General features: G+C 58.8%; 213 protein-coding genes, 1 tRNA gene and 5 pseudogenes (2 of these 219 running past the window's edge). 122 read left to right on the forward strand and 97 right to left on the reverse strand.

The window, feature by feature from the left end; genetic code table 11:
• Both gatA and gatC read right to left on the reverse strand, forming a co-directional pair.
• Window positions 1-1,424, reverse strand: partial view of an Asp-tRNA(Asn)/Glu-tRNA(Gln) amidotransferase subunit GatA gene (gene gatA / locus ACYZT3_RS05405; protein ID WP_282375065.1) — the 5' portion only. It extends 28 nt beyond the left edge of the window; only the first 1,424 of its 1,452 coding nucleotides appear in the window; the start codon lies at window positions 1,422-1,424; its stop codon lies off the left edge, out of view.
• Window positions 1,425-1,440: 16 nt separating this feature from the next.
• A complete protein-coding gene (gatC, locus tag ACYZT3_RS05410; protein ID WP_282375067.1) occupies window positions 1,441-1,728 on the reverse strand; it encodes an Asp-tRNA(Asn)/Glu-tRNA(Gln) amidotransferase subunit GatC in 288 nt (95 codons plus the stop codon).
• Between the two features lie 210 nt (window positions 1,729-1,938).
• Between gatC and mreB the strand changes: the two genes are divergently transcribed.
• From mreB to tldD, 8 genes are all read left to right on the forward strand, one after another.
• Window positions 1,939-2,976, forward strand: coding sequence for a rod shape-determining protein MreB (gene mreB, locus ACYZT3_RS05415; RefSeq protein ID WP_002555108.1), 1,038 nt, complete (start codon window positions 1,939-1,941; stop codon window positions 2,974-2,976).
• A gap of 108 nt (window positions 2,977-3,084) precedes the next feature.
• Window positions 3,085-4,167: a rod shape-determining protein MreC gene (gene mreC, locus ACYZT3_RS05420; RefSeq protein WP_282375326.1), complete on the forward strand. Its 1,083-nt coding sequence runs from the start codon at window positions 3,085-3,087 to the stop codon at window positions 4,165-4,167.
• The gene (mreD, locus tag ACYZT3_RS05425; RefSeq protein ID WP_462031659.1) at window positions 4,167-4,658 is read left to right on the forward strand and encodes a rod shape-determining protein MreD; all 492 of its coding nucleotides are present in this window, start codon (window positions 4,167-4,169) and stop codon (window positions 4,656-4,658) included. Before mreC ends, mreD begins: the two co-directional genes overlap by 1 nt.
• A 50-nt stretch (window positions 4,659-4,708) precedes the next feature.
• Window positions 4,709-5,305 (forward strand): Maf family protein, encoded by a 597-nt coding sequence (locus tag ACYZT3_RS05430; RefSeq protein WP_282375070.1) that lies wholly within the window; start codon window positions 4,709-4,711, stop codon window positions 5,303-5,305.
• 57 nt (window positions 5,306-5,362) lie between these two features.
• The gene (gene rng, locus ACYZT3_RS05435; protein WP_282375071.1) at window positions 5,363-6,820 is read left to right on the forward strand and encodes a ribonuclease G; all 1,458 of its coding nucleotides are present in this window, start codon (window positions 5,363-5,365) and stop codon (window positions 6,818-6,820) included.
• Between the two features lie 75 nt (window positions 6,821-6,895).
• Entirely contained in the window at window positions 6,896-10,699 is a 3,804-nt protein-coding gene (locus ACYZT3_RS05440) for a YhdP family protein (protein WP_462031660.1), read from the forward strand.
• A 231-nt stretch (window positions 10,700-10,930) separates the two neighbouring features.
• A complete protein-coding gene (locus ACYZT3_RS05445; RefSeq protein ID WP_282375073.1) occupies window positions 10,931-11,791 on the forward strand; it encodes a carbon-nitrogen hydrolase family protein in 861 nt (286 codons plus the stop codon).
• 5 nt (window positions 11,792-11,796) lie between these two features.
• Entirely contained in the window at window positions 11,797-13,239 is a 1,443-nt protein-coding gene (gene tldD / locus ACYZT3_RS05450) for a metalloprotease TldD (protein WP_282375074.1), read from the forward strand.
• Between the two features lie 48 nt (window positions 13,240-13,287).
• Here tldD and yjgA read toward each other — a convergent pair whose 3' ends face one another.
• A complete protein-coding gene (yjgA, locus tag ACYZT3_RS05455) occupies window positions 13,288-13,812 on the reverse strand; it encodes a ribosome biogenesis factor YjgA (protein WP_282375075.1) in 525 nt (174 codons plus the stop codon).
• A gap of 108 nt (window positions 13,813-13,920) precedes the next feature.
• On the opposite strand from yjgA, the gene pmbA reads away from it, so the two are divergent.
• From pmbA to ACYZT3_RS05485, 6 genes are all read left to right on the forward strand, one after another.
• Entirely contained in the window at window positions 13,921-15,267 is a 1,347-nt protein-coding gene (pmbA, locus tag ACYZT3_RS05460) for a metalloprotease PmbA (RefSeq protein WP_462031661.1), read from the forward strand.
• 135 nt (window positions 15,268-15,402) lie between these two features.
• Window positions 15,403-15,798: a FagA protein gene (locus ACYZT3_RS05465; protein ID WP_282375080.1), complete on the forward strand. Its 396-nt coding sequence runs from the start codon at window positions 15,403-15,405 to the stop codon at window positions 15,796-15,798.
• On the forward strand, window positions 15,791-17,167 hold the full coding sequence (locus ACYZT3_RS05470; RefSeq protein ID WP_282375081.1) for a class II fumarate hydratase: 1,377 nt from the start codon (window positions 15,791-15,793) through the stop codon (window positions 17,165-17,167). Before ACYZT3_RS05465 ends, ACYZT3_RS05470 begins: the two co-directional genes overlap by 8 nt.
• A 27-nt stretch (window positions 17,168-17,194) precedes the next feature.
• Window positions 17,195-17,623 (forward strand): hypothetical protein, encoded by a 429-nt coding sequence (locus tag ACYZT3_RS05475; protein WP_462031662.1) that lies wholly within the window; start codon window positions 17,195-17,197, stop codon window positions 17,621-17,623.
• A 2-nt stretch (window positions 17,624-17,625) separates the two neighbouring features.
• A complete protein-coding gene (locus tag ACYZT3_RS05480; protein ID WP_462031663.1) occupies window positions 17,626-18,237 on the forward strand; it encodes a superoxide dismutase in 612 nt (203 codons plus the stop codon).
• A 30-nt stretch (window positions 18,238-18,267) separates the two neighbouring features.
• Window positions 18,268-19,161: a ZIP family metal transporter gene (locus ACYZT3_RS05485; RefSeq protein WP_462031664.1), complete on the forward strand. Its 894-nt coding sequence runs from the start codon at window positions 18,268-18,270 to the stop codon at window positions 19,159-19,161.
• Window positions 19,162-19,169: 8 nt separating this feature from the next.
• Here the strand turns inward: ACYZT3_RS05485 and ACYZT3_RS05490 are convergent, their stop codons facing one another.
• The 10 genes from ACYZT3_RS05490 to ACYZT3_RS05535 form a co-directional block, all read right to left on the reverse strand.
• Window positions 19,170-19,445, reverse strand: coding sequence for an HPr family phosphocarrier protein (locus ACYZT3_RS05490; RefSeq protein WP_282375086.1), 276 nt, complete (start codon window positions 19,443-19,445; stop codon window positions 19,170-19,172).
• A gap of 15 nt (window positions 19,446-19,460) precedes the next feature.
• Window positions 19,461-20,318: an RNase adapter RapZ gene (gene rapZ / locus ACYZT3_RS05495; protein WP_282375087.1), complete on the reverse strand. Its 858-nt coding sequence runs from the start codon at window positions 20,316-20,318 to the stop codon at window positions 19,461-19,463.
• Window positions 20,319-20,320: 2 nt separating this feature from the next.
• Entirely contained in the window at window positions 20,321-20,785 is a 465-nt protein-coding gene (gene ptsN, locus ACYZT3_RS05500) for a PTS IIA-like nitrogen regulatory protein PtsN (protein ID WP_282375088.1), read from the reverse strand.
• Between the two features lie 12 nt (window positions 20,786-20,797).
• Window positions 20,798-21,106, reverse strand: coding sequence for a ribosome hibernation-promoting factor, HPF/YfiA family (gene hpf, locus ACYZT3_RS05505; RefSeq protein WP_007941242.1), 309 nt, complete (start codon window positions 21,104-21,106; stop codon window positions 20,798-20,800).
• Between the two features lie 73 nt (window positions 21,107-21,179).
• Entirely contained in the window at window positions 21,180-22,673 is a 1,494-nt protein-coding gene (locus tag ACYZT3_RS05510; RefSeq protein WP_282375089.1) for an RNA polymerase factor sigma-54, read from the reverse strand.
• A gap of 183 nt (window positions 22,674-22,856) precedes the next feature.
• Window positions 22,857-23,582 (reverse strand): LPS export ABC transporter ATP-binding protein, encoded by a 726-nt coding sequence (gene lptB, locus ACYZT3_RS05515; protein ID WP_282375090.1) that lies wholly within the window; start codon window positions 23,580-23,582, stop codon window positions 22,857-22,859.
• Window positions 23,582-24,130 (reverse strand): lipopolysaccharide transport periplasmic protein LptA, encoded by a 549-nt coding sequence (gene lptA, locus ACYZT3_RS05520; protein ID WP_449643231.1) that lies wholly within the window; start codon window positions 24,128-24,130, stop codon window positions 23,582-23,584. Before lptA ends, lptB begins: the two co-directional genes overlap by 1 nt.
• Complete coding sequence (lptC, locus tag ACYZT3_RS05525; protein WP_282375093.1) at window positions 24,117-24,689, reverse strand: LPS export ABC transporter periplasmic protein LptC; 573 nt, start codon at window positions 24,687-24,689, stop codon at window positions 24,117-24,119. Before lptC ends, lptA begins: the two co-directional genes overlap by 14 nt.
• A gap of 7 nt (window positions 24,690-24,696) precedes the next feature.
• A complete protein-coding gene (locus ACYZT3_RS05530; protein WP_282375095.1) occupies window positions 24,697-25,221 on the reverse strand; it encodes a KdsC family phosphatase in 525 nt (174 codons plus the stop codon).
• Entirely contained in the window at window positions 25,221-26,195 is a 975-nt protein-coding gene (locus tag ACYZT3_RS05535) for a KpsF/GutQ family sugar-phosphate isomerase (protein ID WP_282375097.1), read from the reverse strand. Before ACYZT3_RS05535 ends, ACYZT3_RS05530 begins: the two co-directional genes overlap by 1 nt.
• A gap of 276 nt (window positions 26,196-26,471) precedes the next feature.
• Between ACYZT3_RS05535 and ACYZT3_RS05540 the strand changes: the two genes are divergently transcribed.
• From ACYZT3_RS05540 to hisC, 10 genes are all read left to right on the forward strand, one after another.
• Complete coding sequence (locus ACYZT3_RS05540) at window positions 26,472-27,281, forward strand: ATP-binding cassette domain-containing protein (RefSeq protein WP_059403257.1); 810 nt, start codon at window positions 26,472-26,474, stop codon at window positions 27,279-27,281.
• Window positions 27,281-28,078, forward strand: a complete 798-nt coding sequence (gene mlaE, locus ACYZT3_RS05545) for a lipid asymmetry maintenance ABC transporter permease subunit MlaE (protein ID WP_008150745.1) — start codon at window positions 27,281-27,283, stop codon at window positions 28,076-28,078. The genes ACYZT3_RS05540 and mlaE overlap by 1 nt, the downstream gene beginning before the upstream one ends.
• Window positions 28,078-28,545: an outer membrane lipid asymmetry maintenance protein MlaD gene (mlaD, locus tag ACYZT3_RS05550; protein ID WP_282375100.1), complete on the forward strand. Its 468-nt coding sequence runs from the start codon at window positions 28,078-28,080 to the stop codon at window positions 28,543-28,545. Before mlaE ends, mlaD begins: the two co-directional genes overlap by 1 nt.
• Before the next feature lie 11 nt (window positions 28,546-28,556).
• The gene (locus ACYZT3_RS05555; protein WP_282375102.1) at window positions 28,557-29,213 is read left to right on the forward strand and encodes an MlaC/ttg2D family ABC transporter substrate-binding protein; all 657 of its coding nucleotides are present in this window, start codon (window positions 28,557-28,559) and stop codon (window positions 29,211-29,213) included.
• Entirely contained in the window at window positions 29,210-29,515 is a 306-nt protein-coding gene (locus ACYZT3_RS05560) for an STAS domain-containing protein (protein ID WP_462031665.1), read from the forward strand. Before ACYZT3_RS05555 ends, ACYZT3_RS05560 begins: the two co-directional genes overlap by 4 nt.
• 113 nt (window positions 29,516-29,628) lie before the next feature.
• A complete protein-coding gene (locus ACYZT3_RS05565; RefSeq protein ID WP_038978976.1) occupies window positions 29,629-29,880 on the forward strand; it encodes a BolA family protein in 252 nt (83 codons plus the stop codon).
• A 22-nt stretch (window positions 29,881-29,902) separates the two neighbouring features.
• Window positions 29,903-31,168 carry a UDP-N-acetylglucosamine 1-carboxyvinyltransferase gene (gene murA / locus ACYZT3_RS05570; protein WP_046045865.1) on the forward strand — a complete coding sequence of 422 codons (1,266 nt, stop codon included), beginning with the start codon at window positions 29,903-29,905 and terminating at the stop codon, window positions 31,166-31,168.
• 128 nt (window positions 31,169-31,296) lie between these two features.
• Window positions 31,297-31,932, forward strand: coding sequence for an ATP phosphoribosyltransferase (hisG, locus tag ACYZT3_RS05575; RefSeq protein ID WP_282375110.1), 636 nt, complete (start codon window positions 31,297-31,299; stop codon window positions 31,930-31,932).
• A gap of 126 nt (window positions 31,933-32,058) precedes the next feature.
• Window positions 32,059-33,396, forward strand: coding sequence for a histidinol dehydrogenase (gene hisD / locus ACYZT3_RS05580; RefSeq protein WP_462031666.1), 1,338 nt, complete (start codon window positions 32,059-32,061; stop codon window positions 33,394-33,396).
• A 2-nt stretch (window positions 33,397-33,398) separates the two neighbouring features.
• Window positions 33,399-34,451 carry a histidinol-phosphate transaminase gene (gene hisC / locus ACYZT3_RS05585; RefSeq protein WP_462031667.1) on the forward strand — a complete coding sequence of 351 codons (1,053 nt, stop codon included), beginning with the start codon at window positions 33,399-33,401 and terminating at the stop codon, window positions 34,449-34,451.
• A 117-nt stretch (window positions 34,452-34,568) separates the two neighbouring features.
• Here hisC and ACYZT3_RS05590 read toward each other — a convergent pair whose 3' ends face one another.
• The 3 genes from ACYZT3_RS05590 to algW all read right to left on the reverse strand — a co-directional run bounded on the left by ACYZT3_RS05590 (window position 34,569) and on the right by algW (window position 38,653).
• Window positions 34,569-35,288 carry a DUF4198 domain-containing protein gene (locus ACYZT3_RS05590; RefSeq protein WP_282375327.1) on the reverse strand — a complete coding sequence of 240 codons (720 nt, stop codon included), beginning with the start codon at window positions 35,286-35,288 and terminating at the stop codon, window positions 34,569-34,571.
• A 12-nt stretch (window positions 35,289-35,300) separates the two neighbouring features.
• Entirely contained in the window at window positions 35,301-37,406 is a 2,106-nt protein-coding gene (locus ACYZT3_RS05595; RefSeq protein WP_462031668.1) for a TonB-dependent siderophore receptor, read from the reverse strand.
• 86 nt (window positions 37,407-37,492) lie between these two features.
• Window positions 37,493-38,653, reverse strand: coding sequence for a Do family serine endopeptidase AlgW (algW, locus tag ACYZT3_RS05600; protein WP_449643760.1), 1,161 nt, complete (start codon window positions 38,651-38,653; stop codon window positions 37,493-37,495).
• A gap of 101 nt (window positions 38,654-38,754) precedes the next feature.
• On the opposite strand from algW, the gene ACYZT3_RS05605 reads away from it, so the two are divergent.
• From ACYZT3_RS05605 to cysN, 3 genes are all read left to right on the forward strand, one after another.
• Window positions 38,755-39,513, forward strand: coding sequence for a Nif3-like dinuclear metal center hexameric protein (locus ACYZT3_RS05605; RefSeq protein ID WP_282375121.1), 759 nt, complete (start codon window positions 38,755-38,757; stop codon window positions 39,511-39,513).
• A gap of 147 nt (window positions 39,514-39,660) precedes the next feature.
• A complete protein-coding gene (gene cysD / locus ACYZT3_RS05610) occupies window positions 39,661-40,578 on the forward strand; it encodes a sulfate adenylyltransferase subunit CysD (protein WP_131061189.1) in 918 nt (305 codons plus the stop codon).
• Window positions 40,579-40,587: 9 nt separating this feature from the next.
• On the forward strand, window positions 40,588-42,486 hold the full coding sequence (cysN, locus tag ACYZT3_RS05615; protein ID WP_282375125.1) for a sulfate adenylyltransferase subunit CysN: 1,899 nt from the start codon (window positions 40,588-40,590) through the stop codon (window positions 42,484-42,486).
• Window positions 42,487-42,644: 158 nt separating this feature from the next.
• On the opposite strand, the gene ACYZT3_RS05620 is transcribed toward cysN, so the two are convergent.
• The 3 genes from ACYZT3_RS05620 to ACYZT3_RS05630 are packed head-to-tail and all read right to left on the reverse strand — an operon-like array spanning window position 42,645 to window position 46,049.
• On the reverse strand, window positions 42,645-43,550 hold the full coding sequence (locus ACYZT3_RS05620) for an acyltransferase (RefSeq protein WP_462031669.1): 906 nt from the start codon (window positions 43,548-43,550) through the stop codon (window positions 42,645-42,647).
• Window positions 43,551-45,650 carry a phosphate acetyltransferase gene (gene pta, locus ACYZT3_RS05625; protein WP_282375127.1) on the reverse strand — a complete coding sequence of 700 codons (2,100 nt, stop codon included), beginning with the start codon at window positions 45,648-45,650 and terminating at the stop codon, window positions 43,551-43,553.
• 60 nt (window positions 45,651-45,710) lie between these two features.
• Window positions 45,711-46,049: a DUF3565 domain-containing protein gene (locus tag ACYZT3_RS05630; protein WP_462031670.1), complete on the reverse strand. Its 339-nt coding sequence runs from the start codon at window positions 46,047-46,049 to the stop codon at window positions 45,711-45,713.
• Here ACYZT3_RS05630 and ACYZT3_RS05635 point away from each other — a divergent pair.
• The 3 genes from ACYZT3_RS05635 (at window position 46,018) to ACYZT3_RS05645 (ending at window position 48,368) form a co-directional block, all read left to right on the forward strand.
• Entirely contained in the window at window positions 46,018-46,503 is a 486-nt protein-coding gene (locus ACYZT3_RS05635) for an FKBP-type peptidyl-prolyl cis-trans isomerase (protein WP_045061434.1), read from the forward strand. The genes ACYZT3_RS05630 and ACYZT3_RS05635 overlap by 32 nt on opposite strands.
• A 122-nt stretch (window positions 46,504-46,625) precedes the next feature.
• Window positions 46,626-47,108: a glutathione peroxidase gene (locus ACYZT3_RS05640; protein ID WP_462031671.1), complete on the forward strand. Its 483-nt coding sequence runs from the start codon at window positions 46,626-46,628 to the stop codon at window positions 47,106-47,108.
• Window positions 47,109-47,264: 156 nt separating this feature from the next.
• Entirely contained in the window at window positions 47,265-48,368 is a 1,104-nt protein-coding gene (locus ACYZT3_RS05645; RefSeq protein WP_462031672.1) for an NADH:flavin oxidoreductase, read from the forward strand.
• Here the strand turns inward: ACYZT3_RS05645 and ACYZT3_RS05650 are convergent.
• Both ACYZT3_RS05650 and cysZ read right to left on the reverse strand, forming a co-directional pair.
• Window positions 48,337-49,560, reverse strand: a complete 1,224-nt coding sequence (locus ACYZT3_RS05650) for a glycosyltransferase family 4 protein (RefSeq protein ID WP_462031673.1) — start codon at window positions 49,558-49,560, stop codon at window positions 48,337-48,339. The genes ACYZT3_RS05645 and ACYZT3_RS05650 overlap by 32 nt on opposite strands.
• A gap of 40 nt (window positions 49,561-49,600) precedes the next feature.
• Window positions 49,601-50,353, reverse strand: a complete 753-nt coding sequence (gene cysZ / locus ACYZT3_RS05655) for a sulfate transporter CysZ (RefSeq protein ID WP_282375131.1) — start codon at window positions 50,351-50,353, stop codon at window positions 49,601-49,603.
• A 315-nt stretch (window positions 50,354-50,668) separates the two neighbouring features.
• Here cysZ and trxB point away from each other — a divergent pair, with 315 nt between their 5' ends.
• The gene (trxB, locus tag ACYZT3_RS05660) at window positions 50,669-51,631 is read left to right on the forward strand and encodes a thioredoxin-disulfide reductase (RefSeq protein WP_131061180.1); all 963 of its coding nucleotides are present in this window, start codon (window positions 50,669-50,671) and stop codon (window positions 51,629-51,631) included.
• Between the two features lie 561 nt (window positions 51,632-52,192).
• Window positions 52,193-52,765, forward strand: coding sequence for a hypothetical protein (locus tag ACYZT3_RS05665; RefSeq protein WP_282375328.1), 573 nt, complete (start codon window positions 52,193-52,195; stop codon window positions 52,763-52,765).
• Window positions 52,766-52,956: 191 nt separating this feature from the next.
• Here the strand turns inward: ACYZT3_RS05665 and ACYZT3_RS05670 are convergent, their stop codons facing one another.
• From ACYZT3_RS05670 to ACYZT3_RS05720, 11 genes are all read right to left on the reverse strand, one after another.
• On the reverse strand, window positions 52,957-54,243 hold the full coding sequence (locus ACYZT3_RS05670; RefSeq protein ID WP_282375133.1) for an NAD(P)/FAD-dependent oxidoreductase: 1,287 nt from the start codon (window positions 54,241-54,243) through the stop codon (window positions 52,957-52,959).
• A gap of 79 nt (window positions 54,244-54,322) precedes the next feature.
• Window positions 54,323-55,150, reverse strand: coding sequence for a transporter substrate-binding domain-containing protein (locus ACYZT3_RS05675; protein ID WP_462031674.1), 828 nt, complete (start codon window positions 55,148-55,150; stop codon window positions 54,323-54,325).
• A gap of 46 nt (window positions 55,151-55,196) precedes the next feature.
• A complete protein-coding gene (locus ACYZT3_RS05680) occupies window positions 55,197-55,925 on the reverse strand; it encodes an amino acid ABC transporter ATP-binding protein (RefSeq protein WP_462032339.1) in 729 nt (242 codons plus the stop codon).
• 69 nt (window positions 55,926-55,994) lie between these two features.
• Window positions 55,995-56,969: an amino acid ABC transporter permease gene (locus tag ACYZT3_RS05685; RefSeq protein ID WP_282375136.1), complete on the reverse strand. Its 975-nt coding sequence runs from the start codon at window positions 56,967-56,969 to the stop codon at window positions 55,995-55,997.
• A 131-nt stretch (window positions 56,970-57,100) separates the two neighbouring features.
• Window positions 57,101-58,351 (reverse strand): 2-aminoadipate transaminase, encoded by a 1,251-nt coding sequence (locus tag ACYZT3_RS05690; protein WP_462031675.1) that lies wholly within the window; start codon window positions 58,349-58,351, stop codon window positions 57,101-57,103.
• 123 nt (window positions 58,352-58,474) lie between these two features.
• Entirely contained in the window at window positions 58,475-58,813 is a 339-nt protein-coding gene (locus tag ACYZT3_RS05695) for a HopJ type III effector protein (RefSeq protein WP_282375139.1), read from the reverse strand.
• Window positions 58,806-59,102 (reverse strand): DUF1244 domain-containing protein, encoded by a 297-nt coding sequence (locus tag ACYZT3_RS05700; RefSeq protein WP_282375140.1) that lies wholly within the window; start codon window positions 59,100-59,102, stop codon window positions 58,806-58,808. Before ACYZT3_RS05700 ends, ACYZT3_RS05695 begins: the two co-directional genes overlap by 8 nt.
• 69 nt (window positions 59,103-59,171) lie before the next feature.
• Window positions 59,172-59,543 carry a dihydroneopterin triphosphate 2'-epimerase gene (gene folX, locus ACYZT3_RS05705; protein WP_008026970.1) on the reverse strand — a complete coding sequence of 124 codons (372 nt, stop codon included), beginning with the start codon at window positions 59,541-59,543 and terminating at the stop codon, window positions 59,172-59,174.
• Between the two features lie 2 nt (window positions 59,544-59,545).
• Window positions 59,546-60,121: a GTP cyclohydrolase I FolE gene (folE, locus tag ACYZT3_RS05710; protein WP_282375142.1), complete on the reverse strand. Its 576-nt coding sequence runs from the start codon at window positions 60,119-60,121 to the stop codon at window positions 59,546-59,548.
• A 21-nt stretch (window positions 60,122-60,142) separates the two neighbouring features.
• Window positions 60,143-60,853: a dihydromonapterin reductase gene (gene folM / locus ACYZT3_RS05715; RefSeq protein WP_282375144.1), complete on the reverse strand. Its 711-nt coding sequence runs from the start codon at window positions 60,851-60,853 to the stop codon at window positions 60,143-60,145.
• Window positions 60,854-60,925: 72 nt separating this feature from the next.
• Window positions 60,926-61,495, reverse strand: a complete 570-nt coding sequence (locus ACYZT3_RS05720) for an antibiotic biosynthesis monooxygenase (protein ID WP_282375146.1) — start codon at window positions 61,493-61,495, stop codon at window positions 60,926-60,928.
• A 211-nt stretch (window positions 61,496-61,706) separates the two neighbouring features.
• On the opposite strand from ACYZT3_RS05720, the gene ACYZT3_RS05725 reads away from it, so the two are divergent.
• A complete protein-coding gene (locus ACYZT3_RS05725) occupies window positions 61,707-62,666 on the forward strand; it encodes a MerR family transcriptional regulator (RefSeq protein WP_462031676.1) in 960 nt (319 codons plus the stop codon).
• On the opposite strand, the gene ACYZT3_RS05730 is transcribed toward ACYZT3_RS05725, so the two are convergent.
• Both ACYZT3_RS05730 and ACYZT3_RS05735 read right to left on the reverse strand, forming a co-directional pair.
• Window positions 62,667-63,272, reverse strand: coding sequence for a hypothetical protein (locus ACYZT3_RS05730; protein WP_282375149.1), 606 nt, complete (start codon window positions 63,270-63,272; stop codon window positions 62,667-62,669).
• A 54-nt stretch (window positions 63,273-63,326) separates the two neighbouring features.
• On the reverse strand, window positions 63,327-63,803 hold the full coding sequence (locus tag ACYZT3_RS05735; RefSeq protein WP_282375150.1) for a PAS domain-containing protein: 477 nt from the start codon (window positions 63,801-63,803) through the stop codon (window positions 63,327-63,329).
• Window positions 63,804-63,955: 152 nt separating this feature from the next.
• Between ACYZT3_RS05735 and ACYZT3_RS05740 the strand changes: the two genes are divergently transcribed.
• Window positions 63,956-64,411: a flavodoxin gene (locus ACYZT3_RS05740; RefSeq protein ID WP_282375151.1), complete on the forward strand. Its 456-nt coding sequence runs from the start codon at window positions 63,956-63,958 to the stop codon at window positions 64,409-64,411.
• A gap of 5 nt (window positions 64,412-64,416) precedes the next feature.
• On the opposite strand, the pseudogene ACYZT3_RS05745 reads toward ACYZT3_RS05740, so the two are convergent.
• A pseudogene (locus tag ACYZT3_RS05745) lies at window positions 64,417-64,687 on the reverse strand (LysR substrate-binding domain-containing protein); the annotation flags it as partial.
• Between the two features lie 87 nt (window positions 64,688-64,774).
• Here ACYZT3_RS05745 and ACYZT3_RS05750 point away from each other — a divergent pair.
• From ACYZT3_RS05750 to ACYZT3_RS05765, 4 genes and pseudogenes are all read left to right on the forward strand, one after another.
• Window positions 64,775-64,903, forward strand: a pseudogene (locus ACYZT3_RS05750) (LrgB family protein); the annotation flags it as partial.
• Window positions 64,904-65,050: 147 nt separating this feature from the next.
• Window positions 65,051-65,833: a class II aldolase/adducin family protein gene (locus tag ACYZT3_RS05755; protein WP_462031677.1), complete on the forward strand. Its 783-nt coding sequence runs from the start codon at window positions 65,051-65,053 to the stop codon at window positions 65,831-65,833.
• Window positions 65,833-66,735: an alpha/beta fold hydrolase gene (locus tag ACYZT3_RS05760; protein ID WP_462031678.1), complete on the forward strand. Its 903-nt coding sequence runs from the start codon at window positions 65,833-65,835 to the stop codon at window positions 66,733-66,735. The genes ACYZT3_RS05755 and ACYZT3_RS05760 overlap by 1 nt, the downstream gene beginning before the upstream one ends.
• A gap of 111 nt (window positions 66,736-66,846) precedes the next feature.
• Window positions 66,847-67,758 (forward strand): SDR family oxidoreductase, encoded by a 912-nt coding sequence (locus ACYZT3_RS05765; RefSeq protein WP_462031679.1) that lies wholly within the window; start codon window positions 66,847-66,849, stop codon window positions 67,756-67,758.
• A gap of 168 nt (window positions 67,759-67,926) precedes the next feature.
• On the opposite strand, the gene ACYZT3_RS05770 is transcribed toward ACYZT3_RS05765, so the two are convergent.
• From ACYZT3_RS05770 to ACYZT3_RS05790, 5 genes are all read right to left on the reverse strand, one after another.
• Window positions 67,927-68,178 (reverse strand): bacteriocin immunity protein, encoded by a 252-nt coding sequence (locus tag ACYZT3_RS05770; RefSeq protein WP_462031680.1) that lies wholly within the window; start codon window positions 68,176-68,178, stop codon window positions 67,927-67,929.
• A gap of 1 nt (window position 68,179) precedes the next feature.
• Window positions 68,180-68,476 (reverse strand): HNH/ENDO VII family nuclease, encoded by a 297-nt coding sequence (locus tag ACYZT3_RS05775; protein ID WP_462032340.1) that lies wholly within the window; start codon window positions 68,474-68,476, stop codon window positions 68,180-68,182.
• A 187-nt stretch (window positions 68,477-68,663) separates the two neighbouring features.
• Entirely contained in the window at window positions 68,664-68,930 is a 267-nt protein-coding gene (locus ACYZT3_RS05780) for a bacteriocin immunity protein (protein WP_462031681.1), read from the reverse strand.
• Window positions 68,931-68,932: 2 nt separating this feature from the next.
• Entirely contained in the window at window positions 68,933-70,447 is a 1,515-nt protein-coding gene (locus ACYZT3_RS05785; protein WP_462031682.1) for an S-type pyocin domain-containing protein, read from the reverse strand.
• Window positions 70,434-71,045, reverse strand: a complete 612-nt coding sequence (locus tag ACYZT3_RS05790) for a hypothetical protein (RefSeq protein WP_462031683.1) — start codon at window positions 71,043-71,045, stop codon at window positions 70,434-70,436. Before ACYZT3_RS05790 ends, ACYZT3_RS05785 begins: the two co-directional genes overlap by 14 nt.
• Before the next feature lie 753 nt (window positions 71,046-71,798).
• Here ACYZT3_RS05790 and ACYZT3_RS05795 point away from each other — a divergent pair.
• From ACYZT3_RS05795 to ACYZT3_RS05805, 3 genes are all read left to right on the forward strand, one after another.
• Window positions 71,799-73,592: a DUF1302 domain-containing protein gene (locus ACYZT3_RS05795; protein ID WP_462031684.1), complete on the forward strand. Its 1,794-nt coding sequence runs from the start codon at window positions 71,799-71,801 to the stop codon at window positions 73,590-73,592.
• Between the two features lie 23 nt (window positions 73,593-73,615).
• Complete coding sequence (locus ACYZT3_RS05800; RefSeq protein WP_462031685.1) at window positions 73,616-74,989, forward strand: DUF1329 domain-containing protein; 1,374 nt, start codon at window positions 73,616-73,618, stop codon at window positions 74,987-74,989.
• A gap of 140 nt (window positions 74,990-75,129) precedes the next feature.
• Complete coding sequence (locus tag ACYZT3_RS05805) at window positions 75,130-77,685, forward strand: LuxR C-terminal-related transcriptional regulator (protein WP_462031686.1); 2,556 nt, start codon at window positions 75,130-75,132, stop codon at window positions 77,683-77,685.
• 23 nt (window positions 77,686-77,708) lie between these two features.
• Here ACYZT3_RS05805 and ACYZT3_RS05810 read toward each other — a convergent pair whose 3' ends face one another.
• A complete protein-coding gene (locus tag ACYZT3_RS05810; protein ID WP_282375164.1) occupies window positions 77,709-78,494 on the reverse strand; it encodes an IclR family transcriptional regulator in 786 nt (261 codons plus the stop codon).
• Window positions 78,495-78,659: 165 nt separating this feature from the next.
• Between ACYZT3_RS05810 and hmgA the strand changes: the two genes are divergently transcribed.
• Genes hmgA through maiA form a run of 3 tightly spaced genes read left to right on the forward strand, consistent with a single transcriptional unit; the run spans window position 78,660 to window position 81,920 of the window.
• Entirely contained in the window at window positions 78,660-79,964 is a 1,305-nt protein-coding gene (hmgA, locus tag ACYZT3_RS05815) for a homogentisate 1,2-dioxygenase (RefSeq protein WP_462031687.1), read from the forward strand.
• Window positions 79,965-79,967: 3 nt separating this feature from the next.
• Window positions 79,968-81,272, forward strand: a complete 1,305-nt coding sequence (gene fahA, locus ACYZT3_RS05820; protein WP_282375166.1) for a fumarylacetoacetase — start codon at window positions 79,968-79,970, stop codon at window positions 81,270-81,272.
• 12 nt (window positions 81,273-81,284) lie between these two features.
• Window positions 81,285-81,920, forward strand: coding sequence for a maleylacetoacetate isomerase (gene maiA / locus ACYZT3_RS05825; protein ID WP_282375167.1), 636 nt, complete (start codon window positions 81,285-81,287; stop codon window positions 81,918-81,920).
• Window positions 81,921-81,942: 22 nt separating this feature from the next.
• Here the strand turns inward: maiA and ACYZT3_RS05830 are convergent, their stop codons facing one another.
• Window positions 81,943-82,746: a SirB1 family protein gene (locus tag ACYZT3_RS05830; RefSeq protein ID WP_282375168.1), complete on the reverse strand. Its 804-nt coding sequence runs from the start codon at window positions 82,744-82,746 to the stop codon at window positions 81,943-81,945.
• A 183-nt stretch (window positions 82,747-82,929) separates the two neighbouring features.
• On the opposite strand from ACYZT3_RS05830, the gene ACYZT3_RS05835 reads away from it, so the two are divergent.
• The 6 genes from ACYZT3_RS05835 to ACYZT3_RS05860 all read left to right on the forward strand — a co-directional run bounded on the left by ACYZT3_RS05835 (window position 82,930) and on the right by ACYZT3_RS05860 (window position 88,561).
• The gene (locus ACYZT3_RS05835; protein ID WP_462031688.1) at window positions 82,930-83,949 is read left to right on the forward strand and encodes a Glu/Leu/Phe/Val dehydrogenase family protein; all 1,020 of its coding nucleotides are present in this window, start codon (window positions 82,930-82,932) and stop codon (window positions 83,947-83,949) included.
• A 112-nt stretch (window positions 83,950-84,061) separates the two neighbouring features.
• On the forward strand, window positions 84,062-85,156 hold the full coding sequence (gene pdhA / locus ACYZT3_RS05840; RefSeq protein WP_462031689.1) for a pyruvate dehydrogenase (acetyl-transferring) E1 component subunit alpha: 1,095 nt from the start codon (window positions 84,062-84,064) through the stop codon (window positions 85,154-85,156).
• The gene (locus ACYZT3_RS05845) at window positions 85,149-86,138 is read left to right on the forward strand and encodes an alpha-ketoacid dehydrogenase subunit beta (protein ID WP_462031690.1); all 990 of its coding nucleotides are present in this window, start codon (window positions 85,149-85,151) and stop codon (window positions 86,136-86,138) included. Before pdhA ends, ACYZT3_RS05845 begins: the two co-directional genes overlap by 8 nt.
• 28 nt (window positions 86,139-86,166) lie before the next feature.
• Window positions 86,167-87,267: a dihydrolipoamide acetyltransferase family protein gene (locus ACYZT3_RS05850; RefSeq protein ID WP_462031691.1), complete on the forward strand. Its 1,101-nt coding sequence runs from the start codon at window positions 86,167-86,169 to the stop codon at window positions 87,265-87,267.
• 94 nt (window positions 87,268-87,361) lie between these two features.
• The gene (locus tag ACYZT3_RS05855) at window positions 87,362-87,649 is read left to right on the forward strand and encodes a transposase (protein ID WP_282375175.1); all 288 of its coding nucleotides are present in this window, start codon (window positions 87,362-87,364) and stop codon (window positions 87,647-87,649) included.
• A gap of 306 nt (window positions 87,650-87,955) precedes the next feature.
• A complete protein-coding gene (locus ACYZT3_RS05860) occupies window positions 87,956-88,561 on the forward strand; it encodes a hypothetical protein (protein ID WP_282375177.1) in 606 nt (201 codons plus the stop codon).
• 283 nt (window positions 88,562-88,844) lie between these two features.
• On the opposite strand, the pseudogene ACYZT3_RS05865 reads toward ACYZT3_RS05860, so the two are convergent.
• Window positions 88,845-89,099, reverse strand: a pseudogene (locus ACYZT3_RS05865) (YebG family protein); the annotation flags it as partial.
• A gap of 290 nt (window positions 89,100-89,389) precedes the next feature.
• On the opposite strand from ACYZT3_RS05865, the gene ACYZT3_RS05870 reads away from it, so the two are divergent.
• The gene (locus tag ACYZT3_RS05870) at window positions 89,390-89,890 is read left to right on the forward strand and encodes a phosphate-starvation-inducible protein PsiE (protein WP_462031692.1); all 501 of its coding nucleotides are present in this window, start codon (window positions 89,390-89,392) and stop codon (window positions 89,888-89,890) included.
• Here the strand turns inward: ACYZT3_RS05870 and ACYZT3_RS05875 are convergent.
• The 3 genes from ACYZT3_RS05875 to ACYZT3_RS05885 form a co-directional block, all read right to left on the reverse strand.
• Window positions 89,887-90,204 carry a DUF3509 domain-containing protein gene (locus tag ACYZT3_RS05875; RefSeq protein ID WP_282375179.1) on the reverse strand — a complete coding sequence of 106 codons (318 nt, stop codon included), beginning with the start codon at window positions 90,202-90,204 and terminating at the stop codon, window positions 89,887-89,889. The genes ACYZT3_RS05870 and ACYZT3_RS05875 overlap by 4 nt on opposite strands.
• 404 nt (window positions 90,205-90,608) lie before the next feature.
• Entirely contained in the window at window positions 90,609-91,910 is a 1,302-nt protein-coding gene (locus ACYZT3_RS05880) for a serine/threonine transporter (protein WP_462031693.1), read from the reverse strand.
• Between the two features lie 59 nt (window positions 91,911-91,969).
• Window positions 91,970-93,346 (reverse strand): L-serine ammonia-lyase, encoded by a 1,377-nt coding sequence (locus tag ACYZT3_RS05885; protein WP_462031694.1) that lies wholly within the window; start codon window positions 93,344-93,346, stop codon window positions 91,970-91,972.
• Between the two features lie 135 nt (window positions 93,347-93,481).
• On the opposite strand from ACYZT3_RS05885, the gene ACYZT3_RS05890 reads away from it, so the two are divergent.
• The 8 genes from ACYZT3_RS05890 (at window position 93,482) to ACYZT3_RS05925 (ending at window position 101,571) form a co-directional block, all read left to right on the forward strand.
• Window positions 93,482-94,474, forward strand: a complete 993-nt coding sequence (locus tag ACYZT3_RS05890) for a LysR substrate-binding domain-containing protein (protein WP_462031695.1) — start codon at window positions 93,482-93,484, stop codon at window positions 94,472-94,474.
• A gap of 169 nt (window positions 94,475-94,643) precedes the next feature.
• Complete coding sequence (locus tag ACYZT3_RS05895) at window positions 94,644-95,051, forward strand: HPF/RaiA family ribosome-associated protein (protein ID WP_054049780.1); 408 nt, start codon at window positions 94,644-94,646, stop codon at window positions 95,049-95,051.
• A gap of 212 nt (window positions 95,052-95,263) precedes the next feature.
• Entirely contained in the window at window positions 95,264-95,569 is a 306-nt protein-coding gene (locus ACYZT3_RS05900; protein ID WP_462031696.1) for a DUF3649 domain-containing protein, read from the forward strand.
• The gene (locus tag ACYZT3_RS05905; RefSeq protein ID WP_462031697.1) at window positions 95,566-97,146 is read left to right on the forward strand and encodes a PepSY-associated TM helix domain-containing protein; all 1,581 of its coding nucleotides are present in this window, start codon (window positions 95,566-95,568) and stop codon (window positions 97,144-97,146) included. Before ACYZT3_RS05900 ends, ACYZT3_RS05905 begins: the two co-directional genes overlap by 4 nt.
• Window positions 97,147-97,473: a DUF3325 domain-containing protein gene (locus ACYZT3_RS05910; RefSeq protein WP_462031698.1), complete on the forward strand. Its 327-nt coding sequence runs from the start codon at window positions 97,147-97,149 to the stop codon at window positions 97,471-97,473.
• 4 nt (window positions 97,474-97,477) lie between these two features.
• Window positions 97,478-98,041, forward strand: a complete 564-nt coding sequence (locus ACYZT3_RS05915; RefSeq protein WP_008150603.1) for an RNA polymerase sigma factor — start codon at window positions 97,478-97,480, stop codon at window positions 98,039-98,041.
• A complete protein-coding gene (locus tag ACYZT3_RS05920; protein WP_462031699.1) occupies window positions 98,038-99,027 on the forward strand; it encodes a FecR family protein in 990 nt (329 codons plus the stop codon). The genes ACYZT3_RS05915 and ACYZT3_RS05920 overlap by 4 nt, the downstream gene beginning before the upstream one ends.
• 114 nt (window positions 99,028-99,141) lie before the next feature.
• On the forward strand, window positions 99,142-101,571 hold the full coding sequence (locus ACYZT3_RS05925) for a TonB-dependent siderophore receptor (protein ID WP_462031700.1): 2,430 nt from the start codon (window positions 99,142-99,144) through the stop codon (window positions 101,569-101,571).
• Window positions 101,572-101,643: 72 nt separating this feature from the next.
• On the opposite strand, the gene ACYZT3_RS05930 is transcribed toward ACYZT3_RS05925, so the two are convergent.
• Entirely contained in the window at window positions 101,644-102,519 is an 876-nt protein-coding gene (locus ACYZT3_RS05930) for a helix-turn-helix domain-containing protein (protein ID WP_462031701.1), read from the reverse strand.
• Between the two features lie 138 nt (window positions 102,520-102,657).
• Here ACYZT3_RS05930 and ACYZT3_RS05935 point away from each other — a divergent pair, with 138 nt between their 5' ends.
• A complete protein-coding gene (locus ACYZT3_RS05935; RefSeq protein WP_462031702.1) occupies window positions 102,658-103,575 on the forward strand; it encodes a DMT family transporter in 918 nt (305 codons plus the stop codon).
• Here the strand turns inward: ACYZT3_RS05935 and ACYZT3_RS05940 are convergent, their stop codons facing one another.
• From ACYZT3_RS05940 to ACYZT3_RS05950, 3 genes are all read right to left on the reverse strand, one after another.
• Window positions 103,576-104,085, reverse strand: a complete 510-nt coding sequence (locus tag ACYZT3_RS05940; RefSeq protein ID WP_282375329.1) for a DUF2165 domain-containing protein — start codon at window positions 104,083-104,085, stop codon at window positions 103,576-103,578.
• A gap of 193 nt (window positions 104,086-104,278) precedes the next feature.
• A complete protein-coding gene (locus tag ACYZT3_RS05945; RefSeq protein ID WP_282375191.1) occupies window positions 104,279-105,253 on the reverse strand; it encodes a 2-hydroxyacid dehydrogenase in 975 nt (324 codons plus the stop codon).
• A gap of 76 nt (window positions 105,254-105,329) precedes the next feature.
• On the reverse strand, window positions 105,330-106,298 hold the full coding sequence (locus ACYZT3_RS05950) for a LysR family transcriptional regulator (protein WP_282375192.1): 969 nt from the start codon (window positions 106,296-106,298) through the stop codon (window positions 105,330-105,332).
• 191 nt (window positions 106,299-106,489) lie between these two features.
• On the opposite strand from ACYZT3_RS05950, the gene ACYZT3_RS05955 reads away from it, so the two are divergent.
• Genes ACYZT3_RS05955 through ACYZT3_RS05970 form a run of 4 tightly spaced genes read left to right on the forward strand, consistent with a single transcriptional unit; the run spans window position 106,490 to window position 111,321 of the window.
• Window positions 106,490-108,007, forward strand: coding sequence for an efflux transporter outer membrane subunit (locus tag ACYZT3_RS05955; protein ID WP_462031703.1), 1,518 nt, complete (start codon window positions 106,490-106,492; stop codon window positions 108,005-108,007).
• Between the two features lie 10 nt (window positions 108,008-108,017).
• Window positions 108,018-110,222, forward strand: coding sequence for an FUSC family protein (locus ACYZT3_RS05960; RefSeq protein WP_462031704.1), 2,205 nt, complete (start codon window positions 108,018-108,020; stop codon window positions 110,220-110,222).
• Window positions 110,212-110,412, forward strand: coding sequence for a DUF1656 domain-containing protein (locus ACYZT3_RS05965; RefSeq protein ID WP_282375196.1), 201 nt, complete (start codon window positions 110,212-110,214; stop codon window positions 110,410-110,412). Before ACYZT3_RS05960 ends, ACYZT3_RS05965 begins: the two co-directional genes overlap by 11 nt.
• A gap of 39 nt (window positions 110,413-110,451) precedes the next feature.
• Entirely contained in the window at window positions 110,452-111,321 is an 870-nt protein-coding gene (locus ACYZT3_RS05970) for an efflux RND transporter periplasmic adaptor subunit (protein WP_462031705.1), read from the forward strand.
• A 23-nt stretch (window positions 111,322-111,344) separates the two neighbouring features.
• Here the strand turns inward: ACYZT3_RS05970 and ACYZT3_RS05975 are convergent, their stop codons facing one another.
• From ACYZT3_RS05975 to ACYZT3_RS05985, 3 genes are all read right to left on the reverse strand, one after another.
• Window positions 111,345-112,709 (reverse strand): hypothetical protein, encoded by a 1,365-nt coding sequence (locus tag ACYZT3_RS05975; protein WP_462031706.1) that lies wholly within the window; start codon window positions 112,707-112,709, stop codon window positions 111,345-111,347.
• 286 nt (window positions 112,710-112,995) lie between these two features.
• Window positions 112,996-113,820: an SDR family oxidoreductase gene (locus ACYZT3_RS05980; RefSeq protein WP_282375199.1), complete on the reverse strand. Its 825-nt coding sequence runs from the start codon at window positions 113,818-113,820 to the stop codon at window positions 112,996-112,998.
• A 28-nt stretch (window positions 113,821-113,848) separates the two neighbouring features.
• Window positions 113,849-114,313: a multidrug transporter gene (locus ACYZT3_RS05985; protein ID WP_282375200.1), complete on the reverse strand. Its 465-nt coding sequence runs from the start codon at window positions 114,311-114,313 to the stop codon at window positions 113,849-113,851.
• Window positions 114,314-114,480: 167 nt separating this feature from the next.
• On the opposite strand from ACYZT3_RS05985, the gene ACYZT3_RS05990 reads away from it, so the two are divergent.
• The gene (locus ACYZT3_RS05990) at window positions 114,481-117,333 is read left to right on the forward strand and encodes an RHS repeat-associated core domain-containing protein (RefSeq protein ID WP_462031707.1); all 2,853 of its coding nucleotides are present in this window, start codon (window positions 114,481-114,483) and stop codon (window positions 117,331-117,333) included.
• Window positions 117,334-117,568: 235 nt separating this feature from the next.
• Window positions 117,569-120,430 carry an RHS repeat domain-containing protein gene (locus ACYZT3_RS05995; protein WP_462032341.1) on the forward strand — a complete coding sequence of 954 codons (2,862 nt, stop codon included), beginning with the start codon at window positions 117,569-117,571 and terminating at the stop codon, window positions 120,428-120,430.
• 83 nt (window positions 120,431-120,513) lie between these two features.
• Here ACYZT3_RS05995 and ACYZT3_RS06000 read toward each other — a convergent pair whose 3' ends face one another.
• The 13 genes from ACYZT3_RS06000 to yaaA all read right to left on the reverse strand — a co-directional run bounded on the left by ACYZT3_RS06000 (window position 120,514) and on the right by yaaA (window position 138,726).
• Window positions 120,514-121,965 carry a mannose-1-phosphate guanylyltransferase/mannose-6-phosphate isomerase gene (locus ACYZT3_RS06000; protein WP_282375201.1) on the reverse strand — a complete coding sequence of 484 codons (1,452 nt, stop codon included), beginning with the start codon at window positions 121,963-121,965 and terminating at the stop codon, window positions 120,514-120,516.
• A 259-nt stretch (window positions 121,966-122,224) separates the two neighbouring features.
• Window positions 122,225-122,890: an alginate O-acetyltransferase AlgF gene (locus ACYZT3_RS06005; protein ID WP_282375203.1), complete on the reverse strand. Its 666-nt coding sequence runs from the start codon at window positions 122,888-122,890 to the stop codon at window positions 122,225-122,227.
• Window positions 122,891-122,907: 17 nt separating this feature from the next.
• Window positions 122,908-124,083, reverse strand: a complete 1,176-nt coding sequence (locus ACYZT3_RS06010; protein WP_462031708.1) for an alginate O-acetyltransferase — start codon at window positions 124,081-124,083, stop codon at window positions 122,908-122,910.
• A gap of 11 nt (window positions 124,084-124,094) precedes the next feature.
• Window positions 124,095-125,660: an MBOAT family O-acyltransferase gene (locus ACYZT3_RS06015; RefSeq protein WP_282375205.1), complete on the reverse strand. Its 1,566-nt coding sequence runs from the start codon at window positions 125,658-125,660 to the stop codon at window positions 124,095-124,097.
• 227 nt (window positions 125,661-125,887) lie between these two features.
• Entirely contained in the window at window positions 125,888-127,012 is a 1,125-nt protein-coding gene (locus tag ACYZT3_RS06020) for a mannuronate-specific alginate lyase (protein ID WP_282375206.1), read from the reverse strand.
• A gap of 7 nt (window positions 127,013-127,019) precedes the next feature.
• Complete coding sequence (locus ACYZT3_RS06025) at window positions 127,020-128,480, reverse strand: alginate O-acetyltransferase (RefSeq protein WP_282375207.1); 1,461 nt, start codon at window positions 128,478-128,480, stop codon at window positions 127,020-127,022.
• A gap of 10 nt (window positions 128,481-128,490) precedes the next feature.
• On the reverse strand, window positions 128,491-130,080 hold the full coding sequence (gene algG, locus ACYZT3_RS06030; RefSeq protein WP_282375208.1) for a mannuronan 5-epimerase AlgG: 1,590 nt from the start codon (window positions 130,078-130,080) through the stop codon (window positions 128,491-128,493).
• Window positions 130,081-130,106: 26 nt separating this feature from the next.
• Entirely contained in the window at window positions 130,107-131,594 is a 1,488-nt protein-coding gene (locus ACYZT3_RS06035; protein ID WP_282375209.1) for an alginate export family protein, read from the reverse strand.
• The gene (algK, locus tag ACYZT3_RS06040) at window positions 131,591-132,997 is read right to left on the reverse strand and encodes an alginate biosynthesis TPR repeat lipoprotein AlgK (RefSeq protein WP_282375210.1); all 1,407 of its coding nucleotides are present in this window, start codon (window positions 132,995-132,997) and stop codon (window positions 131,591-131,593) included. The genes ACYZT3_RS06035 and algK overlap by 4 nt, the downstream gene beginning before the upstream one ends.
• An 11-nt stretch (window positions 132,998-133,008) precedes the next feature.
• Window positions 133,009-134,178 carry a PilZ domain-containing protein gene (locus ACYZT3_RS06045; RefSeq protein ID WP_462031709.1) on the reverse strand — a complete coding sequence of 390 codons (1,170 nt, stop codon included), beginning with the start codon at window positions 134,176-134,178 and terminating at the stop codon, window positions 133,009-133,011.
• 35 nt (window positions 134,179-134,213) lie between these two features.
• Window positions 134,214-135,695, reverse strand: coding sequence for a mannuronan synthase (gene alg8 / locus ACYZT3_RS06050; RefSeq protein WP_462031710.1), 1,482 nt, complete (start codon window positions 135,693-135,695; stop codon window positions 134,214-134,216).
• 122 nt (window positions 135,696-135,817) lie between these two features.
• Window positions 135,818-137,134, reverse strand: a complete 1,317-nt coding sequence (locus tag ACYZT3_RS06055) for a nucleotide sugar dehydrogenase (RefSeq protein ID WP_462031711.1) — start codon at window positions 137,132-137,134, stop codon at window positions 135,818-135,820.
• 812 nt (window positions 137,135-137,946) lie between these two features.
• On the reverse strand, window positions 137,947-138,726 hold the full coding sequence (gene yaaA / locus ACYZT3_RS06060; RefSeq protein ID WP_282375213.1) for a peroxide stress protein YaaA: 780 nt from the start codon (window positions 138,724-138,726) through the stop codon (window positions 137,947-137,949).
• Between the two features lie 247 nt (window positions 138,727-138,973).
• Between yaaA and ACYZT3_RS06065 the strand changes: the two genes are divergently transcribed.
• Both ACYZT3_RS06065 and ACYZT3_RS06070 read left to right on the forward strand, forming a co-directional pair.
• Window positions 138,974-140,098 (forward strand): polysaccharide deacetylase family protein, encoded by a 1,125-nt coding sequence (locus tag ACYZT3_RS06065; protein ID WP_282375214.1) that lies wholly within the window; start codon window positions 138,974-138,976, stop codon window positions 140,096-140,098.
• Window positions 140,099-140,447: 349 nt separating this feature from the next.
• Complete coding sequence (locus tag ACYZT3_RS06070; RefSeq protein ID WP_282375216.1) at window positions 140,448-141,842, forward strand: PhoH family protein; 1,395 nt, start codon at window positions 140,448-140,450, stop codon at window positions 141,840-141,842.
• 194 nt (window positions 141,843-142,036) lie between these two features.
• Here the strand turns inward: ACYZT3_RS06070 and ACYZT3_RS06075 are convergent, their stop codons facing one another.
• Window positions 142,037-143,260 carry an MFS transporter gene (locus ACYZT3_RS06075; RefSeq protein WP_282375217.1) on the reverse strand — a complete coding sequence of 408 codons (1,224 nt, stop codon included), beginning with the start codon at window positions 143,258-143,260 and terminating at the stop codon, window positions 142,037-142,039.
• A complete protein-coding gene (locus ACYZT3_RS06080; RefSeq protein ID WP_282375218.1) occupies window positions 143,257-143,952 on the reverse strand; it encodes a carbamoyltransferase C-terminal domain-containing protein in 696 nt (231 codons plus the stop codon). The genes ACYZT3_RS06075 and ACYZT3_RS06080 overlap by 4 nt, the downstream gene beginning before the upstream one ends.
• A gap of 467 nt (window positions 143,953-144,419) precedes the next feature.
• On the opposite strand from ACYZT3_RS06080, the pseudogene ACYZT3_RS06085 reads away from it, so the two are divergent.
• The 11 genes and pseudogenes from ACYZT3_RS06085 to cyoE form a co-directional block, all read left to right on the forward strand.
• A pseudogene (locus tag ACYZT3_RS06085) lies at window positions 144,420-144,668 on the forward strand (PhoH family protein); the annotation flags it as partial.
• Between the two features lie 104 nt (window positions 144,669-144,772).
• Entirely contained in the window at window positions 144,773-145,246 is a 474-nt protein-coding gene (moaC, locus tag ACYZT3_RS06090) for a cyclic pyranopterin monophosphate synthase MoaC (RefSeq protein WP_282375219.1), read from the forward strand.
• Window positions 145,243-145,485 carry a molybdopterin converting factor subunit 1 gene (gene moaD / locus ACYZT3_RS06095; RefSeq protein WP_282375220.1) on the forward strand — a complete coding sequence of 81 codons (243 nt, stop codon included), beginning with the start codon at window positions 145,243-145,245 and terminating at the stop codon, window positions 145,483-145,485. The genes moaC and moaD overlap by 4 nt, the downstream gene beginning before the upstream one ends.
• Window positions 145,486-145,488: 3 nt before the next feature.
• Entirely contained in the window at window positions 145,489-145,941 is a 453-nt protein-coding gene (gene moaE, locus ACYZT3_RS06100; protein WP_150798856.1) for a molybdopterin synthase catalytic subunit MoaE, read from the forward strand.
• A 198-nt stretch (window positions 145,942-146,139) separates the two neighbouring features.
• A complete protein-coding gene (locus ACYZT3_RS06105; RefSeq protein ID WP_282375222.1) occupies window positions 146,140-146,916 on the forward strand; it encodes an ABC transporter substrate-binding protein in 777 nt (258 codons plus the stop codon).
• A gap of 187 nt (window positions 146,917-147,103) precedes the next feature.
• Entirely contained in the window at window positions 147,104-147,613 is a 510-nt protein-coding gene (locus ACYZT3_RS06110; RefSeq protein ID WP_282375223.1) for a disulfide bond formation protein B, read from the forward strand.
• 817 nt (window positions 147,614-148,430) lie between these two features.
• A complete protein-coding gene (cyoA, locus tag ACYZT3_RS06115; RefSeq protein WP_462031712.1) occupies window positions 148,431-149,372 on the forward strand; it encodes a ubiquinol oxidase subunit II in 942 nt (313 codons plus the stop codon).
• A 3-nt stretch (window positions 149,373-149,375) separates the two neighbouring features.
• Window positions 149,376-151,406: a cytochrome o ubiquinol oxidase subunit I gene (gene cyoB, locus ACYZT3_RS06120; RefSeq protein ID WP_282375226.1), complete on the forward strand. Its 2,031-nt coding sequence runs from the start codon at window positions 149,376-149,378 to the stop codon at window positions 151,404-151,406.
• A 3-nt stretch (window positions 151,407-151,409) separates the two neighbouring features.
• Entirely contained in the window at window positions 151,410-152,036 is a 627-nt protein-coding gene (locus ACYZT3_RS06125) for a cytochrome o ubiquinol oxidase subunit III (RefSeq protein ID WP_282375227.1), read from the forward strand.
• Window positions 152,037-152,375, forward strand: a complete 339-nt coding sequence (gene cyoD / locus ACYZT3_RS06130; protein WP_461968752.1) for a cytochrome o ubiquinol oxidase subunit IV — start codon at window positions 152,037-152,039, stop codon at window positions 152,373-152,375. It abuts the gene before it with no gap.
• Between the two features lie 11 nt (window positions 152,376-152,386).
• The gene (gene cyoE / locus ACYZT3_RS06135) at window positions 152,387-153,274 is read left to right on the forward strand and encodes a heme o synthase (protein ID WP_282375229.1); all 888 of its coding nucleotides are present in this window, start codon (window positions 152,387-152,389) and stop codon (window positions 153,272-153,274) included.
• A 60-nt stretch (window positions 153,275-153,334) separates the two neighbouring features.
• Here cyoE and ACYZT3_RS06140 read toward each other — a convergent pair whose 3' ends face one another.
• Window positions 153,335-153,700, reverse strand: coding sequence for a cold-shock protein (locus ACYZT3_RS06140; protein ID WP_462031713.1), 366 nt, complete (start codon window positions 153,698-153,700; stop codon window positions 153,335-153,337).
• Window positions 153,701-154,064: 364 nt separating this feature from the next.
• On the opposite strand from ACYZT3_RS06140, the gene ACYZT3_RS06145 reads away from it, so the two are divergent.
• A complete protein-coding gene (locus tag ACYZT3_RS06145) occupies window positions 154,065-154,733 on the forward strand; it encodes a polysaccharide lyase family 7 protein (RefSeq protein ID WP_282375230.1) in 669 nt (222 codons plus the stop codon).
• A gap of 308 nt (window positions 154,734-155,041) precedes the next feature.
• Here the strand turns inward: ACYZT3_RS06145 and ACYZT3_RS06150 are convergent.
• Window positions 155,042-155,563, reverse strand: a pseudogene (locus tag ACYZT3_RS06150) (GntR family transcriptional regulator); the annotation flags it as partial.
• Between the two features lie 299 nt (window positions 155,564-155,862).
• Between ACYZT3_RS06150 and ACYZT3_RS06155 the strand changes: the two are divergent.
• Window positions 155,863-156,357, forward strand: coding sequence for a RidA family protein (locus tag ACYZT3_RS06155; protein ID WP_282375231.1), 495 nt, complete (start codon window positions 155,863-155,865; stop codon window positions 156,355-156,357).
• 74 nt (window positions 156,358-156,431) lie between these two features.
• On the opposite strand, the gene ACYZT3_RS06160 is transcribed toward ACYZT3_RS06155, so the two are convergent.
• The 3 genes from ACYZT3_RS06160 to ACYZT3_RS06170 all read right to left on the reverse strand — a co-directional run bounded on the left by ACYZT3_RS06160 (window position 156,432) and on the right by ACYZT3_RS06170 (window position 159,461).
• Window positions 156,432-157,136 carry a hypothetical protein gene (locus ACYZT3_RS06160; protein ID WP_282375232.1) on the reverse strand — a complete coding sequence of 235 codons (705 nt, stop codon included), beginning with the start codon at window positions 157,134-157,136 and terminating at the stop codon, window positions 156,432-156,434.
• A 91-nt stretch (window positions 157,137-157,227) separates the two neighbouring features.
• The gene (locus ACYZT3_RS06165; RefSeq protein WP_462031714.1) at window positions 157,228-158,748 is read right to left on the reverse strand and encodes a sensor histidine kinase; all 1,521 of its coding nucleotides are present in this window, start codon (window positions 158,746-158,748) and stop codon (window positions 157,228-157,230) included.
• Window positions 158,745-159,461 carry a response regulator transcription factor gene (locus tag ACYZT3_RS06170; RefSeq protein ID WP_282375234.1) on the reverse strand — a complete coding sequence of 239 codons (717 nt, stop codon included), beginning with the start codon at window positions 159,459-159,461 and terminating at the stop codon, window positions 158,745-158,747. Before ACYZT3_RS06170 ends, ACYZT3_RS06165 begins: the two co-directional genes overlap by 4 nt.
• A 151-nt stretch (window positions 159,462-159,612) precedes the next feature.
• Between ACYZT3_RS06170 and msrB the strand changes: the two genes are divergently transcribed.
• Both msrB and msrA read left to right on the forward strand, forming a co-directional pair.
• Window positions 159,613-160,131, forward strand: coding sequence for a peptide-methionine (R)-S-oxide reductase MsrB (gene msrB / locus ACYZT3_RS06175; RefSeq protein ID WP_462031715.1), 519 nt, complete (start codon window positions 159,613-159,615; stop codon window positions 160,129-160,131).
• A gap of 68 nt (window positions 160,132-160,199) precedes the next feature.
• A complete protein-coding gene (msrA, locus tag ACYZT3_RS06180; RefSeq protein WP_462031716.1) occupies window positions 160,200-160,904 on the forward strand; it encodes a peptide-methionine (S)-S-oxide reductase MsrA in 705 nt (234 codons plus the stop codon).
• 12 nt (window positions 160,905-160,916) lie between these two features.
• Here the strand turns inward: msrA and ACYZT3_RS06185 are convergent, their stop codons facing one another.
• From ACYZT3_RS06185 to ACYZT3_RS06240, 12 genes are all read right to left on the reverse strand, one after another.
• Window positions 160,917-161,321 (reverse strand): GNAT family N-acetyltransferase, encoded by a 405-nt coding sequence (locus tag ACYZT3_RS06185; RefSeq protein WP_462031717.1) that lies wholly within the window; start codon window positions 161,319-161,321, stop codon window positions 160,917-160,919.
• A gap of 202 nt (window positions 161,322-161,523) precedes the next feature.
• On the reverse strand, window positions 161,524-161,961 hold the full coding sequence (locus ACYZT3_RS06190) for a bleomycin resistance protein (protein ID WP_462031718.1): 438 nt from the start codon (window positions 161,959-161,961) through the stop codon (window positions 161,524-161,526).
• A 24-nt stretch (window positions 161,962-161,985) separates the two neighbouring features.
• Window positions 161,986-162,486, reverse strand: a complete 501-nt coding sequence (locus ACYZT3_RS06195; RefSeq protein WP_462031719.1) for a P-loop NTPase family protein — start codon at window positions 162,484-162,486, stop codon at window positions 161,986-161,988.
• Between the two features lie 14 nt (window positions 162,487-162,500).
• A complete protein-coding gene (locus tag ACYZT3_RS06200) occupies window positions 162,501-164,423 on the reverse strand; it encodes an alkaline phosphatase D family protein (RefSeq protein WP_462031720.1) in 1,923 nt (640 codons plus the stop codon).
• 169 nt (window positions 164,424-164,592) lie between these two features.
• Entirely contained in the window at window positions 164,593-164,814 is a 222-nt protein-coding gene (locus tag ACYZT3_RS06205) for a formate dehydrogenase subunit delta (RefSeq protein ID WP_282375241.1), read from the reverse strand.
• Window positions 164,811-167,693 (reverse strand): formate dehydrogenase subunit alpha, encoded by a 2,883-nt coding sequence (gene fdhF / locus ACYZT3_RS06210; protein ID WP_462031721.1) that lies wholly within the window; start codon window positions 167,691-167,693, stop codon window positions 164,811-164,813. The genes ACYZT3_RS06205 and fdhF overlap by 4 nt, the downstream gene beginning before the upstream one ends.
• Window positions 167,690-169,228 (reverse strand): formate dehydrogenase beta subunit, encoded by a 1,539-nt coding sequence (locus ACYZT3_RS06215; RefSeq protein WP_462031722.1) that lies wholly within the window; start codon window positions 169,226-169,228, stop codon window positions 167,690-167,692. The genes fdhF and ACYZT3_RS06215 overlap by 4 nt, the downstream gene beginning before the upstream one ends.
• Window positions 169,225-169,701 (reverse strand): formate dehydrogenase subunit gamma, encoded by a 477-nt coding sequence (locus ACYZT3_RS06220; protein WP_462031723.1) that lies wholly within the window; start codon window positions 169,699-169,701, stop codon window positions 169,225-169,227. Before ACYZT3_RS06220 ends, ACYZT3_RS06215 begins: the two co-directional genes overlap by 4 nt.
• A gap of 293 nt (window positions 169,702-169,994) precedes the next feature.
• Window positions 169,995-170,255, reverse strand: a complete 261-nt coding sequence (locus ACYZT3_RS06225) for a DUF7683 domain-containing protein (RefSeq protein ID WP_282375245.1) — start codon at window positions 170,253-170,255, stop codon at window positions 169,995-169,997.
• A 171-nt stretch (window positions 170,256-170,426) separates the two neighbouring features.
• The gene (locus ACYZT3_RS06230) at window positions 170,427-170,927 is read right to left on the reverse strand and encodes a DUF3916 domain-containing protein (RefSeq protein ID WP_282375246.1); all 501 of its coding nucleotides are present in this window, start codon (window positions 170,925-170,927) and stop codon (window positions 170,427-170,429) included.
• Window positions 170,928-171,071: 144 nt separating this feature from the next.
• On the reverse strand, window positions 171,072-171,401 hold the full coding sequence (locus ACYZT3_RS06235; protein WP_282375247.1) for a hypothetical protein: 330 nt from the start codon (window positions 171,399-171,401) through the stop codon (window positions 171,072-171,074).
• Window positions 171,402-171,550: 149 nt separating this feature from the next.
• A tRNA-Leu gene (locus ACYZT3_RS06240) sits at window positions 171,551-171,635 on the reverse strand.
• A gap of 107 nt (window positions 171,636-171,742) precedes the next feature.
• On the opposite strand from ACYZT3_RS06240, the gene queA reads away from it, so the two are divergent.
• From queA to ACYZT3_RS06270, 6 genes are all read left to right on the forward strand, one after another.
• Window positions 171,743-172,792, forward strand: coding sequence for a tRNA preQ1(34) S-adenosylmethionine ribosyltransferase-isomerase QueA (queA, locus tag ACYZT3_RS06245; RefSeq protein ID WP_462031724.1), 1,050 nt, complete (start codon window positions 171,743-171,745; stop codon window positions 172,790-172,792).
• A gap of 14 nt (window positions 172,793-172,806) precedes the next feature.
• Complete coding sequence (tgt, locus tag ACYZT3_RS06250; RefSeq protein WP_282375333.1) at window positions 172,807-173,922, forward strand: tRNA guanosine(34) transglycosylase Tgt; 1,116 nt, start codon at window positions 172,807-172,809, stop codon at window positions 173,920-173,922.
• 43 nt (window positions 173,923-173,965) lie between these two features.
• Window positions 173,966-174,301, forward strand: coding sequence for a preprotein translocase subunit YajC (gene yajC, locus ACYZT3_RS06255; RefSeq protein WP_046046023.1), 336 nt, complete (start codon window positions 173,966-173,968; stop codon window positions 174,299-174,301).
• Between the two features lie 63 nt (window positions 174,302-174,364).
• Window positions 174,365-176,233: a protein translocase subunit SecD gene (gene secD, locus ACYZT3_RS06260; RefSeq protein WP_282375249.1), complete on the forward strand. Its 1,869-nt coding sequence runs from the start codon at window positions 174,365-174,367 to the stop codon at window positions 176,231-176,233.
• Window positions 176,234-176,242: 9 nt separating this feature from the next.
• Entirely contained in the window at window positions 176,243-177,157 is a 915-nt protein-coding gene (gene secF, locus ACYZT3_RS06265; RefSeq protein ID WP_282375250.1) for a protein translocase subunit SecF, read from the forward strand.
• A gap of 119 nt (window positions 177,158-177,276) precedes the next feature.
• Window positions 177,277-177,825 (forward strand): glycine zipper 2TM domain-containing protein, encoded by a 549-nt coding sequence (locus ACYZT3_RS06270; protein ID WP_462031725.1) that lies wholly within the window; start codon window positions 177,277-177,279, stop codon window positions 177,823-177,825.
• A gap of 62 nt (window positions 177,826-177,887) precedes the next feature.
• On the opposite strand, the gene suhB is transcribed toward ACYZT3_RS06270, so the two are convergent.
• Entirely contained in the window at window positions 177,888-178,703 is an 816-nt protein-coding gene (gene suhB, locus ACYZT3_RS06275) for a type III secretion system regulator SuhB (protein WP_282375252.1), read from the reverse strand.
• Between the two features lie 146 nt (window positions 178,704-178,849).
• Here suhB and trmJ point away from each other — a divergent pair, with 146 nt between their 5' ends.
• The 21 genes from trmJ (at window position 178,850) to ACYZT3_RS06380 (ending at window position 197,661) form a co-directional block, all read left to right on the forward strand.
• Window positions 178,850-179,620: a tRNA (cytosine(32)/uridine(32)-2'-O)-methyltransferase TrmJ gene (gene trmJ, locus ACYZT3_RS06280; protein ID WP_282375253.1), complete on the forward strand. Its 771-nt coding sequence runs from the start codon at window positions 178,850-178,852 to the stop codon at window positions 179,618-179,620.
• Window positions 179,621-179,622: 2 nt separating this feature from the next.
• Window positions 179,623-180,399 carry a serine O-acetyltransferase gene (gene cysE / locus ACYZT3_RS06285; protein ID WP_282375254.1) on the forward strand — a complete coding sequence of 259 codons (777 nt, stop codon included), beginning with the start codon at window positions 179,623-179,625 and terminating at the stop codon, window positions 180,397-180,399.
• Between the two features lie 168 nt (window positions 180,400-180,567).
• Entirely contained in the window at window positions 180,568-181,059 is a 492-nt protein-coding gene (gene iscR, locus ACYZT3_RS06290) for a Fe-S cluster assembly transcriptional regulator IscR (RefSeq protein WP_008042436.1), read from the forward strand.
• A gap of 50 nt (window positions 181,060-181,109) precedes the next feature.
• Window positions 181,110-182,324, forward strand: a complete 1,215-nt coding sequence (locus tag ACYZT3_RS06295; protein ID WP_282375255.1) for an IscS subfamily cysteine desulfurase — start codon at window positions 181,110-181,112, stop codon at window positions 182,322-182,324.
• Window positions 182,325-182,408: 84 nt separating this feature from the next.
• Entirely contained in the window at window positions 182,409-182,795 is a 387-nt protein-coding gene (gene iscU / locus ACYZT3_RS06300; protein ID WP_003443374.1) for a Fe-S cluster assembly scaffold IscU, read from the forward strand.
• Window positions 182,796-182,829: 34 nt separating this feature from the next.
• Window positions 182,830-183,153, forward strand: coding sequence for an iron-sulfur cluster assembly protein IscA (gene iscA, locus ACYZT3_RS06305; RefSeq protein ID WP_007903589.1), 324 nt, complete (start codon window positions 182,830-182,832; stop codon window positions 183,151-183,153).
• A gap of 8 nt (window positions 183,154-183,161) precedes the next feature.
• The gene (hscB, locus tag ACYZT3_RS06310; protein WP_462032342.1) at window positions 183,162-183,683 is read left to right on the forward strand and encodes a co-chaperone HscB; all 522 of its coding nucleotides are present in this window, start codon (window positions 183,162-183,164) and stop codon (window positions 183,681-183,683) included.
• A gap of 51 nt (window positions 183,684-183,734) precedes the next feature.
• Window positions 183,735-185,597 carry a Fe-S protein assembly chaperone HscA gene (gene hscA, locus ACYZT3_RS06315; protein WP_282375256.1) on the forward strand — a complete coding sequence of 621 codons (1,863 nt, stop codon included), beginning with the start codon at window positions 183,735-183,737 and terminating at the stop codon, window positions 185,595-185,597.
• A 2-nt stretch (window positions 185,598-185,599) separates the two neighbouring features.
• Window positions 185,600-185,941, forward strand: coding sequence for an ISC system 2Fe-2S type ferredoxin (gene fdx, locus ACYZT3_RS06320; protein ID WP_282375257.1), 342 nt, complete (start codon window positions 185,600-185,602; stop codon window positions 185,939-185,941).
• Between the two features lie 14 nt (window positions 185,942-185,955).
• Window positions 185,956-186,156 carry a Fe-S cluster assembly protein IscX gene (gene iscX, locus ACYZT3_RS06325; RefSeq protein WP_282375258.1) on the forward strand — a complete coding sequence of 67 codons (201 nt, stop codon included), beginning with the start codon at window positions 185,956-185,958 and terminating at the stop codon, window positions 186,154-186,156.
• A 92-nt stretch (window positions 186,157-186,248) separates the two neighbouring features.
• Window positions 186,249-186,674: a nucleoside-diphosphate kinase gene (gene ndk, locus ACYZT3_RS06330; protein WP_007916882.1), complete on the forward strand. Its 426-nt coding sequence runs from the start codon at window positions 186,249-186,251 to the stop codon at window positions 186,672-186,674.
• 28 nt (window positions 186,675-186,702) lie between these two features.
• Entirely contained in the window at window positions 186,703-187,851 is a 1,149-nt protein-coding gene (gene rlmN, locus ACYZT3_RS06335; protein ID WP_282375259.1) for a dual-specificity RNA methyltransferase RlmN, read from the forward strand.
• A 12-nt stretch (window positions 187,852-187,863) separates the two neighbouring features.
• Complete coding sequence (pilW, locus tag ACYZT3_RS06340; protein ID WP_282375260.1) at window positions 187,864-188,622, forward strand: type IV pilus biogenesis/stability protein PilW; 759 nt, start codon at window positions 187,864-187,866, stop codon at window positions 188,620-188,622.
• On the forward strand, window positions 188,622-189,644 hold the full coding sequence (locus ACYZT3_RS06345) for a RodZ domain-containing protein (RefSeq protein WP_462031726.1): 1,023 nt from the start codon (window positions 188,622-188,624) through the stop codon (window positions 189,642-189,644). Before pilW ends, ACYZT3_RS06345 begins: the two co-directional genes overlap by 1 nt.
• Before the next feature lie 3 nt (window positions 189,645-189,647).
• Complete coding sequence (ispG, locus tag ACYZT3_RS06350; RefSeq protein ID WP_010457850.1) at window positions 189,648-190,757, forward strand: flavodoxin-dependent (E)-4-hydroxy-3-methylbut-2-enyl-diphosphate synthase; 1,110 nt, start codon at window positions 189,648-189,650, stop codon at window positions 190,755-190,757.
• A gap of 23 nt (window positions 190,758-190,780) precedes the next feature.
• Window positions 190,781-192,070, forward strand: a complete 1,290-nt coding sequence (gene hisS, locus ACYZT3_RS06355; protein WP_462004154.1) for a histidine--tRNA ligase — start codon at window positions 190,781-190,783, stop codon at window positions 192,068-192,070.
• A 42-nt stretch (window positions 192,071-192,112) separates the two neighbouring features.
• Entirely contained in the window at window positions 192,113-192,754 is a 642-nt protein-coding gene (locus tag ACYZT3_RS06360) for a tetratricopeptide repeat protein (RefSeq protein WP_282375263.1), read from the forward strand.
• Window positions 192,747-193,898 (forward strand): outer membrane protein assembly factor BamB, encoded by a 1,152-nt coding sequence (gene bamB, locus ACYZT3_RS06365; protein ID WP_282375264.1) that lies wholly within the window; start codon window positions 192,747-192,749, stop codon window positions 193,896-193,898. The genes ACYZT3_RS06360 and bamB overlap by 8 nt, the downstream gene beginning before the upstream one ends.
• 140 nt (window positions 193,899-194,038) lie before the next feature.
• Complete coding sequence (gene der / locus ACYZT3_RS06370) at window positions 194,039-195,508, forward strand: ribosome biogenesis GTPase Der (protein WP_283183095.1); 1,470 nt, start codon at window positions 194,039-194,041, stop codon at window positions 195,506-195,508.
• Window positions 195,509-195,733: 225 nt separating this feature from the next.
• A complete protein-coding gene (locus ACYZT3_RS06375; protein ID WP_462031727.1) occupies window positions 195,734-196,882 on the forward strand; it encodes a pyridoxal phosphate-dependent aminotransferase in 1,149 nt (382 codons plus the stop codon).
• On the forward strand, window positions 196,870-197,661 hold the full coding sequence (locus tag ACYZT3_RS06380; protein WP_282375267.1) for an amidohydrolase: 792 nt from the start codon (window positions 196,870-196,872) through the stop codon (window positions 197,659-197,661). Before ACYZT3_RS06375 ends, ACYZT3_RS06380 begins: the two co-directional genes overlap by 13 nt.
• 93 nt (window positions 197,662-197,754) lie before the next feature.
• Here the strand turns inward: ACYZT3_RS06380 and leuA are convergent, their stop codons facing one another.
• Entirely contained in the window at window positions 197,755-199,434 is a 1,680-nt protein-coding gene (gene leuA / locus ACYZT3_RS06385) for a 2-isopropylmalate synthase (protein ID WP_282375268.1), read from the reverse strand.
• A gap of 398 nt (window positions 199,435-199,832) precedes the next feature.
• Here leuA and ACYZT3_RS06390 point away from each other — a divergent pair, with 398 nt between their 5' ends.
• Complete coding sequence (locus tag ACYZT3_RS06390; RefSeq protein ID WP_282375269.1) at window positions 199,833-200,189, forward strand: hypothetical protein; 357 nt, start codon at window positions 199,833-199,835, stop codon at window positions 200,187-200,189.
• 133 nt (window positions 200,190-200,322) lie between these two features.
• Here ACYZT3_RS06390 and ACYZT3_RS06395 read toward each other — a convergent pair whose 3' ends face one another.
• Together ACYZT3_RS06395 and xseA are read right to left on the reverse strand one after the other, a co-directional pair.
• Entirely contained in the window at window positions 200,323-201,144 is an 822-nt protein-coding gene (locus ACYZT3_RS06395; RefSeq protein ID WP_462031728.1) for a peptidoglycan DD-metalloendopeptidase family protein, read from the reverse strand.
• 3 nt (window positions 201,145-201,147) lie between these two features.
• A complete protein-coding gene (xseA, locus tag ACYZT3_RS06400) occupies window positions 201,148-202,527 on the reverse strand; it encodes an exodeoxyribonuclease VII large subunit (protein ID WP_282375271.1) in 1,380 nt (459 codons plus the stop codon).
• Window positions 202,528-202,621: 94 nt separating this feature from the next.
• On the opposite strand from xseA, the gene ACYZT3_RS06405 reads away from it, so the two are divergent.
• The 4 genes from ACYZT3_RS06405 (at window position 202,622) to guaA (ending at window position 207,355) form a co-directional block, all read left to right on the forward strand.
• The gene (locus ACYZT3_RS06405; protein WP_462031729.1) at window positions 202,622-203,389 is read left to right on the forward strand and encodes a sulfite exporter TauE/SafE family protein; all 768 of its coding nucleotides are present in this window, start codon (window positions 202,622-202,624) and stop codon (window positions 203,387-203,389) included.
• A 61-nt stretch (window positions 203,390-203,450) separates the two neighbouring features.
• Complete coding sequence (locus ACYZT3_RS06410; RefSeq protein WP_282375273.1) at window positions 203,451-203,999, forward strand: sugar ABC transporter ATPase; 549 nt, start codon at window positions 203,451-203,453, stop codon at window positions 203,997-203,999.
• Window positions 204,000-204,207: 208 nt separating this feature from the next.
• Window positions 204,208-205,677: an IMP dehydrogenase gene (guaB, locus tag ACYZT3_RS06415; protein WP_282375274.1), complete on the forward strand. Its 1,470-nt coding sequence runs from the start codon at window positions 204,208-204,210 to the stop codon at window positions 205,675-205,677.
• Window positions 205,678-205,777: 100 nt separating this feature from the next.
• Window positions 205,778-207,355 carry a glutamine-hydrolyzing GMP synthase gene (gene guaA / locus ACYZT3_RS06420; protein ID WP_201114635.1) on the forward strand — a complete coding sequence of 526 codons (1,578 nt, stop codon included), beginning with the start codon at window positions 205,778-205,780 and terminating at the stop codon, window positions 207,353-207,355.
• Window positions 207,356-207,430: 75 nt separating this feature from the next.
• Here guaA and ACYZT3_RS06425 read toward each other — a convergent pair whose 3' ends face one another.
• Both ACYZT3_RS06425 and treR read right to left on the reverse strand, forming a co-directional pair.
• The gene (locus ACYZT3_RS06425) at window positions 207,431-211,993 is read right to left on the reverse strand and encodes a membrane-targeted effector domain-containing toxin (protein WP_462031730.1); all 4,563 of its coding nucleotides are present in this window, start codon (window positions 211,991-211,993) and stop codon (window positions 207,431-207,433) included.
• A gap of 99 nt (window positions 211,994-212,092) precedes the next feature.
• A complete protein-coding gene (gene treR / locus ACYZT3_RS06430) occupies window positions 212,093-212,797 on the reverse strand; it encodes a trehalose operon repressor (protein ID WP_462031731.1) in 705 nt (234 codons plus the stop codon).
• Between the two features lie 236 nt (window positions 212,798-213,033).
• Between treR and treP the strand changes: the two genes are divergently transcribed.
• The 7 genes from treP to tadA all read left to right on the forward strand — a co-directional run bounded on the left by treP (window position 213,034) and on the right by tadA (window position 222,378).
• On the forward strand, window positions 213,034-214,476 hold the full coding sequence (treP, locus tag ACYZT3_RS06435; RefSeq protein WP_462031732.1) for a PTS system trehalose-specific EIIBC component: 1,443 nt from the start codon (window positions 213,034-213,036) through the stop codon (window positions 214,474-214,476).
• 34 nt (window positions 214,477-214,510) lie between these two features.
• The gene (treC, locus tag ACYZT3_RS06440) at window positions 214,511-216,157 is read left to right on the forward strand and encodes an alpha,alpha-phosphotrehalase (RefSeq protein WP_282375278.1); all 1,647 of its coding nucleotides are present in this window, start codon (window positions 214,511-214,513) and stop codon (window positions 216,155-216,157) included.
• A gap of 106 nt (window positions 216,158-216,263) precedes the next feature.
• The gene (locus ACYZT3_RS06445) at window positions 216,264-217,487 is read left to right on the forward strand and encodes a maltoporin (protein WP_282375279.1); all 1,224 of its coding nucleotides are present in this window, start codon (window positions 216,264-216,266) and stop codon (window positions 217,485-217,487) included.
• Window positions 217,488-217,549: 62 nt separating this feature from the next.
• Window positions 217,550-220,078, forward strand: a complete 2,529-nt coding sequence (ptsP, locus tag ACYZT3_RS06450) for a phosphoenolpyruvate--protein phosphotransferase (RefSeq protein ID WP_462031733.1) — start codon at window positions 217,550-217,552, stop codon at window positions 220,076-220,078.
• A gap of 2 nt (window positions 220,079-220,080) precedes the next feature.
• Window positions 220,081-220,371, forward strand: coding sequence for a PTS transporter subunit EIIB (locus ACYZT3_RS06455; protein ID WP_449644221.1), 291 nt, complete (start codon window positions 220,081-220,083; stop codon window positions 220,369-220,371).
• 139 nt (window positions 220,372-220,510) lie between these two features.
• Complete coding sequence (locus ACYZT3_RS06460) at window positions 220,511-221,887, forward strand: multicopper oxidase family protein (RefSeq protein WP_462031734.1); 1,377 nt, start codon at window positions 220,511-220,513, stop codon at window positions 221,885-221,887.
• Window positions 221,887-222,378, forward strand: coding sequence for a tRNA adenosine(34) deaminase TadA (tadA, locus tag ACYZT3_RS06465; protein ID WP_462031735.1), 492 nt, complete (start codon window positions 221,887-221,889; stop codon window positions 222,376-222,378). Before ACYZT3_RS06460 ends, tadA begins: the two co-directional genes overlap by 1 nt.
• Window positions 222,379-222,451: 73 nt before the next feature.
• Here tadA and cmoB read toward each other — a convergent pair whose 3' ends face one another.
• The 6 genes from cmoB to lon all read right to left on the reverse strand — a co-directional run.
• The gene (gene cmoB / locus ACYZT3_RS06470; RefSeq protein WP_462031736.1) at window positions 222,452-223,408 is read right to left on the reverse strand and encodes a tRNA 5-methoxyuridine(34)/uridine 5-oxyacetic acid(34) synthase CmoB; all 957 of its coding nucleotides are present in this window, start codon (window positions 223,406-223,408) and stop codon (window positions 222,452-222,454) included.
• A complete protein-coding gene (cmoA, locus tag ACYZT3_RS06475; protein ID WP_462031737.1) occupies window positions 223,405-224,148 on the reverse strand; it encodes a carboxy-S-adenosyl-L-methionine synthase CmoA in 744 nt (247 codons plus the stop codon). The genes cmoB and cmoA overlap by 4 nt, the downstream gene beginning before the upstream one ends.
• A gap of 157 nt (window positions 224,149-224,305) precedes the next feature.
• The gene (locus tag ACYZT3_RS06480; RefSeq protein ID WP_462031738.1) at window positions 224,306-224,800 is read right to left on the reverse strand and encodes a hypothetical protein; all 495 of its coding nucleotides are present in this window, start codon (window positions 224,798-224,800) and stop codon (window positions 224,306-224,308) included.
• Between the two features lie 129 nt (window positions 224,801-224,929).
• Entirely contained in the window at window positions 224,930-225,580 is a 651-nt protein-coding gene (locus tag ACYZT3_RS06485) for a lysoplasmalogenase (RefSeq protein ID WP_462031739.1), read from the reverse strand.
• A gap of 2 nt (window positions 225,581-225,582) precedes the next feature.
• On the reverse strand, window positions 225,583-225,975 hold the full coding sequence (locus tag ACYZT3_RS06490) for a protease inhibitor I42 family protein (RefSeq protein ID WP_282375286.1): 393 nt from the start codon (window positions 225,973-225,975) through the stop codon (window positions 225,583-225,585).
• A gap of 132 nt (window positions 225,976-226,107) precedes the next feature.
• Window positions 226,108-226,659, reverse strand: partial view of an endopeptidase La gene (gene lon, locus ACYZT3_RS06495; RefSeq protein WP_282375287.1) — the 3' portion only. 1,866 nt of this gene lie beyond the right edge of the window; 552 of the gene's 2,418 nt are visible here — the last part of the coding sequence; its start codon lies off the right edge, out of view — the gene reads right to left on this strand; its stop codon occupies window positions 226,108-226,110.

Raw genomic sequence — 226,659 nt, forward strand, 5'->3', positions numbered from 1 at the left:
CAGTCAGTGTTTTGCTGATACTGATGGGCAACGTTCAACAGGCGACCTTCCTGGAAATACGGGGCGAGCAATTGCACGCCCACCGGCAGGCCATCGACGAAACCAGCAGGCATGGACAAGCCCGGCAGGCCGGCGAGGTTGGCGGTGATGGTGTAGACGTCTTCCAGGTAAGCAGCAACCGGGTCGCTGTTCTTGGCGCCGAGCTTCCAGGCCGGGTTCGGTGTGGTTGGGCCGAGGATGATGTCGACCTCATTAAAGGCTGCCATGAAGTCGTTCTTGATCAAGCGACGAATCTTTTGGGCCTTCAGGTAGTAGGCGTCGTAGTAACCGGCCGACAACGCGTAGGCACCGACCATGATCCGGCGCTGTACTTCCGGGCCGAAACCTTCGCCACGGGAACGTTTGTACAGGTCTTCCAGATTCTTCGGATCTTCGCAGCGATGGCCGAAGCGCACGCCGTCGAAACGCGACAGGTTGGAAGAGGCTTCTGCCGGCGCGATCACGTAGTACGCAGGGATTGCGTGCTGCATGTTCGGCAGGCTGATTTCCTTGACCACGGCGCCGAGCTTTTTCAGCTCTTCGACACTGGCCATGACCAGGTCGGCGATGCGCGGGTCCAGGCCGGCGCTGAAGTACTCCTTCGGCACGCCGATGCGCAGGCCTTGCAGCGAACCGTTGAGGCCGGCGCTGTAATCAGGCACGGGCTCGTCGATGCTGGTGGAGTCTTGCGGGTCGAAACCGGCCATGCCTTGCAACAGGATCGCGCAGTCTTCGGCGGTGCGGGCCAGAGGGCCGCCCTGATCGAGGCTGGAGGCGTAGGCGATCATGCCCCAGCGCGAAACGCGACCGTACGTCGGTTTCAGGCCGGTGAGGTTGGTCAGTGCGGCGGGCTGTCGGATCGAGCCACCCGTGTCAGTGCCGGTGGCCGCAGGCAGCAGGCGCGCGGCAACCGCAGCCGCCGAACCGCCGGACGAACCGCCCGGTACGTATTCAAGGTTCCACGGGTTTTTCACCGGGCCGTAGTAGCTCGACTCGTTGGCCGAACCCATGGCGAATTCGTCCATGTTGGTCTTGCCCAGAGTCACGGCCCCGGCAGCGGCCAGCTTGGCAACGACAGTGGCGTCGTACGGCGCTTTAAAATTGTCGAGCATCTTCGAACCGCAGCTGGTGCGGATACCCTGGGTGCAGAACAGGTCTTTGTGCGCGATCGGCGCGCCGAGCAGGGCGCCGCTCTCACCCTTGGCGCGGCGTGCGTCAGCGGCTTTCGCCTGCTGGAGCGCCAGGTCCTCGGTGAGGCTGATAAAACTGTTGAGCTGCGGATCGAGCTGGACGATACGCGCCAGCAGGGTTTTGGTCAGCTCTTCGGAAGAAAACTTTTTATCGGCGAGTCCGCGGGCGATCTCGGCCAGAGTCAATTGATGCATTGCAGGCTCTTTCCCTTTAGTCGATGACTTTCGGAACCAGGTACAGGCCGTTTTCGACCGCTGGTGCGATGGACTGATAGGCCTCGCGATGATTGGTCTCGGTCACAACGTCTGCACGCAGGCGCTGGCTGGCTTCCAGTGGGTGGGCGAGCGGCTCGATACCGTCGGTATTGACCGCCTGCATTTCGTCGACCAGCGCCAGAATACTGTTCAGGGCCGAAGTAATATGTGGAAGATCGGCATCATTAAGGCCCAGACAGGCCAGATGAGCGATTTTTTCCACGTCGGAGCGTTCAAGCGCCATGGGAATCTCCAGTGGAAAACAGAACGGACGGCGTCCGTGTGTTAGATTGTCGGAACACTACCGCATTTCTACGGTCATAAGGCCGCGATTGTGGGGGTTGGTGCACAGAAAAGCGGCCAATTTAACATATTGGCGCCTTGCCCAAAATCCCTGTCGTTGTTAGAGTTTGCCGCACTTTTTTACCCACGCGTTGCCTAGGGTCCCTTTCCCATGTTCAAGAAACTGCGTGGCATGTTTTCCAGCGATCTTTCCATTGACCTGGGCACTGCCAACACCCTTATTTACGTGCGCGAGCGCGGTATCGTCCTGAATGAGCCCTCGGTTGTGGCTATTCGGACACACGGTAACCAGAAAAGTGTCGTTGCTGTCGGCACCGAGGCCAAGCGCATGCTCGGCCGTACGCCGGGCAACATTGCTGCCATTCGTCCGATGAAGGACGGCGTGATCGCCGACTTCAGCGTTTGCGAAAAGATGCTGCAGTACTTTATCAACAAGGTTCACGAAAACAGCTTCCTGCAGCCTAGCCCTCGTGTGTTGATCTGCGTTCCGTGCAAATCCACCCAGGTTGAGCGTCGTGCCATCCGTGAATCGGCCCTCGGTGCCGGTGCCCGTGAAGTGTTCCTGATCGAAGAGCCAATGGCGGCTGCGATCGGTGCCGGCCTGCCGGTTGAAGAAGCTCGCGGCTCGATGGTTGTCGATATCGGTGGTGGTACTACTGAAATCGCACTGATCTCCCTGAACGGTGTGGTTTACGCCGAATCCGTACGGGTTGGCGGCGACCGCTTCGACGAAGCGATCATCACTTACGTGCGTCGCAACTACGGCAGCCTGATCGGCGAATCCACGGCCGAGCGCATCAAGCAGGAAATCGGTACAGCCTACCCGGGCGGCGAAGTTCGCGAAGTCGACGTTCGTGGCCGTAACCTGGCCGAAGGCGTTCCACGCGCATTCACCCTGAACTCCAATGAAGTGCTGGAAGCTCTGCAAGAGTCCCTGGCCACCATCGTTCAGGCTGTGAAAAGTGCGCTGGAGCAATCGCCTCCAGAACTGGCTTCCGATATCGCCGAGCGTGGTCTGGTGCTGACCGGTGGTGGCGCCTTGCTGCGTGACCTCGACAAGTTGCTGGCGCAGGAAACCGGTCTGCCGGTGATCGTTGCCGAAGACCCGCTGACCTGCGTTGCTCGCGGCGGTGGCCGTGCATTGGAAATGATGGATAAACACACCATGGACCTGCTTTCCAGCGAGTGATTTCGCCGGTCGCATCTATGCTGTTGGCGTTTATCTTCTGTCAGTCTGCATCCAGGCCGGTTTGATGCCGTATGAATAAAGAGAACATTTGCCTGGGAGGAGCGGCTTATTAAACCGCTTTTCACCAAAGGGCCTTCACTGGGCGTGCGCTTGTTGGTGCTGGTCGTGCTATCGGTCGCACTGATGGTGGTCGATGCCCGCTTCACACTGCTCAAGCCGGTGCGTAGCCAAATGTCGCTGGTGCTGATGCAGTCCTACTGGATCACCGACCTGCCGCAGCGGCTATGGCAGGGTGTGTCCAGCCAATTTGGCAGCCGAACCGAGCTCGTCGCCGAAAACGAAAAACTCAAAACCGAAAACCTGCTGTTGCAGGGCCGCATGCAAAAGCTTGCCGCCCTCACCGAGCAGAACGTTCGGCTGCGCGAGTTGCTCAACTCCTCCGCACTGGTCAACGAGAAGGTCGAAGTGGCCGAGTTGATCGGCATGGACCCCAATCCCTTCACCCATCGCATCATCATCAATAAAGGTGAGCGTGACGGTGTGGTCCTTGGTCAGCCGGTACTTGATGCCCGTGGCCTGATGGGCCAGGTGGTCGAGTTGATGCCGTACACCTCTCGTGTGCTGCTGCTGACCGACACCACTCACAGCATTCCGGTGCAGGTGAACCGCAACGGCCTGCGGGCGATTGCCAGCGGCACCGGCAACCCGGAACGCCTGGAGCTGCGTCACGTGGCCGATACCGCCGACATTAAAGAAGGCGATCTGCTGGTCAGCTCCGGTCTGGGTCAGCGGTTCCCGGCGGGTTACCCGGTGGCGACGGTCAAGGAAGTGATTCACGATTCCGGTCAGCCGTTCGCCATTGTACGTGCCGTTCCGACCGCCGCCTTGAACCGCAGCCGTTACCTGCTGCTGGTGTTCACCGACGGCCGCACAGCCGAAGAGCGCGCCAATGAAGCCGCCCAGGCGCAAGAGGCTCTGGACCAGCACGGTGGTGGGCCCATCATTCCAGCGACCGTGCCCAAACCTGCCATCGTTCCGGCTGCTGTTGCTGCGCCCGCGACTCCGGTTGCGCCGACGACTGCCCCGGCTGCCGCAACCCCGGCCAAACCTGTGGCAACTCATTCTGCTGCCGTGAAGCCTGCTGCCAAACCGCCTGTCTCCGCGCCGGCTACCACTGGGGGACGAGAATAATGGTCGGTGCTACTGCATCCCGAAACGGCTGGATCGTCTGGCTGACCTTCGCCATCGGCCTGCTGCTCAGCATTTCGCCGCTGCCGCAATTCATGGAAATCCTCCGTCCTCTGTGGCTGGCCCTGTTGCTGGCGTTCTGGGCGTTGGCCATGCCACAGAAAGTCGGGATGGTCACCGCGTGGTGCCTGGGCCTGGCCGAAGACGTGCTCTATGGCACGCTGCTGGGCCAGAACGCGTTGATCCTGACGCTGATCACGTATCTGGTGCTGGCGCTGCAACAGCGTCTGCGCATGTTTCCGATGTGGCAACAGAGCCTGGTGATCCTGGTGATCTTCGGCCTCGCGCAGCTTATACAACTATGGCTCAGCGCCCTGACCGGCAATCGTCAGCCGACGCTGGCGCTGGTCTTGCCGGCATTGGTCAGTGCGTTGCTGTGGCCATGGATCAGCTACGGTTTGCGCGGTTTGCGTCGACGCTACAAAATCAATTAATTCGGTCAGGCATTTGCCCGCACCAGGGCACTGGACAGGGAGATGTCTTGATGAAACAGCTATATCTGGCCTCAGGCTCGCCGCGTCGGCGTGAACTGCTCACGCAGATCGGCGTGCCGTTCTGCGCCATCAGCGCGGACATCGATGAAACCCCTTTAAGTGATGAATCCCCGTCGGCTTACGTCGAGCGCCTGGCGCGCGGCAAAGCCGAGGCCGGGCGCGGGACTGTCGTGTCCGAGGCAGATTTTTGCGTGCTGGGCGCCGATACCGCCGTGGTACTGGACGGGAAAATTCTTGGCAAACCGGTTGATGAAGCGCAAGCGTGCGCCATGCTTATGTTGTTGTCCGGTTGTGAGCATGAAGTCCTGACGGCGATTGCGGTGCGAGAGGGTGAGCGTTGCGAGTCTCGGGTCGTGCGCAGTCTGGTGCGTTTTCGCAACATCAGTCGTGATGAAGCGGTGGCCTACTGGGCCAGCGGCGAGCCGCAGGACAAGGCCGGCGGCTATGGCATTCAAGGGCTCGGCGCAGTGTTTGTCGCCGGCCTCAATGGCAGTTACTCGGCGGTGGTCGGGTTGCCGCTGTGCGAAACCGCTGAGCTGCTCGGCCATTTCGGCATACCCTGTTGGCAAACCCTTAACGCGCGTTGAGCGTCGTACTGACAAGATGCGGCCATTATCGTGAACATGCCTGAACGAGACCCTGCCATGAGTGAAGAGATCCTGATCAACATCACGCCGATGGAATCGCGCGTGGCGGTGGTTGAAAACGGTGTTCTGCAAGAGGTCCACGTCGAGCGCACGCAAAAACGCGGGATCGTCGGCAACATCTATAAAGGCAAGGTCGTGCGGGTCTTGCCGGGCATGCAGGCGGCATTCGTCGACATTGGTCTGGACCGCGCCGCGTTCATTCATGCCTCGGAAATTTCCCTGCGCGAAGGCCCTGCGGTGGAGAGCATCAGCGCGCTGGTTCACGAAGGCCAGAGCCTGGTGGTGCAAGTCACCAAGGACCCGATCGGCTCCAAAGGCGCACGCCTGACGACTCAGCTGTCGATTCCGTCGCGTTATCTGGTGTACATGCCGCGCACTGCGCACGTCGGCATTTCATTGAAGATCGAAGACGAAGCCGAGCGCGATCGACTCAAGCAAGTGGTCACCGATTGCGTGGCCAAAGAAGGCATCAAAGAGGCGGGAGGCTTCATCCTGCGTACCGCCGCCGAAGGTGCCGGCGCCGATGAAATCCTCATGGACATCCGCTACCTGCGCCGTCTCTGGGATCAGATCAACGAGCAGATCAAAACCATCAGCGCACCCAGTGTGATCTACGAAGATCTCGGCCTGGCGCTGCGCACCTTGCGTGACCTGGTGAGCCCGAAGATCGAGAAGATCAGGATCGACTCCCGGGAAACCTTCCAGAAAACCACACAGTTTGTCGCTGAACTGATGCCGGAAATCGCCGATCGTCTTGAGCATTACCCGGGGGAACGGCCGATCTTCGACCTGTACGGCGTCGAAGACGAGATTCAGAAAGCCCTGGAACGCAAAGTCCCGCTGAAGTCCGGCGGTTATCTGGTGGTCGATCCGGCGGAAGCCATGAGCACTATCGACGTCAACACCGGGGCGTTCGTCGGTCATCGCAACCTCGAAGAAACCATCTTCAAGACCAACCTCGAAGCGGCAACCGCCATCGCTCGTCAGCTGCGCCTGCGCAACCTGGGCGGGATCATCATCATCGATTTCATCGACATGGAAGATGAAGAGCACCAGCGTCAGGTGCTGCGCACACTCGAGAAGCAACTGGAGCGCGATCACGCCAAGACCAACATCATCGGCATCACCGAGCTGGGCCTTGTGCAGATGACTCGCAAGCGCACCCGCGAAAGTCTCGAACAAGTGCTGTGCGAGCCGTGCAGCAGCTGTCAGGGTCGCGGCAAGCTCAAGACGCCGGAAACCGTTTGCTACGAGATTTTCCGCGAAATCCTCCGAGAGGCTCGCGCCTATCAGGCGGAAGGCTATCGTGTATTGGCAAACCAGAAAGTGGTCGACCGTCTGCTCGATGAAGAATCGGGCAATGTCGCCGAGCTCGAAGGTTTTATCGGGCGCACCATTCGGTTCCAGGTGGAAACCATGTACTCCCAGGAACAATACGACGTGGTGCTGCTCTGAATCGTTGTATTTCTAACCTACTAGAACGGCTGGCCTCAGCTTTTTGCAGTATTTTTGCCATGGGAGCCAACTGACATGGAGCGTCTGACACGCATTTTGGCCGCATTGACCCGCTGGGGTCTGGGCCTGTGCGCGTTGGTATTGGTGTTGATGGCGTTGTACGTCAGCCTCGGCCGAGAGCTGACGCCGCTGGTGGCCGAGTACCGTGCCGAGGTCGAAGCTAAAGCCAGTGCTGCCTTGGGCATGCCGCTGAGTATCGGCAAACTTGAAGGCAACTGGAGCGGCTTTGCGCCGATGATGCTGGCTCACGACGTCATGGTCGGCGAGGGCGCCAATGCCCTGCGTCTGGATCAGGTTCGCGTGGTGCCGGATCTGTGGGCCAGCCTGCTGGCTCGCGAAGTACGCATCGCTCACCTTGAACTCAGCGGCCTGAAGATCAGCCTCAAAGAAGGCGAGGACGGCCATTGGGCGCTGGAAGGTTTGCCGGTGCAGCAGGATCAGCCGCTGGATCCGGCGCAATTGCTCAACCGAATGCAAATGGTTCAGCGGCTGTCGGTGCTCGATAGCCAGGTCACTTTGCAGCCTCTGCAAGAGCAGCCCCTGACCCTGACTTACGTCGGCCTGAATCTGCGAACCGGCGCGTCGCGTCAGCGACTTGACGTTCGCCTGACCCTGCCCGACGGCCAACCGGTGGCCATGAGTCTGCGCACCCGTCTACGCGCCAGCGAGTGGAAGGACGGCGAAGCGGATGCCTATCTGAGCCTGCCACAAAGCGACTGGTCGAAGTGGTTGCCTGAGCGCCTGACCCAGCAATGGAATTTCTCCGAGATCAAGGCCGGTGGCGAGCTCTGGGTGAGCTGGGGCAAGGGCGCCCTGCAAAGTGGTGCGATACGCTTGAACGCGCCGCAACTCAAGGGTGCCTACGCTGAGCGCAAGCCGATCAAGATCAATAATCTGGCGCTGAACGGCTACTTCCAGCGCGGCGCCGAAGGCGTCCTTATCACCCTGGATTCCCTGGCCATGAACCTCGGCGATACCCGCTGGGAAACGCATCTGCAACTCAAACAAAGCGCGGCTACCGACAAGATTGAAGAGCTTTGGCATCTGCAAGCTGACCGCCTTGACCTCACCCCGATCACCCCGGTACTGAATGCCTTGGGGCCGCTGCCCGAAGGCGTTGCCACGGCCGTCGAGCGACTCAAAGTGACAGGTGGCCTGCGCAACGTGCTGATCGACTTCCGGCCCAATGCCACCGACGACAGCAAGTTCGGCTTTGCCGCCAATCTGGATCGGGTCGGCTTCGATGCCTATCACGGTGCCCCGGCCGCGCGCAATGTCAGTGGCAGCATCAGCGGTGATCTGGGCGGTGGCGAGCTGCGCATGGACAGCAAGGATTTTTCCCTGCATCTGGACCCGATCTTCGCTAAGCCATGGCAATACATTCAGGCCAATGCCCGGCTGACCTGGAAACTCGACAAAGACGCCTTCACCTTGATCGCACCGTACCTGAAGGTACTGGGTGAAGAAGGCAAGATTGCCGGCGACTTTCTGATCCGCCTGCATTTCGATCACACCCAGGAAGACTACATGGACCTGCGGGTCGGTCTGGTGGACGGCGACGGTCGATACACCGCCAAGTACCTGCCGCAAATGCTCAGCCCGGCGCTGGACGAATGGCTGCGTACGGCCATTCTCAAAGGTGCGGTGGACGAAGGGTTCTTCCAGTACCAAGGGTCGTTGAACCACGGTGCCGCCGAGACTGCGCGCAGCATCAGCCTGTTCTTCAAGGTTCACGATGCCGAACTGGCCTTCCAGCCAGGCTGGCCACCTGTCAGCAAGGTCACGGGTGATGTGTTTGTTGAAGACAGCGGCGTGCGGGTCTTGGCCAGCAAGGGTCAGTTGCTCAATACCCAGGTCAGCGACATTTACGTCAATATTCCCCATGTGCCTGCGGGGCAAAACGTCCACCTGTTCCTCGACGGTGGGTTCGCCGGCGGGCTGGGCGATGGACTGAAGATTCTCCAGGAAGCACCGATCGGCACCGCAACCACCTTTGCCGGCTGGGAAGGCGAGGGCGATCTGCAAGGCAAACTGAAACTGGATATTCCGCTGGTCAAAGGCGAGCAGCCGAAGATCCTCGTCAACTTCAAGACCGCCAAAGCCCGTCTGAAACTGGCCGAGCCAACCCTGGAGCTGACTCAGCTCAAGGGCGATTTCCGTTTCGACAGCACCAAGGGGTTGAGCGGACAAGACATCACCGCGCGCGCCTTTGATAAACCAGTGACCGCACAGATTTTTGCCGATGGCAGCCCGGGTAACCTCAAGACTCGCGTTACCGCCTCGGGTCAGGTCGAGGTCAAGAAGCTTACTGACTGGCTGAGCGTTACTCAGCCGTTGCCAGTGGCCGGTGTGATCCCTTATCAGCTGCAACTGAACCTTGATGGGGCCGACAGTCAATTGATGGTCAACTCCAACCTCAAGGGCGTAGCAATCGATTTGCCGGCGCCGTTCGGCTTGGCTGCCGATGTGGGCCGCGACACCACGTTCCGCATGACCCTGCAGGGGCCGGAGCGGCGCTACTGGGTCAGCTACGGTGATCTGGCGAGCTTCACGTTTGCGGCACCGGCCGGCAATTTTGCCGACGGACGTGGCGAATTGTTCCTGGGGGGCGGCAATGCCGTGTTGCCCGGCGCCAAGGGCTTGCGAGTTCGAGGCGTACTGTCGGAACTGGATGTCGGCCCGTGGAAGGATCTGGTGGACAAGTATGCTGGCCAGGACCCGGGCGGCAGCGCCAAACAGTTGCTCAGCAGCGCGGACTTCAAGGTCGGCAAACTCAGCGGTATCGGGACCACGCTCGATCAGGTTTCCGTACAGTTGAACCGCAAACCTGCCGCGTGGGCCTTGCAACTCGACAGTCAGCAGGTCAAGGGCAGCGCCAGCCTCCCCGATGCGAAAGCCGCGCCGATTGCGATCAATCTGCAATACGTGCGATTGCCAGCGCCAGACCCGACGGTCCTGGCCGACGAAAACTCGCCAGATCCGCTGGCCACGGTCGATCCGACGAAGATTCCGGCGCTTGACGTTACCATCAATCAGCTTTTCCAGGGGAAGGACCTCGTCGGGGCCTGGTACCTGAAAGTCCGGCCGACCGCCAAGGGCATTGCGCTTACCACACTGGATCTGGGCCTCAAGGGTATTCTCTTGCAGGGCAGCGGCGGTTGGGAAGGCATGCCCGGTTCCAGCAGCAGTTGGTACAGGGGTCGGATCAGCGGTAAGAATCTCGCCGATGTGCTGAAGGGCTGGGGCTTTGCGCCGAGTGTCACCAGTGAAGAATTTCATATGGATGTCGATGGTCGCTGGCCCGGTTCGCCAGCCTGGCTGGCTACCAAGCGCTTCTCCGGAACCCTCGATGCTTCGCTGAACAGAGGCCAGTTTGTTGAAATAGAGGGCAGCGCCCAGGCATTGCGAGTGTTTGGCTTGCTGAACTTCAATTCCATCGGCCGCCGGCTGCGCCTGGACTTCTCCGACCTGTTCGGCAAAGGCTTGAGTTACGACCGGGTCAAAGGCCTGCTGGTCGCGACCAACGGCGTATACGTGACGCGTGAGCCGATCCTGATGACCGGTCCATCGAGCAATATTGAGCTCGCTGGCACCCTGGACCTGGTGGGCGATAAGGTCGATGCCAAGTTGCTGGTGACCTTGCCTGTGACCAATAACCTGCCGATTGCTGCGCTGATTGTCGGCGCACCGGCTATCGGTGGCGCGCTGTTCCTGATCGACAAGCTGATCGGTGACCGCGTAGCGCGCTTCGCGAGCGTAAAATACACCGTCAAGGGGCCGTGGAAAGAGCCGAAAATCACCTTCGACAAGCCTTTTTGAAAAGCCATGTCTTTGGCCGATGGAGTAGCATGGCCAAAGACTTTTATGTGGCGACGCAAGTCCCTTGTAGCAGCTGGCGAAGCCTGCGTTCGGCTGTGCAGCAGTCGTAAATCCTGGATACACGGTTTACCTGACAGACCACGTTGCCTGATTTTACGACTGCTGCGCAGCCGAACGCAGGCTGCGCCAGCTGCTACAGGTAGTCGTACGAATCTCAATAAGGAAAAGGCCATGTCTGTAGCGGTGATTCAAATGGTCAGCCAGAGCGATGTGCTGGCCAACCTGGCCCAGGCCCGTCGTCTGCTTGAGCAGGCCGCGGCCGGTGGTGCGCAGCTCGCCGTCCTGCCGGAAAACTTCGCCGCCATGGGCCGTCGCGACATTGGCGACATCGGCCGCGCCGAGGCGTCGGGCGAAGGCCCGATCCTGCCATGGTTGAAACAGACCGCCCGCGACCTCACGTTATGGATAGTGGCCGGCACGTTGCCGTTGCCGCCGGCAGACCAGCCGATGGCGAAAGTGCATGCCTGCTCGTTGCTGGTGAATGATCACGGCGAAATCGTTGCACGGTATGACAAGTTGCACCTCTTCGACGTCGATGTGGCGGACAATCGCGGGCGTTATCGCGAGTCCGATGACTATGCTTATGGCAGTGGGGTGGTGGTGGCGGACACGCCCGTCGGTCGAGTCGGGCTGACCGTGTGTTACGACCTGCGCTTCCCGGAGCTGTACAGCGAATTACGCGCTGCCGGTGCGCAGTTGATTACCGCGCCGTCGGCCTTTACCGCGGTGACCGGCGCGGCGCATTGGGATGTATTGATTCGCGCGCGGGCCATCGAAACTCAATGTTATGTGCTCGCGGCCGCTCAGGGTGGAACCCATCCGGGGCCGCGAGAAACCTGGGGTCATGCGGCAATCATCGACCCATGGGGACGTGTGTTGGCGCAGCAGGACCAAGGTGAGGCCGTGCTGCTGGCCGAACGCGATAGCAGCGAACAGGCGTCCATCCGGGCGCGGATGCCGGTGTCCAGTCACCGGCGCTTTTTCTCGCAGGGCGCACAGCGACCTGCCCGGAACGACGAATTTAAGGCGTAAAGCATATGAGCGAGTTGTTGTCCTCAGTCAGTGAACACCTCCTGGCGCCCGGCGGCGTAACGATCGAGAGCCTGCAAGGTGTGCTCGGCGATTTGGCCGGCCCTGGCATCGATGCCGCCGACCTGTATTTCCAGGGGCAGATCTCCGAGTCCTGGGCGCTGGAAGACGGGATCGTCAAGGAAGGCAGCTTCAATCTCGACCAAGGTGTCGGTGTGCGAGCGCAATCGGGTGAGAAAACCGGTTTTGCCTACAGCAATGCCATTACCCTCGAAGCCCTTGGCGCTGCGGCCCGTGCTGCGCGTTCGATCTCCCGCGCCGGGCAGAACGGCGCGGTGCAAGCGTTCACCACTCAGGATGTCGCCCAGTTGTACGGGCCGGACAACCCACTGGAAGTGATGACCCGTGCCGAGAAGGTCGAATTGCTCAAACGCATCGACGTCGCGACTCGCGCCCTCGATCCGCGTATCCAGCAAGTCACCGTGAGCATGGCCGGCGTCTGGGAGCGAATCCTCGTGGCTTCCACCGATGGCGGCCTGGCCGCCGATGTACGGCCGTTGGTGCGCTTTAACGTCAGCGTGATCGTCGAACAGAACGGTCGTCGTGAGCGCGGCGGTCATGGCGGTGGCGGTCGTACCGATTACCGCTATTTCCTCAGCGATGACCGTGCCATGGGCTATGCCCGTGAAGCGTTGCGTCAGGCACTGGTGAATCTGGAGGCCATCCCGGCGCCGGCCGGTACGTTACCGGTGGTGCTCGGTTCCGGCTGGTCCGGCGTGTTGCTGCACGAAGCGGTCGGCCACGGTCTGGAAGGCGACTTCAACCGCAAGGGCAGTTCCGCCTACAGCGGGCGCATGGGCGAGATGGTTGCGTCCAAACTTTGCACCATCGTCGATGACGGCACGCTGGCCGGTCGTCGCGGTTCCCTGAACGTCGATGATGAAGGCACGCCGACCGAGTGCACCACGCTGATCGAAAACGGCGTACTCAAAGGCTACATGCAGGACAAGCTCAACGCCCGCCTGATGGGCGTGGCCCGTACCGGTAACGGTCGCCGCGAATCCTACGCGCACCTGCCGATGCCGCGCATGACCAACACCTACATGCTCGCTGGCGAAAGCGACCCGGCAGAAATCATCGCCTCGGTGAAGCGCGGCATCTACTGCGCCAACCTTGGCGGCGGTCAGGTGGACATCACCAGCGGCAAGTTCGTGTTCTCCACCAGCGAGGCGTACTTGATCGAAGACGGCAAGATTACTGCCCCGGTCAAAGGCGCGACGTTGATCGGCAACGGCCCGGAAGCCATGAGCAAGGTGTCGATGGTCGGTAACGATCTGGCGCTGGACAGCGGCGTGGGGACGTGTGGCAAGGATGGGCAGTCGGTACCGGTGGGTGTCGGCCAGCCAACCCTGAAAATCGATGCGATCACTGTGGGTGGCACAGGGTCTTGAGAAATGGAGCTTCGGGTGAACTGCAATGCAGCTCACCCGATTCGAGATTTAACGCAAACCGCGTTGAGTCTCGTCCAGCTCACGGATGTACTTGAAGATTTTACGGTTCGATGCCGGTGGCTTGTTGGTCGCCAGTTCGTGCTGGGCCTGACGGATCAGGGAGCGCAATTGCTGACGATCAGCCTCCGGGTAGTCGATGACGAACTTCTCCAGAACGCCGTCGTCGCCAGCGATCAAGCGATCGCGCCAGCGTTCCAGGCCATGGAAACGTTCGTTGTACTGCCGAGTGGAGGCATCGAGTTGATCGAGCAAAGTCAGAATGGCGTCAGTGTCCTGATCGCGCATCAGTTTGCCGATGAACATAAGGTGCCGTTTACGCGCGATATTCGCGGTGTGCTTGGAGGCATCGCCCAGAGCCCGGCGCAAAGCGTCGGTCAACGGCAGCTTTGCCAGCAAGTCAGGCTTGAGTGTTGTAAGGCGCTCGCCAAGGTCAACCAGAGCATGAAGCTCGCGTTTAACCTGGGATTTGCTTTTTTCTCCCGTATCGAGGGAGTCGTCGTAAGAATCAACCATGGTGGCCGTCCGCAAAGAAACGCCGCCATGATAACCAGTCGGGGGCCGCTTGTCCGGCCCGGTCGCTCGAAGGCCCCAGCCGAAAGCAGAATTTGAGTGGAGAACAGCATGAGTGCAGTTGAAAGCGTCGGCCCACAAGCGTTGCCGGCACTGCAAGAACAAGTCGAGCAGATCATCGCTGAAGCCAAGCGCCAGGGTGCCAGTGCCTGTGAAGTGGCCGTGTCCCTGGAGCAGGGCCTGTCGACCACGGTGCGTCAGCGTGAAGTCGAAACCGTCGAATTCCACCGCGATCAGGGTTTTGGCATCACCTTGTACGCTGGCCAGCGCAAAGGCTCGGCCAGCACGTCGGCCAGCGGTCCGGAGGCGATTCGCGAAACCGTCGCCGCCGCATTGGCCATCGCCAAGCACACGTCGGAAGACGAAGCTTCGGGCCTGGCGGACGCCGCGCTGATGGCCAAGGATCTGCAGGATTTTGACCTGTTCCATCAATGGGACATCACCCCGGAACAAGCCATCGAGCAGGCCCTGGCCTGTGAAGCGGCGGCGTTTGCCACCGACAGCCGGATCAAGAACGCCGACGGCACCACCCTCAGCACCCACCAGGGCTGCCGTGTTTACGGCAACAGTCACGGTTTCATCGGCGGTTACGCGTCGACCCGGCACAGCTTGAGCTGCGTGATGATTGCCGAGGCCGACGGCCAGATGCAGCGCGATTACTGGTACGACGTGAACCGCCAGGGGAGCTTGCTGGCCGACCCGGTGAGCATCGGCCAGCGTGCCGCGCAACGGGCGGCGAGCCGTCTGGGTGCGCGTCCGGTACCGACCTGCGAAGTGCCGGTGCTGTTTTCCGCGGAACTGGCCGGTGGTTTGTTCGGCAGTTTCCTTTCGGCGATTTCCGGTGGCAGCCTGTATCGCAAATCGTCGTTCCTTGAAGGCACGCTGGGGCAGAAGTTGTTCCCGGAATGGCTGACCCTCGATGAGCGTCCGCACTTGATGCGTGCGATGGGCAGTTCGGCGTTTGATGGCGATGGTTTGGCGACTTATGCCAAGCCATTCGTCGAAAACGGCGTATTGGTGTCGTACATCCTCGGCACCTATTCCGGTCGCAAACTGGGCATGCCGAGCACCGCCAATGCCGGCGGGGTGCACAACCTGTTCGTCACCCATGGCGACGAAGACCAGGCAGCCTTGCTGCGACGCATGGGCCGCGGCCTGCTGGTCACAGAATTGATGGGCCAGGGCCTGAACATGGTCACTGGCGATTACTCCCGTGGCGCGGCGGGTTACTGGGTCGAGAATGGGGAAATACAGTTTGCGGTCCAGGAAGTGACCATCGCTGGCAATATGCGTGACATGTTCAAACAGATCGTTGCGGTGGGTAATGACCTGGAATTGCGCAGCAACATTCGCACAGGTTCGGTGCTGATCGAACGGATGACGGTGGCGGGTAGCTAACGCTTAACCGTTACGCAAAAAGGCGCGCCGCCCATCGTTGGGCGGCGCGCCTTTTTTGTGTATTGATTTTCTCGGGGTTGTTTTGGTTCTCATTATCATCTAATAATAAATCTCATTACCGAATGAGCCCGGATCATGAGTTCTGCCTTGCACGAGCAGCCTTACCTCGAAAGCTGGCGCTGGATGAGTCGCCAGATCCGTTGCGCAATGGACCCTGACGAGCCTCGCCTGATCGAACATTACCTGGCCGAAGGTCGGTATCTCGCCTGCTGCACGGCAACGTCTCCCTGGACCATCGCCGAAACTTCTTTGCGTTTGTTGCTCGACACTGCCGCCGATGTTGCGTTGCCTTGGCACTGGCGCACTTTTTGTCTGGACCAGGCCTGGCGCCCGTTGCGCGACCTGGAACGCCTCTCTCTGTGCAAATGCCGCCTCAAGCGCTGGCAGAGCTACACCTGGCAACTGGCGACCTGCGAGTTGCAGCCCTCGATTCCTCTCATAGAACTGGTGCAAGGATTTCCCGATGAGTAAAACTCGTATCGAACGCGACAGCATGGGCGAACTTCAGGTCCCGGTGGACGCCCTCTATGGCGCACAAACCCAGCGTGCGGTGGATAACTTCCCCATCAGCGGCAAACCGATGCCTGTGCAGTTCATCCGTGCGCTGATCCTGGCCAAGGCCGCCGCTGCCCGAGCCAACGTCGAACTCAAGCAAATCAGCGAATCCCAGGGCAAAGCCATCGTCGATGCGGCACTGGGCCTGCTCCAAAGCGACTTCATGCAGCATTTTCCGGTGGATATCTTCCAGACCGGTTCCGGCACCAGTTCGAACATGAACGCCAACGAAGTGATCGCCACCCTGGCCAGCCGTCTGCTGGGTGAACCGGTGAGCCCCAACGATCACGTCAATTGTGGCCAAAGCAGCAACGACATCATCCCTACCACCATTCACGTCAGTGCTGCGTTGGCGTTGCACGAGCAATTGTTGCCGGCGCTGGTGCGTCTGGTACAGGTGATCGAGCGCAAGGCCGAAGAGGTTCATCACCACGTCAAAACCGGCCGCACCCACTTGATGGACGCCATGCCGGTGCGCATGAGTCAGGTGCTCAACGGTTGGGCGCAGCAGCTCAAGGCCAACATCGTTCATTTGCAAGATCTGCTGCCGAGCCTGCAATCCCTTGCTCAAGGCGGAACGGCAGTGGGCACCGGAATCAATGCTCATCCGCAATTCGCGGCGCGTTTCAGTGAGCAACTGAGCACGCTGACGCAGGTGCAATTCAAACCGGGTAAGGATCTGTTTGCACTGATTGGCTCCCAGGACACGGCGGTCAGTGTTTCGGGTCAGCTCAAGGCCACGGCCGTTTCTCTGATGAAAATCGCCAACGACCTGCGCTGGATGAACTCCGGCCCGCTGGCCGGCCTTGGTGAAATCGAGCTCGAAGCCTTGCAGCCGGGTTCTTCGATCATGCCTGGCAAGGTCAACCCGGTGATCCCGGAAGCAACCGCCATGGTCGCCGCCCAAGTCATCGGCAATGACACGGTCATCACCATCGCCGGTCAGTCGGGTAATTTCGAGCTGAACGTGATGCTGCCGATCATCGCCCAGAACCTGCTGAGCAGCATCGAGTTGCTGGCCAACTCCAGCCATCTGCTGGGTGAAAAGGCCATCGCCAGCTTCAAGGTCAACGAAGCCAGGCTCAAGGAAGCGCTGTCGCGCAACCCGATCCTGGTCACCGCACTCAACCCGATCATTGGTTACCAAAAAGCCGCGGAGATCGCCAAGAAGGCCTATCAACAAGGACAGCCGGTGATTGATGTTGCTCTGGAACACACCGACCTGACACGCAGCCAGCTTGAGGTCTTGCTGGACCCGGAAAAACTCACCGCAGGCGGCGTGTAATCACCGCAACCGCTTTGGAGGCTCACCATGGAGCACTGGAAACGCACGATCGAAAGGGCTAATCGCTGTTTCATGCTGGGCGAACTGGTCGATGCCCGCGAGGCTTACTTGCAGGCATTGGCCTTGGCTCAGGTGTTGTTCGAGCGCTGGGCGGATGCCGACGAGGCGGTGGCGGCCTGCGTGATTTCCCATCACAACCTGGCAGATCTTCACTTGCGTCTGAACCAGCCGGAGGAGAGTGCCGAGTACTTGTGCGCCATCCATCAGCGGTTGTTGCAGACCATGCAGGACCCACGACTGGCGCCGGCCCTGCGCGAAGCAGCGTCGCGCCAGAGCAGCAAAACCTACGTTGAGCTGCTGAATTTCATCAGCGAACACGGCGAGTATCCACGCGCCCATCGTTTGCTGCATATCGATGCCGTAGCGCCTACGCCTCTTCATCATGGAGTTCATTGAAAATGGCTTTTACCCTGCCTGCCTTGCCTTACGCCTACGACGCCCTGGAACCGCACATCGATGCGCAGACCATGGAAATCCACTACACCAAGCACCACCAGACCTACATCAACAACCTCAACGCTGCGGTTGAAGGCACCGAGTTTGCCGAGTGGCCAGTGGAAAAACTGGTGGCCAGCATCCAGCAACTGCCGGAAAAGCTTCGTGCGGCAGTAGTCAATCAGGGCGGTGGTCACGCCAACCATTCGCTGTTCTGGGAAGTGATGGCGCCCAACGGCGGCGGCAAACCTGAAGGTGAATTGGCAAGCGCGATTGAGGAACAGCTCGGCGGTATCGACAGTTTCAAGGAAGCCTTCACCAAAGCCGCGTTGACGCGTTTCGGCAGCGGCTGGGCGTGGCTCAGTGTGACGCCGCAAAAGAGGCTGGTCGTTGAAAGCAGCGGTAATCAGGACAGCCCGTTGATGAACGGTAATACGCCAATCCTCGGACTGGATGTTTGGGAGCATGCGTATTACCTGCGTTATCAGAACCGTCGCCCGGAATACATCAACGCGTTCTACAACGTGATCAATTGGCCTGAAGTCGCTACGCGCTATCAGTCTGCACTGGTTTAAGACTTCTACAAAAACAATCCAAGGCTGGCTATGGGCACTGAAACACTGGCGATCGGAAGTGGACGAATGTTTCGTTACGCATTCGGATCGCTGTTACTGCTGGCGGGTATGACGTTATTGGTTGCCCAAGGGCTGGCATGGCTGGACCTTGAGCCGAAACTGCTGCGCGCCCTGCAAGGCGGAGCGATCTGCGCCTTGGGCACTGCCTTGGGCGCGGTGCCTGTGCTGGTGATTCGGCGGATGCCCCAGGCAGTCAGTGATTCACTGCTTGGCTTCGGGGCCGGGGTGATGCTCGCGGCGACAGCTTTTTCGTTGATCGTTCCCGGGATCTCCGCCGCTGAAAACTTGGGGCTGACGCCTTGGGCGGCCAGCGGACTGATCAGTTTCGGCATCATGCTGGGTGCGTTCGGGCTGTTTCTGGTGGATCGAAAGGTCTCCGGAGCCAGTCCGCAAATGTGGGTCGGCTCCCTGGAACGGCCCGTGATCCCACCGCGTATCTGGTTGTTTGTGTTTGCCATCATCGCCCACAACATCCCCGAAGGCATGGCGGTTGGTGTGTCGGCGGGTGGTGGCATGCCCGACGCTGATAGCTTGGCCATGGGCATCGCCTTGCAGGATGTGCCGGAAGGTCTGGTAATCGCGCTGGTATTGGCCGGGGCAGGGATGTCGCGGGTCAAGGCGTTCCTGATCGGTGCTGCATCAGGTCTGGTCGAACCAGTCTTCGCGCTGTTGTGCGCTTGGCTGGTGAGCCTGGCTGAACTGTTGTTGCCCTTGGGGTTGGCGCTGGCGGCCGGGGCAATGTTGCTGGTGGTCACCCCTGAAGTCATTCCCGAGTCGCGCCGCAATGGTCACGACAAGCTTGCAAGTCTTGGGTTGCTGATCGGGTTTTGCTTGATGATGGTGATGGATACAGCGCTCGCCTAAGCGAGTGCTTAACCACCTTCGCCGAAGTAGTCCTTTATCAAATCCACCAAAGCCTGCAAAGCTTCGTCAGCCTGCTCACCTTCGGTGCTCAGGTGAATTATTGTTCCCTTGCCGGCAGCGAGCATCATCATGGCCATGATGCTTTTTCCGTCTACCATGGACTCGGGAGTACGTCCGACCCGGATCGTGCAATCCTTGAACTCACCGGCGACGCCAACGAATTTCGCAGAAGCACGGGCATGCAAACCCAGTTTGTTGATGATTTCAATTTCCAGAGCAGGCATCGCGGTGTGAATCCTTTAGCTGAGGTCGCGGTGGCGAACCTGGACGTTCTTCAGGGTTTTTTGCAGGGCCTGGCCCAGACGTTCGGTCAGGTAGACGGAGCGGTGATGTCCGCCGGTGCAGCCAATGGCAATGGTGACATAAGCACGGTTGCTGGCGGCGAAGCGTGGCAGCCATTTGAGCAAGTACGTGGAAATGTCCTGGAACATCTCTTCGACATCCGGCTGTGCCGCCAAGTACTCGGCGACCGGTTGATCGAGCCCGGAATGATCGCGCAATTCCGGCTTCCAATAGGGATTGGGCAGGCAACGCACGTCGAACACCAGATCGGCGTCCACCGGCATGCCACGCTTGAAACCAAAAGACTCCACCAGAAACGCAGTACCGGGCTCCGGCTGGTTCAGCAGGCGCAGCTTGATGGTATCGCGCAGCTGATACAGGTTCAGGTTGGTGGTGTTTACTTTGAGATCGGCGAGGTCGGCAATCGGCCCGAGCAGGCTGGTTTCATCGTTGATGGCTTCGGCCAGCGAGCGATTGGCATTGCTCAGAGGGTGACGCCGGCGGGTTTCCGAGAAGCGTTTGAGCAAGGTTTCTTCGTCGGCGTCCAGATAAAGCACATCGCACTGGATATGCCGGCTGCGCACTTCTTCCAGCAGCTCCGGAAAACGCGACAAGTGACTTGGCAAGTTACGCGCATCGATGGATACGGCAACCAGCGGTTGTGCCAGCTCGGTGTGAATCAACGCGCGTTCGGCCAGTTCCGGCAACAGGCCGGCGGGAAGGTTGTCGATGCAGTAGTAGCCGTTGTCCTCGAGAACATCGAGCGCGGTACTTTTACCTGAGCCGGAGCGGCCACTGACGATGATCAAGCGCATGATTACTGACCGTTTTGCTCGTCCAGGACAACCTGATACAAGGCTTCATTGCTCGGGGCGCTGCGCAGTTTTTCGCGCACTTCCTTGCGATCGAGCATGCTGGCGATCTGGCGCAGTAGCTCCAGGTGCGCATCGGTGGCAGCTTGCGGGACCAGCAGAACGAACAGCAGGTCAACCGGGGCACCGTCGATGGCGTCGAAATCGATGGGGGCGTCGAGGTGCATCAAGGCACTGATGGGCGAGTTGCAGCCCTTCAGGCGACAGTGAGGGATGGCGATGCCGTTGCCAAAACCGGTGGAACCGAGTTTTTCACGGGCGACCAGACTCTCGAAGACATCCTGCATCGCCAGATCCGGCACTTCGCGGTGGATAAGGTTGGCAATTTGCTCGAGGGCTTTCTTTTTACTGCCGCCCGGCACGTTCACGAGGGAACGGCCGGGGGTCAGGATGCTTTCAAGTCGGATCATGGGTTGGGAGTGTTAACGACCGGTCGCGCCCTGGAGGAGGCTTTGGGTCTTTTCCTTATGCTTTTTGAGTTGTTTATCCAGCTTGTCGGTCAGTGCGTCGATCGCCGCGTACATGTCGGTATGCTCCGCATTTGCGACCACTTCATTGCCGGGAATATGCAGCGTGGCTTCGATTTTCTGCTTGAGCTTTTCGACCGTCATCGTGACTTGCACGTTGGTGATCTTGTCGAAATGCCTCTCTAATCGTTCGAGTTTTTCGCCGATGTAGGTGCGAAGAGGTTCGGTCACTTCCAGTTGGTGTCCACTGATGTTGACTTGCATACAGCTCTCCTTCGTTGCCAGTGCATAAAGCGGCAGGCAGAAATGCCTGCCACTGGAACGCTGTGGCGTGGCTCTACATCAACCGCTTGCGTTCGCTCGAAGGCGCGATCCCGAGGGATTCGCGGTACTTGGCGACGGTGCGGCGAGCCACCTGAATGCCTTGTGCCTCCAGTAAACCAGCGATCTTGCTGTCACTCAACGGCTTTTTCTGATTTTCCGCGGCAACCAGTTTTTTGATGATCGCGCGGATCGCCGTAGACGAGCATTCACCGCCCTCAGAGGTGCTGACGTGACTGGAGAAAAAGTATTTCAGTTCATATATGCCCCGTGGGGTATGCATGAATTTCTGCGTGGTCACCCGAGAAATCGTCGATTCGTGCATGCCCACCGCTTCGGCGATGTCATGCAGGACCAGCGGTTTCATGGCTTCGTCACCGTATTCAAGAAAGCCGCGCTGATGCTCGACGATCTGAGTGGCTACTTTCATCAGGGTTTCGTTGCGGCTTTGCAGGCTCTTGATGAACCAGCGGGCCTCTTGCAACTGATTGCGCATGAAGGTGTTGTCGGCGCTGGTGTCGGCGCGGCGCACGAAACCGGCGTATTGAGCATTGACCCGCAGTCGTGGCACGGATTCCTGGTTCAGTTCCACCAGCCAGCGCTCGTTGTCCTTGCGTACGATCACGTCGGGAACGACGTATTCGGCTTCGCTGGACTCGATCTGCGAGCCTGGGCGCGGGTTGAGGCTCTGGACCAGTTCAATCACTTGGCGCAGTTCATCTTCCTTGAGCTTCATGCGACGCATCAGCTGGCTGTAATCGCGGCTGCCGAGCAGGTCGATGTAATCGGTGACCAGGCGTTTGGCCTCCACCAGCCAAGGGGTCTTGGCGGACAACTGACGCAATTGCAGCAGCAGGCATTCGCCCAGGTTGCGGGCGCCGATGCCAGCGGGTTCGAATTGCTGGATGCGGTGCAGGACGGCTTCGATTTCGTCCAGTTCGATGTCCAGTTCCGGATCGAAGGCTTCGAGAATCTCCTCGAGGGTTTCGTCCAGGTAGCCCTGATTGTTGATGCAGTCGATCAGGGTCACGGCAATCAGGCGATCAGTGTCGGACATCGGTGCCAGGTTCAGTTGCCACAGCAGGTGGCTTTGCAGGCTTTCGCCGGCCGATGTACGGGTGGTGAAATCCCACTCGTCGTCATCGTTACTCGGCAGGCTGCTGGCGCTGGTCTGGTAGACGTCTTCCCACGCGGTGTCGACAGGCAGCTCGTTGGGAATGCGCTCGTTCCAGTCACCTTCCTCGAGGTTGTCCACCGTCGGGGCGGTTTCCTGGTAGGAGGGTTCCGAAACATCGGCGTTGGGTGGCTGTTCCGCTTTGTCGGCCAAGGGGTCGGCGTTATCGAAGTCGTCGCCTTCTTCCTGGCGTTCGAGCATCGGATTGGACTCCAGGGCCTCCTGGATTTCCTGTTGCAGGTCCAGGGTCGACAATTGGAGCAGGCGGATGGCCTGTTGCAGCTGCGGTGTCATCGTCAGCTGCTGGCCCATTCTCAAGACTAGCGATGGTTTCATGGCAGGGGCTTAACACCTTATTCGCCGGCGCACATGCGCCATCCACTACAGGGCGCCGGAGCGCCAAACATAAGCAAATTATATGCCTGAAACTGCAACGTTTGCCTAGAGCGCTGTAACAATAAAAAAGTATTCATTTTTATCGAGACAAGCGTTCGGTCGACTAGCCAGGCACCTTAGTGCTTACAGGCGGAATTCATGGCCCAGGTACACTTCCTTGACCAGATCGTTGGCCAGGATGGTGGCAGAGTCACCTTCAGCTATCAGCTGGCCATCGTTGACGATGTAGGCGGTTTCGCAGATATCCAGGGTTTCACGAACGTTGTGGTCAGTGATCAGCACACCAATGCCCTTGGCCTTGAGGTGATAGATGATCTGCTTGATGTCGCCCACCGAAATCGGGTCCACGCCGGCGAATGGTTCGTCGAGGAGGATGAATTTCGGGTTGGTGGCCAGTGCCCTGGCGATTTCCACACGGCGGCGTTCACCCCCGGACAGACTCATGCCGAGGTTGTCGCGGATGTGGCTGATGTGGAATTCCTGCAGCAGGCTTTCCAGCTCTTTGCGACGACCGGTCTTGTCGAGCTCCTTGCGGGTCTCGAGGATTGCCATGATGTTGTCAGCTACCGAGAGTTTGCGGAAGATCGATGCTTCTTGCGGAAGATAGCCGATACCGGCCTTTGCACGACCGTGCATAGGCTGGTGGCTGACATCCAGATCGTCAATCAGTACGCGGCCCTGATCGGCTTGTACCAGACCGACAATCATGTAGAAGCAGGTGGTCTTGCCGGCGCCATTGGGGCCTAGCAGGCCGACGATCTGACCGCTGTCGATGGACAGGCTGACGTCGCGCACGACCTGACGGCTCTTGTAGCTCTTGGCCAGATGCTGAGCTTTCAGAGTTGCCATTACGGGGCCTTTTGCTCTTCGGTTTTCTTTTTCGGCTGGATCACCATGTCGATCCGCGGACGCGACTCGGTGACCTTGCTGCCCGTAGCGCGACCGGCGCTGGCGAGCTTTTTGTTGGTGTCATAGACGATTTTCTCGCCTTGGGTCACGTTGCCGTCCTTGTCGATGACCTTGGCGCGGTCGATCAGCACGACACGGTCTTGCGAGGCGTGGTACTGGATAGTGACGCCATAGCCTTGAACCGGCTTTGTATCGCCTGCTGTTTGCAGTTGCTCGAAGTAGGCGAGGTTGCCCACCGAAGTCACTACGTCGATATCGCCGGCTGGGGTGCGGGTCATCGTCACAGTATTGCCGGTGACCTTCATCGAGCCCTGGGTGATGATCACGTCACCTTTATAGGTGGCAATGCCGTTCTTGTCGTCCAGTTGGGCGTCGTCCGCCTGGATGCGGATAGGCTGCTGTTGATCGTCCGGCAGAGCCCAGGCGCTCACGCTTCCCAGTGCTGCGCTCAGGCCGAGCAAAATAGGGAGGGTTTTAACGAGCCTCATACTGTCCTCTTACGTTCGATAGCAGGTGTATCCTGCTTTCTTTCAAATACGCCTTCATTCCCTTGCCAGTCGAGACACCACCAGCGCCGTCGATTCTAACGGGTTGATCGGTCTGCGCATATTGCTGTTGCGGGAACACTGTCATGCGGGTGGTGGTAATCAGCGTCTTGCGGTTTTTCTCGTCGAAACGCGTGATGCGCACCGAGTCGATCAGTTCGACCTGAGTGCCATCCGGATTGACTTCGCCACGTTCGCTCTGGACGTGCCAGGGGAATTGGGTGCCGCGGAATAGGTTCAGATCCGGATTGGTCAACAGCGTCACTTCGGTCGCCTTCAGGTGTTCAACCTTGTCGGACGTCATTTCGTATTGCAGTTTACCGTCCGGCAGGTACTGCACGCTGTGGGCGTTGACCGCGTAATAGTCGATCGCGGTTTCATCGACCTTTGCCACGGGCTGGTCGAGGAAGCGTTCCGGGCTGATGTTCCAGTAGCCGACCGCCGCGAATATCGCTGCGATGCAACCGAATACCAGGATTTTGCGAATCTTTTTACTCAGCATAGTTGGCTCACAGGTACGCGGCGTTGGCCGCATCGAGGCGGCCTTGGGCGCGCAGGATCAATTCGCAGAATTCGCGAGCGGCACCCTCGCCACCACGAGCCTGGGTGATGCCGTGGGCGTGTTCACGGACGAAACTGGCGGCGTTGGCCACCGCCATGCCCAGGCCGACGCGGCGAATCACCGGCAGGTCCGGCAGGTCGTCGCCGAGATAGGCGACTTGCTCATAGCTTAGGTTGAGTTGGGCAAGAAGCTCGTCGAGCACCACCAGTTTGTCTTCGCGCCCCTGGTACAGGTGTGGAATGCCGAGGTTCTTCGCTCGTCGCTCGACCACCGGGGTCTTGCGGCCGCTGATGATAGCGGTCTGCACGCCGGCTGCCATCAACATCTTGATGCCTTGGCCGTCGAGGGTGTTGAAGGTCTTGAATTCGCTGCCGTCTTCAAGGAAGTACAGGCGTCCGTCGGTCAGTACGCCATCGACGTCGAAAATCGCCAGCTTGATGTTCTTGCCGCGTTGCAACAGGTCGGTGCTCATCACATTACTCCTGCTCGCAGCAGATCGGACAGGTTGAAGGCGCCGATCGGACGGTCCTCCTTGTCCACCACCACCAGCGCGTTGATTCGATGGTCTTCCATGATTTTCAGAGCCTCGGCCGCGAGCATCTCGGGACGGGCAGTCTTGCCGTGAACGGTCATGACCTCGTCGATGGTCGCGTGATGGATATCGATGGCACGGTCCAGGGTGCGGCGCAGGTCGCCGTCGGTGAAGATCCCGGCGAGTTTGCCATCGGCTTCGAGGATCGCCGTCATGCCCAGGCCCTTTCGGGTCATTTCCATCAATGCGTCCTTGAGCAGAGTGCCGCGTTGAACGTGTGGCAGCTCTTGCCCAGCGTGCATGACGTTTTCCACTTTCAGCAGCAGGCGTCGGCCAAGCGCGCCACCGGGGTGGGAAAAGGCGAAATCTTCAGCGGTAAAGCCGCGGGCTTCCAGCAGCGCAACGGCCAGGGCGTCGCCCATGACCAGCGCGGCAGTGGTCGACGAGGTCGGTGCCAGGTTAAGCGGGCAGGCTTCGTGCTCGACGCGCACGTTGAGGTTGACCTCGGCAGCCTTCGCCAGTGGTGATTCAGGGTTGCCGGTCATGCTGATCAATTGAATGCCCAGACGCTTGATCAGTGGCAGCAGGGTAACGATTTCATGGGTGGAGCCGGAGTTCGACAGCGCCAGGATGATGTCGTCGCGGGTGATCATGCCCATGTCGCCGTGGCTGGCTTCGGCCGGGTGCACGAAAAAGGCCGTGGTGCCGGTGCTGGCCAGGGTGGCGGCGATCTTGTTGCCGATGTGCCCGGATTTGCCCATGCCGACCACGACCACGCGGCCTTTGCTGGCCAGAATCATCTCGCAAGCGCGTACGAAATCTGCGTCGATACGGGGCAGCAAGCCTTGTACGGCTTCCAGTTCGAGGCGGATGGTGCGTTGAGCAGATTGAATCAGGTCGCTGGATTGGCTCATGTCAGAAATCGTATAGCCTGATGAAAAGGCGGCGATTATAACGGTAATGATCGAAACCCTCACGCAAGTTCGTCGCGCTTTGTCATTCCCTGTTACCGAATACCCCTCAATAGAAGCTTTTGCCCTGTCATGTTGCTGAACATGGCCCGGCTTGGGCCTTGGGCGCTTGGCCTTTGCAGTGATATAGTTCGCCGCCAGTTCGGCCTGCCCGGGAGGTATGTGCTTTCGTCAGAAAGTCAGGCGTCCGAGTGAGAGGCTGCATCGCAAGGAGTTTAGATGAGTGCCGATAAAGCCTACGCGGTCGAGCTGAAGGGACTGACCTTCAAGCGCGGTGCGCGCAGCATTTTCAATAACGTCGATATACGTATCCCGCGCGGCAAGGTCACCGGCATCATGGGGCCTTCCGGGTGTGGCAAGACTACGCTGTTGCGGCTGATGGGCGCACAGTTGCGGCCCACCAAAGGCGAAGTCTGGGTCAACGGGCAGAACCTGCCGAAGCTGTCGCGCAGTGATCTATTCGATGCGCGCAAGCACATGGGCGTGCTTTTTCAGAGTGGTGCACTGTTCACCGATCTCGACGTGTTCGAGAACGTCGCCTTTCCGCTACGCGTTCATACCGAACTGCCGGAAGAAATGATCCGGGACATTGTCCTGCTCAAATTGCAGGCCGTGGGCTTGCGTGGCGCCATCGACCTGATGCCTGACGAGTTGTCCGGCGGCATGAAGCGTCGTGTCGCTCTGGCCCGGGCGATTGCCCTCGATCCGCAAATCCTCATGTATGACGAGCCCTTTGTCGGCCAGGACCCCATCGCCATGGGTGTGCTGGTGCGCCTGATCCGCCTGCTCAACGATGCGTTGGGCATCACCAGTATCGTGGTCTCCCACGACCTGGCCGAGACTGCGAGCATCGCCGATTACATCTATGTCGTCGGTGAAGGCCAGGTGTTGGGGCAGGGCACTCCCGAGGAACTGATGAACTCGCAGGAACCACGCATCCGTCAATTCATGACAGGCGAGCCGGACGGTCCGGTCGCCTATCACTTTCCAGCGACGGATTACCGCGCAGATCTTCTGGGGAAGCGTTGATGCGCAAGATTTCACTAATAGAGCGGGTTCGCCGGTTCGGCCACTCTGGCATTGACGTGCTGGGGGTGTTCGGTCGTTCGGCGATATTCCTGTTTCATGCCTTGCTCGGCCGTGGTGGCATTGGTGGCGGTTTTGGCCTGCTGATCAAGCAACTGCATTCAGTGGGCGTGATGTCCCTGGTGATCATCGTGGTCTCCGGGGTATTCATCGGCATGGTGCTGGCGCTGCAAGGCTTCAATATTCTATCCAGCTACGGTTCGGAGCAGGCGGTCGGCCAGATGGTTGCGCTGACGCTGTTGCGCGAACTGGGCCCCGTGGTCACGGCATTGTTGTTCGCCGGGCGCGCCGGTTCGGCATTGACTGCCGAAATCGGCAACATGAAGTCCACCGAGCAGTTGTCCAGTCTGGAAATGATTGGTGTCGACCCGCTCAAGTACATCATTGCCCCGCGCCTGTGGGCCGGCTTCATTTCCCTGCCGGTGCTGGCGATGATCTTCAGCGTGGTGGGCATCTGGGGTGGTTCGTGGGTGGCCGTTGACTGGCTGGGTGTCTATGAAGGTTCCTACTGGTCCAACATGCAGAACAGCGTGACCTTTGCTGACGATGTGCTCAACGGCATCATCAAAAGCATCGTTTTCGCCTTTGTCGTGACCTGGATCGCCGTATTTCAAGGCTATGACTGCGAGCCCACTTCCGAGGGGATCAGTCGTGCCACTACCAAGACCGTGGTGTATGCCTCTTTGGCTGTACTCGGCCTGGACTTTATTCTGACCGCCTTGATGTTTGGAGATTTCTGATGCAAAACCGCACCCTGGAAATCGGTGTCGGCCTTTTCTTGCTGGCTGGCATCCTGGCTTTGCTGTTGCTGGCGTTGCGGGTGAGTGGTCTGTCCCCGAGCGCAACCACCGATACTTATAAAACGTATGCGTACTTCGACAATATCGCCGGTTTGACTGTCAGAGCTAAAGTGACCATGGCCGGTGTGACCATCGGCAAGGTTACGGCGATCGATCTGGACCGCGACAGTTTCACCGGTCGAGTGACCATGCAGCTGGAAAAGCGCGTAGATAACCTGCCGACTGACTCCACTGCATCTATCCTGACCGCTGGCCTGTTGGGCGAGAAGTACATCGGTCTCAGCGTGGGCGGGGAAGAAACCTTGCTCAAGGATGGTTCAACCATCCACGACACGCAGTCGTCGTTGGTACTTGAGGATCTGATCGGTAAATTTCTGCTCAATACCGTTAGTAAAGACGCCAAATGAGGAGCTTTTTAATGATCTCTACCTTGCGACGTGGCCTGTTGGTATTACTCGCGGCCCTGCCGTTGATGGCTAACGCTGTGGCAGCGCCCTCGGCGCACGATATCGTGCAGGACACCACCAGTCGGTTACTTGCCGATCTGTCGGCCAATAAAGAGAAGTACAAGCAAGACCCGCAAGACTTCTATACGGCGCTGAACACCATCGTCGGACCTGTGGTGGATGCCGAGGGCATCTCCAAAAGCATCATGACGGTCAAGTATTCACGCAAAGCCACGCCTGCGCAGATGAAGACTTTTGAAGAAAACTTCAAAAAGGGTCTGTTCCAGTTCTATGGCAACGCGTTGCTCGAGTACAACAATCAGGGGATCGTCGTCGACCCTGCCAAGGATGAGTCGGGAGACCGTACAAGCGTTGCCATGACGGTCAAAGGTACCAACGGCGCGATCTATCCTGTGTCTTACACACTCGAAAAGATCAATGGCGAGTGGAAACTGCGCAACGTGATCATCAACGGCATTAACATCGGCAAGCTGTTCCGTGATCAGTTCGCTGATGCGATGCAGCGCAATGGCAACGACCTGGACAAGACCATCAATGGTTGGGCCGGGGAAGTCGCCAAAGCCAAGGACGCCAGCCAGAAGCAAACCACTGAGACGCAAGCTCAATGAGTGTGTCGGCCATTCGCATGAGCGATTCCGGCGAGCTGACGCTTAGCGGCATGCTGGATTACCGCACCGGCCCGGGCTTGCGCAAGCAGGGGCAGGCGCTGATCAAGTCCAGCAAGGCCGCCGCACTGGTGGTCGATTGCTCGGCGGTGTTGAAGTCCAGCAGTGTCGGCTTGTCGCTGCTGCTGTGTTTCATGCGAGATGCAGAGGAGGCCGGCAAGGCGCTGAGCATCCGTGGAATGCCAGAAGATATGCGCGAAATCGCTCAGGTCAGCGAATTGACCGAGCTCTTGGCGCATCCCTAACCGCATCTATGAGGAAGCCCCCCGTCAGAGTCCTGCTTCGCGGGGTTCGCAGGCGCGGGGCTTTTTTGTATGATGTCCGACCCGCGCGCACAGGGCGCCGATTGAGGTTGAGCATGCAGGCCAACGAAGTAAAGAGCTTCCTTGAAGGAAAGCTGTCTGATTCTCTTTCACAAGTGCAGGTAGAAGTTGAGGGTGAAGGCTGCAACTTTCAGCTAAACGTGATTAGCGATGAACTGGCGGCGTTGAGCCCGGTGAAGCGTCAGCAGCAGATCTATGCCCATTTGAACCCATGGATCACCGATGGCAGCATCCATGCGGTCACTATGAAATTTTTCAGCAGCGCGGCCTGGGCCGAGCGCACCTGAGCCCAAGGGCGTCGAGATTCTTATGGATAAATTGATTATTACCGGTGGCGTTCGTCTTGATGGCGAAATCCGCATCTCCGGGGCAAAGAACTCTGCCCTGCCGATCCTGGCTGCCACCTTGCTGTGCGATGGTCCGGTGACGGTCGCCAACCTGCCGCACCTGCACGACATCACCACCATGATCGAGCTGTTCGGTCGCATGGGCATCGAGCCGGTGATCGACGAGAAACTCAGCGTCGAAATCGACCCGCGCACCATCAAGACCTTGATCGCCCCGTACGAACTGGTTAAAACCATGCGTGCGTCGATTCTGGTGCTGGGCCCGATGGTTGCCCGTTTCGGTGAGGCCGAAGTCGCACTGCCTGGCGGTTGCGCCATCGGTTCGCGTCCGGTTGACCTGCACATCCGTGGCCTCGAAGCCATGGGCGCGGTCATCGACGTCGAGGGCGGCTACATCAAGGCCAAGGCGCCTGAAGGCGGCCTGCGCGGTGCGCACTTCTTCTTCGACACCGTCAGCGTGACCGGTACCGAGAACATCATGATGGCGGCCGCTCTGGCCAAGGGTCGCAGCGTTCTGGCAAACGCCGCTCGCGAACCTGAAGTCATCGACCTGGCGAACTTCCTGATCGCCATGGGCGCCAAGATCACTGGCGCGGGCACCGACACCATCACCATCGATGGCGTCGAGCGTCTGCACCCGACCACTTACAAAGTGATGCCTGACCGTATCGAAACCGGCACCTACCTGGTCGCTGCTGCCGTGACCGGCGGTCGTGTGAAGGTCAAGGACACTGATCCGACCATCCTCGAAGCCGTTCTTGAGAAACTCAAGGAATCGGGCGCGGAAATCACCTGCGGCGAAGACTGGATCGAGCTGAACATGCACGGCAAGCGGCCTAAAGCCGTCAACGTGCGGACCGCTCCTTACCCGGCGTTCCCGACTGACATGCAAGCGCAGTTCATCTCCCTCAACGCCATTGCCGAAGGCACCGGTGCCGTGATCGAGACGATCTTCGAGAACCGCTTCATGCACGTTTACGAACTGCACCGCATGGGCGCCAAGATCCAGGTCGAAGGCAACACTGCCATCGTCACCGGTACCGAGAAGCTGAAAGGCGCGCCAGTCATGGCCACCGATCTGCGTGCTTCGGCCAGCCTGGTGATCTCGGCGCTGATCGCTGAAGGTGACACCCTGATCGACCGCATCTACCACATCGACCGTGGTTACGAGTGCATCGAAGAGAAACTGCAGATGCTCGGCGCCAAGATCCGCCGCGTACCGGGCTAGTTTCTGCTTCATGGGCACAAGGACGTGCCCGTTGATTTCGCTTCAAGTCGAGGGTGCTTCACCCTAGATGTGTGTTCGGCGCCATTTGCGACCGGGCATGAGTACCTTGATAAGGACTGACGTTTCCCATGTTGACCATCGCACTGTCCAAGGGCCGCATCCTTGACGACACCCTGCCGCTTCTGGCTGAAGCGGGCATCGTGCCGACCGAGAATCCGGACAAGAGCCGCAAGCTGATTATCCCCACGACTCAGGCCGATGTGCGGCTGCTGATCGTGCGCGCCACCGATGTGCCGACGTACGTCGAGCATGGTGCCGCTGACCTGGGCGTCGCTGGTAAAGATGTGCTGATGGAATATGGCGGCCAAGGTTTGTACGAGCCTTTAGACCTGCGAATTGCCCTCTGCAAGCTGATGACCGCTGGCCGTATCGGCGATGTCGAGCCCAAGGGCCGTTTGCGGGTGGCGACCAAGTTCGTCAACGTTGCCAAGCGCTACTACGCCGAACAGGGCCGCCAGGTCGATATCATCAAGCTTTACGGCTCGATGGAACTGGCGCCGCTGATCGGTCTTGCGGACAAGATCATCGACGTGGTCGACACCGGCAACACCCTGCGCGCCAATGGCCTGGAACCCCAGGATTTCATTGCCGACATCAGCTCCCGGCTGATCGTCAACAAAGCTTCGATGAAAATGCAGCACACCCGTATCCAGGCGTTGATCGACACCCTGCGCAAGGCAGTGGAGTCTCGACACCGCGGCTGATTCACCTGCGCGACGTTAAGTCGCGCCCGTCTATCCGCCTCATAGCCAGAATTCTCAGGTGCCCAAGCGGAAACGACTGCTAAGTTAGGGCGCCTGAGTTTTTGCCAATTCTATGAGGCTCTCGCTATGACCGCACCGACTGCAATTCGCCGACTCAACGCTGCTGACCCGGATTTCGCACATCATCTGGATCATCTGCTGAGCTGGGAAAGTGTGTCTGACGACTCGGTCAATCAGCGGGTGTTGGACATCATCAAGGCTGTGCGCGAGCGTGGCGATGCCGCGTTGGTGGAGTTCACCCTGAAGTTCGACGGCCTGCAAGTCGCGTCCATGGAGGACTTGATCTTGCCTCGCGAACGTCTGGAACTGGCCCTGACCCGAATCACCGTGCCTCAGCGTGAAGCGCTGGAAAAAGCCGCGACTCGAGTACGCAGCTACCACGAGAAACAGAAACAGGATTCCTGGAGCTACACCGAAGCCGACGGCACCGTGCTGGGCCAGAAGGTCACGCCACTGGATCGCGCCGGCCTGTATGTACCGGGAGGCAAGGCGTCTTATCCTTCTTCGGTACTGATGAACGCGATTCCGGCGAAGGTGGCCGGCGTGACCGAAGTGGTCATGGTGGTGCCGACGCCTCGCGGTGAAATCAACGAGCTGGTGCTGGCTGCAGCCTGCATCGCCGGCGTCGACCGCGTGTTCACCATCGGCGGCGCTCAAGCGGTCGCCGCGCTGGCTTACGGCACCGAAAGCGTGCCGAAGGTCGACAAGGTGGTCGGTCCGGGCAACATCTATGTCGCCACGGCCAAGCGCCATGTGTTTGGCCAGGTCGGCATCGACATGATCGCCGGCCCCTCCGAAATCCTCGTGGTGTGCGACGGCAAGACCGATCCGGACTGGATTGCCATGGACCTGTTCTCCCAGGCCGAGCACGACGAAGACGCCCAGGCGATTCTGGTCAGCCCGGACGCCGAGTTCCTCGACATGGTTGCCGCCAGCATTGCCAAACTGCTGCCGACCATGGAGCGTGCCGAGATCATTGAAACCTCGATCAATGGCCGTGGCGCGCTGATCAAGGTTCGTGACATGGACCAAGCCATCGAAGTGGCCAACCGCATCGCGCCGGAACACCTTGAGTTGTCCGTTGCTGATCCGCAGGCCTGGTTGCCGAAGATTCGCCACGCTGGCGCGATCTTCATGGGGCGTCACACTTCCGAAGCCTTGGGCGATTACTGCGCCGGCCCGAACCACGTATTGCCGACGTCCGGCACCGCGCGGTTCTCTTCGCCGCTGGGCGTGTACGACTTCCAGAAACGTTCGTCGATCATTTTCTGCTCTGAGCAGGGTGCGTCCGAACTGGGCAAAACTGCTTCTGTGCTGGCCCGTGGCGAGTCGCTGACCGCGCACGCCCGTAGCGCCGAATACCGCATCGTTGACGAAGATTTTCCGCAAGGGCAGGGGAACTGAACATGAGTAAATTCTGGAGCCCGTTCGTCAAGAATCTGGTGCCTTACGTGCCGGGCGAGCAGCCCAAACTGGCGAAACTGGTGAAGCTCAACACCAACGAAAACCCGTACGGCCCATCGCCAAAAGCCTTGGCGGCGATGCAGACCGAACTGAATGACAACCTGCGTCTGTACCCGGACCCGAACAGCGACCTGCTCAAGCAAGCGGTCGCCAAGTACTACGGCGTACAGAGCAATCAGGTATTCCTCGGCAACGGTTCCGATGAAGTCCTGGCGCACATCTTTCACGGTTTGCTGCAACACGATCAGCCGCTGCTGTTTCCGGACATCAGCTACAGCTTCTATCCGGTTTATTGCGGCTTGTATGGCATCACCTTCGACGCCGTGCCGCTGGACGAGCAGTTCCAGATCAACCCGGCGGACTACGCCAAGCCGAACGGCGGGATCATCTTCCCGAATCCGAATGCACCGACGGGTTGCCTGTTGGCGCTGGATGCCGTGGAGCAAATCCTCAAGGCCAGCCCGGATTCGGTGGTCGTGGTCGATGAGGCTTACATCGACTTCGGGGGTGAGACGGCGATCAGCCTGGTGGACCGTTACCCGAACCTGCTGGTGACCCAGACCCTGTCCAAGTCCCGTTCACTGGCGGGCCTGCGGGTGGGGCTGGCGGTGGGGCATCCGGAACTCATTGAGGCGCTGGAGCGGATCAAGAACAGCTTCAACTCGTATCCGCTGGATCGTCTCGCGAATGTCGGTGCAGCCGCAGCGTTTGAAGATCGTGAGTACTTCGACAAGACTTGCCGGTGGGTCATCGAGCATCGTGAAAAGGTCGTTGCGCAATTGGAAGCGAAGGGCTTTGAAGTCTTGCCGTCGGCGGCGAACTTCATTTTTGCGCGTCATCCGAAACACGATGCGGCGGGGCTGGCGGCGAAGTTGCGCGAGCAAGGCGTGATCGTTCGGCACTTCAAGCAGGAGCGGATTGCCCAGTTCCTGCGGATTTCGATTGGCACACCGGAGCAGAACCAGGCGTTGATTGACGGCCTCGGCGACCTCTAGATCGCCGCTAATCCTGTAGGAGCGAGGCTTGCCCGCGAAGAACGATAGCTCGGTCTAATAGGTAAACCGTGTCATCGTTCTTCGCGGGCAAGCCTCGCTCCTACAGGGTTTGGTGGGTTACTCGTGATGCGGTTCGCCGAGGAACGTCAACGAACTAAACACCCCGCGGGTCGCCACATCCGGATTGTCCTTCAGCGCAATCTCCATCTGCGCCGAAATGACATTCAGCCCTTCATTTCGCACCACCACCTGCGCCCGGCCGTCCGCATCCGTCTCGGTACTCAACGTATTCGGCGCACTGCGATAGTCGCCAGTCAACTTCACCCCCGCCGCCGGTTTCCCATCCAGTAGCACCCGCACTGGCAGCAACTTGCCCGGTCCGACGGTCAGCGGATCAACCTCCGGCAGAATCAGCAATTTCATCTGATCAAGCTTCGGCAACATCGCCCCCGGCTGATAAATCGCCAGGCTGTATTTGAAGGTCTGCGTCGACTCGATGGCCCCCGGCACTTTGCTGCGTCCTTCGTTGATCCATTTTTTATCCGCCGTCTGCGACCACATGCCGTTGTCCAACGCCACCGCCATCACGGCGGGCGGCTTCAGCGGTTGCAGACGTGCGTGATCAGCCAAGCGCTGCACGGTCACCGGGATCATTTTGCCGCTGACGTCATACGCCCAGGCGCCGCTGATTTTCTGCGCCTTGAAGGCGTTGTCTTCGGCACCGTGGCCGTAAATCACTTCGATATTGCCGCGACGTTGTTCAGTCCAGAGGCCATGGGCTGAGACCTGGGTGGCGAAAAGCAGGCCGAGCAGTGCCAGAGGTTTGAGGTGTTGCATGGGAACTTCCTTTTATAGATTGAGTGTGAGGCTGACGTTGAAATTGCGCGGCTCGCCGGGGTTGACCCAGTAATTGCTGTACGAACGCTCGAAGTATTTCTCGTCGAAAAGGTTGTTCAGGTTCAGGCCTACAGTGACGTTTTCGCTGGCCTCGTAATGGGCTAGCAGGTCGACGGTGTGGTAGGCCGGCAGCTCGAAATCGCTGCCGGATTCGCCCGAGCGATCGCCGACGTAAGTGAACGCCGCGCCGACGTCAGAGCCGCGCAAATGGCCATTCTGAAATTCATAGACGCCCAGCAGACTGCCGCTGCGTTTGGCGACGCCTAGGATTCGGCTGCCTGTGGGAATCTCCTTGTCGCCCTCGGTGACCTCGGCGTCGATGTAGGCGAAGGCACCGATCACCCGCACGGCGTCAGTTACTTGCCCGGTGACTTGCAGGTCGAATCCCTGGCTGCGGGCCTTGCCCATGGCGCGGCTGGTGTCCGTGCCCGGGTCGAGTGCGAGGACGTTATCCTTTTCGATATGAAAGGCGGCGAGGGTGGTGCTCAAGCGGTCGTCGAACAGCTCGCTTTTGAGCCCGACTTCGTAACCGACGCCTTCTTCGGGGTCGAAGGATTTGCCGCCAGCGTCCAGGCCGTTGTTTGGTTTGAGCGAGGTGGAGGCGTTGGCGAACAGCCCGACTTGCGGTGTCAGCTGATAGAGCAGGCCGGCCCGCTGGGTCAACGCGTCGTGGTTCTGGCGGCTGGTGGCGCCGCGGCTGTGATCATCGATGCTTTGCTCAAAGTGTTCGAAACGTGCACCGAACATGCCGCGCAGTTTGTCGGTGAAGACGATCTGATCCTGCAGGTTCAGCGCCTGGCTTTCGACGTGTTCAAAAAAATTCGTGCCGGAGCGCGTGCCGTTGGGTTTCGGCTGGCCGTAGACCGGCTGATAAATGCCGATGGCGTAGGGGCCGCCGGCAATGCTCGTCACCCGTTCGTTTTTGCGGAAGTTCTCGTACTCGCTGCCAATCAGCAGTTCGTGCTGCCAGCTACCGAGGTCGAACAGACCGCGCAATTCGAGTTGGGTGATGCTGTCGTGCCAATTGGTATCGCGCTCGCGATAACGTCGATTGACGGTGTGGCCGTCGGCATTCAGCGGGCGATTTTCCGAGGCGTAACCCCAGAGTTGGCCTTCCTTGTAATGGCTGGCCAGACGCAATTTCCAGCTGTCGTTGAGATGATGTTCGAGCGCAGCTTGCAGCCTGTTGTTGTGGTTATCAATGTCGCCATCGTTGGGTTCGCCTAGGAAAGTCGAGCGAGAAACGCCACTCCATTTATTGTTAGGCGCGACGATGCCGCGATCGAACGTGGAACTGTGACGCACGAATTCGCTCTCCACCAAGAGGTTGGTGTCCGGGTTCAGTTGCCAACTGAAGGAGGGCGCGACGAACACTCGCTGGCTGTTCACATGATCACGAAAGCTGTGGTTGTCCTCGACGGCCAGGTTGATTCGAGACAACACGTTGGCGTCGTCATCCAGCGGCGTGTTGACGTCCAGCGCGGTGCGATAGCGATCCCAACTGCCGGCGCTGGTTTGCAACGTGGTGAACGCTTCGGGCTGTGGTTTCTTGGTGACGATGTTAACCGTGCCGCCCGGATCGCCTCGGCCATAGAGGCTGGCCGCCGGGCCTTTGAGCACTTCGATGCGCTCGATGTTGGCCACGTCCGGCGTACTCGGGTAACCACGGTTGGCGCTGAAGCCATCCTTGTAGAACTCCGACGTGGTGAAGCCGCGCACGCTGTATTCATAAAGCGTCAGGCCGCCGAAGTTGTTCTGCTTCGACACGCCGCCAGCAAAATCGAGGGCACGCTCGACGCTGGTGCTGCCCAGATCGTTAAGCACACTGACGGGAATGACGCTGATGGATTGCGGTATATCGCGGATCGCGGTGTCGGTTTTGGTCGCGCTGGAAGAACGCGTAGCGCGGTAACCCTTGACCGGGCCGGTGGGCGATTCGTAGTCGGAGGTGACGCTGATGGCGTCCAGTTCGAGGGTGCCGGACTCTTCGGCGAAGACCGGATACCCCAGCAGGCCGAGGGCAAGACTTGCCACGGAAGCCATTGTTCGAGACGACATGTTATGTTGTTCCAATATAGATATTGAAACAATATAACATGCCTAATGAGAATATCTGCTGTTAGCCCGAGAGTCTCGGGCCAGCGTTAGTCTTCTTCTTTCTCTTTAACCGGCGCCGGTGGTGGACGCAACCCGATCTCGGCGGTCAGCTTGAGCTCCTTGCCGTTGCGCATCACCTGAATCGTCACCTTGTCGGTTGGTTTGATCCGCGCAACCTGGTTCATCGAACGCCGACCATCACCAGCCGGTTCGCCGTCGATGGCGAGAATCACATCGCCCAATTGCAGACCGGCTTTCTGCGCTGGACCGTCGCGGAAAATTCCCGCGACCACAATGCCCGGACGCCCCGACAGACCAAACGATTCCGCCAGTTCCTGGGACAATGGCTGCACTTCGATGCCGAGCCAGCCGCGAATGACCTGGCCGTGTTCGATGATCGACTTCATCACTTCCATGGCCAGTTTCACCGGAATCGCGAAACCGATGCCCTGGGAGCCGCCGGATTTGGAGAAGATCGCCGTGTTGATGCCGGTCAGATTGCCGTTGGCATCCACCAGCGCACCGCCGGAGTTGCCTGGGTTGATCGCGGCGTCGGTCTGGATGAAATCTTCGTAGTTGTTCAGGCCCAGCTGATTACGCCCGGTGGCGCTGATGATGCCCATGGTCACGGTCTGGCCGACGCCGAACGGGTTGCCGATGGCCAGCGCTACGTCGCCGATGCGGATATTGTCGGAACGCCCGACCGTGATCGATGGCAAGTTCTTCAGATCAATTTTCAGTACCGCAAGGTCGGTTTCCGGGTCGCTGCCGATTACCCGGGCCAGGGTTTCACGACCGTCCTTGAGCGCCACCACGATTTGGTCGGCGCCGCTGGTCACATGGTTGTTGGTCAGCAGGTAACCTTCCGGGCTCATGATCACGCCGGAGCCGAGGCTCGATTCCATACGCTTCTGCTTGGGCGAGTTGTCGCCGAAGAAGCGGCGGAACTGCGGGTCCTCGAACAGTGGATGGTTCGGTTTGTTGATGACTTTGGTGGTGTACAGGTTGACCACCGACGGCGCGGCGGTGGTCACGGCGTCGGCATAGGACACGGGGCCCTGTTGCATGGTGGTGGTTTGCGGGGCTTGCTGCATGTTGACGTCGAGGCTCGGGAGCCCGACCCACTGCGGGTAACGCTGAATTATCAATAGAGCGATAAGCACGCCGGCCAACAGCGGCCAGCCGGAAAAACGCAGCGCTTTAAGCATTAAGCACGTCCTGAGAGTTGCAGGCGGTATGAGACTGCCCATAATGTCGCGCATTATACGAGGCGAAGCGTGCCTCTGAACGGGATATTTAGGAGTCTTTTATGGCCGTCGCCCTGAGCACTTTGGTCGAAGAAGCCGACCGTTACCTTAACAGTGCCAAGATTGCCGATTACTGCCCCAACGGGTTGCAGGTCGAAGGCAGGCCGCAAGTGATGCGCATCGTCAGTGGCGTCACCGCCAGCCAGGCTTTGCTCGACGCCGCGGTGGAAGCCAACGCCGACCTGGTGCTGGTGCACCACGGATACTTCTGGAAGGGCGAGAATCCGTGCATCACCGGCATGAAGCAGCGTCGGTTGAAAACCCTGCTCAAGCACGATATCAGCCTGTTGTCCTACCATCTGCCGCTGGATCTGCACCCGGAAGTCGGCAATAACGTCCAACTGGCCCGTCAGCTGGACATCACCGTTGAAGGCCCGCTGGACCCGGACAACCTCAAAGTGGTCGGCCTGGTCGGTTCATTGAACGAGCCAGTGACGCCCCGCGATTTTGCCCGTCGCGTGCAAGAAGTCATGGGACGCGAGCCGTTACTGATTGAAGGCAGCGAGATGATCCGCCGCGTTGGCTGGTGCACCGGTGGCGGTCAGGGTTACATCGATCAGGCCGTGCTGGCGGGCGTCGACTTGTACCTCAGCGGTGAGGCGTCCGAGCAGACCTTCCACAGCGCCCGGGAAAACAACATCAGCTTCATCGCCGCCGGCCACCACGCCACCGAGCGCTATGGCGTTCAGGCGCTGGGGGATTATCTGGCGCGGCGTTTTGCTCTTGAGCACATCTTCATCGATTGCCCGAACCCCATCTGACCTACGGGATCGCAGCCCAAACGCGGGGGTATATTCATATACCCTTTCGATCTAGTCGGTGTCCTGATTAGAAGAGGTTGCTGTGCTAGCATTCCCCGCTCGAACACGGCCCGCTGGCCGTCCATAAGATCGTTTTCGTGAGTAGCCATGGTCGACAAACTGACGCATCTGAAACAGCTGGAGGCCGAAAGCATCCACATCATCCGCGAGGTCGCCGCCGAGTTCGATAACCCGGTGATGCTGTACTCCGTCGGTAAAGACTCCGCCGTGATGCTGCACCTTGCGCGCAAGGCATTCTTCCCCGGCAAACTGCCGTTCCCGGTGATGCACGTCGACACCCGGTGGAAGTTCAAGGAAATGTACGCGTTCCGCGATCGTATGGTCGAAGAACTGGGCCTGGACTTGATCGTGCACGTGAACCCCGATGGCGTCGCGCAGGGCATCAACCCGCTGACCCACGGCAGCGCCAAACACACCGACATCATGAAAACCGAAGGCCTCAAGCAGGCCCTCGACAAGTACGGTTTTGATGCCGCTTTCGGTGGTGCCCGTCGCGACGAAGAGAAATCCCGTGCCAAAGAGCGCGTGTATTCCTTCCGCGACACCAAGCACCGCTGGGACCCGAAAAACCAGCGTCCCGAGTTGTGGAACGTCTACAACGGCAAGGTCAACAAGGGCGAGTCGATCCGCGTGTTCCCTTTGTCGAACTGGACCGAGCTGGACATCTGGCAGTACATCTACCTCGAAGGCATCCCGATTGTGCCGCTGTATTTCGCCGCCGAGCGCGACGTCATCGAGATGAATGGCACCTGGATCATGATCGACGACGAACGCCTGCTCAATCACCTGAGCGATGAAGACAAGGCGCGTATCGTCAAGAAGAAGGTCCGTTTCCGTACTCTCGGCGACTACCCGTTGACCGGTGCGGTCGAGTCCGAGGCCACCAGCCTGACCGACATCATTCAGGAAATGCTCCTGACGCGAACTTCCGAACGCCAGGGCCGGGTCATCGATCACGATGGCGCTGGCTCGATGGAAGAAAAGAAACGTCAGGGTTATTTCTAAGGGGTTGTCATGTCGCATCAATCTGAGTTGATCAGCGAGGACATCCTCGCCTATCTGGGCCAGCACGAACGCAAGGAAATGCTGCGCTTTCTTACCTGTGGCAACGTCGACGACGGCAAGAGCACCCTGATCGGGCGCCTGCTGCACGACTCCAAAATGATCTACGAAGATCACCTGGAAGCCATTACCCGCGATTCGAAAAAAGTCGGCACCACCGGCGATGACATCGACCTGGCATTGCTGGTCGACGGCCTGCAGGCCGAGCGTGAGCAGGGCATCACCATCGATGTCGCTTACCGTTATTTCTCCACTGCCAAACGCAAATTCATCATCGCCGACACCCCCGGCCATGAGCAGTACACCCGCAACATGGCCACCGGTGCGTCCACCTGTGACCTGGCGATCATCCTGGTCGATGCCCGTTACGGCGTGCAGACCCAGACCCGTCGCCACAGCTTCATTGCCTCGTTGCTCGGCATCAAACACATCGTTGTCGCCATTAACAAGATGGACCTCAACGGCTTCGACGAAACAGTCTTCGAGTCGATCAAGGCCGATTACCTGAAGTTCGCCGAAGGCATCGCGTTCAAGCCGACCACCATGGCTTTCGTGCCGATGTCGGCGTTGAAGGGCGACAACGTGGTGAACAAGTCCGAGCGTTCGCCGTGGTACACCGGCCAGTCGCTGATGGAAATTCTCGAGACCGTCGAGATCGCCAACGACCGCAACTACACCGACCTGCGTTTCCCGGTGCAGTACGTCAACCGTCCGAACCTGAACTTCCGTGGTTTCGCCGGTACGCTGGCCAGCGGCGTCGTGCACAAGGGCGACGAAGTCGTTGTGCTGCCGTCGGGCAAGAGCAGTCGCGTGAAATCCATCGTCACCTTCGAAGGTGAGTTGGAGCACGCCGGTCCAGGTCAGGCTGTCACGCTGACCATGGAAGACGAGATTGACATCTCCCGCGGTGACTTGCTGGTGCACGCCGATAACCAGCCGCAAGTGACTGATGCCTTCGACGCGATGCTGGTGTGGATGGCTGAAGAGCCGATGCTGCCGGGCAAGAAATACGACATCAAGCGCGCCACCACTTACGTGCCGGGTTCGATCACCAGCATCGTCAACCGCGTTGACGTGAACACCCTGGAAGAAGGTCCGGCCAGCTCGTTGCATCTGAACGAGATCGGTCGGGTCAAGATCAGCCTCGACGCAGCCATCGCTTTGGACGGCTACGCGAGCAACCGCACCACCGGTTCGTTCATCGTCATCGATCGTTTGACCAATGGCACCGTTGCGGCCGGCATGATCATCGCTCAGCCATTGAGCTACGGCACCAGCACGCATCACGGCAAACTGGCTCACGTCGCCACCGAAGAACGTGCCCAGCGTTTCGGCCAGCAACCGGCCACCGTGTTGTTCAGCGGTTTGTCGGGCGCGGGTAAAAGCACCCTGGCTTACGCGGTTGAACGCAAGCTGTTCGACATGGGCCGTGCGGTGTTTGTACTCGATGGTCAGAACCTGCGTCACGACCTGAACAAAGGTCTGCCACAGGACCGCGCCGGGCGTACCGAGAACTGGCGTCGTGCGGCTCACGTTGCGCGTCAGTTCAACGAAGCCGGTTTGTTGACCTTGGCAGCCTTCGTTGCGCCGAGTGCCGAAGGTCGTGAGCAGGCCAGGGACCTGATCGGCAAGGAGCGGCTGCTGACGGTCTATGTCCAGGCCTCTCCGGCGGTCTGTGCCGAGCGTGACCCACAAGGGCTGTACGCGGCGGCCGGGGATAACATCCCGGGCGATTCCTTCCCGTACGACGTGCCGCTGGACGCCGACCTTGTGGTCGACACCCAGTCGCTGTCGCTGGAAGAAAGCGTCAAGCAAGTGCTGGATCTGCTGCGTCAGCGTGGCGCGATATAAGCGTTAGCCATTAATAAAAAACCCGCCGATGAGTGATCATCGGCGGGTTTTTTTGTGCTCTTTAGATCGCCTTCGCGGGCAAGCCTCACTCCTACTGGTTCAGCGAGACCCCTGTAGGAGCGAGGCTTGCCCGCGAAGAGGCCGGTACAGGCGCCTTGTTACTTGGCTGGATACTCACGATGCATCTGCTCCAACAGCGCATCCTTGTCTTCCCACAACTGATTGATCCACCCCTGAAACTGCAGTCGATATTCCCCATCCTGGTCGTAGTTCTTGCCAATGAACTGCGGCGGAATCTTCAGTTCCTGAAAGTGCACCACCACATCCTTCACATTCCCACAGAGCAGATCCCAGTAACCGGGACGTCCGGCCGGATAGTGAATGGTCACGTTGACGATGGCTTCCAGCTGCTCACCCATGGCATCCAGCACAAACGCAATGCCGCCGGCCTTGGGCTTAAGCAGATACTTGAACGGTGATTTCTGTTGCGCATGCTTGCCTTCGGCGAAGCGTGTGCCTTCGACGAAGTTAAAAATTCCCACCGGGTTATTGCGGAACTTGTCGCACGTCTTGCGGGTGGTTTCCAGGTCTTTGCCTTTCTTCTCCGGGTGCTTCTCCAGATAGGCCTTTGAGTAGCGTTTCATGAACGGAAAGCCAAGCGCCCACCACGCCAGGCCAATCACCGGCACCCAGATCAGTTCCTGTTTGAGGAAGAACTTCAGCGGGCGGATGCGGCGGTTGAGCACGTACTGCAGCACCATGATGTCGACCCAGCTCTGGTGGTTGCTGGTGATCAAATATGAGTGCTGATAGTCCAGGCTTTCGAGGCCGCTGAGCTTCCAGCGCGTGTGCCCGAGCAAGTCCATCCACGCTTTGTTGTTGCTGATCCAGGCTTCATGGATGTGGCCCATTAGCCAATCGGTAAAGCGCTGGGCGGCGGGGAAGGGCAGCAGCAATTTAAAGATCGCCACGATGAACAGCGGGGTGCAACAGGCAATCGTGTTCAGAGCCAACAACATCGAGGCAATGACGCCTCGCAGCGGTGCAGGTAGGGAATCCAGCATTTAAAGATCCAAAGGTCGGTTGGCAGCTTGAATCGCGGTCAACGCGATGGTGTAGACGATGTCGTCGACTTGCGCGCCGCGCGGCAGGTCGTTCACCGGTTTGCGCAGGCCTTGCAGCATTGGGCCGAGGCTGACGCAATCGGCGCTGCGCTGCACGGCTTTGTGGGTGGTGTTGCCGGTGTTCAGGTCGGGGAATACGAACACTGTGGCGCGACCGGCGACCTGGCTGTTCGGCGCCAGTTGCCGGGCGACGGTTTCGTTGGCGGCGGCGTCGTATTGCAATGGGCCGTCGATCAACAGCGAGTTCTGTTGTTCGTGGGCGAGCAATGTCGCTTCGCGAACCTTCTCGACTTCTTCGCCGCTGGCCGATTCACCGCTGGAGTAGCTGATCATCGCCACGCGTGGGGTGATGCCGAATGCGGCGGCCGAGTCGGCGCTTTGCAGCGCGATCTCCGCCAGTTCGCTGGCGCTCGGGTGCGGGTTCATCACGCAGTCGCCGTAGACCAGCACTTCCTCGGGGAAGAGCATGAAGAACACCGACGACACCAACGTGCAGCCCGGCGCCGTTTTAATAAGCTGCAGGGCTGGGCGGATGGTGTTGGCGGTGGAGTGAATGACCCCGGACACGAGGCCGTCGACTTCATCCAGCGCCAGCATCATGGTGCCGATCACCACGGTGTCTTCCAGTTGCTGCTCGGCCATCGGCGCGTTGAGGCTTTTGCTTTTGCGCAGGGCGACCATTGGCTCGACGTAGCGCTCGCGGATCAGGTCCGGGTCGAGAATTTCCAGCCCCGGCGGCAACTCGATGCCTTGGGCACGGGCGACGGCTTCGACGTCCGCAGGTTTCGCCAGCAACACGCAGCGGGCGATACCGCGTGCCTGACAGATCGCTGCGGCTTGCACCGTCAGCGGCTCGCTGCCTTCGGGCAGAACGATGCGCTTGTTGGCGGCCTGGGCACGCTGAATCAATTGATAGCGGAACACCGCTGGCGACAGACGCATTTCCCGTGGTGTGCCGCAACGCTGGTGCAGCCAGTTGGCATCGAGGTGGCTGGCGACGAAGTCGGTGATGATCTCTGCACGCTCGCGGTCGTCGATCGGGATTTCCTTGTTCAAACCGTTCAACTGGTTGGCGGTGTCATAGGAGCCAGTGCTCACCGACAACACCGGCAGGCCAGCCTGCAAGGCGCCACGGCACAGGTCCATGATGCGCGGGTCGGGCAGGGTGTCGCTGGTCAGCAACAGGCCGGCCAGGGGCACGCCGTTCATGGCGGCGAGGCTGACGGCGAGGATGATGTCGTCGCGATCGCCGGGCGTCACCACCAGCACGCCGGGCTTGAGCAGCTCCACGGTGTTGCGCATGGTGCGGGCGCAAATGATGATTTTGGTCATGCGCCGGGTTTCGTAATCGCCGGCATTGAGAATCTGCGCGCCCATCAGATCGGCGACGTCACGGGTGCGCGGGGCGTTTAATTCCGGCTGGAACGGGATGCAGCCGAGCAGGCGGAAGTCGCCGCTGCGCAGCAACGGCGAATGCTCTTTCAAGCGCGAAGCGAAGGCCTCCATGCTCTCGTCGGTTTTGACTTTGTTGAGAATTACTCCGAGGACTTTCGGGTCTTTCGGGCCGCCGAACAATTGCGCCTGCAATTCCACGCGGCCAGACAGTTCGGTCAGCACTTCGTTTTCCGGCGCCGAGACCAGGATCACTTCGGCGTCGAGGCTCTTGGCCAAATGCAGATTGACCCGCGCGGCATAACTGGCGCTGCGGGTCGGGACCATGCCTTCGACGATCAGCACATCTTTGCCGACGGCCGCCTGCTGATAGAGGGTGATGATTTCTTCGAGCAGCTCGTCCAGCTGGCCGTCTCCGAGCATGCGCTCGACGTGTGCCAGACCGAGCGGCTGAGGCGGTTTCAAACCGTGGGTGCGGGCCACCAGTTCGGTCGACCGTTCAGGCCCGGTGTCACCCGGATGGGGCTGGGCAATTGGTTTGAAAAAACCGACTTTGAGGCCGGCCCGCTCAAGGGTACGTACCAGCCCAAGGCTGATGGAGGTCAGACCCACACCAAAATCGGTGGGCGCGATAAAAAAAGTTTGCATGCGGATTCTCTGGAGGTGCATGGCAATGGTGACAACCTATGACTGGCCGTCTACCGAAATTCAGTCGCCAAGGTTATCGCTAACCGAGCCTTGTGCGCACCAACCGCAATCAAAGGGCTGGCCTATTTTTTCAATACGTTGCGCGGGGTCCAACACCCAGGCGCGCGATTGCCAGGGCGGCTGGTGGCGCAGGTGCTGGGTGTGACCGCAGGAAAGCTCGGCCACCCAGTGCCCGTCCTCATCCTGATGGAAACCTGTGACCGTCGAGTCTTGCGCCGCGGCCCGTCTGTCCGGGTTGTGTTCGCTTTCGGGCGACTGCTTCGCTAAACTTGGCCATTCTTCATTCTTATGCAAAAGGTCTCGCCCCATGCTGATCGCCGCCAATAAGGCTGTCTCCATCGACTATACCCTGACCAACGACGCCGGTGAGGTCATCGACAGCTCCGCCGGCGGCGCGCCGCTGGTCTACCTGCAAGGCGCAGGTAACATCATTCCGGGCCTGGAAAAGGCTCTGGAAGGCAAAGCAGTCGGTGACGAACTGACGGTTGCCGTAGAGCCTGAAGATGCCTACGGCGAATACGCTGCCGAACTGGTCAGCACCTTGAGCCGCAGCATGTTCGAAGGCGTCGACGAACTGGAAGTGGGCATGCAGTTCCACGCTTCCGCTCCGGACGGCCAGATGCAAATTGTCACCATCCGCGACCTGGACGGCGACGATGTCACCGTCGACGGCAACCACCCATTGGCCGGCCAGCGCCTGAATTTCCAGGTCAAGATCATCGACATCCGTGATGCCAGCCAGGAAGAAGTCGCTCATGGTCACGTCCATGGCGAAGGTGGCCATCACCACTGATTTTCTGCGCTAAGCTCAGAGAACTGGAGAGGCGCCTGAGGGCGCCTTTTTAGTCCGCGGCTGTCCCTGGTGACACCGCCAAGTGGCTGTTTCGAGAAGAACACGGGAATTTGGAGTTCGTCATGAGTGCTTTTCACGACCTTAAATTGACAGGCCTGGATGGTCAGGAGCTACCTCTGGCGCCCTTCAAGGGGCACGTCGTGCTGGTGGTCAACGTCGCCTCCAAATGTGGCTTGACCCCACAATATGCGGCGCTGGAAAACCTCTACCAGCAATACAAAGCCAAGGGTTTCAGCGTGCTGGGCTTGCCGTGCAACCAGTTTGCCGGGCAGGAACCGGGCACCGAGCAAGAGATCCAGGGGTTTTGCAGCCTTAACTATGGCGTGACCTTTCCGTTGTCCAGCAAGCTGGAAGTCAACGGTCACGAACGTCATCAGTTGTACCGCCTGCTGGCAGGCGAGGGTGCGGAGTTCCCGGGGGACATTACCTGGAACTTCGAGAAATTCCTGCTGGGCAAGGATGGTCGCGTGCTGGCGCGGTTCTCGCCACGCACGCCGCCGGATGATCCGACGATCGTTCATGCGATTGAAAGAGCGCTGAGCTGAACCCAAAAAATCGCAGCCACCGAGCTGCGATTTTTTATGCCTGCCTTTTGAACCTTAATCACCGCAATCAATAGTGCTGTGCAGCGCTTGTTGCTCCGCATATTATCGCCGTCATAAAATTTCCATCCCGTCGATATCGTTTTCGTGGAGTGCCCCATGCCAGTCAAAGCCCTGTTCAAACCGTTCCACCTCGGCACCCTCGAACTGCCGACTCGCGTCGTCATGGCGCCGATGACCCGCTCGTTTTCGCCGGGTGGCGTTCCCAATTCCAAAGTGATCGAGTACTACCGTCGTCGCGCCGCCGCAGGTGTCGGCCTGATCATCACCGAAGGCACCACCGTCGCCCACAAGGCTTCCAACGGCTACCCGAACGTGCCGCATTTTTACGGTGACGCAGCGCTGGCCGGCTGGAAGAACGTGGTCGACGCGGTTCATGCTGAAGGCGGCAAGATCGTTCCGCAGCTGTGGCATGTCGGCAGCGTGCGCCGCATCGGCACCGAGCCGGATGCCAGCGTGCCGGGTTACGGTCCGTCGGAGAAATTGAAGGACGGTCAGGTCGTGGTTCACGGTATGACCCAGCAAGATATCCAGGACGTGATCGCCGCGTTCGCCCAGGCCGCCAAAGATGCCCAGAGCATTGGCATGGACGGCGTGGAAATTCACGGTGCCCACGGTTACCTCGTGGACCAGTTCTTCTGGGAAGGCAGCAACCAGCGCACCGACGAATACGGCGGCAGCCTGGCCAACCGTTCGCGCTTCGCCATTGAACTGATTCAGGCGGTGCGTGCGGCGGTCGGTGAAGGCTTTCCGATTATTTTCCGTTTCTCCCAATGGAAGCAGCAGGATTACACCGCGCGTCTGGTGCAAACACCCGAAGCGTTGGGCGAATTTCTCAAACCGTTGTCCGATGCCGGCGTGGATATTTTCCACTGCTCGACACGCCGTTTCTGGGAACCGGAATTCGACGGTTCCGAGCTGAACCTGGCAGGCTGGACCCGCAAGCTCACTGGCAAGCCGACCATCACGGTGGGGAGTGTCGGCCTGGACGGCGAGTTCCTGCAGTTCATGGTCAACACCGACAAGATCGCGCAGCCGGCCAGTCTGGAAAAACTGCTGGAGCGTTTGAACAATGATGAATTCGACCTGGTGGCGGTAGGTCGTGCGCTGCTGGTGGACCCGGACTGGGCGCAGAAAGTGCGTGATGGCCGTGAAGAAGACATCCTGCCGTTCAGCCGTGAGGCGTTGATGACCCTGGTTTAAGCCGAGGCTCAAGGCTTGAGGCAAGCGGGGTCTGACAAGCCCCGCGCAATTGCCCCTCAAACTGCTCGATAATCGCCGGCCAACCCTGCCGACTCGCATGCTGACGCGCATTAAGCCGCACGCAGCGTAAGGTTTCGCGCTTCTCCAGCAGCCAACACGCTGCATCGCAGAACGCCTCTTCGTCCCCCGGCATCGCCAGTACACCGTTGTAGCCATGGCGGATGTGCTGAGCCGCCGCCGCTTGATCGTAAGCCACCACACCCAAACCCGAAGCCAGTGCCTCAAGTACCACGTTGCCAAAAGTCTCGGTCAGGCTCGGAAACAGAAACACATCCCCCGACGCGTAGTGACTGGCCAGGGCTTCGCCGCGTTGTGAGCCACAAAAAATCGCCTCGGGCAGTTCCTTCTCAAGTGCCGCTCGTTGCGGACCATCGCCGACTACGATCAACTTTATCGTTTGCTGTGGATAAGTCGCTTTCAGCGCGTCGAAACTGTGCTTGAGCAGGCCCAGATTTTTCTCCGGTGCCAGGCGTCCTACGTGGATGACAGCAATGTCGTCGTTACCCAGCCCCCAACTATCACGCAGGGCATTAATCCGTTTGGTCGGGTGAAACAACTGGCTGTCGACCCCTCGGGACAGCAACGCCAGGCGCTCGAAATGCCGGCGCTCCAGTTCCAACCGCTGGCTCACGCTGGGCACCAGGGTCAGGGTCGAGCGATTGTGAAACCAGCGCAGATAGTGAGTCAGTAAACGTGTCAGCAATCCGAGCCCATATTGGCTGGAGTACTGCTGGAAATTGGTGTGGAAGCCACTGACGACCGAAATCCCCAAGCGCCGTGCCGCGCGCAAGGCCGACAATCCCAGCGGTCCTTCCGTGGCGATGTACAGCACGTCCGGCCGATGACGCTTCCAGCGCCGCAGCAATTTGTGCATCGACGACTGGCCCCATTGCAAGCCGGGATAGCCCGGCAGCGGCCAGCCCCGACACAGCAACAGCGCATCGTCGCTGCCCAGTTGCTGGTCGCAAACCTGACGAGGTCGCACCAATTCCACCTGATGCCCGCGCGCGCGCAAGCCGTCGCACAAGCGGCCAAGGGTATTGGCTACGCCGTTGATTTCCGGTGGGAAGGTTTCGGTGATCAGGGTGATATGCAGAGCTGTCGTCATGACCTCAGTGTCGGCTGAGGCCATGTCGTCAGTGTGACGGTGGGATGATGGATTTGTGACGGGCTCAGCGTTGGGTCACCAGGTTTTCAGCCCCGCGCTCGCGCACCCAGAACAAGGTCGCACCCGCCACCGCCGCCGGCATCATCAGGATGTTGACCACCGGAATCAGCAGCACCAGATAAACACTCCCGCCGAAACTCATGCTCTGCCAGCGCTTCTCGCGCAACCAGGCAAGCATCTCGTTCCAGCCCAGTTTGTGGTTGTCCGCCGGGTAGTCGATGTATTGGATCGCCATCATCCACACCCCGAACAGCAACCACAGTGGCGCAGCGATGATGTTCACCACCGGAATGAACGAAAGGATGAACAACCCGATGGCGCGCGGCAGGAAGTAGCCGAGTTTGCGCATTTCCCGGGCCAGGGTGCGAGGGATCATGGCGATCAGTTCGCCCCAGCTGAAGGCCGGGAAGTCGTCGGTGCCGCGCACCACCACTTCGACTTTCTCCGCCAGGAAACCGTTGAATGGCGCGGCGATGACGTTGGCCAGCATGGTGAAGGTAAAGAACACCATCAACACCACCAGCACCACGAACAACGGCCAGAGGACATAATTGAGAAAACTCAACCAATCGGGCAGGGACGGCATCAATGTATCGACCCACAGGCTGAATTGATGGCTGGCCAGGTAGATCAATCCGACGAACAGCACCAGGTTGATCACCAGGGGCAACAATACGAACAAGCGCAGGCTTGGGCTCAGGACCAGCTTGAGGCCTTCGCGCAGGTATTGCGGGCCGGACAGAACGGGGGCGGGCATAACGTGCTCCGAGCAAAGGGGAAACGCGCCGACCTTACCGGCTTTGTCTGACGGGCGAAAGCGCGGTAGCAGCATCGACATTAACTGTAACAAAGGCGCCTATCTCTCCCTCGTGATGGGATAGAGACCGCCTATGAGCTGGATTGTTAAACCGTATTTCCTTAATCTTCGCCCCCTCGATACGCTGCACCCAATCTTTTTACAGGACTGTCGAGCTCAAGCCTTCCCCAAGTGCTTTCAACGGTCCTTTTTTATTCCCGCCGGCAACCCGGCGTTCCGGGCCAGAAGTTTCGGGCCGGTCAACAGGAGCAGGTCATGTCTGAAGTCCGTCATTCGCGAGTGATTATTCTCGGTTCCGGCCCTGCCGGTTACAGTGCTGCGGTGTATGCCGCCCGTGCCAACCTCAAGCCACTGCTGATCACCGGCATGCAGGCCGGTGGTCAACTGACCACCACCACCGAAGTCGACAACTGGCCGGGCGACGTCCACGGCCTGACCGGCCCGGCGCTGATGGAGCGCATGAAAGAGCACGCCGAGCGTTTTGAAACCGAAATCGTCTTCGATCACATCAATGCGGTCGACTTCGCTGCCAAGCCATACACCCTGACCGGCGACAGCGCGACCTACACCTGCGACGCCCTGATCATCGCCACCGGCGCCAGCGCTCGTTACCTGGGCCTGCCGTCGGAAGAAGCGTTCATGGGCAAAGGCGTTTCGGCCTGCGCAACCTGCGACGGTTTCTTCTATCGCAACAAGCCAGTGGCTGTGGTCGGTGGCGGTAACACCGCTGTTGAAGAAGCGCTGTACCTGGCCAACATCGCCAGCACCGTGACCCTGATCCACCGTCGCGAAACCTTCCGCGCCGAGAAGATCCTGATCGACAAGCTGAATGCCCGGGTTGCCGAAGGCAAGATCGTCTTGAAGCTGAACTCGACTCTGGACGAAGTCCTGGGCGACAACATGGGCGTAACCGGTGCCCGCCTGAAGAACAACGACGGCAGCTTCGACGAGCTGACAGTCGACGGCGTGTTCATCGCCATCGGCCACACCCCGAACACGTCGTTGTTCGAGGGTCAGTTGACCTTGAAAGACGGTTACCTGGTGGTGCAGGGCGGCCGTGACGGCAACGCCACTGCCACCAGTCTCGAAGGCATCTTTGCTGCCGGTGACGTGGCTGACCACGTTTACCGTCAGGCCATCACCTCGGCCGGCGCCGGCTGCATGGCCGCACTGGACGCCGAGCGTTACCTTGACGACCTGCAGAACGCTTCGTTCTGATTGCGTTGTAATGAAAAAACAGGCCTCGGTTATTCCCCCACCTAGGAATACATAGTTAGGGTCTTTCTAGACTGTAACTACACAAATACCCCTCTATGAGGGGTATTTTTTTGACATCGCTAATCTGAAAGCCATACCGTGATTTAGCAGGGTATGTAGGTGAATTGAGTCCCATGTGCGAAATCGCATCGTACTTGGCCATTCATTTGCGCTCGATCAGGCAATCGAAAACAACTCTGAGAATCATCTGGCCGGCCTTCCCACCTCACGAGGTGGCGCAAAATTCAAAGTGCGAACTTAGTCTTTTACTGTGAGGAGGCCGTGATGAAATTTTGTGGCATAGACCTGCATTCGAACAACGGTGTTGTGGTGGTTGCCGACCGGCTACATTCATCCGCCAAGGAATGACCGCCTCTATGTGTGACGACAGTTGTATCGCGGTTGGTGCCAGCACCTATGAATGAAGGATCATCTTGAAAATGCAATTGCAAATTTGTATCATTCGCTTTCAATTCAGCGAAGCAGGGAATGCAGCGCCAAAACAATAATAAGGTCAAGGCAATGCTCAAAATGCTTCTCGTATACGGTCATCTGCTCGCTACGTGTATTGCCCTGGGGAGGGTGTTGCAGGCGGATCACAAGCTGTGGAGTTGGCGCAAGGAAATACTGGACCAGGCGAGGCTTGAGTACCTTGATGAAACTCAGAGGATCGTCACCCTCGCACTACTGGCTCTTTGGGCAAGCGGACTGTTGCTGGTGCTTCAGGGTTATCTCAATGAAGGCGACGCGTATCTGCTCAATCAGAAACTCTGGGCCAAGGTAACTGTCGTCGCGCTGCTTAGCCTCAACGGTGCATTATTGCATCGAGTCGGCTTCCCGTTGCTGCAAAAGGCTCCATTCGTCGCACTGCGCAGTGCAGGCCGCACGCGGCTCGCCTTGTTGGGTGCGCTTTCCATGAGCGGTTGGCTGTTCGCCGCTTTCCTGGGGGTGGCTCGAGCCTGGAATCACGTGTTGCCTTATCTACATGTGATGGGCGCATTCGCCGCATTCTCGTTACTGGCTTGTTGCGTGGCACTTGCAGTCGCCGGTAGGGCGGGCAGTGTCGGTGCGCAAAAATCCTCGGTACCGGGGTAGCTATCAATAACGTGCAGCCGGTAGCCTGGAGTTTGTCGAGCCATGGTGGTCATTGTCCGCTGCGGCCACCGCCAGCGCTTGAACCTGCACCTGTCCCGGCGCCGCTGCCACTCGAACCGCCCTTCAAGTCTAAACATACAAGCGAGCAAGCTCGCTCCCACAAGTTTTTTCGTCGCCGAAGTCGATTGCGATCAGCCGCGCAATCTCTCCTGGACAAAATCCATGAGCTTCAGCGATTGATAGATCGCATTGGCGGCAACGCGTCCGAACGGTCCACCATTCCAGTCCAGCAGGTACGATTTGAACAACTGATACCGTGCACTTTCTCCACACACCGCTTCAGCGATCACCCGGCCGCCAATCGAGCCGGTATTCAAACCATGTCCACCAAACGAGGTGCAGGCCCAGACGCCCGGTTCCAGCAATCCCAGGTTGGGCATCTTGTTGGTGGAGTAACCCATCAGGCCGGACCAGGCGAGTTCGATGTTAACCGGGGCCAGTTGCGGATAGACCGAGACCATATCCGCCTTGAGCATCGTCGCCAGGGCTTTCTCGTTCTGTTCGTTGCGGGTGGTGATGCGTCCGCCCCAGAGCAGGCGGTCACCTTCGACCACGCGGTAGTAGTCCGAGGCGCGGCGGTCGTCGGAGAACGCGGCGTCCGAGTCAAGGACGTTTTTGATCGAGTCGCCCAAGTGTTCGGTCAGCACCACATAGGTGGCGATGGGCAGGTAGGCGCGGCTGAGTTTTTGCAGCTCTGGCCCTCCGTAACCGCCGGCGCAGAACACCAGGTCCTGGCAGCGTACGGAGCCGTGAGCCGTCTGGACAATGTTGTCGGCGCCGTCGCGCCGCCAGGCCAGCATTTTTGATTGTTCGAAAATTCGGCCTCCCGCTGCTTCGATGGCGAGGGCCAGTCCCAGACAATAATTCAGTGGATGAAAGTGCAGGGCGTTCGGATCTTCGATGCCCTGGAAATAGCGCAGGGTGTGGGCCCGCTCACGGACCTGATGGGTGTCGAGGTAGTTGAGTTCATAACCGAAGTCACGGCGCATCGTGTCGATGTGGTTTTTCACGCCAGCACTGTCGTCGTAGCGCTTGACCTGAATCGTACCGGCGGATGGATCGCAGCCAGTCAGTGCCAGTTCGGCGATGTTGCGGCGGACAATCTCCACCCCCTCGACCGACATTTGAAAGAGTGCCTTGGCCTGTTCCAATCCAAGTTTCTTGCGTATCGCTCCCGACCCTTCAGCCCAGCCCGGCGAGACCACGCCGCCATTTCGACCGGAGGCGCCCCAGGCGACGTGCTGGGCTTCGAGGATGATCACGCGTTTGCCGCGTCGGGTCAGTTCCAGGGCGGCGGTAAGGCCGGCGATCCCGGCGCCGATGATGCAGGCGTCGCAGGTTTCGTTGGTGTGCAGTTCGGGCCTGGCTGCGCGGGGCAGCGAGGTTTGGGAATACCAGGTGGTGGGGATGTTGTGCATGGTGAATCCTTAAAAGATCGCAGCCTCGAGCAGCGCCTGCCAAAGTGCGCGTGCCAGGCATGCGATCTGGGGGATTGGCTTACTTGACGGTCGAATAGTCCACGCCGTACCACTTGGTCGACAGTTTGGTCAGCGTGCCATCCTTGTGCATCGCGCCGATGATTTCACCGAGCTTGGCCTTCAACTCCGCGTCCCCCTTGTCGGTGGCAATGGCCAGGGGTTCGTAGAACACCACGCCGTTGTCGACGGCACGCAGCGGGTAGTTTTTCTTGATGGCCGCTTCCAGCGTGCTGCGCTGAGTCAAGATCGCGTCCAGACGGACACCATCACCCAGTCGCAGGTCATCCAGCGGTCCAAGGGAGCCGGCATAGGTCTTCATCTTCTTGGTCTGTACGTCGTAGGTGACGGGTGGCAGATCGGTGGATTCGATGGCCAGCGCCTGGTTGAGGTAGTCTTCGGACGTGGTGCCGCCTTCAACCCCGATGGTTTTGTCATTAAGGGCTTTGTGGTCGGTTAACGTGGATTTGTTGTGTACCGCAAACACGTAGGGCACGTAGTAATAGGTCGCGGGGAAATCGAGAATTCGCGCGCGACTTTTGGTGGCGGTCATCGAGCCCACGGACATGTCCCAGCGCCCGTTCCATTTGCCGGCGGTAATCACGTCCCAATCGGGGGTGATGAACTTGACCTCGACGCCGAGACGCTTGGCGATCTCCTTGGAAACGTCGATATCAAACCCGTCGATTTCATTCTTGTCGTTGATAAACCCCTGGGGTGGCCAGGTCGCCGACGTGGCGACGGTCATTGTTTTGCTGCTCTGGATTTTGTCCAGAACGGCACCGGCGTTGGCGGCGCCGACGAACACCAGCGACATTGCGGCTGCGATTACGTGTTTTTTGCTGACCATGTCCATCTCCACTTATCGTTATTGTTATGAAGGGGCAAAGCGGTGCTCAGTGACCAATGATCTGTGACAGGAATTTCTGTGCGCGTTCGGTTTGCGGGTTGTTGAAAAACTCGGCCGGGGTGGCTTGTTCGATCACCTGGCCTTGGTCCATGAACAGCACGCGGTCGGCGACCTTGCTGGCAAAACCCATCTCGTGGGTCACGCAAATCATGGTCATGCCGTCGGTGGCCAACTCGCCCATCACGTCCAGCACCTCGTGGACCATTTCCGGGTCCAGCGCCGAGGTCGGCTCATCGAACAGCATCACTTTGGGGTTCATGCACAGCGCCCGGGCAATCGCGACGCGCTGTTGCTGGCCACCCGACAGTTGCGACGGGTACTTGTGCGCATGCTCGGCAATTCTCACCCGCTCCAGGTAGACCTGAGCGCGCTTTTTCGCTTCGCCGCTCGACACGCCTTGCACAAGTTGCGGGGCCAGGGTCAGGTTGTCCATCACGCTCAAATGCGGGAACAGGTTGAAGCTCTGGAACACCATGCCGATTTCCCGGCGCACGGCGCTGACACTTTCTGCCTCGCTGGTGAGGGTGATGCCGTTGACCTGGATGTGGCCTTTCTGGAAGTTTTCCAGGTGATTGATGCAGCGAATCATCGTCGATTTTCCCGAGCCTGACGGCCCGCACACCACCAGGATTTCGCCCGTAGCGACGTTCAGGTCGACATCGCGCAAGGCGTGAAAATTGCCGTACCACTTGTTCAGGCCAGTAATGGAAATCATCGAGGGACTGGTCTGCGCAGCAGGTGCCATGTCAATGAGTTCAGCGGTATTGGTTCGAGTCATCACGCATCAACCCCTTGCAATGGATCGGTTGACCCTTTTTTCGATCCGCGCCTGCACCCGTTCGAGGATGAACGACAGGGCCCAGTAAATCATCGCGGCGGTGATTAGCATTTCCAGGTGGCGGAAGTCTGCGCGGCCCTGGGTCTTGGCCAGGTACATCAGTTCCCAGACGCCGATCACCGACACCAGCGAACTGTCTTTGAGCATGGCGATGAACTGATTACCGGTGGGCGGGATGATCACCCGCAAGGCTTGCGGCATGATCACCCGGCTCAAGGTCTTGAACGGACTAATGCCCAGGGCTCGCGAGGCTTCCCACTGACCCACCGGAATGCTCTGGATGCCCGCGCGAAAAATCTCGGTCATGTAGGCGCCGTAACACAGCGACAACGCGAGGATGCCGGCCGGCACTGCGTCCACCACATAACCCAGTTGCGGCAGTCCCAGGTAAATCAGGTAGATCTGGATCAGCAGCGGAACACCGCGAAAGAACGAGGTGTAGAACGAGGCGATGGCATTGGCGAGGCCGTTGTTCGACAGCTTGGCCACTGCCCCGATCAACGCCAGCACGAAGGCAATCACAATCGCCACGGCGGAGATGTACAGCGTGGTTGCAGCGCCCTGGATGATCAGGAAGCCGATCTTGTCGAGGATGAAACTGTAGGAGAGGTCGAAGGTGTCGAAGAACGCCAGGAACAGAATCAGCAGTTCGATCCAGACCACGGTGGTCTGCACCTTGAATTTCAAGCGTCCGAGGACGTGAAAGTTCAGCGTCCCCAGTGCGGCAATGGCCAGGCCGATGGCGATATTACGAGCGGTCAGGCTGTCCGAGGTATTGCCCAACAGCGGATGCAGGAAATGACTGAGGGCGCTGTTACCCAGGTTCATCAGGTAGGAGCCGAGAAACAGCACGACGGCTACGCCAAGCAGGAATTGAGGATCATTGGACTTTTTTTTATAAATTATATTGTCGTGATACATGACTGCCTCAGGCTTGTAGGTGGTAGTGATCTCGCTTGGCAAAGGGGGTATCTGGCCAGTATTGCGACGCAAAAACGGGGACTACAAGCGAACATAATTCGCTATGTCAGTCCCTGATCGTAGTTTGCTTCTCAGGAAAGGTTCGCCAGGCATGCCTCAAGGATATCCAACCCTTCCTCCAGCACTGCCGCCTCGGTGGTCAACGGTGCCAGAAGCCGAATGATGTGCCGTGATTTGCCGCTGGGCATCAGCAGCAAACCGGCGTCTCGTGCCAACGCCAGCAGCTGCGTCAACTGCGCCGATGCCGGTGTGCCGTCGGCATTGATCAACTCGATGCCACGCATCGCGCCAACGCCGGTCAAGCGGCCCAGATATGGCGACAGCTTGCTGGTGCGCCAGGATTCGTAGCGGCTGACAATCGCTTCTTCCTGTTGTGCGCCCCAGGCTTGCAGGTGCGCGTCAGTCATTTCGTCCAGGGTCGCCAGCGCCGCGGCGCAGGCGATGGGATTGCCTGAATAGGTGCCGCCCAGCCCACCCTTTGGCAAGGTGTCGAGCAGCGGCTTGCGCCCGACAACCGCACCCAGCGGCACGCCGCCGGCAATGCTTTTGCCCAGCAGGATCAGGTCCGGCTCAATGCCCAGTCGCGAGAACGCAAAACGCTGGCCGGTGCGACCAAAGCCGGACTGGATTTCATCGGCAATCAGCAGAATGTTTTTTTCATCACAGAACCGCCGTAGCGCTTGAGCAAACTCCACGTCCATCGCCAGGAAGCCGGCCTCACCCTGCACTGGTTCGACGATAAAACAGGCGATGTCGTCGACGTCGATCTCGACGCTGAATAGACGGTCCATGGCTTTCAGGGCCTCGGCGCAGGTCACGTCGTTGTCGTTGCTCGGGAAGGGCAGGTGAAACACCGGCCCCGGCAGCACACCGACTTTCTGTTTGTAAGGCGCGACTTTACCGTTGAGGTTGAGGGTGGCGAGCGTGCGGCCGTGGAAGGCCCCGTCGAAGGCGATGACGGCTGTGCGGCCGGTCGCGCCACGGACGATTTTCAGGGCGTTTTCCGCCGCTTCCGCACCGCTGTTGGTGAGCATGCCGCTGACCGGGTAATCCACCGGAATAAACGCGATCAGACGATCCATCAGCTCGAGGTAGGGCGCATGCGGGGCGGCGTTGAATGCGTAGTGGGTCAGGCGAGTCGCTTGTTCGCGAATGGCCTCGACGATGCGCGGATGGCAATGGCCGAGGTTCAGCACCCCGATACCACCGACGAAGTCGATGTAGCGTTTGCCATCGGTGTCCCAGACCTCGGCATTTTTGCCGTGGCTGAGCGTGACGGGATGAACGATGTTGATCGACCGGCTGATGGTTTCGCTGCTCATGGATACCTGACTCAGAAGAAGGGATGCTTCTTTTTATCTAAGCCGTGAGCAGCGGTGCCCGGCAAACGAAATAAAGTTGCCGGGTCAATCTTAAAAGTCGGGATGTGTTGGGTGGGCGTGGAATCAGCGGCGAGTCAGCGGCTGCCGAGTGAACTTCACTCCGGCCAAACCATGAGCAATCAATGCGCGGATATTGCCGTGGTCGCTGCCTTCAGGCGTGGCCAGCACCGAGCGGTAATGCTCGCCGAACGCCAACAGCGCTTCTTCATCGCTCAAGCCTTCCAGCAGCGCCAGACCCAGGGTCTTGCACGAGCCTTCGTTCTGCCCGGCAGCGTTTTCCACGCCGCCGTTGTTGAAGGCCTGTGGCTGGTAGTCGTAACCAGTGGCGATGAACGCCAGGGTGTCGGCAAAAACGTGTTCGCCGCTCTTGAGTCCGGTGCGCAGGGTGTTCAAATCACTCATTGGGCTTTCCTTTGGCGAACGCCGCCTGTTGTTCGGCGTTGGCTTCTTGCTGGTAGTGGGCTTTCCACTCGGCGTACGGCATGCCGTAAACCACTTCGCGGGCGTCATCGAGGCTGACCTCGATCTGGCGTTCGTCGGCAGCGGCCTTGTACCACTTGGACAAGCAGTTGCGGCAGAAACCGGAGAGGTTCATCAGGTCGATGTTCTGCACATCCTTGCGGCTGTCCAGGTGGGCGACCAACCGGCGAAAGGCGGCGGCTTCGAGTTCCAGGCGTTGTTGATCGTTCATGGCGGGGCTCTGTGCATTCAAATCGTGGCGCGGATGATAAAAGTCTGACGAACAATGCGCCAGACGCGCTTAGCGGCTCGCCGCGAGGGTAATCGACACCGACTCGGCAAAACGCAGGGCGTGAGGCTTATCGACTTCGACCTCGGCGTACAGCACCGATTCGTTGGCCATGACCAGATCGAGAATTTCCTGAGTCAGGCGCTCAAGCAGAGCGAACCGATTGCCTTCCACGTGGGCGATGATCGCCTTGGTGATGGTGCGGTAATTCAGCGCGTGATCGATGTCGTTGTCACGCACCGCTTCCTGAGCGGCATACAGGATGGTCAGGTTGATCAGCACATCCTGCTTGTTGAGGATTTCATCCTCGTTGATGCCGATGAAGGTGCGCAGGCACAGGTCCTTGACCCGGATGCGCGCCATTCCTGGTTGAAGTTGTGGCATTGCTACTTGCTCCGTCCAATCAATTGCAGGAACTCCTGGCGGGTGTTGCTCGATTCGCGGAAGGCGCCGAGCATCACCGAGGTGTTCATGGTCGAATTCTGTTTCTCGACGCCGCGCATCATCATGCACATGTGCTTGGCTTCGATGACCACCGCGACGCCCGCCGCGCCGGTCACTTGCTGCACCGCGTCGGCGATTTGCCGAGTGAGGTTTTCCTGGATCTGCAGGCGACGGGCGAACATGTCCACCAGTCGCGCAATCTTCGACAGGCCCAGCACCTTGCCCGTTGGAATATAAGCCACATGCGCCTTGCCGATGAAGGGCAGTATGTGATGTTCGCAGAGCGAGTACAGCTCGATGTTGTCGACGATGATCATTTCATCGTTGTCGGAAGCGAACAGCGCGCCGTTGACGATCTCTTCGACGCTTTGCTCGTAACCATGGCAGAGGTACTGCATGGCTTTCGCCGCGCGAGCCGGGGTGTCGAGCAGGCCCTCGCGGTCGGGGTTTTCACCGAGGCCGATGAGGATCTCGCGATAGCTCTGGGACAGGGAGTTCTGGGGCAGGGATAACGTCATGGAACATCCTCGCGGGGCCGCTTATTTGATGTGCCGCCCGCCGTTGACGGTCAGGGTCGTGCCGGTGACATAAGGGTTGTCGAGCAAATAGCGCAAGCTCTGGTAGATCACTTCGCTGCCGGGTTCGATACCCAGCGCGGACTTGGCCAGTGCCTTGGCGCGGTACGCCGCATCGTCGTCAGGATTGAACAGTAGCAGGGCTGGCGCGATGCCGTTGACCTTGATCGTTGGCGCATATTTCGCGGCGAAGGACAGGGTCAGGCTGTCGAGCCCGGCTTTGCTGGCACAGTAGCCAATGTGCTTGCTGCTGCCCTTGCGGGTCACGTCGTCGCCGATGTGCACGATGTCGGCGGGGCTTGAGCGTTGCAGCAAGTCGGCACAGTGCAGGTTGATCAGGTAAGGCGCCAGCATGTGCACGCTGAACATGCGAGTGAAGGCCGCGGCGTCGGAGTCCGGGGTTTCGGCCAGCCATTCGGAGGCGTTATGGACGATCGCCCGCAGGCTGTCGGTGTGGTTTTTCAGTTCGCTGATGAACGCGAAGATCCCGGCTTCAGTGGAGAAGTCTGCAAACACCGCGGTCGCCCCCAAGTCGCGCAGGGTTTGCACGCCGGGCCGTTCACTGCGGTAGCTGAAGATCACCGGCTGGCCATCCTCGAGCAAACGCTGCGCGCAGTGCAGGCCAACACGTTGGCCGGCACCGGTGATAAGGATTGGGGCTGCGGAAGAGGTCATGAACGGCTCGCATCGCGGTAAGAGCAAAACTATACCAGCGACGGGAGGCGTACACCTATTGTGGTGGCAGGCTTAGCGATTCTGCGTTGAAGGCTCGGCGGGCGGTGGCCGTTGCGGCGTGGTGTTCAGCCAGCTGGCCAGCAGGCGGGTCGACAGCGGAATGAAGAAGTAGACCATCAGCGGAGTCAGGCACAAGGTGCTGATGAGCACCCGGCTCAGCAGTCCCATTTCGTTCAGCAACGGCCCCAGGACGAAGTTGAACAGCAGGGAAACCGGAAAGAACGCCAACCAGATCGCCACGGCCTGTTTCCAGCGTGGTGGGCGCTGGCCGGCCGCACCGAACCAGCCTTCGATGCCGCTGACCCGATGTTCCGTTGGATGGGCGAACAAGTCGCTGCCGCGTCCGAGCCAGGCGGTGCGCGACACAGAATGCTCCCAGGCGTGCAGAGTCTGCTCATCGGCGAAGCGGAAAATAATCTGGAATTCGTCATCGTCGGGCGGCGGAGCGAGCACGCCAGAGCCGAGATAGCCGTGGAAGTCGGTGGCCAGTTGTTCGCCTTCGCGCAACCAGGCGATCAGGTCCTGATAACGCCCATTGGCGACGCGGCGCGCAACCATCAGTGTGACGGGTGAGGTAGACATTGTGCATCTCCGTATAACGAACACGTCGCTCCGGGTAGGAGTTTCGCCAGGCGCAGCGCCGGGGTGGTGGGCTGCGTCTTAGAACAAGCAAGGATTATTCCTGATTCTGCCGAGTACGTCAGTGATATTCATTGCCATTAACGTCTTGAATGGTGCGGGGGAAGGTGAGATAGAATGGGATCCAATTTATACATGGACGTTGAGTTATAAAATGCCTGTCCTGACTGACGTTGTCCCGGGATTGCAGCCCGGTCTTCCTCTTGAGCAGGAAGAGCTGTTTCCGATTCGCGAAGTGGCGCGCCTGACCGGGGTCAACCCGGTCACGCTACGTGCATGGGAACGCCGCTATGGGCTGATACAGCCCGCGCGCACCGAAAGTGGGCACAGACTGTATTCGATGACCGATATCGATCGTGTCCGCAGCATCCTTGGCTGGATCGAACGCGGCGTTGCTGTCAGTAAAGTCGGCAAGATCCTGGCCAGGATTGCACCGCTTCAGGCGCTGTCGCACATCATCCCGAATGAACTCGTGCAAGCTGACTACACGCAATGGCAGCAACAAGTTCAGGTGGTGGTGAATGTCTTTGACGAGGTTCAACTGGAGCAGGTCTATGGACAGATCTTTTCCAGTTACTCTCTGACTGTCGTGTTTCAGGACATTCTGCTTCCACTCTGGAAGCAATTGCTGCAGCGCCATGACGCGTTCGGTCAGACCAGTGAGTGGCTTTTCCTGGATGGTTTTCTGCGCTCTCGAGTGTTGCAGCGCCTACTGCTGGTGCGTGTCATGCAGCCGCGACGGGTGATTGTCTGCGCCCTGAACGATCAGTGTCGTGAACTCGAACTGCTGGTAACGGCGCTGTTGCTGAGCAGTGTCGATTCGGCCATTCAAGTGCTGGCTGTCGGTCAGCCATTGGCCGAACTGACCCTGGTCTGCGAGAAGGTCAAGCCCCAGGCGCTGGTGCTGGTTTCCAATCACGCGCCTGCGCTCGAGTTGCCACGGCGTTTGAATCGCCTGGCCTTGAGCCTGGATTGTCAGTTGATGCTGGCGGGGGATGCGTCCGATCTGGTGCAGGAGAACCTGGCTGGATCGTCGATTGGTTGTCTGGGTAACGAAGGAATGGTGATGCGTCAGCGTCTGAAACAGTTCCTGGCAGGCAACCTGGATACTTGATCAGAGATGCATGGCCGGATGCGTCAGCCGATGCTGCTGAAGAATGTATTGGCGTAGACGCTCGGTTTCGTCCTTATCATCCTGATTCAACTGATAGGCATAGAAGCCGTTCCCGGTTTCTTTTTCGAAGGAGCCGCGCAAAGCAATACGCTCATAGCCTGACGGGCTGAACCACAAGGCGAAATGTTTTGGCGGTTTGGTCTTGTTGCGAACTTCCACCAAAACCCCTTTGAACGACACTTCGTGCACCCACATCGTACCGGGTTGGCCACTGGCATTCTCCAGTGCGACCGGTTCTTCGAGTACCAGGCGCCATGGCCGGACCATCGGTCCGTCTTCATAAATGCTGGGGACGCCGAGGCGTAAATGCATCGCGTGAAACTCGTCTTCCACCAAGTGCAGCGGGAAGGTCATTTGCTGATTTTCGAAGTTGGCCTGGAGGGTGACTTGCTCATGAGCGGCAAGGCGCGTGAGCAAATCACGGATCTGTGAACCACCGTTGACGAGCAGGCTCGACGTCGCATCCCGCACATTGAGTTGCGGGTTGTGTTGCATGGTCTGGATAAAATCCAGCTCATCCTGGGTCAGGAGTGTGTCGCGTTGCATGATCTGCTCGACAGAATTAGTTACAAAGTCACCGGTGATTGTAGTTAATGACAATCAATTCTTTGTTTTGTTTTCGCCGTTCGTCGCTTTTAGTGCAGCAAGCTCGGCCTGGACCTCGGTCAATTGAGTTTCCAGCTGCGCGACTCTCTGCTGCGCCTTGACCTGAACGGTAACGTCTTTCTGCACACCGACAAAATAAGTCTGCCCGTCGCTCGGGTTCTTCACCGTCGAAAGGGACAGCTCGTTCCAGAACGGCGTACCGTCCTTACGGTAATTCCTGAGGATTTCCCGGCAGGAACCGCCACTGCTCAACGCCTTGCGAATCAACGGGAGAGCGTCCTGGTCACGGTCTCCGGACTGAAGAAAACGGCAATCCTGGTAGAGGATTTCTTCGCTGGCGTAACCCGTCAGGCGTTCGAATGCCGGGTTGACGTAAATCAGGATGTTGTCCTGCTCGCCTTCCTTTTCGGCGATCACGATGCCGTCGTTGGAAGCGTTGATCACCATTTGCAGCAGTTGGGCGTTAATCATCGGAGAATCCTTTCCAATTTGATTGTGGATGCATTTTAAAAGAACACTGAGCACTGTCTACTGGCCATCAGCGTTAGTTGAGAATCAATCGCAGCTTTTTTGCCACGGCTGTTAATATCCCCGTCTTTTTACTCAGCTTCAGGATCAGATTGATGAAAGTCGCCATCCTTTCCGGCTCGGTGTACGGCACGGCTGAAGAAGTCGCCCGCCATGCCGCTAACATTTTGAAAGCCGCGGGTTTCGACGCCTGGCACAACCCGCGTGCGAGCCTCGCCGATGTTCAGGCCTTTGGCCCAGAAGCCTTCCTGGCAGTGACCTCGACCACTGGCATGGGCGAGTTGCCGGACAACCTGCAGCCGTTGTATTCCGCCATTCGTGACCAGTTACCGGCTACCTGGCGTGGCTTGCCGGGCGCTGTGATTGGTCTGGGCGATGCGAGTTACGGCGACACGTTTTGCGGCGGCGGCGAGTTGATGCGCGAATTATTCGGCGAACTGGGCCTACGTGAAGTCCTGCCCATGCTGCGCTTGGACGCCAGTGAAAGCGTGACGCCGGAAACCGACGCCGAGCCTTGGCTAGCGGAGCTGGTCAGCGCTCTGCGGAGCTGACCGGACGGACGCTCGCGCAGCCAGGTGAGCCAGGCTTGGGCGGCTTTTGACAGGTACGCGCCCTGGCGCCAGATGAAGGCGATGTCCCAACGCAGATAGCTCGGCGCGTTCAAGGTCAGGCGCACCACGCCTGGCCGCACCAAGCCCGCGAGCCACCACGCGGGGCAACAACACCACACCTTGGCCGGCGGCCACCAGCGCCGCGAGAAACTCGGCCTGGCCGCTGCGGCCGCCTTCCTTGGGCGTAAACCCCAGCTGCTGGCAGGCTTGCAGCAAAAGCAGTTCGTTGCGCAGCCGCAACATGCCTTCGGCCCGTTGCAGAACCACGCTGCCAGCAGCGGTCAGGCGGAGCTGCGAACCCAGTCGCATGGCGCCGGGGTCAGTCGAGCGCATGAAGTGGGAGGTGAGGAGGGCTCGGTGGCGGGGTTAGTCATGGTTCTGACGGGGCTGCTGAACCTGTTCGCCGCACCGTTATTGGCGGCAGTACTTTGACGTGGATCCAGCGTCGTTGGCGTACTGACTCGCTAGGCCATCAAGCTGGCTGCCAATGCAACTACACGATTCCGGGGGCGTGACTAGACTGCTGTAACGTCGGTAAACAATAGAAACCCCAAGAATAAAAATTAGAGGTTCCTTGCCGTGAACGTAACCCCCGCCCAATCACCTCACAGTGTCAAAGACCAGGTCAGCGCCGCCGAATGGCTGACCCGCGTCGACCTCGCTGCCTGCTATCGTCTGGTCGCCTTGCATGGCTGGGATGATCTGATTTTCACCCACATATCGGCCAAGGTGCCCGGTACCGAAGACTTTCTGATCAACCCGTTCGGGTTAATGTTCCACGAGATCACCGCGTCGAGCCTGGTCAAGGTCGATCAGGCCGGCCACAAGCTGATGGACAGCCCGTTCGAGATCAACCCGGCGGGCTACACCATCCACAGCGCGGTGCACGAGGTTCGTCACGATGTCGTCTGCGTGCTGCACACTCATACCGCGGCGGGTGTCGCAGTTTCGGCGCAGAAACAAGGCATTTTGCCGATCAGTCAACAGTCGTTGTTTGTCCTGTCCAGCCTGGCTTATCACGCCTACGAAGGTGTTGCGCTAAACCATGAAGAGAAGGCGCGACTGCAAGCAGACCTCGGCGAAAACAATTTCCTGATGCTGCACAACCATGGTCTGTTGACCTGTGGCGCGACCATCGCCGACACGTTCCTGATGATGTTTACCTTCCAGCGTGCCTGCGATATCCAGGTGCTGGCGCAGAACGGTGGCGCCGAACTGATCGCCATCGAACCGCAGATTCTGGCGGGCGCCAAGGCGATGATCGCCGGCGTCACCAAAAGCGCTCAAGGGATGGGCGGCGCCCTGGCCTGGCCAGCGCTGCTGCGCAAACTCGATAAACAAGACCCAGGTTATAAACGCTAATGCCTCTCGCCGAGATCCCCCTGAGTGTCTGGCGCAAACGCGGTCAGACCTTCGTATTCCGTGGCCAGACCATCCGTTACTGGACGGCGGGGCAGGGTGAGCCACTGTTGCTCATTCATGGCTTCCCCACCGCCAGTTGGGACTGGCATTTCCTGTGGCAGCCGCTGACCCAGCGCTATCGGGTGATTGCCTGCGACATGCTCGGCTTCGGTGATTCCGCCAAACCGGTGGACCACGAATACAGCCTGCTGGAGCAAGCCGATCTGCAACAGGCCTTGCTGGCCCACGTGAACGTCGAGCAGCCGGTGCACCTGTTGGCCCACGATTATGGCGACAGCGTGGCCCAGGAACTGTTGGCCCGGCATTACGAAGCGCGCATTCATGTCGCCAGCTGTGTGTTCCTCAATGGCGGCCTCTTTCCCGAAACCCATCGCCCGATACTGATGCAAAAACTCCTGCTCAGCCCCTTGGGGTGGATGATCGGGCGAGCCTTTTCCCGTGACGGTCTGGTGAGGAGTTTCCGACAGATCTTCGGTCCGCAGAGCCGTCCCACCGAGAGCGAAATGGATGATTTCTGGAGCCTGATCGAGAGCAATCACGGGCCACGGATCATGCACAAATTGATTGCCTACATCCCTGAGCGGCGTGCCCAGCGTGAGCGTTGGGTCGCAGCCATGCAGCGTGGTGAAGTGCAGTTGCGGGTGATCGATGGTGAAGTCGATCCGATCTCCGGCGCGCACATGGTCGAGCGCTACCGGGAACTGATCCCGAATCCGGACACGGTCTTGTTGCCCGGTATTGGCCACTACCCTCAGACCGAGGCGCCGGGACAGGTGCTCAAGCACTATCTGGTGTTTCGCGATCAGCTGGTTTCGCCGCCGCGCAGGGCCGCCTGCTCCTGATTATCCCCCTGCCTTATTGCGCACCATTCAGCCTCACCCCAGTTCATTGTGACCCGCATCGCCGTGCCTGACACTCGGACTCATTGTCCCCTGGCCTGCTGGAGTCCCCCAATGAATGAGTCTGTGCGCTTCGAAGATAAAGTGGTGATCATCACGGGTGCAGGCGGCGGCCTGGGCCGGGCGCACGCGCTGCTGTTCGCCAAACAGGGCGCCAAGGTGCTGGTCAACGATCTCGGCGGCTCGGCTCAAGGCGAAGGTGCAAACGCATCGTCGGCAGACCGAGTGGTGGCCGAAATTCGCGAGGCAGGCGGCATCGCCGAGGCCAACCATGACTCCGTCACCGACGGCGACAAAATCGTTCAGCACGCCCTCGACGCTTTTGGCCGTGTCGATGTGGTGGTCAACAACGCCGGGATTCTGCGGGACAAGACCTTCCACAAAATGGACGACGGCGACTGGGACCTGGTTTACCGCGTCCACGTCGAAGGCGCCTACAAAGTCACCCGCGCCGCCTGGCCGCACCTGCGCGAGCAAAACTACGGCCGCATCATCTTCACCGCTTCGACCTCGGGCATTTACGGCAACTTCGGCCAGTCCAACTACGGCATGGCCAAACTCGGCCTCTACGGCCTGACCCGCACTCTGGCCATCGAAGGCCGCAAGCACAACATCCTGGTCAACGCCATCGCCCCCACCGGCGGCACCCGCATGACCGAAGGCCTGATCCCGCCGCAAGTCTTTGAACAACTCAAACCTGAACTGGTCAGCCCGCTCGTGGTGTACCTCGCCAGCGAGAACTGCCAGGAAACCTCCGGGTTGTTTGAAGTCGGCGGCGGCTGGATGGGCAAGGTCCGCTGGGAACGAAGCCTGGGTGCCGGGTTCGATCCGCGGGTTGGTTTCTCTCCGGAAGAGGTGGCGGCGCATTGGCAGCAGATCTGCGATTTCGAAGGCGCAGTGCATCCAAAGGACAACATTGAAGCGCTGAAGGAAATGATGGCTAATTTGCAGAAGTATTCGCTTTAAGCCTTGTGCCATGAGTCGCAGGGACGCGGCTTGGGACCAATGGAGTTTCAGACCTGCGTTTTGTCTGTGACGAACTCAGTCGGATAGTCGCCTACAAAAATAGCCGCTGAAAATGCAGCGGCTGAAGTCGGGTTTGCACTTGGTTTGAATAGTCATCGCGTTTATTTATTATTCGGTTTTGAAACCCGGCTTTCCGTTTTTAGCTCGCCAGGCTTTTACTTTTTTAATGATGGCTTCGGGGGTGGAGTCTTCGTCTGAGTCTGCGTAGTAAATTAAGTCAGAACCGTCTGGATGCTCTGTCAGCTCCTCAAACAAAAGTACTGCGGCTATTTGTTCTTTTTCAGTCGGGTATTCCGATCTGCAGATTTCAGTTAAAAATTCAAGAAATTCTTCTTCGGTGTATTCGGAAATGTTGCTCATATCAGTTTCCTCCTTTGTGTAGTTCGGAGTGTCGTTTGGGAGTGACAATTCGGATGTTTTCGATATCGTAGATCTCGCCGCCTCTAGAAACACGGTTCAGATGGTGTAACTCAAATTTTACTTTGCCACCTGACCTGTCGTCTTTTCGCGAAAAAGGGGCTCTTCCGTTTTTCATTTCTTGAATATTGTTGGCAGTAAACTGTTTGGATAACTCAGAATCGGCAGTTGCAGCTCTCCAGAGAGCCTCTCTAAAAGCACTGAAACTCGAAAAGTTCTGTCCTCGAAGTTTATCCGCAATCTAAGGAGCTTCAAATGTCTGACTTATTGTCAACCTTAATTGCTGGGGCGCTTCGCGTGATTACAGAACTATGTAGTCGGTTTCCGAGAAGTGTGTAGGTGGTAGGAAGTCTCGCGAGTTTGCATAAAGACTGGCGGTGAATGTGCAGTATAAGAAGCAAGCACGAATGCTTGCTTCTTTATTTGGATTACTGTGCTTCAGGTTTGAAGCCTGGTTTACCGTTGGCTGCTCGCCATTGTTTGATGGCCTTTAGTGCGCCGGCAGGGCCGTCTTCAACACCCTCCTCTGGATAATATAAAATATCGGTGCCGTTTGGGTGTTCTGAAGTGCTTACGATGTTGTCCACAAAAGCATCGTGCTCTTTCTCTGATGAGAACCTCCCCTGGAACAAACGATTCATAACATTCAGGTATTCGGACTCTGTGTAATATTCATATCTGTCTTTAAGTGTCATTTTCACATTTCTCCTTTTTTGGAGTGGGCTTCGATGTGCTGCTTTGGTGTCAGCATACGAAGATTGTCTATATCGTAGACTGCGCGGCCTTCGCTGATAGGTTTTACGTGGTGTATCTCAAATTTTTTCCGTCTGCCCACTTGTTCCGAAGACTTGGCAGTTGGTGATAAGCCATCTCTCAAATCAACTTTATTGAGTGGAGAGAACTGTCCATTCAAAGTTCTCTCACTTGCTACTGTCTTCCAAAATACTCTGCGAAACGCTTTGAAGCTCGAAAACTCCCGCCCCCGAAGTTTATCCGCAATCTGCTTGGGAATCGGCGCACCTCCCAGCGTTGAGGCTGCACCCAACCAATTTCCTGAAACCGACTGTCCGGAGCCACTGGCAATACCGGGTTCGCTCCGCCGATCCCTGAACATCGTGAACGTCGGAGGGATTCCCGAATCCGCCGGGAAAACGGTGATGAAGCCACCAAAACTGTAAAGATCCAGCTCCGGGTGTGTATCTATCCTTCCTTCAAGGGCCGTTAAGGTAGTTCCGTCGTAAACGACAATGTTCGGCTCCCTCGGCGGGAGACTGGTTGACGCGTTGTTTGGCTTTACAATCGGCGTCCATGTCATACCGATGGGCGGGGCGTCTGGGTTGTAGGATCTGTAGGCGTTGACACTTGGATCGTAGGTGGCGAGTCGCACCGGTATTTTGCCAGGCACCGTAGTGCCGTTTTCAGCGGCAACCACAAACTCCGTTGTGTTCCCAACGGTTCTGTAGCCAATAGCTATCGGCAATTCGATTTCACCGTTGGCCTCGCCAATAGGGCGCAGGGTATTGAGATCGGTGGGTATGAGATCCGCGAGTGGGACGCTCAAGGCGTGGAGAGAATCAGGCTCGTATTCCGAGAGCGAGAGGCTCCAGGCATGGAGATTGTCGGGTGCCAGATCCGAGAGTGGGACGTTCAATTGACGGAGATCACCGTTACCCAATGGCGAGGGGAACAGCAGCGCCGCGAATCCGACGATTACCGGGCTGGCCGCCGCGGTACCTGCCGTAATCACGGCGGCTACTCCGGTTTGCAGAGCCGCCCTGATTGCCTGGGTAGTGGCTGCACTGGTGGCGAGACGACCGGTTGCCAAGGTGAACACCGGACCAGCTGCTACGGCCGAGCCTGATACGGGAAACGGCCGACTGGTTTTGGCGACTTCCCATGACTCGAACATCGCAACCATCGCATTTAGTCTTGCGAGCTCTTCCGCCCGTTTTTTAGCATTGACCTCCTCTCGCTCTTTCGTCTCTTGCGCTTCGAGGCGTACTCGTTCTTCGGCGATGTACCGAGCGGCAGCCTCAGCGGCAATCCGGGATTGCTCGGCGGCCAATCGCTCGGCTTCTGCCAGTGCTGCTAACCGGGTCTGCTCTTGGGCATGGGCCAGTGCTTCAGCTTCCGCCCTGATGCGTGCCTGTTCAGCCGCAACACGTTGGGCTTCATGTTCCGCTGCCAATCGCGCCTGCTCAGCGGCCTGCATGACACTGAGGGCGTTCTGCAGATTGGCGGTTCGCTGGTTGAGCGACTGGATAGTTTTGAGACAGCAACCTGGCTTCGATCGCGGCTCTGAGTGATTGATTCAAGGCCTGCATGGCAATGCCATTGGGTCCCGGCCACTTCTCCATTTTCGTGGCTTTGATCATGAATTCATTAATATGCCGATTAAATGGATCGCCTCCATAAAACGCGTTGGCGGTGGATGTATTACTGTGGAACTCTACGGTCTTACGTTGTGTAAGTTTATTCAGTACCCCTAATTCCCGGACGACTGATTGCAAAGGTGGAGCTGGATCCGTTGGACCTTCAAATCGGGTCGCTGCCAGTTCTGCTTCGATGGTTTGCGGTAGTTGGCTGGATCTGGTCTGATATTCCTGCTCCAGAACTTTGGTTGTGGCTTTTACTGCATTTTGATTTTGATAATAGATCGGCACACCTCGACCGAATGGACCGTCTTTCGGCGTGTTGGATGTCCGAGGTGCGGGCATCATGTGATCGGGTGCAATTCCTATTATCTCGACAGGCGTATCGATTCTAAGAACTGGTCTGGATTGATCTGTTGGCCGTGGTGGCTTTGGCATATTCATATCCTTTTGAATGTGCTTAATGTTTTAAAAAGAGCGAATTTTTGGCTAACCATTATGAGGAGGAGTGCCAGCTCTTGCTTCGTGCTATTTAAAGTTACAGCAGAAGGGAATACCATGGGTCTGAGAGGTCTGTGGGGCGTTACATATAAGATTGAGGGAGGTTTCTATTGGGCATGAATAACGGCAGAATTATCTTTTGAGTAAAAAGATATTTCTTATGCCCTTATCGGAAACATCTGTAGGGCTGTCTTAAACAAAAGTTGCTCTTCGCCCCCATCACAAAACCATCACCCATAAAAAAGGCCGCTGCAAAAGCAGCGGCCAAAGTAAGACGATTGATCAAGGAGCAATAAATCAACGTCAGTGAACACGGGGGCGATGAGTCGAAAATCTTCAATTCATCTGAAATCTGTCGCCAATGGTGTGGACGGGTCACTTGCGATTGCTTTTGCTTTCAGGCCGTTTGCCGTGAAAGCCCGGCAAGAATAAGCGGTTGAGCTCAAAGGAAAAATAGCCATTCATGACATGAACTCTTGCAGCTTGAGTAACAGTGGCGGCAGGCGTCGCCAACACGCCATGCGTTGCGTTGATAACCCCCCATCCAGCCCATCCATAACCCGCGAAAAACACCGTCCCATGCGGGTATTCATCCTTTGGAGGTACATCGCGAATACCTCCTTGGTGCGCTTATCGCTCCCAACGTGCGGCAGTAGGGTGGGGCCTTCTGTCACTCACCGGGGAAGACGCATGACAAAAACAACAATGCGCGCCATCTTCAAACCGCAGGCGCTGGCCGCCGCGGTGGCCTTGGGTTGCTGTGCCCAGGCGCAGGCTGTTTCATTCAACATTGGCGAAATCGAGGGGACATTTGACTCTTCGCTGTCCATCGGCGCGAGCTGGGGCATGCGCGATGCCGACAAATCCCTGGTGGGCACGGTCAATGGCGGGACCGGCCAGTCTTCGACCGGGGATGACGGGCGGCAGAACTTCAAGAAGGGCGAAACCTTCTCCAAGATCTTCAAGGGTATTCACGACCTCGAACTGAAGTACGGCGACACCGGGGTGTTCGTGCGTGGCAAGTACTGGTACGACTTCGAACTCAAGGACGAGGACCGCGAGTTCAAACCGATCAGTGACAGCGGTCGTAAAGAAGGCGCCAAGTCCTCCGGTGCGCAGCTTCTCGACGCCTTCGTCTATCACAACTATTCCATCGCCGGTCTGCCAGGCACTGTGCGCGCCGGCAAGCAGGTGGTCAGCTGGGGTGAAAGTACCTTCATCGGCAACTCGATCAACAGCATCAACCCGATCGACGTGTCAGCGTTCCGCCGACCTGGTGCCGAAATCAAGGAAGGCCTGATTCCGGTGAACATGCTGTTCGCCTCTCAAAGCCTGACCGGCCAACTCTCGGTGGAAGGTTTCTATCAACTGGAGTGGGATCAGACCGTTCTCGATAACTGCGGCACCTTCTTCGGCGTCGATGTGGCGGCCGACGGCTGCAACAAGAATTACACCGTTGCCAGCCCGGCGATCGCACCGTTGCAACCGATCGCTGCAGCGTTTGGCCAAGGCTTCGAGGTCAGCAGGGAAGGCGTGATCGTCCCGCGCGGTGGTGACCGCGATGCCCGCGACTCCGGGCAGTGGGGGACGGCACTGCGCTGGCTCGGGGACGACACAGAGTACGGTCTGTACTTCATGAACTATCACAGCCGTACCCCGACGGTCGGCACCACCACTGCCGGCCTGACAACGCTGGCACGGATCCCGGCCATCGTCGGCACCGCCAACAGGATCGCGCCGGGCACCGGTTCGGCACTGGCCCAGAGCGTGATGCTCGGTCGCGGCCAGTATTACCTTGAGTACCCGGAAGACATTCGTCTCTACGGCGCGAGCTTTTCCACCACCTTGCCCACCGGCACGGCGTGGACCGGCGAGATCAGCTATCGCCCCAACGCTCCAGTGCAAGTCAGCACCAACGACCTGACCCTGGCGTTGCTCAACCCGATCGCAGGCGGCGCGGTATCGCCTATCGCTACCACGCCAGGTGCTGACAACAAAGGCTACCGCCGCAAGGAAGTGACCCAGATCCAGAGCACCCTGACGCACTTCGTCGACCAAGTGCTGGGTGCCCAACGGCTGACACTGGTCGGCGAGGCGGCGGTGGTGCGAGTCGGTGGTCTGGAGTCGCGAACCAAACTGCGTTACGGCCGAGACTCGGTCTATGGCCAGTACGGTTTTGGCGGTGATACCGACGGTTTTGTCACCTCGACCTCCTGGGGCTACCGCGCCCGCGCGATCCTCGACTACAACAACGTCATCGCCGGGATCAACCTCAAGCCCAACCTGTCCTGGTCCCACGACGTCGCCGGCTACGGCCCCAACGGGCTGTTCAACGAAGGCGCCAAGGCGGTCAGCGTCGGCGTCGATGCCGACTACCGCAACACCTATACCGCGAGCCTCAGTTACACCGATTTCTTCGGCGGTGACTACAACACCCTGGAAGACCGCGACTTCCTGGCACTGAGCTTCGGTGCGAACTTCTGATCTGGCTGAGAAGGATGAATTTGATGCGCAAGATGATTCTGCAATGCGGTGCCCTGGCCCTGGCCCTGAGCCTGTTGGCTGCCAACGTGATGGCGACGGTGTCGCCGGAAGAAGCGAACAAACTCGGCACCAGCCTTACGCCGTTGGGCGGCGAGAAGGCCGGCAATGCCGATGGCTCGATCCCGGCCTGGACCGGAGGCATCCCGAAAAACGCCGGTGCCGTGGACAGTAAAGGTTTCCTGGCTGACCCGTTTGCCAATGAAAAGCCGCTGTTTACCATCACCGCGGCGACGGTCGACAAATATAAGGACAAGCTCTCCGATGGCCAGATAGCGATGTTCAAGCGCTACCCCGAGACCTACAAGATCCCCGTTTATCCAACCCACCGTACCGTGGCCGTACCACCGGAGATTTACGAATCGGCCAAGCGATCTGCGCTGAACGTGAACAGTATCAACGACGGTAACGGCCTGGCCAATTTCACCGGTAATCGCTACTACGCTTTTCCGATTCCGAAGAACGGCGTCGAAGTGATCTGGAACCACGTCACCCGTTATCACGGCGGCAATTTGCGTCGCACCATCACCCAGGCGACCCCGCAGTCCAATGGCGATTTTACCGTGATCCGCTTCAAGGATGAGGTCGCGGTGCCTTCGCTGCTGGGGGATTTGAAACCGGGCAGCGACGAAAACGTCCTCAGCTATTTCAAGCAGGAAGTGACGGCGCCTGCGCGCCTGGCGGGTAACGTGTTGCTGGTTCACGAGACCCTCGATCAGGTCAACGAACCGCGCAAGGCCTGGATTTACAACGCGGGCCAGCGACGTGTGCGCCGTGCGCCTCAAGTGGCCTATGACGGCGTGGGGACCTCGTCCGACGGGCTGCGCACCACCGACAACTTCGACATGTTTTCCGGCGCACCGGATCGCTACGACTGGAAGCTGGTCGGCAAGAAAGAAATGTACATCCCTTACAACAGCTACAAACTCGACTCGCCCAACCTCAAATACACCGATGTGATCAAGGCCGGGCATATCAATCAAGACCTGACGCGCTACGAGTTGCACCGGGTATGGGAGGTCGTCGCCACGGTCAAGCCCAACGAGCGGCACGTGTACGCCAAGCGTCACATGTACATCGACGAAGACAGTTGGCAGGTGGCACTGGCCGATCATTACGACGGTCGCGGTCAGCTATGGCGTGTGGCCGAAGGTCACGCTCAGTTCTATTACGACCACCAGGTGCCGGCCTATACGGTCGAGGCGCTGTATGACGTGATCGCCGGTCGTTACATCGCACTGGGGATGAAGAACGAGGAGAAACGCAGCTTCGAATTCAACATTGACGCGAAAGCGGGGGACTACACGCCGGCAGCCCTGCGGAGTACGGGAGTGAGGTAATCGTCCTACAGGCTCCTGCACACAAAGGTGACCCTGCGGTCACCTTTTTTATAGGCGCAAATCAGTGCGCTGAATACTTCTTCAACAAGCTGTGTGGAGAGGACTAGGGTGGCGCCACAACAATAAAAAGGCGCACCACTATGACCGCCATGGCCCCGTGTCTGGACCGTCCTGGACTCTTGCCCCGTTTGTCTTGCCACCACCTGTCTCGCAAACGGTTGATCGAGCCGCTACTGACCTCGACCGCGCGGGTGAAATTGCTTTGTGCTCCGGCCGGCAGTGGCAAGAGTGGGCTGCTCATCGAATGTCTGTTGCAGGCGCCCGATCAGTGTCAGGTCTGTTGGCTGCCGTTGGCAGGAACGTCGATGAATGCTGCCGAATTCCGGCAGCGGCTGGCACACGCGTTGGGATTGGCCTCGGCGGACGAATCCGCATTGCTGGCCTCTCTGGCTCAATTGCAAACGCCGACCTGGTTGTGCCTCGATGATTATTGCCGAACGCCCAACCCGGAGCTCGACCTTTTGCTCGACCGGTTGCTGGCCGTCAGTAGTCCGATGGTCACGTGGTGGCTGAGCGGTCGGCGCCGTCCGCAATGCAATTGGCCGCGCCTGTTACTTGCCGATGAACTTTACGACTGCGAGCGCGCCACGCTGGCCTTCACTGAAGCTGAAATCGCACAGCTGTTGCATCACCTGGCGTCGGAGCAGGCGGCGAAACGTGCCCGCAGGATCATCGAACTTACCGGTGGCTGGTGCGCGGGCGTGAGGATTGCGCTGCTGCAAAAATGCGACTGGTCGCGCAACGAGCAACTGTACGGCCGTCCTGACACGTTGCACGCTTACCTCGAACACGAACTGTTTGGCATTCTGACCCCGGAGCTGACGGAAGCCTGGCGGGTGCTGGCACATCTGCCGCGGTTCAATGCCCGGCTGTGCGATCACCTGTTCGGTGCCGGTGAGGGCGCCCAGTACCTGAGCACGTTGCAGGCGTTGGGCTGCTTCATAGAGCCCTGGCAGGACTCGACCGACTGGGTGCAGATTTTTGCACCCCTCACGCAGTTGATGCGCGAGGAACAATGGCCGGCAAGGCGATCCTGGCATCGTCGCGCCTGTCAGTGGTTCGCCGCCGAACAGGACTGGAAAGCCGCGTTTGAACAAGCCTTGCTGGCCGAAGAGTTTGAGGTCGCGATCAGCCTGCTTCAGCATTTCAGTTTCGAGCACCTGTTCGAGGAGCAGACGGTGGTGCTCTTGTTGCGCCTGCATGAACAGCAGGGCGAGGCGCTGATGTTGGGCTCGCCGCAACTGGTGGGGCTGATCACCGCGGCGTTGTTGTTTGCCGGACGGTTCGAGCAAGCAGGCGAATGCATTGAGCATTTATCGCGTTTCATCCCCCAGCCGTCGACGTTGCATCAACGGCAACTGATCGCGCGTTGGCAGGCACTGCAGGGCTGGCTGCTGCATTTGCAGGGGCGCATGGAACCGTCGCGAGCGCATTTTCTGGAGGCGCTCGACGAACTAGGTCCGGGACTCTGGACCGCCCGATTGATGTGTCTGTCCGGCCTGACTCAGCAATCTCTGCTGCGGGGCGAGCTTGACGTTGCGCAGGCCATCAACCGTGAGGCGTTGTGCCTGGCGCGCGCACAAGGCTCGCTGGTGTTTGAAGGGCTACTGGAGCTTGATCATGCGCAATTGCTCGAGCAACGGGGGGCGCCCGGCAGGGCTGAACTCGTGCTGGCCAACATGCACGGCTTGCTCGTCCAGCAGCAACCGCTGGCCCAACCCTTGTTGGGACGGATTGCTTTGCGTCGGGGGCGGTTGTGCCTGTGTCAGGGGCGGGATGCCCAGGCGGCTGAACATTTCGAGAGTGGCCTGCAAATCTGCCTGCGCAGCCAGGACAAACGGGTGCTTTACGGATTCCTCGGTCTGGCGCAGTTGGCCGCCAATCGTCTCGACTACGCTCAGGCATTCGTCCTGCTGCGTGACGCCGAACGGTTGATGCAACAGCGACGGATTCCAGACACGGTCTACCGCGGACTCCTGCTGCACATCAGCAGCCATTTCTGGCTGCAGCAGGGCCGCCCGCAATTGGCTCATGAAGCCCTGACCCGGGTGCTGCGCCACTATCACGGCCCTCATGCACGTCAGGCGCCGCCGGCCACGCTGGAATTGATACCCGGCCTTGAATACCTGCTGGTACTGACCGAGGTTTACCTGAAACAGGCGCAAACTCCTGTGCAACAGCTTGAGTCCCGACTGCAGTGGGCCAGGCAGCGAGGGATGTCGGGGCTGGAAGCGCAATTGCACCTGGCGTTGGCCGAAGTTGCCTGGCTGAGGGGGGATACGCCCATGGCTCGCCAGGCGTTGCAGCAAGGATTGGCCCTGATCGAGCGCTGCAACCTTCAACAAACCTTGCGCGATCTTCAGTTGCGCCAGCCTCGACTGCCGGACGCTATCGGGCGTGCCGAGTCTGGTCACTCTCTCCAGCCGATGGCATCACTGCAGAACAGGTTGAGTCAGCGTGAAATAGAAGTCCTTGAGTTAGTGGCTCTGGGCAATTCCAATCAACAAATAGCTGATCAGTTGTTCATATCGTTACATACCGTAAAAACCCATGCGCGGCGAATTAATGGGAAGTTGGGCGTGGAACGTCGAACTCAAGCGGTGGCCAAGGCGAAAGTGTTGGGATTAGTTGTTTAAGGTGGAGGCGATCGTTTCGACGATTACGGCGTCGGCTCATGGCCCATCCGCCAACTCACGGCCCGCGTCGCCGCCAGCAACCGCTGCGCCGCCGGGCCGTTTTCGTCTGCGTGAAACAATGAGGCCGGGCCCACAATGGTCATGACCGCCGCGACATTCCCGACCGCATTGAAAACGGGAGCCGATAACGCATCGACCCCCGGCATCAGCAAACCATGCACGTGATGCAGACCGCGTTCGCGGATCTGTTCGCACAACGCTGCATAGGCTTGATCGTCCGACAGCGCATGGGTCGAGCTGCTTTGCAATTCCTGCTCGCGCAAGTCCACGGTTTCGCGTTTGGGCAAGTACGCGCCGAACACCAGCCCTGTTGATGAACTGAGCAATGGCAACACCGAGCCCAATTGCGTCACCACCGTCACCGCGCGGACTGCCGGTTCGATATGCACCACGGTTGCACCCTGATTGCCCCACACCGCCAAAAAGCAGGTTTCGTTCAGTTCATCGCGCAGCTCGGCCAGGGGCAGTGCGCCGACTTTCAGCACGTCCATACTGTTGAGTGCGGCGAGACCGACGCGCAAGGCCTCGCGGCCCAGACCGTAATGGTTGGTGGCAGCATTCTGTTCAGCAAAACCACTGGCAATCAGAGCCTGCAAATAACGATGTACCTTACTGGCCGGCATCTGTACGTGTTCGGCCAGGCGCGACAGTGAAGTCGATGGCGACAACTCCGCCAAGGCCTTGAGGATGTCGGTGCCGACCTCGGCCGAGCGGACTTTCTGTTTATCGTTGCTGCGCGGCGTTTCCATGGAGGCGGTCTGATCCCGGGACGAATGGGCGTCTTTATAGCTTGACGGTCAATACCAATCAAATTACGTTATGCGTAATCGAATTACGATAAAAATAACCCAGGCGTGCCGAGACCTCTCAAGCGGAGCGACAGGCCATTGCCTACTCCCTGTTCAGGAGGCTCCATGAACCTCGATTCAACGGCGCCCGCGCTGGCTTATCAGTCCGGCTTCGGCAACGAATTCAGCAGCGAAGCGTTGCTCGGCGCACTGCCCGTCGGCCAGAACTCCCCACAAAAGTCCCCGTACGGTCTCTACACCGAGCTGTTCTCCGGCACGGCGTTCACTGTGCCTCGCAGCGAAGCGCGGCGCACCTGGATGTACCGCATTCAGCCATCGGCCAATCACCCTGCATTCGTCAAACTGGATCGGCAACTGGCTGGCGGCCCGTTGGGTGAAGTGACCCCCAATCGCCTGCGCTGGAACCCGCTGGATGTTCCGAGCGAACCCACCGATTTCATCGACGGGCTGGTGAGCATGGCCGCCAACTCGGGGGCGGAAAAACCGGCCGGGATCAGCATCTATAGCTACCGCGCCAACCGCTCCATGGAGCGCGTGTTTTTCAACGCTGACGGCGAACTGTTGCTGGTGCCGGAACTGGGGCGTCTGCGCATCGCCACCGAATTGGGCGTGCTTGAATTGGAGCCGCTGGAAATCGCCGTGCTGCCACGCGGTCTGAAATTTCGCGTTGAACTGCTCGACCCGCAAGCCCGCGGCTACCTCGCCGAAAACCACGGTGCGCCATTGCGCCTGCCGGACCTGGGGCCGATCGGCAGCAACGGCCTGGCCAACGCACGGGACTTCCTGACGCCGGTCGCCCATTACGAAAACCTCAAACAACCGACCACGCTGGTGCAGAAATTCCTCGGTCAGTTGTGGGGCTGCGAACTCGATCATTCGCCGCTGAACGTGGTCGCCTGGCATGGCAATAACGTGCCGTACAAATATGACCTGCGTCGTTTCAATACCATCGGCACGGTCAGCTTCGATCACCCGGATCCGTCGATCTTCACCGTCCTGACCTCGCCAACCAGCGTCCACGGCCTGGCCAATCTGGACTTCGTGATCTTCCCGCCACGCTGGATGGTGGCCGAGAAAACCTTCCGACCACCGTGGTTCCACCGCAACCTGATGAACGAATTCATGGGCCTGATCAAGGGCGAATACGACGCCAAGGCCGAAGGCTTCGTGCCCGGCGGCGCGTCGTTGCACAGCTGCATGAGCGCCCACGGCCCGGACGGCGAAACCTGCACCAAAGCGATCAACGCCGAGCTTTCGCCAGCGAAAATCGACAACACCATGGCCTTTATGTTCGAGACCAGCCAGGTGCTGCGCCCGAGCCGTTTCGCGCTGGATTGCCCGCAACTGCAAAACAACTACGATGCCTGTTGGGCCACGCTGCCCGCCACTTTCGACCCGACCCGGAGATAACCCATGACTCAGACTTCCATCACTCGTAGCTGGGTTGCCTCCGCCAACGGCCATACCGATTTCCCGCTGCAAAACCTGCCGCTGGGTGTGTTCAGCGTGAAGGGCTCCGCACCCCGTAGCGGCGTGGCCCTCGGCGAACACATCTTTGACCTCGAAGCAGCACTGGACGCCGGTTTGTTCGACGGCGTCGCGAAAACTGCCGTCGAAGCCACCCGTGGCGGTCAGCTGAACGCGTTTTTCGAACTCGGCCGCGAGGCTCGCGTTGCCCTGCGCGAACGCTTGATCGAACTGTTCAAAGAAGGCAGCACCCTGCACGGCAAGATCGAAGCCCAAGGCGCAAAACTGCTGCCACTGGCGGCGAATTGCGAGATGCACTTGCCGGCGAAAATCAACGACTACACCGACTTCTACGTTGGCATCGAGCACGCGCAGAACGTCGGCAAACTGTTCCGTCCGGACAACCCGTTGCTGCCGAACTACAAATACGTGCCAATCGGTTATCACGGTCGTGCCTCGACCATTCGCCCGTCCGGCACTGACGTTCGTCGTCCGAAAGGCCAGACCCTGCCAGCCGGCCAAACCGAGCCAACCTTTGGCCCGTGCGCACGCCTGGATTACGAGCTGGAACTGGGGATCTGGATCGGTCAGGGCAACGACATGGGCGACTCAATCGCCATCGGTGATGCCGCCGATCACATCGCCGGTTTCTGCCTGCTCAACGACTGGTCCGCGCGCGACATCCAGGCCTGGGAATACCAGCCGCTGGGGCCGTTCCTGTCGAAAAGCTTTATCACCAGCATCTCGCCGTGGGTGGTGACTGCCGAAGCGCTGGAGCCGTTCCGTCGTGCTCAACCGGCACGTCCGGAAGGCGATCCGCAGCCGCTGCCGTACCTGCTCGACAAGCGCGATCAGGCCGCTGGCGCCTTCGACATCGAACTGGAAGTGCTGCTGCTCACCGAAACCATGCGCGAGCAGAACCTGCCGGCCCATCGCCTGACCCTGAGCAACACCCAACACATGTACTGGACCGTGGCGCAGATGGTCGCGCACCACAGCGTCAACGGCTGCCAGTTGCAGGCCGGCGACCTGTTCGGTTCGGGCACTTTGTCGGGCCCGCAAAACGGTCAGTTCGGCAGCCTGCTGGAAATCACCGAGGGCGGTAAAAAGCCGATCGAACTGGCGTCGGGCGAGGTGCGTAAGTTCCTTGAGGACGGCGACGAAATCATCCTGCGCGCTCGTTGCATTCGCGACGGTTTTGCCTCCATCGGTTTTGGTGAATGCCGCGGTAAAGTGCTGCCGGCGCGCTAAGAGGATCGGGTCATGGAACTCTATACCTACTACCGTTCGACGTCGTCCTATCGGGTGCGTATCGCGCTGGCGCTCAAGGGGCTGGATTACCAGGCGCTGCCGATCAACCTGATCGCGCCGCCAGGTGGCGAGCATCGACAGCCGCCGTATCTCGCCGTTAACCCGCAAGGTCGAGTGCCGGCCTTGCGCACTGACGACGGTGAGCTGTTGATCCAGTCACCGGCGATCATCGAGTACCTGGAGGAACGTTATCCACAGGTGCCGCTGCTGTCCAAAGACCTCGCCGCTCGCGCCCACGAGCGTGGCGTGGCGGCGGTGATTGGTTGCGATGTGCATCCGCTGCACAACGTCAGCGTGCTCAATAAGCTGCGGCAATTGGGGCACGATGAGTCGCACGTGGTGGAGTGGATCGGGCACTGGATCAGCCAAGGGTTGGCGACGGTGGAGCAGTTGATCGGCGATGACGGGTATTGCTTTGGTCCGACGCCAGGGCTGGCGGATACCTACCTCATCCCGCAGTTGTATGCGGCGGAGCGCTTCAGCCTTTCACTTGAGGCGTATCCGCGGATTCGTCGAGTGGCGGCGTTGGCGGCCACACATCCGGCGTTCATCAAGGCGCATCCGGCGAACCAGCCAGACACTCCTTAACACCTCCCACAAGGATGTGTGGTTAGTGGACGATGGAGTTTGGCGGCAGGTGCCCCAGCCGCTCAGTCAGGCGAATCCGCTGAATAGGGTCGTCACTGAGCAGCAACGCATGCTCCAGGTCAAAGCGCTCGGCGTTCGGGCAGTCCAGCCGTTGATAGAGACTGGCCCGGGCCAGGTAGTCGGCGGCGTTGGCGTTGCCCAGCTCCAGCACCCGTTCGGCGTCGATCAGGGCGTCGATGTAGTCATCGTGAGAAAGGTGTAACTGACGCAGATTGCGCGACAGCCGCTGCAGCATTTGCACCGGCTCGGCGGTGAGCAAATGCTCGGCGCTGAGCTTCATGTTCGGGCCGTACTGGCGTTGCAGCAGTTCCCGGCAATCGTTGGGGTACAAACGACGTCCACCGCAGGGATCAAGCAAGTGATCGGCGCCCGGAACTCGCAGCAGGAAATGCCCGGGGAAGTTGACTCCGACCAAGGGGATCTCCAGACCTCTGGCCAGTTCCAGGGCAATCAACCCCAGACTCAGCGGCTGCCCACGCCGGCGTTCCAGCACGTGATTGATCAGCGCGACGTGCGCACGCGATGGCGTGAAGTCGTCCTGGGCAAATCCCAGGTCATTCATACGACGTAACAACGGCTGGGCCAGTTCGCTCACCGGCAGCATCGGCAAGCCATAGCTGACGCGCTGTTGCAGGTCCTTGAAGTCTTTCAGCGCCGCCTCGGGATCTACCTCACTGTCGTGTTCGGCGGCAACCCACAGCGCCGCCTCGAATAGCGCGGGCGGTGTTCGTTGCAAGCAGTCGAAGAAGCGTTGGCGCGGCGTCATCAAAATCTCCGGGGAATGCCTCGTTTTAGCCCCGTCTTGGGCATTCGTCCAGTGCCGCACACAGGTGCATTCAGGTTATGTCCGAAAGTCTGCATGGCGACGACGCTTATTCCCGTGCGCTTCTGCAATTTTTGGGCGCAAGCCTATACTGGCGACTACAAGTCGTCATTCGGGAGCCCTGCGATGTTCGCTCTCATGCAAAGCACTCGCCTTGAATCGCTGCATCTGAGCGTCGACCCGGTCACCGGGTTGAAGGCGGTGATTGCCATTCATAACAGCCGTCTGGGGCCTGCCCTGGGTGGGTGTCGTTACCTTGCCTATCCCAGCGACGAGTCCGCCGTCGAAGATGCAGTGCGTCTCGCCCAAGGCATGAGTTACAAGGCCGCGCTGGCCGGCCTGGCTCAGGGTGGCGGCGTTGCGGTGATTGTCCGCCCGATCCATGTGGAAAACCGCGCCGCACTGTTCGAAGCGTTCGGGCGCTGCATCAATCAGCTCGACGGCCGCTACATCACCGCCATCGACAGTGGCACCTCCGTGGCGGACATGGATTGCATCGCCCAACAGACCCAATACGTCACCAGCACCACCTCGGCGGGCGACCCTGCGCCGCACGCGGCGATGGGGGTGTTCACCGGCATTCGTGCCACCGCCATGGCCCGTCTGGGCAGCGATAACCTCGAAGGCCTGCGCGTGGCGATTCAAGGGCTCGGCAACGTCGGCTATGCCCTCGCCGAACAGCTGCACGCCGCCGGAGCCGAACTGCTGGTCAGTGACATCGATCACGGCAAAGTGCAACTGGCGATGGAGCAACTCGGTGCTCACCCGATCGCCAACGACGCGCTGCTCAGCACGCCCTGCGACATCCTCGCGCCCTGCGGTTTGGGCGGCGTGCTCAACAGCCACAGCGTGACGCAACTGCGCTGTGCAGCGGTGGCCGGTTCGGCGAACAACCAATTGACCCATCTGGAAGTCGCCGATCAGTTGGAGCGGCGGGGCATTCTGTATGCGCCGGATTACGTGATCAATTCCGGCGGCCTGATCTACGTCTCGCTCAAGCATCGCGGCGAAGAGCTCACGACCATCACCGCACACCTGTCGAAAATCAGCTCACGGCTGACCGAAGTCTTCGCCCATGCTCAGGCGGAAAAACGCTCGCCGGCCCGAGTGGCAGACGAATTGGCGGAGAAAGTGTTGTATCAATGAAGTGAACCGATGAAGGAGTGAGGGCCTATCCGGCAGACTTGCTCCCAAGGCCTGGTGCCACAAGCGTCAGGCTTGACTGACGCACGCTGACGAGGTGTGCCGGGAGCCTGGGATGCTTCACAAGGTTGAGCTGCCTTACACCCGATTTTTATCCCCTGACGGCCAATTGCTCGGCGAACTTCCTGCCTGGGCCGACGATTTCAATGTGCTGACGCGCCTTTATCGGCAGATGGTCCTGACCCGTCTTTTTGATCAGAAAGCCGTCGCCCTGCAACGCACCGGGCGCATCGGCACTTATGCGCCGACGTTGGGCCAGGAAGCCATTGGTGTCGCCGTCGGCAGCGTGATGCACGCCGAAGACGTATTGGTGCCGTATTACCGTGACACCGCCGTGCAGTTGATGCGTGGGGTGCGCATGGAAGAAATCCTCCTGTACTGGGGCGGCGACGAACGCGGCAGCGACTTTGCCGACCCGGCGGCGGCCCAGGACTTCCCGATCTGTGTACCGATTGCCACCCAGGCCTTGCATGCCTGCGGTGTCGCCAGCGCCTTTAAAATCCGCGGTGAACATCGGGTCGCCGTCACCACCTGTGGCGACGGCGCCACCAGCAAAGGCGATTTCCTCGAAGCCCTCAACGTTGCCGGTGCCTGGCAGTTGCCGGTGGTGTTCGTGGTCAATAACAACCAATGGGCGATCTCGGTACCGCGACGGATTCAGTGCGGCGCCCCGACCCTGGCACAGAAAGCCATCGGCGCAGGGTTCCACGGCGAACAGGTCGACGGCAATGACATGCTCGCGGTTTACGACCGAGTACACGCAGCCCTCGAACGGGCACGCCACGGTAAAGGCCCGGTGTTGCTGGAATGCCTGAGCTATCGCCTCGGCGACCACACCACCGCCGACGATGCCACGCGCTACCGGCCGGCGGACGAGGTCAAGCAGGCCTGGCTGGAAGAACCGGTCAAACGCCTGCAACGTTTCATGGTCGGGCAGGGCGTCTGGGACGAAGGCCGCGAGCAGGCCCTGATCAGCGAATGCCAGGGCCTGGTGCAGCGTGCTGTGGATAACTTCGAAGCAGCGGGGACTCAGGCACCCGAATCGGTCATGGATCACGTCTACGCCCGATGGCCGGAGCCCCTCGCCGGGCAGCGTGAAGAGTTGCTCGACAGGGCGGCGCGCCGCGCGGGAGATTCGAGCCATGAATAACGGCAAAGTCACGTTGTTGGAAGGGGTGAACCTGGCGCTGCATCGGGCCATGAGCGAAGACGAAAACGTCATCGTCCTCGGTGAAGACGTCGGGGTGAACGGCGGCGTGTTTCGCGCGACTCAAGGGCTGCGCGACCGCTTCGGCTTCAAGCGAGTGATTGACTCGCCGCTGGCCGAAACCATGCTCGGCGGACTGGTGATCGGCATGGCCGCGCAGGGCCTGAAACCGGTGGTGGAAATCCAGTTCATGGGCTTCATCTACGCGGCCATGGAGCACCTGGTGTCCCACGCCAGTCGCATGCGTAATCGCACTCGAGGGCGGATCACTTGCCCGATGGTCATGCGCACACCGATGGGTGCAGGGATTCGCGCACCGGAACACCACAGCGAAAGCACTGAAGCCCTGTTCGCGCACATTCCAGGTCTGCGGGTGGTAATTCCGTCATCGCCGGCCCGGGCCTATGGCTTGTTGCTGGCGGCCATCGATGACCCTGATCCGGTGGTGTTTCTCGAACCGACCCGGCTCTATCGCATGAACCCGCAACCGCTGTTGGATGATGGCAAGCGCCTGCCGCTGGACAGCTGTTTCACCCTGCGCGAAGGCAGTGACATCACGCTGATCAGCTGGGGCGCCTGTGTAATGGAAACCCTGCAAGCCGCCACCGAATTGGCCGAACGGGGCGTCTCGGCGGAAGTGATCGATGTCGCGACTATCAAGCCGCTGGACCTCGACACCCTGGAAGCCTCGGTGCGCAAGACCGGTCGCTGCGTGATCGTCCACGAGGCACCGCGCTCCTGTGGCGTCGGTGCAGAAATTGCCGCGAGTCTCTACGAACGGGTGTTGCTGGACTTGCAGGGACCGATTCAGCGAGTTACCGCGCCGGACATTCCGCCGCCGCTGTATCGACTGGAATCGCTCTATACGCCCAATGTCGAGGACATTTTGCTGGCCTGCGACAACGTACTGCTGCACTACCTCTAAAAAGACGCCTGAACCCAAGGAGGCCGCGATGAAATATTTCAAACTGCCGGATCTGGGAGAGGGTTTGCAGGAGGCGGAAATCGTTCGCTGGCACGTCAACGTTGGCGATACGGTCAAGGCCGATCAACTGCTGGTGTCGGTAGAAACCGCCAAGGCGCTGGTGGATATCCCCGCACCGTATGACGGTGTGGTGGCAAAACTTTATGGCGGCGAAGGCGACATTATTCACGTCGGTGAACCGCTGCTCGGTTACGAAGGCGAAGCAGACGCCGGCACCGTCGTGGGGCGACTCGAAGGTGGCGGCAGTAATCAGGAGGATTCGTTTTTCATCGGGGCTGCCCCCTCGACCCGAGAGCACCTGGCGGCTTGCGCCACACCGGCCGTGCGGCAACTGGCTCGGCAACTCGGTGTGGAGTTGAGCGGTTTGACGGGCTCCGGTCACAAGGGGCTGATCACCCGCACGGATGTGGAAACCGCGGCTCAAACAGAACGCGAGCGCTTCGGCGGAGAACGGTTGCGCGGCGTGCGGCGCAGCATGGCGCTGAACATGGCCCGGTCCCATGCCGAAGTCGTGCCGGTGACGATTTTCGGTGACGCCGATCTGCATCGCTGGGGTCAGGCACGTGAACCGCTGATTCGTCTCGCCAAGGCGATGGCCGCAGCGTGCGCCGTGGAACCGGTACTCAACAGCGCCTTCGACGGCAAAAGCCTGTCGCTCAAACAGCACGAACGGCTCGATTTGGGCATCGCCGTGGACACCCCGGACGGCCTGTTTGTGCCAGTGCTGCGCGATGTCGGTCGTCGCAGCGCGGCTGACTTGAAGGAAGGCGTCATGCGATTAAGAGCCGATGTGCAGGCGCGATCGATTCCGCCCAAGGAAATGATGGGGGCAACCCTGACGTTGTCGAATTTCGGCACCTTGTTCGGCCGCTACGCCAACCCCGTGGTGGTGCCGCCGCAAGTGGCAATCCTCGCCGCTGGCGCGATTCGTGACGAACCGGTGGCGGTCGACGGCGCGGTGGTGGTGCATCCGGTTCTGCCGCTGTCCCTGACTTTCGATCATCGCGTGGTGACGGGCGGCGAGGCGGCGCGTTTCTTCAAGGCCTTGGTCGAGGCGTTGGAACGTTAGCATCCGACCAAATCACCTTCCTAACTCCAGCTTTAAGGGCGAAGGTGTCCGCGTATTTTAAGCGGACGCGATCACCCTTATCGCCAGGATTTTCATGCGCCTACGAAGCTCTTATCCCAAACCGTTCATGGCCCAAGTTGTTCAGGATTGCCTGCAACCCGGAGCAACCATCTCCAGCGTTGCCATCAGCCACGGCATCAATGCCAACGTCATTCGCAAGTGGATGCCGCTCTACCGGGGGGCAGCCAGCAGCATCGCTGCCGGCTTTTGCGGCATTCGGCATGGCCCGGAAGTCGAAGTGGATAGCGAACAGCTTCAGGCCTTGGTGCTGGGGCTGCCCTGGCAGCGAGTCGATGCGGGCGGCTCGATCACAGTGCTTTGACACTTTCCGATAGCCCATCGGTTTATCGCCGCTGATCGCCTGCTCTGGCACAATCAGCGGCAGGACGTCCTCACCCAACCTCGACCAGATGACTCCGGAACAGCTTCGCGCCTTGGCCGAACAGGCCATGCTGCTGTCCCAGGTCGATGTCATGGGCAAGAAAATCCATCGTCTTGAAACCTGCACTCGATTGGCGGGTTGTACGAAGTTGAACGGCAAGCGCGGGACATTAGCGATGGGGGTCGCTGGCGAATATGGTGCTTTGGGACTTACAAGGATGGCGCAATTAACGGAGTAGTCATAACGATGATTTTGGTTGTTGAGGGTATCAGCGCCAGCGGGAAAACCACTTGGTGCGCTAAGCATGGAGGGCAGCATGTCATTCCTGAAAACGGCCGGTTTGAAAACGAGCCGGATCGGATAAAGGATCCAGTCGGAGCAGCAACTTTTTGGGCGGAGCGAAACGTGGATCGCTGGCAAAAAGCGTTGGCCATGGAAGACATTTCTTCGTGGGCTTTGTGTGACAGTGACCCTCTCAAGCTCCACTACATTTGGGGCCTTTGGCAGATCGGCGAGGCGAGCGAACACGACTGGCGAATAGAGTTGGACGCCACAAGAGAAACGATCGCACAAGGACGTATTGGCTTTGCTGACTGTTACGTTGTTGGCAGCATAGATCCTCAGCTCGCGCGCGAACGAGCCAAAGCAGACATCACCCGCCGACGGAGTAGATTCGAGCTACACCTGCGCCTCCAACAAGCTCTGCTGACCTGGTACTCAGCTATGGATGAAGTGCTTTCCGGCAGAGTGCGATTCGGGTTTCCTTTAAAAATGCCCACCGTGGAAAACCTTGATGGAAGATATTCGGTAACGGCCTTTGATCAAATGATCGCATCGCTCCCCAGAAAATAATCAGCCCTCTTGCCGACAGGGATTTGAGAGGCTGATGCAGAGAACGTGAATTGACGTGAAAGCAATGTATAGGCGTATTAGCCAGCCGCTTACGCTGGAACAACCCGAAGCCTGACTTTTTCGCAGGCATGAAAAAGGCCCTGAGTCATTTGACTCAGGGCCTATTCAATTCGGGTGTTGCTTACTTGGCAGCCTTGGGGGCTTTAGCTGGCTTGGTCGGCTCATCGCTCGCCACTTCAACAGGTGCAGGCGCCTCAACAGGGGCAGCCTTTTCAACGGCTTCAGCAGGCGCATTGAGCAATTCGGACAACGCGTCCGGCTGGCTCTTGAACGCCTTGGCGAACACATCGCGATTCTTCGCCATGTAGATCCCGGCTTCTTCCACTTGCTGCTCGGTCAGGGACGGAACGGCTTTTTGCAACACTTCAGCCAACAACTCGGCCAGTTCGAGCATTTTGTCATGACGGTCAGCTTCGGCTTTATCCATGAACAAGCGCTCCAGATCTCGGCTGCTGCGGTATACCACTTCGACGGCCATTCACCACCTCACATGCCTTCACATTAAGTTGTCTTATTCGACCACTGTATTTATATACAGCGAAAAGGATAAGCGAATCCCTGCGCTTTGGGTAGTGGCTTTTTAATGTAGACCGAATTCAGGGTTTGTCAGGCCGATCAGCCCCACCGGGTGCGACCAAACGCCACGGAGCGTGTTTTAGAGCATCTCGCCATCATGTGGCAGGCGCCCCTGGCCTTTTTTCTGCATGCAGAACAACCGTCACGTCAAACTCGCATCATCCGCTCGAACCGAGCTAAGGAAGAATCATCGTGAAAATCAACTGGGCCGAGAACCTGCGGCAGAACGTGCACCAACTGGCCGAGTCCATGGGTAACCTGTTCGTCGAGACCTTCCACTACCTGGCGCTGTTCGCCATCGGTGCAGTCACCGCGTGGGCGGCGGTGATGGAGTTTTTGGGGATGATCGAAGAGGGACACATCAAGATCGATGACATCTTGCTGCTGTTCATCTACCTGGAACTGGGGGCGATGGTCGGGATTTATTTCAAGACCAACCACATGCCGGTGCGCTTCCTGATCTACGTGGCCATCACCGCGCTGACGCGCCTGCTGATCTCCAACGTCTCGCACCACAATCCGCCGGATGTTGGGATCATCTACCTGTGTGGCGGGATTCTGCTGCTGGCGTTTGCGATTCTGGTGGTGCGTTACGCCTCGTCGCAATTCCCTTCGGTGAAGATCGAGCACCCGCAACGCAAGGTTGGCGCGGGCTCCGGTGAGCATCCCGACGTCGAGAAGGGCGAGATTTAAAGCCCCATGACTGGCCGGCTGTGGCCCTTGACGTGCGGCGGTGGCGGGGTGTGATTGTCACCGTCAGTCATGGCTTCGAGGATGGCCACGGCGCTGTGGCCCTGTTCGATGGCGATGCCGAACTGAATGCTTTGCACCAGGCGTTTGAGGCGCTGGGGGTCGTTGCGTTGTTCGGCGCTGATCATCCGTTTGGCGACCACGCGGCCGCTGTTGGAGAGGGTCAGCATGATGCGGCCATCCAGACCCTGAATGCTCAGGTTGATCTGATAATCCGGTGCAAAGGCATCGGTAATGAGCTGAAAAGGGTTGTCCATGATGCGTCACCGCCTGATTGAACGTGCAGTTGTTGACCGGCCGTTATCGGGTTGGTTCGCAGTACCAGACCATCGGCAGGCCGTTCGCTGAGATTTGAAAAAGTCCTTTTAGCCTCAGCAGTGACGTAGCAAGAGGCATGCCGGAAAAAATGTCGGACAATAGACACGGCAAATGAAGGCGGCTATGCAGTCAAGAAAATCTCAGGGGGAAACCCTCCTTGTAGCAGCTGGCGCAGCCTGCGTTCGGCTGCGAAGCAGTCGTAAAACCTTTGCGCGCGGTCTGCCTGACGCACCGCGTTGGTTGATTTCACGACTGCTTCGCAGCCGAACGCAGGCTGCGCCAGCTGCTACATATTCGTGCTATGGCTTACCTATTCGGTATCAAGCCTTTTTTCCTGCCCGTTTCAGGGCATGAATGAGTAGATGATCGCAGACAGTGCAATCAAACCGATCAGCACCACAAACACGTTCGAGGCCTGACCCGAGTACTGGCGCAAAGCCGGCACGCGGCGGATGGCGTACATCGGCATCAGGAACAACAGGCACGCAATGATCGGCCCGCCGAGGGTTTCGATCATGCCGAGGATGCTCGGGTTGAACGTTGCCACGGCCCAGCAGCTGAGGATCATGAACAGCGCGGTCACGCGGTTCAGCCAGCTCGCCGACATCACCCGGCCACGGCCGCGCAGGCTTTTCACGATCAGGCCCTGAAAGCCTTCGCTGGCACCGATGTAATGGCCGAGGAAGGATTTGGTGATCGCCACCAGCGCAATCAACGGCGCAGCGTATGCGATGACCGGGGTCTGGAAGTGGTTGGCCAGGTACGACAGGATCGAGATGTTCTGCGCCTTCGCTGCCGCCAAATCAGCCGGGGACAGGGCCATCACGCAGCTGAAGCAGAAGAACATCACCGTCACCACCATCATCGCGTGGGCGATGGCGAGGATGCCGCTGCTCTTGGGTTCGGCCTGTTCGCCGTAACGCTCCTTCTGATCGACGGCGAACGCAGAGATGATCGGCGAATGGTTGAACGAGAACACCATCACCGGGATCGCCAGCCACAGCGTTTTGAAGAACAACGGCAGCGGCATGCCTTCACTGGCGGTGGCGACGAACGCGCCATTCCAGTTCGGGATCAAGCTGAAACCGAGGAGCAGCAACGCCGCGACGAAAGGATAAACCAGCACGCTCATGCATTTGACGATGACGCCCTGGCCGCAACGCACGATCGCCATCAGGCCGAGGATCAAGCCCAGCGACAAAATCGCCCGCGGAGGCGGTGCGATGTGCAATTGATGCTCCATGAAGCTGCTCAGGGTGTTGGTCAGCGCCACGCTGTACACCAGCAGAATCGGGAAGATCGCGAAGAAATACAGCAGCGTGATCAGCTTGCCGGCGCCGATGCCGAAGTGTTCTTCCACCACTTCGGTGATGTCCCCGGAACGCCCGGACAACACGAAGCGGGTCAGGCCGCGGTGGGCGAAGAACGTCATCGGAAACGCCAGCACCGCCAGAATCAGCAATGGCCAGAAACCACCGACCCCGGCGTTGATTGGCAGGAACAGCGTGCCGGCGCCAATCGCCGTGCCATAGAGGCCAAGCATCCAGGTGGTGTCGTGTTTGCTCCAGCCCTTGGTGGCTGTTGCGGTGTCGCGTTTGAGGTCTACAGCAGGATTATCGGCAGCAGGTGTACGTACATCGGTCATCGTTTTGGCCTCGTTATTGTTCTTGCTCGGGCTCACGCGAAACGGTCAGGGAATGCTCCTCAGCACTCCACCCAGCTCACCGCCAGGCCGCCCCGTGAAGTCTCTTTGTATTTGTCGTGCATGTCGGCGCCGGTATCGCGCATGGTGCGGATCACCCGGTCCAGGGAAATGAAGTGTTTGCCGTCGCCGCGCAGGGCCATTTGCGTGGCATTGATCGCCTTCACGGCGGCGATCGCGTTGCGTTCGATACACGGCACTTGCACCAGCCCGCCGACCGGGTCGCAGGTCAGGCCGAGGTTGTGTTCCAGGCCGATTTCGGCGGCGTTTTCCAGTTGTTCCGGTGTGGCGCCGAGGATGTCGGCCAGCCCGGCGGCGGCCATCGCGCAGGCCGAGCCGACTTCGCCCTGGCAACCGACTTCGGCACCGGAGATTGATGCGTTTTTCTTGCAGAGAATGCCTACCGCCGCAGCGCCCAAGAAGAACGCTACGACGTCATCGTCCGACGCGTCCGGGTTGAATTTCATGTAGTAATGCAGCACCGCCGGAATGATCCCCGCCGCGCCGTTGGTCGGCGCCGTGACCATTCGTCCGCCCGCCGCGTTTTCTTCGTTCACGGCGAGGGCGAACAGGTTCACCCACTCCATGGCCGACAGCGTGGAGGTGATGACATTCGGCTTGCCGATTTCCAACAGGCTGCGGTGCAATTTCGCGGCGCGGCGCGGAACATTCAGACCGCCGGGCAGGATGCCTTCGTGGCGCAACCCTTGTTCGACGCACTCGCGCATCACCGACCAGATGTGCAGCAGGCCCTGGCGGATTTCGGCTTCGCTGCGCCAGGCCAATTCATTCGCCATCATCAACTCGGAAACGCGCAGGCCGTGCTGGTTGCAGAGCTTGAGTAGTTCGGCGGCGCTGGAGAAATCGTACGGCAGCACCACATCGCTGGTTGGCGCGATGCCGGACTCGGCTTCTGCCGCTTCGATGATGAAACCGCCGCCGATCGAGTAGTACGTTTGCTCTGACAACTCACCGGTATCGCCAAAGGCTGTCAGGGACATGGCGTTGGGGTGGTAGGGGAGGCTCTCGTCGAGTAGCAGAAGATCGCTCTGCCAGTTGAAGGCAATGGTGGTTTTGCCTGCCAGAGACAGTTCACCGGTTTCACGTAGGGTCTGGATGCGACTGTCGATGGACGTGGGATCGATGCTATCGGGCCATTCGCCCATCAGGCCCATGACGCAGGCGCGATCGGTGGCGTGGCCGACGCCGGTGGCGGAAAGGGAACCGTACAGGCGGATTTCAACCCGACGTACGGCATCCAGCAATTGCTGGTCAATTAGTGCCTGGGCAAAGGTCGCCGCGGCGCGCATCGGGCCGACGGTATGGGAACTGGACGGACCGATGCCGACTTTGAAGAGATCGAAAACACTGATAGCCATGCTAAAGCCTATACAAGCAATGGAGGAGAAATCGCTGCCATTTTTGTAGGACAAGCGCAATGTCGGCGATACTGCCTACCTCGGTCCTACGTGACCAACGAAACTTCCTAAGAAAGCCTTTAGCAGGACTAAACGATGAGTCGTCAATTGCATGCCCAGACTTACGTCTGGCTGCACGTGTTTTCCTGTGCCGCTCGGCACTTGTCGTTCACTCGATGTGCCGAAGAGCTGCACATCACGCCGGGTGCGGTCAGTCAGCAAATCCGACAACTGGAAGAACGTCTGGGGTTTCGACTTTTCCACCGTCGCGCTCGGGGTGTGGAATTGAGTGCTAAAGGCCAGCGACTGGCCATCACGGTCAACGAGGCTTACGGCAGCATCGACGCGGAATTGCGACGACTGGATGCGGGGATGATCAGCGGGATTCTACGGCTGCGCTCGATTCCGTCGTTCCTGAGCAAGTGGCTGACGCCGCGTCTACCGCGTTTGCAGCAGCGCTTTCCGGACATTCAATTGCGCCTGGTGGCCGAGGACAGCAGCGTGCCATTGCATGAAGGCGATTTCGATTTGGCCATCGACCTGAATGACGGCAGCTATCCCGGACTTTTATCCACAGCCTTGCTCGATGAACAAATCTTCCCCGTCTGTGCCCCGAGCCTGCTGCGCGGCCGCCCGCCGCTGCATGGCCCGGCGGATCTGATGCATTTCCCGTTGCTGCACGACATCACCGCCTGGCGCGGCAGTTACGAGTACGCGGAATGGGAGTTCTACCTCAATGCCATCGGCTTCGAAGGTGCGGACGTGCGGCGCGGGCATACCTTCAATCGCAATCATCTGACCATCGAAGCGGCGATTGCCGGGATGGGCGTGGCGATTGCGCGGCGAACGTTGTTGAACGATGAGCTGGAGCGGGGGACGTTGATCGTGCCGTTTGGCCTGGCGGTGCCCAATCACAAGCGTTACGTGCTGCTCTATGCGCCAGGTGCGCTGAGTCATCCGGGCGTGCGCGCGGTACATGACTGGCTGGTAGAGGAGGCGGGGGTTTTTCGTAGCCTGCACCCGCTGGGGGAGCGGCAGATGCAAGCTGCTTGGGACATCAGACAGGGGCGACCCAACTCCCGACATTAACAGCGCTTCTGCTCCTTGTCCGGCTTTTTTTGCGAATCGAAATTTATCTTTTTTTAGGGGTTGAATTGTTCTGCGAGCAGACCGATTGTGTAAGTAAGAGGTCACGGTGATGACGCCCAAGGGCCAGCCGAAGTACCTCTCGCTAGCTAGCTGAAATAAGGGATGAACTATGCAAATCCAAGTCAACAGCGATAACCATATTCAAAGCAGCATCCGACTGGAGGAGTGGGTACGTACTACCATTGAGAGCACGCTAGAACGTTATGAAGAAGACCTGACACGCGTCGAGGTTCATCTGCGGGACGAGAACGGCGACAAGCCCGGTCCCCATGACATGCGCTGTCAGCTGGAAGCGCGGCCAAAAGGCCACCAACCGATTTCTGTCACCCATAAAGCCGATACCCTGGAGCAAGCGATCGACGGTGCGGCCGAAAAACTTGAACATGCGCTTGAGCACCTGTTTGGCAAACTGCGGGGCAAACCACGTGCCGCGGTGGTGCCATTCGAGAGAGTCGCTGCCGATGCGTTGCTGGAAGACGAGTTTCTCGAGAACGAACAGGCTGCGCAAAACGGTTGAAGCCTGATTAATTTTTTACCTTTCCACTGACAAACGGGTCTGCTTATGCAGGCCCGTTCTCGTTTGGGCTGATCGTTACTGATCGTTCCCACGCGGAGTGGTCGGCATCCCCCCATCTCAACTATTTTGCATATGAGAATATTTATCATTAGTATTGCGGCCTTGTTGGTCCCGTGACGTTCACGAGGCCTCACCCGTTTCAAGGTCGAAACATGAAAGGCAAAATCACCACGCTCCCCGTTTCCTACCGGCTTGCCGTCACTTCCCGAGTGCTGGCCGCCGTGCTGGGGGGTTACCTCGTCGCGGCATTGGCGAGTGTCAGCCTGACGATGTGGCTGCCCATGGCCCGCGACGAAGCGGTGGTCACTGGGATGATGAGCTCATTTCTGGTCTATCTGGTCGCCGTACTCTGGTGCTTTGCCTGTCGCAGTGCGTGGCAAGCCTGGTTCGGATTGATCGTGCCAAGCGTGGTGTTGGCGGCCGTGTCGGGGTTGGCGTACTGGATGGGTCACTCATGAAAGAGGGCTTTCGTCAGGCCATGGCCTGGCTGCACACCTGGGCCGGGTTGATCTTCGGCTGGCTGCTGTTCGCGATTTTCCTGACCGGCACACTCGCCTATTTCAAGGATGAGATCAGCCACTGGATGCAGCCGGAAATTCCCGCACGTGCAGTGTCCTCCGAAACGAGTCTGACCCTGGCCCAGCATTATCTTCAGCAGCACGCCGCCGGTGCCTCGCGATGGCTCATCGATTTGCCTGACGCTCGCGAACCCGCGCTGTCGGTGCGGTGGCAGCAAGCACCGGCCAAGCCCGGCACGCGGGGTCAATTCACCGAAAAACTCCTCGACCCGCAAACCGGCGCGCAAGTGCAGGGCCGGGACACACGCGGTGGCGAGTTCTTTTACCGCTTCCACTTTCAGTTGCAGATGCCCTATCCGTGGGGTCGCTGGCTGTCTACCCTCGCAGCGATGGTGATGTTCGTCGCGCTGATCAGCGGGATCATCACCCACAAGAAAATCTTCAAGGACTTCTTCACCTTCCGCCCGCGCAAGGGCCAACGCTCCTGGCTAGACGGGCACAACGCGGTGGGTGTGCTGGTGTTGCCGTTTCACCTGATGATCACTTACAGCAGCCTGGTGATTTTCATGTCGATGGTGATGCCCGCGAGCATCGTTGCCTCGTATGGCGGTGACAGCGATACCTTTTACGATGAAGTGTTTCCTGTTTCCAAAACCCCCGAACTTGCCGGTGAACCGGGCCAGTTGGCGCCGTTGGCACCGCTGCTGGAACGGGCCCGAGAGCAGTGGTCGGGCGGGCGAGCCGGGCGGCTGACGGTCAACAATCCGGGCGATGCGAATGCCTCGGTCGTCCTTGCGCGTGACGGCGCCGACCACGTAGTCCACGACTTTGGCAGCGCGGTGACGTTCAACGGGGTGACCGGGCAATTGCTTGGCGCCACGGCGGGACAATCCTTGCCGATGGCCATTGCCGGCAGTTTCTACGGCTTGCACATGGGCCATTTCGCCGGTCCTGTGTTGCGCTGGCTGTACTTCATTTGTGGTTTGGCGGGCACGGCGATGATCGGTACCGGGCTGGTGGTCTGGCTCGGCAAGCGTCAGCTCAAACATGCAAAGAGCGGTGTGATGCCGTTCGAGTTGCGGCTGGTGGAAGTGCTGAACATCGCCGGCATGTCGGGGTTGATGGTCGCGGTGGTGGCGTTCTTCTGGGCTAATCGATTGTTGCCGGTCGAGATGGCCGGGCGGGCAGATTGGGAAGTGCACAGCTTCTTCATCGTCTGGGGCTTGAGTGTGTTGCATGCCATGGTCCGCCGTGGTCGCGCCGCGTGGGTCGAACAGTTGGCGCTGGCGGCGTTGCTGTTCTGTGCGGTGCCGTTGCTGAACGCGCTGACCACGCCTTATCACTTGGGCGTCACACTGGCGCAGGGCGATTGGGCCATGGCCGGTTTCGATCTGGCATGCCTGGGCAGTGGTCTGTTTTTCGCTTGGGCGGCGTGGAAAATGCAGCGCTCGGGGCAGGCTGGAATCGTCATCCGACCGCGGGCGAAATCGATATCGCTTGAGCGAGAGGCGCACTGAATGTTCCTGGCCTTGTTGCTGTGCTACGGCGGTTTCACCGCGCTCTGTTTATCCATGGATCGGCATCACGCCGAACTGCTGGGGCGCAAGCCCTCGGCCCGTCGCCGCCAAGGGATGAAACTCAGTGGCGGGCTGTTGCTGGCGTTGTCGTTGTGGGCTGCGGTGTCGTCGACGGGGTGGGGACTTGGATTGGTAGAGTGGTTTGCGGTGTTGATGTTCAGCGCTCTGGTGCTGGTGCTGTTGATACCGTATCGCCCGCGCCTGGCCCTGGTGTTGGCGGGTTTGAGCCTGCTTGCCAGCCCCGTTGCCGTGTTTGCAAAGGGCTGAGCTGATGATCACCAGCCCCCCTGAATCCCATGACGATGAACATCGCGGTGCGCGTGCGCATTTCCTGCAGGTGTTCCTTTCCCAGCGTTCGCAAATGGAAGCGCTGGTGAGTCGTCGTGTCGGGTGTCGGGCGACGGCGGCGGACCTGGTGCAGGACTTGTTTCTGCGCTTCTGGCGTCGGCCGCTGGTGCAGGTCGAAGAGCTCAGCACTTACCTGTTGCGCTGCGCCGGCAACATCGCCATCGACCATTTGCGCAGCGAAGGCACGCGGGTGCGGGTCAACGAGGGCTGGATGCCGGATCAACCGGACAGCCACGGCAGCGAACCGCAAGCGGCGTTGGAGGCGGGCAACGATTTGCGTCACGTCGAAGCGGCGTTGCGCGCGTTGCCTGAGCGCACGCGGCAGATCTTTTTGCTCAACCGTATCCATGGCCGCAAATACGCCGAGATCGCCAAGGCCATGGGTTTGTCCCAAAGCGCCGTGGAAAAACATATGATGCGCGCCCTCGAGGCTTGCAAGGCCAGCCTGCGGGAACCCGAACCGCGCACGCCAGGGAAAGCACTGTGAACAACACCGAACGCGTCACCCCGACGCCCGCGCAGGAGCAGGCGGCCTTCGCCTGGCTGAGCCTGTTGCATGACCAGCCCAGCAGCGGCGATCAACTCACGTTCAGTCGCTGGTTGCAGGCCGACCCCGCCCATGCAGAGGCTTACGCCCAGGCGCAAGTGGTGTGGGAGTTGACCGAAGCACCGGCCCGAACGCTGGCCGATGAAGAAGTGTTTGCCTTGCAGGGTTACCTCAACGCCATGAATCGCTCGCGCCGTACCAGCGTCCGGCGTTGGTCCGGTGCGCTGGCGATGGCCGCGTGTCTGGTGCTGATGATTGGCGTCGGTGCTGGCTGGCAACCGTCGCGCTGGGTCGATGATCTGGGGGCTGACTATGTGTCGGCGCCGGGGGAAATTCGCACGGTCACGCTGGTCGATCAGTCGCAAGTCACCCTGGATGCCGACAGCGCGATTGCGGTGGATTTCAGTCGTGGCGAACGGCACGTTGAGCTGCGTCGCGGTGCCGGATTTTTCAGCGTGACCCACAACGGCGAGCCGTTTGTGGTGGACGCTGAAAAGGGTCAGGTGAAGGTGCTGGGGACTCAGTTCGAAGTACGCCTGCAACCTCACGGTGCGCAGGTCACGGTGTTGTCCGGGCGCGTCGGTGTGACAGCGGACAAGAACGCCGCGCAGCAAATTCTGACGGCTGGCCAGCAAGTGGCTTATGGCGCTGGTTTGGCGGAAAAACTCCACAGCGTCGACAGCGAAGCGCAATTGGCGTGGCGTCAGGGTTGGCTCAATTACTACAAGGCGACACTCGCCGAGGTGGTGCAAGACCTGGGACGTTATTACCCGGGACGGATTGTACTGCTCAACGATGAACTGGCGGCGCGGCGAGTCAGTGGCAGTTTCCCGAGCAAGGATCCGCAGGCGGTGTTGAGTTCATTGCAAGGGGTGTTGGGGTTTGAGCAGCACCAGGTTCTGGGGCATCTGATTATTTTGCGGTGAGGCTTTTTTCAAGTATTTTCAAAATTTCTGGTGAGGTAAACCCCGGCGCCATCCGTGTAGTGACTGAAACTGCGAGTCATTCGCATCCCGTAGGTTCTACACAGGTCATGAGCAATGAAGTCCAGTGCAAAATCGGGTTCGGTCAAACAATGGTTGGGTACGTGTGCATTGAGCTTTTCGGCGTTGGCGTTGCTGCCGTTGAGTGTGGCGGTGGCAGCAGAGGCCGGCAGTGCTCGACAGAGTGCGCAGTTCAGCTTCGCGATGGCCGCCAAACCGCTGCCCCTGGCCTTGAGTGACTTCAGCCGGATCACTGGCATCAGTGTGGTCTACACCGATGAGGCACCGTACGGTCTAACCGCCCCGGCGATCAATGGTCAGTTCAACGCCGATCAAGCGATGCAGCGTTTGCTCAGCGGTTCGGGATTCACCTTCCGTCGTACCGACGGCCACACGTTGGTCCTGGCGCCGTTACCCACCGAAGGCACCTTGAACCTCGGCGCGACCACCATCACTTCCGTGGCCGATCAATCCATGAGCTATCAACCGCCGCCCACCAGTTCGGTGATGCGCTCCTCGGCCTTGCTCCAGGAAATCCCCCAGACCGTCAACGTCATCCCGGCTCAGGTCATTCGCGATCAGGCACCGCGCAATCTGGACGATGCACTGGCCAACGTCAGCGGCATTACCCAGGGCAACACGCTGGCGAGCACCCAGGATTCGGTGATGACGCGTGGTTTCGGCGACAACCGTAACGGCTCGATCATGCGCGATGGCATGCCGATCGTGCAGGGCCGTGGCCTCAATGCAACCGTGGATCGGGTCGAAGTCCTCAAGGGCCCGGCATCCTTGCTTTACGGCATCCAGGACCCGGGTGGCGTGGTGAACATGGTCAGCAAGAAGCCGGAGCTTGAGCAGTACAACGCCTTGACCTTGCGCGGCTCGACCTACGGCGACGGCAAAAACGGCAGCGGTGGCGGCCTCGACAGCACCGGCGCACTCGGTACTTCCGGCCTCGCTTACCGCATGGTCCTGGACCACGAAGACGAAGATTACTGGCGCAACTTCGGCACTCACCGCGAGACGCTGGTGGCGCCGTCACTGGCCTGGTTCGGCGAAAGCACCCAGTTGTTGTTCGCCTATGAACACCGGGAGTTCCTGACCCCGTTCGACCGTGGCACGGTGATCGACCCGCGTGACAATCACCCGCTGGACATCTCCCGTGAGCGCCGTCTCGACGAACCCTTCAATAACATGGAAGGGCGCTCGGATCTGTATCACTTCGAGGCCGATCACGAACTCAACGACAACTGGAACGCCCACTTCGGCTACAGCTGGAACCGTGAAACCTACGATGCCAGCCAAGTGCGCATCACGGCCATCGACACCAAGAAAGGCACGCTGACCCGCAGCATGGATGGGACGCAGAGCGCCATCAGCACCGACCGTTTCACCACTGCCAGCCTCGAAGGCAAAGTCAACGTTCTGGGCCTGCAACATGACCTGGTGTTCGGCATCGATGACGAGTACCGCAAGATCTACCGCGAAGACCTGATCCGCCAGAAAAGCCTGAGCACCTTCAGTTACCTCAACCCGGTCTACGGCCGCGAAGTCGCCGGCACCACCGTCAGCCCTGCGGACAGCGCGCAAACCGATGAACTGCGCAGCGATTCGGTATTCCTCCAGGACTCGATCCACCTGACCGATCAATGGATTTTCGTCGCTGGCGGGCGTTTCCAGGAATACGACCAGTACGCCGGCAAAGGCGTGCCGTTCCAGGCCAACACCGACAGCAACGGCCAGAAATGGGTGCCTCGCGCCGGTCTGGTGTATCGCTACACCGATGAACTGTCGTTCTACGGCAGCTACACCGAGTCGTTCAAACCCAACTCGACCATCGCGCCGTTGAGCGGCAGCAGCACCGTGCTTGACGGCAGCATCGCGCCGGAAGAAGCCAAGTCTTGGGAAATCGGCGCCAAGCTCGACATGCCGGGCCGCGTCACGGGTAACGTCGCGCTGTTCGACATCAAAAAACGCAATGTGCTGGTGGCCAACTCCGAAGGCCCGGTGACGATCTACAACGCCGCCGGCGAAGTGCGTTCCCGTGGGCTGGAAGTGGACTTGACCGGTCAGCTGAGTGATCGCTGGAGCATGATCGGCAGCTATGCCTACACCGACGCCGAAGTCACTGAAGACCCGACCTACAAAGGCAAAAAACTGCAAAACGTAGCGAAGAACAGCGGCTCGCTGTCGGCGGTCTATGACTTCGGCACCCTCGTCGGTGGCGATCAGCTGCGGGTCGGTGCGGGGGCGCGGTATGTCGGTGAGCGATCGGGTAACGCCGTGAATGATTTCGACCTGCCGAGCTACACCGTGGCCGATGCATTCGCCACCTACGACACCAAAGTTGAAGGGCAGAGGGTCAAGTTCCAGCTCAACGTGAAGAACCTGTTTGATCGCACCTACTACACCTCGGCGGCGAGCCGGCTCTTTGTGTCGATGGGCGATTCGCGGCAGATTTCGTTGTCGAGCACGTTGGAGTTCTAACCGCAAACCGCATCATCGTTCATCGCGAGTTTGCTCTCGATGGCGGCATCCCTAGCACCAACTACTTTCGGGTTACCGCAAAAACGCCTGGCGATACTCGCCGGGCGTTCCACCCAACGCCTGACGAAACCGATTAGTGAAATGACTCGCACTGGCAAACCCGCATGCCAAAGCGATCTCCCCCAACGGCTGCGACGTCGAGCGCAGTAACGCCCGTGCCCGGCTCAGTCGTCGCGACAGCACATACTGATGCGGCGGCAATCCAAAGCTCTCTCTGAACATGCGCGCAAAGTGGTACTCCGATAACGCACAAAGCCCAGCCAACTGCCCCAGGCTGATGGCCTCGGCCAACTGATTGTCGATGAACTCCACCAACTGCCGTCGTTGATGCGCCGCCAGTCCACCCTTGAGCCGCAACCCCTCGCGCATGCTGACCTGACCGAGCAAGACGTGGCTGAGCATTTCGTGGGCGAGGCTGCTGGTGAGCAGTCGTTCACCGGGTTCGTCCCAGTTGAGTGTGAGCATTTGCCGAAAGCGCCGGGCTTGTGCCGGGTCGTCGAGAAAGGTGGCTTCGCGCAATTGCAGTTCGCGAGGTTCGCGGTCCAGCAGCGTGACGCAGCCGAGGGCGAACTGTTCGGGGCTGAAATAAACATGTGCCAGGCGAATGTCGCCGTTGATCACCCAGCCCGATTGATGCTCGGCCGGCAGGATGCACAGCTTGTCGGGGCCGCCCTTGGTGCCGGGCTGGTCGCGGCGAAAGGTCCCGGTGCCGCCGGCGATGTAGCAGGACAGGGTGTGATGGCTCGGCGCTTCGTAGTCCTGAGCATCGTGATGATTGCTCCACAAGGCTGCAGCCATGCCGTCACCGAGCTCGGCGCTGTGCTCCAGACGAGCATTGGGCGAGCGGTTGAGGGCTTGAAAGACTTGCAGGTTTTCCAGTGTGGGCATAATCGCTTCTCTTCAACGCTTTGCATCCTACTCCGTAGACGTTGGCCTGCCAGCCCATCGGCTGACAAAAGCGCAAGTTTATGCAAGTGCGGCGAGGCTTGGCGCGGGACACTGAGCCCCTATTGAGGAGCCTTTGCCATGAACCTTTCGTTGTACTTGCTGACCGTGCTGATCTGGGGCACCACCTGGATTGCCTTGAAATGGCAACTGGGTGTGGTGGCGATTCCGGTGTCGATTGTCTATCGCTTCGGCCTTGCGGCGTTGGTGCTGTTCGTCATGTTGCTGCTGAGTCGCCGCCTGCAAGTGATGAACCGCCGGGGGCATCTGATCTGCCTGGCGCAGGGACTGTGCCTGTTCTGCATCAACTTCATGTGCTTCCTGACCGCCAGCCAGTGGATCCCCAGCGGTCTGGTTGCTGTGGTGTTTTCCACCGCCACCCTGTGGAACGCCCTCAATGCGCGGGTGTTCTTCGGCCAGAAAATTGCTCGTAATGTGCTGATGGGCGGCGCGTTGGGCTTGTTCGGACTAGGCCTGTTGTTCTGGCCTGAATTGGCGGGTCATACCGTCAGCCCGGAAACCTTGCTCGGGTTAGGTCTGGCATTGCTCGGAACCTTGTGCTTCTCGGCAGGCAACATGCTCTCGAGCCTGCAACAGAAGGCCGGTCTCAAACCCCTGACCACCAACGCCTGGGGCATGGCTTACGGCGCGGCGATGTTGTCGGTGTGGTGCCTGGTCAAAGGCATCCCGTTCGACATGGAATGGAATGCACGCTACATCGGCTCGTTGTTGTATCTGGTCATTCCCGGCTCGGTGATTGGCTTCACCGCTTACCTGACGCTGGTCGGGCGCATGGGGCCGGAGCGGGCGGCATATTGCACAGTATTGTTCCCGGTGGTGGCGCTGAACGTTTCGGCGTTTGCCGAAGGCTATCAATGGACGGCGCCAGCACTGGTGGGATTGGTGCTGGTGATGTTGGGTAATGTGTTGGTGTTCCGTAAACCTGGGGTACTTCGATTACGCAGCAGCGTGAACGGGGCTGATAAGTACGGGATTTAATCATTCCTCGGTTCTGAGGCTTATATAAATGAGTGTGGGTGATGTAAAGCTTAGAATTTTTTGGGCCCATTCGTCATAGTTCCAGACATCCGATTGGTCCATGTTGAACCATTCGACACCCACAACCTGTATGCAGATGTAGTAGACGAATATGGCTACTAATAAACCCATCAATGCATATTTTTTAGCCTCGTGGAAATCGTCGGCGCTGGCACTGAGGTTTCTATAGAGCTGATAGGTGCCCATCAGGCAAAGCAGGGTGTAGATAACTTCAAGTGTAATGATGATCCAGTAAATCCGATGTTGAAGCATGGGCGATGTAATGGCCCGAAGGCCATATTTCGACTGGTCGCTGGTGGTGTCCATACTCAATATATGAGCGACATACTCATAATTGGTCGGGTAGTCGGCTAAGTTGCTGTACATCATCAGCAAGCCGAAAAAACTAATAAAAGACATCAGTGCGATTTTGCTGATTCTGATGGTTTGGTTTGTTGTCAGGTTGTTCACGGTTTTGGTTCTCCAGAATGTGTGCCTGTGATGGCAAGTGACTGAAGAAAGTTTATCTCGTAGGTCGTTACTTAAGTTGTTTACTGAATTGCAAGTTGTGTAAGAGGTTGGGGTTGGCTTTTGAGTTTGCTCGCCAAGTGTTTTATTCGTTGAACTGGGTGCGGGCAGGCGTTGAAACGTCTGCCTGGCTTTTTCAGTCATTCCACACTTGTGGATTCACCAGATCTTGCGGTCGCTCACCCAACAAGGCGCTGCGCAAGTTAGCCAACGCGCGGTTGGCCATGGCCTCGCGGGTTTCATGGGTAGCGGAGCCGATGTGCGGCAACGTCACCGCGTTTTTCAGTTGGAACAGGGGAGACTCGGCCAGCGGTTCTTTCTCGTAAACGTCCAGACCCGCGCCGCGAATCCGGTTGGTCTGCAGCGCTTCGATCAACGCCGGTTCATCCACCACCGGGCCACGGGCAATGTTCACCAGAATGGCGCTCGGTTTCATCAGCGCCAGTTCGCGGTGGCTGATCAGGTGTTTGGTTTTCTCGCTGAGCGGTACCACCAGGCAGACGAAATCGGCTTCAGCCAGCAGTTGATCCAGGCTGCGGAACTGCGCGCCGAGTTCTTGCTCCAGCTCGGTCTTGCGGCTGTTACCGCTGTAGATGACCGGCATGTTGAAGCCCAGCCGCCCGCGGCGGGCGATGGCCGCACCGATGTTGCCCATGCCGACGATGCCCAGGGTCTTGCCGTGCACATCGCAACCGAACAATGGCGCACCGACGGTGGCTTGCCACTGGCCGGCCTTGGTCCAGGCGTCCAGTTCGGCGACGCGCCGGGCGCTGCTCATCAGCAAGGCGAAGGCCAGGTCGGCGGTGCTTTCGGTGAGGACGTCGGGGGTGTTGGTGAGCATGATGCCGCGTTCGTTGAAGTAGGCGACGTCGTAGTTGTCGTAGCCGACGGAGACGCTGGAGACGACTTCAAGTTTGGCGGCGTTTTCAAGTTGAGCGCGACCGAGTTTGCGACCGACGCCGATGAGGCCGTGGGCGTGGGGGAGGGCTTCGTTGAATTGGGCGTTGATGTCGCCGTTTTTCGGGTTGGGCACGATGACGTCGAAGTCTTGCTTGAGGCGTTCGACCATTTCGGGGGTGACGCGGCTGAAGGCGAGGACGGTCTTTTTCATGGGAGGAGGGCTCGTCGGGGCTCGGAGAATGCCAAGCACGCTAACATTTCTCTCCGTCGTTATGCGAGTGTCTGGATCAGTTCGCCACCCGAACCCCACCCATACTCCCGCTCAATTCATACGCCACCAATTCCGCCTGATGCGCCGCCAATATCTCCGGCAACGACCCGCGCAAATACTCGACCCACGTTTTAATCTTTGCGTCCAAATACTGCCGCGACGGATAGATCGCATACAGATTCAGTTCCTGCGACCGGTAATTCGGCATCACCCGCACCAGCGTCCCGTTGCGCAACCCTTCAATCGCCGCATACACCGGCAACACGCCAACCCCCATGCCGCTGGTGATCGCCGTCTTCATCGCATCAGCAGAGTTCACCAGAAACGGCGAGCTATTGATGGTGACCATTTCCTGGCCTTCCGGGCCGTCGAAGGTCCATTTCTCCAGCGGAATCACCGGGCTCACCAGGCGCAAACAGGCGTGGTTCAGCAAGTCGCTGGGCTTGTGCGCGCAGCCGTTGGCTTTTACATAGGCGGGCGAGGCACAAACGATGCTGTAGGTGATGCCCAAACGCTGGGAGACGAACCCCGAGTCCGGCAGTTCGCTGGCGAGCACGATGGACACGTCGTAGCCTTCGTCGAGCAAGTCCGGCACGCGGTTGGCCATGGTCAGGTCGAAGGTGACGTCGGGGTGAGTCTTGCGGTAGCGGGCGATGGCGTCGATCACGAAGTGCTGACCGATGCCGGTCATGGTGTGCACCTTGAGCTGCCCGGCCGGGCGCGCGTGAGCGTCGCTGGCTTCGGCTTCGGCTTCTTCGACGTAGGCCAGGATCTGCTCGCAGCGCAATAGATAACGCTTGCCGGCTTCGGTCAGGGCGATGCGTCGAGTGGTGCGGTTGAGCAGGCGGGTTTGCAGGTGGGCTTCCAGGTTGGAGACCGCGCGCGAGACGTTGGCCGTGGTGGTGTCGAGTTGCACGGCGGCGGCGGTGAAGCTGCCGGCCTCGGCCACGTAACTGAAGGCGCGCATGTTTTGCAAAGTGTCCATGGGGTGCTCTCTGGGCGAATGGCAAATTGTGACACGAAGTTGCTGATTTTCTACAGGCGACTAAAGATGGACTAACGGATTATCGCGTTAACCGTAACAAAGATTCACAGGATTCCCAGCTTATCGCCAACAAAGCCGACCCCTAGAATTGCGCACCTCAGGAACAACACCCACCTCAGGAAATCGCAGCAGTGCCGCGTCGCATCAGCAGAGCGCTTCAGACGCTCAGTGTTTTGGCTTTAACCCTGGCAATCAGCGGCTGCATCGGTACCGCAGGTTTGACCCCGCAGGGCAAGGCACTCGAGGCCAATTCATTGGCCACCGACGAAGCTATTCAGAGCGCAGCTAAGGACGCTCACTGGCCTACCGCCCAATGGTGGCAGGCGTATGGCGACCCGCAACTGAACCGCTGGATCGGCCTCGCCCTGCAAGGTAGCCCGACCATGGCCATGGCTGCAGCGCGAGTACGCCAGGCCAAGTCCATGGCCGGCATCGCCGAGTCGTTGCAGATAAACGGTGAATCCACGCTCAAACGCCACAACTGGCCCACCGATCAGTTCTACGGGCCGGGCGAGCTGGCCAACACCAGCACCTGGGACAACAACGCCGCGCTGGGTTTCAGCTATGCCCTCGACCTCTGGGGCCGCGAAAGCAACGCCACCGAGCGCGCCGTTGACTTGGCCCACATGACGGCAGCCGAAGCACGGCTGGCGCAGCTCGAATTGCAGAGCAACATCGTGCGCGCCTACATCGAGCTTTCGTTGCATTACGCGCAACGGGACATCGTCGCCGCGACGCTGAAACAGCAACAGCAAATTCTCGACCTGGCGCAAAAGCGTCTCAACGGCGGCATCGGCACCCATTTTGAAGTCAGCCAGGCCGAAACGCCGTTGCCGGAAACCCATCGTCAGATCGATGCGCTGGACGAAGAAATCGCCCTGAGCCGCAATCAACTCGCAGCACTGGCAGGTTTTGGCCCAGGGGAGGGCGCGCAGTTGCAGCGGCCGACGCTGTCGTTGGGCGCGCCGCTGAAGTTGCCGTCGTCCTTGCCAGCGCAATTGCTCGGTCAACGCCCTGACGTGGTCGCCAGTCGCTGGCAAGTGGCGGCCCAGGCGCGGGGTATTGATGTGGCTCACGCCGGGTTTTATCCCAACGTCGATCTGGTCGGCAGCCTCGGCTACATGGCCACGGGCGGCGGCGCGTTGGAGTTCCTGACCGGCAAGAAGCTCAACTATAGCGTCGGCCCGGCCATTTCGTTGCCGATCTTCGATGGCGGCCGTTTGCGCTCGGAGCTGGGCGAAGCCTCGGCCGGTTACGACATCGCCGTGGCCCAGTACAACCAGACGCTGGTCAACGCGCTGAAAAATATTTCCGACCAGCTGATCCGCCGCGAATCCATGGACAAGCAGCAAACCTTCGCCGCTGAGTCGGTGTCCACCGCGCAGAAGACTTATGACATCGCGATGATCGCCTATCAGCGCGGCCTCACCGATTACCTCAACGTGCTTAACACCCAGACTTTGTTGTTCAAACAGCAGCAGGTTCAGCAGCAGGTTCAGGCCGCGCGTCTCAGCGCCCATGCTGAACTGGTGACCGCTTTGGGCGGTGGACTGGGCGCGGGCAATGATGCGCCAAAAGACAGCCAGACCGATGCTCCGAAAAAAATAGCACCGAACCTCCCCGCCATTCTCCAAGCCCTCAATCATTGAGCAGGACTTCATGACTCCCTTGCCCGCACCTCTGCGCTGGCTGTATTCCCTTGAGTGGCGCCGGGGTTTCTTCGACTGGGCGCGCAGCGATGGCGTGACCTGGGTCTACATGTTCAAGGTGTTGTTCGCCGCGTTCCTGACCCTGTGGCTGGCCATGCGTCTGGAGTTGCCGCAACCGCGCACGGCGATGATCACCGTGTTCATTGTCATGCAACCGCAAAGCGGGCACGTGTTGGCCAAGAGTTTCTATCGCTTCCTCGGGACGTTGGCCGGCTCGGCGGTGATGGTCGCGCTGATTGCCTTGTTCGCCCAAAACACCGAGCTGTTCCTCGGTTCGCTGGCGATTTGGGTGGGCATCTGCTCGGCCGGCGCGGCGCGGTATCGCAACTTCCGCGCCTACGGTTTCGTGCTCGCCGGATACACCGCGGCGATGGTCGGTTTGCCCGCATTGGCCCACCCGGACGGTGCGTTCATGGCCGCTGTGTGGCGGGTGCTGGAAATCTCCTTGGGGATTATTTGCTCCACGCTGGTCAGCGCCGCGATCCTGCCGCAAACCGCCAGTGCCGCGATGCGCAACGCCTTGTATCAGCGCTTCGGCGTGTTCGCATTGTTTGTCACCGATGGTTTGCGCGGTCGCAGCAAACGGGAGGCTTTTGAGGCGAGCAACGTGCGCTTCATCGCCGAGGCCGTGGGGCTGGAAGGGTTGCGCAGCGTCACTGTGTTCGAAGACCCGCACATGCGCCGGCGCAACGGTCGGCTCAGTCGACTGAACAGCGAGTTTATGGGCATCACTACGCGCTTCAACGCCCTGCACCAATTGCTTGAACGCTTGCGCAGCAGCGGCACCGATCACGTGGTCGCGGCGATCAAACCGGGTTTACAGGACCTCGCCGAACTGCTCGACGGCTTCAGCGGCCGTGCCCTGACCAACGCCGATGCGGGGCGTCTGGTCATCGCGCTGACCGCCTATAAAGAAGGTTTGCCGGCGCGCGTTCGTAGCTTGCGAGCGATCTTTCAGGAGAGCCATCCGAGCGACGCCGAGCAGCTGGATTTTCACACTGCCTACGAATTGCTCTATCGCTTCGTCGATGACTTGCACAGTTATGCACAGACCCACGCGTCGCTGGCTGATCACCGCCATGCGCGCGAGCGTTGGGATGAACCGTTCACCCCGCAAACCAACTGGATGGCGTCGGCCGCCTCGGGTATTCGCGCGGCATTCATTCTGGTTGTTCTGGGCAGCTATTGGGTCGCCACCGCGTGGCCGAGCGGCGCGACCATGACGCTGATCGCCGCTGCGACCGTGGGCCTTTCAGCGGCGACACCGAATCCAAAACGCATGGCATTTCAGATGGCTTGCGGGACGTTGCTCGGGGCACTGATCGGCTTCGTCGAGATGTTTTTCATCTTCCCCTGGATCGATGGTTTTCCGTTGCTCTGCGTGATGCTCGCGCCGGTGATCGTGCTCGGTTCGTTCCTGACTTCGCGGCCGCATTACGCCGGCGTGGGCCTCGGTTTGCTGATCTTCTTCAGCACCGGTTCGGTGCCGGACAACCTCACTGTTTACAACCCGTACGCCTTTATCAACGACTACATCGCCATGGTGCTCGGCATGCTGGTCTGTGCGGCCGCCGGGGCGATTATTCTGCCGCCCAACAGTCGCTGGTTGTGGCGTCGGCTGGAGCAGGATTTGCGCGGCCAAGTGGTGTACGCCATCAGCGGCAAACTCAAGGGTTTGGCGTCGAGTTTCGAAAGCAGCACCCGCGACCTGCTGCATCAGGCCTATGGTCTCGCGGCAGGGCAGCCGCAGGTACAACGGGACTTGCTGCGCTGGATGTTTGTGGTGCTGGAAGTCGGTCACGCGATCATTGAGTTACGCAAGGAACAGGCGATCCTGCCGGTGCATCCGGCCTATGCCGAATCTCAACCCTGGCGTCAGTCCATCAGGGTGATGGGCCGCTCGCTGGTGCGGCTGTTTCTGCAACCGAGCCAGAGCAATCTGGAGCGTGGATTGATCGCCGTCGATCACGCGCTCAGCCGTGTGCAAGCCACCGACGAACCTTTCGCGCCGCACTTCGACACCTCGGCCCTGCGTCGGGTGAAGAGCTACCTGCACTTCATCCGCACCTCGTTGCTGGACCCGCAATCACCGCTTGCCGGCTACATAAATGCCAACGCCACCGCCAAGCCCCAAGGACTTGAACATGCCTCGTGAAATCGCCTTCCACGGCGTGTACATGCCGACCATGACTTTGATGTTTTTCATCGCAGCGGCACTGGGCTGGGCGCTGGACCGGTTCCTGTCCAGGTTCGATCTGTACCGCTTCTTCTGGCACCCGGCGCTGCTGCGCCTGAGTTTGTTTACCTGTCTGTTCGGCGCCTTGGCGCTGACTGTTTACCGTTGACTCTCTACCACTGACTCTCTATCACTGAAGAAGGCCCTGATGAAAAAGCTTTTCAGCCTGCTCGCCACCCTGTTGGTGCTGGCCCTTGCGATATGGATCGGCCGGACCCTCTGGGTGCATTACATGGACACGCCGTGGACCCGCGACGGCCGGGTGCGCGCCGACATCATCAACGTGGCGGCGGACGTTACCGGCGAAGTGGTGGACGTGCCGGTGCGTGATAACCAACAGGTGAAGAAGGGCGATTTGCTGATGCGGATCGACCCCGAGCACTACCGCATCGCGGTCAAACAGGCGCAGTCGCTGGTGGCCTCACGCAAGTCGACGTGGGAGATGCGCAAGGTCAATGCCCACCGCCGCGCCGACATGGATAACCTGGTGATCTCCAGGGAAAACCGCGACGACGCCAGCAACATCGCTGACTCGGCCCTGGCCGATTACCAACATGCACAAGCGCAACTGGAAGCCGCCGAACTGAACCTCAAACGCACCGAAGTCCGCGCAGCAGTAGACGGGTACGTGACCAACCTCAATGTGCATCGCGGCGATTACGCGCGCATCGGTGACGCGAAAATGGCCGTGGTCGACATGAACTCGTTCTGGGTCTACGGCTTCTTCGAAGAAACCAAATTGCCCCACGTGCGGGTCGGCGATAAAGCCGACATGCAGTTGATGAGCGGCGAAGTGCTGAAGGGGCATGTGGAGAGTATTTCTCGCGGTATCTACGACCGCGATAACCCGGAAAGTCGTGAGCTGATTGCGGACGTGAACCCGACCTTTAACTGGGTGCGGTTGGCGCAACGGGTGCCGGTGCGGATTCACATTGATGAAGTGCCGGAGGGTGTGCTGTTGGCGGCGGGGATTACTTGTACGGTTGTGGTGAATGCGCAGCAAGAGCAAAGGCAGTAAGCATCTGCTCCACAGCCATAGCTTTAACCGTAAAAACACCGAGCGAGACCGACGCCTTCGGGGCTCAAACCAATAGTGTTGGCGCTGACGATGATCCGACCTTCCATACCTGATGTCAGCACCACAGGTTCGCTTCGAGATTCAGAGTCGAGGTTGGTAAAGCCCTTGCCGTTAAAACCGGTATCCGGTTGGCCATCCGGCTGGAAGCGTGCGACGTACACCCAGCTTCCCGTTGAGGCAACCACGAACCTGTTGTCGGTTTGTGCGAGGGCAGAAGCCCAGCCGTTGTCGTGTTGTTCATCAAACTGCGTGATCAGGGGTTTGCGGTTATTGAACAGTTGATGCGGTGTGCCATTGGGTGTCACCGCGACGAGTAACCCGGCGGTCTCCTTCTTGCCAGCAGTGCTGGCTGCGCCGGCGCCGAGCAAGCTGCCATCGGATCTTTCAATGAGCGTGTTGAACTGTGTGGTTCGGTCGGCAACCTCGACGACATGAAACCCCGGCCTCGCCTTATCGCCGAAACTGACGTCGATTTGTCCGCTGGCATCCAATCGAGCAAGCACAGCAGTATTTTGTTGTTCCTTGAACTGTGCATATCCGGCAATCACGATCTTCTCCCCTTGAGACACGCAGGCGGTGATTGCCGTCGAAGCATTTGGCAGGCCTGGCAGTTTGAATTCCCAGCGCCCGTTATTACTAAACTCGCTGTCTGGGGATCCATCCGGCAGCAGGCGTAGCAGAACGCCGGTTGCAGGTCTCGAAACGCTAAGCGATAAATAGCTAGGACTGATGAGCAATTTGTTGTCAGGCTGCACATGCACTGAAGACATGTCTGTCTGTAGTTCCAGATCTGGCGGGGTTTCGATGATAAGGCAACCGCTTTCGCCAAATGTCAGGTCAGGCTTGCCCTTTTTATCAAAGCACGCCACCACCAGATCGGCCCAGCCGTCGGTGCGCTCGGTCCAGCCCAGCATGTAGATTTTGCCGCTTTCGCTTTCTTGAACCGCGAGCTTTCCGCCTGCGGAACTTTGCGTGGCAACAAAATTGCCTGCAATAAAACCTCTGTCGGCGAATGTTGTGTCCAGTCGGCCATTGCCATCCAGACGTCCCAGTACATAGACGTAAAGATCGTTGCGATACATTTGGGCGCTGAAAATCGTTTTGCCTTGCGAGACACTCGACAGGCCCTTGAGCAGGCGCGGTAGGGCGAATTCTGGATCTTTGATCAGGTCGTGGAGTGTCAGCGTGCCCTGATCGCCAAAGGCCGGATCCGGTGTGCCGGGTTGCACGGATGGATTGCGATGGACTGTAGTCATGATGTACCTGCCGATATAGTTGGATAAAGGGATCGCCACGATGGATTTATCGTTGGCGAAGAGGCTATCCACGACATCTTCCGGTTCTCATACAAGACACACGGTCTGTGAGTTCTTCCTCTCTCCCGAGTCTGTGACTGACGGCAGTGAGCCGTCTACTGACAGAAATAACAGGTGGCAATGCGCAATCGCTTTATCCCTGACACAGTGTCTCGTGCAAAAAAGTATTCGGTGTAGTCGGTCATGCTGTTTCCTGAAAGTCTGCAAAGTCTGTTCTGACGCCTTCGCGGGCAAGACCGCTCTCATAAAAAGCACCACCGAACATGTGGGCTTGCTCGCGGTTCGTGTCGACGCGGTCTCAGAGCTGCCCGCGCAACCCGAACCGCTTCATCAACCCCGACTGCAGTAACCCTTTAGGCAGCAACCCCGCCAACAACGGCAACGCCCGGCTGCCATTGCCCAGACGAACCAGCCGCGGCGGTTTGCTCTGCAGCACAGCCTTGAGCAAACCGGCAGCAAACTCACTGGCTGGGGTCGGATTGTCCTGGGACGCTTTGGCCCGCGCGCGAATACCTTCACGCAGCGGAAACCACGGCGATTGCTCGGTGATCAACTGCTCAGCCTCATGGCCGGCATTCTTGGCAAAACTGGAGGCGATGGCGCCCGGCTGGACTTCCATGACCCGCACGCCAAATGGCGCCAGTTCCATACGCAGCGCATCGGTCAAGGCATGCACTGCCGCTTTCGAGGCGCAGTAGGCGCCGGCGAATGGCGTGACCAAAACCCCGGACACGCTGCCGATGTTCACCACCAGACCCTTGGCGCGGCGCAGCACCGGGAACAGGGCGCGGGTGACGCCGACGATCGCGAACACGTTGGTTTCGAATTGCCGCTGCATGGCCGGCACACCGCCGTCGAGCAACGGCCCCATGGCGCCGTAACCGGCGTTGTTGATCAGCACGTCGAGGCCGCCATGTTGCTGGTTGATCCGCTCGCTCAAGTGCTCGAGTGCCGCACCGTCGTTGACGTCCAGTTGCACGGCGGTGAAACCGGCAGCGGCCAGAGCCACCACGTCTTCAGCCTTGCGGGCGCTGGCCCAGACTTCGTAACCGGCACTTTTGAACACCTCGGCGAGGGCGCGGCCAATGCCGCTGGAACAACCGGTAATCAACGCAACGGGCATGGCGCGGTCCTTGTGCAAAAAAAGGGAATTAGTCGGAGAAACTACCTTGCAAACGCTCGGCGCGAAACTCCAGCGTTTGCGGACGATAACCAGGACGCAGCGGCGGCAGCGGCAAACAGTCTTCCCAGTTCGCGCCGGCCTGCAGTTCACCGGGGCCGCGATAGCGCGGTGCGGCGTATTGATTGTCGGCCAGATTGACCGTGTCGCCCGGCGCATAGGCGGCGATGCGCCAGCGCAGTTCGGTCAGCGGCACGTCGTTGCCGTTGTTCATTTTCAGTTGCAGCGGGCGATCGGCCGGGCACTGTTCGGGCGCGTAAGTGATGCGCAGCTCCAGGCGCGCCAGTTGCTTGACCTCGCGGTTGTCCATCCAGATCACCCACGTTGCCACCACCGCCAATCCGATGGCCGCTGCCACGGAGACCGGCAACGCCTTGGCCGGGTAACGCAGCAACAAAATCAGCCAGGTGATGACCAGCAGGACGCCGATGAACATGTTTGAACGCTCCTTGAACTCATGACCACCATCCTACCGAAGGGCCGAAGGAATGGACATTCGTCGATCAAGGTCCTTTGCCGTTGGTCGGCACTGTAATTTCTGACAGTAGCCACGCTTGTCCACGAACGGTTAGATGACCGCTGGTAAACAGGGACGCCACCGGCATGCAGGCCTTGACGATGGGAATGCACCACAAAACACCCAGACTGTCCGTTGTCGACCCACGTGGTCTGCCAATCCGTTCGGTTGATTATTGGCGCGAGGTCGAAGGCGTTCCTACTCAGGCACGCATCAATCGCACTTTCCATGATGTCGCAGGACGTGCGGTTGAACAGTGGGATCCGCGGCTTTGGGCGCTGAAACAAGAAGAGCCGCTGGCGCCCGCCAACCTCATGACGGTGTTTTCGCTGTCGGGTAACGCGCTGTGCATTGACAGCGTCGATGCCGGCTGGCAGCTCAACCTGCCGGGTCTTGGCAGTGAGGTTTTGCTGAGCTGGGACAATCGAGGTACGCACCGTAAAGTCGAGTATGACGATCTGCTTCGTCCCGTTTCGGTGTTCGAGCAGGGCGGGGCGGAGCCAAGCCGTTGTGTTGAACGCATGGCCTATGGCGATCCCGATCACGGCGAGCAGAATCAATGCGGGCAGTTGATCCGTCACGACGACCCCGCCGGGACGGTGCTGTTCGAGACCTTTTCAATCACCGGCCAATGCGTGAAGCAAGTCCGTCACTTCACCCTGGACCCTGTTACACCTGACTGGCCGGAGTTGGAAGCCGATCGTCAGCGCCTGCTTGAGCCGGGGGAGGGCGCCGCTTCGACGTGGCATTTCGGTCCGTTGAATGACGTACTGGAACAGATCGATGCCAAGGACAACCGCCAGGTCTTCAGCCTGACCCTTGACGGTCGCTTGCGTGAGACGCGTCTGCAACTTCAGGGACTGACCACCTGGCAAACCCTGGTCAGCGATATCCAGTACAACGCCGAGGGGCAAGTGACGCACGAAACTGCCGGCAACGCTGTAGACACAACCCTGCTTTACCGCGCTGAAGACGGCGTGTTGATGGAGCGTCAGGCGCAGGCCGCGGGTGCTCGGATGTTGCAGCATCTGATCTACGACTATGACCGGACGGGCAATGTCCTGAGCATCGAGGACAAGGCGCTGCCGGTGCGTTACTTCGCCAACCAGCGTATCGATCCGGTCAGTCGCTTTATCTATGACAGCCTTTACCAATTGATCGAGGCCTTTGGTTGGGAGGCGGGGACTGCGAATCAGGGACCTGCATCGGTGGGACGGGTCGACCCGGCAGCGGTCAGCAACTACCACCAGGTCTACAGCTATGACGAGGGCGGCAATCTGCTGAAACTGACGCACGTCGGCGCACAAAGCCCGGGGCGTGAACTGAAAGCCGCCCGATACAGCAATCGCTGTCTGCCCTGGCGCAACGGTGTGCCACCCACCGAAGAAGAAATCGCCACTGCGTTCGACGCCAAGGGCAATTTGCTGGAGCTGGATCAGGGACGACCTTTGACGTGGAATCTGCGTAACCAGTTGCAATCGGTCAGCCCGGTGGAGCGCGCCTCCGGTCTCAATGACCGGGAGTTCTATGTCTACGATGGCGGTGGTCAGCGCGTGCGCAAGATTCGCTCGTTACAGACCAATGCCCGAACCGTGGTGGCTGAAGCGCGTTACCTGCCGGGACTGGAAATTCGCACCGACAGTAGCACCGGGAAGGTGCTACAGGTCATCACCGCGCAGGCCGGGCTCAATAGTGTTCGGGTGCTGCATTGGGAAACCGATCCGCCGTCCGGTGTGACCAACGATCAGTACCGTTACAGCCTGGTTGATCATCTGAACTCCTGCACGCTGGAGCTCGCCGACAATGCGCGAATCATCAGTCGGGAAACCTATTATCCCTTTGGTGAAACCGCCTGGTCTGCCGGCCCGAACGACACCGATGGGGATTACAAAACGGTTCGGTATTCGGGTAAGGAGCGGGATGCGACGGGGCTTTACTACTATGGGTTTCGGTACTACATACCGTGGTTGCAGCGGTGGCTGAATCCGGATCCGGCAGGGGCTGTCGATGGTCTCAATCTATATTGGATGACCCGTAATAATCCGGTCAGCCTTGTCGATGACAACGGAGCAATCAGTACGGTGCCGCAGGCAAACGGATTAAGGGTACCGGTCATTGCGGCAGGGGCAGACCGTAACGTCCCGGGGGCAAGATATGTCGATAGGGGCAAACCAAACCTGGGTGTATCGGCGACCGGTAAGCCCACCAACATTCACAAAGCCCTGGAAGCACGCGAGTTCGGGCAGGTGGAGGTCAGCTCCAAATTCCTAGACCCGGTCCCCCGTCGTTATTCAGCAGCTACCGATTCAGGGTTGAAAAATACACGTGGCGGGGGTGAGTTTATTTTCACAATGGACAAACTGAGTTATTCGGGAGCGAGCAAGGGCGCGTTCAACATGTTAAGAGTCGTTGACATCCCGAAGGGCGAGATCCCCGACAAAGACAATGTGGTCGCCGGTTTCTGGGCGCCGCAGGGCGGTCATGTGGACATACCACTCAAGCCCACGGGTACCGCGCCTGATTATGTATTCACGCCAAACTTCAGTGGTTGTTCCTTGACCGTGGACCAACTCAACGACAACGTGCTTCGCGTCCGGCATGTCGAGGGTTTGAAGGAGAACGCGCAGTACAACGCACTTCCTGCAACGGAGCATGGAAAGGGGCTCGCCGGGGCGATGGAGTATCGGGACTACGGCTTTGACCTGGATGGGCAGGGTCAACCGGAGGAAGTCATATCCGGTTTCGCTTTTATGAAGTACGACCGAAAACAACAGGTCTGGAATATTCATTATCAGACCATTCAAGGTGCGAGCAGTATCGATCACTACGCACCAGGCAAGACGGGCTTTCTAAATCGCTCGAACGCTGCTGTCACCGTTTATTCACAGACGAAGATCAGGAAAACCATGTCCAAACAGGTGGTCACGGCAAGACGGTGAGCCAGTGGATAAAAACGCCCCCGCCCAACCCGCCGCGGATAGGGAATGCAGCGGGTTGGGCGGGGGCTTCTTGTGGGGCCAATCAATCACTGCTCGGTGTTGTTCACCGACACGCCGCGCTTGTTTGTTGTAACCGTTTGTCGACACTGTAATTTCTGACAGTAGCCATGCTTGTCCACGAACGGTTAGATGACCGCTCGTAAACAGGGACGCCACCGGCATGCAGGCCTTGACGATGGGAATGCACCACAAAACACCCGGATTGTCCGTTGTCGACCCGCGTGGACTGCCGATCCGTTCGGTTGATTATTGGCGCGAGGTCGAAGGCGTTGCTACTCAGGCACGCATCAACCGCACCTTTTACGATGCTGCAGGACGTGCGGTTGAACAGTGGGATCCACGGCTTTGGGCGCTGAAACAAGAAGAACCGCTGACGCCCGCCAACCTCACGACGGGGTTTTCGCTGTCAGGTAACGCACTGTGCACTGACAGCGTCGATGCCGGCTGGCAGCTCAACTTGCCGGGTCTTGGCAGTGAGGTTTTGCTGAGTTGGGACAATCGAGGTACGCACCGTAAAGTCGAGTATGACGATCTGCTTCGTCCCGTTTCGGTGTTCGAGCAGGGCGGGGCGGAGCCAAGCCGTTGTGTTGAACGCATGGCCTATGGAGGTCCCGATCATGGCGAGCGGAATCAATGTGGCCAGTTGATCCGCCATGACGACCCCGCAGGGACGGTGCTGTTCGAGGCCTTTTCAATCACCGGCCAATGCGTGAAGCAAGTCCGTCACTTCACCCTGGACCCTGTTACACCTGACTGGCCGGCGTTGGAAGCCGATCGTCAGCGCTTGCTTGAGCCGGGGGAGGGCGCCGCTTCGACGTGGCATTTCGGTCCGTTGAATGACGTACTGGAACAGATCGATGCCAAGGACAACCGCCAGGCCTTCAGCCTGACCCTTGACGGCCGCTTGCGTGAGACGCGTCTGCAACTTCAGGGACTGACCACGTGGCAAACGCTGGTCAGCGATATCCAGTACAACACCGAGGGGAAAGTGACGCACGAAACTGCCGGCAACGCTGTAGACACAACCCTGCTTTACCGCGCTGAAGACGGCGTGTTGATGGAGCGTCAGGCGCAGGCCGCGGGTGCTCGGATGTTGCAGCATCTGATCTACGACTATGACCGGACGGGCAATGTCCTGAGCATCGAGGACAAGGCGCTGCCGGTGCGTTACTTCGCCAACCAGCGTATCGATCCGGTCAGTCGCTTTATCTATGACAGCCTTTACCAATTGATCGTGGCCTTTGGTTGGGAGGCGGGTAGTGCCAATCAGGGGCCGCAATCGGTGGGGCGAACCGATCCGGCAGCAGTCAGTAACTATCACCAGACCTACAGCTATGACGAGGGCGGTAACTTGCTGAAGCTGACGCACGTCGGTGCGCAGGGGCCCGGACGTGAATTGAAGGCCGCGCGTAACAGCAATCGCTGTCTGCCCTGGCGCAACGGAGTGCCACCCACCGAGGCAGAAATCGCCGCCGCGTTCGATAAAAGAGGCAATTGTCTGGCGCTGGATCAGGGGCGCTTCCTGACGTGGGATCCGCGCAATCAGTTGCAATCGGTCAGCCCGGTGGAGCGCGCCTCCGGGGTCAATGACCGGGAATCCTATGTCTACGATGGCGGTGGTCAGCGCGTGCGCAAGATTCGCTCGTTACAGACCAATGCCCGAACCGTGGTGGCTGAAGCGCGTTACCTGCCGGGACTGGAACTGCGTACCGACAGTGGCACCGGGAAGGTGCTACAGGTCATCACCGCGCAGGCCGGGCTCAATAGTGTCCGGGGGCTGCATTGGGAAACCGATCCGCCGTCCGGTGTGACCAACGATCAGTACCGTTACAGCCTGGTTGATCATCTGAACTCCTGCACGCTGGAGCTTGCGGATGCCGCGCGAATCATCAGTCGGGAAATCTATTACCCGTTTGGCGCAACGGCCTGGTTTGCCGGGGATGATGTGATTGAGGTCAGTTATAAAGTCATTCGTTACTCGGGCAAGGAACGAGATGCCACAGGGCTTTATTACTACGGCCTGCGTTATTACGCGCCTTGGTTGCAGCGCTGGCTTAATCCCGATCCCAAGGGGTTCATCGATGGGCCGAATCTGTATCAGATGGTCGTTAACTCACCCATGACGTATGTCGATAGCGACGGTGGGGGGAGGACCGTGGCTTCGGAGCTGAGCGAGAGCCTGGACAAGCAACAAGCCTTGGTCTCATCGGTTGGAGGAGCCGTTTCTGATCTCAAAAATTCAATGCTTAACCACACCTATGCGCAGCATCGGTTCAAAGCGTTGGGCAGGCGAGTCGCTACCCAGCTTGTTAGCAGTGCTTTCAGTACTGCCAGTGAGGCAGCGGGAGCGGCGGGGGGCGGTGCCTTGGGTGGGTTGATAGGTCCGGGGGGCGCAACGCTAGGGGCAAAGGTCGGGGCGAAAGTCGGCTCCAAGGCAGCAGATGCTTTGATTTCCAAGGTGGTGGACACCTATCAACTGGATCGTCCGATCAACTTCAAGGGTAACGAAATGAACCCTAAAACATTCATTGAGCGTGTTGAACCCAAAAAGAAACTCAGTCTTGCGACGGCAAAACTTGAACTGTCAGCGATTGACCCACGGACACGTGAAGGGCGAAAGCAATTGGGGAAAAAAGTCATCACTGCGGTGGTAGATAAGGCTGTCAAAAAGGTCGCCAGCAAGCTGGGGCCGGAAGCGCCGGGTCTGATCAAGACAGGTCGGGAGTTTTACCAGGCATCGCAAGGACTGAACGCGACATCACTTAGCGAGGCTTACGACGAGACGCCAGCAGTGATCGATATGCTGGAGTTCAGGATGCAGGCAATCAAAACTGAATTCGCCGTTTCCGGTAGTGCAGATTCAGAAACCTTCGAGCGTATCGCCGAGCTCTCGACGCAGACGCAGCAGGTGGTTCAGACGTTGAATCGAAACCAGAATTTCATTGAACTTGTCGCACCCAAGCCTTACGCCGGACGACGACAATCACTGAATGGAATGTCCAGGTCAGCCCCTGCTCGGCAAATGTCGCACGGCTGACACGAAAAAAAGCCCCCACCCACCCCGCTGCGGATAGGGAAAACGCAGCGAGTTGGACGGGGGCTTCTTGTGTTACAGGTCAATCACTGCGCGATGGTTTTCACCGATACGCCGCGGTCGATTGGGGTAGAGCGACCGTAGATATCTTCAAACCGCTCGATATCGTCTTCGCCCAGGTAGCTGCCCGATTGCACTTCGATGATTTCGAGTGGAATCTTGCCCGGGTTGCGCAGACGGTGGACCGAGGCGATCGGGATGTAGGTCGACTGGTTTTCCGTCAGCAGGAACACGTTTTCGTCGCAGGTCACTTCAGCCGTGCCGCTGACCACGATCCAGTGTTCGGCGCGGTGGTGGTGCATCTGCAGTGACAGGCACGCGCCCGGTTTGACCGAGATGCGCTTGACCTGGAAGCGGCCGCCCATGTCCACCGAGTCGTAGGAGCCCCACGGACGGTAGACTTCGCAGTGGGTCTGGGTTTCGCTGCGGCCTTGTCCGTTGAGGGTGTTGACCATCTGTTTCACGCCTTGGACCTTGTCCTTGTGGGCGATCATCATGGCGTCCTTGGTTTCGACGACCACGATGTTTTCCAGGCCGATCACCGCCACCAGTTTGCCGTTGCCATGGATCATGCAGTTTTTGCTGTCCTGGATGACCACGTCGCCTTTGGTGACGTTGCCGTTGGCGTCTTTTTCATTCACTTCCCACAACGACGACCAGCAGCCGACATCGCTCCAGCCCGCAGTCAGCGGTACGACGCAGGCGCGCTGGGTTTTTTCCATCACCGAGTAGTCGATGGAATTGTCCGGGCAGCAAGCGAAGGTGGCGGCGTCGAAGTCGACGGTGTCGGCATCCTGTTTGCTGCGCTCAAGGGTCAGGAGGCAGGTGTCGTAGATGTCCGGATCATGCTTTTTCAACTCTTCGAGGAAACGGCTGGCGCGGAACAGGAACATTCCGCTGTTCCAGAAGTAACCGCCGGACTCGACGAATTCGGTGGCGCGCTTCACGTCCGGTTTTTCGACGAAATGCGAGACGCGGCTGACGCCTTCCGGCAGCAGCGAATCATTGGTCGACTTGATGTAGCCATAGCCGGTTTCCGGTTTGGTGGCCGGTACGCCAAACAGCACCATTTCGCCGTTTTCTGCGGCGACGGTGGCCAGGGCCAGCGCGCGTTGCAAGGCTTTCTGGTCATCCAACACGTGGTCGGCCGGCAGCACCAGCATCAACTCGTCGCGACCTTCGTTGACCAGCATCATCGCTGTCAGCGCCACTGCCGGTGCGGTGTTACGGCCGAAGGGTTCCATCAGGATGCGCTGGGTGTCCAGTTTACGGGCGGCCAGTTGTTCGTTGACGATGAAGCGGTGGTCCTTGTTGCAGACCACGATCGGGGTGTCCATGCCTTCGAACACCAGGCGTTCCAGGGTTTGCTGGAACAGCGTGTGTTCGCCGGTCAGGGCGAGAAATTGCTTGGGGAATTGCTTACGCGAAAGCGGCCAAAGACGTGAGCCACTACCACCTGACAAGATCACCGGAATCATGTTGTTACTCCTTGAAAATCGTATGGGTCAGAGCTACTGCGTTCTGTCGTTTCACTCTTGTTCTTATTCCGTTGCCAGGTCGTTTCACCGATCTCTGTAGCAGCTGCCGAGCCTGCGAGGCTGCGTTCGAGCGCGAAGCGGTCGTAAATCAGGCAACCGGGTCTTTCTGAAAGACCATATTTGCCGGTTTTACGACTGCTGCGCAGCCGGACGCAGGCTTCGCCAGCTGCTACAGGGGATCACCGTCCTGACGAATTCATTAGCGCGTCGAAACCGGGCGTTTTACCCAGACTGGTGCCAGGCTGCTGCCGGTGCCGGTGACGTACAGCACGGCGGCTTCACCGCGTTCCAGGGCAACCGGTTTCACGTCGCCGACTTTCTTGTCGCCATCGTAAAGCGCCAGGCTGACTTTCACCGGGTTGATTTCACGCTCGCCACGGCCCTTGGCGGCCACGGTCGGGACCACTTCGGTCTTGCCGTCAGCGGTTTTCAGGGTCAGGGCCTTGTCGCTGAGGTTTTGCACGCGAACCAGGGATTTCTGTTTGTTTTTGAACGGCGGCTCTTCGATTAGTTGAGGCGCGCCGCTGGCGTTGTTGACCAGGGTGTAATAGTGATCACCGGCCAGTTTCACCGGCAGGGTCTGGCTGCCGACCTTGGCGCTGTAATCGCCGCCCGGCATGAAGCTGAAGTCACTGCTGGACAGCGGCGCGACTTCGCTCAGGTTGGTAGTACCGACGGTGGCGCTGACTTCAGCGTTACCGGCGTTGTAGATACGCACGAAGCTTGAGCCTTTCGGTGCGGTCGGGCCGTAGAGTGCGGCGTCGCCAGCGAAGGCGGACATCGACAGAACGCTCATGCCAGCGACGAGTGCGACTGCTTTCAAGGAGCGAGCGGCGAGACGGCGAGGAGTAGTAGTGAAAGTCATGGAAGTACCTCTCTCTTTCAGTTTTTCGCCCGGTCGGGCGTCTCGGATTTAGTGTTTGCGGCTACGTTTTGTTGGCGAACGCCGGCTTCTTTGAGCGCTGCGACCCACTGCGGGTCGGCGTCACCGATTTCGTTGTTCACAGGCAGATAACGTTCAGGAAACTCCCAGATCAGCACCTGTGGCGGGCTGTTCTTGAAAGCATCACTTTTCAGGTAGGTGAGCATCGGCAGAATTGGGCCGTGGCCGTCTTCGGCGTAATTGACCACGTCGCTGTTCAGCGCTTGTTTCAGCGCACCGACGAAGTTCCAGTTGGGGTTGGCGCTGTAGCTGGTGCCGATCAGGGCCACCGGCACTTCAGTGTTGGCGAACAGGGCGTCATCACCGGCGGGCTGGTCTTGCGCCGCAACGGTATTGCGCTTCTGCAACGGCTCTGGCTTCGGCATCAGGTTTTCGAAAAGCGGGTCCAGCGGCAGGAACAAGCGCAGGTCGCCCTTGTGAGTCACCTTCTCCGCAGGTTCAGTGACGAAGTGTTGCGGCTCGCCGCTCAGCGGGTATTTGTCGGTAATGGATTTCGCCAGGGTCTCGGCGGCGATTTGCGCGCCTTCCGGGGTCCAGTGGGTGTCGGTGCGGAGGAACACTTGCTGACCGTCCAGTTTGCCCTTTAGCAGCGGACCGAACAGGTCGGGAGCGAGTACCTTGTTGGCCGCCACATGAGCGTGGAAGTCCTCATAAAGGTTGGCGTGGATGCTCGAAGGCTTCACTTCACCCAGGTGTTCCGGGTACAGACGAGTCTTGGCCGGCACAATCGCCATGACCAGTTTCACGCCTTTCGCTTTCAGTTCCTGGCGCACGCCTTCGACCAGCGCGTAGTTGCCTTGCAGGTTCAGCTCTTCGTTGACGATCGGGTGGAATTCCTCATCGCTGTACAACCACTGATCGCGACCGAGCACGACGCCCGGACGACCTTCGTTGAACAGTTTGAAATCCAGCGCAGCCCAAAGGTTGGTGCCCAGACGCTTGATCGGGAACTCCTCGTCGTAATGCGTCTCCACAGCTTTGCTCCAGCGGCCGTTGAGCACCGTCGTTTCGGCGCTGGTGTTAAAGCCGAAGAAACTGCGCGTGGACCACGCGCCCAGCACCAGCAGGGTCAGCAGGAACAATGCGATGTAGAGGATGCGTAATGAGCGGGTCATGGTCAGATCCCTCAGAACTGGAAGTAAAGGAACGGCGAGAAGCTTTGCGCCGAGAGTTTGAAAATCGAGGCGATGAACAACACCAGTACCAGCGTGCGCATCACGTAACGAGACCAGTCAGCGGTCCAGTAGGCCGGTTGCACGGTCGCTTCAACGCCAACGGTGTAGCCAGGTTCGTGGATGCTGGCCGGGTTGTCGCCCGGTACGGCTTTGATCATTCCAGGTGTCGCGGTGGCCGGGCCATCGGCCTCGACGTTCACCACAGGCTTGGTCTTTTCAGGCGGCAGATTGGTGTAGAAGTCACGGATGCCGAAGAACGCCAGGGTCATGTAAGCCACCACCAGGGTCGCCACTTGCAGACCGGTGAGGCTGGCCGCGTTGAGTTCCGACAGTGACCATTCGCCGAAGCTGAACATCGCACCGTACATACGACCGGCGACGTGCAGGTTTTCCGAGCGGAAGATCACCCAGCCCATGACCACGAGCAGGAAGGTCAGCGCCCAGCGGATCGGGTTGATGCTGCGCGGCGACGTGTTCAGGCCGAGGGCTTTTTCGATTGCCAGCCACATGCCGTGCCAGGCGCCCCAGATGATGTACGTGATGTTCGCGCCGTGCCACAGACCACCCAGCAACATGGTCAGGAACAGGTTGCGATAGGTCATCAGCGTACCTTTGCGGTTACCGCCCAGTGTGATGTACAGGTAGTCACGCAACCAGGTGGACAGGCTGATGTGCCAGCGACGCCAGAACTCGGTGATCGACTGGCTGATGTACGGCTGTTTGAAGTTTTCCATGAAGCGGAAACCCATCATCAAGCCCAGACCGATCGCCATGTCGCTGTAACCGGAGAAGTCGAAATACAACTGCGCGGTGTAGGCCAGGGCGCCGAGCCAGGCGTCGCCCGTGGTCGGGTCCTGCAAGGCGAAACAATGGTCGGCCACCACCGCGAGGGTGTCGGCGATGAAGACCTTCTTGATGAAACCCTGCATGAACCGCGTGGCACCCTCGGAGAACTTGTCGAGGGTGTGAGTGCGGTTGTTGAACTGGTCGGCGAGGTCGCGAAAACGCAACACGGGACCCGCGATCAAGTGAGGGAAGATCGCCACAAACGCTGCGAAGTCGATCAGGTTGCGGGTCGCCGGCGTATCACCACGGTAGACGTCGATGATGTAGCTGATGGACTCGAAGATGTAGAACGAGATCCCGATCGGCAACAGCACGTGGGTCAGGATGAACGGCGACAAACCGACCGAGGTCATCATCGCGTTGATGCTGTCGACGCCGAAGTTGGCGTACTTGAAGTAGCCGAGAATGCACAGGTCGACGCCCACGCCCAGGAGCAACCAGCGCTGTGCCGGTTTGGTCCGAACGCCTGCGGCACCGACTTTGAGGCCGATCCAGTAGTTCCACAACGTGACGGCTGCGAACAGCGCAAGGAAGTCCACACGCCACCAGGCATAGAACACGTAGCTGGCGAGCAGCAGCAGCAGGTTGCGATAGCGTATTCCGCTTAAGTAGTACATGCCGAGAAAGATCGGCAAGAACAAAAACAGGAACACGTTGGATGAAAATACCATCCCGGTCTCTCCATGTTTAACCAACAGTCAAGGGCCAACGGCCCCCCCAAACCCCCCCACCGAAATCGGGGGGCATACAACTCAACTCACGTCTTGCACCGACCCTGTGGGAGCGAGCTTGCTCGCGATGACTGAGTGTCAGTCGACATCGATGTTGGATGTCAGGCCACCATCGTCGGAGCGCCGCCCGGAGCAAGCTCGCTCCCACAGGGGTATTGCGTTTGGCTCTAGGAGCCTTTTTTGCCTTTTTCACTCGCCGGGTCGTAGACCTTGGTCAAATCCCCACCGAGGCGGAAGGTCTTGAACGGCTGCATTTCGCGCTTTTTCTCAAGCACATCCGGCGAGCAGGTGTAGAGCGTGCAGAACGGTTCGAGCCAGGCAAATTTCGAGTCGACCTTGAGGTCGGTCATGTCCTGCTCTTTACCGTTCTTCTTCTCGAATTCTTCCGGGTCTTCGACACCCGCGAGCACTCGATCACCCAGGCGCTTCAATGCGCCGTTGTTTTCCTGACGCAAGTCCACACCGTTCACCTGAGCGAAACTGGCGATCATCGCCAGGGGCGGCAGGGCGTAATTGTGATAGGAGAGGGCGCGTTGCTGGCGCTTGAGTTCGTTGGGCAGGAAACCCTCGGCGTCGATTTGATTGACGCCGACTTTGTATTCCTTCACCGACCAGTCGAACAGGTCGCGGCGGTTGGTGGCGATGGACGTTGCCATCACCGACCAGGCGGACCAGTACGAGTGGTTGTTGGTTTTTTCCAGCGGCAGGTTGTCCCAGTCGCTGACGACTTGATCAGCCATTTTGCTGAACCAGGCCTCAATCAGTTGCGCCTCTTGCTGATGGTTCGCCAACGGATGCGAGTCGGAGAATTTCAGGCGGATATAGGACGAGGCCATGCTGCCCAACGCCCATTTGCGCATGGACTTGCCGGTGTGGTTGAAGTCCTTGGACATCAACGCATCGGCCTTGGCCCAGGCGGTCAACCAATTCAGGGTGCATTCCAGCTGTTCCGGGCGACCATCACGCATGTACTGCATTACGCGCTTGCTGGTGCCGCGCTCAATCTTGGTGATGTCGGCAGTGGTATCGCGGAAGGCTTTTTCCGATGCCTCGTTCAGGGTCGAACGGGCCTTGTCGGAACCTTCGTACTTGCTGCGAAATTGCAGCGAGCCGGTGTACGGCGTCGGCATCGCATCACAGCCTTCGCGCTTGTCGCCGGTTTTGACTTTTTCAATCGGCGCGAAGTATCCCTGTGGCGGACGCAGTGGCGCGGCGGCCTGGGTGGCCCCGGCGAACATGGCCAGGCTCAACAGGGACGGTGCGATCAATCTTTTCAAAGTTCGGGTTTGCATAATTGCCTCATTGCCCGGCCTGAGCCGTACGCTGCTCAGCGCCTGGGAACACGTTGCGTTTGCAGATTTTCGCTTCGACTTTCTGTGGCGCGGCACCTGCTTCAGGGCCCTGGATTTCGACGGCCAGCAGATTCTGCGAGGCCCAGTCTTCGTCCGTGCGCAACTCAAAGGCGAAACGCCCGTCGGTATCGGAGGTTTCCGGTTTTTCGATCTTGATGTCCTCGTGGCGACCGTTCATGTACCAGAGGGTGGCTTGCAGATTTTTCACCGACGGATCGGCGAAGCGAATGTCAACCTGGTGGCTGCTGTTTTGCAGATTCAGGTTCTTGCTGTTGACCATCAATTCGTTCTTGCCCGGTTTCAACGTGGTGCTGCCGGTCAACTGTGCATCCTTTCCTTCGCAACCGTTGTCCAGCAGCGCCATCATCTGGCGGTAGGTGGTTTCCTGGTCGAGGCGATAGAGCGGCGAGAATTCCCAGATCAGAATCTTCGGTGGCTTGGTCTGGAACTCTTCGCTGCCCAGGTACTGCAGCATCGAACCTTCCAGGCCACCACCGGGGAACGCCACGTTGAGGATGTCGGCGCCGATGGCCTCTTCTAGGAAACCGGCGAAGTTGTAGTTCTTGCCACTGTGGCTGGTGCCGACCAAGGTGACTTCCGGATTACCGGAATCACTGAACAGATCGCCATCAGCTGCTTCGCCTTTGGGCTCGGTGGTGAACTGATCCATGTACTGGATCGCGTAGCTGGTGCCACAGAGTTGACCGGCCATGTTGTGTAACGTTCCGGTCTTGCCCATGCGACCCGACTTATGGCTCTCGAATTCGCGTTTCGGCACGTCGGCAAAGGCCGGCATTTTCTTGATTTGCTCACCGACGATTTTCGCCGTGCGCTGGGCGCCATACGGTGTCCAGTGTTGGTCGCCGCGGAAGTAGAAGTCGTGGGCCTGCAGGGTCTCAGGCAGCGATTCGTTGGTGAGCGGCGACAGGTCCGGCACGGTGTAGCCCATGGCGGCGAAACGCCCGAGCATGGTCTTGTAGTTCTTCAAGGCCTTGTCGAAATCGAACTTGGCTTTGTCTTCCGGGTTGAGCTTGTTACGGTTCACAAGACCACGGGTCGGCTGGTAAACAACGACCAGCTCCACGCCTTTGCTCTTGAACGCGTCGTGCAGTTCTTTCATGCGCTTGTAGCCGGCGGGCGTGGTGTCGAACTCGGTGCGCAAGTCTTCTTGCGTACGGAATAGCCAATCGCCCTGAGCCTGCACCAGCGTGGTGAAGTTCTGCTGGTAACGCGTGGTGTAGTTTTTCGCGTCGTGCGCTGCCGGGCACAGGTTGCAGCACGGTTCGGCGTCGAAGCTGGGTGGCTTTATGTTGCCGGCAGCTTCATCGGCACGAGCGCCAGCGCTGGCCGCGAGAATGCCGGCGGTCAGGGCCGACAGGCTGAGTAATTTGATCAAGTGTGAGTGCATAAAATTATCCTCAGTCCTGCATTTCGGTCTGGCGTTCGACAGGGTCGATCAGCACGGCTTTCTGCTGGCGTACCAGCAGGTCGAGAATTTCATCCTGGCGCTCGCCAAGAATTCCGTTGAAGCTGATGCCGCTGGATTTGGTCGGCGCGAGCATGGACACGCGATACAACTCGACGCTCAGCGGCGAGTCGATGGACAGTGGTCCGCTGCCGTTGCCGGCCAGTTCGCCACCGACGATGATCAGCGACACCTGGGCGTCGAACGGGTCGAGCTTGATGTCACGGTCGGTGTCGCTCAGGTCCTTGATGTGCCCGTAGACACCGGTCAGGCCGTTGGCCATGGACAGGTTTTCGTAGAGGCGGATGTTCACGCTGTTGCGAATCCGGATGCCGTGACGACGGTTGCTGATCACCTTGTTGCCCCACAGCAGGTTGTCGCCACTCTCGTAGAGGGTGATGCCGTCGGTGTGGTTCTTGTAAATCTCGTTGTAGGCGATCAGGTTGCTCACGCTGTTACGGTCGATCACCAGGCCCGACAACTTGTTGTCGTAGCTGCGGTTGTTGAAGATGAAGCTTTTGTTGACCTCACGGGAAATGATGATCCCGTGCTTCTTCTTGGTCCCGAACACCGTGTTGTCGGCGATGATCAGACCGTGGGAACGGTCATGCGGGTCAATGCCGTAGACGATGTTGTCTTTGTAGGTGTTGCCCTTGACCACAAAGTCGCGGGTTTCGTAGCAGTAGAAGCCGTACCACATGTCCGAGAACTCGGAGCCGACAATCCAACCGGTTGGTTCAGGGCGCTTGAGCACCTTGGCCATGTTCGGCGTGTACTGGGAAATACTCACGCCGTAAGACTTACTGTTGGCGTAGCCGAAACTGGCGATCTTGCTGTTGGCGATGTAGGTCTCGGTGCCACCCCAGGACAACATGAACGGACGGAATTCCTTGGGCGACTTGTAGGCCGCCGGGCCGTTTGCCTTCTCACTCCAACCGGTGATTTTGGTATCACGCACGAACAGCTGACCGTCGTTGACCAGGAACGAACCGGCCTCTTGAGACAGGCGCAGTTCCTGGGTCTGCTTGTCGATTTCCAGAATGCCCTTGTTACCCACCACGATCGGTAACTTCGCCAGGAACACGCCCGGTGAGGTTTCGCTGAAGTACTGCTCGGGCACCTTCTTGGCCAGATCCTTGAGGTTCATGTAGCCGTCGTCGACGAAGATGGCCTGCGGGATGCCGTGCTGACGCACCACCCATTCAGCCATCTTGTTGTCGCCGCCGATAAAGTCCTTCAGGGCGTTTTCCTGCATCATCCGGCGCACGCTGATTTTGCCGGGCTTGGTGCGCACGATTTTCGCGGCGATGGCTTCGGCGGTGTAGCCGGAGGTGTCCGGCAGTGTCGGTTTGGCCAGCTCCAGCGGCGCGGTCGGCGCGCTGCTGACGGTGTAGGTCTTGGCCTGTTGCAACCCTTTTGCAAGGGTCGCCGGTTGCCCTTTTTGAACGGGCGCGGTTGGCTCCACCGTGGCGAAGGCTGCCGTGCTGACCAGCAACATCGCGCCGGCCAGCAAGGTCATCGAGCCTCTCTTCGGACTGTTCATGTCAGGAACTCCCTTAGCGGTTCGCATCAGAAGCGCCAGATCACGTCGACAAACGCGCGGTGCATGTACGAGTCGACGCCTTTGCCATACGCATCGCCGGGCTTGAACACACCGCCACGCACACGCACCAGGGCCGAAGGCTCATCGATCGATTGGCTCAAGGCTGCGGGCAGCAGGCCTTGCTTGAAGTACTTGGTGACGACCACGTCCATTTCCTGGCCGAGGTCTTTGTTGCCATCTTCCAGCGGCAGGGACGTGCTGGAGAGCACCGCGCCGGTCACGTCGTCGGTGTCATTCTGGACGGCATTGATGCCGTTGCTGCCGACCGGCTTGTTGCCGTCGACGCGCCAGAATTTGTGGTAGATCACACTGGCGTCGTATTCGTCGTTGAGCATCCACGAACCGAATAAGGTGGCGGACTGCATGTTGTTCGTTTCACCACGGAACGCTTCGCCGAAACGGTGAACCCGCGAGCGAGTACCGGTGTAGTTCGAACGGTTGCTTTGCAGGCCGTTCTGTTCGTAATCAGCGCTGGCACGGGCATAAGCTGCACCGACTTGCCATTGTGGATCGAGGCGCAGGCGTACACCGAGGTCGGTGGCCCAGCCATCGACGTTGCCGCTGGATTTGGCTTGTGCCGGCGCGTTGCCCTCGGCAGTCAGCGGGTTGACCGTGTCGCGGTCGCCGCTCATACCGGTGATGCTGCCCCAGTAATTGACAGTGTTGGTGTTGCGCCAGTTGTAGGCATCGCTGTCGGCGGTGAGGCCGAGCCAGCTGATATCGCCATTCTCTTTCTTGTCCAGAGAATCGGCGGGAACACCCGGCTGCGCGGTATCGAGCTTGCCGTCATCGTGGGTGTGATGACCGCGAATGCCGACCCAGTTGCCCGGGTTCCACTGGTACGCCGCGTCGGCGTAAGCGTGCAGGCGATCCTTGTCCTTGGGCGCGAGTTCGGTGAGGTCGGTACGGTACTCGCTGAAGCGTTCGGCAACACCGGCGTTGGCGCGCAACAGGGTGGTGTCGAAGGTCCAGTTCAGGGCTTCGATGTTGGTGTCGCGCCATTGGCCGTCGTCATTGCGCAGGCGCTGGCGACCGAGTTTGAGTATCTCGCCGGGGTAGGGCGTAAGGCCGCTGTAACCGACCCAGAACTCGCGCATCGCCAGGTAGTTTTTCTTGGTCTTGCGATCACCGTTATCGGTGGCCTGGGTGCCGTCGCTGTCGGACTGCTGCAGGGTGTCAGTCTCGATGATGTCGGTGGACGTCACCGCCTGGCCCATGGCATAGGCGCTCCATGCGCCGCTCTCGCCATAGACCCACGGACGCAAGTCGAGGCCGACGCCATTGACGTCACCGCCCTCGGCAGTGCCAAGGTCGGCGTCGTCTTCGGACTGGGCGGTGACTTTCACATCAAGGCCGTAGTTCTTGCTTTCAGTCAGGGCCGCCAGGGTCGGGCACGACCACAAGAGGGCGAATGACAGGCCAATACCGGCCTTAACGAATGGATTCAACTTCATAGGGATTCCTCGCCGTCTTCTTCTTCCAGGGCATGCAGTTCCAGCGTGTTCTGGCTCAAGGCACCACGAACGGCCTGTTCTTGTTTCAACAGGCGTTGGGCCTCGGCGAGCTGGGCAGGCGGCAGTTGGGCTTCGAGTGTTTGCGCAAGCTCAGTGGCTTGCGGGGTGTTCTGAGCCTTGGCCAATTGGCTGAAGACGTAAGCGTTGAGCGGGTCGGGCTTGGTGCCCTTGCCTTGGGAGAACAGTTGGGCAATGGCGAAGTCGGCGCTGTTCTGGCCGTTACGCGCAGCCTTCAACAGGTGATCCAGCGCCTTCTGCGAATAGACCTTGCCCAGGTAACCACGGCGGTAGATCTGGCCGAGGTAGTAATCGGCGGCCACTTCCTTGTCGACAGCTTTCTGGAAATGCTCTTCAGCGACTTTGGCGTCGGCCGGCACCCATTTACCTTCGTAATAAAGCTTGCCCAGCAACAGTTCGGCACGCGGCTGGTCAGCGGCGCGGCCGTTGTCCAGGTACTTCATCATCGTGTCGACGTCGCCGAGTTCAGGGAAGTCGTAGAGCAATTGCGCCAGGCTGACCCAGGAAGCGGGGTAGGCGGGAGCGATGCCTTCGAGCAGCGACTGAGCCGTTTTCTCGTCGGTCTTGCCCAAGGAAGCATCGCCCAATACGCGGGCCACGCTGTCCACGCGCTGTGCGGAAACCGTGCCACGAGCCTGAGCGGCTTGCATCTGCTTGATCAGCTCGGCCTGTTGTTCCGGCTGGGCTTTTTTCTGGTAGACCGTGGCCAGTTCGACATAGCAGATGTCGGTGGTGTTCAACGCGGCTTTGCAGATCGTTTCCACTTCGTCCAGGTGCTGGTCGTAAGTGCCCTGGGTGCGATAGAGCAGCACTTGGGCGAGGCCCGCTTCCGGTTTGCCTTCGGCGCGCCATTGGCTGATCTGCTGCTGCGCGTTGACGTTCGGGAAACTGTGTGGGTATTGCAGGTACAGCATCGCCAGCGGGATCAGGGTGTTGCCTTCGCCATTGGCCGAGGCTTTTTTCAACAGGCCTTCGGCTTCGTGCTGTTCGGCTTCGGTGGAGCCGGGTTTGGCCACCAACAGACGACCCAGGCGAGCCTGAGCCCGTGGCGAGACGCCGGCCGCGGCGCGGTAAGTCGCTTCGGCACGCTTGATCTGCGCCGGGTCACGGCTGTCGACCTGGATATCGGCAAGGCCAACCTGTGCTTCGCTGTAGCCCAGGTCTGCCAGTTGCTGGTAATTCTGCGCCGCCAGCGTGGTATCACCGCGCTTGAGGGCTTCGTTGGCCAGACGCTGGTCGGGCAGGCCGGCGCATCCGGCCAGGGCGATAGCCATGGCCAGAGTCAACGGAACTGGCAGGATTCTGAGTGGGCTAGTCACGGGCATGTCCTCTGTTATTAACGACCGGCGGCCATGGCTTTATCGATCAGCCAGTTCAGGTTCGGACCACGAGTGGCGTTCACTTCTACCGGGCGACCGGCGAAAGCGCTGTCCAGTGGCTCGTCAGGCTTGATCTGCACGCGGATGTCGGACGACAGGTCGGCGCTTTTCAGGCTGGTGCTGCTGACGATCGTGCCGCTGCGGGTTTTGTCTTCGCCGGCGATCTGGAAGCTGACGGCGCTGCCTGGAAGCACATCGCCGAACTGGCGATAGGAGAAGCGCGCTTCAACGTTGGCTTCGCTGTTACGCGGCACCAGTTGGAAGATCACGTCGCCCTTGCTGGCGTACTGACCGTTGGCGACCATTTGCTGCGCCACGGTGCAATCGCACGGCGACGTCAGGGTGCCGGTCATTTGCTTGCCGAACAGCTCTTCAACCTTGGCCGGTTGCAGTTGGTTATCGTCCAGATGGCCCTTGAGTACGTCGAGCATGCTGGTGCTGAACGTCGCCAGCGGGGCGCCTTTGGCCGCAACGCCGTCGGTTTTCACCAGGCTCTGCACAGTGCCGTCGCGCGGCATGGTGATGTTCATGCCCGCCACGCTGACCAGACCGGCCTGGGCGTGGCTGACGAAATACATGCCGTACACCGACTTGAAAATGAAGCCGAATGCCGTCAGACCGACGAGGAAAATCGCGAAGCTGAAGGTCACTGCACGCAGACGACCGAACGCGGTCATGCCGTGCCCGCCATCCTTGACCTTGCGCGCCTTGGTGAAGTTGTCGCGCTGCAGGGTTGCCAGCACTTCACCCATGCTGACGATGTCGCCGGCCAGGTGCGAGGTGATCAGGTGGCGCAGGGTAGAAATGTCCTGAGGTTCGAGGTTCTGGAACTCGCAACCGGTACGGCCGGTTTCGCGCTCGTGGGAACGGACCAGTAGCTCGACGTCCATGGCCAGGCCGAGGTTATCGATGACGAACTGCAGGCGGGCCTTGTACTTGTCGCCGATCTTCAGTGGCAGCTGACCAGCGTTGAAGGCCAGGCCGCCAGCGGAGAGGTCGAGGACCCGAGCTTCTACCGGGGTCCGGTCAGGACCGTAGAAGCGCAGCTTGGCCGGGATTTTCACTCGGGCGTGCTGGCGCTGGGCTTCTGATTCATGCACTACGTTGGCGTTGACGGCGGTATTCATATGGACGATTTCCTAGTTAATTCAGGCGAGTTCGGTCAGACCATCATCAGCAGCACAGCAACAAAGATGCTGCCGGCGGAGAAGGTCATGGTCCGAGACGACCAAGTGTTGAACCAACGTTGAAAGCTGGCGAGATCACGGGTCAATTTGGTGTCCTGGCGAGTCCAGGATTGTTGGTCGAGGCGGAAGAACACGTAGATCTTCACCAGCGCGCCGACGATCTGGTTGTAATAGAGAATCGCCGGGTAGGCCGGGCCGATCTTGTGACCGGAGCAGGACAGCAGCAGGGTCAGGATCAGGCGGGTAATGCCGATCCACAGCAGATAAACCAGGATGAACGCGGCGCCGTACTTTAAGGTGGCGAGGATCGCGACCGTCAGGCCCAACAGCGATGTCCACATCGATACACGCTGGTCGAACAGCACCACTGAAGTGAACAGGCCGAGGCGTTTCATCCCCAGGCCCAGGGCGCGGGAGTTCTGGCGCAGGTTGTTGCCGTACCAGCGGAACATCAGTTTGCGACTGGCCTTGATGAAGCTTTTTTCCGGCGGGTGTTCCACGGTGTGAATCGCAGCGTCCGGCACGTAAAACGTGTCGTAGCCCAGGCGCATCAAGCTGAACCAGCTCGACTTGTCATCACCGGTGAGGAACTTGAAGCGGCCCAAGCGCCAGTGTTGCAGCGAGTCGCTTTCCACGTCGGCGATGAAGTCCGGGTCGGTCACCACGGTGGCGCGGAATACCGACATCCGCCCGGTCATGGTCAGCACGCGTTTGGACAGGGCCATCGAGCACATGTTGATGTGGCGCTGGGCGAATCGCAGTTTGTGCCATTCACTCATGATGTAGCCGCCGCGCACTTCACAGAACTCGTTGGTGGTCAGGCCGCCGACATTACCGAACAGCTGGAACCACGGCACGGTCTTGAGCACGACGCCTTCGGCGAGCACGGTGTCGCCATCGATCACTGCAACCACTGCGCGGTCGTCCGGCAGGTGGCGGGAGATGGCGCGGAAACCGTAGGCCAGGCCATCGCGCTTGCCGGTGCCGGGAATGCGCACGAAGTCGAGCTTGACGCGAGCCGGTGGGTTCATCCGGGTCCACAGGCTTTTCACCAGCTTCTCATCGGACATTTCCACGATGGAGCAGACCATGGTGGTCGGCAGACCGCAGTCGATCGCTTCGCGAATCACCGAGGCGTAGACCTGGGCGGTGGTCAGCGCGTCGATACGAAAACTGGTGACCATCAGGAACACATGGGACGGGTCTGCCGCTTTACCCAGCTTGCGCACTTTGCGCCGCAGGTGCGGGTAGACCACGTACAGAAACAGCATGCCGCGCAGAAAGTGCGTGGCACCCATCGAGTAGCGCCAGATACCGACGATACCGATCAGGAAGATGAAGTCCTTCGACTCGGCGTCGAACGTGGACGCAGGCAACGCCATGGCGATGCCCATCAATAAACTTAGGTAAAACAGCCAACCGGCGACCTGAAGTAGGCCGTGCTTTAGCCTGTGCATAATCTGCATCCGTCTCTATCTCGGGCGAGCCTGTGGGGTGGCCCGATGGGGTTAAGGCAGGCGAAAAAGCCGGGAGGATTTGCTGGCGATATGATCGCCGCAAACCCTCCCGATGCCGCTTGTTACCAGCAGATGCCTTCAGTCCGACCACTTGCGCTAGTGGCTTGGGACATGAAACCGACCAGGTCGATTACTTGCTTGCCGTGTGGAGCTTCCTGCGCCAGCGCGCGGAACTTCTCGTCACGGTTGCCGAGGATGATCACGTCGGAGTTGTTGATCACGTCGTCGAAATCGGCGTTGAGCAAGGACGAGACGTGAGGGATCTTCGACTCGATGTAATCCTTGTTCGCGCCGTGAACGCGGGCATATTCGACGTTGGTGTCGTAGATGCTCAGGTCGTAGCCCTTGCCGATCAGCATTTCCGCCAGATCAACCAGCGGGCTTTCGCGCAGGTCGTCAGTACCGGCCTTGAAGCTCAGACCCAGCAGGGCGACTTTGCGTTTTCCGTGGCTGGTGACGATGTCGAAGGCGTTCTGCACCTGGGACTCGTTACTGCGCATCAGCGAGTTGAGCAGCGGTGCTTCCACGTCCAGCGAACCGGCACGGTAGGTCAGGGCGCGAACGTCTTTCGGCAGGCAGGAGCCGCCGAACGCGAAGCCAGGGCGCATGTAGTACTGGGACAGGTTCAACGTCTTGTCCTGGCAAACCACTTCCATCACTTCGCGACCATCGACGCCGACAGCCTTGGCGATGTTGCCGATCTCGTTGGCGAAGGTCACCTTGGTGGCGTGCCACACGTTGCAGGTGTACTTGATCATCTCGGCCACTGCGATGTCCTTGCGGATGATCGGAGCATCGAGCTCTTCGTACAGCGATTGCAGAACGTCGCCCGAAGCCTTGTCGAACTCGCCGATGACGGTCATTGGCGGCAGGTCGTAATCGGCGATCGCGGTGCTTTCACGCAGGAACTCTGGGTTCACTGCTACGCCGAAATCGACGCCGGCTTTTTTGCCGGAGCAGTCTTCGAGGATCGGGATGACAACGTTTGCGACAGTGCCCGGCAGAACGGTGCTGCGAACCACGATAGTGTGGCGGGTGGTCTTGTCACGCAGGACAAAACCGATCTCGCGGCACACGGCTTCGATGTAGTTCAGTTCCAGATCGCCGTTCTTCTTGCTCGGCGTGCCAACGCAGATCATCGACAGATCGGTGGCGCGAATCGCCTCGGCGAAGTCGGTCGTACCGCGCAGGTGGCCCGTCTCGATGCCCTTCTGTAGAAGTTCGCCCAGACCCGGTTCAACAATCGGCGATTTGCCGGCGTTGATCATCTCGATCTTGTCTTTGGCGACATCGACGCCAACGACGTCATGGCCCCGTGCAGACAGGCAACCGGCACATACTGCACCGACGTAACCCAAACCAAATATGCTGATGCGCATCGCATTTACCTCTGTATTTATCAAGCCATCACATGGCCGGAGTTAATGGTGTTCAGCGGTCATAGTGCACTCGGAAGTGCGCCTTAAAGGCGCCACAATGCCGCGTGCAGGCATATAAGTTCCGAGTGTCTAAATAAGGTCACTCAAAATGTGCGCAACTAGGCTTTTATTGTTATGGCGTGCCCTGTTATGCAGCTGATCTTCTAATCAGAAGACATTCGTGCAAAGGTCTTGCGCGCTCAATGCCAGGCCAGAAGCCCGTAAATCAAGCGGTTTGGTGCTCAGGTGAGCACGTTTATAGGGGGCGCAGCCTTGGTCTTATAGGGGATATTTATGATGCTTATCACCTGTCCTTCATGTGTTGCCCAAATCAGGGACCCGTAAGCAGAAGTTAATGTGACAACTTTGCTATGTGAATCTCTACTCTGCGTAAGTTATCTCGTACAAGCGCCGAGAGAATGGTTACCGATGGTATGAGCGACGCGGTTGGACATAGTTCCTGTCCGCCCATCGCGAATTCTGAAATTTCTTGAAATATCGAAAAAGATGGCACTGCTCTCATATTGATAGCAACGCCTGTTTAACCCTTGATACATAGGGCTATTGCTGCATTAGATAGTTATGTGCCACTACCGATAAAAAAATTCAGTGCCACTACTGAAAAAAAACATCAAAGTCGAGTGAAACTAAAGTTAGAAAACCAGGTGATTGTTTTTTTGGCGCCAGTGTAATGGCGAATTGAGCGGGGAATTGTCGGACGATCGGATGTCGGCGCACGAATCGTTAATGAGGCGTGCACCGATCGGGGTGCCTTACTCTGGGGCGTGATCGCGCAGGAACACCAGATGGTTCGGTTTAGACTGCTCGGCGCTGTAGCGATAGCCTTGCAGGTCGAACTGCTTGAGGGCTGCCGGGTCGTTGATGCGTTCTTCTATAACGAAGCGACTCATTATGCCGCGGGCCTTTTTCGCGTAGAAGCTGATGATTTTGTACTGGCCGTTCTTCAGGTCCTTGAATTCGGTATTGATGATGCGCGCGTTCAGGGCGTTGCGTTTGACCGCCGAGAAGTACTCGTTGGAGGCCAGGTTCAGCAGCACGTCATCGCCTTGATCGGCCAGGGCTTCGTTCAGCCATTCGCTGATCCGTGTGCCCCAGAAGGCGTACAAGTCCTTGCCACGGGCATTCGTCAGTTTGGTCCCCATCTCCAGTCGATACGGCTGCATCAGGTCTAGCGGGCGCAGCAGGCCGTAAAGGCCGGACAACATGCGCAAGTGCTGCTGGGCGTAATCGAAATCGGCCTCGCTGAAGGTTTGAGCATTCAACCCGGTGTAGACGTCGCCCTTGAATGCGAGCAATGCCTGTTTGGCGTTGGCGGGGGAGAAAGCCGGCGTCCAGCTGCCGAAACGCGCGGCGTTGAGCCCGCCGATCTTGTCGGAGACGTGCATCAACTCGCTGATCTGCGCCGGGGTCAGTTCGCGCAATTGCAGGATCAGCTCCTGGGAATGGTCGAGGTATTGCGGCTGGGTGAAGCGCTGGGTCGCCGGCGGTGTTTCGTAATCGAGGGTCTTGGCGGGGGAAATCACCATCAGCATGAAGTCGTCTCCTTTAATCGTGGGGGCGATTCTAGGGGGTTGTCCTTGTTGACTCCAGCTATCAAGCCCATAGGTGATCGGCGGTTTTGCACAAACCCTGTAGGAGCGAGGCTTGCCCGCGAAGGCGGTGCCAACTGACACACCGCCTTCGCGGGCAAGCCTCGCTCCTACAGGGTTCAGTGTTGCTGCGGGAATGTGAGTGGGATCGGCTATAGTGCCGCGCGGGTTTTGTTATGGAGACATCCCATTGCGTATCGTTTTTCTAATCACGGCCTGGCTCTTGAGCTTCGGTGCCCTGGCCGGTCCGGGTGATGTGGCGACGCTTGATCGCAGCACCTGGCCCGAAAAGCTCAGCAGCCCGACCCTGTTTGACGTTGCGTCACGGGCCGAGATCCTGATGTTCGCCCGTGTTCTGCTGGCCAGCGAATCCCTCGATGAAGTGAGCCTGGCCCAGCGCCTGGGGTTGCGAACGGTCAATCTGGAGTCGATCAACAACCTGCGCCAGCGCCTGTGGCTGCGCCTGCTGGCCAACTACAACTTCGCCCAGCAGAGCTGCGATCAGGATGCCTCCTTCTGTTTCCTGGTCGAAGACATGGACACCCTGCGCCAGCAGGCCGCCAAGTTTCAGGTCAGCGATGAGAGCTACTACATAAAGTGGGCCGAGCCGAGCCGACTGTTCCATGCCCAGTACCTGGACGAGCAATTGCGCAAGGCGGCGCTGCTTCCGCAAGCCAGCAGTGAAGTTGATCGTTTTGGCGACTATGAGCGTAATGGCGACGCGATGCATGACCGGCTGTTTTTGCTGACTTTCGACAGCGCCGCCAATGCCACGCCGGACAACACGGCCTGGGCCACGGAATACCTGCGCAAGTCGAACATGAGCGGCACGTTCTTCGTCCTCGGCAAGGACATCCAGGCCCGTCTGGCTGATCGCTCGGTGGCCAGCCTGCAAGCGACTTACTCAAAGCAGTGCATTGGCGTGCAAGGCTGGGAGTTCCGCTCTCACAGCCACTGGCAGGACTGGCAGGATTCGGTGCGACGCAGTGTCGAACTGGTCAAAAGCAAACTGCCCGAGAACTACGTGCCATTGTTTCGGCCGCCCGATGGTCAGCGTCGTTCTGATGCTGAAGGCTTCTTCAGGTCCCAGGGCTTGCAGGTGGCGCTGTGGGATATCGATGCCCAGGACGGTGCCGGCAAGCTAAAGGCCAATCAGAGCGCGCAACGAGTGTTGAGTCTGATGCTGTTGTGGCGACACGGGGTGATCAACTTCAACGTGAAGCAGGATGCGCTGAAAACGGCGATGCCCTGGCTCATCACGCAAACGGCGCAAAGCGGAATCGGCTGGGAAGACTGTCAGGACGCGTTTCGCTGAAAACGGCGAAAGGCCGTAAACATTGGGCGAAGGGCGATTTTTGGTGAGGGTTCGATGCAGGCGGACTTCCGACTTTAACGGGGTGATGGCAATCCGCCTAGTGCTATTGGTCACTCTGAAAAATAAACTTCGAAAAAACGTCAAAGTACTTTTTTCTGTCACAGGTTTTGGAGTATTACGAAGACAGACCGCCGAAACCTGCAGACAGGTGGCGTCTTCCAAGACCCCATGTGTGCAGTTCACTTGCATTTCGCTTTTTGTAGGTCGTGCGGGGTGAATTCGGTGGCCACTTCGAGGCGCAGCACTGTCACGGTATTGCGTCGACTGGCTCCCACAAAGGTGACCGAGTATGGATGATCACGGACGTAGTTCTTCCTCCAACCAGCCAATCCTTTATGTACTCGATACCAACGTATTGATTCACGATCCAAACGCCCTGCTTAACTTCGAAGAACACCACGTCGCCATCCCGATGACCGTGCTTGAAGAGCTCGACAAGCTCAAGAGCGGGCATCACAGCGTGGCTGCAGAATGCCGTCAGGCCATACGCCTGATCGACAAGACCCTGGGCGACGCCAGCCCTCAAGATGTCGAGCTCGGGGTTCCGATCCAGCGTGGCAAAAGTGGACCCAAGGGCTTGCTGTCAATTCTGATGAGCAAGCGTGCCGAACCGAACATCATTCTGCCCGAGCACCTGAACGACAACATCATCATCAACCAGTTGATCGACTTGCACGCGCGCGAACCCAATCTGCCCGTGGTGCTGGTCACCAAAGACATCAACATGCGCCTCAAGGCCCGGGCTTGCGGGATCGCGGCCGAGGACTACAGCACCGACCAACTGGTCGACGACGTGTCATTGCTGCCCAACGGTTATCACAACATGACCGGCTCCTTCTGGGATCGCGTGAGGAATGTCGAAACCCGCCAGGATCACGGTCGCACCTGGCACCAGGTGCAGCTGATCGACAACCTGCCGGCGGTGCACATCAACGAGTTCATCATCGATGAACAGGGATTTGTCGGCTGGATCAAGGAAATCCAGAGCGACAAATTGCTGATTCTGGACCTGCATCAGGAACCCCTGTTGCACCAGGAAGCCTGGGGCCTGAAACCGCGTGACATTTATCAGAGCCTGGCGCTGTACGCCTTGCTTGATCCGGATATTCACCTGGTCAATCTGACCGGTGCGGCCGGTTCGGGTAAAACCATCCTCGCATTGGCGGCGGCGATCGAGCAGACCATGGTCAGCAAACGCTACCGGCGCATCATCGCGACGCGTAGCGTGCAGGGCCTGGACCAGGAGATCGGCTTCCTGCCCGGGACCGAAGCGGAAAAAATGGAGCCTTGGCTGGGCGCCATCACCGACAACCTCGAAGCCTTGCACATGGATGACGAAAACACCCATGGCAGCGTCGATTACATCCTCAGCAAAGTGCCGTTGCAGTTCAAATCCCTCAACTACATTCGAGGCCGCAGCTTCCAGCAGAGCCTGATCCTGATCGATGAATGCCAGAACCTCACGCCGCACCAGATGAAAACCATCATCACCCGTGCTGGTGCCGGCTCCAAAGTGGTGTGTCTGGGCAACCTGGCACAGATCGACACGCCATACCTGTCCGCGACCAGTTCCGGGCTGACGTACCTGACAGAGCGCTTCAAGGATTTCCCCAACGGGGTGCACATCACCCTGCAAGGGGTGCCACGTTCGATACTGGCCGAATACGCCGAAACGCATTTGTAACCTTCACCAAAAAACCGGGCGGCCTAAAAGCCGCCCGGTTTTTATCTACCGCATTTATCTAGTATTAAACTTGATTGTGCGCCTAACGTCCTTCAAGCATTCCTTGTCTATCTTTTCTGAGATGAAATTTACACATCTCCATATTTCCTTGGCCAAGGCAGTAGGATTTAGAGCGAGTTATTTCGGGTGCTATTCTATTCGTTGGAGATGCGAATTGACTCTGAAGAAAAAATATCGCGGTACTTTATGTGTAATAGCGCACCAAAAAATACTGCGCTAGCCCCAGAGACAACAAGTACGCCTCCGATTGAAACGAATGTTGATAGCCATGCTCCAAAAATTGGCCCGCTAATCATAAATATCAACATTAAACTACGGGTGGTTGCTGATACTGTTCCTAAACTAGATAAAGGACAGTATTTCTGAAGGGTTACGCCAAACCCTAAAGATGTCAGACCATATGCGTAACCTGCAATGGAAAACAGTAGTATGAGTATTGCTAGTGTTGCCAGATTACCTGGTTCAGTTAATAACCCTGCCGTCGCTACCATTATACCGAATGCAAATAGGGAGAGCGTCGAGCAGAAGAAGATTCTTTGGGGGTAAACTAATTTGAAACTCAGACCCGCAATGATTCCACCTAATGCGGTAGAGCTAACGATGACTCCAAATGCGTATGCATCGAGCCCTATGTTTTTTATATGTAGACTGAGTAGCGAATCATAGCATCCCAGTACGGCAGTTTGGATCAAAGCACAGATAAAAAATAGTTGTGTGGATGGGCCGGTGCTTAATAATACTTGCAGGGCTTTTAAACTCCCAAAGGATCGTTTCTCAGGTTCGTGTATCTTCTTCTGCCGGTTACTCATGGAAAGCAAAATCACACAAAATATCCCTAGCAGTGAAAAAAGTGCAGAAATAAAAAAGCCGTAAGCCTTGTCTGACATGCTTGCAATAACACCCGCTATTAAAGGTGAACAGACCTTAATAAATTGATCCATTACCGTGAACAGTGAAATATTACTGACCAGATCTTTATTTGTAAGCAGTTTTCTCGTCAAGATTATTTCTGCCGCACCAGAGCCAAGGTTCGACATTCCCTTAAGGCAGACTAATGTTAAGAAAATAGATTCAGAGTTCGCTCCAAATAAAAGGCAGGCAATGATAAATCTAAAGGTGAAGCTTATTAATAAAAATTTTACTGGGCTACTGTGGTCTGCTAAAGCACCGATTAATGGTCCCAAGAAAAGTGTTGGTAATCCATACAGTGCCGCTGCATATCCCAAAGTTTGTGGCGAAGCGTCATATGCAAATGTAAGTACAGTAAAAATTAAAATGAAGTCTACCCAAAGTGTTACAGAGCTACTAAATCGTACTCCACATAAATAGCCGTACCCGTTTACCTGGGGGAAACTCACTGTTCTATCCCCTTGGTGTTATACATTACGTTATCTACAACAAATGTGGATATATTATTGGTTGAGCAAAATAACTCAAGATCTGAAAGTGTGTTTATAAATCCTTTTCCTTTAAAGTTTAATGAGGTGTTACAAAGAACGCTGACCCCTGCCTGCTTTTTGAATTCCAACAATAGCTCATACATTTTAATGTTGTCTTGACGGCTGATGGTTTGAACTCTTGCTGTTCCATCAATGTGAGTAATTGCTTTGAGTCGTTTGTCAATTACATGATAAAACGACAGCATGAATTTACTTTGAGTACAGTTCTCAAAGTAAAGCTTAGCATCCTCCTCTATGCAGATAGGAGCTACTGGACGATAGTGCTCTCTTTTTTTTATGGAGTTTAGTTTTTCAGTGGTGTTCACAGAAAATGGTGCCGCTATTATTGATCTATTACCCAGGGCCCTAGGTCCTATTTCGCAATTTCCCTGAACCCAACAAATAATCTCTCCGGCAAGAAGCGCTTTGCACACGCGTTCAAGTACCAATGGACTTGACGAAAATAAGAATTTCTTTGCGTGATTGAAAATAAAAGGTTGTCCTGAATAAACGGACCATTCAAGTTTGGATTTGCCAGTTAATAAATTTTGCGCAATGGCAGACGCCCCGATACCGACACCGGTATCATTTGTGCAGGGTGGAATCTTCACATTCTCCGCGAAAGTTGTGCCGAGAGAGTGTGGTGGCTCCCTCGGCATTGGCCGAAATTAATTGACCAGTTTTGATTTCAGTTTCGCAGGCGTAATTAGAATGTTGTAAGCGTTGTTGGAAAGAGCAGTTAGTCGAGTTTGCAGATTTGCTTTGCGCATAATAAGAACCTCTTAGTTTTTTTGGGTTGAAGTCATTTGACTTCATTTGCGAAGCTATTCGCCTTGTAATTGGTAGTCAATAACGCGACTTGTAGGAGGGTTCGTGTTTGGTGGGTTTAAACGTCCTACGCCAAACTCCTACTTAAAGCAATTTTTTTAAGGTAATCAGCTTATTGCGGATATACACTTCAACCGCACTTGCTCCGATGTATTCTGAGAAGGTCTTAATTGGTAGCATTTAGTTACGTAATGGCCTCGTTGGGAGTTCAACCAATACCAGAAAAATATTGGCCAAGAAGAGGAGAAGAATCCCGATCGACGAATGCCAGAAGCTCACGCCGCACCAGACGAAAACCATCATCACCCGTGCTGGTGCCGGCTCCAAAGTGGTGTGTCTGGGCAACCTGGCACAGATCGACACGCCTTACCTGTCCGCGACCAGCTCCGGGCTGACGTACCTGACAGAGCGCTTCAAGGATTTCCCCAACGGGGTGCACATCACCCTGCAAGGGGTGCCACGTTCGATACTGGCCGAATACGCCGAAACGCATTTGTAACTTCCTCAACAGAGCCGGGCGGCCTGCGCAGGCCGCCCGGTTTTTTTATGGCCGAAATTTGACCCACAGGTTTACAATCGGGGCTCCTGATCAGGAGTATCCCTGTGCTGACTCATCTCGATTCCCAAGGTCGCGCCAATATGGTCGACGTCACTGAAAAAGCCGTAACGTTCCGTGAAGCGACGGCCCAAGCGCTGGTGCGCATGCTGCCCGAAACCCTGCAGATGATCGTCAGCGGCGGTCACCCCAAGGGTGATGTGTTCGCCGTGGCGCGTATCGCCGGTATTCAGGCGGCGAAGAAAACCAGCGATCTGATCCCTCTGTGCCATCCGCTGCTGCTCACCGGCGTCAAGGTCGAGCTCAGTGCCGAAGGCGACGACACCGTGCGCATCGTCGCGCGCTGCAAGTTGTCCGGGCAGACCGGCGTAGAGATGGAAGCCCTGACCGCCGCCAGCGTCGCGGCGCTGACTATCTATGACATGTGCAAGGCCGTGGATCGCGGCATGACCATCGAAAGCGTGCGGTTGCTGGAGAAACTCGGTGGCAAGAGCGGCCATTACCAGGCGGATCAGCCATGAACGTCACCGTGAAGTTTTTTGCCCGTTACCGTGAAGCACTCGGCGTGGACTCGGTCAAGGTTGAAGGTGATTTCGCCACGGTCGACGATGTGCGTGCACTGCTGGCCCAGCGTGACGGTGCCGAGGTGCTGAGCGAGCAGAACCTGATGTGTGCCCGCAACGAAGACTTGTGCCAGCTCGATGAGCCGGTGGGCGATGGCGATGAAGTGGCATTTTTTCCGACCGTGACCGGAGGCTGAACCATGGCGATTCGCGTGCAGTCCACGGCGTTCGATCCGGGTGCTGAAGTCAACGCCATGCACGCCGCCAATGTCGGCGTCGGTGCGGTGGTGAGTTTTGTCGGCTATGTTCGCGACTTCAATGACGGGCTCGACGTCGCCGGGATGTTCCTGGAGCACTACCCGGGCATGACCGAAAAGGCCCTCGGCAAGATCGCCACAGAGGCTGAGCAGCGCTGGCCACTGCTCAAACTTGAAGTGTTGCATCGCATCGGCGCGCTGGAACCGGGTGAACCGATCGTCTTCGTCGGCGCTGCCAGCGCCCATCGCCAGGCCGCGTTCGATGCCTGCGCCTTTGTCATGGACTACCTGAAAACCCGCGCACCGTTCTGGAAGAAAGAAAACACCCGTGATGGGGCACGTTGGGTTGAAGGGCGTGACAGCGATCATGCTGCGGCGGATCGCTGGAAGCAGTAAGTTCTTTTGACGCCTGCAAATACGCCTTCGCAACACCCGATCTCCTCCCGACCACCGGCCAGCACATCTCCAGTTCCCCCGATTGACGATCTGTACATAAAAGTCCAGTATGGAATTATATGTACAAAAAAGCCTTCCCCCCTTTTTAGTTTTTTCTTTTGTCTTGCCAAACCAACAACAACCCGCGAGAGAACGAACATGAAGAAACTCCCCCTCATTACCGGTCTGGCTCTGAGCCTGTTGGCGTGCAGCTCCTTGTTCGCCGCCGATAAAACCCTGCGCATCGGCATCGAAGCAGCTTATCCACCGTTCGCGTCCAAAACCGACAAAGGCGAGATTGTCGGTTTCGACTACGACATCGGCAATGCCCTGTGCGCGCAGATGAAGGTCAAGTGCGTATGGGTCGAAGGTGAGTTCGACGGTCTGATTCCTTCCCTTAAAGTGAAGAAAATCGACATGGCGCTGTCGTCCATGACCATCAACGAAGACCGTAAGAAGTCGGTAGATTTCACCCACAAGTACTACTTCACCTCATCGCGTCTGGTGATGAAGGACGGCGCGGTCGTGGATGACCAGTACGCGAGCCTCAAGGGCAAGACTGTCGGCGTGCAGCGAGCAACCACCACGGACCGTTACGCCACCGAGGTTTTTGAACCGAAGGGTATCAACGTCAAGCGTTACGGCAACAACGAAGAGATTTACATGGATCTGGCCGCCGGCCGCCTCAATGCCATTTTTGCCGACACCATTCCACTGAATGACTTCCTGACGCTGCCCCGTGGCAAAGGTTATGCGTTTGTCGGGCCGGAGCTCAAAGATCCGAAATACGTGGGCGAGGGCGCCGGGATTGCGGTGCGCAAGGGCAACATTGAATTGGTCTCCGAACTGAACACTGCCATCGATGGCATTCGTGCCAGTGGCGAATACCAGCAGATTTCAGAAAAGTACTTCAAGTCTGATATCTACGGCGACTGATCAATCGCCAGCGGGGGCTTTTTCACGAAAGTCCCCGCGCGGTTCCGATTGTTGAAAAATGCTTCAAAGTTAATCCCTTCTTAACCGGCTCGTCGTCTATTCCCCTACCCAGCTGTGCGCGCCGGACTCTCAAAGGTCAGGGCCAGCGTGTAGACTTGGGGCAATCGATATTCAGAAGGGAAACGCAATGAGCGAGGAAACAATGCGGTTGGGCCGTGAACGGCGCTATCTGGTGTTGCTGGGCATCATCTGCCTGGCGCTGATCGGCGGCGCGCTGTACATGCAAATTGTTCTGGGCGAGGCGCCATGCCCGCTGTGCATCCTGCAACGTTATGCGTTGCTGCTGATCGCGCTCTTCGCGTTCATCGGCGCGGCCACGCGCACCCGTCGCAGCATCACGGTATTTGAAACCCTGGTGGTGATCTGCGCCCTGGCAGGCGTCGGGGTGGCCGGGCATCACGTCTATACCCAGTTCTACCCGGCGGTCAGCTGCGGCATCGATGTGCTGCAACCGATTGTCGACGGCCTGCCACTGGCGAAGATCTTCCCGCTGGGCTTCCAGGTCGACGGCTTCTGCTCCACGCCGTACCCGCCGATCCTCGGTCTGTCCCTCGCTCAATGGGCGCTGCTGGCCTTTGTGCTGGTCGTGGTGCTGGTGCCGCTGCTCACTTCGCGTAACCGCAAAGCGCTGCGCTGAGGCCATCCGCCGCGTCGCTGCGTCACATAAAAAAACGCTCCGGTCCTCATTGAGAGGGCCGGGGCGTTTTGCATTTTAGGGCTCAGGCAAAATGACCTTGATGCGCGACAAGTCTGGGTGCGACATATGTGCGACATGTTGTCACAGCAGGAGTATCGCAAGGCATTTCGGTCCGCCGAATTGGTAGCGTGTCACGCAACAAAATTGGCCTTTTTCAGCGTCGGGCGACTTCTACCTGAAAAATCCACAACAGACAGTTTTAACAGGCCTTGGCGAATAGCCAGAGCCCTTGTCACATAGGGGCTTGGGCGGGGTCGAGGAAGGAAGCAGAGCCTTCGATACTGTCTGAACTGCCTGAGGTAGACCTACAAATTTTGGTGTTTTTGTTGAGAATCAATTTCGATACCATGGCGCACTTTTGCAAATACCGTTATTGATTGTTGCTGGAATGGATAAAAATTATTTCGGGATGAGACATGGTTTATAAAACGTTACATATCTACAATCGCCCGCACTGAATTCCCGGCACTGCTCATCCCTGAGCAGGAATAGGGCGTCGAGAGGCCAATGGGCTTCATGCGACTCCCAGGTGTCGGTGCCTTCCAATTATCCGCACCAAATGGAATTGGTCTGTAACAAGGCCTTTGACCACGTATTCGAATAAGAACTCAACGCTGGCCCAGGATTTGTCGAACAGCGTCTGACGCGCGACGGGCAGCCACTTATTCAATCCAAGAAAAATGCCAACCCTTGGCAGGGTGAAGTGTTGGCGATCAAAACCCAACTGCATTGCGCAAGCTGCTTTAGAGGTCGTGAGATGAGTAAAAACAGGTACCCCAGGCTACTAGGCTTATTGCCGCTGATTGGCACGTTGCTGCTGTCAGGCTGCAACATGACCTTGCTCAATCCAACGGGCCAGGTTGGCCTTGAGCAGCGAAACCTGATCATCACCGCAACGCTGCTGATGCTGTTGGTCGTGGTCCCGGTCATCGTCATGACCTTCCTGTTCGCCTGGAAATACCGCGCGACCAACACTAACGCCGTGTACACGCCGAAGTGGTCGCACTCCACCAAGATCGAAATCGCGGTGTGGGCTGTTCCAGTGCTGATCATCATTGCTCTGGGTTACGTCACCTACGTGTCGACCCACGCTCTGGACCCTTACAAGCCGCTGGAATCCGACGTCAAGCCGATCACCATCGAAGTGGTCTCGCTGGACTGGAAGTGGGTGTTCATCTATCCGGAGCAGGGCATCGCCACGGTCAACAAGATCGTGTTCCCGACGAATACCCCGGTCAACTTCAAGGTGACGTCGGACTCGGTAATGAACTCGTTCTTCATTCCGGGCCTGGGCGGCCAGATCTACGCGATGGCCGGCATGCAGACCAAGTTGCACCTGATTGCCAACCGTGACGCTGAAATGGAAGGCATCTCTGCCAACTACAGCGGCGCAGGTTTCACCGGCATGAAATTCAAAGCGATCTCAACTTCTCAGGAGAATTTCGACGCCTGGGTAAGCGACGTCAAAAAGGCACCTAAACAGCTGGAAAAAGCTGAATACGAAGCCCTTACCAAGCCAAGCCAGAACAACCCAGTCGAGCTCTACTCCTCGGTCACGCCAAACCTGTTCCAGATCATCGTCGACAAGTACGAAGGGATGAAGCCGGGCAAGCCGCACCACGAGAAGAAAGAGAAAGAAGTGGCCCATATGGAAGGGATGGACATGAGTTCGCATTCAGCCGCCGGGGCAGAGGAGTAAACGATGTTTGGTAAATTAAGTTGGGAAGCGGTCCCGTTCCACGAACCGATCGTGATGATAACCATCGCCATGATCGCGCTCGGCGGTCTGGCACTGTTCGCGGGTATCACTTATTTCAAGAAGTGGACCTATTTGTGGACCGAGTGGCTGACGTCGGTCGACCACAAGAAAATCGGCGTGATGTACATCATCGTGGCCATGGTCATGCTGCTGCGTGGTTTTGCCGACGCCATCATGATGCGTACCCAGTTGGCCATGGCCACCGAGGGTTCGCCTGGCTACCTGCCGCCTGAACACTATGACCAGATCTTCACCGCTCACGGTGTGATCATGATCATCTTCATGGCGATGCCTTTCTTCACCGGCCTGATGAACCTTGCGGTGCCGTTGCAGATCGGTGCGCGTGACGTTGCCTACCCGTTCCTGAACTCCCTGAGTTTCTGGCTGCTGGTTTCCGGCGTGGTGCTGATCAACCTGTCCCTGGGCGTTGGCGAATTCGCCAAGACCGGCTGGGTTGCCTATCCGCCGCTGTCGGGCCTGCAATACAGTCCGGGCGTGGGGATGGATTACTACATCTGGGCGCTACAGCTATCCGGGCTAGGTACGACGCTGACGGGGGTCAACTTCCTGGCCACCGTGCTGAAGATGCGTACCCCTGGCATGAAGCTGATGGACATGCCGATCTTCACCTGGACCTGCACCTGGGCCAACGTTTTGATCGTCGCTTCGTTCCCGATCCTGACCGCTACCCTGGCTTTGCTGACGCTTGACCGTTACATGGATTTCCACATTTTCACCAATGAACTTGGTGGCAATCCGATGATGTACGTCAACCTGTTCTGGGCCTGGGGTCACCCCGAGGTGTACATCCTGATTCTGCCGGCGTTCGGGATCTTCTCCGAAGTCATCTCGACCTTCTCCGGCAAGAAACTGTTCGGCCACCACTCGATGATCTACGCCAGTGGCGCGATCTCGATCCTGGGCTTCATGGTCTGGCTGCACCACTTCTTCACCATGGGTTCGGGGGCCAGCGTCAACGCCTTCTTCGGTCTGGCGACGATGCTGATTTCTATTCCGACGGGGGTGAAGCTATTCAACTGGTTGTTCACCATTTACCAGGGGCGTCTGCGTTTCACCAGCCAGGTTCTCTGGACCCTGGGCTTCATGGTGACCTTCGCCATCGGCGGCATGACCGGCGTACTGCTGGCCATTCCGGGTGCTGACTTCGTTCTGCACAACAGCCTGTTCGTGATCGCGCACTTCCACAACGTGATCATCGGCGGCGCGGTATTCGGTTACATCGCAGGCTTCAGCTTCTACTTCCCGAAAGCGTTCGGCTTCAAGCTGCACGAAGGTTGGGGCAAGGCCGCGTTCTGGTTCTGGATCACCGGCTTTTTCGTCGCCTTCATGCCGCTCTATGTACTGGGCTTCATGGGCATGACCCGTCGTCTGAACAGCTCCACCAACCCTGAGTGGGTGCCTTATCTGTACGTTGCGTTGTTCGGGGCGGTACTGATCGCCATCGGTATTGCCTGCCAGCTGATCCAGCTCTATGTCAGCGTGCGTGATCGCAAGCTGCCAGAGAACATGTGCGAACACGGCGACCCGTGGAATGCCCACACGCTGGAATGGTCGACTTCGTCGCCACCACCGTTCTACAACTTCGCCGTGCTGCCGAAAGCCGAAGTCATCGACCCGTTCACCGAAGCCAAGGAAGACGGTACCGCGTACCAGGCTCCGGCCCGTTATGAGCCGATCCACATGCCAAACAACACCGCGACCGGTGTGGTCATGGGCGCTCTGCTGACCGTGTTCGGTTTCGCGATGATCTGGCACATCTGGTGGTTGGCCATCGTCGGTCTGGTCGGCACCGTGGTGTATTTCACCCTCCATGCTGCCCGTGACGATCAGGGCTACATGGTGCCGGTGGATGTCATCGAGCGCATCGAAGCCGAGCAGCACAAACGTCTGGTAGCGGCCGGGAAAGTACCAGCCACCGCCACCCGTGTTGAAACCTCGTTGGAACAGGCTTAAACCATGTCGAACTTAGTGACCAATGCTGGACACACCCATGTCGATGGACATGGGCACGATGACCATCACCACGACTCGGGCGAGATGACCGTATTCGGTTTCTGGCTCTACCTGATGACCGACTGCATTTTGTTTGCGTCGATCTTCGCGGTGTACGCGGTACTGGTTAACAACGTAGCGGGCGGCCCATCGGGCGCCGACATCTTCGAGCTGCCATACGTACTGGGCGAAACCGCTCTGCTGCTGTTCAGTTCGATCACCTACGGCTTCGCCATGCTGGCGTTGTTCAAGGGCAAGAAGAACCAGGTACTGGGCTGGCTGGGCATGACCTTCCTGCTCGGCGCCGGCTTCATCGCCATGGAGATCAATGAGTTCCACGTCCTGATCGCCGAAGGCTTCGGCCCTAGCCGCAGCGGCTTCCTGTCCGGGTTCTTCACCCTGGTCGGCACCCACGGTCTGCACGTGACCAGCGGTCTGATCTGGATGGCGATCATGATGTATCAGGTGCAGAAAAACGGCCTGACGGCGACCAACAAGACCCGTCTGAGCTGCCTGAGCCTGTTCTGGCACTTCCTGGACGTAGTGTGGATCTGCGTATTCACCGTTGTTTATCTGATGGGGACTCTGTAAATGGCTAACGCAGCTCACTCACACGATGGCCACGACGCCGGCCACGGCAGCGTCAAGTCCTACGCCATCGGCTTCATCCTGTCGGTGATCCTGACCGTCATTCCTTTCGGCCTGGTGATGTACCCATCGCTGCCAAAAGCCATGACCCTGTGGATCGTACTGGCCTTCGCAGTGATCCAGGTGCTGGTGCACCTGGTGTACTTCCTCCACCTGGACCGCTCGGCTGCTCAGCGTAACAACGTGATCGCGTTTGTCTTCGCAGCCCTGGTAATCGTTCTGTTGGTAGGCCTGTCGCTGTGGATCATGTTCAGCATCCACTCCAACATGATGGCGCACTGAGGAAACCCCGGATGTCCTTTAAGCACTTTATCCAAATCACCAAACCGGGGATCATTTTCGGTAACGTGCTTTCAGTGGCAGGCGGATTTTTCCTGGCTTCGAAAGGGCATGTCGATCTGGCCATTTTCCTGGCCGCCATGATTGGCACGTCGCTGGTGGTGGCTTCCGGTTGCGTGTTCAACAACTGCATCGACCGCGACATCGACCTGAAGATGGAACGCACCAAGAACCGGGCGCTGGTTCAGGGCTTGATCTCCCTGAAACTGGCCCTGGCTTTTGCGACCGTCCTGGGTGTTCTCGGCGTTGTACTGTTGTACAAAGTGGCCAACCCGTTGGCCGCTTTGTTCGCGGTGATCGGCTTTGTCATCTACGTCGGCTTCTACAGCCTGTACCTCAAGCGCAAGTCGGTTCACGGCACGCTGGTGGGCAGTCTGTCGGGCGCCATGCCGCCGGTGATTGGCTACGTGGCTGTGACGAACAGCTTCGACATGGCCGCACTGACGTTACTGGTGATGTTCAGCCTGTGGCAGATGCCGCATTCCTACGCCATCGCGATCTTCCGCTTCAACGATTACCGGGCCGCATCGATTCCGGTGTTGCCAGTGAAGCGCGGCATTCAAGTGGCCAAGAAGCACATCCTGCTCTACATCCTGGCGTTCCTCGTGGCGACCTTGATGCTGACCTTCAGCGGCTACGCCGGCATGAGCTACCTCGCCGTCGCCGCGGCCATGGGCATGTACTGGTTGTACATGGCCTGGACCGGTTACAAGGCAGTGGATGACACGGTCTGGGCACGCAAGCTGTTCGTGTTCTCGATCTTCACCATTACCGCGTTGAGCGTGATGATGTCGCTGGACTTTAAAGTGCCGAGTGAGCTGTTGCTGACGTACGCGCCTTAAGATTCAGAGGCTGTAAAAAAGCCCCGCCTTCGAGAGAAGAGCGGGGTTTTTTATGGTTCTTCACGGATCGTGGGGAAGAGAGGATTGACAGTCAGGGTTTAGCAGAATGATCACCCCGAGAATTTTCAACAGGGTGAGCGACCAGCTGAAGGCCAGTTTTAACAGGTGCTCCAGCGCGCCTGGAGGTATCAGCTTGATTGCCTCTGCTGCCGGCGCCGCAGTGGCGTTCAACGTTGTAGGCCTGTCAGGCTCGAGCGGCAAATCACCGGGAATCACACTTACCGCCTTGTAGCCTTTCGGCCCAGGCATTCCGTCGAACTCTACCTGCTGGCCATCCACAAGCTCACCTCCGGCGACACTTTTTTTGTGCACGAAGTAGTTGCGACCATCGTTGCCGCGGATAAAACCAAATCCCCTTTCAGGCATGAAGCGTCACTCGCTCCATACGCATTAATTTCCTCGAAGACTGCTCACTCCCGCCACTGTTGGTAATGGCGCGAAAAACTGTGGCCAGCCATCCGACGCAAGCGTGCACCTGTCCAGTTGTTTCCCCAACATCCGGATTTCCAGATCAGTAAAAGCAATCCCGCAAAAGTTCCGTCACTCCAAAAATACCCGACTAACGGTAATCTCGCGGGCACAAAGCCTGCAATTACTTCATCGACGAACATTTGACGTCAATCTACCGACATACGGATTTCCCAATCAGCAAGCCCAATTGACACAGTTCAATAGCGCGGGTTCGAGCGCAACTGTGGCCGCTACATTTCCCGCCTATAGGATCCTAGACATGATCGACCTCACCACCTGGAATTTAAGCATCCCTGAAGGCAGTCCACCGGCCACCATAGAAACGCCTCGACTGGCGCAAGGGTTCAAGGACCAGCATTTCAGTTCTGACGCCGCTACCCTTTCCTTCTGGGCACCCGTGACCGGTTCCAGGACGGCCAACGCTGTTTACCCGCGTAGCGAGTTGCGGGAAACCTATAGCGATGGAAGGCTGCGCAACTGGCAGTATTCAGCGGCGGATAACACCCTGCGGGCGAGCCTGGCCGTCAATCAAGTGCCCAGTACCGGCAAGATCGTGATTGGCCAGATCCACAACAAGGACAGCAACAGCCCCATGGTCAAGCTGGAATACCAATACAAAACGTCGGCTTCGACGGGAAACATTGTCGCCAAGGTGCGCATGCGTCCCGACGATGAAGAGGGCCAGGTCATTACCATTGCGACGGGTGTGCCGCTCAACAGCAACTTTTCCTACCAGATCCACCTCAGCCCGAAGGGTGCGCTGGGCATCAGCGCAGCAGGATACAACTGGAGAACCACCATCGACCCGAGTTGGAAGACCAAACCCCTGTATTTCAAAGCGGGTGCGTATGTGCAGGACAACACCGGCTATCCCACCGAGGGCGCAAAAGTGACGTTCAGGATGCTGGAGATCCATCACAAGATTTAGTCGCTTCTTAGGTCACTACCGTTGGCACGCCGATCCGAAGGGTAAAGACTTTGGTGGATTTCCTCATCGATCGGCGACCAAGTGGCTAGCTGCCAGTGAACTCAACCGCGCGGGTGGCAGATGCTCTCTAAGCCTTTCATCGCTGCATACTCCGACCCAGAAATGAACATTACTCGGCAATCAGGCTTTCTCTCGGTGTTTGAATTAACACTGATCGAGCAAGTCACGAAGTCCTTGCTTAGGGATCAGGAAGAGGAAAAGCAACGGGCCGAAGTCGCTGACCAGTAATGCCTGCGCAGGAAGTGGCTGTCGATGGCCTGCACGGTGTTGGCCGTGGTGATGATCTTGTCCACCGGCACTTCGATGCCCAAGGCCGACAGCTTGACTCGCAACGCCTCGCGCAGCGGCAGGTAACCGCCAGCGACGCCGTATTCGCCCATGCGCAGGGAGGTTGCGCGCAACGTGCCGCGCACGGCTTTAAGCAACTCTTCAGCCGGCAGCCACGAGGACGGCAGAAAACCGGCGCCAGGGCGCAACGCGCCATTGTCCAGCAGCACCGCGCGGCGGACCACGCTGAGCGTGCCTTGAAGTTGCAGGTCCAGGCCGGCATCGGTCTTGATCGTGGTGCTGGAACGGTGCACGTAATGCCCCGACCCTTGGCGTGAAACCACCAAACCCTTGGCCCGCAAGCGGTCCAGAGCATCCACCACCGTTGATTTGCCCGCGTTCATCAACTCGGAGAGTTCGCGAATCGGCGGCAGCCGGGAGCCGTGAGGCAGGCCTCCGTGGCTGATCGCCTCCGATAACTGATCGACGATCTGCTGAACCAGAGTCCGGTCGCAAAATCGCTACTAAAAGGAGTTCTCAAAATGTACGCAATCGATACGTTCGAAACTTGCACCTCTGTTCCACAGGTAACAACCCACCTCCGTCCAACCACCGGAGTTGCCCAATGACCAACCCCCAAGACCTAAAAACCGGCATTCAGGTGTTCGCTCGTCAGTTCAATCGTTTTCGAATCTAAGGGGCATCAATTTGATCCAAGTTGATTTTCATAGGCGAGCCCCCGAGTCGAGATCTTTGGGCTAATCTGTCAAAAAAACGGATCCAATTTGATCGGGGAGGAGAGATGACTGAACACATGACCTGCGATGAACGATTCATCGCGCTGGCAAAAGAGTTCGGCTACGATATCTACGGCGAGAATACGGCCGGCGGGCATTACGCGCCGTTGGTGCGGCATCACGATGAACTTTACATCAGCGGTCTCGTGCCGCGGATGAATGGTGAAGTTCAGTATCAGGGCAGGGTAGGCCTGGATCTGACGCTGGCGGACGCACAAAGCGCTGCCCGCATCAGTGCGCTGCGCGGTCTGGCATTGATTGTTGATTCCATCGGTTCGCTGGACAAGATCAAGTTGCTATTGCGCGTCACGGTTTACGTAAAGTCCACCGCGGATTTTGTCGATTTGAGCGAAGTGGCCAACGGTGCGTCGGACGTTTTCAGTCATGTACTGGGCGATGCCGGTAAACATACACGAACCACGATCGGCGTTTATCAACTGCCGAAAGACGCAGCCATTGAAGTTGACATGATCGTGGCGATACGGCCATCAACGCTCTAACGATGAACCTGCAGGTAATAGAAAGCCCCACGCTGAATCTCAGTGCGGGGCTTTTCAGTCATCGATGGCGTGTGTTACTGCGCGGCGATGCTGTAGCCATCGAACGCGGTTTGCTGCTGAAGCGCGGTGATGATGTTCTTGCGGTTAACCGCTTGTTCGGCCCCGGCATTGTCCAGGAACGTCTCGCTTTCCAACTCCGCTTCTTCGCCTTCGCCGACGAAGGTGAAGCCCAGGAACTCCAACGCTTCACGGTCAACGTTCAGTCGCGAGCGCGGGGTGCGCAGCGGTAGCGTGACGCTGATGCCATCTTTGCTGATGGTGAACACTTCGACATCTTTCTTGGCGCGAGCAGCCTTGCTCTTGCTACTGGTCGGGTTGCTGATGGCTTGGTGGGTCTGGTTCAGCACCTTCAGTGCGAGGCCGTAGACCAATTCCTGAAACGCCGGATCGTCCTTGAAACTGGAGAGAATCCGGCTGATCGGGAATTTGCTGCTCAAGTCTTCCAGGGCCGCAATGTCGGCAGTCTCAGCGTCCTTGAGTTGCTTGAGTTCGCCCATCAATTCGTAGGCTTTATCGTCGTCGAAGCGGTCGTGAGCCTGGCGAATCGCGGCGCGCAGCTCGCGGATCTGATCGCTTTCCCGGGTGGACTGGAAAGCGTCCAGGACCATCTCGCTGATGGTCTTGGCCTGGGGCACGTGCTGTGAAAGATTGATGGAGTTTTCGTATTCCGCTTTGGACGACAAGGTGACTACGGATTCAGCGGTATTGGAATCGGACATTGAAATTTCACTACTTCTTTTAACTTGGGTTGAGGCGAGAAAGCACAGGGCCTTTTCAGGCCGTCTAATCTATTGGACCGAGGCGGCGTTGTCACGGATTCCCCATCGAATTCAGATTCATCGACCGAACCGCCCATTGCTCGGCCGTTTGCTGATCCACCGCCAACGAAAAGCGGAAGGTCGCGCCGCGTCCGGGAACATCAATCAGCTGGATCTCGCGGCCGTGTAATTGCAGGATCCGGTGCACGATCCGCAACCCCAGTCCGCCATCACGCCGTGCGCCGCCTATGTTGAATGGGCGCAGGAACAGACCTTCGCGCAGTTCGGCGGCAATGCCGGGGCCGGTGTCGCTGACAGTGACTTCGATAAAAGGCCCTTGAGGGCGCAGGCTGAGCTCGATTTCTCCACCTCGGGGGGTATGACGCAGGGCGTTGTCGAACAGGTTGGTCAACACCCGCTCGATCAATCCAAGGTCGGCGCAGGCGGCCGAAACATTGGGTGCGAAGGTGGCCTTGAGTTCGACTTGTCGCGCCTCGGCCGTCAGTTCGAATTTCTGGAAAATGTCCTGCACCAGATCGGTCAGCGAGAAGCGCTCCAGCACCGGTTGCACAAAGCCATGTTCCAGTCGCACCAGTTCCAGCAGCGATTGCGCCAGACCACCCACCTTGCGGCTTTGATCGAGCGCGATGCCCAGATAACGGCGGCGGTCGGTGGGGGACAACGTGGCGTCCTTGAGCGACAAGGTTTCCAGGTAACCGTGCAGCGAGGCCAGAGGCGTGCGCAGGTCGTGGGAGATGTTTGCCACCAGTTCGCGGCGTTCCTGATCCTGGCGGGTCAACGAACGCCATTGCTCACCGAGGCGCGCTTGCATCTGCCGGAAGGCGGCGTCAAGTATGGCAATTTCATCGTGGCTGGCGGCTTTTTCCAGCGGGACGGATGCAGGTGGCGTTACCGGCGCGCCATCGATGTCGAACTGGCTGACGGTTTCGGTCAAACGGCGCAAAGGGCGGGTGATGAGGGCAAATGCCGTGAGACCGGCAATCAGGCACAGCAGCGCCACCAGCCCGATGGACAGCAGTGCGGTATTCAGGGCGGCGCTGGTGGCGCCGCGTTCGGCGAAGCGGTCGTGTTCTTCACTGAGCAGCACCACGTAGAGATAGCCTGCCGGTTTGCCGTTGACCTGTAATGGCGCGGCGCTGAACACCTTGCGGCCATCGACGCTGCGCGGATCGTCGCCGAGAATCGGCAGGTTATCGCCCTTGAGCAGGCGCTGGATCGGCGCCAGGTCGACCCGCTCCCGGCGTATCCGACCCTCGGGCGCAGCACTGCCGACAATCTTGCCCTCGGTGTCGAGCAGGTAAACCTCGACACTGGGGTTGACCAGCATCAACTGGCTGAACAGGTCGCGCACGGCGTCGGGCATCAGGCCTTTGGTGTCCATCAATACGGTGTCATGGGCGATGTGTTGGGCCAGATCCCGTGACAGCCCTTGCACCACTTCCAGCTCATGCATCTGGTTGGCGCGCACCTGCATCCATGCCGACGTGCCGCAACACACCAGCAGCAACACGGCGAAAACCAGAGACAGGCGCTGAGTCAGGGTCAGTCTCACGGCTGCTCCTCCTTGGCCACGAATTTGTAGCCTCGTCCCCACACCGTGAGGATGCGCACCGGTTGTGCCGGATCCGCTTCAATCTTTGCCCGCAGGCGGTTGATGTGTGTGTTGACCGTGTGCTCGTAGCCTTCATGGCGGTAGCCCCAGACCGTGTTGAGCAGGTCCATGCGCGAGAACACTTTGCCGGGCTGACGGGCGAAGAAATACAACAGGTCGAACTCCCGTGGCGTGAGGTCGAGACGGCGCCCGTCAAGGGACACATCGCGCGTGATCGGGTCGATGGAGAGGCCGTCCATGATCAGGCTGCCGGCGTCCATTTTCAGGTTGCGGGCCATGGCGTCGACCCGTCGCAACAGCGCTTTGACCCGGGCCACCAGTTCGAGCATGGAAAAGGGCTTGGCCAGGTAATCATCGGCGCCGAGTTCGAGCCCGAGAATCCGGTGCACTTCGCTGGATCGTGCACTGGTAATGATGATCGGTGTGTAGCGGGCCATGGCGCGGGCGCGGCGGCAGATTTCCAGGCCGTCGACGCCGGGCAGCATCAGGTCGAGGATCAGTGCGTCCCAGCTTCCTTGCTGCAGCAGTCGCATGCCTTCATCGCCATCGGCGCAGTGCACCACCTCGAACTGCTCATCGCGTAGATGCAGGCAGATCAGGTCGGCGATGTGCAGGTCGTCCTCGACCACGAGGACGCGTTTGGTCTGTTCCATCAAGCTCAATCCTTCGGCGCAATGAGCGCATTGTGCGGGTTTTCCGGGGCCGGAGTTATCACGAATTGTTTAACTTCTCGTGAGGATTTGGCGATCAACCCAAGCCTAGGCTGTGTTCCATGTCAGGCACCTGGATTTTTCGGAGACGACCATGTTTTCACGGCGACAGTTTCTCGTAGCAGGCGGCGGGCTAGGCGCTGCAGCCCTGGTCATCGGTGTATTGCCAAAATTTTCCGCAAGTTCTGCGCTGGTCAGTGACGCCAGTGCGACGGAGGTGTTCGAGGTGACTCACAGCGACAGAGAATGGCGCGCCATGCTCAGCGCCGAACAGTACGAAATCCTGCGCGAAGAGGGCACCGAAAGGGCCTACAGCAGCCCGCTGAACAACGAGCACCGTGAAGGTATTTTTGCCTGTGCCGGTTGCGAACTGCCGTTGTTTTCTTCCGCGACCAAGTTCGACAGCCGCACCGGCTGGCCAAGTTTCTGGGCACCGCTGGACAAGGCCGTGGCCACTCGACAGGACCGCTCCTTCGGGGTGCTGCGCGAAGAAGTCCACTGTCGGCGTTGTGGCGGTCATTTGGGCCATGTCTTTGATGACGGGCCCAAACCCACCGGTTTGCGTTACTGCATGAACGGCCTGGCGATGACGTTCGAGCCGCAGTCGGCTTGATCCATGGGCACACCTTTTCGCGTTTACGTTCGGTTGATCGTCATTCCATTTGTTCAGGAGTCAGCCTCATGAAAACCCTATTCACCTGGCGCCGCGCCCTGTTGGGCCTGGCCGCTGCCGGCGTCATCGGCCACGGCTCAGCGGTCTCTTTCAGTGCCGAAGACGCAGTCATCATTCCTCCACCCATCCTCGACGAAACCACCCAGGCCCACAGCGAAACCGCAGTCTTCGCCGGCGGTTGCTTCTGGGGTGTCCAAGGCGTGTTCCAGCATGTCAAAGGGGTGACGAAAGCTGTCTCCGGTTACGCCGGCGGTGCAGCCAACACCGCTCAGTACGAACGGGTCAGCGAGGGCGATACGGGTCATGCGGAATCCGTCGAAGTCACCTTCGACCCCCGTCAGGTCAGCTATGGCACCTTGCTGCAAATCTACTTCTCGGTGGCTCACAACCCTACCGAACTCAACCGTCAGGGACCTGACAGCGGCACTCAGTATCGCTCGGCGCTTTTCCCGGGAAACAGCGAACAGCAACGTATCGCTCAGGCCTACATCGCCCAGCTCGATGCCGCTCATTCGTTCAACAAGCCCATTGTCACCAAACTGGAAACCTACAACGGTTTCTACCCGGCGGAGGAGGAACATCAGGACTTTCTGACCGAGCATCCGACTTATCCCTATATCGTGATCAACGATCTACCGAAGGTCGCGCAGTTGAAGCAGCTGTATCCGAATCGGTATCAGGAGAAACCGGTGTTGGTGAAGGCGGGGATGTGAATGGTGAGTATGCTACTTACGACGTGGGCGCTCCATCGCAATGGTCGACGTTTCAAAACCCAGGCTTGAAAAGAAATCCGAAGCGCCTTCCCGGCCTGCTCGCAGAACCCAGGTAATGTTGGTGTTCTCGCCCATGACATGCTCAACCAGTGCACGCCCGATACCTTCACGTCGATGCTGCCCACAGACGACGACCATCGACAGATAACCGTTTGAAAGGCCGTCAGTGATGCCTCGGGCAAAACCGACAATGCGGGAGTTCTTCACAGCAAGGGCGGTGCGTTGGGAGTTAGTGATCAACTGCGCAAAATGTTCAGCGGAGCCTGTGCGGTGAGCCCATCCGTTCTGCCCCAGAAAAAGCCGTACGGACTCTACTTCCGAGGGCAGTACATCGCGGACATGCAAGACATTGTTCATCCGGAAATCACATTCTTGCCCGCGATCTTCGGGTACAGCGCTTGATCGGCCCTGGCCAGTACAGCGTGTTCGCGACAATGTGAGTGTTTGACTGTATGCATCGTGTTCTCCGCATTTGACAGACGCTCAGTATCCATCGACTTACCAAAGACGTTTCCGTGATCGATGTAATCCCGATCCGAATAACAAGCCATCTCTTGGCTCAGTGGCTGACGGGCGAATACGGCCGCTCGCCCAAACTTTCCACCAATCGAACCAGATAACCGTCCGGGTCCTGCACCAGAAATTCGCGTTGGCCGACTTCCACCGCCTCCGCGCGATACCAGGCTTCGGCGCAGGAACGAAACAACGGCCATTCAACGTCGGCCAGGCGCTGGAGTATGGGATCGACGACATCAACCGTGATTTGAAAGTTTATGCCTCGACCAAACGGCGCTTGCAGTGCGCCGGTTACCCACTGGCCTTCGGCCGGGTCGTATTGCTCCAGCATGATTTGAACGCCGTTTTTATCGAGGTAGGCAAAACCGACCTCGGGGCGTTCATAGGCGATTTGAAAACCGATCAGGGATGTCCAGAAATGAAGGCTTTTCTTGATGTCCGTGACCATTAATTCGGGGACTGACTTGCTCCGTGCAAACATATGCATCCTTGGGAAACAGTGTGATTAGTCGGCGTGTAGCAGGGTGTTCGCAAATGCCGTGATTTCGGTTCGATTCCTGAGTTTGATTTTTGAACCGCTGAACCCTTCGAACAGACGTTGGTGCGCGGAAAATCCACTGGAGTCTTTGCGGGTACGGTAACTGCCGGCCCATTCCAGCAACGCTATCAGCAACGTGTCGTCGTCCTGTTTGTTTTCTCGCTGACGAACATTGGCCACGCAGCTTTCGTCTTCAACACACAGCCAAATCAATGTCGTAGCGCGGTGGATAAGTTCGCTGACGATCCAGCCGTAAACACCCTCGATCACCCAGCGCTCTTCAGCTGCTGCTACCCGCGCCATTCCCAGTGCCTTGGCACGGGGGCGGGGGATGCTGTGTTCGTCGGACAACCAGTGAATCAGGTCGAGATCGATCCTCGAAGCCTGAAGTTGTTCTGCCAATCGTTTAGCCAGCCAACTCTTGCCGGAGCCGGAATTGCCGATGATCAGGGTTCGGGTTAGGTTCATGATGACTCGCCATTTCAGTCTTCGTTGTCAGGCGCAACCATCCGCGTCTTCGGCAAACCGTTTGAGTTGTGCTGATAAATTTCCTGCGGCTGTCCTTTTTCATTAAAGAACACCTGCCCGATCCCCGCCGAATTCCACAGCCGTTCACCCGCTTCAGCATGTTCCGGGACATGCGGAACAATGCGCATGCGTCGACGTTTAGTCAGCCAGTTGAGTGGCGAGCGCGGCGAGTAGAGCCAGCGATTGAGGCGGTCGAACCATTCGAGCAGGGCCGGCGGGAATTCGTTTTTGATGCCGCTGCTGGTGATCTGCCAGATTCGCGGGCCGGCCTTGCGGTGTCGGATCAATACTTCGTAAACGAAGGAATAATGCACATCGCCCGACAGCACCACGTAGTTACCGGGTGTGCGCGAGTGTCGGAAAATGTTCAGGATGACCTGCGCCGCGCCGCGATGGGCCATCCAGTTTTCGGCGTCCACCAGCAGGGGATAACCACACCAGCTGAAGACCCGCTGTATCGTTTCGATCAGTTTGACGCCGAAGATCGGTGCCGGTGAAACGATGATCGCCGAGGGGTGATCGAGCAGTTCCTGTTGCAGTTCGCTGAGCGCTTCCCAATCCAGCAAACCCGAAGGTTGCTTGAGGGTCATCTCACTGCGCCAGCGCCGGGTGCGGGTGTCGAGCACGACAATGGCCGGGCTAGTAGGCAGCACGTAGTGCCAGTTCTGAAACCTCAGCAGCTCATCGATCAAACCGTCCTGCACGTCGCTGTCGAGATAATCGTCTTGCCCTGTGGCACTCAATAAACGGGTTTTTTCCAGCACGTCGTCGAATGCATCCGGATTGTTGCCCCAGCCCTGACACACCATATATGCAATCAGTGCGTTGCCGATGATGCGCTTGGAGAACGGATGACCGTAGGCCGTTTCCTCCCATTGCGCGGAAAGATTCCAGTCATCGGTAATATCGTGATCGTCGAAAATCATCAGGCACGGCAGATGGGCGAACACTCGGGCGACACCCCCCAGGCCCGCTTTGAAATCATCGATGCACGTTTGCTCCAGCGCATAACGCTCGCGTCTTTCGGGAATCAATTTTGGCGGTTTTGGAGCGATCAACGTCCAGGGCGTCGGTGACCACACCAGCAGGTACATGGCCATGACCTCGGCGAACGTCACCAGATGATTGTCAGCACTGCTGCTGGTGAAAATCGGCTTACGCACCCCGCCGAAGAATCGCTCGCGCAGGGTTTCGTTGCTCTTCAGCGCCGGTAACAAATCCGCACGATGGTAGTAGCTGGCGGGATCCTCGTAGAGCTTGGCGCTGTCGCTGACCACCGCACCTTCGAGGTATTCGCCGAACAATCCCAGCCGCGCGATCAAGGCATGGATGGCTCGCAACATGGGGCCTGCGACATCGTCGGCGTACACCTGATCGCCGCTCATCATCAACAGCGCCGGACGTTTGTGTGCATCCGGCTCGGCCTCCAGCAAACGATCGACACACAGCAAACCGTCCGGGGCCGGATGGTGAGGTTTGCGGCAAGAACCATGCAGCAGCTGATCGACCCGTTTACGCAGGACGAAGTTCGGACAACGGGCGTCGCCGTACAGCAGGTGCGGGGCCCAATCGGCGATGCCTGTGCCAGCGTCGTCAATCAGCAGATCGTATTCGATTAACGTGTCGCAGGGCAGGGTGGCGTCCAGCGATACATCGATCAAATGAACAAAGGCCTGGGTGCCCACCGCAATGATCGTGCACTGACTCGCGTCGAGGTGGATATCGTCGCGATCTTGCAGACGCAACGTCAGCGACAGCGCCCGCGACCCCACCAGCCACATCACCAGACGCGTAGGCTCCAGCCGCCGCAACAACGGCCCGACCAGGACAGGGGGAAGGGATTGATGATCGTCTGGCAGTGGCAAAGACATGGACATCCGGGTGCTTGTAACAGAGAAGCGCAGGATGATAACGCAGCTGATGTCAATGAACTGCAACTGGCTTGAATCCGACAGTCAAACAACAACAGGCTGCCCACCCGCCAAGCATTGCACAAGTGAAAGCCCCGAAAAGCTCGGGGCTAATCCCAAGGGATCGCGTGTGAACCTAAGCCTCCCAGCCCGCCCCACTGACCGCCGCCTGCGCCAAAGGGTGCAACTCTGCCCCCTGATGCTCTGTCTGCCAGGCCAGTAACTCCTTGCGCATGCCGGGCGTCCAGTACATCTGCAGATGATTACGCACGCCGAGCACGGCCAGTTGCTGGTCCGGTTCACTGGCGAAGTACTGGGCGATCTGGTTGACCATTTTGATCAGGTTGGCAGTGCTCATCGGCGTACCTCCGCTTTAGCGCCACGCGCCTGACGGCGTTCGTCGAGCAGGCGTTGTTGGTTGTCGCTGAATTCCTGGTAGCGTTTTTGCCACTCGGAAGGGTGGTAGACGCGGCTGACTTCCACGGCGGTGACTTTGTACTCCGGACAGTTGGTGGCCCAGTCGGAGTTGTCGGTGGTGATGACGTTGGCCCCCGACTCAGGGAAGTGGAAGGTGGTGTACACCACACCTGGGGCGACCCGTTCGGTGACCCGCGCACGCAGTACGGTCTGTCCGGCGCGGCTGCCGATGCCAACCCAGTCACCTTCGTTGATGCCACGGCTCTCGGCGTCGGTCGGGTGGATTTCCAGGCGGTCTTCGTCGTGCCAGGCGACGTTGTCGGTACGCCGGGTCTGGGCGCCGACGTTGTACTGGCTGAGGATGCGCCCGGTGGTCAGCAGAAGAGGGTAGCGATTGTTGACCTTTTCCTCGGTGGGCACGTAGCCGGTGAGCATGAAGCGCCCCTTGCCGCGCACGAACTCCTCGATGTGCATGGTCGGCGTGCCGTCCGGGGCCGCGGCGTTGCACGGCCATTGCAGGCTGCCGTGACGCTCCAGTTCGGCGTAGCTGACGTTGGTGAAGGTCGGTGTCAGGCTGGCGATTTCATCCATGATTTCCGACGGGTGCTTGTAGTTCATCGGGTAGCCCAAGGCATTGGCTAGCGCCACGGTGCCTTCCCAGTCGGCCTTGCCGCCCAGAGGCTCCATGACCTTGCGCACCCGGGAGATGCGCCGCTCGGCGTTGGTGAAGGTGCCGTCTTTTTCCAGGAATGAGCTGCCCGGCAGGAACACGTGGGCGAACTTGGCGGTTTCGTTGAGGAAAATGTCCTGCACCACCACGCACTCCATGGCCGACAGCGCCGCGGTGACGTGTTGGGTATTGGGGTCGCTTTGGGCGATGTCTTCGCCCTGGCAATACAGGCCCTTAAAACTGCCGCCCAAGGCTGCCTCGAACATGTTGGGGATGCGCAGGCCCGGGTCGGGTTGCAGGGTGACGTTCCAGGCCTGTTCGAACTGCGCCCGAACCACCTCGTTGGAGATGTGCCGGTAACCGGGCAGCTCGTGAGGGAAGGACCCCATGTCGCAGGAGCCCTGAACGTTGTTCTGCCCCCGCAGCGGGTTCACGCCCACGCCTTCGCGGCCGATGTTGCCAGTGGCCATGGCCAGGTTGGCGATGCCCATGACCGCGGTGCTGCCCTGGCTGTGCTCGGTGACGCCCAGGCCGTAATAAATCGCCGCGTTGCCGCCGGTGGCATACAAACGGGCGGCGGCACGGATGTCGGCAGGTTCTACGCCGCAGATCGGGCCAAGGGCTTCCGGCGAGTTTTCCGCGCGGCTGACGAGTTCGCTCCAGCGGGCGAAATCGCTGCCCTCGCAACGGGCGTCGATAAAGGGCTGGTCGAGCAGGCCTTCAGTAACGATGACGTGGGCCAGGGCATTGAGCATGGCGACGTTGGTGCCCGGGCGCAGGGCCAGGTGCAGTTCGGCGCGGGCATGCACCGAGTCCACCAGATCAATGCGTCGTGGGTCGATGACGATCAGCCGCGCGCCTTCACGCAGGCGGCGCTTGAGCTGGGAGGCGAACACCGGGTGGGCGTCGCTGGGGTTGGCGCCCATCACCAGGATCACGTCGGCCTGCATCACCGAGTCGAAACTCTGGGTGCCAGCGGACTCGCCAAGGGTTTGTTTCAGGCCATAGCCGGTCGGCGAGTGGCAGACCCGCGCACAGGTGTCGACGTTGTTGTTGCCGAACGCGGCGCGCACCAGTTTTTGCACCAGGTAAGTTTCTTCGTTGGTGCAGCGGCTGGAGGTGATGCCACCAATGGAGTCGCGACCGTATGTTTGCTGTAGCCGGCGGAATTCGCTGGCGGCGTAGGTCACCGCTTCATCCCAGCTGACTTCCTGCCAAGGGTCGTTGATGTGCTGGCGGATCATCGGCTTGGTGATGCGATCCGGGTGAGTCGCGTAACCCCAGGCAAAGCGGCCCTTGACGCAGGAGTGGCCGTGGTTGGCGTGACCGTTTTTGTCGGGAACCATGCGCACCAGCTTGTCGCCTTTCATCTCGGCGCGGAACGAGCAGCCCACGCCGCAATAGGCGCAGGTGGTGATCACGCTACGTTCGGGCTGACCCAGTTCGACCACGCTTTTTTCCATCAAGGTCGCGGTGGGGCAGGCTTGCACACAGGCGCCGCAGGACACGCATTCCGAGTCGAGGAAGTTCTCGCCACCGGCGGCCGCCACCCGGGATTCGAAACCGCGCCCGGTAATGGTCAGGGCAAAGGTGCCCTGGGTTTCTTCGCAGGCGCGCACGCAGCGGTTGCAGACGATGCACTTGCTCGGGTCAAAGTCGAAGTAGGGGTTGGACGTGTCCTTCACGTCGGCCAGATGGTTGTCGCCTTCATAACCGTAACGCACCTCCCGCAGGCCGACCTGGCCGGCGACGGTTTGCAGCTCGCAGTTGCCGTTGGCCGAGCAGGTCAGGCAGTCCAGCGGGTGATCGGAAATGTACAGCTCCATGACATTGCGGCGCAGGGTCGCGAGCTTCGGCGTCTGGGTGTGCACGCTCATGCCTTCGCTGACCGGCGTGGTGCAGGACGCCGGGTAGCCGCGCATGCCGTCGATCTCCACCAGGCACATGCGGCAGGAACCGAAGGCTTCCAGGCTGTCGGTGGCACAGAGTTTGGGAATGGTGGTGCCCAGCAGCGCGGCGGCGCGCATCACTGAGGTCCCTTCGGGCACGCTGATGCTGCGGCCGTCGACGTTCAGGGTGACTTGCACCTGGCTGTCGCGGGCCGGGGTGCCGAGATCGATGTCGGTTTTCGGGTCGAAGAGAGTGATCATTGGTCGGCCTCCGAGGCTTGCAGGCCGAAGTCGGCGGGGAAGTACTTGAGGGCGCTGGCGACCGGAAAGGAGACCATGCCGCCCAATGCGCAGAGCGAACCGTATTGCAGGGTGTCGCACAGGTCCTTAAGGATGATCACCTGCTCATCACGGCCGCTCTGGTCCGGCGCGGCCAGCAGACGGTCGATCACCTCCACGCCCCGGGTCGAGCCGATGCGGCAGGGGGTGCATTTGCCACAGGATTCCTCGGCGCAGAACTGCATGGCGAAGCGCGCCATGCGGGCCATGTCCAGGCTGTCGTCAGCCACCACCACACCACCGTGACCGAGCATGGCGCCGATGGCGGCGAACGCCTCGTAATCCAGCGGCGTGTCGAACTGCGACGGTGGCACCCAGGCGCCGAGCGGACCGCCAACCTGAGCGGCCTTCAGCGGCCGGCCACTGGCGGTACCGCCGCCGTAGTCTTCCACCAGCTCCCGCAGGGTCAGGCCAAAGGCCCGTTCCACCAGACCGCCGTGACGAATATTGCCCGCCAGTTGGAAGGGCATGGTGCCCAGGGAGCGGCCCATGCCGTAATCGCGATAAAACTGCGCGCCCTTGGCCAGAATCAGCGGCACCGAGGCCAGCGTCAGCACGTTGTGCACCAGCGTCGGCAGACCGAACAGCCCTTGCAGCGCGGGGATCGGCGGCTTGGCGCGGACGATCCCGCGCTTGCCTTCGAGAGAGTCCAGCAGCGCGGTTTCCTCACCGCAGATGTAAGCGCCGGCACCGACGCGCACTTCCATATCGAAGGCCTGGCCGCTGCCGCCGACATTGGCGCCGAGGTAACCGTTGGACCGGGCGACGTCCAGCGCCTCGCGCAGTGTCGCCACGGCTTGTGGATATTCCGAGCGCACATAGATGTAGCCGTAGTTGGCGCCGACGGTGATGCCGGCAATCGCCATGCCTTCGATCAACAGGAACGGGTCGCCTTCCATCAACATGCGGTCGGCGAAGGTGCCGGAATCGCCTTCGTCGGCGTTGCACACAATGTATTTCTGCGCCGCCTGGGTGGCGCGCACCGTGCGCCATTTGATTCCGGCCGGGAAAGCCGCGCCGCCACGGCCACGCAGACCGGAATCGAACACCGTTGTAGCAGTCTGCTCGCCGCCCAGTGCGACGGCCCGGTTCAAGCCCTCGAAACCGCCGTGGGCTCGGTAATCGTCCAGGGACAGCGGCCGGGTAATACCGGCGCGGGCGAACAGCAGGCGTTGTTGAGTCTTCAGATAAGGCAACTCTTCCACCAGACCCAAGGCCAGTGGATGAGCGGAGGGCTCGCCTTGCAGCGCCTCGAGCACGGACGGCACATCGGCAGCGGTCAACGGGCCAAAGCCGATTCGGCCTTGCGGGGTCTCCACTTCCAGCAGCGGTTCCAGCCAGTACAGGCCGCGAGAGCTGGTGCGTTGCAGATCCACATTTTGGAGGGCCAAGGCCACTTCATCAGCGCCCACGGCACGGGCCAGCGAATCAGCGGGCAGATAGAAGCGCGGCATCATGCGTCCTCCCGACAAGCATCGAGCAGCGCATCCAGACGCTCGGCACTAAGCCGCGCATGCACCTGGCCATCTAATTCCAGAGCGGGGGAACAGGCACAAGCGCCGAGGCAATACACCGGACGCAAACTGATGCTGCCATCGGCGCTGCTGCCGTGATCGTCCAGTTGCAGACGTTCGCGCAACTGCGCGGCAAGCTGCTCGGCGCCACGGCTCTTGCAGGACTCAGCCCGGCACAGACGCAGGATATGCCGGGCCGGAGGCGCGGTGCGGAAGTCATGGTAAAAACTGATCACCCCGCGAATCTCCGCCTGACTCTGGTTGAGGGCGTGGGCAATCTCGGGGACGGCAGCATCGGGGATATAACCGATGCCCGCCTGAATCTCATGAAGGATGGGCAACAGTGCGCCGGGGGAGCCTTTGTGGCGCTCCAGCAGGCTGTTGACCATAGGCAGGTGCAACATCTCATCAGGCATACAGCAATCCTCACGGTCACGGACAAACCAGAAGGTTGTCGGTCGTCCGAAAGTGTCGGCTGCGGCACTCACACCACGTCACGGTATCGTGGCATTTTCAGGCCGGTGGCCAGGGCACCCTGAGCGGGCATCTTGTTGTGCCCGGTGCGGTCTTCGCCGCACCTCTTAAAGGGCATAAAAGGCAGATTGCCACGCCGCCTTTGATTTAACTGCACCAAAGCGACGTGTTCGGTTCTGCCTACGACTATCCATTAAGTCTAGATGAGTGGGGTGCGGGGCGTTCACTCACTGGCCTAATGCCCTGAGGGCGTGTCGATGGGTGATGTATAGCAAGCATTACCGGTAAGAAACAGCATCAGATCCGTGGGTAATTTTAGGGAGCAGAGCTGTTCTATCGCGTTGATTTGTTCCGCTGTAAGCCGATAGTCATAGACGCAGTCATCGTCCTTCGCCCACCCCAGGATCGGCTTGAGATCCTCGACAGAAACCGGGATTTCCTTTTCATAGGACGCGAAATCCTCGCCTTCCGGAACGCCCATAAGCACGTGTTTCATTGCTCGAACTTCCTTGTAGGGTCTGCTGGTTTGTTTCGAATTCCAGTTTCGTGGCTCAACTCTCAGCTTCGCCCTGAACTGAGCATCGCCAGCCCGAAATCCTCAGGACCAATCCAAAATTCCAATCAACACGCAAAACCCCTGTGGGAGCGAGCCTGCTCGCGAAAGCCGTCAGGCCGGTTCTCCGATGCACCACCACTGTACTGCGACCTCATCGTCAGGTTGAGTTACGTCATGCCCGTGCTCGACGAAATTCGCTGGTGTGTGCAACGCAAGAGCATGACTGATCCGCTCTGGCATGAGAGCGTTAGTCTCACCGAGAAAACCCAGATAATAGTCCCGGTCATAGAAGAGGGTGACCTCGCTCTGATGAACCCATGGCCACACCAGCAGGCAAGCGACCCGGTAGTAACCCTGTGAGTGGTCAGCAGCGTTGGACAGGTGGCAAGCGGCTTCGAGCAGTTGCTGAATGCAGAAGGCCTGAACTTCGATTCTTGCTTGAGGGCCTTGAACCAAGGCCGCGTGCACCGGGATCTTCCAATGTGTGTAGCGCTCCATGCGCCCGGATCGCGGGTAAAACTCGTCGCGAAAGCTGGAGGCCCATTGTTCCAGAGCACGAAGGCGGCGGGGAACGCCTCTGATCGGCTTGTTGCTGAGAGCGATTTGCCGCATTGATACGTCCTTGTGATGCCGAAAAGTCTTTCATTGTGTCTGCTGGCGCAATGGAAAAGTGGACAGATTTATTTCCATATCTGCCAAAGCCGTACCCAGTACCAGCGGGTGTAAAGGCGTGACAAGCTTGCCTAACACGATCATTCACTGAATATCTTTCAAGTATCCCTTTAGTGCAGTGAGCGGCGTATCAAGCTGCTCCATTGTCTGCGCATTGCTGACATTAGCTGACAACCGTTGCAGTTCACGCCCAAGCGGCGTATCAGCCCCGCCTATAGCGTCTAGCGCCAAACCTGCGCAGTGCGCCACTCTAAGCTGAATACTCTCGACATCACCCCGGCGCACCAGCAAGCCAAATACCTCCCGCTCGTAATCGCTCATGATCGGATCATCCCGCAGAATCGGACTCGACCCCTCCGTCTCATAAGCCAGCTTCAGACAGAACAAAGCAACAGTTTCCAGCAGCAGTTCCATGAGATGAATCCTTGAGAAATGTCGTACCGGCCGCGGGCGGGGAGATCAAAAGAATCTCCAGCAAGCCGGCTCCTGCGGGTCGGCGGCGTGTCGCCCACTTTATCGCAGACGAAAAAAAAGGCCTTGCAAAGCAAGACCTTTCTTAATTTTGGTGCCCCGAGGGAGACTCGAACTCCCACTTCTTGCGAAAACGGATTTTGAATCCGCCGCGTCTACCAATTCCGCCATCAGGGCTCAATGGCGGCGAAGTATAGAGATGAGATTACCGTCGGTCAATCAGGTACATAGAGAATTTTCACTATTTCGGCTAGACTTCCGGCCCCTGCTAGACGAACCCCATCATGCGCGTTGCTGACTTTACTTTCGAACTCCCTGATTCGCTGATCGCTCGCCACCCTTTGGCTGAGCGTCGCAATAGTCGCCTGTTGACCCTGGATGGGGTCAGCGGCGCCCTGGCGCACCGTCAATTCACTGATTTGCTCGAGCATTTGCGCCCGGGCGATTTGATGGTGTTCAACAATACCCGGGTGATTCCGGCGCGGCTGTTTGGCCAGAAGGCTTCCGGCGGCAAGCTGGAAATCCTGGTGGAGCGGGTGCTCGACAGTCATCGCGTGCTCGCCCATGTGCGTTCCAGCAAGTCGCCCAAGCCCGGTTCGAAGATCCTGATCGACGGTGGTGGCGAGGCTGAGATGCTGGCGCGGCACGATACGTTGTTCGAGTTGGGGTTCGCCGAAGAGGTGTTGCCGCTGCTCGATCGCGTCGGCCACATGCCGTTGCCTCCTTATATAGACCGCCCGGATGAAGGCTCGGACCGCGAGCGTTATCAGACGGTCTACGCCGAGCGTTTGGGCGCGGTGGCGGCGCCGACGGCAGGGCTGCATTTCGATCAGCCGCTGATGGAGGCGATTACCGCCAAGGGCGTCGAGACGGCGTTCGTGACGTTGCACGTCGGTGCGGGCACGTTCCAGCCGGTGCGCGTTGAGAAGATCGAAGACCACCACATGCACAGTGAGTGGCTGGAAGTCGGTCAAGACGTGGTCGATGCAGTCGAAGCCTGCCGCGCTCGCGGTGGTCGGGTGATCGCCGTTGGGACCACCAGCGTGCGTTCGCTGGAAAGTGCCGCGCGCGATGGTGTACTCAAGCCGTTCAGTGGCGACACGGACATCTTTATCTACCCGGGCCGGCCGTTTCATGTGGTCGATGCCCTGGTCACCAACTTTCATTTGCCCGAATCCACGCTGTTGATGCTGGTTTCGGCGTTCGCCGGTTATCCCGAAGCCATGGCCGCTTATAAAGCCGCCGTCGAGCATCAATACCGCTTTTTCAGCTACGGTGATGCGATGTTTATCACCCGTAACCCTGCACCACGTGGCCCAGAGGAAACAGAATGAGTCGCCAAAGTCGTATGTCGTTTGAGTTGCTTGCTACTGACGGCAAGGCTCGTCGCGGTCGTTTGACCTTCCCGCGCGGTACCGTCGAGACCCCGGCCTTCATGCCGGTGGGCACGTACGGCACCGTCAAGGGCATGCTGCCGCGGGACATTACCGCGACCGGCGCGGAAATCATTCTGGGCAACACCTTCCACTTGTGGCTGCGTCCTGGCACTGAAGTGATCAAGAAGCACGGCGACCTGCACGATTTCATGCAGTGGAAAGGCCCGATTCTTACCGACTCCGGCGGTTTTCAGGTGTTCAGCCTAGGCGCGATGCGCAAGATCAAGGAGGAGGGCGTGACCTTCGCCTCGCCGGTTGATGGCGCCAAGGTGTTCATGGGCCCGGAAGAGTCGATGCAGGTCCAGCGCGATCTGGGCTCGGACATCGTGATGATTTTCGACGAATGCACGCCGTACCCGGCTGACGAAGACGTCGCGCGGATTTCGATGGAGCTGTCGTTGCGTTGGGCCAAGCGTTCGAAAGAAGCCCATGGCGACAACACGGCGGCGCTGTTCGGTATTGTTCAAGGCGGTATGCACCAGGATCTGCGCATGCGTTCCCTGGAAGGCCTCGATCAAATCGGCTTCGATGGCCTGGCCATCGGTGGTCTGTCGGTGGGCGAGCCGAAACACGAGATGATCAAGGTGCTCGACTACCTGCCAGGTCAGATGCCGGCTGACAAACCTCGTTACCTTATGGGCGTTGGCAAACCGGAAGATCTGGTTGAGGGTGTGCGCCGCGGTGTGGACATGTTCGATTGCGTGATGCCAACCCGTAATGCCCGCAATGGGCATCTGTTCATTGATACAGGCGTGCTGAAGATCCGTAACGCGTTCCATCGCCATGATGATTCGCCGCTGGATCCGACCTGCGATTGCTACACCTGCCAGAACTTCTCCCGTGCTTATCTGCACCATCTGGACAAGTGCGGCGAAATGCTGGGTAGCATGTTGAATACCATCCACAATTTGCGCCATTACCAGGTGCTTATGGCTGGTTTGCGCGAGGCTATTCAACAGGGTACATTGGCCGCCTTTGTCGATGCCTTCTACGCCAAACGCGGGCTTGCTGTTCCGCCTTTGGACTGAGTTTTCTGACCCCAAGATTCAACATTTGCAACTGGAGTGCTAAATGAGCTTTTTTATCTCTAATGCCATGGCTGACGCTGCTGCACCTGCGGCAGGCCCAATGGGTGGTGGTTTTGAGTGGATTTTCCTGGTCGGTTTCCTGGTCATCTTCTACCTGATGATCTGGCGTCCACAGGCCAAGCGCGCCAAAGAGCAGAAGAACCTGCTCGGCAGCCTGCAGAAAGGCGACGAAGTTGTGACCACCGGTGGTATCGCCGGCAAGATCACTAAAGTGGCAGACGATTTCGTTGTTCTGGAAGTTTCCGACACCATCGAAATGAAGTTTCAGAAAGGCGCCATCGCCGCCACGCTGCCAAAAGGCACGCTGAAAGCGATCTAAGTTTCAACTTCTACTCAATCGACGGGGCGCGCAAGGCGCCCCGCGTCATAAGCGGGCGGCGTGATGCTGAACAAATACCCTCTGTGGAAATACATTCTGATCCTGGCGGTGCTGGCGGTCGGTCTGATTTATTCCGCTCCCAATCTATATCCTGATGACCCGGCTATTCAGGTCAGTGGTGCAAGCACTGCGCTGCAAGTGACTCAGGCTGATCTGGATCGTGTGGGCGCAGCGCTCAAGGAATCCGGGATCAATGTCAAGGCTGCCACCCTGGCAGCGAACGGCAAGGGCGGTCTGATTCGTCTGACCAAGGCTGAAGACCAGCTGCCTGCCAAAGACGTCGTGCGCAAGGCATTGGGTGATGACTACGTCGTTGCACTGAACCTTGCACAAACCACCCCGCAATGGCTGCGCAGCTTTGGCGCGCACCCGATGAAGCTGGGTCTGGACTTGTCCGGTGGTGTGCACTTCCTGCTCGAAGTGGACATGGACAAAGCCCTCGACGCGCGCTTGAAAGTCTATGAAGGCGACGTCAAGAGCCTGTTGCGTAAAGAGAAACTGCGCTATCGCAGCCTGCCACAACTCGATGGTGCCATACAGCTGGGTTTCAGTGATGAAGCGTCCCGCGAACAGGCCCGTGCACTGATCCGCAAGAACTTCAGCGATTTCGACATTGTTCCGGCCGACCTCAATGGTCAGGCGGTGCTGCGTCTGGCGATGACCCCGGCCAAGCTGGCGGAAATCCGCGAATACTCCATCAAGCAGAACTTGACCACGGTACGTAACCGCGTCAACGAGCTGGGTGTTGCCGAACCAATCGTTCAGCGTCAGGGCGCCAACCGCATCGTGGTTGAGCTGCCGGGCGTGCAAGACACCGCCGAAGCCAAGCGTATCCTTGGCAAGACGGCCAACCTTGAGTTCCGTCTGGCCGCTGAGCCTGGTGCATCGAAAGCCACTTCTGAAAGCTTCGAATTCCGTGAAGGCAATCGTCCGCCAGCGCAAATCGAGCGTGGCTTGATCATCACGGGTGACCAGGTCACCGATGCCAAGGCTGGCTTCGGCGAGCAAGGCACGCCTGAAGTGAACATCCGTCTGGATGGCCACGGTGGCGAGCTGATGAGTCGTGCGACCCGCAGCAACGTCGGTCGCAGCATGGCGGTGATCTTCATCGAGCAACGCCCGGTCACCACTTACGTCAAGAAAATGGTTAACGGCGTCGAGAAAGACGTGCCGGTTCAAACCTTCAAGGAAGAGAAGAAGATCATCAGCCTGGCGACCATCCAGTCGCCGCTGGGTGCTCAATTCCGTATCACTGGCCTGAACGGCCAGGGCGAGTCGTCCGAACTGGCGCTGCTGTTGCGTGCAGGTGGTCTGGCTGCACCGATGTACTTCGCTGAAGAGCGCACCATTGGCCCAAGTCTGGGTGCCGACAACATCGTCAAGGGTGTCGATGCATCGCTGTGGGGCATGCTGTTTGTCTCGCTGTTCATCATCGCCATCTACCGCTTCTTCGGCATCATTGCCACCGTCGCGCTGACCGTGAACATGGTGATGCTGCTGGCCCTGATGTCGCTGCTGGGTGCAACGCTGACCCTGCCGGGTATCGCCGGTATCGTGTTGACCATGGGTATGGCGGTCGACGCCAACGTTCTGATCTTCTCGCGGATACGCGAAGAGATCGCGGCGGGCATGACCGTACAGCGGGCAATCAACGAAGGCTTCGGCCGGGCATTTACTGCGATTCTCGACGCCAACCTGACAACACTGTTGGTCGGCGGGATTCTCTTTGCGATGGGCACCGGCCCGGTCAAAGGCTTCGCAGTGACCATGTCCCTCGGGATCTTTACCTCGATGTTCACGGCCATCATGGTGACCCGCGCGATGGTCAACCTGATCTTCGGCGGTCGTGACTTCAAGAAGTTGTGGATTTAAGGGGCTGCCATGTTACGTACAATCAACTTCATGGGCGTTCGCAACGTTGCGTTCGGCGTCACATTGTTTCTTACCTTACTGGCATTGTTCAGCGTCGCCACCAAGGGCATGAACTGGGGCCTGGACTTCACCGGCGGTACGCTCATCGAGCTGACCTACGAGCGTCCGGCCGATGTCACCAAGGTGCGTGAGCAGCTGGCCACTTCGGGTTATCACGAGGCGATCGTACAGAGCTTCGGTGCTACGACCGATTTGCTGGTGCGCATGCCGGGTGAAGATCCGCAGTTGGGCCACCAAGTGGCAGAGGCGCTGCAGAAAGTCGGCGGCGACAACCCAGCGGTGGTCAAGCGCGTCGAGTTCGTCGGCCCGCAGGTGGGTGAAGAGCTGCGCGATCAGGGCGGCCTCGGCATGCTGATGGCGCTGGGCGGTATTCTGATCTACCTGGCTTTCCGCTTTCAGTGGAAGTTTGCGGTCGGCGCCATTGTCTCGTTGATTCACGACGTGATCGTGACCATCGGTATCCTGTCGTTCTTCCAGATCACCTTCGACCTGACGGTGCTGGCGGCGGTACTGGCGATCATCGGTTACTCGCTCAACGACACCATCGTGGTATTCGACCGGGTTCGTGAGAATTTCCGTGTCCTGCGCAAGGCCAGCCTGATCGAGAACATCAACATCTCGACCACGCAAACCTTGCTGCGGACCATGGCGACTTCGATCTCCACCTTGCTGGCGATCGCGGCCCTGTTGTTCTTCGGTGGCGACAATTTGTTCGGCTTCTCCATCTCCCTGTTTATCGGTGTTCTGGCGGGTACTTACTCGTCGATCTACATCGCCAACGTCGTGCTGATCTGGCTGAACCTGAGCACCGAGGATCTGATTCCTGCTGTGGCGACCGATAAGGAAGTCGACGACCGCCCGTAACGGCCATCGCCTTCCTGTTGTCTGCCAAAAAAGGCGCGAATTGAACTCGCGCCTTTTTTTATGCTCCAAGGCTGGGAGAAGCGCGGGTATGTCCCGCATGTGATGGTCAGGAGGTTCATGTGAACAAGTCGTTGCTGGTTGGTGCGGTATTGGGTGTTGTCGGTGTGACTGCCGGGGGTGCTGTTGCCACCTACAGCCTGGTTAAAAGCGGCCCTGAGTATGCGCAAGTTCTAGCCGTCGAACCGGTCAAGACACAAATCAAGACGCCACGTGAAGTGTGCAAGGACGTTGCAGTAACCCGACAGGCGCCGGTGAAAGATCAACATCAGATCGCCGGTACGGTGGTGGGTGCGCTGGCGGGTGGCCTATTGGGCAACCAGATCGGCGGCGGTACGGGCAAGAAGATCGCCACAGTGGCCGGTGCGGTCGGCGGCGGTTATGCGGGCAACAAGGTGCAGGAGGGCATGCAGGAGCGTGACACCTACACCACGACTCAAACTCGCTGCAACACGGTCAATGACATCAGCGACAAAGTTGTAGGTTATGACGTTCGTTATTCGCTCGACGGCAAGGAAGGCAAGGTGCGGATGGACCGCGATCCGGGCAACCAGATTCCGGTCGACAAGGAAGGTAAGTTGGTTCTGTCGCAGAACGAACCGGCTCAATAAATAGTTGAAAGTCAGATTCAAAAAAAAAGCACCCCGAAGGGTGCTTTTTTGTGGCCGGGCGCTTAGCGCTTAAGCGAAGCCGGCAGGTGCGGCTGGATGGCCGTCAATACTGCTTTGAAGCACTTGGTGTTGCCGGCAACGACGTGGCCTTTCTCAAGGAAATCGTGACCGCCGGTGAAGTCGCTCACCAGGCCGCCTGCTTCCTGGATCAGCAGGGCGCCTGCCGCCATGTCCCACTCGGACAGGCCCGATTCCCAGAAGGCGTCGAAACGACCAGCAGCCACATAGGCCAGGTCCAGGCTCGCCGAGCCAGCGCGGCGGATGCCGGCAGTCTGGCCAACCAGGGCGCGGAACATGCCCAGGTAGTTCTCGAGGTTGTCCATCTGGTCATCGCGGAACGGGAAGCCGGTACCCAGCAGGGCGCCGTCCAGGCTGGTGCGGCCGCTGACGCGCAGACGACGACCGTTCAGTTGAGCGCCACGACCACGGCTGGCAGTGAATTCTTCCTGGCGAACCGGGTCCAGAACAACAGCGTGTTCCAGGCGACCGCGGTATTTGCAGGCGATGCTGACAGCGAAGTGAGGAATGCCGCGCAGGAAGTTGGTGGTGCCGTCCAGTGGATCGATGATCCACAGGTATTCTTCGCCTTCGCCGCTACCCGGGTGCATGCCGGTTTCTTCGCCGAGAATGCCGTGGGTAGGGTAGGCCTTGCGCAGCGCGTCGATGATTTTCTGTTCGGCGGCGCGATCCACCTCGGATACGTAATCCTTGGCGTCTTTTTCGTCGACCTTGATGGTATCCAGGCGCTCGATGGAGCGGAAGATCAATTCACTGGCGCTGCGGGCGGCGCGCAGCGCGATATTCAGCATGGGCTGCATGGATGTGTCACCTAAGGTTGTTAAAGAAAGCCGGGCATTCTATCAGAAAGTTTCTACAGGTGAAGGTCAGTGTTCGCTTTCATAGCTTAACGGTAGGTTGAGCTGTAAGATTCTGCTCCCCATTAACGTGTTCGAGAGCGCCTCCCTTGCTGCATAACATTCGTGTCGTCCTGGTCAATACCAGCCATCCCGGCAACATCGGCGGGGCTGCGCGTGCTATGAAGAACATGGGCCTGTCGCGGCTGGTGCTGGTCGAACCGCGGTTGTTCCCGCACCACGAGGCTGATGCTCGTGCCTCCGGCGCCGGGGATATCCTTGAAAACGCGCAAGTCGTCGCCACCTTGGAAGATGCCTTGGTCGGCTGCAATCTGGTGCTCGGCACCAGCGCTCGCGACCGGCGCATTCCCTGGCCGTTGCTCGATCCCCGCGAGTGCGGCGTGAAAGTGGTCGAGGAGGCCGGGCAGGGTGCCGAGATTGCCTTGGTGTTTGGTCGTGAAGATTCCGGCCTGACCAATGAAGAGCTGCAGCGATGTCATTATCACGTGCACATCCCATCAGACCCTGAGTTCAGTTCGCTGAACCTTGGGGCAGCGGTGCAGGTGTTGAGCTATGAAGTACGGATGTCCTGGCTCGCGGCCCAAGGTCAGCCGAGCAAGGTCGAAAAGGATGAAGTGGCGTCCATTAAAAGTGGTGAGCTGGCGACCATGGATGAACTGGAGCGATTCTATGAGCACCTGGAGCAAACCCTGGTGGCCATCGAGTTCCTCGATCCGGAAAAACCACGGCACTTGATGGCGCGCCTGCGCCGGTTGTACGGACGCAGCTCGGTCAGCCGGGCGGAAATGAATATATTGCGTGGCATCCTCACGGAAACCCAGAAAGCGGCCCGTGGCGAGCTTCTTAAGCGGAAGGATTAAAAATGTTCGAGCGTTTGCGTGAAGATATCCAGAGTGTTTTCCATCGTGATCCGGCAGCGCGCAACGCCTTTGAAGTTCTGACGTGCTACCCGGGCATGCACGCCATCTGGATCCACCGCCTGTCGTCGGCCCTGTGGGGGATGGGCTGGAAGTGGCTGGCGCGATTGGTGTCGAATTTCGGTCGCTGGTTGACCGGGATTGAGATCCATCCGGGCGCCAAGGTTGGTCGTCGTTTCTTTATCGACCATGGCATGGGCATCGTCATCGGTGAAACCGCTGAGATCGGCAATGACGTCACCCTTTATCAGGGCGTGACCCTGGGTGGCACCAGCTGGAACAAGGGTAAGCGTCACCCGACGCTTGAAGATGGCGTGGTGGTCGGGGCGGGCGCCAAGGTGCTGGGTCCGTTTACTGTCGGTGCGGGTGCCAAGATCGGCTCCAATGCCGTGGTGACCAAGGCGGTTCCGGCCGGCGCGACGGTGGTCGGCATTCCGGGGCGGATCATCGTCAAATCCGATGACGAGCAGGACGCCAAGCGCAAGGCCATGGCCGAGAAGATCGGCTTTGATGCCTACGGCGTCGGCGAAGACATGCCCGACCCGGTGGCTCGCGCCATTGGTCAGCTGCTCGATCACCTGCAGGCGGTCGATGGTCGCCTGGAGGGTATGTGCGGTGCGTTGAAGGATCTGGGTAGCAACTATTGCGCCAAGGATCTGCCTGAGTTGCGCGAAGAAGACTTCGCCTGCGTCAAGGACAAAGACGAAAGCAAGGCCGGCTAAATCCGGACGGGTTCTTCGCGAGCAATTGCTGGCTGTTCCCGGCCAGCCTTTGTTATGATGCGCGCGCTCTTTTGCGGGTAATCCTGAGTAAAGCACTAGGTCTTATAGTTGACTTAAATACTCGGGAATTGCATACTCGCCCCATTCTGAACTCCGTGGTAATTGTCCATGCGACTGACTACAAAAGGCCGATACGCCGTGACCGCCATGCTTGACCTGGCGTTGCATGCGCAGCACGGGCCGGTGTCCCTGGCCGATATCTCCGAGCGCCAAGGCATCTCCCTGTCCTACCTCGAACAGCTCTTCGCCAAATTGCGCCGCAGCAATCTGGTGTCCAGTGTTCGTGGCCCAGGCGGTGGCTACCAGCTATCGCGCGACATGCAGGGCATCCAGGTTGCCCAGGTGATCGATGCGGTGAACGAATCGGTCGATGCAACCAAATGCCAGGGCCAGGGCGATTGCCATCAAGGCGACACCTGTCTGACCCACCACTTGTGGTGCGATCTGAGCCTGCAGATTCACGAATTTCTGAGCGGTATCAGCTTGGCTGACCTTGTCACTCGCCGTGAGGTACAAGAAGTAGCCCAGCGTCAGGATCAGCGTCGTTGCAACAGCAAGACGCCACGCCTGGACAAGATTGAAGCGTCCGCCGTCGAATGACAGCCAAAGAGCTAGCGGCACGCCAGCCAGCCTGATTTAGGAGATAGTCCATGAAATTGCCGATTTACCTTGATTACTCTGCGACGACCCCAGTTGATCCACGTGTCGCGCAAAAGATGAGTGAATGCTTGCTGGTTGACGGAAACTTCGGTAACCCGGCGTCCCGTTCCCACGTGTTCGGCTGGAAAGCTGAAGAATCCGTCGAAAACGCTCGTCGTCAGGTCGCTGACCTGGTCAACGCCGACCCGCGTGAAATCGTCTGGACCTCCGGTGCCACCGAATCCGACAACCTGGCAATCAAGGGTGCGGCGCATTTCTATGCCACCAAAGGCAAACACCTGATCACCACCAAGATTGAGCACAAGGCTGTCCTCGACACCATGCGCCAACTGGAGCGTGAAGGCTTCGAAGTGACCTACCTCGAGCCGCGCACCGATGGTCTGGTCACGCCAGAGATGATCGAAGCTGCCCTGCGCGACGACACCATCCTGGTCTCGGTCATGCACGTGAACAACGAAATCGGCACCATCAATGACATCGAGGCCATCGGCGAACTGACCCGCTCGAAGGGTATCCTGTTCCACGTCGACGCTGCTCAGTCCACCGGCAAGGTCGATATCGACCTGTCGAAGCTGAAAGTCGACATGATGTCGTTCTCTGCCCACAAAACCTACGGCCCTAAAGGCATCGGCGCACTGTACGTGAGCCGCAAGCCGCGTGTTCGCATTGAAGCGACCATGCACGGTGGCGGTCACGAACGTGGCATGCGTTCCGGCACCCTGGCGACCCACCAGATCGTCGGCATGGGTGAGGCTTTCCGCGTAGCCAAGGAAGACATGGCTGCCGAGAACGTGCGTATCAAAGCCCTGAGCGACCGTTTCTTCAAACAGGTCGAAGGCCTGGAAGAGCTGTACATCAACGGCAGCATGACCGCCCGCGTTCCGCACAACCTGAACCTGAGCTTCAACTACGTTGAAGGCGAGTCGCTGATCATGGCGCTCAAGGATCTGGCAGTTTCGTCCGGTTCGGCCTGCACCTCGGCATCGCTTGAGCCTTCGTATGTACTGCGCGCCCTGGGCCGCAACGACGAACTGGCCCATAGCTCGATTCGCTTCACCTTCGGCCGTTTCACCACCGAAGAAGAAATCGACTACGCCGCGCAGAAAGTCTGCGAGGCCGTTACCAAGCTGCGCACTCTGTCGCCGCTGTGGGACATGTACAAAGACGGTGTCGACATTTCGAAAATCGAGTGGGCGGCACACTGATTTCAAGTCGCCGCAAACCGGCCCTGCAGGATTTCGGATCGCAGGGCTTAAGAGCGACTCTCTGATGAGTGAGGATTAAGAATCATGGCTTACAGCGAAAAGGTCATCGACCACTACGAGAACCCGCGCAACGTCGGCAAGATGGACGCGGAAGACCCTGATGTCGGCACCGGCATGGTTGGTGCTCCAGCGTGTGGCGACGTGATGCGTCTGCAGATCAAGGTTAACGAGCAAGGCATCATCGAAGACGCCAAGTTCAAGACCTACGGTTGCGGTTCGGCTATCGCCTCCAGCTCCCTGGCGACCGAGTGGATGAAAGGCAAGACTCTGGATGAAGCAGAGACCATCAAGAACACTCAGCTGGCCGAAGAACTGGCTTTGCCGCCAGTAAAAATTCACTGCTCCGTACTTGCTGAAGACGCTATCAAAGCGGCCGTTCGCGACTACAAGCAGAAGAAAGGCTTGATCTGACTTTCAAGATTTGGCGACGAGTAAGGAGTCCCCGATGGCTATCAGCATGACAGAAGCGGCTGCTCAACACGTGCGACGCTCGCTCAACGGGCGCGGCAAAGGTGAAGGGATTCGTCTGGGTGTTCGCACCACAGGCTGTTCCGGCCTTGCCTACGTGCTGGAGTTTGTCGACGAGGTAGTTGCAGAGGATCAGGTGTTCGAAAGTCACGGCGAGAAAGTGATCATCGACCCGAAAAGCCTGGCCTACCTGGACGGCACCGAACTCGATTTCGTCAAGGAAGGGTTGAACGAAGGCTTCAAGTTCAACAACCCCAACGTACGCGGTGAATGTGGCTGCGGCGAAAGCTTCAATATCTGAGGCTACTCGTGGGTACTCCTTGTCATTTCGCTTTATTTGAGCTGCAACCGAGCTTCGATCTGGATCTCGACCAGCTGGCTACGCGCTACCGTGAGTTGGCGCGCAGCGTTCATCCTGACCGTTTTGCAGACGCTTCCGAGCGAGAGCAACGGCTGGCGCTAGAGCAATCCGCGAGCCTCAATGAGGCCTACCAGACGCTCAAAAATCCTCCCAAGCGCGCGCGATATCTGCTCGCTCTGGGTGGTCACGAGCTGCCGCTGGAGGTCACGGTGCATGATCCGGAATTTCTTCTGCAGCAGATGGAGCTGCGTGAAGAGCTCGAAGACCTGCAAGACAGCGCCGACCTGGCGGGTATTGCCGTGTTCAAGCGCCGCCTGAAGACGGCACAGGATGAACTGAACCAAAGCTTCGCAGCCTGTTGGAATAATGCAGCGCAACGCGAACAGGCCGAACGCCTGATGCGACGCATGCAGTTCCTCGACAAGCTCACCTACGAAGTGCGCCAGTTAGAAGAGCGCCTCGACGATTAACCCAGTGCCGCTCCGGTCGCACGCCTGATATACAGATAAGTCCTGATAACGATGGCCCTACTGCAGATCGCCGAACCCGGCCAAAGTCCTCAACCGCACCAGCGTCGTCTGGCTGTCGGTATCGACTTGGGCACTACCAATTCGCTGGTCGCTGCATTGCGCAGTGGTCTTTCCGAGCCTTTGCCCGACGCTGACGGGCAGGTCATCCTGCCGTCTGCCGTGCGCTACCACGCCGATCGTGTCGAGGTCGGCGAGTCGGCCAAACTGGCTGCCGCCTCCGATCCTTTGAACACCGTGCTGTCGGTCAAGCGCTTGATGGGTCGTGGTCTGTCCGACGTCAAGCAATTGGGCGATCAACTGCCGTACCGCTTTGTCGGCGGCGAGTCGCACATGCCGTTCATCGACACCATTCAGGGTCCGAAAAGCCCCGTCGAAGTCTCTGCCGATATCCTCAAGGTGTTGCGTCAGCGCGCCGAGGCCACGTTGGGCGGCGAACTGGTTGGCGCGGTGATCACGGTTCCGGCCTATTTCGATGACGCTCAGCGTCAAGCCACCAAGGATGCGGCCAAGCTGGCCGGTCTGAACGTGCTGCGTTTGCTTAATGAGCCGACTGCTGCCGCTGTGGCTTACGGTCTGGACCAGCATGCCGAAGGCCTGGTTGCTATTTATGACCTGGGTGGCGGCACCTTTGATATTTCGATTCTGCGCCTGACCGGCGGTGTGTTTGAGGTGTTGGCTACCGGCGGCGACAGCGCTCTGGGCGGCGATGACTTCGATCACGCAATCGCTGGCTGGATCATCGAAAGCGCCGGCTTGTCGGCCGACCTCGATCCGGGTGTACAACGCAATCTGCTGCAAACGGCCTGTGCAGCCAAAGAATCCCTGACCAATGCTGCGGCTGTTGAAGTCGCTTATGGCGACTGGAAGGCCGAGCTGACTCGTGAGGTCTTCAATGCGCTGATCGAGCCGATGGTTGCTCGCAGCCTGAAAGCCTGCCGCCGCGCTGTGCGTGATTCCGGTATCGAGCTGGACGACGTTCACGCGGTGGTCATGGTTGGCGGTTCGACTCGTGTGCCTCGCGTTCGCGAAGCCGTGGCTGAAGCCTTCGGTCGCGAGCCACTGACCGAAATCGATCCGGATCAAGTGGTGGCCATTGGTGCTGCGATCCAGGCCGATACGCTGGCTGGCAACAAGCGTGACGGCGGCGAGCTGCTGTTGCTTGACGTGATTCCGTTGTCCCTGGGGTTGGAAACCATGGGCGGCCTGATGGAGAAGGTGATTCCACGCAACACCACCATCCCCGTCGCCCGCGGTCAGGACTTCACGACTTACAAAGATGGCCAGTCGGCCATGGCGATCCATGTGTTGCAGGGCGAACGCGAGCTGATCAGTGACTGCCGCTCCCTGGCACGCTTCGAATTGCGCGGTATTCCGGCGATGGTGGCGGGCGCGGCGAAGATTCGCGTGACCTTTCAGGTCGATGCCGACGGTCTGCTCAGTGTTTCTGCCCGCGAGCTGGGTTCGGGCGTTGAGGCCAGTATCCAGGTCAAGCCGTCCTACGGCCTGACCGACGGCGAAATCGCCAAAATGCTCAAGGATTCGTTCCAGCACGCCAGCGACGACAAAGTTGCCCGTGTTCTGCGTGAGCAGCAAGTCGATGCCCAGCGCCTGATCGAGGCGGTGCAAGGCGCCCTCGATGTCGACGGCGAACGCCTGCTCGACGCTGAAGAGCGCAGGGTTATCGAGTTGCAGATGCAGGAACTGACCGAACTGATGAAAGGTACCGATGGTTACGCCATCGAGCAGCAGACCAAGCGTCTGTCGCAAGTGACCGATGCCTTTGCTGCCCGCCGCCTGGACTCGACGGTGAAAGCCGCGCTGGCGGGGCGCAACCTGAATGAGATTGAGGAATAACGATGCCGCAGGTCATTTTTCTGCCACACGATAAGTTTTGCCCGGACGGCATGGTTGTGGAAGCTGAGCCCGGTACCTCCATTCTCGAACTGGCCCATGAACACCATATCGAGATGGAGAGTGCCTGCGGCGGCGTCTGCGCCTGCACCACCTGCCACTGCATCATCCGCGAAGGTTTTGACTCGCTGGAAGAGGCCGATGAGCTGGAAGAAGACTTTCTTGATCGGGCCTGGGGTCTGGAGGCGCAATCGCGTCTAGGCTGTCAGGCGGTCGTCGGGACTGAAGACCTGACCGTCGAAATTCCGAAATACTCGCTCAACCATGCGGCCGAAGCGGCGCACTGATTCAAGGAACTGACATGAGTCTGAAATGGGTTGATGTGCTGGAAATCGCGATCCAGCTGGCTGAATCCAAGCCGGATACGGACCCGCGTTACGTGAACTTCGTCGATTTGCACAAATGGGTGCTGGCATTGCCGGAGTTCAGCGATGATCCGACCCGCGGTGGCGAGAAGGTGCTTGAAGCCATTCAGGCCGCCTGGATCGAAGAAGCAGACTGAGTCTACGCCGTACGCAGTTAGGCAATACCAAAGAACCCGCGTATAATTCGCGGGTTTAATTTTTCACAAATTACCGTTTCTGGAGTTACACCATGGCTGTTCAACGTACTTTCTCCATCATCAAGCCTGACGCTGTTGCAAAAAACGTTATCGGCGAGATCACCACTCGTTTTGAAAAAGCTGGCCTGCGCGTTGTAGCTTCGAAACTGAAGCAACTGTCCAAAGCCGAAGCTGAAGGCTTCTACGCTGAGCACAGCGCTCGTGGTTTCTTCGGCGACCTGGTTGCTTTCATGATCTCCGGCCCGGTTGTTGTTCAGGTTCTGGAAGGCGAAAACGCTATCGCTCTGAACCGTGAGCTGATGGGCGCTACTAACCCTAAAGAAGCTGCTGCCGGCACCATCCGCGCTGACTTCGCTGATTCCATCGACGCCAACGCTGTGCACGGTTCGGACTCCGAAGCTGCTGCTGCTCGCGAAATCTCGTACTTCTTCGCCGCTACTGAAGTAACCACTCGCTAAGCATTGGCTTAAGAGTGAAGGTGAATCCATGACTACATCGACTGTAAAAACCAACCTGCTGGGTCTGACTCAGCTGGAAATGGAAAAATTCTTCGACTCAATCGGGGAGAAGCGTTTCCGTGCCGGTCAGGTAATGAAATGGATTCACCACCTTGGCGTCGATGATTTCGACGCCATGACGAACGTCAGCAAAGCCTTGCGCGACAAGCTCAAGGCCATTGCTGAAGTCCGCGGCCCCGAAGTGGTCAGCGAGGACATCTCCACCGACGGCACCCGTAAGTGGGTGGTGCGCGTGGCGTCCGGTAGCTGCGTCGAGACCGTGTACATTCCCCAGGGCAAGCGCGGCACTTTGTGCGTTTCGTCCCAGGCAGGCTGTGCCCTGGATTGCAGTTTCTGCTCCACCGGCAAGCAAGGTTTCAACAGCAACCTCACCGCCGCCGAAGTCATCGGTCAGGTGTGGATTGCCAATAAATCGTTCGGCAGCATCCCGGCGACCGCCGACCGTGCCATCACCAACGTGGTGATGATGGGCATGGGTGAGCCGCTGCTGAACTTCGACAACGTCGTGGCCGCCATGCATCTGATGATGGATGACCTGGGCTACGGGATCTCCAAGCGCCGCGTAACCCTGTCTACATCGGGTGTGGTGCCGATGATCGATGAGCTGTCCAAGCACATCGACGTCTCCCTGGCGTTGTCCCTGCACGCACCGAACGACGCATTGCGTAACCAATTGGTACCGATCAACAAGAAGTATCCGCTTAAGATGCTGCTCGAGTCGTGCCAGCGCTACATGTCGTCCTTGGGCGAGAAGCGCGTGCTGACCATTGAGTACACGTTGCTCAAGGACATCAACGACAAGACTGAGCACGCGGTCGAAATGATCGAGTTGCTCAAGAACATCCCGTGCAAGATCAACCTGATTCCGTTCAACCCGTTCCCGCATTCCGGTTACGAGCGCCCGAGCAACAACGCGATTCGCCGTTTCCAGGATCAGCTTCACCATGCCGGCTTCAATGTCACCGTACGCACCACCCGCGGTGAAGACATCGATGCCGCGTGTGGCCAATTGGTAGGGCAGGTGCTGGATCGCACCCGTCGCAGCGAACGTTATATCGCCGTGCGCGAGTTAAGCGCCGAAAACGATATCGCGCAGAACGCTGCGAACAATAATTAAGAGAGGATCTCTATGTCCCTGCGCTTCGCGCTGCTGTTGCTGTTGGCCAGCCTGTGTGCTGGTTGTGTCCTGTCGGGCGATTTCAACCCGATGAAGACCAGCAAGGGTCGCGATGAAGCGCGTGCCGCCTATGTACAGCTGGGCTTGGGCTACTTGCAACAAGGCATGACCGAACGGGCGAAAGTACCGTTGAAGAAAGCGTTGGATCTGAATGACTCGGATCCAGACGCCAATGCTGCGCTGGGTCTGGTGTTTCAAGCCGAGATGGAGCCGGAGCTGGCGGACGAGCATTTTCGCAAGGCGCTGGCTTCGCGCCCCAACGATGCGCGAATCCTGAACAACTACGGAAGTTTCCTTTTCGAAGAGAAACGGTACAAAGAGGCGTACGAGCGCTTTGAACAGGCTGCCGCCGATACCATGTATCCCGAGCGTTCGCGGGTGTTCGAGAACCTCGGCATGACCGCTTCGAAGCTGGGCCAGCGGGATCTGGCGCAGCAGCAGCTGGAAAAAGCCCTGCGTTTGAATCGCCAACAGCCACGTGCATTGCTGGAAATGGCTGAGTTGTCTTACGAAGACAGGCATTATGTGCCCGCGCGTGACTATTACGATCGTTTTAGCCTGCTCACCGAGCAAAATGCACGTAGTCTATTGCTCGGCGTTCGGCTGGCAAAAGTGTTTGAAGATCGCGACAAGGCCGCCAGTTTTGGCCTGCAACTAAAACGACTCTATCCCGGTACGCCGGAATATCAGCAATACCTGTCGGAGCAATGATGAAAGCGGCGCATCCCGAAGTTGTAGCAGCGAATCGCGTTAACCCCGGTGAGACCTTGCGCCAGGCCCGCGAAAGCAATGGCTGGTCGCTGGCTGAAGTGGCCCTCAAGCTCAACCTCACCGTCAATTCCCTGAGCAATCTGGAAACCGGCGCTTTCGACAAGCTGCCTGGGCATACTTTTGCTCGCGGTTATATTCGCGCCTACGCGAAATTGCTGGGCATGGATCAAACCGTACTGGTCCAGCAGTTCGACCAATCCACCGGCACCGACTCCCAGGGCAGCAACGTTCATAGCCTGGGACGTATCGAAGAGCCGGTTCGGGTTTCCCACACCATTTTGCGAATTGTCAGTCTGCTGTTGCTGCTGGCTGTGATCGGCGGTGGATTTGTCTGGTGGCAGGATCAAACCTCGTTGCGCACCAAGGAAGTGACGAGCCTGAGCCCGGAGCACGTTGAAGTCGAAGGTGCTGACGGCACCACCCAGATCCATCCGCTGGACGAGCCGGAAGACCAGGCTGTCGCGGAAGGTCAGGCGGACGGCACAACCGATCTCGCACTGCCGCAAGCCGAAACGTCCGATGAGGCTCCGGCTGTTGCTGAAGCAGTAGTTCCGGCTGCACCGGCGACTCCCGCGCCCGCAGCACCGACGCACAGCGCTGCGTCGGTTGTCGCGACGCCGGTAGCGCCTGCTCCGACTGCTCCTGTTGTATCGGCCCCGCCTGCGTCCGCTTCGGTCACGCCAACCATCCCCGCTCCAGCAGCGGCTGCACCGGTTTCCGGCCAGGGGCAGGTTCAACTGCAATTCACCGCCGATTGCTGGACGCAAGTGACCGACGGCAGCGGCAAAGTATTGTTGAGCGGTCTCAAGCGTAAAGGCGAAAATGTTTCTGTCAGCGGCAAACCACCCTTTTCTGTGCGTCTGGGCTTCGCCCGTGGCGCGCAAGTCAGCTACAACGGGCAGGTGGTTGATATCGCTCCGTTCACCAGTGGCGAGACTGCTCGCCTGAAGTTGGGTCAATAAGTCATGCACGGCGAATCTCCAATCAAACGTCGCGAATCGCGCAAGATTTGGGTCGGTAACGTGCCTGTTGGCGGCGATGCGCCTATCGCTGTGCAGAGCATGACCAACAGCGACACCAATGACGTAGCCGCCACCGTTGCCCAGATCAATCGTCTGGAAGCCGCTGGCGTCGATATCGTGCGCATTTCCGTGCCGGACATGGACGCCGCCGAAGCCTTCGGCAAGATCAAGCAACTGGTCAAGGTTCCACTGGTTGCCGACATTCACTTCGACTACAAAATCGCGCTGCGCGTCGCCGAACTGGGCGTTGACTGCCTGCGGATCAACCCGGGCAATATCGGTCGCGAAGACCGCGTGCGTGCAGTAGTCGATGCCGCCCGTGATCGCGGGATTCCGATTCGCATTGGTGTGAACGCCGGTTCCCTGGAAAAAGACCTGCAAAAGAAATACGGCGAGCCGACCCCGGCGGCGCTGGTTGAATCCGCCCTGCGTCACGTCGAGCACCTTGAACGCCTGAATTTTCAGGACTTCAAGGTCAGCGTCAAAGCCTCCGATGTGTTCATGGCCGTCGCCGCTTATCGTTTGCTGGCCAAGGAAATCGTCCAGCCGCTGCACCTGGGCATCACCGAAGCCGGTGGTTTGCGTTCAGGCACGGTGAAATCCGCCGTGGGCCTCGGTATGCTGCTCGCCGAAGGGATTGGCGATACTATTCGCATCTCGTTGGCGGCCGACCCGGTCGAGGAAGTGAAAGTCGGCTACGACATTCTCAAATCCCTGCACCTGCGTTCCCGTGGCATCAACTTCATCGCCTGCCCGAGCTGCTCGCGGCAGAACTTCGATGTGGTCAAAACCATGAACGAGCTGGAAGGGCGCCTTGAAGACCTGCTGGTGCCGCTGGATGTCGCGGTGATCGGTTGCGTGGTCAACGGGCCAGGCGAAGCCAAGGAAGCCCATATTGGCTTGACCGGCGGCACGCCAAACTTGATTTATATCGACGGCAAGCCGTCGCAGAAACTGACGAATGACAATCTGGTGGATGAGCTTGAACGCTTGATCCGTCAGAAAGCGGCCGAAAAGGTCGAAGCCGACGCAGCTGTAATCGCTCGCGGCTGATCGAACGAATTTAAGGATTTTAAGTGAGCAAGTCTCTGCAAGCCATTCGTGGCATGAACGACATCCTGCCCGAACAGACTCCCCTGTGGCGTCATTTCGAGGGCACTGTCTCGCGTTTGCTGGATAACTACGGTTACAAGCAGATCCGCATGCCGATCGTCGAGTTCACCGAGCTGTTCAAGCGCTCCATCGGTGAAGTGACCGACATCGTCGAAAAAGAGATGTACACCTTCGACGACCGCAACGGCGATTCCCTGACCCTGCGCCCTGAAGGCACGGCGGCCTGCGTGCGTGCGGTGCTTGAGCACGGCATCACCGGCGGTGGCCAGGTGCAGAAACTCTGGTACATCGGCCCGATGTTCCGCCACGAACGTCCGCAGAAAGGCCGTTATCGCCAGTTCCACCAGATCGGTTGCGAAGTCTTCAACCTCGACGGTCCGGACATCGATGCCGAGTTGATCGTACTGACCTGGCGCCTGTGGGGCGAGCTGGGCATCCGTGATGCGGTCAAGCTCGAGCTCAATAGCCTGGGCACCGCCGAGTCCCGTGGTCGTTATCGTGAAGCGCTGGTCGAGTTCCTCTCGGCCCGCCTGGACAAGCTGGACGAAGACAGCCAGCGCCGTCTGAAGACCAACCCATTGCGGGTTCTGGATACCAAGAACGCTGACACTCAAGCCGTGCTGGTCGATGCGCCGAAAATGGCCGATTACCTCGACGAAGAGTCTCGTGTGCACTTCGAGGGCCTCAAGGCTCGTCTGGACGCCGCCGGCATTCCTTACGTGATCAACCCGAAGCTGGTACGCGGGCTGGATTACTACAGCAAGACCGTTTTCGAATGGGTCACCGACCAGTTGGGCGCTCAAGGCACTGTGTGTGCCGGTGGTCGTTACGATGGTCTGGTGGAGCAGATGGGCGGCAAACCGACCCCTGGCGTTGGTTTCGCCATGGGTATCGAGCGCCTGGTGCTGCTGCTTGAAACCCTGGAGCAGATCCCGGAAGAAATCTCCCGTCAGGTCGACGTCTATCTCTGCGCCTTCGGCGAAGCCGCCGAGCTGGCCGGTCTGGCGCTGAGCGAACGTGTTCGTGATCAATTGCCCAACCTGCGCCTGCAAGTGAATGCCGGCGCCGGCAGCTTCAAAAGCCAGTTCAAGAAGGCCGACAAGAGCGGTGCGCTGTACGCGCTGATCCTCGGTGACGACGAAATGGCCCAGCAAGTGGTAGGTTTCAAACCCCTGCGTGGCCAGGGCGAACAACAAAGCATTGCCTGGGATGCGCTTGCTGCACACCTGGCCACCTGCGTCGTGCAGGGTTGAAGCTGTCATAAACAGCCGATTTAGCGATTAAGGAGTATTGGGGTGTCGAGTACCGAAGACGAAAACCTGGCGGATTTGAAGGACTGGTGGACACGCAACGGCAAGCCCCTGGTCACTGGCGGCCTGTTGGCGCTGGTCATCGTGTTCGGCTGGCAGGCTTTTCAAAAGTATCAGAGCAATCAGTCGCAAGGCGCCTCGATGCTCTATCAGCAATTGCTGGAAACCACGCTGACGCCTGACGGCAAGCCTGATGCCGCCCGTGTTTCGGACTTGGCCGGCAAGCTCAACAGCGAGTTCGGTGGCACCGCTTACGCGCAATATGGCAGCCTGTTCGTGGCGAAAGTCGCGGTCGACAGCGGCAAGCTGGATGACGCAGCCATCGAGCTGAAGGCCGTTACCGCCAAACCGGCCAACCCGGCATTGGGCGAAATCGCCCGTCAGCGCCTGGCGCAGGTGCTGGCCGCGCAGAACAAGGCCGATGAAGCCCTGAAACTGCTCGAAGGCGATGCCGACAAAGCATTCCTGGCCACTCGCGAAGAGCTCAAAGGCGACCTGTTGGTGCAATTGGGTCGTACCGACGAAGCGAACACGGCGTATCAAAAAGCCAAGGCGGCACTGTCGGATGAAGCGGCGGTCGGTGGCCTACAAATCAAGCTGGACGACCTGGCCAAAGGGGATGCGTGACGTGATTCGTTGGAAACATGCAGCATTGCTGGCTCTGGCCATATTGGCCGCGGGTTGCAGCAGCAACAGCAAAAAAGAACTGCCACCGGCCGAGTTGACCGACTTCAAAGAAGAAGTGGTTTTGCAAAAGCAGTGGAGTCGTTCGATCGGTGACGGTCAGGGCAAAACGTACAACATGCTGGTTCCGGCGATCGATGGCGATACCATCTATGCCGCCGACGTCACCGGTGTGGTGATGGCGATGGATCGCAGCAATGGCGACGTCAAATGGAAGAAAGATCTCGAGCTGCCTGTTTCCGGCGCCGTTGGCGTGAGTTACGGTCTGCTCATGATCGGTACGATCAAGGGCGAAATCGTTGCCCTTGACGCCAGCAGCGGCGAAGAGAAATGGCGCGCTCGCGTGTCCAGTGAAGTCCTCGCGCCGCCGGTCAGCAACGGTGACGTGGTGGTGGTTCAGACTCAGGATGACCGTCTGATCGGTTTGGATGCCGCTACCGGTACCCAGCGCTGGTTGTATGACAGCACTCCAGCGGTATTGACCCTGCGCGGCACCAGTGCGCCGATCGTCACCAACCGCCTCGCGGTGGCTGGCCTGTCGACCGGTAAAGTGGTCGCTCTCGATATCTCCAACGGCGTGCCGGTATGGGAACAACGTGTAGCGATTCCACAAGGTCGTTCGGAACTGGAGCGCGTTGTCGATATCGACGGTGGCTTGCTGCTGTCCGGCGGTACGCTGTATGTCGCCAGCTATCAGGGTCGCGTTGCGGCACTGGATCTGGAAAGCGGTCGTCAGCTCTGGCAGCGTGATGCTTCCAGCTACGCCGGTGTCGCCCAGGGGTTTGGCAGCGTTTACGTGAGCCTGTCTTCGGGCACCGTTGAAGGCGTCGACGAACGTTCCACCACAGCCTTGTGGAGCAACGATTCGCTGGCCCGTCGTCAACTGTCGGCTCCGGAAGTGTTCTCCAGCTATGTTGCAGTCGGTGATATGGAAGGTTACCTGCATCTGCTGAGTCAGGTTGACGGTCGTTTCGTCGGCCGCGAGCGCATTGACAGCGACGGCCTGCGTGCCCGTCCGTTGGTAGTGGGTGACACGATTTATCTGTATGGCAACAGCGGCAAACTGGAAGCCCTGACCATTAAGTAAAGGTTTGACTATGCTTGGGGTTAGTTCCCCAAGCGGCCCCGTTCTGCGGGGCTCGCAGCGCTCACAGGCGCTGCCCCGAGCACCAGCCGCTGCCTCGCAGCGGCTTTTGTATTTTCTGAAATAACGAAGTGGAGAGCCGCATGGTTCCCGTAATCGCCCTGGTGGGCCGACCGAACGTCGGCAAGTCCACCTTGTTCAACCGCCTGACCAGGACTCGCGACGCCATCGTCGGCGACTTGTCCGGTCTGACCCGTGATCGCCAATACGGTGAGGCCAAGTGGCAAGGGCGTTCCTACATTCTGGTCGACACCGGCGGTATCTCCGGTGACGAGCACGGTATGGACGAAAAAATGGCCGAGCAGTCGCTGCTGGCCATTGAAGAAGCGGATGTCGTTCTGTTTCTGGTAGATGCCAAGGCCGGTTTTACCGCCGCCGACCAGATGATCGCCGAGCATTTGCGCAAACGTAACAAGCGTTCTTACGTGGTTGCCAACAAGGTCGACAACATCGACCCTGAAATGGCCCGCGCCGAGTTCGCCCCGTTGGGCATGGGCCACGCGATTCCGATCGCCGGTGCCCACGGTCGTGGCATCACCCAGATGCTGGAAATCGCCCTGAGCACCTTCCCGAAAGACGATGACGAGCTAGAAGAAGGCGAGGAAGAGATCGTTGCCGAAGGCGAGGAAGCCAAGCGCATTCCTGGCCCAAGCGAAAAAGACGGGATCAAGATCGCCATCATCGGCCGGCCAAACGTCGGCAAGTCGACCCTCGTCAACCGCATGCTCGGTGAAGACCGTGTCATCGTTTATGACGAGCCCGGCACCACCCGCGACAGTATCTACATCCCGTTCGAGCGTAACGACGAGAAGTACACGCTGATCGACACCGCCGGTGTGCGCAAGCGCGGCAAGATCCACGAAGAAGTCGAAAAATTCTCCGTGGTCAAAACCCTGCAAGCCATCAAAGACGCCAACGTGGTGATCTTTGTGATGGACGCCCGCGAAGGCGTGGTCGACCACGACCTCAACCTGCTGGGCTTTGCCATTGAGTCGGGTCGTGCGCTGGTGATCGCGATCAACAAGTGGGACGGCATGACGCCGAGCGAGCGCGACTTCGTGAAGGTCGAGCTGCAACGTCGACTGTTCTTCGTTGACTACGCCGACATTCACTTCATCTCGGCCCTGCACGGCACGGGTGTGGGCAACCTCTACGCCTCCGTACAGAACTCGTTCAAGTCTGCGGTCACCCGCTGGCCAACCAACCGCCTGACCACGATTCTGGAAGACGCGGTCGGTGAGCACGCGCCACCGATGGTCAACAATCGCCGGATCAAGCTGCGTTATGCCCACTTGGGTGGCGCGAACCCGCCGATCATCGTGATTCACGGTAACCAGATCGAGAAGGTGCCGAAGTCTTACGTGCGTTATCTGGAAAACACTTACCGTCGTGTCTTGAAGCTGGTCGGTACGCCGATCCGCATCGAGTTCAAGGGCGGCGAGAACCCGTACGAAGGCAACAAGAACTCGCTCACCGACCGTCAGGTCAACAAGAAGCGTCGCATGATGTCGCACCACAAGAAAGCTGACAAGAAGCGTAGAGACAAGCGCTGATTCACGGTCGACCTGGCTTCTGTAGGAGCGAGGCTTGCCCGCGAAGAACGATGACGCGGTGTACCTGATACACAGCAGTGTGGCCATCGCGGGCAAGCCTTGCTCCCACAGGACCGGGTTCAAGAAAGGGCGCTTAAGGCGCCCTTTTTTTATGGGCGCCGTTTGGGCTATCCTCGGACTCTCCCGCGCCGTCGTTAGCGCCGGGTGTAGAGCAGGGAATCAACGATGATCACCAGTAAGCTGCCGAATGTCGGCATCACTATCTTCACTCAGATGTCTCAGCTCGCGGCGCAAACCGGGGCGCTGAATCTGTCCCAGGGTTTTCCCGATTTCGATGCCCCGCAGGCCCTGTGCGATGCGGTCGGGCGGCATATCGCCAATGGCCACAATCAGTATTCGCCGATGACCGGCTTGCCGGCATTGCGTCAGCAAATTGCGGCGAAGATCACCCGCAGCTACGGCGTCAATGTGGATGCCGACCATGAAGTGACGGTCACTCCCGGCGCCACTCAAGCGATCTTCTGTGCGATTCAGGCAATTATCCATAGCGGCGACGAAGTGATCGTGTTCGATCCGTGCTACGACAGCTACGAGCCGTCGGTGGAACTGGCGGGTGGTCGTTGCGTCCATGTGCAACTCGGTTTGAATGACTTTGCCATCGACTTTCAGAAGCTTGCCGAAGCGATTACGCCGCGCACCCGGATGATCGTTCTCAACTCTCCGCACAACCCAAGCGGCGCGCTGATCAGTCGTGCCGAACTGGATCAGATGGCGGCGTTGATTCGCGATCGCGACATCTACATCGTCAGCGACGAAGTCTACGAACACCTGGTCTTCGACGGCGTGCCTCACGTCAGCGTGCTGAATCACGAAGAGCTGTATCAACGCGCCTTCGTCGTCAGTTCTTTCGGCAAGACCTACCACGTCACTGGCTGGAAAACCGGCTACGTGGTCGCGCCGCCGGCTCTCACCGCCGAGCTGCGCAAGGTTCACCAATACGTCAGTTTCTGCGGCGTGACGCCGCTGCAATACGCCTTGGCCGATTACATGGCCGAGCACCCGGAACACGTCGAGGAACTGCCGGCGTTCTATCAGGCCAAGCGCGACCTGTTCTGCGATCTGCTGACGCCGTCGCGCTTCAGCTTCACCCGAGTGGCCGGTACGTATTTCCAGTTGGTCGATTACTCGCAGATCCGTCCGGACCTCGACGATGTCGAGATGGCGTTGTGGATGACCCGCGAGCATGGCGTGGCGAGCATCCCGATCTCGGTGTTCTACCAGACACCGCCCGAAGGCCAGCGCCTGGTGCGCCTGTGCTTCGCCAAACGCGAGGAGACCCTGCGTGAAGCAGCGGAAAAACTATGCGTGATCTGAGCGCGCTACCCAATCTGAACATTGCACTGATCCAGACCACCCTGGCCTGGCATGATCGTCAGGCCAATCTGGAGCATTTCGAGCAGTTGCTGGAACAGGCTCGCGGCGCTGACCTGATCATTCTGCCGGAGATGTTCACCACCGGTTTTTCCATGGAGTCGGAAACGCTCGCCGAGCCCGAAAATGGTCCGACCAGCAAATGGCTGCGGGTGCAGGCAGCGAAACTGGATGCGGTGATCACCGGCAGCGTGATCGTCCAGGCGGCTGACGGCAGCCATCGCAATCGCCTGTTGTGGGCGCGGCCGGACGGGGAGGTGTGGCACTACGACAAGCGCCATCTGTTTCGCATGGCCGGTGAACACAATCACTACACCCCCGGCGAGCGCCAGGTGCAGTTCGAACTCAAGGGCTGGCGAGTGCGGCCACTGATTTGCTACGACCTGCGCTTCCCGGTCTGGAGCCGCGATTCTCAGGATACCGACCTGTTGCTGTACACCGCCAACTGGCCGGGTGCACGGCGTCAGCACTGGAACCGTTTGCTGCCAGCGCGGGCGATCGAAAACCTCTGCTACGTGGCGGCGGTGAATCGGATCGGCACTGACGGTAAAGGCTTTGCGTATACCGGTGACAGTCAGGTATTGGATTTTCAGGGTGAGACATTGCTCAGCGCAGGCGAAGCGGATGGGGTGTTCAAGGTCGTTCTGAGCGCTGCGGATCTGGCGGCCTATCGCACGCGGTTTCCGGCGAATCTGGATGCGGATACCTTCGAGTTCACGTAACCGATCGTTCCCACGCTCTGCGTGGGAACGATCAGGGCAAACAAAAAGGCCCCGAGGTTCTCACCCCGGGGCCTTTTGCATTTCAGCGAAGGCTTACGCCGCTTTCGCTTCCGGCTGGCTCAGCGAGCGGTTCAGTGCGCTGAACAGGGCCTTGAAGCTGGCGGTGGTGATGTTTTCATCGATACCGACGCCATGCACCGCACGTTCACCGTTCACGCGCAGTTCAATGTAGGCCGCCGCCTTGGCATGGGTGCCCGAACCGATGGCGTGTTCGTTGTAGTCCATGATTTCAACCGGAATCGGCAGGCCGGCCACCAGCGCTTCCAGGGCACCGTTGCCCTTGCCACGCCAGTGCAGGTTGGTTTCACCCTGACCTTTGCTGGAGACTTCCACTTCCACGGCGCTATGGCCGTTTTCTTCCTGCAGGCGATGGCTGACCAGCGCGTACGGGGTGTTGGCCTGCAAGTACTCGCTGTGAAGCAACGCGTGGATCTGCTTGGCGGTCATCTCCAGACCCAGGCGATCTGTTTCACGCTGCACCACTTGGCTGAACTCGATCTGCATGCGACGCGGCAAGCTGATGCCGTATTCCTGTTCCAGCAGGTAGGCGATACCGCCCTTGCCCGACTGGCTGTTGACGCGGATCACCGCCTCGTAGCTGCGGCCGATGTCGGCCGGGTCGATCGGCAAGTACGGTACTTCCCACAGAGCGTCCGGTTTCTGCTGGGCGAAGCCCTTGCGGATGGCGTCCTGGTGGGAGCCGGAGAACGCAGTGTGAACCAGGTCGCCGACGTACGGGTGACGTGGGTGCACTTGAATCTGGTTGCATTCTTCGACGACTTTACGCACGCCGTCGATGTCGGAGAAGTCCAGCTCAGGGTGAATGCCCTGGGTGTAGAGGTTCAGTGCCACGGTCACGAGATCGACGTTACCGGTGCGCTCGCCGTTGCCGAACAGGCAGCCTTCGACACGGTCGGCGCCGGCCATCAGGCCCAGCTCTGTGGCGGCAACACCCGTGCCACGGTCGTTGTGGGTGTGCAGGCTGATGATCACGCTGTCACGACGGTTGATGTGACGGCCGAACCATTCGATCTGGTCAGCATAGATGTTCGGGGTCGCGCATTCGACGGTGGCCGGCAGGTTGAGGATCACCTTGTGCTCAGGCGTCGGGTTCCAGACTTCGATCACCGCGTCGCAGACTTCCTTGGCGAATTCCAGTTCGGTGGCGCTGAAGGTTTCTGGCGAGTATTCGAAGGTCCACTCGGTGTTCGGCTGCTGCGCGGCGTATTTGACGAACAGCTTGGCCGCGTTCACGGCGATGGCCTTGACCCCTTCCTTGTCCTGATTGAAGACAATGCGGCGGAAGGACGGGGAGGTGGCGTTGTACAGGTGAACGATGGCTTTCTTCGCTCCGCGCAGGGATTCGAAGGTGCGCTCGATCAAATCTTCACGGCCCTGGGTCAGCACCTGAATGGTGGTGTCGTCCGGGATGTGGTTGCCTTCGATCAGGGTACGCACGAAGTCGAAATCGGTTTGCGAAGCCGCCGGGAACGACGCTTCGATTTCTTTTACGCCGACCTGCACCAGGGTTTTCCAGAAACGCAGCTTCTTGACCGCGTCCATTGGCTCGATCAGCGACTGGTTACCGTCACGAAGGTCGGAGCTGCACCAGATCGGCGCGGCGGTAATGGTCTTCGACGGCCAGGTGCGGTCCGGGATGTCGATGGTCGGGAACGCGCGGTATTTCGAAGACGGGTCTTTGAGCATGCTCATCGGGAAATCCTTAATTGTGTGGGCCGAAAAAAGGCGGCCTGCCGGTGGATCAAATGTTCTTGGGGAAAAGCGTAGGGCGAGGCACCGCAAATTCAGCCCGGCAGTCGTGCACTGACAAGGCACAGGCTGCGGTGCTGGCGAAGCTGAATGAGGGTGTGAGAGGTTTTCATGCCTTCAACCCTAACCGCGAGGGTGAAGGATGGCAAGCGGTCGAAAAAAATTGAGAGGAATCCTCTAAAAGTCTTCTTTATCGAGATTTAATTGCGGTGAAGGGTGTTGATTGTTTTTATGGTTGCGCGAGGTTTGAACGATGCGCAATTGAAAGTTGGCGGCCGCAGCTCGGTCAGGGCGGCTATTCTTAAACACTCAACAGGGCTACTGGCAGGCAGGAGTCGGTGATGAACGAGTCAGATTGGAAGCTTTATAGTGCACTGCGTCCGTTGGCCCATGAGCGCCTGTGTATCCGCATCATGGAGGAGGTCGAGCGTACGGTGCTGGATAAAAGTCTGGTGCCTTATGAGCGGATAGAAGCCAGCGAAGAACTGCTGAAGGCCGGGCAGAAAGAGCTGTATTGGGCGTTTGGTGTTTTCAGGTTCTCACGACATGAGGCCCGCTCTCACTTGCTCGGGCTGAGTGCCCGAGCGTTGATTACGACTGAGGAGTTGACCGGCTTCTCGGAGGACACTCAGGCCTGGATCAAAGAGTGTCTGGCGCACAGGGAAGTCCACGGGATTGAGGATCTGGAGGCTGAATAAGCCGCATCCTTGAGATCGCCTTCGCGGGCAAGCCTCGCTCCTACGGATTCGGGGTGACCACACGATTTGGGTACGACCCATATCCGTAGGAGCGAGGCTTGCCCGCGAAGAGGCCAGTAGCCATACGCAACAACTAAGGCTGAAATGCACCTATAAAGATGGCTGGATCAACCCGCGCATCATTCAGGCTGACGTTCCAGTGCATATGCGGCCCGGTCGCGCGCCCGGTGGAACCGACTTTCCCGACCACTCCACCACGGGCCAATGGCTGGCCAACCGTCACGTCGATTTTCGACAGGTGGCAGAACATGCTGATAAAGCCCTGCCCGTGATCGACGAACACCGTGTTGCCGTTGAAAAAGTAGTTACCGATCAGGATCACCTTGCCGGTAGCCGGGGTCTTGATCGGCGTACCGGCCGGAACGGCGAAGTCCAGGCCGGCGTGAGGATTACGCTCTTCACCATTAAAGAAGCGGCGCACACCGAACTTGCTCGACAGCGGCCCGTTGACCGGTTTGTCCAGCAGCAGGTTGCTCGGGGTGTTCGGGCTGAAGGTGCGGTAGGCCTGAATCTGCTCGGCCAGTTCGCCTTCGATGCGCTTGAGATTCTCCGGGTTCGGATTGACCTGCTGCGTATTCTTCAGGGTGATGTGCTGTTCCGGGTATTTCTTGCTGCCGACCGTGAAGCTGAGATTACGACCCCCGCTACTGACCTGCTGCGTGCCCGGTGTAACCGTCAGCGGCACGCCAACAATCGCCAGCCAATTGTTCTGTTCCTTGACCACCAATACCGGTTTGCCTTGATAACTGGCTTTCGGCGTCTGCGCGGATGTGCCGAGATCGACCACCGCCACGCCGCCCGGCACTGGTTTGTTCAGCAGACGGGTGATGTAACTGTCGGCGTGGGCGTTGAAGGTCAGGCACAGCAACAGCAACGGAGCTAAAAAACGCGGCATGGATCAATCCAGTAAAGAAAGGGTGACAGGCGTCAGGTGATTGTCTTCGACCCGAACGTGTAGCTCGCCGTTGCCGAGTCTGGCTTTCAGGCGCTGACCCGTGTGGGTTTGCTCGGCGCTGCGAATCGCGTTGCCGCGTTCATCCAACAGAATGCTGTAGCCACGAGCGAGGGTCGCAAGAGGGCTGACCACCTGCAGCGTCTGCACCTGACTTTGCAGTTGCAGACGACGGGATTTGAGCCCTTCGCGCATGGCACGGGGCAGGCGTTCGGCAAAGTTGTCGAGGCGCTGACGAAGCATCGCCAGTTGCCGACCGGGATGTTGCCCGGCGAGGCGGGTTTCCAGACGGATCAGCCGTTCGCGGCGGGTATTGAGGCTGCGTTCGAACGCGCGGCGCATGCGCATGTCCAGGTCATCAAGGCGTTGCGCTTGCTGGCGCAGACGTTCGCCGGGGTGACGAAGGCGACGAGACATGCCTTCCAGGCGCAGTCGATCACGCATCAAACGGTCGCGGATGCGCATCACCAGACGTCGATGCAGGCTTTCGACCCGACGGACCAGATCGCTGGAATCTGGCGCGAGCAGTTCGGCGGCGGCGGAAGGCGTCGGGGCGCGAACGTCGGCCACGAAGTCGCTGATCGACACGTCGGTTTCATGGCCGACGGCGCTGACAATCGGCGTCACGCAAGCATCCACGGCGCGGGCCACGGCTTCTTCGTTGAAGCACCAGAGGTCTTCCAGCGAACCGCCACCACGGGCCAGAATCAGCGCGTCGAAACCGCGGGCGTCCGCCAGTTTCAGTGCGCGGACTATCTGCGCGGTGGCTTCGCGGCCCTGCACGGCAGTGGGGATCAGCGTCAGCTGCACTTGCGGCGCGCGGCGGCGGAATACGCTGATGATGTCGCGGATCACCGCGCCGGTGGGCGAGCTGATGATGCCGATGCGTTGCGGATGCGCCGGCAGCGGTACTTTGCGCTCGGCACTGAACAGGCCTTCGGCGCTGAGTTTTTCCTTCAGCGCATCGAAGGCCAGACGCAGCGCACCGTCACCGGCCGGCTCCACGGTATCGAGGATCAACTGATAGTCGCCGCGGCCCTCGAACAGCGAAACCTTGCCGCGGACCTTGACCGCCAGGCCATCCTTCAACGCCTGACGCACCCGCGCCGCGTTCTGCCGGAACAGTGCGCAACGCACCTGGGCACCGCTGTCCTTGAGGGTGAAATACACATGACCGGACGCCGGACGGGCGAGATTCGAGATTTCGCCTTCAACCCAGATGTTGCTGAACACGTCTTCGAGCAACACCCGCGCGCGGCCGTTGAGCTGGCTGACAGTCAGGACTTCACGGTCCAGGCCGAGTCTTGCAAAGGGATCTTTAATCATGGGGCGCAGTTTAAAGGCATTCGACGATCAATCTCCATGAGTCAAAAGAAATCCCCTAGGATTCAGCGCTAGGGATTTGGGAGTGACGGGGGAGATGAGCGTGCTTGAGTTGTTGAACCAATGGCCATTCGGCGCTACGAATTGGCTGGTGATCGGGTTGGGCATCGCCCTGGCCTACATCGTGTTCGGTATCGCCGGATTTGGCACCGCGTTGGTGGCGGGGCCGATTCTGATTCTGTTCATGCCGCTGTCGAAGATCGTGCCGCTGTTAGTGCTGCTGGATTTCGTCGCGGCGTTCGGCAATCTGCTGCCGTCGCGGCGGGATGTGGCGAAGCCCGAGTTGCTGCGGCTGCTGCCCTGCATGGCGGTGGGCTGCACGCTGGGGGTGATCTTTCTGCTGAACCTCAAATCCGATCTATTGTTGCTGTTGATGGGCTTGTTCATCAGCCTCTATGCGGTTTACAGCCTGTGGGTCAAAACCCGGCCGACGCAATTGTCCGCCGCTTGGGCAGTGCCGATGGGCACGGTAGGCGGGATGTTCGGGGCGCTGTTTGGCAGTGGCGGCTTTTTATATGCGATCTATTTGAACAGTCGGTTACCCAAAGAGGCGGCGCGGGCGACCCAGAGTGCGCTGATCAGTTGCAGCACCGTGGTGCGCTTGAGCCTGTTTGCTGTCGCGGGTGTGTATGCCGAGCTACCCTTGTTGATATTGGCGCTGTGTTTGTTGCCGGCCATGGCATCAGGCTTGTGGATCGGTCGGCGGTTAACCATGAGATTGTCCCGCGAGGCATTCGTGCGGCTGGTGACCTGGTTGGTACTGGCCAGTGGGATTGCCTTGATCGGACGATATTTGAGTACTTGACCTCTGAAGCCGGGGGCTTAAGCTGCCGGGCTTCTTTAAAGCGTTCGCAGCAGGCCGCACCATGAATTCGCAAAGCATCATCGTCCCGAAAATCTCCACACTGCCGGTGCACGAACCCCGGGCCCGGGCGGTCGTGCGTTGGCTGGTGCGCAAGAACATCATTAAAGAAGAACTGACCACCTGCGGTCGCACCGGCAACCGCATGGCTCATGCCATCGGCGACGGTGCCCGCGCTGTAGTGCTGCACCCGGAAGCGCTGCCGTTCGGCGAACCGATCAATGGCCTGGAGATCATCACCAAGCGCTGCATCTATACGCCGGCCAAGGGTTTCCTTGAAGAGGCGGGCTGCGCCGAGTGCCGCAAGGAAGTCGGCGAAGCGCTGTTCGACAGCCTGGAAGAATGGATGCCGGGGCGTACCGATAACTTCACTTGTCCGGAATGCGGGCATGAAGATGACATCAACGGCTTTCTTTTCCTGCAGGAATGCGGTTTTTCCAACCTGGGATTTATCTTCAACAACTGGGCCGAGGCCGGATTCAAGCAGAGCTTTATCGACGAATTTGCCGATTGGCTTGATCAGCCTGTGAGCTGGGTCAAGGTCGAACTGTAGGAGCGGTGCTTGCCCGCGAAGGGATCGACTCGGTGTATCTGATGTACCGCAGCGATGCCTTCGCGGGCAAGCCTCGCTCCTACGGGATTTGTGTACCCCAAACCCCCGTCGATCACTGCATCGATATTAGACAGAGTTTTACATTGAACCCGAGGGGGTGTCTGACTATAATGGCGCGCTTCCATTTTCCCGCTCGGGAGCCCCCGCGATGCTGCGTATCAGCCAAGAAGCTCTGACATTCGACGACATTCTCCTAGTGCCCGGTTATTCCGAGGTGCTTCCTAACGAAGTCAGTCTCAAGACCCGCCTAACCCGTGGCATCGAGCTGAATATTCCTCTGGTTTCTGCCGCCATGGACACCGTCACTGAAGCCCGTCTGGCAATCGCCATGGCTCAGGAAGGTGGCATCGGCATCATCCACAAGAACATGACCATCGAGCAGCAAGCTGCCGAAGTGCGCAAGGTCAAGCGTTATGAGGCCGGCGTGGTCAAGGACCCGATCACCATCGAGGCTGATGCCACGGTTCGTGAACTGTTCGAACTGACCCGCCTGCACAACATCTCCGGCGTTCCGGTACTGCACGATGGCGACCTGGTCGGCATCGTCACCTCCCGCGACGTACGTTTCGAAAACCGTCTGGACGCCACTGTCCGTGAAGTGATGACGCCTAAAGAGCGTCTGGTCACGGTCAAGGAAGGCGCCGACAAGAACGACGTCCGCGAGTTGTTGCACAAAAACCGCATTGAACGCGTGCTGATCGTCGACGACAAATTTGCCCTCAAAGGCATGATGACCGTCAACGACATCGAAAAAGCCAAGGCTTACCCACTGGCCAGCAAAGACGATCAAGGTCGTCTGCGTGTTGGCGCTGCAGTCGGTACCGGTAAAGACACCGGTGATCGCGTCGCTGCCCTGGTCAATGCCGGCGTTGACGTGGTGGTGGTCGACACCGCTCACGGTCACTCCAAAGGTGTGATCGACCGCGTTCGCTGGGTCAAGCAGAACTTCCCGGAAGTGCAGGTCATCGGCGGCAACATCGCCACCGGCGCTGCCGCCAAGGCTCTGGCTGAAGCAGGCGCCGATGCGGTCAAGGTCGGTATCGGCCCAGGCTCGATCTGCACCACCCGTATCGTTGCCGGTGTCGGTGTCCCGCAAATCAGTGCCATCGCCAACGTCGCCGCAGCCCTTGAAGGCACTGGCGTTCCGTTGATCGCCGACGGCGGCATCCGTTTCTCCGGTGACCTGTCCAAGGCCATCGTTGCCGGTGCTTCCTGCGTGATGATGGGCTCGATGTTCGCCGGTACTGAAGAAGCGCCAGGCGAGATCGAATTGTTCCAGGGTCGTTCGTACAAGGCTTACCGCGGCATGGGTTCGCTGGGCGCCATGTCCCAGGCTCAAGGCTCTTCCGACCGTTACTTCCAGGACTCCTCGGCAGGCGCCGAGAAACTGGTTCCGGAAGGTATTGAAGGGCGTGTTCCTTACAAGGGCACCTTGAGCGCCATCATCCATCAACTGATGGGCGGCCTGCGTTCCTCGATGGGTTACACCGGCAGCGCCGACATCGAAGAAATGCGCACCAAGCCAGAGTTCGTGCGGATCACCGGTGCCGGCATGGCCGAGTCCCACGTTCACGACGTACAAATCACCAAAGAAGCGCCAAACTACCGCGTAGGTTGAGGCTTCCAGCAATAAGTTAAGTAACCGGGGCTGTTTTTATTCAGCCCCGAGTTGTTTCTGAATCACGACTGTTTCTGAATTACTTAGACGAGACTGAATCATGGCCCTCGACATTCACGCTCACCGCATCCTGATCCTCGACTTCGGTTCCCAGTACACCCAGCTGATTGCCCGCCGCGTGCGTGAAATCGGCGTGTACTGCGAACTGCATCCGTTCGACATGGACGACGAAGCGATTCGCGAATTCGCGCCGAAAGGGATCATCCTCGCCGGCGGCCCCGAGTCGGTGCACGTTGCTGATAGTCCGCGCGCACCGCAAGCCGTGTTTGACCTGGGCGTACCGGTCTTCGGTATCTGCTATGGCATGCAGACCATGGCCGAGCAACTGGGCGGCAAGGTGGAAGGTTCCGAGCTGCGTGAGTTCGGTTACGCCCGTGTCGACGTGGTCGGCAAGAGCCGCCTGCTTGACGGCATCGAAGACCACATCGACGCTGACGGCCTGTTCGGCCTCGACGTGTGGATGAGCCACGGTGACAAAGTCACCAAGATGCCGCAGGAATTCCACATCCTGGCCAGCACCCCGAGCTGCCCGATTGCCGGTATGTTCGACGACGCTCGCGGCTACTACGGCGTGCAGTTCCACCCGGAAGTGACTCACACCAAGCAGGGCGGTCGCATCCTGTCGCGCTTCATCCTCGACATCTGCGGCTGCGAAGCCCTGTGGACGCCTTCGAAAATCGCTGAAGACGCCATCGCCAACATTCGCGCCCAGGTCGGTACCGACAACGTATTGCTCGGCCTGTCCGGCGGCGTTGATTCATCGGTAGTTGCCGCGCTCCTGCACAAAGCCATTGGCGACCAACTGACCTGCGTCTTCGTCGACAACGGCCTGCTGCGTCTGCACGAAGGCGAGCAAGTGATGGCCATGTTCGCTGAGAACATGGGCGTCAAAGTGATCCGCGCCAATGCTGCCGACCAGTTCCTCGATAACCTGGCAGGCGAGTCGGACCCCGAGAAGAAGCGCAAGATCATCGGCCGTACGTTCATCGACGTGTTTGACGCCGAATCCTGCAAGCTGGACAACATCAAGTACCTGGCCCAAGGCACCATCTACCCCGATGTGATCGAGTCGGCTGGCGCCAAAAGCGGCAAGGCCCACGTGATCAAGTCGCACCACAACGTGGGTGGCCTGCCGGAAGAAATGAACCTCAAGCTGGTTGAACCCCTGCGCGAGCTGTTCAAGGACGAAGTCCGTCGTCTGGGCCTGGAACTGGGTCTGCCGTACGACATGGTCTACCGCCACCCGTTCCCGGGCCCGGGCCTGGGCGTGCGGATCCTCGGTGAAGTGAAGAAGGAGTACGCCGACCTGCTGCGTCGCGCCGACCACATCTTCATCGAAGAACTGCGCAAGGCCGACTGGTATCACAAAGTCAGCCAGGCGTTCGTGGTGTTCCAGCCGGTGAAATCGGTTGGGGTGGTAGGCGATGGCCGTCGTTACGCCTGGGTGGTTGCCCTGCGTGCGGTGGAAACCATCGACTTCATGACCGCGCGTTGGGCTCACCTGCCTTACGAACTGCTGGAAACCGTCAGCGGCCGCATCATCAATGAAATCGAAGGCATCTCCCGCGTCACGTACGACGTGTCGAGCAAGCCGCCAGCGACCATTGAGTGGGAATGAACCCATGCAGGCCGTGATGGCTTGAGCTAGAAAAGAACCGTGTGAATTCGATTTCACACGGTTTTTTTTTGCCGATTACAGCGGCTTTGACCAACCCGCCAGCCTCATGCCCGTAGTGTCGAGTGCCCGTAACAGTTCTTTGATGCTGCCATAGCGCTTGCCACTCACTGAAACCCACTGAGCACGTTCGATATAGAACTGGTCTCCATCAGCATTGATGCGGGTGAATACCAGTTCATTCGTGCGACTGCGGTGCACTACATAGGTCGAGAGCGGATCCCGCTTCAGGGTGTACATTCCCGCACGTGACAGCAATTGCTCGATTTCGGGCATCGTTTGTGACATCCAGGGGACTGCCACTCGCAGCCGCAAGTCGCCCTTTACCGAGGCACTTGCACTGCCCGGAGTGTTTTCGATAAGCATGCTTGCCCCCGGATCGATATCGATACCGGTTGCGCTGCCTTCAGCAACATCCTCAGTGCGCAGCCCGATGGCTTCCTCGAGTTCGCTGATACCGGCAATCCCCTTGTAGCTGTTGGAGTGGGTGTTGCCCACCAGCGCCACCCACTTGTGAGCACCTCGCACCGCCTGATCGGACCGGATGATGGTTCTGGCGAAGTAGTTCATCATTTTCTGGCGCACCCCGTCGGCAATGGTCTGACCTTGCGTGTCGCGCACCACCAGGCCGTCGATCCGGTAACTCGCCATGGAGTCGAGTGCCTGAACCCGGATGCCGTACTTGCCCGCCTGTTTGACCAGTGCGAGAAACGTGTAGCGGCGAAGGGGATCGCTCATGTGGCCGATGTCGAGATTTTTCAGGTATTTCTCAAGCTCTGGGGGTAACACTTGGGTTTCGGCAAAGGTATCCAGATCCGCTTGGTGAAAGTCGGTCAGCAAATGTTCCATGTAAAGCGTCTTCACCTTGTTTCGGGCCAGCAGTTCCATGTTGTTGATCAGGAGTTGCTTGCTGCCGATATCGCTATGGCTTTCGCCAATGACCAGTCCCCGCGCATGTTCCAGCGTGGCCTCGATGATTTCTTGTGCCGAGGCATCGGGGGCGAGTTGCGGAATGGGCGGTCGCGGGGGCAGTTCGGGATTGTCGTAAAACCGCACTGCATCACGATAAAGGCGTTTTCTGCTGGCTTTGAAATCCCGGAAGGGATCATTTTCCATGAGGCTGTCGTACTCATCTCGCAGCGCATAGGTTTCATGTCCGTCGGCGCCCGCCTTCAGGGCAGCTCTCTGCGTCGGTGGAACCTCATAGGGCGAGGCGGGCAGACTTGCCAATGGCGGCACTGTCAGCTCAGGCGTCTTTCCGCCGCCCTTGAGGCCGCTGCGTGGCATGGTTTCCCATTCACCCTGTGCGTTCAGGCGTACGGGGATCGTTCCCGGGAACCGGTTGGGAAACTCGGGATTGATAATGACCCAGTGTCCGTCGCCCCCGATATCACCCTCGAAGCGCACGTAGTACGCGGTGTCATTCATCATGATGGCGGTGGATGGGTCGGAATCGAGTCGGTAGATGCCTTGGTAGTTTCCGGTCTCGCTGACGGGCGTGAGTCCTTCGAGCAGTTCGTTGGCTTGCCAGTTGTCCGGCACCGCTGGGCCTTGTGGAGTCTGCGGCAGGGTGGGGGCGAGTTCGTCAGCCAATTCAGACCAGCCCATTGGCCTCATGCCCCTGGCGATCAATCGCTGTTTGAGTGCACTGAGGTTATCCACAGTCATGGACTTGTAGGCGGGCGCCAAAGGGGTATCAAGATTGAGCCTGCCACCGGGTGTCGAGCGGATGACGCTGTCGGCCATCCGAAAATTGGCGTCACGATAAAACACCAAAACGCTGCTTCTGTAACGCTGAAAGGTAAACATCCCAGGTTCCGACAATAACGATTTTAATGCTTGCGGGGATCGGTAGACCCAAGGTGTTTGCATCTGCACACGCCAGTCGCCTTTGATCAGCGCCTGGATGCCGTCGGGATCAGTCAGTCCTACCGCCTCATCGACAGGAGAGTCCGGATAATCCGCATACTCCACCGCGAGTCCCGGGTCGACGCTGATGGGTTGTGCCTGACCCGGCGTCACGTCGTCGATACGAATGCTCAGCGCGTCAGTCTGTTCGCTGATGCCCCGATAGCCTCGGAAGGTCGTCATGTTTTCCTGGTTGACCAAGGCTACCCATTTCGCCGGCCCCTTGAAATTTTCATTGGCGTGGATGACTTCGCTGGCGAAAAAACTACGCGCCATCTGGTCACCAGGCGGCCGGGAAAAAGGGTCTCTACCGATGTTGTAAGTCATCGACATATCGATGGCTTGAACCCGGATACGCTGGGCATTGGCGGCTTTTACCAGCGCCAGCAGATTGAATGTGCCATCGGGATCATTGCCCGCTTTGATGTCGAGTTTCTTCAGGTAATTTTCCAGCTCTTCAGGCATTTCGCCGGTTCGTGCGAAGGCGTCCAGATCAAGCTGATTAAGGTTTGCCAGTAATTTCTGCAAATACAATGTCTTCACTCCGCGTTGCGCGAGGGCGGGCATGTTTTCGATCAGGAATTGTTTGCTGCCGATACTCCCGTAACTTTCGCCGATGATCAGCCCCGGCGTATTCGCGAATGCCGAATCAAGCAGCTCGGCCGGTGTTTCGATCAACTGGGCGGCCGATACCGGCATTCGGGGAGCCGGTGGATGAAGTTCGTACCAAGCCCTGGCGTCGCGAACCAGGATTGTGCGAGGTTCCCGGTGAGCCCATTCGAACTCGCGCAACGCGTCTGTTTCGCCACCTCGCAAGTCTGCCCCTCCGAGTGCCAATTCCCTCATTTCAGAGGCTTCCAGCCCGGGGACATGAACGCCGGGCAATCGCGCCCATTCCTCGACGACAGTTTCAGTTGTCGCACCACCGGCAGAAACAGGCGGTACTTCCATGCCACCCCTCAGACCCAACCTGGGAACGATCTCCCATTTTCCTTCGCTCAACCGTACGGGAATTGACCCTGTGAAGGCATCAGGGTTGGCCGGATCGATGATTGCCCAATGACCACGCCCGTTGGGATCGTTTTCAAAGCGCACGTTATAGGCTGTGTCGTTGAGTTTGATTGCCCTTGAAGGATTGGACGCGAGCCGGTAAGTGCCTTGAAATTTACCCGGTTCATGCTCCAGAGCATCTTCGCTGAGTGGCTCATCGATTACCCAGACCTTGGGCACCTTCGTGCTTGACGGCGTAGTGCGTGGTTCCGCAACCTCGAGGTCGGTCGCCGGGCCAGTCACTTTGGCCGGTTGCGTGGACTCAATCAGATCCGCCATTTCCGCCGCTTCGGCAGCGTCGACCTCGGGGCCGACTTCTGCCAGCGTACCGGGGCCTTTCAGGACGAGCAGGTTGAACAGCAAATCAATGCCACTGAGCACGGCGCCCAGGATGCCGGCCTTGCGCTCTTCGGCAGTTTTTGCATTGACCGCCTGGTCGATGTTCAAGCCCATGCTGGCGACGCTGGCGCCGACCAAGGGCAGTGCGATGGGCCAACCAAGGACAGCCATCGGACCGAATGCTTTGATGCCGGCGCTGAGGAAACCGATCCAGAGTTTTTTGCGCAGATCGCCATTAGAGGTCAACGATAGCTCGGCCTCGGCGAACATTGCCTTTTTGGTGGTGTCGCGCAACCAACTGAATGCATCACCCTGAACGATCTGGTTTTTCTGGTTGATCATGTGATGGTCGTACTTGCCCCACGTTCTGACCAACCGATTCATGATATCGGTGAGGTTTTCGGCGATGGTCTGTCGGTCGGAGAGGGAGAAGTGGGTCATGAAAGTCTGACGTGCCTCCTCCGCGTTCATCCTTTGAAACATCCAGACGTGCATGTCTGTGATGGTTTCCAGCACCTGGAAGGCATTGGTTTCGCCGGGCAGGTAAACGATCTGTCGACCTTTGGGGGCGACGATCCGCAGAATATTGGTAGCGACGTAGCCATCGATGTCCAGGGAGCGGACGCGCAATTGCGTATCGGGGTGTTCCGATTGCAACTGTTGCAGGCTGATCGGCCAAGTGATCGGGCCCATGACGGCGTTTACCGCGAGATTGAAATCTTCGTCGCTCAGCTGGCGTTTGTCCCGTGCCTGCACGGCGTTAATCAGGAAGTTGCATTTGGCCAACGTGCGGAAGTCGTTGGAACTGTTATTCCAGAATTCGCTCAGTTGCTGGCGGTAGAGCGAACTGATATCGACGCTCCAGAAGTCTTTCAGCACCTCGTTGCCATGCAGGCGCACTTCGTTGGTTTCATCGAAAGAGCCGGCTGCCGGGCCGACGCTATAGAAGCCCCCGTACAGGTCGAGCAAGTCAGCGTTGTCCTGGTCGGTGGCGCGGAAGCGGTGGATCACCAACTGTGTCAGGGTCATGGAGGAGGTCGGCGTGTCATCGACATGCTCCCAGCCGGTGAAGGCTTTCGAGCTGCTTTGGGCCGCCGTGAAGCGATGGAAGTACACCCGATCCGGATCGAGGCCGACGATGCCGTATTTTTTCAGCAGGTCGCTGGCAACTTCGTGGGCCGTGTCTTGCAGGCTGGGGCACGTCTGGATCACGGTGGTGGCAATCGCCTTGAGCGCTGCCTTGTCGGCGGCATTGGGCCGTGGACGGATTTGGGTCGGGTTCATGCTCTCTATCCTTGAGAAATGGGCGTCGAGGATGAGCCGTTCACTCAAGGAATGTGCACTACATAGTTATGCCCATGTGCGATTCAGTACCGTGTAGTGTCACCGCCGGGCCACGTCCGAAAAGTAGAACTTGTCCAGGGTATGCCGCGATTCGGTGTATTCAAACTGGCGGCCGTCCTGCAGGAAAGTCTGATTGCTGACCACGATCACATGGCTTTGACCGTCGAGGTCCAGGTGTTGCTGGTCGTCTTTGCTGCGGGGCACGGCTTCGATGGTGCGCTGGGCGTAGGCGATTTGCAGTTGCAGGGTCTGCTCGATGAAGGCGTAGATCGATTGTTCGGCGATGTCGCGGGACAGGCCGGGAATCACGTCGCTGACGAAATGGTTGATGTCGAGGATCACCCGTTTGCCATCGATCCGCCGCACGCGCTTGATCCGCGTGATCAGGCTGCCTTTTTCAGCCTTGATGTGTTCGAGCAGCGGGCCTTCGAGGGGGATCTGGGTGAATTCGACCACCTTGGTGCTGACGTCGTTGCCCAGCCGCGGGTAAGTCTCCTGGAAGCTGACGATGCCGCCCAGCTGGAATTCGATCGGGTTGGTCGACAGCACGAAGGTGCCTTTACCGTGGACTTTCTGGGCGAAACCGCGCTCCTGAAGTTGCTCGATGGCTTTGCGCACGGTGCCGCGACTGGCCTGGTAGCTGTCCATCAATTCGGTTTCGGAGGGCAATCGTGCGCCGCGTTCCAGACGTTCGGTCGTGATGCTGGCAAGCAGATCGCTGTAGATCTGGTTGTATTTACTCATTGGGATGGCTCTGTGCCGCGATGTGCTCAAGGTTTCGAACCTTAAGGGCAGGGTAGGGGTTTGTCCATGCGGCTTTGGGTTTCATCGACTTCAAAGGTAGGAAATGTCGCCGCCGGTCGGGTTCAGAATAAACAAATCAAACTCGTCTGTACGAGTTGTTGCTTTAACTCGTACAGACGAGTACTTTTCGTTTCGGCGTGCTGCCAATAACAAAAAACTACAGCGGAAGATCAAGCATGAGCCACGACTATCCGAACATCGCCAGCGAGCTGCTGCAAAGCCTCGGTGGCAGCGACAACCTCGAGCAGGCCGCGCACTGCGTCACACGGCTGCGCCTGGCCCTCAAGGACCCGAGCCTGGTCAACAGCGCCACGCTGAACCAGATCGATCTGGTCAAAGGCTCGTTCTTCACCGGCGGCCTGTTCCAAGTCGTTATAGGCCCTGGTGAAGTCGAAAAGGTCTACGCAGAACTGCGCCGTCAAACCGGTCTCGCGGCTTCAACCATCGCCGACGTTAAACAAAAAAGCGCCGACAAGATCAACGCCATGCAGCGTCTGGTGCGGGTGTTTTCCGACGTCTTCATGCCCATCCTCCCGGCGCTGATCATTGCCGGCCTGCTGATGGGCATCAACAACCTGATCGGCGCCAGAGGCATGTTCATCGAGGGCAAGACCCTGTTGGACGCCTACCCTAAGCTTGACGGGCTCTGGAGCCTGATCAACCTCATGGCCAACACCTCGTTTGTGTTCCTCCCTGCGTTGGTGGGTTGGTCGGCAGCCAAACGGTTTGGCGGCAGCGAAATCCTCGGCATCGTGCTCGGCTTAATGCTCGTTCACCCCGATCTGCTCAACGCCTGGAACTACGGCAAGGCAGTTGCGGGTCTCGACGGCCAGAGCCTGCCGTACTTCGACATCCTCGGGTTGTTCCAGATCGAGAAGGTGGGTTACCAAGGGCAGATCCTGCCGATCCTGATGGCGGCCTACGTGATGAGCGTCATCGAAAAATGGCTGCGGGCACGGGTGCCGAACGCGGTGCAATTGCTGGTGGTGCCGATCACCACCATCGTCGTCACCGGCGTGTTGGCGCTGGCGGTGATTGGCCCGGTGACCCGGCATCTGGGGATTCTCATCACCGAAGGCGTGGTCATGCTGTTCGACCTGGCACCGATGGTCGGCGGCGCGATCTTCGGTTTGCTCTATGCACCGTTGGTGATCACCGGCATGCACCACATGTTTCTTGCGGTCGACTTGCAACTGATCTCCACCCAGGGCGGCACCTTCATCTGGCCGATGATTGTCATGTCCAACCTCGCCCAAGGCAGCGCGGCACTGGCGGTGTTCTACATGACCCGTAACGTGCGGGATAAAAGCATGGCCTCGACCTCGGCGATTTCTGCGTACTTCGGCATCACCGAGCCGGCCATGTTCGGGGTCAACCTGCGCTACAAATTCCCGTTCTACGCGGCCCTGATCGGCTCGGCCCTGGGCTGCATCTTCCTGTCGCTGAACAAGGTCCAGGCCTCGGCCATCGGCGTCGGCGGCTTGCCCGGTTTCATCTCGATCATTCCGCAGTTCATTCCGATGTTCGTGATCGGGATGGTCATTGCCATGGTCGTGCCGTTTGTTCTGACCTGCGGGTTGAGCATGAAGATTGTTAGGCCTGGGTATCGGGTCGCCTGAGGGGCGCCACATCAATTTGTTGAAGGAGTCCGCGATGCAAGACTGGCAACGTTCGGTGATCTACCAGATCTACCCGAAGAGTTTTCACAGCCACGCCGGCAACCCCACGGGTGATTTGCTTGGCGTTGTGGCCAAGCTCGATTACCTGCATTGGTTGGGTGTCGATTGCCTGTGGATCACGCCGTTCCTGCGTTCGCCCCAGCGCGACAACGGTTACGACATCAGCGATTACTACGCCATCGACCCGAGTTACGGGACCATGGCCGATTGCGAATTGCTGATCGCCGAGGCCGGCAAGCGCGGGATCAAGCTGATGCTCGATATCGTGGTCAACCACACGTCCATTGAGCACACCTGGTTCCAGCAGGCCCGCAGCAGCCTCGACAATCCTTACCGCGATTTCTACATCTGGCGCGATCAGCCGAACAACTGGGAATCCAAGTTCGGCGGTTCGGCCTGGGAATACGAGGCGCAGACCGGTCAGTACTTCCTGCACCTGTTCGATCACACACAGGCCGACCTGAACTGGGACAACCCCAAGGTGCGCGCCGAAGTGTTCAAGATGATGCGCTTCTGGCGCGACAAGGGCGTAGGCGGGTTCCGTCTGGACGTCATCAACCTGATCTCCAAACCGGCGGACTTCCCCGAGGACAACACCGACGGTCGACGTTTCTACACCGACGGCCCGAACGTCCACGAGTATTTGCAGCAGATGCACCGTGAAGTGTTCGAGGGTCATGACCTGATCAACGTCGGCGAGATGTCGTCAACCAACTTGGAACACTGCATTCGCTACTCGCGGCCGGAGTCGAAAGAGCTCTCGATGACCTTCAACTTCCATCATCTAAAGGTCGATTACCCGAACCTGCAGAAGTGGATTCGTGCCGATTTCGATTTCCTCGAACTCAAGCGCATCCTCTCCGATTGGCAAACCGGCATGCAGGCCGGCGGTGGCTGGAACGCGCTGTTCTGGTGTAACCACGATCAGCCACGGGTGGTCTCGCGGTTTGGTCATGACGGCGAGCATCGGGTGGTGTCGGCGAAGATGCTCGGCACGGCGCTGCATTTTCTGCAGGGCACGCCGTTCGTATATCAAGGTGAAGAACTGGGCATGACCAATCCGGGGTTCGATCACATTGATCAGTACCGCGATGTCGAAACCCTGAACATCTTTCGGCTCAAGCGCGAGGCCGGTGCGAGTGACGTCGACAACATGGCGGCGATCATGCAGAAGTCCCGGGACAACGGTCGCACGCCCATGCACTGGAACGCCGAGCCGAACGCCGGTTTCAGCGCTGTCGAGCCGTGGATCGGGGTGCCAGCCAACGCCGCGCAGATCAACGTCGCCACCCAACTCGACGACCCGGATTCCGTGTTGCATCACTACCGTCAGTTGATCGCGCTGCGTCGCACTGAGGCGCTGATGTCCGACGGCGTGTATCGGCAATTATTGCCTGAGCACACACAAATCTGGGCGTATGTGCGTGAGGGCAGTGGCGAACGGTTGCTGGTGCTGAACAACTTCTACGGCACGCCATGCGAATTCGTGTTGCCGGATGAAGTGATCAGCGAAGCGATGGCCCAACGTCTGGTCATCAGCAATTACCCGGACTGTCCGGCGCGAAACTGGCAGGTCCTCTTACGGCCTTTTGAGTCATTCGTGCTGCATATGACCGACTGACCGACCGCAAAAAAACACCGACTTAAAAAAACACGCAGAACGCTGCGCGGGGGAGTTTTGCGCGCCGATTTTGCCGCTGCACACAATAAAAATAATGGGGTAGCTCTTGAAAACAACAATAAATCGCAGCCTTGCAGCCGCGAGCATATGCCTGGCGTTGCCACTGACGGCACAAGCCCTGGAATTCGGGGGGTACTTGCGTAGCGGCGTCGGCACCTCGGTCAACAGCAGCTCCCAGTCATGCTTCCAATTGCCTGGCGCGCAGACGAAATATCGGTTGGGCAACGAATGCGAGCAATACGGGGAGCTGGAGTTGCGACAGGACTTGTACACGCTGGATGACGGTTCGGTATTCAGCGTCGACGGCATGGCTTCGTTGTACAACCAGTACGACAAGGACCTGACCTTCAACGGTGACAACGGCTCGGTGCGCCTGCCGCAGCTTTACGCGCAATGGTCGAACGTGCCCGCCCTCAACGGCGGTTCACTGTGGGCCGGCCGGCGTTACTACAAACGGAACGATATCCATATTTCCGACTTCTACTACTGGAACCAAAGCGCTACCGGCGGCGGTATCGAAGATGTGCTGATCGGCGATCTGAAATACAGCTACGCCTTCTCGCGCAAGGACAACCTGTACCAGAAGGACTACATCAACCGTCACGATTTCAACGTCGCCGGCTTCAACACCAACCCCGGCGGTGCGCTGGAGTTCGGCCTGAGCTACATCGACAAGCCCGACAGCCGCGACGCTCATCGAGGCTGGGCGATCACCACTCAGCATGTGCAGAAAGGTTTTCTGGGCGGCAAGAACAAACTGGCCTTCCAGTACGGCGAAGGTCCCGGCACCGGGTTGGGCTATACCGGTAACGTGAAGCTCGACGACAGCAACAAAAGTTACCGGGTGGTGGAATTCTTCGACTGGCAAGTGACGCCGCGATTTGGCGGGCAAGTCGAGGCGGTTTACCAGAAAGACATTCGACCGGACGGTACCGATCAGAACTGGATTTCCCTGGGTGTTCGCCCGGCTTATGCGATCACCGAGCAGTTCAAACTGGTGACCGAACTGGGCCACGATCAGGTTGAGGCCCCAGGCGGGACGCGCAAGCTGAGCAAATTCACTTTCGCTCCGACGTGGTCGCCCAAGGGCCCTGAGTTCTGGGAACGCCCCGAGGTGCGTCTGTATTACACCTATGCGAGCTGGAACGAGGCGGCCAAACGGGCCGCCAATGAACTGGCGGCGGGTTCGGCGTTGTCCGACACCGGTGCCTTTGGCACGGCGCGACACGGTGCGAACGTCGGATTGCAGGTCGAGTACTGGTGGAAATAAGCGATGCTGTCGGAGCCTCGCGCTCCATCGGCACTTCAAAGAACAAAACAGCAGGTGACGTCATGGCCACATCTCAACAATTGCAACTGCTGGCTCCTTTGTCCGGCGTGCTGATGCCGCTGAATCAGGTGCCGGACCCCGCGTTCTCCAGCCGGGTGATCGGCGATGGTTTGTGCATCGATCCGACTACGCAAACCCTGTGCGCACCGCTGGCCGGAGTTGTCAGCAATGTGCAGGCCAGTGGGCACGCGGTCAGCATCACCGACGACCACGGCGTTCAGGTGTTGATGCACATCGGACTCGACACCGTGAACCTGGCCGGTCAGGGCTTCACCCGGTTGGTGGAGGAAGGCCAGCGGGTTGAAGCGGGACAGGCCCTGATCGAGTTCGATGCCGATTTTGTTGCATTGAATGCCCGCAGCCTGCTGACGTTGATGCTGGTGGTCAGCGGTGAGCCGTTCACTTGGCTGACGCCGGAAACAGGTTTGGTAGAAAGTGGTCAGCCGCTCCTGAGCTTGAGTCCCGTCGAGCAGGCAACAGATGAGCCGGTGCCGGAAGAGGGCGAAGCACTGTTTTCAAAACCGGTGACACTGGCCAACCCGAACGGCTTGCACGCCCGTCCGGCAGCGGTGTTTGCCCAGGCGGCGAAAGGTTTTTCGGCGAGCATTTACCTGCATAAACAGCAGGTGAGTGCTAACGCGAAATCCTTGGTGGCAATCATGGCGTTGCAGACGGCCCACGGTGACGTTGTGCAAGTCAGCGCGGCCGGCCCGGACGCTGAAGCGGCGATCAAGGCACTGGCCGAATTGCTGACCGCCGGGTGTGGCGAGACGGTCGCCGTGATGGCAGAGGTTGAGACGATTGAAGCGTCATCGCTGAGCGTTTTGCGCGGAGTCTGTGCCTCGGCGGGTTCGGCGTTTGGCCAGGTTATGCAGATCGCCGAGCAGACGCTTGAAGTGAGCGAGTTCGGCGTCGGTCCGCAGGTTGAGCGAGAGCATTTGTCTCGGGCCTTGGCCGAAGCGGTGCTGGCCTTGCAGCCGTTGCGCGACAACGCCACAGGGGATGCCCAGGCAGAGATTTTCAAGGCGCACCAGGAACTGCTTGAAGACCCGAGTCTGCTGGATCAGGCCGAGGCGCTGATCATCGAAGGCAAAAGTGCCGGCTTCGCCTGGCGGGCGGCCACCGAGTCGACGGCAACCTTGTTCAAAAGCCTGGGCAATGCCTTGCTGGCAGAGCGGGCGGCGGATCTGGCCGATGTCGGCCAGCGCGTGCTCAAGTTGATCCTCGGGGTACAGGATCAGGCGATGGAGCTGCCTGAAGGGGCGATCCTGATCGCCGAACAACTGACGCCGTCACAGACCGCCGGGCTCGATACCCGCAAGGTGCTGGGTTTCGCCACGGTCGGTGGCGGCGCTACCAGCCACGTCGCGATTCTCGCGCGTGCGTTCGGTTTGCCGGCGATCTGCGGGCTGCCCGTTCAGGTGCTGGCGCTGGCCAACGGCACCCAAGTGTTGCTCGACGCCGACAAGGGCGAGCTGCACCTGGACCCGGATTTGGCGGCCATCGAGCAGCTGCAAACCAATCGTCAGCATCAACAGAAGCGCCATCAACATGAGCTGGCGCACGCTGCGCAGGCGGCGTGTACCCGCGATGGTCATCATTTTGAAGTGACGGCCAACATCGCCTCGCTGGCTGAAGCGGAGCAGGCCATGGCACTGGGAGGTGCGGGCGTCGGATTGTTGCGTTCGGAGTTTCTTTATCTGGGTCGCAATCATGCGCCGAGCCATGACGAGCAAACATCAACCTATAGCGCCATCGCCAGGACGCTCGGGCCGGCGCGTAATCTGGTGGTGCGCACACTGGATGTCGGCGGCGACAAACCCCTGGCCTATGTGCCGATGGCCAGCGAAACCAATCCATTCCTGGGCATGCGCGGGATTCGTTTGTGTCTGGAGCGCCCGCAGCTGTTGCGCGATCAGTTCAAAGCGATCCTGAGCTGCGCCAGGCTGGCCCGTCTGCACATCATGCTGCCCATGGTCACGCAGCTGTCGGAGTTGCGACTGGCCCGGCAGCTGCTTGAGGAAGAGGCGCTGGCATTGGGCCTTACTGAACTGCCGAAACTGGGGATCATGATCGAAGTGCCGGCAGCGGCATTGATGGCGGATCTGTTTGCGCCCGAGGTGGATTTCTTCTCCATCGGCACCAACGACCTGACCCAATACACCCTGGCCATGGACCGCGATCATCCGCGCCTGGCCAGTCAGGCCGACAGCTTTCATCCGTCGGTGCTGCGTTTGATTGCCAGCACCGTGAAGGCTGCCCACGCCCATGGCAAATGGGCCGGTGTGTGCGGCGCCATGGCTTCCGAGACGTTGGCGGTACCGTTGCTGCTGGGACTTGGCGTGGATGAACTGTCGGTGAGTGTGCCGTCGATTCCGGCGATCAAAGCGGCGGTCCGCGAAGTGGATCTGCTGGACTGCCAGGCCATCGCTCAGCAAGTGCTGGGCCTGGAAAGCGCCGAGCAAGTGCGCGAGGCGTTGCGGCTGTATCACGAGGCGACGGTCGATACTTCACGGGTACTGGAGAACTGAGCATGTTCGAGAAAATGCAGCGGGCGTTCTGGAAAGCGTTGACCCCGGATCTGATAGCGGATGAGCCGAAGGTGGTTGTTCAGCCTGTTTTTGGTCTGGCCCAGGAAATCGTCGCCGCGCTGGGCGGAGTGGATAACCTCAAGTCGCAGCAGCCCGTGGCGCTGACCCGGGTTCGGGTGGAGTTGCGGGATGTGGGGCGGGTGGATCGGCAGGCTTTAAATAGGGCAGGTGTACCGGGAGTCATGACGCTGGATGACGGGGTGGTGCATCTGATCACCGGTCTCCCGCACTGATCGTTCCCACTCTGCGTGGGAATGCTCGCCTCCTGCGGCCATCCGCCGCGCTGCCCTTACTGTTTCTCAACCGCAGGTGTATCGTATTCGCCTTTTACAGGCCCCACGCCTGTCGCTGATACGTGAGGTAGTTGAGTTCATGTCCTTTACCCGTCGCCAAATCCTCGGTGGCCTGGCCGGTCTTGTTGTCGTTGGTGTCGGAGCGGGGGGCGCGTCGCGGTACTGGTTGGGCAAGATGGCCGACGCCGATGCGGGCCACGACTATGAGCTGATCGCCGCACCATTGGACGTTGAGCTGGTGGCCGGGCACAAGACTGAGGCCTGGGCGTTCGGCCCCTCGGCGCCGGGCACTGAGTTGCGCGTGCGTCAGGGTGAATGGCTGCGGGTACGCTTCATCAATCACCTGCCGGTGGCGACGACCATTCACTGGCACGGCATCCGCTTGCCGCTGGAAATGGACGGCGTGCCTTACGTGTCGCAGCTTCCGGTATTGCCGGGCGAATATTTCGACTACAGGTTTCGCGTGCCCGACGCTGGAAGCTATTGGTATCACCCGCATGTCAACAGCAGCGAGGAGCTCGGTCGCGGGCTGGTCGGCCCGCTGATCGTCGAAGAGCGCGACCCCACCGGGTTTAACTATGAGAAAACCTTGAGCCTCAAGAGCTGGCACGTGGATGAGGAAGGCGCGTTTGTCGCGTTCAGCATTCCGCGCGAAGCCGCGCGTGGCGGCACGGCGGGGCGCCTGTCGACGATCAATGGCGTCGCGCAAGCGGTGATCGACTTGCCCGCCGGGCAGATCACCCGCGTGCGCCTGCTCAATCTCGACAACACATTGACTTACCGTCTGAATATTCCCGGCGTCGAAGCGCAGATCTATGCGCTGGACGGCAACCCTATCGAGCCGCGCCCGCTCGGCAAGGAATATTGGCTCGGTCCCGGCATGCGCATCTGCCTGGCGATCAAGGCACCGCCGGCCGGTGAAGAATTGTCCCTGCGCAATGGCCCGGTACGCCTGGGCACATTCCGCTCAGTGGCCAATACCGACGCGCCGACCGAGTGGCCGCCGGCGCTGCCCGCCAACCCGGTGGCAGAACCGGACCTGGCCAAAGCCGAGAAACTCAACTTCAATTTCGAATGGGTGGGGTCGGTGTCAGTCAACGTCGACAACGGCAAGCCGCCAAGCTTGTGGCAGATCAACGGCAAGGCCTGGGACATCACCGACAAGACCTGTGCCGACCGCCCGATTGCCAAGCTCGAAAAGGGCAAAAGCTACATTTTCGAATTGAAAAACATGACTCAGTATCAGCACCCGATTCACCTGCACGGCATGAGCTTCAAAGTCATCGCCTCGAACCGGCACAAGGTGATTCCGTACTTCACTGACACTTACCTGTTGGGCAAGAACGAGCGTGCGCAAGTGGCGCTGGTGGCGGATAACCCGGGGATCTGGATGTTCCACTGCCACGTGATCGATCACATGGAAACCGGCCTGATGGCCGCCATCGAGGTGGCGTGATGCGTCAGATTCGTCCCGCCGCAATCATCGACCGTAGCCGTGATCGCGACTTCATGCGCGAAGCGTTGGCGCTGGCCGCCCAAGGCGCGGCGCTTGGCGAAGTGCCGGTGGGGGCGGTGCTGGTGCAGGACGCTGAAATCATCGGCCGCGGCTTCAATTGCCCGATCAGCGGCAATGACCCGAGTGCTCACGCCGAGATGGTTGCTATCCGAGCTGCCGCGTTGGCGACCAGCAACTATCGTCTGCCCGGCAGCACGCTCTACGTGACGCTTGAACCGTGCAGCATGTGCGCCGGGCTGATCGTACATTCGCGGATTGCGCGGGTGGTATATGGGGCCTTGGAGCCAAAGGCCGGGATTGTGCAGAGTCAGGGGCAGTTTTTTACCCAGAGCTTTTTGAATCACCGGGTGCTCTATGAAGGCGGGGTGTTGGCCAAGGAGTGCGGGGCGGTGTTGAGCGAATTCTTCAAGGCCCGGCGGGCAACCCGTTAGATCGCTTGCGCGGGCAAGCCTCGCTCCTACAGATTTCGGTGAACCGTAGGAGCGAGGCTTGCCCGCGAAGCTTTTACTTACGGGCCACGATCACCGCACGCATCGGCGCCGGCAATCCTTCAACCGTCTTGCTGTGATCTTCCGGATCAAGGAAATCGCTCAGCGACTGATACTTCATCCATTCCGTCCCGCGCTGTTCCTCGACCGTGGTCACGCTCACGTCCACACAGCGAACATCCGTGAACCCGGCCCGGCGCAGCCACAGCTCCAGCGCCGGTACCGACGGCAGGAACCACACGTTACGCATCTGCGCATAACGGTCTTCCGGTACCAGCACCTGCTGCTGATCGCCTTCAATCACCAGCGTCTCCAGTACCAGCTCACCGCCTTTGACCAGGCAATCCTTCAGCGCCAGCAAATGCTCGATCGGCGAGCGGCGGTGGTAAAACACACCCATCGAAAACACCGTGTCGAAGCCTTCCATGTTCGGCGGCAGGTCTTCGAACGGGAACGGCAGGTGCCAGGCATTGGGTTCGGACAGGTAACGCTGCACCGCCTGGAACTGACAGAAGAACAGCCAGTTCGGGTCAACGCCAATCACGCTGTCGGCCCCGGCACCGAGCATGCGCCACATGTAGTAGCCATTGCCGCAGCCGACATCGAGGATGCGTTTGCCCTTCAGATCCAGATGCGGTGCGACCCGCGACCATTTCCAGTCCGAACGCCATTCGGTGTCGACATGCACGCCAAACAAATCGAACGGCCCTTTGCGCCACGGCGACAGGCCCATCAGCGCGGTACGCATTTGCGCGCGGGTTTCATCATCACAATCGGTGTCCAGCGTCAGACCATTGAGCAGGTCGACTTCGCTGGGCTGAATCTTCGGCAAGGCGTCCAGCGCACTCTGCCAACGCTCCAGGTCGCCATGACCCTTTTCCATTTTCTTGTCGAGTTGTGCTTGCAGGGTGTTGGCCCAGTCGGCCAGCGGCGTGCCGTCCAGACGGCGGGCGAGGGGGGACAGATCAATCATGGCAAGGCAATCAACGAGGCAAAGTTAAGACACTGGAACCACGGCACGACTTTCGAGAACCCGGCGGCCAACAGGCGCTCGCGGTGTTCTTCGAGGCTGTCGGGCTTCATGACGTTTTCGATGGCGCTGCGTTTCTGGGCAATTTCCAGTTCGCTGTAGCCGTTGGCGCGTTTGAACGCGACGTGCAGGTCGGTGAGCAGCGCGTGTTCTTCGAGGTCGTTGAAGCGCAGCTTTTCCGACAGGATCAGCGCGCCACCGGGCAATAGCGACTGGCGGATACGCGAGAGCAACGCGGTGCGCTGCTCCGGGGCGATGAATTGCAGGGTGAAGTTCAGCGCGACCACCGAGGCTGGCTGGAATTGCAGGGCCAGGATGTCGCCTTCGATTACCTCCACGGGCAGCAGCTCCTGGAACATCGAGTCCTGACCGTTGAGGTATTCGCGGCAACGCTCGACCATCGCCGCAGAGTTATCCACAGCGATCACCCGGCAGCCGTCGGTGTGCACGTGACGGCGCAGGGCCTGAGTCACGGCGCCGAGAGAAGAGCCGAGGTCGTAGAGCACGCTGTTGGGCTGGGCGAATTGCGCGGCAAGCACGCCAAGGTTTTCAACGATGGTCGGATAACCCGGCACCGAGCGCTTGATCATGTCCGGGAATACCCGCACCACATCCTCGTTAAAGGCGAAGTCAGGCACCTGGGCCAAAGGCTGGGCGAAAAGGCGATCGGGTTCTTTGCTCACGGCGGTTTCCGGCGGTGTCGATGGAAAAGGCCGGCATTTTAGCCAAAGTGGCGCGGGGATGCTTGGGTTGTCTGATAAAACGTGGCAGAGCGCTTTGAGGAAAGCTGAATGACCAAGCTCGACTCGTTCGGCTTGGCCATTCATGATTTAACGCTGATTACTGCGGTTGCAGGAATACGATGTAAGTGGATTTGCCGGCGATTTTCAGCTCACGATTACGCTCATCGACACCCTTGAAATCAAAGCCGATTTGGTAATGCAATTTCTCGGGGCTAGCCTCAATGGCCTCTACAGTGAAAGTTCCGCTTTTTGGTTTGAATGCGAAAGAAGTAGTAAAGCCGGGGATGGTCCCCGTTTCAAAGTAATAGGCATCTTCGAAAGGAAAGCCCGTATCGGTAACAGAATAGGTACCGGATTTAATGTTTTTATCGAATACGAGCACCAGGCCTTTTTTACTTCGATGCGAATAGTCCTGAGTATTTGCGCGGGTTACCAGCGCAATCTGATTACTCGCGGGATCGGCTGCGTACTCGACAATTTGGCTCTCGAACTTCACTCGGCCAGAAACCGTGGCAAGTGTTTCAGCACTAACGGTGATGACGGGTTCTGCAGTGTTGGCAGAGATTGTATTTTTGCTTTTGAAAAAGCTCATGATGTTCTTCCTTGTATTACATGTGTGGTTGGATAAGGCCACTGAATACTAAGAAAGGATGAAGATTTGAGCTACTGTCAGATCTGACAGGTTTTTATAACGTTATGATATAGGTTGCGGGTTTTATGGTTATGAGATCCGGCTAAGTTGAGCACTTGTGTTAAATGCCGAGGCTGCAATACCCCATTGTCCCAACCAATAGCTGAGGATGATGACGTAAGGCGCGGCGTGGAACGGTGAGACGAAGCGGTCGATGCCGATCACGCTGTCGGAAAATACAAAACCCAGCGCACCGGCGGCTGCCAGTAACGCCGAACGCTTGGGCACATTGTTGCCGAGGCGAGCGAGGGCGCGCCAGAGCATGGCGCTGATCGCCGTGCCGTAGAGGATCACCGGCACCAGCAGCGGGCCGAGACCACTGGAAATCAGCATCCCCAGCAGCACTGCACCAACGCCGAGAGCAAGGATCAGCGGCAATAAAGCCAAGCGGCGGCAATCGCTCAGATAGGCTTTCAGGTAGGCGAGGTGCGCGACCAGAAACGCCCCGAGCCCAAATACAAACAAATCCCCCGGCCACGCCAGCAACACATCGCCGAGCAGGGAAAAAATCAGTCCTAGGCTGATCCAGCGTCGATACTCGCTGGGCGGTGCGTCGTGCAACCAACCGAGCAGCGCCAATACTGGCAGCGGTTTGACCAGCAGGCAGAGCAGAGTGGCGTGCACGCTCACGCCGTAGAGAAAGGTCACCGCGCCCATCAGCGCCAGAATCAGCCAGCCCACGATCAGTTAACCGAGATGGCGCAGTCGAAGCTTTCCACCGCCGGTATTTCCGGTGCCCATGGCTGTGAGTAGGTCAGGCGCAAACGGCCCGTGCCAGCGGTGAAGGACTGAAAGCGCCAGGTCGAGATCCCGGCGCTGCCGACGACCCCTGCATCTTCCGGGTTGCTGTAAACCTCGGGGCTGAGCGCGCGCAATACGCCACCGGCCGAATCCTGAATTGCCCAGCGGTAACCCGTGGTCGGGTTGCTTGGCAGGGTCAGGATCAGGTTCTGCCCGCTGTGCAGTTTCACCGGGCAGTCGCTTTGTTTTTCCACGGTCACGTTCTGTTTCGGTTGCGTGGCGCAAGCGGTCAGCAAAGAGAGGGCGAGCGGGACAAACAGGCGGGTGGGGGACATAAGGTCAGTGGCTCCGGCATTCACGACGAACGGCGAGCATAACTGAAGATGAGACAAATTGTGACGAGGAGGAGAGATCGTTCCCACGCGGACGGTTCGACGCCTCGACGTGGGAACGATCAGGTTAGGCCGTCAGAACAATATCTTCGCCACATCCGCAAAGCGTTTGGCGAAGTGCACGGTAATCCCTTCCTTCAGATAATCCGGCAACTCTTCAAAGCTTCCACGGTTTGGCTCTGGCAGGATCAACTCAAAAATTTTCTGCCGCCGCGCTGCAATCACCTTCTCGCGCACGCCGCCAATCGGTAGTACATGCCCGGTCAGCGTCAGCTCACCGGTCATCGCCACGCCTTTTTTCGGCGCCTGATTACGTGCGAGCGACAGCAGGGCGCTGGCCATGGTCACGCCAGCGCTCGGGCCGTCTTTCGGGGTGGCGCCTTCCGGTACGTGCAAGTGAACGAAGGCTTCGTCGAAGAACTTCGGGTCACCGCCAAACGACTTCAGATTGGAACTGACGTAGCTGTAGGCAATTTCCGCCGACTCTTTCATCACGTCGCCCAATTGCCCGGTGAGTTTGAAGCCCCGGTTGAGTGTGTGAATCCGCGTGGCTTCGATCGGCAGGGTCGCGCCACCCATGCTGGTCCAGGCCAGGCCGGTGATGACACCGGTGCCGGACAGTACCTG

The organism is Pseudomonas sp. MDT1-16 (assembly GCF_054898115.1).

Excerpts from the sequence above, each read along its gene's own strand:
- treP (WP_462031732.1), top strand. The coding sequence starts at position 213,034 with ATGAGCCACGACTATCCGAACATCGCCAGCGAGCTGCTGCAAAGCCTC.
- trxB (WP_131061180.1), top strand. The coding sequence starts at position 50,669 with ATGTCTGAAGTCCGTCATTCGCGAGTGATTATTCTCGGTTCCGGCCCT.
- lptB (WP_282375090.1), bottom strand. The coding sequence starts at position 23,582 with ATGGCAACTCTGAAAGCTCAGCATCTGGCCAAGAGCTACAAGAGCCGT.
- moaD (WP_282375220.1), top strand. The coding sequence starts at position 145,243 with ATGAACGTCACCGTGAAGTTTTTTGCCCGTTACCGTGAAGCACTCGGC.
- algW (WP_449643760.1), bottom strand. The coding sequence starts at position 38,653 with ATGCTTAAAGCGCTGCGTTTTTCCGGCTGGCCGCTGTTGGCCGGCGTG.
- ACYZT3_RS05470 (WP_282375081.1), top strand. The coding sequence starts at position 15,791 with ATGAGTAAAACTCGTATCGAACGCGACAGCATGGGCGAACTTCAGGTC.
- bamB (WP_282375264.1), top strand. The coding sequence starts at position 192,747 with ATGCGTGACGTGATTCGTTGGAAACATGCAGCATTGCTGGCTCTGGCC.
- leuA (WP_282375268.1), bottom strand. The coding sequence starts at position 199,434 with ATGAGCATGCTCAAAGACCCGTCTTCGAAATACCGCGCGTTCCCGACC.
- ACYZT3_RS06220 (WP_462031723.1), bottom strand. The coding sequence starts at position 169,701 with ATGCCTGATGAGATGTTGCACCTGCCTATGGTCAACAGCCTGCTGGAG.
- ispG (WP_010457850.1), top strand. The coding sequence starts at position 189,648 with ATGCACGGCGAATCTCCAATCAAACGTCGCGAATCGCGCAAGATTTGG.
- ACYZT3_RS06110 (WP_282375223.1), top strand. The coding sequence starts at position 147,104 with ATGAGCGAGGAAACAATGCGGTTGGGCCGTGAACGGCGCTATCTGGTG.
- rng (WP_282375071.1), top strand. The coding sequence starts at position 5,363 with ATGAGTGAAGAGATCCTGATCAACATCACGCCGATGGAATCGCGCGTG.
- iscX (WP_282375258.1), top strand. The coding sequence starts at position 185,956 with ATGAGTCTGAAATGGGTTGATGTGCTGGAAATCGCGATCCAGCTGGCT.
- suhB (WP_282375252.1), bottom strand. The coding sequence starts at position 178,703 with ATGCAGCCCATGCTGAATATCGCGCTGCGCGCCGCCCGCAGCGCCAGT.
- pmbA (WP_462031661.1), top strand. The coding sequence starts at position 13,921 with ATGAGTGCAGTTGAAAGCGTCGGCCCACAAGCGTTGCCGGCACTGCAA.
- iscU (WP_003443374.1), top strand. The coding sequence starts at position 182,409 with ATGGCTTACAGCGAAAAGGTCATCGACCACTACGAGAACCCGCGCAAC.
- ACYZT3_RS06140 (WP_462031713.1), bottom strand. The coding sequence starts at position 153,700 with ATGCCTGAAAGGGGATTTGGTTTTATCCGCGGCAACGATGGTCGCAAC.
- msrB (WP_462031715.1), top strand. The coding sequence starts at position 159,613 with ATGTTTTCACGGCGACAGTTTCTCGTAGCAGGCGGCGGGCTAGGCGCT.
- ACYZT3_RS06395 (WP_462031728.1), bottom strand. The coding sequence starts at position 201,144 with ATGCCGCGTTTTTTAGCTCCGTTGCTGTTGCTGTGCCTGACCTTCAAC.
- ACYZT3_RS05905 (WP_462031697.1), top strand. The coding sequence starts at position 95,566 with ATGAAAGAGGGCTTTCGTCAGGCCATGGCCTGGCTGCACACCTGGGCC.
- ACYZT3_RS06145 (WP_282375230.1), top strand. The coding sequence starts at position 154,065 with ATGATCGACCTCACCACCTGGAATTTAAGCATCCCTGAAGGCAGTCCA.
- folM (WP_282375144.1), bottom strand. The coding sequence starts at position 60,853 with ATGACCTCTTCCGCAGCCCCAATCCTTATCACCGGTGCCGGCCAACGT.
- lptA (WP_449643231.1), bottom strand. The coding sequence starts at position 24,130 with ATGAGGCTCGTTAAAACCCTCCCTATTTTGCTCGGCCTGAGCGCAGCA.
- ACYZT3_RS06490 (WP_282375286.1), bottom strand. The coding sequence starts at position 225,975 with ATGTCCCCCACCCGCCTGTTTGTCCCGCTCGCCCTCTCTTTGCTGACC.
- ACYZT3_RS06020 (WP_282375206.1), bottom strand. The coding sequence starts at position 127,012 with ATGCAAACCCGAACTTTGAAAAGATTGATCGCACCGTCCCTGTTGAGC.
- ACYZT3_RS06000 (WP_282375201.1), bottom strand. The coding sequence starts at position 121,965 with ATGATTCCGGTGATCTTGTCAGGTGGTAGTGGCTCACGTCTTTGGCCG.
- ACYZT3_RS05645 (WP_462031672.1), top strand. The coding sequence starts at position 47,265 with ATGCCAGTCAAAGCCCTGTTCAAACCGTTCCACCTCGGCACCCTCGAA.
- ACYZT3_RS05665 (WP_282375328.1), top strand. The coding sequence starts at position 52,193 with ATGCTCAAAATGCTTCTCGTATACGGTCATCTGCTCGCTACGTGTATT.
- ACYZT3_RS06375 (WP_462031727.1), top strand. The coding sequence starts at position 195,734 with ATGATCACCAGTAAGCTGCCGAATGTCGGCATCACTATCTTCACTCAG.
- ACYZT3_RS05670 (WP_282375133.1), bottom strand. The coding sequence starts at position 54,243 with ATGCACAACATCCCCACCACCTGGTATTCCCAAACCTCGCTGCCCCGC.
- secF (WP_282375250.1), top strand. The coding sequence starts at position 176,243 with ATGTTACGTACAATCAACTTCATGGGCGTTCGCAACGTTGCGTTCGGC.
- ACYZT3_RS06410 (WP_282375273.1), top strand. The coding sequence starts at position 203,451 with ATGAATTCGCAAAGCATCATCGTCCCGAAAATCTCCACACTGCCGGTG.
- ACYZT3_RS05700 (WP_282375140.1), bottom strand. The coding sequence starts at position 59,102 with ATGAACGATCAACAACGCCTGGAACTCGAAGCCGCCGCCTTTCGCCGG.
- ACYZT3_RS06215 (WP_462031722.1), bottom strand. The coding sequence starts at position 169,228 with ATGATGCCGCGCTTCTATCTGCCCGCTGATTCGCTGGCCCGTGCCGTG.
- hisC (WP_462031667.1), top strand. The coding sequence starts at position 33,399 with ATGAGTAAATTCTGGAGCCCGTTCGTCAAGAATCTGGTGCCTTACGTG.
- ACYZT3_RS05590 (WP_282375327.1), bottom strand. The coding sequence starts at position 35,288 with ATGCAACACCTCAAACCTCTGGCACTGCTCGGCCTGCTTTTCGCCACC.
- yaaA (WP_282375213.1), bottom strand. The coding sequence starts at position 138,726 with ATGCTGATGGTGATTTCCCCCGCCAAGACCCTCGATTACGAAACACCG.
- ACYZT3_RS05960 (WP_462031704.1), top strand. The coding sequence starts at position 108,018 with ATGACTCCCTTGCCCGCACCTCTGCGCTGGCTGTATTCCCTTGAGTGG.
- ACYZT3_RS05860 (WP_282375177.1), top strand. The coding sequence starts at position 87,956 with ATGATTTTGGTTGTTGAGGGTATCAGCGCCAGCGGGAAAACCACTTGG.
- ACYZT3_RS05925 (WP_462031700.1), top strand. The coding sequence starts at position 99,142 with ATGAAGTCCAGTGCAAAATCGGGTTCGGTCAAACAATGGTTGGGTACG.
- hpf (WP_007941242.1), bottom strand. The coding sequence starts at position 21,106 with ATGCAAGTCAACATCAGTGGACACCAACTGGAAGTGACCGAACCTCTT.
- ACYZT3_RS06230 (WP_282375246.1), bottom strand. The coding sequence starts at position 170,927 with ATGCGGCAAATCGCTCTCAGCAACAAGCCGATCAGAGGCGTTCCCCGC.
- ACYZT3_RS06380 (WP_282375267.1), top strand. The coding sequence starts at position 196,870 with ATGCGTGATCTGAGCGCGCTACCCAATCTGAACATTGCACTGATCCAG.
- ACYZT3_RS05490 (WP_282375086.1), bottom strand. The coding sequence starts at position 19,445 with ATGCCTGCTCTGGAAATTGAAATCATCAACAAACTGGGTTTGCATGCC.
- cmoB (WP_462031736.1), bottom strand. The coding sequence starts at position 223,408 with ATGATTGATCTGTCCCCCCTCGCCCGCCGTCTGGACGGCACGCCGCTG.
- murA (WP_046045865.1), top strand. The coding sequence starts at position 29,903 with ATGGATAAATTGATTATTACCGGTGGCGTTCGTCTTGATGGCGAAATC.
- treC (WP_282375278.1), top strand. The coding sequence starts at position 214,511 with ATGCAAGACTGGCAACGTTCGGTGATCTACCAGATCTACCCGAAGAGT.
- treR (WP_462031731.1), bottom strand. The coding sequence starts at position 212,797 with ATGAGTAAATACAACCAGATCTACAGCGATCTGCTTGCCAGCATCACG.
- gatC (WP_282375067.1), bottom strand. The coding sequence starts at position 1,728 with ATGGCGCTTGAACGCTCCGACGTGGAAAAAATCGCTCATCTGGCCTGT.
- ACYZT3_RS05690 (WP_462031675.1), bottom strand. The coding sequence starts at position 58,351 with ATGAGCAGCGAAACCATCAGCCGGTCGATCAACATCGTTCATCCCGTC.
- ACYZT3_RS05620 (WP_462031669.1), bottom strand. The coding sequence starts at position 43,550 with ATGCTGGATTCCCTACCTGCACCGCTGCGAGGCGTCATTGCCTCGATG.
- secD (WP_282375249.1), top strand. The coding sequence starts at position 174,365 with ATGCTGAACAAATACCCTCTGTGGAAATACATTCTGATCCTGGCGGTG.
- ACYZT3_RS06005 (WP_282375203.1), bottom strand. The coding sequence starts at position 122,890 with ATGACTTTCACTACTACTCCTCGCCGTCTCGCCGCTCGCTCCTTGAAA.
- msrA (WP_462031716.1), top strand. The coding sequence starts at position 160,200 with ATGAAAACCCTATTCACCTGGCGCCGCGCCCTGTTGGGCCTGGCCGCT.
- ACYZT3_RS06390 (WP_282375269.1), top strand. The coding sequence starts at position 199,833 with ATGAACGAGTCAGATTGGAAGCTTTATAGTGCACTGCGTCCGTTGGCC.
- xseA (WP_282375271.1), bottom strand. The coding sequence starts at position 202,527 with ATGATTAAAGATCCCTTTGCAAGACTCGGCCTGGACCGTGAAGTCCTG.
- ACYZT3_RS05945 (WP_282375191.1), bottom strand. The coding sequence starts at position 105,253 with ATGAAAAAGACCGTCCTCGCCTTCAGCCGCGTCACCCCCGAAATGGTC.
- ndk (WP_007916882.1), top strand. The coding sequence starts at position 186,249 with ATGGCTGTTCAACGTACTTTCTCCATCATCAAGCCTGACGCTGTTGCA.
- ACYZT3_RS05675 (WP_462031674.1), bottom strand. The coding sequence starts at position 55,150 with ATGGTCAGCAAAAAACACGTAATCGCAGCCGCAATGTCGCTGGTGTTC.
- ACYZT3_RS05770 (WP_462031680.1), bottom strand. The coding sequence starts at position 68,178 with ATGAGCAACATTTCCGAATACACCGAAGAAGAATTTCTTGAATTTTTA.
- cysD (WP_131061189.1), top strand. The coding sequence starts at position 39,661 with ATGGTCGACAAACTGACGCATCTGAAACAGCTGGAGGCCGAAAGCATC.
- pdhA (WP_462031689.1), top strand. The coding sequence starts at position 84,062 with ATGCTTCACAAGGTTGAGCTGCCTTACACCCGATTTTTATCCCCTGAC.
- ACYZT3_RS05980 (WP_282375199.1), bottom strand. The coding sequence starts at position 113,820 with ATGCCCGTTGCGTTGATTACCGGTTGTTCCAGCGGCATTGGCCGCGCC.
- ACYZT3_RS05640 (WP_462031671.1), top strand. The coding sequence starts at position 46,626 with ATGAGTGCTTTTCACGACCTTAAATTGACAGGCCTGGATGGTCAGGAG.
- ACYZT3_RS05855 (WP_282375175.1), top strand. The coding sequence starts at position 87,362 with ATGCGCCTACGAAGCTCTTATCCCAAACCGTTCATGGCCCAAGTTGTT.
- ACYZT3_RS06055 (WP_462031711.1), bottom strand. The coding sequence starts at position 137,134 with ATGCGCATCAGCATATTTGGTTTGGGTTACGTCGGTGCAGTATGTGCC.
- ACYZT3_RS06070 (WP_282375216.1), top strand. The coding sequence starts at position 140,448 with ATGGATGATCACGGACGTAGTTCTTCCTCCAACCAGCCAATCCTTTAT.
- cysZ (WP_282375131.1), bottom strand. The coding sequence starts at position 50,353 with ATGCCCGCCCCCGTTCTGTCCGGCCCGCAATACCTGCGCGAAGGCCTC.
- ACYZT3_RS05530 (WP_282375095.1), bottom strand. The coding sequence starts at position 25,221 with ATGAGCACCGACCTGTTGCAACGCGGCAAGAACATCAAGCTGGCGATT.
- fdhF (WP_462031721.1), bottom strand. The coding sequence starts at position 167,693 with ATGATCACTCTCTTCGACCCGAAAACCGACATCGATCTCGGCACCCCG.
- ACYZT3_RS05685 (WP_282375136.1), bottom strand. The coding sequence starts at position 56,969 with ATGTATCACGACAATATAATTTATAAAAAAAAGTCCAATGATCCTCAA.
- ACYZT3_RS05935 (WP_462031702.1), top strand. The coding sequence starts at position 102,658 with ATGAACCTTTCGTTGTACTTGCTGACCGTGCTGATCTGGGGCACCACC.
- cysN (WP_282375125.1), top strand. The coding sequence starts at position 40,588 with ATGTCGCATCAATCTGAGTTGATCAGCGAGGACATCCTCGCCTATCTG.
- ACYZT3_RS06125 (WP_282375227.1), top strand. The coding sequence starts at position 151,410 with ATGTCGAACTTAGTGACCAATGCTGGACACACCCATGTCGATGGACAT.
- ACYZT3_RS06225 (WP_282375245.1), bottom strand. The coding sequence starts at position 170,255 with ATGAAACACGTGCTTATGGGCGTTCCGGAAGGCGAGGATTTCGCGTCC.
- ACYZT3_RS05780 (WP_462031681.1), bottom strand. The coding sequence starts at position 68,930 with ATGACACTTAAAGACAGATATGAATATTACACAGAGTCCGAATACCTG.
- rapZ (WP_282375087.1), bottom strand. The coding sequence starts at position 20,318 with ATGCGCTTGATCATCGTCAGTGGCCGCTCCGGCTCAGGTAAAAGTACC.
- fdx (WP_282375257.1), top strand. The coding sequence starts at position 185,600 with ATGCCGCAGGTCATTTTTCTGCCACACGATAAGTTTTGCCCGGACGGC.
- ACYZT3_RS05845 (WP_462031690.1), top strand. The coding sequence starts at position 85,149 with ATGAATAACGGCAAAGTCACGTTGTTGGAAGGGGTGAACCTGGCGCTG.
- ACYZT3_RS05595 (WP_462031668.1), bottom strand. The coding sequence starts at position 37,406 with ATGTCGTCTCGAACAATGGCTTCCGTGGCAAGTCTTGCCCTCGGCCTG.
- iscR (WP_008042436.1), top strand. The coding sequence starts at position 180,568 with ATGCGACTGACTACAAAAGGCCGATACGCCGTGACCGCCATGCTTGAC.
- ACYZT3_RS05790 (WP_462031683.1), bottom strand. The coding sequence starts at position 71,045 with ATGCCAAAGCCACCACGGCCAACAGATCAATCCAGACCAGTTCTTAGA.
- ACYZT3_RS05540 (WP_059403257.1), top strand. The coding sequence starts at position 26,472 with ATGAGTGCCGATAAAGCCTACGCGGTCGAGCTGAAGGGACTGACCTTC.
- ACYZT3_RS05785 (WP_462031682.1), bottom strand. The coding sequence starts at position 70,447 with ATGCAGGCCGCTGAGCAGGCGCGATTGGCAGCGGAACATGAAGCCCAA.
- yajC (WP_046046023.1), top strand. The coding sequence starts at position 173,966 with ATGAGCTTTTTTATCTCTAATGCCATGGCTGACGCTGCTGCACCTGCG.
- ACYZT3_RS06035 (WP_282375209.1), bottom strand. The coding sequence starts at position 131,594 with ATGAAGTTGAATCCATTCGTTAAGGCCGGTATTGGCCTGTCATTCGCC.
- ACYZT3_RS06025 (WP_282375207.1), bottom strand. The coding sequence starts at position 128,480 with ATGCACTCACACTTGATCAAATTACTCAGCCTGTCGGCCCTGACCGCC.
- ACYZT3_RS05480 (WP_462031663.1), top strand. The coding sequence starts at position 17,626 with ATGGCTTTTACCCTGCCTGCCTTGCCTTACGCCTACGACGCCCTGGAA.
- ACYZT3_RS05915 (WP_008150603.1), top strand. The coding sequence starts at position 97,478 with ATGATCACCAGCCCCCCTGAATCCCATGACGATGAACATCGCGGTGCG.
- ACYZT3_RS05475 (WP_462031662.1), top strand. The coding sequence starts at position 17,195 with ATGGAGCACTGGAAACGCACGATCGAAAGGGCTAATCGCTGTTTCATG.
- guaA (WP_201114635.1), top strand. The coding sequence starts at position 205,778 with ATGGCCCTCGACATTCACGCTCACCGCATCCTGATCCTCGACTTCGGT.
- guaB (WP_282375274.1), top strand. The coding sequence starts at position 204,208 with ATGCTGCGTATCAGCCAAGAAGCTCTGACATTCGACGACATTCTCCTA.
- ACYZT3_RS05900 (WP_462031696.1), top strand. The coding sequence starts at position 95,264 with ATGAAAGGCAAAATCACCACGCTCCCCGTTTCCTACCGGCTTGCCGTC.
- ACYZT3_RS05720 (WP_282375146.1), bottom strand. The coding sequence starts at position 61,495 with ATGTCTACCTCACCCGTCACACTGATGGTTGCGCGCCGCGTCGCCAAT.
- ACYZT3_RS05895 (WP_054049780.1), top strand. The coding sequence starts at position 94,644 with ATGCAAATCCAAGTCAACAGCGATAACCATATTCAAAGCAGCATCCGA.
- folX (WP_008026970.1), bottom strand. The coding sequence starts at position 59,543 with ATGCCACAACTTCAACCAGGAATGGCGCGCATCCGGGTCAAGGACCTG.
- lptC (WP_282375093.1), bottom strand. The coding sequence starts at position 24,689 with ATGCTGAGTAAAAAGATTCGCAAAATCCTGGTATTCGGTTGCATCGCA.
- ACYZT3_RS06455 (WP_449644221.1), top strand. The coding sequence starts at position 220,081 with ATGTTCGAGAAAATGCAGCGGGCGTTCTGGAAAGCGTTGACCCCGGAT.
- ACYZT3_RS06235 (WP_282375247.1), bottom strand. The coding sequence starts at position 171,401 with ATGGAACTGCTGCTGGAAACTGTTGCTTTGTTCTGTCTGAAGCTGGCT.
- ACYZT3_RS05560 (WP_462031665.1), top strand. The coding sequence starts at position 29,210 with ATGAGTGTGTCGGCCATTCGCATGAGCGATTCCGGCGAGCTGACGCTT.
- ACYZT3_RS06185 (WP_462031717.1), bottom strand. The coding sequence starts at position 161,321 with ATGAACAATGTCTTGCATGTCCGCGATGTACTGCCCTCGGAAGTAGAG.
- ACYZT3_RS06170 (WP_282375234.1), bottom strand. The coding sequence starts at position 159,461 with ATGGAACAGACCAAACGCGTCCTCGTGGTCGAGGACGACCTGCACATC.
- ACYZT3_RS05950 (WP_282375192.1), bottom strand. The coding sequence starts at position 106,298 with ATGGACACTTTGCAAAACATGCGCGCCTTCAGTTACGTGGCCGAGGCC.
- hscA (WP_282375256.1), top strand. The coding sequence starts at position 183,735 with ATGGCCCTACTGCAGATCGCCGAACCCGGCCAAAGTCCTCAACCGCAC.
- ACYZT3_RS05795 (WP_462031684.1), top strand. The coding sequence starts at position 71,799 with ATGACAAAAACAACAATGCGCGCCATCTTCAAACCGCAGGCGCTGGCC.
- cyoE (WP_282375229.1), top strand. The coding sequence starts at position 152,387 with ATGTCCTTTAAGCACTTTATCCAAATCACCAAACCGGGGATCATTTTC.
- ACYZT3_RS05535 (WP_282375097.1), bottom strand. The coding sequence starts at position 26,195 with ATGAGCCAATCCAGCGACCTGATTCAATCTGCTCAACGCACCATCCGC.
- algK (WP_282375210.1), bottom strand. The coding sequence starts at position 132,997 with ATGCCCGTGACTAGCCCACTCAGAATCCTGCCAGTTCCGTTGACTCTG.
- der (WP_283183095.1), top strand. The coding sequence starts at position 194,039 with ATGGTTCCCGTAATCGCCCTGGTGGGCCGACCGAACGTCGGCAAGTCC.
- ACYZT3_RS06160 (WP_282375232.1), bottom strand. The coding sequence starts at position 157,136 with ATGTCCGATTCCAATACCGCTGAATCCGTAGTCACCTTGTCGTCCAAA.
- pilW (WP_282375260.1), top strand. The coding sequence starts at position 187,864 with ATGTCCCTGCGCTTCGCGCTGCTGTTGCTGTTGGCCAGCCTGTGTGCT.
- ACYZT3_RS06480 (WP_462031738.1), bottom strand. The coding sequence starts at position 224,800 with ATGAGCTTTTTCAAAAGCAAAAATACAATCTCTGCCAACACTGCAGAA.
- mreB (WP_002555108.1), top strand. The coding sequence starts at position 1,939 with ATGTTCAAGAAACTGCGTGGCATGTTTTCCAGCGATCTTTCCATTGAC.
- ptsP (WP_462031733.1), top strand. The coding sequence starts at position 217,550 with ATGGCCACATCTCAACAATTGCAACTGCTGGCTCCTTTGTCCGGCGTG.
- tadA (WP_462031735.1), top strand. The coding sequence starts at position 221,887 with ATGCGTCAGATTCGTCCCGCCGCAATCATCGACCGTAGCCGTGATCGC.
- ACYZT3_RS05485 (WP_462031664.1), top strand. The coding sequence starts at position 18,268 with ATGGGCACTGAAACACTGGCGATCGGAAGTGGACGAATGTTTCGTTAC.
- ACYZT3_RS06345 (WP_462031726.1), top strand. The coding sequence starts at position 188,622 with ATGAAAGCGGCGCATCCCGAAGTTGTAGCAGCGAATCGCGTTAACCCC.
- ACYZT3_RS06295 (WP_282375255.1), top strand. The coding sequence starts at position 181,110 with ATGAAATTGCCGATTTACCTTGATTACTCTGCGACGACCCCAGTTGAT.
- iscA (WP_007903589.1), top strand. The coding sequence starts at position 182,830 with ATGGCTATCAGCATGACAGAAGCGGCTGCTCAACACGTGCGACGCTCG.
- ACYZT3_RS05830 (WP_282375168.1), bottom strand. The coding sequence starts at position 82,746 with ATGACGCCGCGCCAACGCTTCTTCGACTGCTTGCAACGAACACCGCCC.
- ACYZT3_RS05765 (WP_462031679.1), top strand. The coding sequence starts at position 66,847 with ATGAATGAGTCTGTGCGCTTCGAAGATAAAGTGGTGATCATCACGGGT.
- alg8 (WP_462031710.1), bottom strand. The coding sequence starts at position 135,695 with ATGCACAGGCTAAAGCACGGCCTACTTCAGGTCGCCGGTTGGCTGTTT.
- ACYZT3_RS05510 (WP_282375089.1), bottom strand. The coding sequence starts at position 22,673 with ATGAAACCATCGCTAGTCTTGAGAATGGGCCAGCAGCTGACGATGACA.
- ACYZT3_RS05565 (WP_038978976.1), top strand. The coding sequence starts at position 29,629 with ATGCAGGCCAACGAAGTAAAGAGCTTCCTTGAAGGAAAGCTGTCTGAT.
- ptsN (WP_282375088.1), bottom strand. The coding sequence starts at position 20,785 with ATGATCCGACTTGAAAGCATCCTGACCCCCGGCCGTTCCCTCGTGAAC.
- ACYZT3_RS06155 (WP_282375231.1), top strand. The coding sequence starts at position 155,863 with ATGACTGAACACATGACCTGCGATGAACGATTCATCGCGCTGGCAAAA.
- ACYZT3_RS05635 (WP_045061434.1), top strand. The coding sequence starts at position 46,018 with ATGCTGATCGCCGCCAATAAGGCTGTCTCCATCGACTATACCCTGACC.
- ACYZT3_RS06010 (WP_462031708.1), bottom strand. The coding sequence starts at position 124,083 with ATGACCCGCTCATTACGCATCCTCTACATCGCATTGTTCCTGCTGACC.
- tgt (WP_282375333.1), top strand. The coding sequence starts at position 172,807 with ATGTCGTTTGAGTTGCTTGCTACTGACGGCAAGGCTCGTCGCGGTCGT.
- ACYZT3_RS05630 (WP_462031670.1), bottom strand. The coding sequence starts at position 46,049 with ATGGAGACAGCCTTATTGGCGGCGATCAGCATGGGGCGAGACCTTTTG.
- rlmN (WP_282375259.1), top strand. The coding sequence starts at position 186,703 with ATGACTACATCGACTGTAAAAACCAACCTGCTGGGTCTGACTCAGCTG.
- hisG (WP_282375110.1), top strand. The coding sequence starts at position 31,297 with ATGTTGACCATCGCACTGTCCAAGGGCCGCATCCTTGACGACACCCTG.
- tldD (WP_282375074.1), top strand. The coding sequence starts at position 11,797 with ATGAGCGAGTTGTTGTCCTCAGTCAGTGAACACCTCCTGGCGCCCGGC.
- ACYZT3_RS06200 (WP_462031720.1), bottom strand. The coding sequence starts at position 164,423 with ATGTCCATGTCTTTGCCACTGCCAGACGATCATCAATCCCTTCCCCCT.
- maiA (WP_282375167.1), top strand. The coding sequence starts at position 81,285 with ATGGAACTCTATACCTACTACCGTTCGACGTCGTCCTATCGGGTGCGT.
- ACYZT3_RS06195 (WP_462031719.1), bottom strand. The coding sequence starts at position 162,486 with ATGAACCTAACCCGAACCCTGATCATCGGCAATTCCGGCTCCGGCAAG.
- ACYZT3_RS06425 (WP_462031730.1), bottom strand. The coding sequence starts at position 211,993 with ATGAACCCGACCCAAATCCGTCCACGGCCCAATGCCGCCGACAAGGCA.
- ACYZT3_RS05970 (WP_462031705.1), top strand. The coding sequence starts at position 110,452 with ATGAAAAAGCTTTTCAGCCTGCTCGCCACCCTGTTGGTGCTGGCCCTT.
- ACYZT3_RS06015 (WP_282375205.1), bottom strand. The coding sequence starts at position 125,660 with ATGGTATTTTCATCCAACGTGTTCCTGTTTTTGTTCTTGCCGATCTTT.
- ACYZT3_RS05910 (WP_462031698.1), top strand. The coding sequence starts at position 97,147 with ATGTTCCTGGCCTTGTTGCTGTGCTACGGCGGTTTCACCGCGCTCTGT.
- ACYZT3_RS05995 (WP_462032341.1), top strand. The coding sequence starts at position 117,569 with ATGGGAATGCACCACAAAACACCCGGATTGTCCGTTGTCGACCCGCGT.
- ACYZT3_RS05725 (WP_462031676.1), top strand. The coding sequence starts at position 61,707 with ATGCCTGTCCTGACTGACGTTGTCCCGGGATTGCAGCCCGGTCTTCCT.
- cyoD (WP_461968752.1), top strand. The coding sequence starts at position 152,037 with ATGGCTAACGCAGCTCACTCACACGATGGCCACGACGCCGGCCACGGC.
- ACYZT3_RS06205 (WP_282375241.1), bottom strand. The coding sequence starts at position 164,814 with ATGAGCACTGCCAACCTGATCAAAATGGTCAACCAGATCGCCCAGTAC.
- ACYZT3_RS05885 (WP_462031694.1), bottom strand. The coding sequence starts at position 93,346 with ATGGCTATCAGTGTTTTCGATCTCTTCAAAGTCGGCATCGGTCCGTCC.
- pta (WP_282375127.1), bottom strand. The coding sequence starts at position 45,650 with ATGCAAACTTTTTTTATCGCGCCCACCGATTTTGGTGTGGGTCTGACC.
- hmgA (WP_462031687.1), top strand. The coding sequence starts at position 78,660 with ATGAACCTCGATTCAACGGCGCCCGCGCTGGCTTATCAGTCCGGCTTC.
- ACYZT3_RS05465 (WP_282375080.1), top strand. The coding sequence starts at position 15,403 with ATGAGTTCTGCCTTGCACGAGCAGCCTTACCTCGAAAGCTGGCGCTGG.
- ACYZT3_RS05680 (WP_462032339.1), bottom strand. The coding sequence starts at position 55,925 with ATGATTTCCATTACTGGCCTGAACAAGTGGTACGGCAATTTTCACGCC.
- ACYZT3_RS06405 (WP_462031729.1), top strand. The coding sequence starts at position 202,622 with ATGAGCGTGCTTGAGTTGTTGAACCAATGGCCATTCGGCGCTACGAAT.
- ACYZT3_RS05555 (WP_282375102.1), top strand. The coding sequence starts at position 28,557 with ATGATCTCTACCTTGCGACGTGGCCTGTTGGTATTACTCGCGGCCCTG.
- mreD (WP_462031659.1), top strand. The coding sequence starts at position 4,167 with ATGGTCGGTGCTACTGCATCCCGAAACGGCTGGATCGTCTGGCTGACC.
- ACYZT3_RS05760 (WP_462031678.1), top strand. The coding sequence starts at position 65,833 with ATGCCTCTCGCCGAGATCCCCCTGAGTGTCTGGCGCAAACGCGGTCAG.
- ACYZT3_RS05735 (WP_282375150.1), bottom strand. The coding sequence starts at position 63,803 with ATGATTAACGCCCAACTGCTGCAAATGGTGATCAACGCTTCCAACGAC.
- ACYZT3_RS05805 (WP_462031686.1), top strand. The coding sequence starts at position 75,130 with ATGACCGCCATGGCCCCGTGTCTGGACCGTCCTGGACTCTTGCCCCGT.
- ACYZT3_RS05440 (WP_462031660.1), top strand. The coding sequence starts at position 6,896 with ATGGAGCGTCTGACACGCATTTTGGCCGCATTGACCCGCTGGGGTCTG.
- ACYZT3_RS05985 (WP_282375200.1), bottom strand. The coding sequence starts at position 114,313 with ATGTTCATCGGCGTCCTGCTGGTCATCACCTGGCTGATTTTGTTGCTG.
- ACYZT3_RS05605 (WP_282375121.1), top strand. The coding sequence starts at position 38,755 with ATGGCCGTCGCCCTGAGCACTTTGGTCGAAGAAGCCGACCGTTACCTT.
- algG (WP_282375208.1), bottom strand. The coding sequence starts at position 130,080 with ATGAACAGTCCGAAGAGAGGCTCGATGACCTTGCTGGCCGGCGCGATG.
- yjgA (WP_282375075.1), bottom strand. The coding sequence starts at position 13,812 with ATGGTTGATTCTTACGACGACTCCCTCGATACGGGAGAAAAAAGCAAA.
- ACYZT3_RS05430 (WP_282375070.1), top strand. The coding sequence starts at position 4,709 with ATGAAACAGCTATATCTGGCCTCAGGCTCGCCGCGTCGGCGTGAACTG.
- ACYZT3_RS05965 (WP_282375196.1), top strand. The coding sequence starts at position 110,212 with ATGCCTCGTGAAATCGCCTTCCACGGCGTGTACATGCCGACCATGACT.
- queA (WP_462031724.1), top strand. The coding sequence starts at position 171,743 with ATGCGCGTTGCTGACTTTACTTTCGAACTCCCTGATTCGCTGATCGCT.
- ACYZT3_RS05850 (WP_462031691.1), top strand. The coding sequence starts at position 86,167 with ATGAAATATTTCAAACTGCCGGATCTGGGAGAGGGTTTGCAGGAGGCG.
- ACYZT3_RS05740 (WP_282375151.1), top strand. The coding sequence starts at position 63,956 with ATGAAAGTCGCCATCCTTTCCGGCTCGGTGTACGGCACGGCTGAAGAA.
- hisD (WP_462031666.1), top strand. The coding sequence starts at position 32,059 with ATGACCGCACCGACTGCAATTCGCCGACTCAACGCTGCTGACCCGGAT.
- ACYZT3_RS05930 (WP_462031701.1), bottom strand. The coding sequence starts at position 102,519 with ATGCCCACACTGGAAAACCTGCAAGTCTTTCAAGCCCTCAACCGCTCG.
- ACYZT3_RS05730 (WP_282375149.1), bottom strand. The coding sequence starts at position 63,272 with ATGCAACGCGACACACTCCTGACCCAGGATGAGCTGGATTTTATCCAG.
- ACYZT3_RS05880 (WP_462031693.1), bottom strand. The coding sequence starts at position 91,910 with ATGACCGATGTACGTACACCTGCTGCCGATAATCCTGCTGTAGACCTC.
- ACYZT3_RS05800 (WP_462031685.1), top strand. The coding sequence starts at position 73,616 with ATGCGCAAGATGATTCTGCAATGCGGTGCCCTGGCCCTGGCCCTGAGC.
- moaE (WP_150798856.1), top strand. The coding sequence starts at position 145,489 with ATGGCGATTCGCGTGCAGTCCACGGCGTTCGATCCGGGTGCTGAAGTC.
- cysE (WP_282375254.1), top strand. The coding sequence starts at position 179,623 with ATGTTCGAGCGTTTGCGTGAAGATATCCAGAGTGTTTTCCATCGTGAT.
- mlaD (WP_282375100.1), top strand. The coding sequence starts at position 28,078 with ATGCAAAACCGCACCCTGGAAATCGGTGTCGGCCTTTTCTTGCTGGCT.
- ACYZT3_RS05445 (WP_282375073.1), top strand. The coding sequence starts at position 10,931 with ATGTCTGTAGCGGTGATTCAAATGGTCAGCCAGAGCGATGTGCTGGCC.
- cyoA (WP_462031712.1), top strand. The coding sequence starts at position 148,431 with ATGAGTAAAAACAGGTACCCCAGGCTACTAGGCTTATTGCCGCTGATT.
- cyoB (WP_282375226.1), top strand. The coding sequence starts at position 149,376 with ATGTTTGGTAAATTAAGTTGGGAAGCGGTCCCGTTCCACGAACCGATC.
- fahA (WP_282375166.1), top strand. The coding sequence starts at position 79,968 with ATGACTCAGACTTCCATCACTCGTAGCTGGGTTGCCTCCGCCAACGGC.
- ACYZT3_RS05990 (WP_462031707.1), top strand. The coding sequence starts at position 114,481 with ATGCAGGCCTTGACGATGGGAATGCACCACAAAACACCCAGACTGTCC.
- ACYZT3_RS06105 (WP_282375222.1), top strand. The coding sequence starts at position 146,140 with ATGAAGAAACTCCCCCTCATTACCGGTCTGGCTCTGAGCCTGTTGGCG.
- ACYZT3_RS06460 (WP_462031734.1), top strand. The coding sequence starts at position 220,511 with ATGTCCTTTACCCGTCGCCAAATCCTCGGTGGCCTGGCCGGTCTTGTT.
- ACYZT3_RS05835 (WP_462031688.1), top strand. The coding sequence starts at position 82,930 with ATGTTCGCTCTCATGCAAAGCACTCGCCTTGAATCGCTGCATCTGAGC.
- ACYZT3_RS06190 (WP_462031718.1), bottom strand. The coding sequence starts at position 161,961 with ATGTTTGCACGGAGCAAGTCAGTCCCCGAATTAATGGTCACGGACATC.
- mlaE (WP_008150745.1), top strand. The coding sequence starts at position 27,281 with ATGCGCAAGATTTCACTAATAGAGCGGGTTCGCCGGTTCGGCCACTCT.
- ACYZT3_RS05810 (WP_282375164.1), bottom strand. The coding sequence starts at position 78,494 with ATGGAAACGCCGCGCAGCAACGATAAACAGAAAGTCCGCTCGGCCGAG.
- ACYZT3_RS06045 (WP_462031709.1), bottom strand. The coding sequence starts at position 134,178 with ATGAATACCGCCGTCAACGCCAACGTAGTGCATGAATCAGAAGCCCAG.
- folE (WP_282375142.1), bottom strand. The coding sequence starts at position 60,121 with ATGACGTTATCCCTGCCCCAGAACTCCCTGTCCCAGAGCTATCGCGAG.
- ACYZT3_RS05695 (WP_282375139.1), bottom strand. The coding sequence starts at position 58,813 with ATGAGTGATTTGAACACCCTGCGCACCGGACTCAAGAGCGGCGAACAC.
- ACYZT3_RS05890 (WP_462031695.1), top strand. The coding sequence starts at position 93,482 with ATGAGTCGTCAATTGCATGCCCAGACTTACGTCTGGCTGCACGTGTTT.
- ACYZT3_RS05875 (WP_282375179.1), bottom strand. The coding sequence starts at position 90,204 with ATGGACAACCCTTTTCAGCTCATTACCGATGCCTTTGCACCGGATTAT.
- ACYZT3_RS05650 (WP_462031673.1), bottom strand. The coding sequence starts at position 49,560 with ATGGCCTCAGCCGACACTGAGGTCATGACGACAGCTCTGCATATCACC.